195 protein-coding genes, 13 tRNA genes and 1 pseudogene (1 of these 209 cut by a window edge) are annotated in these 230,686 nt (G+C 63.7%); 92 read left to right on the forward strand and 117 right to left on the reverse strand.

What is annotated here, in order from left to right; genetic code table 11:
* Positions 1–208 precede the first annotated feature (208 nt).
* Together FFS30_RS19765 and FFS30_RS19770 are read left to right on the forward strand one after the other, a co-directional pair.
* Positions 209–763, forward strand: coding sequence for an ECF-type sigma factor (locus tag FFS30_RS19765; RefSeq protein WP_137914934.1), 555 nt, complete (start codon positions 209–211; stop codon positions 761–763).
* A 4-nt stretch (positions 764–767) separates the two neighbouring features.
* Positions 768–3,479 carry a protein kinase gene (locus tag FFS30_RS19770; RefSeq protein WP_137914935.1) on the forward strand — a complete coding sequence of 904 codons (2,712 nt, stop codon included), beginning with the start codon at positions 768–770 and terminating at the stop codon, positions 3,477–3,479.
* Positions 3,480–3,494: 15 nt separating this feature from the next.
* On the opposite strand, the gene galU is transcribed toward FFS30_RS19770, so the two are convergent.
* The 8 genes from galU to cmk form a co-directional block, all read right to left on the reverse strand.
* Positions 3,495–4,379 carry a UTP--glucose-1-phosphate uridylyltransferase GalU gene (gene galU, locus FFS30_RS19775; RefSeq protein WP_137914936.1) on the reverse strand — a complete coding sequence of 295 codons (885 nt, stop codon included), beginning with the start codon at positions 4,377–4,379 and terminating at the stop codon, positions 3,495–3,497.
* Between the two features lie 114 nt (positions 4,380–4,493).
* Entirely contained in the window at positions 4,494–6,380 is a 1,887-nt protein-coding gene (locus FFS30_RS19780; RefSeq protein ID WP_137914937.1) for a nucleoside-diphosphate sugar epimerase/dehydratase, read from the reverse strand.
* A gap of 18 nt (positions 6,381–6,398) precedes the next feature.
* Positions 6,399–7,493: a glycosyltransferase family 4 protein gene (locus FFS30_RS19785; protein ID WP_249352562.1), complete on the reverse strand. Its 1,095-nt coding sequence runs from the start codon at positions 7,491–7,493 to the stop codon at positions 6,399–6,401.
* Between the two features lie 91 nt (positions 7,494–7,584).
* Positions 7,585–8,769 carry a lipopolysaccharide assembly protein LapB gene (gene lapB / locus FFS30_RS19790; protein WP_137914938.1) on the reverse strand — a complete coding sequence of 395 codons (1,185 nt, stop codon included), beginning with the start codon at positions 8,767–8,769 and terminating at the stop codon, positions 7,585–7,587.
* A complete protein-coding gene (locus FFS30_RS19795) occupies positions 8,769–9,068 on the reverse strand; it encodes a lipopolysaccharide assembly protein LapA domain-containing protein (protein WP_137914939.1) in 300 nt (99 codons plus the stop codon). The genes lapB and FFS30_RS19795 overlap by 1 nt, the downstream gene beginning before the upstream one ends.
* A 134-nt stretch (positions 9,069–9,202) precedes the next feature.
* The gene (locus tag FFS30_RS19800; RefSeq protein WP_137914940.1) at positions 9,203–9,490 is read right to left on the reverse strand and encodes an integration host factor subunit beta; all 288 of its coding nucleotides are present in this window, start codon (positions 9,488–9,490) and stop codon (positions 9,203–9,205) included.
* Between the two features lie 150 nt (positions 9,491–9,640).
* Positions 9,641–11,314 (reverse strand): 30S ribosomal protein S1, encoded by a 1,674-nt coding sequence (rpsA, locus tag FFS30_RS19805; protein ID WP_137914941.1) that lies wholly within the window; start codon positions 11,312–11,314, stop codon positions 9,641–9,643.
* A gap of 236 nt (positions 11,315–11,550) precedes the next feature.
* Positions 11,551–12,240 carry a (d)CMP kinase gene (gene cmk, locus FFS30_RS19810; RefSeq protein WP_137914942.1) on the reverse strand — a complete coding sequence of 230 codons (690 nt, stop codon included), beginning with the start codon at positions 12,238–12,240 and terminating at the stop codon, positions 11,551–11,553.
* A gap of 192 nt (positions 12,241–12,432) precedes the next feature.
* Here cmk and msrP point away from each other — a divergent pair, with 192 nt between their 5' ends.
* On the forward strand, positions 12,433–13,431 hold the full coding sequence (gene msrP / locus FFS30_RS19815; protein WP_137914943.1) for a protein-methionine-sulfoxide reductase catalytic subunit MsrP: 999 nt from the start codon (positions 12,433–12,435) through the stop codon (positions 13,429–13,431).
* A 123-nt stretch (positions 13,432–13,554) separates the two neighbouring features.
* Positions 13,555–14,208, forward strand: a complete 654-nt coding sequence (locus FFS30_RS19820; protein ID WP_137914944.1) for a protein-methionine-sulfoxide reductase heme-binding subunit MsrQ — start codon at positions 13,555–13,557, stop codon at positions 14,206–14,208.
* Here the strand turns inward: FFS30_RS19820 and FFS30_RS19825 are convergent.
* The 5 genes from FFS30_RS19825 to FFS30_RS19845 are packed head-to-tail and all read right to left on the reverse strand — an operon-like array spanning position 14,141 to position 18,580.
* Entirely contained in the window at positions 14,141–14,761 is a 621-nt protein-coding gene (locus FFS30_RS19825) for a PqiC family protein (RefSeq protein WP_249352563.1), read from the reverse strand. The two genes, FFS30_RS19820 and FFS30_RS19825, sit on opposite strands and share 68 nt — an antisense overlap.
* On the reverse strand, positions 14,758–16,437 hold the full coding sequence (locus FFS30_RS19830) for an MlaD family protein (RefSeq protein ID WP_137914945.1): 1,680 nt from the start codon (positions 16,435–16,437) through the stop codon (positions 14,758–14,760). The genes FFS30_RS19825 and FFS30_RS19830 overlap by 4 nt, the downstream gene beginning before the upstream one ends.
* Before the next feature lie 6 nt (positions 16,438–16,443).
* Positions 16,444–17,061: a paraquat-inducible protein A gene (locus tag FFS30_RS19835; protein WP_137914946.1), complete on the reverse strand. Its 618-nt coding sequence runs from the start codon at positions 17,059–17,061 to the stop codon at positions 16,444–16,446.
* Positions 17,058–17,684, reverse strand: a complete 627-nt coding sequence (locus FFS30_RS19840) for a paraquat-inducible protein A (RefSeq protein WP_137914947.1) — start codon at positions 17,682–17,684, stop codon at positions 17,058–17,060. The genes FFS30_RS19835 and FFS30_RS19840 overlap by 4 nt, the downstream gene beginning before the upstream one ends.
* Before the next feature lie 35 nt (positions 17,685–17,719).
* Complete coding sequence (locus tag FFS30_RS19845) at positions 17,720–18,580, reverse strand: FHA domain-containing protein (protein WP_171014755.1); 861 nt, start codon at positions 18,578–18,580, stop codon at positions 17,720–17,722.
* 81 nt (positions 18,581–18,661) lie between these two features.
* On the opposite strand from FFS30_RS19845, the gene FFS30_RS19850 reads away from it, so the two are divergent.
* The 6 genes from FFS30_RS19850 (at position 18,662) to FFS30_RS19875 (ending at position 24,703) form a co-directional block, all read left to right on the forward strand.
* Positions 18,662–18,937: a polyhydroxyalkanoic acid system family protein gene (locus FFS30_RS19850; RefSeq protein WP_137914949.1), complete on the forward strand. Its 276-nt coding sequence runs from the start codon at positions 18,662–18,664 to the stop codon at positions 18,935–18,937.
* A gap of 109 nt (positions 18,938–19,046) precedes the next feature.
* On the forward strand, positions 19,047–19,703 hold the full coding sequence (locus FFS30_RS19855; protein ID WP_137914950.1) for a phasin family protein: 657 nt from the start codon (positions 19,047–19,049) through the stop codon (positions 19,701–19,703).
* 174 nt (positions 19,704–19,877) lie between these two features.
* Positions 19,878–20,339 (forward strand): MarR family transcriptional regulator, encoded by a 462-nt coding sequence (locus tag FFS30_RS19860; RefSeq protein ID WP_137914951.1) that lies wholly within the window; start codon positions 19,878–19,880, stop codon positions 20,337–20,339.
* Between the two features lie 22 nt (positions 20,340–20,361).
* Positions 20,362–21,816 carry an efflux transporter outer membrane subunit gene (locus FFS30_RS19865; protein ID WP_137914952.1) on the forward strand — a complete coding sequence of 485 codons (1,455 nt, stop codon included), beginning with the start codon at positions 20,362–20,364 and terminating at the stop codon, positions 21,814–21,816.
* Between the two features lie 42 nt (positions 21,817–21,858).
* Positions 21,859–23,052, forward strand: a complete 1,194-nt coding sequence (locus tag FFS30_RS19870) for an efflux RND transporter periplasmic adaptor subunit (RefSeq protein WP_137914953.1) — start codon at positions 21,859–21,861, stop codon at positions 23,050–23,052.
* Between the two features lie 109 nt (positions 23,053–23,161).
* Positions 23,162–24,703: a DHA2 family efflux MFS transporter permease subunit gene (locus FFS30_RS19875; RefSeq protein ID WP_137914954.1), complete on the forward strand. Its 1,542-nt coding sequence runs from the start codon at positions 23,162–23,164 to the stop codon at positions 24,701–24,703.
* A 227-nt stretch (positions 24,704–24,930) separates the two neighbouring features.
* Here the strand turns inward: FFS30_RS19875 and FFS30_RS19880 are convergent, their stop codons facing one another.
* The 5 genes from FFS30_RS19880 to FFS30_RS19900 all read right to left on the reverse strand — a co-directional run bounded on the left by FFS30_RS19880 (position 24,931) and on the right by FFS30_RS19900 (position 29,598).
* Positions 24,931–25,284: a hypothetical protein gene (locus FFS30_RS19880; protein WP_137914955.1), complete on the reverse strand. Its 354-nt coding sequence runs from the start codon at positions 25,282–25,284 to the stop codon at positions 24,931–24,933.
* Between the two features lie 136 nt (positions 25,285–25,420).
* Complete coding sequence (locus tag FFS30_RS19885) at positions 25,421–25,936, reverse strand: GNAT family N-acetyltransferase (protein ID WP_137914956.1); 516 nt, start codon at positions 25,934–25,936, stop codon at positions 25,421–25,423.
* An 89-nt stretch (positions 25,937–26,025) separates the two neighbouring features.
* The gene (locus tag FFS30_RS19890; protein WP_137914957.1) at positions 26,026–27,024 is read right to left on the reverse strand and encodes an aldo/keto reductase; all 999 of its coding nucleotides are present in this window, start codon (positions 27,022–27,024) and stop codon (positions 26,026–26,028) included.
* 158 nt (positions 27,025–27,182) lie between these two features.
* Complete coding sequence (locus FFS30_RS19895; RefSeq protein WP_137914958.1) at positions 27,183–28,241, reverse strand: NAD(P)-dependent alcohol dehydrogenase; 1,059 nt, start codon at positions 28,239–28,241, stop codon at positions 27,183–27,185.
* A 229-nt stretch (positions 28,242–28,470) separates the two neighbouring features.
* Complete coding sequence (locus tag FFS30_RS19900) at positions 28,471–29,598, reverse strand: aldo/keto reductase (RefSeq protein ID WP_137914959.1); 1,128 nt, start codon at positions 29,596–29,598, stop codon at positions 28,471–28,473.
* Positions 29,599–29,706: 108 nt separating this feature from the next.
* Between FFS30_RS19900 and FFS30_RS19905 the strand changes: the two genes are divergently transcribed.
* The 4 genes from FFS30_RS19905 (at position 29,707) to FFS30_RS19920 (ending at position 35,205) form a co-directional block, all read left to right on the forward strand.
* The gene (locus FFS30_RS19905; RefSeq protein ID WP_137914960.1) at positions 29,707–30,624 is read left to right on the forward strand and encodes a LysR family transcriptional regulator; all 918 of its coding nucleotides are present in this window, start codon (positions 29,707–29,709) and stop codon (positions 30,622–30,624) included.
* Positions 30,625–30,665: 41 nt separating this feature from the next.
* Entirely contained in the window at positions 30,666–31,817 is a 1,152-nt protein-coding gene (locus FFS30_RS19910) for a tetratricopeptide repeat protein (RefSeq protein ID WP_137914961.1), read from the forward strand.
* A gap of 60 nt (positions 31,818–31,877) precedes the next feature.
* On the forward strand, positions 31,878–33,077 hold the full coding sequence (locus tag FFS30_RS19915) for a glycosyltransferase (protein ID WP_137914962.1): 1,200 nt from the start codon (positions 31,878–31,880) through the stop codon (positions 33,075–33,077).
* Positions 33,078–33,168: 91 nt separating this feature from the next.
* The gene (locus FFS30_RS19920) at positions 33,169–35,205 is read left to right on the forward strand and encodes an amidohydrolase family protein (RefSeq protein WP_137914963.1); all 2,037 of its coding nucleotides are present in this window, start codon (positions 33,169–33,171) and stop codon (positions 35,203–35,205) included.
* Between the two features lie 94 nt (positions 35,206–35,299).
* Here the strand turns inward: FFS30_RS19920 and FFS30_RS23960 are convergent, their stop codons facing one another.
* From FFS30_RS23960 to FFS30_RS19940, 5 genes are all read right to left on the reverse strand, one after another.
* Entirely contained in the window at positions 35,300–35,470 is a 171-nt protein-coding gene (locus FFS30_RS23960; protein WP_171014756.1) for a hypothetical protein, read from the reverse strand.
* A gap of 422 nt (positions 35,471–35,892) precedes the next feature.
* On the reverse strand, positions 35,893–36,483 hold the full coding sequence (locus FFS30_RS19925; RefSeq protein ID WP_137914964.1) for a dihydrofolate reductase family protein: 591 nt from the start codon (positions 36,481–36,483) through the stop codon (positions 35,893–35,895).
* On the reverse strand, positions 36,480–37,106 hold the full coding sequence (locus tag FFS30_RS19930) for a glutathione S-transferase family protein (protein WP_137914965.1): 627 nt from the start codon (positions 37,104–37,106) through the stop codon (positions 36,480–36,482). The genes FFS30_RS19925 and FFS30_RS19930 overlap by 4 nt, the downstream gene beginning before the upstream one ends.
* Positions 37,103–37,594, reverse strand: coding sequence for an SRPBCC domain-containing protein (locus tag FFS30_RS19935; protein WP_137914966.1), 492 nt, complete (start codon positions 37,592–37,594; stop codon positions 37,103–37,105). Before FFS30_RS19935 ends, FFS30_RS19930 begins: the two co-directional genes overlap by 4 nt.
* Entirely contained in the window at positions 37,584–37,952 is a 369-nt protein-coding gene (locus FFS30_RS19940; protein WP_137914967.1) for a metalloregulator ArsR/SmtB family transcription factor, read from the reverse strand. Before FFS30_RS19940 ends, FFS30_RS19935 begins: the two co-directional genes overlap by 11 nt.
* 284 nt (positions 37,953–38,236) lie before the next feature.
* On the opposite strand from FFS30_RS19940, the gene FFS30_RS19945 reads away from it, so the two are divergent.
* The 6 genes from FFS30_RS19945 (at position 38,237) to FFS30_RS19970 (ending at position 44,589) form a co-directional block, all read left to right on the forward strand.
* Positions 38,237–39,685: a DHA2 family efflux MFS transporter permease subunit gene (locus FFS30_RS19945; RefSeq protein ID WP_137914968.1), complete on the forward strand. Its 1,449-nt coding sequence runs from the start codon at positions 38,237–38,239 to the stop codon at positions 39,683–39,685.
* 195 nt (positions 39,686–39,880) lie between these two features.
* Positions 39,881–40,198, forward strand: coding sequence for a hypothetical protein (locus FFS30_RS19950; RefSeq protein ID WP_137915205.1), 318 nt, complete (start codon positions 39,881–39,883; stop codon positions 40,196–40,198).
* 144 nt (positions 40,199–40,342) lie between these two features.
* Complete coding sequence (locus tag FFS30_RS19955; protein ID WP_137914969.1) at positions 40,343–41,134, forward strand: SDR family oxidoreductase; 792 nt, start codon at positions 40,343–40,345, stop codon at positions 41,132–41,134.
* 98 nt (positions 41,135–41,232) lie between these two features.
* Positions 41,233–42,450 (forward strand): hypothetical protein, encoded by a 1,218-nt coding sequence (locus tag FFS30_RS19960; RefSeq protein WP_137914970.1) that lies wholly within the window; start codon positions 41,233–41,235, stop codon positions 42,448–42,450.
* Positions 42,451–42,485: 35 nt separating this feature from the next.
* On the forward strand, positions 42,486–43,166 hold the full coding sequence (can, locus tag FFS30_RS19965; protein WP_137914971.1) for a carbonate dehydratase: 681 nt from the start codon (positions 42,486–42,488) through the stop codon (positions 43,164–43,166).
* 7 nt (positions 43,167–43,173) lie between these two features.
* Positions 43,174–44,589, forward strand: coding sequence for a hypothetical protein (locus FFS30_RS19970; protein ID WP_137914972.1), 1,416 nt, complete (start codon positions 43,174–43,176; stop codon positions 44,587–44,589).
* 1 nt (position 44,590) lies between these two features.
* Here FFS30_RS19970 and FFS30_RS19975 read toward each other — a convergent pair whose 3' ends face one another.
* Together FFS30_RS19975 and FFS30_RS19980 are read right to left on the reverse strand one after the other, a co-directional pair.
* Complete coding sequence (locus tag FFS30_RS19975) at positions 44,591–45,523, reverse strand: helix-turn-helix domain-containing protein (RefSeq protein WP_137914973.1); 933 nt, start codon at positions 45,521–45,523, stop codon at positions 44,591–44,593.
* Positions 45,524–45,663: 140 nt separating this feature from the next.
* Positions 45,664–46,212 carry an isochorismatase family protein gene (locus FFS30_RS19980; RefSeq protein WP_137914974.1) on the reverse strand — a complete coding sequence of 183 codons (549 nt, stop codon included), beginning with the start codon at positions 46,210–46,212 and terminating at the stop codon, positions 45,664–45,666.
* A 241-nt stretch (positions 46,213–46,453) separates the two neighbouring features.
* Here FFS30_RS19980 and FFS30_RS19985 point away from each other — a divergent pair, with 241 nt between their 5' ends.
* Positions 46,454–46,978: a 3-hydroxyanthranilate 3,4-dioxygenase gene (locus FFS30_RS19985; protein ID WP_137914975.1), complete on the forward strand. Its 525-nt coding sequence runs from the start codon at positions 46,454–46,456 to the stop codon at positions 46,976–46,978.
* Between the two features lie 95 nt (positions 46,979–47,073).
* Here the strand turns inward: FFS30_RS19985 and FFS30_RS19990 are convergent, their stop codons facing one another.
* Both FFS30_RS19990 and FFS30_RS19995 read right to left on the reverse strand, forming a co-directional pair.
* Positions 47,074–48,009: a peptidylprolyl isomerase gene (locus FFS30_RS19990; protein ID WP_137914976.1), complete on the reverse strand. Its 936-nt coding sequence runs from the start codon at positions 48,007–48,009 to the stop codon at positions 47,074–47,076.
* 22 nt (positions 48,010–48,031) lie between these two features.
* Positions 48,032–48,841, reverse strand: a complete 810-nt coding sequence (locus FFS30_RS19995; protein ID WP_137914977.1) for a PDZ domain-containing protein — start codon at positions 48,839–48,841, stop codon at positions 48,032–48,034.
* Between the two features lie 153 nt (positions 48,842–48,994).
* Between FFS30_RS19995 and FFS30_RS20000 the strand changes: the two genes are divergently transcribed.
* The 3 genes from FFS30_RS20000 to FFS30_RS20010 all read left to right on the forward strand — a co-directional run bounded on the left by FFS30_RS20000 (position 48,995) and on the right by FFS30_RS20010 (position 51,985).
* Positions 48,995–49,942, forward strand: coding sequence for a DMT family transporter (locus FFS30_RS20000; RefSeq protein WP_137914978.1), 948 nt, complete (start codon positions 48,995–48,997; stop codon positions 49,940–49,942).
* A 226-nt stretch (positions 49,943–50,168) separates the two neighbouring features.
* Positions 50,169–51,245, forward strand: a complete 1,077-nt coding sequence (gene ada, locus FFS30_RS20005) for a bifunctional DNA-binding transcriptional regulator/O6-methylguanine-DNA methyltransferase Ada (RefSeq protein WP_137914979.1) — start codon at positions 50,169–50,171, stop codon at positions 51,243–51,245.
* Positions 51,242–51,985 carry a 2OG-Fe(II) oxygenase gene (locus tag FFS30_RS20010; protein WP_137914980.1) on the forward strand — a complete coding sequence of 248 codons (744 nt, stop codon included), beginning with the start codon at positions 51,242–51,244 and terminating at the stop codon, positions 51,983–51,985. Before ada ends, FFS30_RS20010 begins: the two co-directional genes overlap by 4 nt.
* 15 nt (positions 51,986–52,000) lie before the next feature.
* Here FFS30_RS20010 and FFS30_RS20015 read toward each other — a convergent pair whose 3' ends face one another.
* Positions 52,001–52,660: a histidine phosphatase family protein gene (locus FFS30_RS20015; protein WP_137914981.1), complete on the reverse strand. Its 660-nt coding sequence runs from the start codon at positions 52,658–52,660 to the stop codon at positions 52,001–52,003.
* Between the two features lie 126 nt (positions 52,661–52,786).
* Entirely contained in the window at positions 52,787–54,667 is a 1,881-nt protein-coding gene (gene htpG, locus FFS30_RS20020; RefSeq protein ID WP_137914982.1) for a molecular chaperone HtpG, read from the reverse strand.
* Positions 54,668–54,795: 128 nt separating this feature from the next.
* Between htpG and FFS30_RS20025 the strand changes: the two genes are divergently transcribed.
* Positions 54,796–56,406 (forward strand): inorganic phosphate transporter, encoded by a 1,611-nt coding sequence (locus tag FFS30_RS20025; protein ID WP_137914983.1) that lies wholly within the window; start codon positions 54,796–54,798, stop codon positions 56,404–56,406.
* A 52-nt stretch (positions 56,407–56,458) separates the two neighbouring features.
* Here FFS30_RS20025 and FFS30_RS20030 read toward each other — a convergent pair whose 3' ends face one another.
* The 5 genes from FFS30_RS20030 to rpsP form a co-directional block, all read right to left on the reverse strand.
* On the reverse strand, positions 56,459–58,873 hold the full coding sequence (locus tag FFS30_RS20030; protein WP_137914984.1) for a TonB-dependent receptor: 2,415 nt from the start codon (positions 58,871–58,873) through the stop codon (positions 56,459–56,461).
* Between the two features lie 317 nt (positions 58,874–59,190).
* The gene (rplS, locus tag FFS30_RS20035; RefSeq protein WP_171014757.1) at positions 59,191–59,574 is read right to left on the reverse strand and encodes a 50S ribosomal protein L19; all 384 of its coding nucleotides are present in this window, start codon (positions 59,572–59,574) and stop codon (positions 59,191–59,193) included.
* A gap of 55 nt (positions 59,575–59,629) precedes the next feature.
* Entirely contained in the window at positions 59,630–60,370 is a 741-nt protein-coding gene (gene trmD / locus FFS30_RS20040) for a tRNA (guanosine(37)-N1)-methyltransferase TrmD (RefSeq protein WP_137914986.1), read from the reverse strand.
* Positions 60,371–60,372: 2 nt separating this feature from the next.
* A complete protein-coding gene (rimM, locus tag FFS30_RS20045) occupies positions 60,373–60,888 on the reverse strand; it encodes a ribosome maturation factor RimM (protein WP_137914987.1) in 516 nt (171 codons plus the stop codon).
* Between the two features lie 20 nt (positions 60,889–60,908).
* Positions 60,909–61,169, reverse strand: coding sequence for a 30S ribosomal protein S16 (gene rpsP, locus FFS30_RS20050; RefSeq protein ID WP_137914988.1), 261 nt, complete (start codon positions 61,167–61,169; stop codon positions 60,909–60,911).
* A gap of 302 nt (positions 61,170–61,471) precedes the next feature.
* On the opposite strand from rpsP, the gene FFS30_RS20055 reads away from it, so the two are divergent.
* Positions 61,472–62,458: a glucokinase gene (locus FFS30_RS20055; RefSeq protein ID WP_137914989.1), complete on the forward strand. Its 987-nt coding sequence runs from the start codon at positions 61,472–61,474 to the stop codon at positions 62,456–62,458.
* A 159-nt stretch (positions 62,459–62,617) separates the two neighbouring features.
* On the forward strand, positions 62,618–63,601 hold the full coding sequence (locus FFS30_RS20060) for an NAD(P)-dependent oxidoreductase (RefSeq protein ID WP_137914990.1): 984 nt from the start codon (positions 62,618–62,620) through the stop codon (positions 63,599–63,601).
* 9 nt (positions 63,602–63,610) lie between these two features.
* Here FFS30_RS20060 and nagA read toward each other — a convergent pair whose 3' ends face one another.
* The 3 genes from nagA to FFS30_RS20075 form a co-directional block, all read right to left on the reverse strand.
* Positions 63,611–64,759 (reverse strand): N-acetylglucosamine-6-phosphate deacetylase, encoded by a 1,149-nt coding sequence (gene nagA / locus FFS30_RS20065; RefSeq protein WP_137915206.1) that lies wholly within the window; start codon positions 64,757–64,759, stop codon positions 63,611–63,613.
* Positions 64,759–65,793, reverse strand: coding sequence for an SIS domain-containing protein (locus FFS30_RS20070; RefSeq protein ID WP_137914991.1), 1,035 nt, complete (start codon positions 65,791–65,793; stop codon positions 64,759–64,761). The genes nagA and FFS30_RS20070 overlap by 1 nt, the downstream gene beginning before the upstream one ends.
* Positions 65,794–65,863: 70 nt before the next feature.
* Complete coding sequence (locus tag FFS30_RS20075; RefSeq protein ID WP_137914992.1) at positions 65,864–66,616, reverse strand: GntR family transcriptional regulator; 753 nt, start codon at positions 66,614–66,616, stop codon at positions 65,864–65,866.
* 177 nt (positions 66,617–66,793) lie between these two features.
* On the opposite strand from FFS30_RS20075, the gene zwf reads away from it, so the two are divergent.
* From zwf to eda, 4 genes are all read left to right on the forward strand, one after another.
* The gene (gene zwf / locus FFS30_RS20080; protein ID WP_137915207.1) at positions 66,794–68,263 is read left to right on the forward strand and encodes a glucose-6-phosphate dehydrogenase; all 1,470 of its coding nucleotides are present in this window, start codon (positions 66,794–66,796) and stop codon (positions 68,261–68,263) included.
* Positions 68,260–68,967: a 6-phosphogluconolactonase gene (pgl, locus tag FFS30_RS20085; protein ID WP_137914993.1), complete on the forward strand. Its 708-nt coding sequence runs from the start codon at positions 68,260–68,262 to the stop codon at positions 68,965–68,967. The genes zwf and pgl overlap by 4 nt, the downstream gene beginning before the upstream one ends.
* 175 nt (positions 68,968–69,142) lie before the next feature.
* Positions 69,143–70,957 (forward strand): phosphogluconate dehydratase, encoded by a 1,815-nt coding sequence (edd, locus tag FFS30_RS20090; RefSeq protein ID WP_343182334.1) that lies wholly within the window; start codon positions 69,143–69,145, stop codon positions 70,955–70,957.
* Between the two features lie 134 nt (positions 70,958–71,091).
* The gene (gene eda, locus FFS30_RS20095; RefSeq protein WP_137914995.1) at positions 71,092–71,748 is read left to right on the forward strand and encodes a bifunctional 4-hydroxy-2-oxoglutarate aldolase/2-dehydro-3-deoxy-phosphogluconate aldolase; all 657 of its coding nucleotides are present in this window, start codon (positions 71,092–71,094) and stop codon (positions 71,746–71,748) included.
* Positions 71,749–71,766: 18 nt separating this feature from the next.
* On the opposite strand, the gene FFS30_RS20100 is transcribed toward eda, so the two are convergent.
* The 3 genes from FFS30_RS20100 to FFS30_RS20110 all read right to left on the reverse strand — a co-directional run bounded on the left by FFS30_RS20100 (position 71,767) and on the right by FFS30_RS20110 (position 75,816).
* The gene (locus FFS30_RS20100) at positions 71,767–73,209 is read right to left on the reverse strand and encodes a hypothetical protein (protein ID WP_137914996.1); all 1,443 of its coding nucleotides are present in this window, start codon (positions 73,207–73,209) and stop codon (positions 71,767–71,769) included.
* A 15-nt stretch (positions 73,210–73,224) separates the two neighbouring features.
* Positions 73,225–74,661: a hypothetical protein gene (locus FFS30_RS20105; protein WP_171014758.1), complete on the reverse strand. Its 1,437-nt coding sequence runs from the start codon at positions 74,659–74,661 to the stop codon at positions 73,225–73,227.
* A 75-nt stretch (positions 74,662–74,736) separates the two neighbouring features.
* The gene (locus FFS30_RS20110; protein ID WP_137914998.1) at positions 74,737–75,816 is read right to left on the reverse strand and encodes a LacI family DNA-binding transcriptional regulator; all 1,080 of its coding nucleotides are present in this window, start codon (positions 75,814–75,816) and stop codon (positions 74,737–74,739) included.
* Between the two features lie 405 nt (positions 75,817–76,221).
* Here FFS30_RS20110 and FFS30_RS20115 point away from each other — a divergent pair, with 405 nt between their 5' ends.
* From FFS30_RS20115 to FFS30_RS20130, 4 genes are all read left to right on the forward strand, one after another.
* Positions 76,222–77,292, forward strand: a complete 1,071-nt coding sequence (locus FFS30_RS20115) for a glucokinase (RefSeq protein ID WP_137914999.1) — start codon at positions 76,222–76,224, stop codon at positions 77,290–77,292.
* Positions 77,293–77,443: 151 nt separating this feature from the next.
* Positions 77,444–80,191 carry a TonB-dependent receptor gene (locus FFS30_RS20120; protein WP_137915000.1) on the forward strand — a complete coding sequence of 916 codons (2,748 nt, stop codon included), beginning with the start codon at positions 77,444–77,446 and terminating at the stop codon, positions 80,189–80,191.
* A 144-nt stretch (positions 80,192–80,335) separates the two neighbouring features.
* Entirely contained in the window at positions 80,336–82,777 is a 2,442-nt protein-coding gene (locus tag FFS30_RS20125) for a family 20 glycosylhydrolase (RefSeq protein WP_137915001.1), read from the forward strand.
* Entirely contained in the window at positions 82,774–83,847 is a 1,074-nt protein-coding gene (locus FFS30_RS20130; RefSeq protein WP_283235233.1) for a heparan-alpha-glucosaminide N-acetyltransferase domain-containing protein, read from the forward strand. Before FFS30_RS20125 ends, FFS30_RS20130 begins: the two co-directional genes overlap by 4 nt.
* Before the next feature lie 87 nt (positions 83,848–83,934).
* Here the strand turns inward: FFS30_RS20130 and FFS30_RS20135 are convergent, their stop codons facing one another.
* The 13 genes from FFS30_RS20135 to FFS30_RS20195 form a co-directional block, all read right to left on the reverse strand.
* Positions 83,935–87,000 carry an efflux RND transporter permease subunit gene (locus FFS30_RS20135; RefSeq protein ID WP_137915002.1) on the reverse strand — a complete coding sequence of 1,022 codons (3,066 nt, stop codon included), beginning with the start codon at positions 86,998–87,000 and terminating at the stop codon, positions 83,935–83,937.
* A 187-nt stretch (positions 87,001–87,187) separates the two neighbouring features.
* Positions 87,188–88,420, reverse strand: coding sequence for an efflux RND transporter periplasmic adaptor subunit (locus FFS30_RS20140; RefSeq protein WP_137915003.1), 1,233 nt, complete (start codon positions 88,418–88,420; stop codon positions 87,188–87,190).
* Between the two features lie 136 nt (positions 88,421–88,556).
* Positions 88,557–90,053: an efflux transporter outer membrane subunit gene (locus FFS30_RS20145; RefSeq protein WP_137915004.1), complete on the reverse strand. Its 1,497-nt coding sequence runs from the start codon at positions 90,051–90,053 to the stop codon at positions 88,557–88,559.
* A 308-nt stretch (positions 90,054–90,361) separates the two neighbouring features.
* Positions 90,362–91,282 (reverse strand): sensor domain-containing protein, encoded by a 921-nt coding sequence (locus tag FFS30_RS20150; protein WP_137915005.1) that lies wholly within the window; start codon positions 91,280–91,282, stop codon positions 90,362–90,364.
* A gap of 74 nt (positions 91,283–91,356) precedes the next feature.
* The gene (locus FFS30_RS20155) at positions 91,357–91,713 is read right to left on the reverse strand and encodes a PadR family transcriptional regulator (protein WP_137915006.1); all 357 of its coding nucleotides are present in this window, start codon (positions 91,711–91,713) and stop codon (positions 91,357–91,359) included.
* 177 nt (positions 91,714–91,890) lie between these two features.
* The gene (locus tag FFS30_RS20160; protein ID WP_137915007.1) at positions 91,891–93,783 is read right to left on the reverse strand and encodes an aromatic amino acid ammonia-lyase; all 1,893 of its coding nucleotides are present in this window, start codon (positions 93,781–93,783) and stop codon (positions 91,891–91,893) included.
* Positions 93,780–95,171: a histidine--tRNA ligase gene (gene hisS / locus FFS30_RS20165; RefSeq protein WP_137915008.1), complete on the reverse strand. Its 1,392-nt coding sequence runs from the start codon at positions 95,169–95,171 to the stop codon at positions 93,780–93,782. Before hisS ends, FFS30_RS20160 begins: the two co-directional genes overlap by 4 nt.
* 102 nt (positions 95,172–95,273) lie before the next feature.
* Positions 95,274–96,098 carry a hypothetical protein gene (locus tag FFS30_RS20170; RefSeq protein WP_137915009.1) on the reverse strand — a complete coding sequence of 275 codons (825 nt, stop codon included), beginning with the start codon at positions 96,096–96,098 and terminating at the stop codon, positions 95,274–95,276.
* 79 nt (positions 96,099–96,177) lie between these two features.
* On the reverse strand, positions 96,178–97,365 hold the full coding sequence (locus FFS30_RS20175) for a hypothetical protein (RefSeq protein ID WP_137915010.1): 1,188 nt from the start codon (positions 97,363–97,365) through the stop codon (positions 96,178–96,180).
* A gap of 333 nt (positions 97,366–97,698) precedes the next feature.
* Positions 97,699–98,715, reverse strand: a complete 1,017-nt coding sequence (locus tag FFS30_RS20180; protein WP_137915011.1) for a hypothetical protein — start codon at positions 98,713–98,715, stop codon at positions 97,699–97,701.
* A gap of 703 nt (positions 98,716–99,418) precedes the next feature.
* Positions 99,419–100,837, reverse strand: coding sequence for a porin (locus FFS30_RS20185; protein WP_249352564.1), 1,419 nt, complete (start codon positions 100,835–100,837; stop codon positions 99,419–99,421).
* 256 nt (positions 100,838–101,093) lie between these two features.
* Positions 101,094–102,467: a HAMP domain-containing sensor histidine kinase gene (locus tag FFS30_RS20190; protein ID WP_137915013.1), complete on the reverse strand. Its 1,374-nt coding sequence runs from the start codon at positions 102,465–102,467 to the stop codon at positions 101,094–101,096.
* Positions 102,457–103,161, reverse strand: coding sequence for a response regulator transcription factor (locus FFS30_RS20195; RefSeq protein ID WP_137915014.1), 705 nt, complete (start codon positions 103,159–103,161; stop codon positions 102,457–102,459). The genes FFS30_RS20190 and FFS30_RS20195 overlap by 11 nt, the downstream gene beginning before the upstream one ends.
* A 256-nt stretch (positions 103,162–103,417) precedes the next feature.
* On the opposite strand from FFS30_RS20195, the gene FFS30_RS20200 reads away from it, so the two are divergent.
* The 3 genes from FFS30_RS20200 to FFS30_RS20210 all read left to right on the forward strand — a co-directional run bounded on the left by FFS30_RS20200 (position 103,418) and on the right by FFS30_RS20210 (position 109,476).
* Positions 103,418–106,657 carry an efflux RND transporter permease subunit gene (locus tag FFS30_RS20200; RefSeq protein WP_137915015.1) on the forward strand — a complete coding sequence of 1,080 codons (3,240 nt, stop codon included), beginning with the start codon at positions 103,418–103,420 and terminating at the stop codon, positions 106,655–106,657.
* A 114-nt stretch (positions 106,658–106,771) separates the two neighbouring features.
* On the forward strand, positions 106,772–107,998 hold the full coding sequence (locus FFS30_RS20205) for an efflux RND transporter periplasmic adaptor subunit (protein WP_137915016.1): 1,227 nt from the start codon (positions 106,772–106,774) through the stop codon (positions 107,996–107,998).
* Positions 107,995–109,476 (forward strand): efflux transporter outer membrane subunit, encoded by a 1,482-nt coding sequence (locus FFS30_RS20210; protein WP_137915017.1) that lies wholly within the window; start codon positions 107,995–107,997, stop codon positions 109,474–109,476. The genes FFS30_RS20205 and FFS30_RS20210 overlap by 4 nt, the downstream gene beginning before the upstream one ends.
* A 21-nt stretch (positions 109,477–109,497) precedes the next feature.
* Here FFS30_RS20210 and FFS30_RS20215 read toward each other — a convergent pair whose 3' ends face one another.
* Complete coding sequence (locus FFS30_RS20215) at positions 109,498–110,886, reverse strand: porin (protein ID WP_249352565.1); 1,389 nt, start codon at positions 110,884–110,886, stop codon at positions 109,498–109,500.
* A gap of 493 nt (positions 110,887–111,379) precedes the next feature.
* Between FFS30_RS20215 and FFS30_RS20220 the strand changes: the two genes are divergently transcribed.
* The 10 genes from FFS30_RS20220 to FFS30_RS20265 all read left to right on the forward strand — a co-directional run bounded on the left by FFS30_RS20220 (position 111,380) and on the right by FFS30_RS20265 (position 119,970).
* A complete protein-coding gene (locus FFS30_RS20220) occupies positions 111,380–111,766 on the forward strand; it encodes a hypothetical protein (RefSeq protein WP_137915018.1) in 387 nt (128 codons plus the stop codon).
* A gap of 5 nt (positions 111,767–111,771) precedes the next feature.
* A complete protein-coding gene (locus FFS30_RS20225; protein ID WP_137915019.1) occupies positions 111,772–112,674 on the forward strand; it encodes a DUF692 domain-containing protein in 903 nt (300 codons plus the stop codon).
* Positions 112,675–112,708: 34 nt separating this feature from the next.
* Complete coding sequence (locus tag FFS30_RS20230; protein WP_137915020.1) at positions 112,709–113,473, forward strand: putative DNA-binding domain-containing protein; 765 nt, start codon at positions 112,709–112,711, stop codon at positions 113,471–113,473.
* Positions 113,474–113,589: 116 nt separating this feature from the next.
* The gene (locus tag FFS30_RS20235) at positions 113,590–114,243 is read left to right on the forward strand and encodes a DoxX family protein (protein ID WP_137915021.1); all 654 of its coding nucleotides are present in this window, start codon (positions 113,590–113,592) and stop codon (positions 114,241–114,243) included.
* A gap of 7 nt (positions 114,244–114,250) precedes the next feature.
* Positions 114,251–114,715, forward strand: coding sequence for a hypothetical protein (locus tag FFS30_RS20240; RefSeq protein WP_137915022.1), 465 nt, complete (start codon positions 114,251–114,253; stop codon positions 114,713–114,715).
* 70 nt (positions 114,716–114,785) lie between these two features.
* On the forward strand, positions 114,786–115,418 hold the full coding sequence (gene rnt / locus FFS30_RS20245) for a ribonuclease T (RefSeq protein WP_137915023.1): 633 nt from the start codon (positions 114,786–114,788) through the stop codon (positions 115,416–115,418).
* Between the two features lie 52 nt (positions 115,419–115,470).
* The gene (locus FFS30_RS20250; RefSeq protein ID WP_137915024.1) at positions 115,471–116,088 is read left to right on the forward strand and encodes a ParB-like protein; all 618 of its coding nucleotides are present in this window, start codon (positions 115,471–115,473) and stop codon (positions 116,086–116,088) included.
* Between the two features lie 127 nt (positions 116,089–116,215).
* On the forward strand, positions 116,216–117,238 hold the full coding sequence (locus FFS30_RS20255) for a YXWGXW repeat-containing protein (RefSeq protein WP_137915025.1): 1,023 nt from the start codon (positions 116,216–116,218) through the stop codon (positions 117,236–117,238).
* 149 nt (positions 117,239–117,387) lie between these two features.
* Positions 117,388–117,669, forward strand: a complete 282-nt coding sequence (locus FFS30_RS20260; protein ID WP_137915026.1) for a zinc ribbon domain-containing protein — start codon at positions 117,388–117,390, stop codon at positions 117,667–117,669.
* 78 nt (positions 117,670–117,747) lie between these two features.
* Positions 117,748–119,970, forward strand: a complete 2,223-nt coding sequence (locus tag FFS30_RS20265) for a prolyl oligopeptidase family serine peptidase (protein ID WP_137915027.1) — start codon at positions 117,748–117,750, stop codon at positions 119,968–119,970.
* Between the two features lie 12 nt (positions 119,971–119,982).
* Here the strand turns inward: FFS30_RS20265 and FFS30_RS20270 are convergent, their stop codons facing one another.
* Positions 119,983–121,083, reverse strand: coding sequence for an acyltransferase (locus FFS30_RS20270; RefSeq protein ID WP_171014759.1), 1,101 nt, complete (start codon positions 121,081–121,083; stop codon positions 119,983–119,985).
* 133 nt (positions 121,084–121,216) lie between these two features.
* On the opposite strand from FFS30_RS20270, the gene FFS30_RS20275 reads away from it, so the two are divergent.
* The 3 genes from FFS30_RS20275 (at position 121,217) to cysK (ending at position 124,434) form a co-directional block, all read left to right on the forward strand.
* Positions 121,217–122,374, forward strand: coding sequence for an acyltransferase (locus FFS30_RS20275; RefSeq protein WP_171014760.1), 1,158 nt, complete (start codon positions 121,217–121,219; stop codon positions 122,372–122,374).
* Positions 122,375–122,424: 50 nt separating this feature from the next.
* Positions 122,425–123,285: a sterol desaturase family protein gene (locus tag FFS30_RS20280; protein WP_137915030.1), complete on the forward strand. Its 861-nt coding sequence runs from the start codon at positions 122,425–122,427 to the stop codon at positions 123,283–123,285.
* 210 nt (positions 123,286–123,495) lie between these two features.
* A complete protein-coding gene (cysK, locus tag FFS30_RS20285) occupies positions 123,496–124,434 on the forward strand; it encodes a cysteine synthase A (RefSeq protein WP_137915031.1) in 939 nt (312 codons plus the stop codon).
* A gap of 36 nt (positions 124,435–124,470) precedes the next feature.
* Here cysK and FFS30_RS20290 read toward each other — a convergent pair whose 3' ends face one another.
* From FFS30_RS20290 to rnr, 4 genes are all read right to left on the reverse strand, one after another.
* Positions 124,471–124,986 carry a DUF1697 domain-containing protein gene (locus FFS30_RS20290; RefSeq protein ID WP_137915032.1) on the reverse strand — a complete coding sequence of 172 codons (516 nt, stop codon included), beginning with the start codon at positions 124,984–124,986 and terminating at the stop codon, positions 124,471–124,473.
* Between the two features lie 38 nt (positions 124,987–125,024).
* Positions 125,025–125,273 (reverse strand): hypothetical protein, encoded by a 249-nt coding sequence (locus tag FFS30_RS20295; protein WP_249352566.1) that lies wholly within the window; start codon positions 125,271–125,273, stop codon positions 125,025–125,027.
* A gap of 91 nt (positions 125,274–125,364) precedes the next feature.
* The gene (rlmB, locus tag FFS30_RS20300; RefSeq protein ID WP_137915033.1) at positions 125,365–126,102 is read right to left on the reverse strand and encodes a 23S rRNA (guanosine(2251)-2'-O)-methyltransferase RlmB; all 738 of its coding nucleotides are present in this window, start codon (positions 126,100–126,102) and stop codon (positions 125,365–125,367) included.
* On the reverse strand, positions 126,099–128,600 hold the full coding sequence (rnr, locus tag FFS30_RS20305) for a ribonuclease R (protein ID WP_137915034.1): 2,502 nt from the start codon (positions 128,598–128,600) through the stop codon (positions 126,099–126,101). The genes rlmB and rnr overlap by 4 nt, the downstream gene beginning before the upstream one ends.
* A gap of 212 nt (positions 128,601–128,812) precedes the next feature.
* Between rnr and FFS30_RS20310 the strand changes: the two genes are divergently transcribed.
* A tRNA-Leu gene (locus FFS30_RS20310) sits at positions 128,813–128,897 on the forward strand.
* A 271-nt stretch (positions 128,898–129,168) separates the two neighbouring features.
* On the opposite strand, the gene FFS30_RS20315 is transcribed toward FFS30_RS20310, so the two are convergent.
* Entirely contained in the window at positions 129,169–129,489 is a 321-nt protein-coding gene (locus FFS30_RS20315) for an H-NS histone family protein (protein ID WP_137915035.1), read from the reverse strand.
* Between the two features lie 741 nt (positions 129,490–130,230).
* Here FFS30_RS20315 and FFS30_RS20320 point away from each other — a divergent pair.
* The gene (locus FFS30_RS20320; protein ID WP_137915036.1) at positions 130,231–130,623 is read left to right on the forward strand and encodes a hypothetical protein; all 393 of its coding nucleotides are present in this window, start codon (positions 130,231–130,233) and stop codon (positions 130,621–130,623) included.
* Between the two features lie 62 nt (positions 130,624–130,685).
* A complete protein-coding gene (locus tag FFS30_RS24470) occupies positions 130,686–132,578 on the forward strand; it encodes a hypothetical protein (RefSeq protein ID WP_283235234.1) in 1,893 nt (630 codons plus the stop codon).
* 122 nt (positions 132,579–132,700) lie between these two features.
* Here the strand turns inward: FFS30_RS24470 and FFS30_RS24475 are convergent, their stop codons facing one another.
* Positions 132,701–133,495 carry a DeoR/GlpR family DNA-binding transcription regulator gene (locus FFS30_RS24475; protein ID WP_137915037.1) on the reverse strand — a complete coding sequence of 265 codons (795 nt, stop codon included), beginning with the start codon at positions 133,493–133,495 and terminating at the stop codon, positions 132,701–132,703.
* A 251-nt stretch (positions 133,496–133,746) separates the two neighbouring features.
* Between FFS30_RS24475 and FFS30_RS20335 the strand changes: the two genes are divergently transcribed.
* Positions 133,747–134,889: an MFS transporter gene (locus FFS30_RS20335; protein ID WP_137915212.1), complete on the forward strand. Its 1,143-nt coding sequence runs from the start codon at positions 133,747–133,749 to the stop codon at positions 134,887–134,889.
* Positions 134,890–135,466: 577 nt separating this feature from the next.
* Here the strand turns inward: FFS30_RS20335 and FFS30_RS20340 are convergent.
* From FFS30_RS20340 to FFS30_RS20355, 4 genes are all read right to left on the reverse strand, one after another.
* Positions 135,467–136,183, reverse strand: a complete 717-nt coding sequence (locus tag FFS30_RS20340) for an ATP-binding protein (RefSeq protein ID WP_137915038.1) — start codon at positions 136,181–136,183, stop codon at positions 135,467–135,469.
* Positions 136,177–137,685 (reverse strand): IS21 family transposase, encoded by a 1,509-nt coding sequence (gene istA, locus FFS30_RS20345; RefSeq protein ID WP_171014761.1) that lies wholly within the window; start codon positions 137,683–137,685, stop codon positions 136,177–136,179. Before istA ends, FFS30_RS20340 begins: the two co-directional genes overlap by 7 nt.
* Positions 137,686–138,259: 574 nt before the next feature.
* Positions 138,260–138,333, reverse strand: a tRNA-Ala gene (locus FFS30_RS20350).
* 193 nt (positions 138,334–138,526) lie between these two features.
* Positions 138,527–141,262 (reverse strand): winged helix-turn-helix domain-containing protein, encoded by a 2,736-nt coding sequence (locus tag FFS30_RS20355; RefSeq protein WP_137915040.1) that lies wholly within the window; start codon positions 141,260–141,262, stop codon positions 138,527–138,529.
* Between the two features lie 221 nt (positions 141,263–141,483).
* Between FFS30_RS20355 and FFS30_RS20360 the strand changes: the two genes are divergently transcribed.
* Genes FFS30_RS20360 through FFS30_RS20370 form a run of 3 tightly spaced genes read left to right on the forward strand, consistent with a single transcriptional unit; the run spans position 141,484 to position 143,111 of the window.
* Positions 141,484–141,822, forward strand: a complete 339-nt coding sequence (locus FFS30_RS20360; protein WP_137915041.1) for a hypothetical protein — start codon at positions 141,484–141,486, stop codon at positions 141,820–141,822.
* Positions 141,823–141,876: 54 nt separating this feature from the next.
* Positions 141,877–142,257 carry a hypothetical protein gene (locus FFS30_RS20365; RefSeq protein WP_137915042.1) on the forward strand — a complete coding sequence of 127 codons (381 nt, stop codon included), beginning with the start codon at positions 141,877–141,879 and terminating at the stop codon, positions 142,255–142,257.
* Positions 142,254–143,111 carry a hypothetical protein gene (locus FFS30_RS20370; protein WP_137915043.1) on the forward strand — a complete coding sequence of 286 codons (858 nt, stop codon included), beginning with the start codon at positions 142,254–142,256 and terminating at the stop codon, positions 143,109–143,111. Before FFS30_RS20365 ends, FFS30_RS20370 begins: the two co-directional genes overlap by 4 nt.
* Positions 143,112–143,129: 18 nt before the next feature.
* Here FFS30_RS20370 and mobQ read toward each other — a convergent pair whose 3' ends face one another.
* The gene (gene mobQ / locus FFS30_RS20375; protein WP_137915044.1) at positions 143,130–144,770 is read right to left on the reverse strand and encodes a MobQ family relaxase; all 1,641 of its coding nucleotides are present in this window, start codon (positions 144,768–144,770) and stop codon (positions 143,130–143,132) included.
* Between the two features lie 247 nt (positions 144,771–145,017).
* Between mobQ and FFS30_RS20380 the strand changes: the two genes are divergently transcribed.
* Positions 145,018–145,090: transfer RNA gene (locus FFS30_RS20380), tRNA-Ile, on the forward strand.
* A gap of 549 nt (positions 145,091–145,639) precedes the next feature.
* Positions 145,640–145,906 (forward strand): hypothetical protein, encoded by a 267-nt coding sequence (locus FFS30_RS20385; RefSeq protein WP_137915045.1) that lies wholly within the window; start codon positions 145,640–145,642, stop codon positions 145,904–145,906.
* A gap of 16 nt (positions 145,907–145,922) precedes the next feature.
* Here the strand turns inward: FFS30_RS20385 and FFS30_RS20390 are convergent, their stop codons facing one another.
* From FFS30_RS20390 to FFS30_RS20450, 13 genes are all read right to left on the reverse strand, one after another.
* Positions 145,923–147,410 (reverse strand): site-specific integrase, encoded by a 1,488-nt coding sequence (locus FFS30_RS20390; RefSeq protein WP_137915046.1) that lies wholly within the window; start codon positions 147,408–147,410, stop codon positions 145,923–145,925.
* 69 nt (positions 147,411–147,479) lie between these two features.
* Positions 147,480–147,572, reverse strand: a tRNA-Ser gene (locus tag FFS30_RS20395).
* A gap of 104 nt (positions 147,573–147,676) precedes the next feature.
* Positions 147,677–147,880 (reverse strand): carbon storage regulator CsrA, encoded by a 204-nt coding sequence (gene csrA / locus FFS30_RS20400; protein WP_137915047.1) that lies wholly within the window; start codon positions 147,878–147,880, stop codon positions 147,677–147,679.
* Positions 147,881–148,131: 251 nt separating this feature from the next.
* Complete coding sequence (alaS, locus tag FFS30_RS20405) at positions 148,132–150,765, reverse strand: alanine--tRNA ligase (RefSeq protein ID WP_137915048.1); 2,634 nt, start codon at positions 150,763–150,765, stop codon at positions 148,132–148,134.
* 55 nt (positions 150,766–150,820) lie between these two features.
* Entirely contained in the window at positions 150,821–151,315 is a 495-nt protein-coding gene (locus tag FFS30_RS20410; protein ID WP_137915049.1) for a regulatory protein RecX, read from the reverse strand.
* 33 nt (positions 151,316–151,348) lie between these two features.
* A complete protein-coding gene (clpX, locus tag FFS30_RS20415; protein ID WP_137915050.1) occupies positions 151,349–152,626 on the reverse strand; it encodes an ATP-dependent Clp protease ATP-binding subunit ClpX in 1,278 nt (425 codons plus the stop codon).
* Positions 152,627–152,790: 164 nt separating this feature from the next.
* Positions 152,791–153,426 carry an ATP-dependent Clp endopeptidase proteolytic subunit ClpP gene (gene clpP / locus FFS30_RS20420; protein WP_137915051.1) on the reverse strand — a complete coding sequence of 212 codons (636 nt, stop codon included), beginning with the start codon at positions 153,424–153,426 and terminating at the stop codon, positions 152,791–152,793.
* Positions 153,427–153,523: 97 nt separating this feature from the next.
* Positions 153,524–154,828, reverse strand: a complete 1,305-nt coding sequence (tig, locus tag FFS30_RS20425; protein WP_137915052.1) for a trigger factor — start codon at positions 154,826–154,828, stop codon at positions 153,524–153,526.
* Positions 154,829–154,936: 108 nt separating this feature from the next.
* A tRNA-Leu gene (locus tag FFS30_RS20430) sits at positions 154,937–155,021 on the reverse strand.
* A gap of 147 nt (positions 155,022–155,168) precedes the next feature.
* A tRNA-Lys gene (locus tag FFS30_RS20435) sits at positions 155,169–155,244 on the reverse strand.
* Positions 155,245–155,248: 4 nt separating this feature from the next.
* Positions 155,249–155,325: transfer RNA gene (locus FFS30_RS20440), tRNA-His, on the reverse strand.
* Between the two features lie 66 nt (positions 155,326–155,391).
* Positions 155,392–155,468 (reverse strand) — tRNA-Arg (locus tag FFS30_RS20445).
* Positions 155,469–155,586: 118 nt separating this feature from the next.
* A tRNA-Pro gene (locus FFS30_RS20450) sits at positions 155,587–155,663 on the reverse strand.
* 139 nt (positions 155,664–155,802) lie between these two features.
* Between FFS30_RS20450 and FFS30_RS20455 the strand changes: the two genes are divergently transcribed.
* From FFS30_RS20455 to aceB, 3 genes are all read left to right on the forward strand, one after another.
* Positions 155,803–156,492, forward strand: coding sequence for an SDR family oxidoreductase (locus FFS30_RS20455; RefSeq protein ID WP_137915053.1), 690 nt, complete (start codon positions 155,803–155,805; stop codon positions 156,490–156,492).
* Between the two features lie 80 nt (positions 156,493–156,572).
* Entirely contained in the window at positions 156,573–158,024 is a 1,452-nt protein-coding gene (locus FFS30_RS20460) for a bifunctional 2-methylcitrate dehydratase/aconitate hydratase (protein WP_137915054.1), read from the forward strand.
* A gap of 80 nt (positions 158,025–158,104) precedes the next feature.
* Positions 158,105–159,736 carry a malate synthase A gene (gene aceB, locus FFS30_RS20465; RefSeq protein ID WP_212742530.1) on the forward strand — a complete coding sequence of 544 codons (1,632 nt, stop codon included), beginning with the start codon at positions 158,105–158,107 and terminating at the stop codon, positions 159,734–159,736.
* 158 nt (positions 159,737–159,894) lie between these two features.
* Here aceB and FFS30_RS20470 read toward each other — a convergent pair whose 3' ends face one another.
* Positions 159,895–160,713 (reverse strand): NYN domain-containing protein, encoded by an 819-nt coding sequence (locus FFS30_RS20470; RefSeq protein WP_137915055.1) that lies wholly within the window; start codon positions 160,711–160,713, stop codon positions 159,895–159,897.
* 100 nt (positions 160,714–160,813) lie between these two features.
* On the opposite strand from FFS30_RS20470, the gene FFS30_RS20475 reads away from it, so the two are divergent.
* Positions 160,814–161,938 (forward strand): hypothetical protein, encoded by a 1,125-nt coding sequence (locus FFS30_RS20475; RefSeq protein WP_171014764.1) that lies wholly within the window; start codon positions 160,814–160,816, stop codon positions 161,936–161,938.
* 58 nt (positions 161,939–161,996) lie between these two features.
* Here the strand turns inward: FFS30_RS20475 and FFS30_RS20480 are convergent.
* A tRNA-Arg gene (locus FFS30_RS20480) sits at positions 161,997–162,073 on the reverse strand.
* A 191-nt stretch (positions 162,074–162,264) separates the two neighbouring features.
* On the opposite strand from FFS30_RS20480, the gene sbcB reads away from it, so the two are divergent.
* The 3 genes from sbcB to FFS30_RS20495 are packed head-to-tail and all read left to right on the forward strand — an operon-like array spanning position 162,265 to position 164,894.
* Positions 162,265–163,704, forward strand: coding sequence for an exodeoxyribonuclease I (sbcB, locus tag FFS30_RS20485; protein WP_137915056.1), 1,440 nt, complete (start codon positions 162,265–162,267; stop codon positions 163,702–163,704).
* Between the two features lie 48 nt (positions 163,705–163,752).
* Positions 163,753–164,442, forward strand: a complete 690-nt coding sequence (locus tag FFS30_RS20490; RefSeq protein ID WP_137915057.1) for a DUF2461 domain-containing protein — start codon at positions 163,753–163,755, stop codon at positions 164,440–164,442.
* Positions 164,442–164,894: a DUF2127 domain-containing protein gene (locus tag FFS30_RS20495; protein ID WP_137915058.1), complete on the forward strand. Its 453-nt coding sequence runs from the start codon at positions 164,442–164,444 to the stop codon at positions 164,892–164,894. The genes FFS30_RS20490 and FFS30_RS20495 overlap by 1 nt, the downstream gene beginning before the upstream one ends.
* A 47-nt stretch (positions 164,895–164,941) precedes the next feature.
* Here the strand turns inward: FFS30_RS20495 and epmA are convergent, their stop codons facing one another.
* Both epmA and ligA read right to left on the reverse strand, forming a co-directional pair.
* A complete protein-coding gene (epmA, locus tag FFS30_RS20500; protein ID WP_137915215.1) occupies positions 164,942–165,904 on the reverse strand; it encodes an EF-P lysine aminoacylase EpmA in 963 nt (320 codons plus the stop codon).
* Positions 165,894–168,266 carry an NAD-dependent DNA ligase LigA gene (ligA, locus tag FFS30_RS20505; RefSeq protein WP_137915059.1) on the reverse strand — a complete coding sequence of 791 codons (2,373 nt, stop codon included), beginning with the start codon at positions 168,264–168,266 and terminating at the stop codon, positions 165,894–165,896. The genes epmA and ligA overlap by 11 nt, the downstream gene beginning before the upstream one ends.
* Before the next feature lie 159 nt (positions 168,267–168,425).
* Here ligA and FFS30_RS20510 point away from each other — a divergent pair, with 159 nt between their 5' ends.
* Together FFS30_RS20510 and FFS30_RS20515 are read left to right on the forward strand one after the other, a co-directional pair.
* A complete protein-coding gene (locus FFS30_RS20510) occupies positions 168,426–169,268 on the forward strand; it encodes a hypothetical protein (protein ID WP_137915060.1) in 843 nt (280 codons plus the stop codon).
* A gap of 27 nt (positions 169,269–169,295) precedes the next feature.
* Positions 169,296–169,784, forward strand: a complete 489-nt coding sequence (locus FFS30_RS20515; protein WP_137915061.1) for an OmpA family protein — start codon at positions 169,296–169,298, stop codon at positions 169,782–169,784.
* A 298-nt stretch (positions 169,785–170,082) separates the two neighbouring features.
* Here FFS30_RS20515 and FFS30_RS20520 read toward each other — a convergent pair whose 3' ends face one another.
* Together FFS30_RS20520 and FFS30_RS20525 are read right to left on the reverse strand one after the other, a co-directional pair.
* Positions 170,083–172,137, reverse strand: coding sequence for a M13 family metallopeptidase (locus tag FFS30_RS20520; protein ID WP_137915062.1), 2,055 nt, complete (start codon positions 172,135–172,137; stop codon positions 170,083–170,085).
* Positions 172,138–172,203: 66 nt separating this feature from the next.
* Positions 172,204–173,232 carry an AraC family transcriptional regulator gene (locus tag FFS30_RS20525; RefSeq protein WP_137915063.1) on the reverse strand — a complete coding sequence of 343 codons (1,029 nt, stop codon included), beginning with the start codon at positions 173,230–173,232 and terminating at the stop codon, positions 172,204–172,206.
* A 93-nt stretch (positions 173,233–173,325) separates the two neighbouring features.
* On the opposite strand from FFS30_RS20525, the gene FFS30_RS20530 reads away from it, so the two are divergent.
* Both FFS30_RS20530 and FFS30_RS20535 read left to right on the forward strand, forming a co-directional pair.
* Complete coding sequence (locus FFS30_RS20530; RefSeq protein WP_212742531.1) at positions 173,326–174,312, forward strand: sterol desaturase family protein; 987 nt, start codon at positions 173,326–173,328, stop codon at positions 174,310–174,312.
* Positions 174,313–174,344: 32 nt separating this feature from the next.
* Positions 174,345–174,995 (forward strand): lysoplasmalogenase, encoded by a 651-nt coding sequence (locus tag FFS30_RS20535; RefSeq protein WP_171014765.1) that lies wholly within the window; start codon positions 174,345–174,347, stop codon positions 174,993–174,995.
* 110 nt (positions 174,996–175,105) lie between these two features.
* Here the strand turns inward: FFS30_RS20535 and FFS30_RS20540 are convergent, their stop codons facing one another.
* Positions 175,106–177,103 (reverse strand): SDR family oxidoreductase, encoded by a 1,998-nt coding sequence (locus FFS30_RS20540; protein ID WP_137915065.1) that lies wholly within the window; start codon positions 177,101–177,103, stop codon positions 175,106–175,108.
* A gap of 151 nt (positions 177,104–177,254) precedes the next feature.
* On the opposite strand from FFS30_RS20540, the gene FFS30_RS20545 reads away from it, so the two are divergent.
* The 4 genes from FFS30_RS20545 to FFS30_RS20560 all read left to right on the forward strand — a co-directional run bounded on the left by FFS30_RS20545 (position 177,255) and on the right by FFS30_RS20560 (position 180,002).
* On the forward strand, positions 177,255–177,512 hold the full coding sequence (locus tag FFS30_RS20545; RefSeq protein ID WP_137915066.1) for an acyl-CoA-binding protein: 258 nt from the start codon (positions 177,255–177,257) through the stop codon (positions 177,510–177,512).
* 16 nt (positions 177,513–177,528) lie between these two features.
* Positions 177,529–178,173: a TetR/AcrR family transcriptional regulator gene (locus FFS30_RS20550; RefSeq protein WP_137915067.1), complete on the forward strand. Its 645-nt coding sequence runs from the start codon at positions 177,529–177,531 to the stop codon at positions 178,171–178,173.
* A gap of 135 nt (positions 178,174–178,308) precedes the next feature.
* Positions 178,309–179,307: an alpha/beta fold hydrolase gene (locus FFS30_RS20555; RefSeq protein WP_137915068.1), complete on the forward strand. Its 999-nt coding sequence runs from the start codon at positions 178,309–178,311 to the stop codon at positions 179,305–179,307.
* Positions 179,304–180,002 carry a helix-turn-helix transcriptional regulator gene (locus FFS30_RS20560; RefSeq protein WP_137915069.1) on the forward strand — a complete coding sequence of 233 codons (699 nt, stop codon included), beginning with the start codon at positions 179,304–179,306 and terminating at the stop codon, positions 180,000–180,002. Before FFS30_RS20555 ends, FFS30_RS20560 begins: the two co-directional genes overlap by 4 nt.
* A gap of 24 nt (positions 180,003–180,026) precedes the next feature.
* On the opposite strand, the gene FFS30_RS20565 is transcribed toward FFS30_RS20560, so the two are convergent.
* The 7 genes from FFS30_RS20565 to smc all read right to left on the reverse strand — a co-directional run bounded on the left by FFS30_RS20565 (position 180,027) and on the right by smc (position 188,134).
* Positions 180,027–180,800 carry a MetQ/NlpA family ABC transporter substrate-binding protein gene (locus FFS30_RS20565; protein ID WP_137915070.1) on the reverse strand — a complete coding sequence of 258 codons (774 nt, stop codon included), beginning with the start codon at positions 180,798–180,800 and terminating at the stop codon, positions 180,027–180,029.
* A gap of 115 nt (positions 180,801–180,915) precedes the next feature.
* On the reverse strand, positions 180,916–181,581 hold the full coding sequence (locus tag FFS30_RS20570) for a methionine ABC transporter permease (protein ID WP_137915071.1): 666 nt from the start codon (positions 181,579–181,581) through the stop codon (positions 180,916–180,918).
* Positions 181,581–182,585: a methionine ABC transporter ATP-binding protein gene (locus tag FFS30_RS20575; protein WP_137915072.1), complete on the reverse strand. Its 1,005-nt coding sequence runs from the start codon at positions 182,583–182,585 to the stop codon at positions 181,581–181,583. The genes FFS30_RS20570 and FFS30_RS20575 overlap by 1 nt, the downstream gene beginning before the upstream one ends.
* 126 nt (positions 182,586–182,711) lie before the next feature.
* Positions 182,712–183,107, reverse strand: a complete 396-nt coding sequence (locus FFS30_RS20580; RefSeq protein ID WP_137915073.1) for a phasin family protein — start codon at positions 183,105–183,107, stop codon at positions 182,712–182,714.
* A 74-nt stretch (positions 183,108–183,181) separates the two neighbouring features.
* Positions 183,182–183,748: a hypothetical protein gene (locus FFS30_RS20585; protein WP_137915074.1), complete on the reverse strand. Its 567-nt coding sequence runs from the start codon at positions 183,746–183,748 to the stop codon at positions 183,182–183,184.
* 27 nt (positions 183,749–183,775) lie between these two features.
* Positions 183,776–184,540, reverse strand: a complete 765-nt coding sequence (gene zipA / locus FFS30_RS20590; protein ID WP_137915075.1) for a cell division protein ZipA — start codon at positions 184,538–184,540, stop codon at positions 183,776–183,778.
* Positions 184,541–184,633: 93 nt separating this feature from the next.
* Positions 184,634–188,134 (reverse strand): chromosome segregation protein SMC, encoded by a 3,501-nt coding sequence (gene smc / locus FFS30_RS20595; RefSeq protein WP_137915076.1) that lies wholly within the window; start codon positions 188,132–188,134, stop codon positions 184,634–184,636.
* 196 nt (positions 188,135–188,330) lie between these two features.
* Between smc and queF the strand changes: the two genes are divergently transcribed.
* Positions 188,331–188,717, forward strand: coding sequence for a preQ(1) synthase (gene queF / locus FFS30_RS20600; RefSeq protein ID WP_137915077.1), 387 nt, complete (start codon positions 188,331–188,333; stop codon positions 188,715–188,717).
* 172 nt (positions 188,718–188,889) lie between these two features.
* Here the strand turns inward: queF and FFS30_RS20605 are convergent, their stop codons facing one another.
* The 3 genes from FFS30_RS20605 to FFS30_RS20615 form a co-directional block, all read right to left on the reverse strand.
* The gene (locus tag FFS30_RS20605; RefSeq protein ID WP_171014766.1) at positions 188,890–189,774 is read right to left on the reverse strand and encodes a peptidylprolyl isomerase; all 885 of its coding nucleotides are present in this window, start codon (positions 189,772–189,774) and stop codon (positions 188,890–188,892) included.
* A gap of 74 nt (positions 189,775–189,848) precedes the next feature.
* Positions 189,849–190,097: a BolA family protein gene (locus tag FFS30_RS20610; RefSeq protein WP_137915217.1), complete on the reverse strand. Its 249-nt coding sequence runs from the start codon at positions 190,095–190,097 to the stop codon at positions 189,849–189,851.
* A gap of 35 nt (positions 190,098–190,132) precedes the next feature.
* Positions 190,133–190,432 carry a YciI family protein gene (locus tag FFS30_RS20615; RefSeq protein ID WP_137915079.1) on the reverse strand — a complete coding sequence of 100 codons (300 nt, stop codon included), beginning with the start codon at positions 190,430–190,432 and terminating at the stop codon, positions 190,133–190,135.
* 385 nt (positions 190,433–190,817) lie between these two features.
* On the opposite strand from FFS30_RS20615, the gene FFS30_RS20620 reads away from it, so the two are divergent.
* From FFS30_RS20620 to FFS30_RS20630, 3 genes are all read left to right on the forward strand, one after another.
* On the forward strand, positions 190,818–191,666 hold the full coding sequence (locus tag FFS30_RS20620; protein ID WP_137915080.1) for a ScpA family protein: 849 nt from the start codon (positions 190,818–190,820) through the stop codon (positions 191,664–191,666).
* An 81-nt stretch (positions 191,667–191,747) separates the two neighbouring features.
* Complete coding sequence (scpB, locus tag FFS30_RS20625; protein WP_137915218.1) at positions 191,748–192,683, forward strand: SMC-Scp complex subunit ScpB; 936 nt, start codon at positions 191,748–191,750, stop codon at positions 192,681–192,683.
* Positions 192,680–194,185 carry a pseudouridine synthase gene (locus FFS30_RS20630; RefSeq protein ID WP_137915081.1) on the forward strand — a complete coding sequence of 502 codons (1,506 nt, stop codon included), beginning with the start codon at positions 192,680–192,682 and terminating at the stop codon, positions 194,183–194,185. Before scpB ends, FFS30_RS20630 begins: the two co-directional genes overlap by 4 nt.
* Before the next feature lie 109 nt (positions 194,186–194,294).
* On the opposite strand, the gene FFS30_RS20635 is transcribed toward FFS30_RS20630, so the two are convergent.
* The 3 genes from FFS30_RS20635 to FFS30_RS20645 all read right to left on the reverse strand — a co-directional run bounded on the left by FFS30_RS20635 (position 194,295) and on the right by FFS30_RS20645 (position 197,286).
* Entirely contained in the window at positions 194,295–195,014 is a 720-nt protein-coding gene (locus FFS30_RS20635) for a CsgG/HfaB family protein (RefSeq protein WP_137915082.1), read from the reverse strand.
* Positions 195,015–195,112: 98 nt separating this feature from the next.
* On the reverse strand, positions 195,113–196,753 hold the full coding sequence (gene pgi / locus FFS30_RS20640) for a glucose-6-phosphate isomerase (RefSeq protein WP_137915083.1): 1,641 nt from the start codon (positions 196,751–196,753) through the stop codon (positions 195,113–195,115).
* A gap of 53 nt (positions 196,754–196,806) precedes the next feature.
* Entirely contained in the window at positions 196,807–197,286 is a 480-nt protein-coding gene (locus tag FFS30_RS20645) for a DUF1249 domain-containing protein (protein WP_137915084.1), read from the reverse strand.
* A gap of 152 nt (positions 197,287–197,438) precedes the next feature.
* Between FFS30_RS20645 and FFS30_RS20650 the strand changes: the two genes are divergently transcribed.
* Positions 197,439–198,896, forward strand: coding sequence for a serine hydrolase domain-containing protein (locus FFS30_RS20650; protein WP_137915085.1), 1,458 nt, complete (start codon positions 197,439–197,441; stop codon positions 198,894–198,896).
* 95 nt (positions 198,897–198,991) lie between these two features.
* Positions 198,992–199,393 carry an MAPEG family protein gene (locus FFS30_RS20655; RefSeq protein WP_137915086.1) on the forward strand — a complete coding sequence of 134 codons (402 nt, stop codon included), beginning with the start codon at positions 198,992–198,994 and terminating at the stop codon, positions 199,391–199,393.
* Between the two features lie 61 nt (positions 199,394–199,454).
* On the opposite strand, the gene FFS30_RS20660 is transcribed toward FFS30_RS20655, so the two are convergent.
* Positions 199,455–200,270, reverse strand: coding sequence for a pyruvate, water dikinase regulatory protein (locus FFS30_RS20660; protein ID WP_137915087.1), 816 nt, complete (start codon positions 200,268–200,270; stop codon positions 199,455–199,457).
* A 133-nt stretch (positions 200,271–200,403) separates the two neighbouring features.
* On the opposite strand from FFS30_RS20660, the gene ppsA reads away from it, so the two are divergent.
* The 4 genes from ppsA to FFS30_RS20680 all read left to right on the forward strand — a co-directional run bounded on the left by ppsA (position 200,404) and on the right by FFS30_RS20680 (position 204,291).
* Positions 200,404–202,776, forward strand: a complete 2,373-nt coding sequence (gene ppsA, locus FFS30_RS20665; RefSeq protein ID WP_137915088.1) for a phosphoenolpyruvate synthase — start codon at positions 200,404–200,406, stop codon at positions 202,774–202,776.
* A gap of 154 nt (positions 202,777–202,930) precedes the next feature.
* Positions 202,931–203,006, forward strand: a tRNA-Ala gene (locus FFS30_RS20670).
* A 47-nt stretch (positions 203,007–203,053) separates the two neighbouring features.
* A tRNA-Glu gene (locus FFS30_RS20675) sits at positions 203,054–203,129 on the forward strand.
* Between the two features lie 169 nt (positions 203,130–203,298).
* On the forward strand, positions 203,299–204,291 hold the full coding sequence (locus FFS30_RS20680) for a hypothetical protein (protein WP_137915089.1): 993 nt from the start codon (positions 203,299–203,301) through the stop codon (positions 204,289–204,291).
* 114 nt (positions 204,292–204,405) lie between these two features.
* On the opposite strand, the gene FFS30_RS20685 is transcribed toward FFS30_RS20680, so the two are convergent.
* Together FFS30_RS20685 and tadA are read right to left on the reverse strand one after the other, a co-directional pair.
* Positions 204,406–204,993, reverse strand: coding sequence for a hypothetical protein (locus tag FFS30_RS20685; RefSeq protein WP_137915090.1), 588 nt, complete (start codon positions 204,991–204,993; stop codon positions 204,406–204,408).
* A 78-nt stretch (positions 204,994–205,071) separates the two neighbouring features.
* The gene (gene tadA / locus FFS30_RS20690) at positions 205,072–205,566 is read right to left on the reverse strand and encodes a tRNA adenosine(34) deaminase TadA (RefSeq protein ID WP_137915091.1); all 495 of its coding nucleotides are present in this window, start codon (positions 205,564–205,566) and stop codon (positions 205,072–205,074) included.
* A 183-nt stretch (positions 205,567–205,749) separates the two neighbouring features.
* On the opposite strand from tadA, the gene FFS30_RS20695 reads away from it, so the two are divergent.
* On the forward strand, positions 205,750–206,793 hold the full coding sequence (locus FFS30_RS20695) for a low specificity L-threonine aldolase (RefSeq protein ID WP_137915092.1): 1,044 nt from the start codon (positions 205,750–205,752) through the stop codon (positions 206,791–206,793).
* Positions 206,794–206,830: 37 nt separating this feature from the next.
* On the opposite strand, the pseudogene FFS30_RS20700 reads toward FFS30_RS20695, so the two are convergent.
* Positions 206,831–207,841 (reverse strand): annotated as a pseudogene (locus FFS30_RS20700) (zinc-binding alcohol dehydrogenase family protein); the annotation flags it as partial.
* Positions 207,842–207,927: 86 nt separating this feature from the next.
* Entirely contained in the window at positions 207,928–208,923 is a 996-nt protein-coding gene (locus FFS30_RS20705; protein WP_137915094.1) for an AraC family transcriptional regulator, read from the reverse strand.
* Positions 208,924–209,070: 147 nt separating this feature from the next.
* Here FFS30_RS20705 and FFS30_RS20710 point away from each other — a divergent pair, with 147 nt between their 5' ends.
* The 3 genes from FFS30_RS20710 (at position 209,071) to map (ending at position 211,107) form a co-directional block, all read left to right on the forward strand.
* Entirely contained in the window at positions 209,071–209,913 is an 843-nt protein-coding gene (locus tag FFS30_RS20710) for an NAD(P)H-binding protein (RefSeq protein ID WP_137915095.1), read from the forward strand.
* A 217-nt stretch (positions 209,914–210,130) separates the two neighbouring features.
* Positions 210,131–210,343, forward strand: a complete 213-nt coding sequence (locus FFS30_RS20715; RefSeq protein WP_137915096.1) for a ParD-like family protein — start codon at positions 210,131–210,133, stop codon at positions 210,341–210,343.
* Complete coding sequence (gene map / locus FFS30_RS20720) at positions 210,340–211,107, forward strand: type I methionyl aminopeptidase (RefSeq protein ID WP_137915097.1); 768 nt, start codon at positions 210,340–210,342, stop codon at positions 211,105–211,107. Before FFS30_RS20715 ends, map begins: the two co-directional genes overlap by 4 nt.
* Before the next feature lie 171 nt (positions 211,108–211,278).
* Here map and FFS30_RS20725 read toward each other — a convergent pair whose 3' ends face one another.
* Positions 211,279–211,893, reverse strand: coding sequence for a hypothetical protein (locus FFS30_RS20725; protein WP_137915098.1), 615 nt, complete (start codon positions 211,891–211,893; stop codon positions 211,279–211,281).
* A 621-nt stretch (positions 211,894–212,514) separates the two neighbouring features.
* Here FFS30_RS20725 and FFS30_RS20730 point away from each other — a divergent pair.
* The gene (locus tag FFS30_RS20730; RefSeq protein WP_137915099.1) at positions 212,515–213,132 is read left to right on the forward strand and encodes an ECF-type sigma factor; all 618 of its coding nucleotides are present in this window, start codon (positions 212,515–212,517) and stop codon (positions 213,130–213,132) included.
* A 9-nt stretch (positions 213,133–213,141) separates the two neighbouring features.
* On the forward strand, positions 213,142–216,096 hold the full coding sequence (locus tag FFS30_RS20735; RefSeq protein ID WP_137915100.1) for a serine/threonine-protein kinase: 2,955 nt from the start codon (positions 213,142–213,144) through the stop codon (positions 216,094–216,096).
* Between the two features lie 160 nt (positions 216,097–216,256).
* On the opposite strand, the gene FFS30_RS20740 is transcribed toward FFS30_RS20735, so the two are convergent.
* From FFS30_RS20740 to FFS30_RS20795, 12 genes are all read right to left on the reverse strand, one after another.
* A tRNA-Pro gene (locus FFS30_RS20740) sits at positions 216,257–216,333 on the reverse strand.
* A 94-nt stretch (positions 216,334–216,427) separates the two neighbouring features.
* Positions 216,428–216,784: a MerR family transcriptional regulator gene (locus FFS30_RS20745; RefSeq protein ID WP_137915101.1), complete on the reverse strand. Its 357-nt coding sequence runs from the start codon at positions 216,782–216,784 to the stop codon at positions 216,428–216,430.
* Entirely contained in the window at positions 216,762–217,067 is a 306-nt protein-coding gene (locus tag FFS30_RS20750) for an integration host factor subunit alpha (protein ID WP_137915102.1), read from the reverse strand. Before FFS30_RS20750 ends, FFS30_RS20745 begins: the two co-directional genes overlap by 23 nt.
* A 2-nt stretch (positions 217,068–217,069) precedes the next feature.
* The gene (gene pheT, locus FFS30_RS20755; RefSeq protein WP_137915103.1) at positions 217,070–219,442 is read right to left on the reverse strand and encodes a phenylalanine--tRNA ligase subunit beta; all 2,373 of its coding nucleotides are present in this window, start codon (positions 219,440–219,442) and stop codon (positions 217,070–217,072) included.
* 143 nt (positions 219,443–219,585) lie between these two features.
* Positions 219,586–220,668 (reverse strand): phenylalanine--tRNA ligase subunit alpha, encoded by a 1,083-nt coding sequence (gene pheS / locus FFS30_RS20760; protein ID WP_137915104.1) that lies wholly within the window; start codon positions 220,666–220,668, stop codon positions 219,586–219,588.
* A gap of 183 nt (positions 220,669–220,851) precedes the next feature.
* Complete coding sequence (gene rplT / locus FFS30_RS20765; RefSeq protein ID WP_137915105.1) at positions 220,852–221,211, reverse strand: 50S ribosomal protein L20; 360 nt, start codon at positions 221,209–221,211, stop codon at positions 220,852–220,854.
* A 12-nt stretch (positions 221,212–221,223) separates the two neighbouring features.
* Positions 221,224–221,421: a 50S ribosomal protein L35 gene (gene rpmI / locus FFS30_RS20770; RefSeq protein WP_137915106.1), complete on the reverse strand. Its 198-nt coding sequence runs from the start codon at positions 221,419–221,421 to the stop codon at positions 221,224–221,226.
* 228 nt (positions 221,422–221,649) lie between these two features.
* On the reverse strand, positions 221,650–222,168 hold the full coding sequence (infC, locus tag FFS30_RS20775; protein WP_283235237.1) for a translation initiation factor IF-3: 519 nt from the start codon (positions 222,166–222,168) through the stop codon (positions 221,650–221,652).
* Between the two features lie 40 nt (positions 222,169–222,208).
* Positions 222,209–224,116, reverse strand: a complete 1,908-nt coding sequence (gene thrS, locus FFS30_RS20780; protein ID WP_137915108.1) for a threonine--tRNA ligase — start codon at positions 224,114–224,116, stop codon at positions 222,209–222,211.
* 352 nt (positions 224,117–224,468) lie between these two features.
* Positions 224,469–227,570: a hypothetical protein gene (locus FFS30_RS24480; RefSeq protein ID WP_283235235.1), complete on the reverse strand. Its 3,102-nt coding sequence runs from the start codon at positions 227,568–227,570 to the stop codon at positions 224,469–224,471.
* Between the two features lie 437 nt (positions 227,571–228,007).
* Complete coding sequence (gene iolG, locus FFS30_RS20790) at positions 228,008–228,997, reverse strand: inositol 2-dehydrogenase (RefSeq protein ID WP_137915109.1); 990 nt, start codon at positions 228,995–228,997, stop codon at positions 228,008–228,010.
* Between the two features lie 5 nt (positions 228,998–229,002).
* Positions 229,003–229,869, reverse strand: a complete 867-nt coding sequence (locus tag FFS30_RS20795) for a MurR/RpiR family transcriptional regulator (RefSeq protein WP_249352568.1) — start codon at positions 229,867–229,869, stop codon at positions 229,003–229,005.
* A 190-nt stretch (positions 229,870–230,059) separates the two neighbouring features.
* Here FFS30_RS20795 and iolC point away from each other — a divergent pair, with 190 nt between their 5' ends.
* Positions 230,060–230,686 carry the beginning of a 5-dehydro-2-deoxygluconokinase gene (gene iolC, locus FFS30_RS20800; RefSeq protein WP_137915110.1) on the forward strand. 1,422 nt of this gene lie beyond the right edge of the window, so 627 of the gene's 2,049 nt are visible here — the first part of the coding sequence; the start codon lies at positions 230,060–230,062; its stop codon lies beyond the right edge, outside the window.

Here is a 230,686-nt window from a genome sequence, read left to right on the forward strand (position 1 = left end):
CTCCCGGCAGATTCCCCCCCAGCGCTGCGCCCCGCATTTCTTACCCCCGCCTCAAGACAATTCCCCGTTCATCAAGAAGCAAGCGAAAAACACCGTGGCCGCCTATCATGTCGGCGAAAATTTTCTTCTCCGACGCGTGCGTGCCGAATTGACATCTGTGCGCCATGTCGCATGATGGCCGCTGTAACGGGGACACAGCCGGGGTACCGTGACCGAATCCGACATCACCTTGCGGCTCGCCGCCTGGCGCGAAGGCGACCGTGTCGCGCTCGAACCGGTGATGCCCGAACTTTACGGGCTGCTGCATCAGATCGCCGTGCAGCGCCTGCGCGGCGAATCGGACTCGGTCACGCTCGATCCGACCGACCTCGTCCATGAAGCGGTCGCACGCCTGTTCGGCGCGGGCAAGACCTTTGCCAGCCGCGCGCATTTCCTTGCGGTCAGCGCGCTGTACATGCGCTCGATCCTGGTCGACCGCGCGCGCGCGATCCTTGCCGGGCGCCGCGCCGGCCGGCTCGCGACAATCACCATCGGCAGCATCGCCGACTTGTCCGACGACACCGGAGCGATGGATGTCGTCGTGCTCGACGAGGCTCTGCGCAAGCTCGAAGCGATAGACGCTCGCGCGGCACAGGCGATGGAGCTGTCCGCATTCGCCGGCATGGAGCGCGGCGACATCGCGTTGGCCCTCGGCGTGTCGGTGCCGACGATCGACCGCGACTTGCGCTTCGCCCGCGCTTTCGTCAATCGTGCCTTGACCTGAACGCATGAGCGAGCTGCGCCGCCTGTTCGAACTCGTCTGCGACTTGCCTGCGCCGCAACGCGAGGCCGCGCTGCAGGCGGCCGGCGCCGATGCCGCGCTCGCCGCCGACGTGCTCGCCCTGCTCGACGCCGACGCGGCGACGCGCACGCGTTCACGCGCGCCGCTGAGCGCGATGATCCGCCAATTCAGCGCGACGGAACTGCAGCCCGGAGACGTGCTCGACGCTTGGCGCTTGGTGCGCGAGATCGGCCACGGCGGCATGGGCGCGGTGTATCTGGCCGAGCGCGCCGACGGCCACTTCACTCAGCAGGCGGCGATCAAGCTGATCCGCGGCGCGGCCCACGGCGACGTCGCGGCGCGCTTCGCACGCGAACGTCAGTTGCTCGCCAATCTGCAGCATCCGCAGATCGCGCGCCTGCTCGACGGTGGCGCGACGCCGGGCGGCGCGCCCTACCTGGTCATGGAATATGTCGACGGCGTTGCCCTCGATGCCTGGTGCGAGCGCACGAAGGCCTCGCTCGAAGCGCGTCTGCGTGTCTTCGTGTCCATCTGCGCAACGCTGCAGTTCGCGCACCAGCATCTGGTCGTGCATTGCGATCTCAAACCGTCGAATGTGCTCGTACGCGACGACGATACGCCGGTGCTGCTCGACTTCGGCATCGCGCGCGCGCTCGACCGCATCGAGGCCACCGCCGACGAACACAGCTATTTGACGCCGAGCTACGCGAGCCCCGAGCAGGCGCGCGCAGAAGCACCCACGGTCGCCTCCGACGTGTATGCGCTCGGCCTGCTGCTCTACCGTCTTGCGACCGACGCGACGCCGCCGGCGTACGACCCGGCGAACCCACAACCGATGCCTGCGCCGAGTGCGGCGACCGCGAACGTTCCGTGGCGATCGCGCCTGCGCGGCGATATCGACGCGATCTGCGCGCGCGCCTGCGCGCTCGACCCGGCGCGGCGCTATCCGTCCGCGCTCGCGCTGGCCGAAGACATCGAGCGCATCGCCGCGCACCGCCCGGTGCTCGCGCGCAAGCCCACGCTCGCCTATGTCGGCGCGCGCCTGTTGCGGCGATGTTGGCCGGCCTTTACCGTCGGCGCTTTGATGCTCGCCGTCGCGATCGGCTTCACCTGGCGCACGCTGCACGCGGAACGCGACGCGCGCGCGCAGGCGGCGACGGCGGAAAGCGCGCTCGATTTCGTCGGCTCGGTGTTCGCTTTGTCCAACCCGAAGACCAGCGGCCGCCACGACTTCAGCGCCCGCGAAGTGCTCGACCAGGGGGCACTGCGCATCGAACGCGATCTCGCCGCACAGCCGCGCGTGCGCGCGCGCCTGCTGGAAACGCTCGGCGAAGCGTATCGCGGCATCAACGAAGGCACCGCGGGCGCGCCGCTGCTCGAGAAGGCCGCCGCGCTCAATCTCGATCCGTCCGTCGCCGATCCGCTGGCGGCGGCGCGCGCCTTCGATGCGCTGAGCCGTGCCCTGCTCGACACGCGCCAATCGGCGGAGCGCGCGGAGGAAGCGGCCCACCGCGCCCTGCAACTGGTGCAAGAACATGCCGCCGACGATTCCGAACGCGTTGCCGCGGCGCTTGACACCTACGCCGCCGCTCTCATCGGCAACGACAAGCACGGTGAAGCGCGCAAGGTCGCGGAGCAGAGCCTGCAACTGCGCGAGCGTTCGGGAGCGGCGCCTCTGCTCGTAGCGCGCAGCCTGCACAACCTGAGTCAGGCCGCTCTGCATCAAGCCGATTTCCCCCAGGCGCATAAATTGTGCGCGCGCGAAATCGACCTCTACCGCAGCGCGGGCGCCACGCACACGGACGATTACCGCGCGGCGCTGGTCTGCGACAGCATCGCGCTTCACCGCAGCGGCGAGCAGGCACGCGCGACGGAAACGTCCAAAGAAGCCCTCGCCCTCGCGATCGAACTCTACGGCGAGGACAGTGCGACGGCGACCTCAAGCCGCCTGTCCCTGGTCCAGTTCCTGACCGATGCAGGGCAGTACGCGGACGCGCTCACCCTGGTCGATCAGGCCGTCGCCGCGCGTGCGCGCCTCGACGGCGAGCGCAGCGGCCGCTACGCCATGGCCCTGTCTTTCACGGGCTGGGTGCGGCACGAAATGGGCAGCTACACGGAAGCGCTGCCGCGCCTGCAACGTGCCGCCGCCATCTACGAGAAGTACGTGGCGAAATCGCCCAACGACACCACGCTGCAAACCCTGCGCGTCTATCTCGCCGCGAACCTGGTCGACATGGGCCAAACGAGCGCCGAAACGCGCAAACTGCTCGACAACGCCATCGCGGCGTGGACGGCCAGCGATCCGAAAACCATTCAATTGGCCTACACGCGGCTGCCGCTGGCGAAATGGCATGTGGCGAACAAGGAGTACGCCGAGGCCGCGCTTCTGCTCGACCAGCTCGATGCGCCGGAGGCCAAGACCAATTATTGGATACGTTCGCGCGCCGCGCAGTTGCGCGCGGACATCGCGCGCGTCAAGGGCGACGCGGCCGCCGCGCTGCGCTTCGACGAACTCGCCTATACGACCACACTCGGCGAAGTGGGCGCCACGCACCCGCATACGGCGCGCTATGGGCTGTTGTGGGCCCGCAGCCTCAGAGCGTCCGGCCAGGAGGACAAAGCCGACGCTCTGGAAAAGCCGCTGCGGCCGATCTTCGAGGCGGCATTCCCCGCGGACTCCGCGTTCCGCCGGGAATGACTCAGGACGCTGCGCTCAGTTCGCCCAATGCGATTCGCGGATAAAGTCCTTCGTCGCCGCGGCGAGCTTGGGATCCTGCATCGCCATGTGCAGCGTCGCCTGGACGAGACCGAGCTTGTTGCCGCAGTCGAAGCGCGTGCCCTCGAAGCGATAGGCCAGCACCGAACGTTCGCCGAGCAGAGCTTCGATCGCGTCGGTCAACTGGATTTCGCCGCCCGCGCCGGGCTCGGTTTTTTCGAGCAGCTCGAAAATGCGCGCCGGCAGCACATAGCGGCCGACGATCGCGAGATTCGACGGCGCCACATCGGGCTTCGGTTTCTCGACGACGAGGTTGATCTTCGCCGCGCGCTCGTTAATTGCGGTCGCATCGACGATGCCGTATCTGTCGGTCCGGTCGTGCGGCACTTCCTCGACCGCGATCACGCCCGCGCCGTTCTCACGCATCGACAGTTCGGACATCTGGCGCAGGCAGCCCTTGCCTGAGTTCCAGATCAGATCGTCGGCGAGGATCACGCCGAACGGTTCGTCACCGACGACCTGCTTGGCGCAAAGCACGGCATGGCCGAGACCGAGCGCTTCGGGCTGGGTGACGAAGATGCAGCGCACGTTCTTCGGCAAGGTGCCCTGCACGAGGGCGAGCAGTTCCTTCTTGCCCGACTGGGTCAGCTTGGCTTCGAGTTCGTAGGCCTTGTCAAAGTAGTCCGCGATCGCGTGCTTGTAGCGATTGGTGACGAAGATCAGCGTATCGGCACCCGCGTCGACGGCCTCGTCGACGGCGTACTGGATCAGCGGTCGGTCGAGCACGGGCAACATTTCCTTGGCGACGGTCTTCGTCGCCGGCAGGAAACGCGTGCCGAGGCCGGCCACGGGGAATACCACTTTGCGCATCGGTTTCGCCATTACAGCTCCTAAAGCAAAAATATTCGGCCACGGATTACACGGACAAACACGGATAAAGACTAAGCACGCTCTTCAATCAGATTTTATCCGCGTAATCCGTGGCAAAAAAGCTCTTCACGCTTGCCCGCGTGCGATCGGCACGATTTCGGCCTCGGTCTCGGGGCGGAAAGCGAATTCCGGCAGCAGGCTGGTCAGGCAGCGGCGCAGGGTGTCCTCGTCGTAGTCGCGCACGGCCTGCGCGGCGCGCGCGAGCTGGATATTGAGCAGGTCCCACGACATGCTGCGCGGCTGGGCAAGGAAAATCTTGGCGTGGCTGGTATCGACGTAGTTTTCCTGCGAATGGAACAGTTCCTCGAACAGTTTTTCGCCGGGACGCAAGCCGGTGTAGACGATATGCACGTCGCGGCCCGGCACCTTGTTGGCGAGGCGGATCATCTGTTCGGCGAGATAGCTGATCTTGACCGGCTCGCCCATGTCGAGCGCGAAGATCTCGCCGCCCTGCCCGAGCACGCTGGCCTGCAGAATCAACTGGCAGGCCTCGGGAATCGTCATGAAGTAACGCGTGATTTCCGGGTGCGTCACCGTCACCGGACCGCCGCCGCGGATCTGCTCGCGAAACAGCGGCACGACGCTACCGGCCGAATCGAGCACATTGCCGAAACGCACGGTGATAAAGCGCGTCGCCGAGCGCGCGGCCAGGTTCTGGCAGAAGATTTCCGCCGCGCGTTTGCACGCGCCCATGACGCTGGTCGGGTTGACCGCCTTGTCGGTCGAGATCAGCACGAAGCTGCCGACGCCGAAACGGTCGGCGGCCTGGGCCACGGCCTGCGTGCCGAGCACGTTGTTGCGGAACGCTTCGCGCACCTGCGTCTGCAGCAGCGGCACATGCTTGAACGCCGCGGCATGGAATACGATCTGCGGCCGCGCCTGGGCGAACACGCGCTCGCACACGGCTGCGTCGCCGCAGTCGCCGAGCACGGCGTTGAAAACGAGATCGGGGAATTCCTGTTTGAGTTCCTGTTCGATCTTGTACAGGTTGAATTCCGAAAGCTCGAGCACGGTCAGCGACTCGACGCCGAGGCGCGCGACCTGGCGGCACAGTTCCGAGCCGATCGAGCCGCCGCCGCCGGTGACGAGCACGCGCGCGCCGGACAGGCCGGTGCGGATCGCAGTCCAGTCGAGCTGCACCGGATCGCGGCCGAGCAAATCCTCGATCGCGACTTCCTTGAGTTCGTTGAACGCCATGCGGCCGGCGACGACGTCCTGCAGGCGCGGCACGGTGCGGAACGCGATGCCGGTCGTTTCGCACAGCTCGACGATGCGCTGCATCTGCGCGTTGCTCGCCGACGGCATCGCGATCAGCAGCATTTCGGCCGCGACTTCGCCGGCGAGATCGGGCAATTGTTCGAGGGTGCCGAGCACGGGCACACCATGCACCTTCGCGCCGCGTAGCTGCGCGTTGTCGTCGAGAATGCCGACCGGACGATAGCGGCGTTCCTGCGATAGCTCGCGGATCAGCGTCTCGCCCGCGCGCCCGGCGCCAAGCACGAGCACGCGCTTGGCCGGTATGCCGCGCGCGAAATCGAGCCGGCTGTCTTTCCAATATCGGTAGGCCAGGCGCGGCAAGCCGAGGAACAGCACGAGCACGGCCGGATAGATCACGAGCACCGCGCGCGGCACGGTGGAGAGGCGGTTGTAAAGAAACAGCGCCACCGCGATGCCGAGCGCACCGAGCACGCCGGCGCGCAGGATGTTCCATAGATCGGGCAGGCTGGCGAAGCGCCACAGCCCTTTGTAGAGCCCCGTCCACCAGAGGACGAGACCTTGCACGAAGACGACGATCGCTGCTTCAACAGCGAAGGCGACCTCGGGCACGGCGACCGGCTCCAGGCTGTAGCGCAGCCAGTTGGTCGCGATCCACGCCAGCCAGACCATCGCCAGGTCGTGCAGTACGACCGCCAGGCGCGGATGGATGGAAGCGATCAGACTGCGCGGACGCATGGGAACGGAAATCTCATTTTATATTTCTTGCTTTTTTGCATGGCTTGCCTGCTTCAGGCACCAGCGCTTGCCGGCGATCCATACGATCGCCGCGAGCAGGTAGACCGCGAGGGTCCAGGCAAAACCGGTGGACGGCGATGTCGGCGCCGCGCCGCGATTGACCGCATACAAGACCGGAACGACGACGCACAAGTTCCAGCCCATGTAGAAGGCGACCACGCGCGCATGCGAGAAGCCGCTGCGCACCAGCCACTGATACAGATGCTCGCGATGCGCACTATACCAGCGCCGGCCGCGCAGCATGCGCGAAAGCAAGGTGCAGGTCGCGTCGGCGACGAAGGCGGAACAGACGATCAAGCCGCTGAACGGCGAACCGTGGAAGGAAAGCGCCTGCAACACGACCGCGCCGGCGATCAACAATCCGAGCGCGCCGCTGCCGACGTCGCCCATGAACACACGGGCGCGCGGAAAATTGAACGGTAGAAAACCGACGACGGCCGCAGCGCCGAGCAGCAGAACCAGCCTGTTGTCACCCTGGACGAGCCAAGCGAGAGCGAGAAAAATGAAAATGGCTTGGCTCGCGAGCAAGCCGTTTATTCCGTCCATGAAGTTGTGCAGATTGACGAACCACACATTCGCGAGAACGAAAACGATCACGAGAACAGACGGGATCGCATAGTCCGCCGCCGTGAGGGTACGCGCTGCATGAACGCTGCCGCCGAACGGCTGCGCCGTCGACAAGAAGACGAGGAAGCGGAACAAATAGAAATACAAAACGACGACGGCAACCAGGTGCGCGGCCAGGCGCACGCGCGCGCTCAATCCGCGGTGATCGTCGATCCAGCCGACGGCGGCGACGATAGCCACCGCCGCGATGGCCGACTCGCCGAGGATGCGCATCTGGCCGTTGGCGGCGAGGATCGCGAGCGCGGCGAGAACCGCGGCGACGATGCCGATCCCGCCGCCGCGCGGCGTCGGCACGGAATGCGAGCGGCGCTGCCCCGGCATATCAAGCAGGCGGCGGCGATGCGCGTAGCGGATCGACAGCCACGTCGCGAAAGCGGAAAACGCCGCACAGGCAAGCACGAGAAAAAGGGCGGCCGTATCCGACACGTCTTCAGCCCGCGCTCTGCGTGCTTCTGCGGCTCCCGCCTTCGCAGGAAGAATCTCGCCGCAGGCCGAGCGCGTACTCTGCGCCCACGCCCTACTCGCCCGCGACGCCGTGGATCGGCCTCACCGAACCCCAGGTCTTGCAGCTCGGGCATTGCCAATGATGCGACTTGGCGCCGAAGCCGCAGCGCGTGCAGCGATAAGCGGCCTGGCCCTCGAGCAGGCGGCGCGTGAGATCCTGCAGCACGAGCAGATTGTCGCGCGCCGCGCCCTCGGAACGGTGCAGGTCGGTCACGATCAGAGTCATCAGGCCGCGCACCGACGGACGCTGACGCAGTTGGCGCGTAAGGAATTCGATTGCGATCGGCTCGCCGCGCGTACTCGCAAACAGCTTGGCTAGCGCGATCACCGGCGCGACGCCGTGCGAACGGTCGATATTGTCGAGCAGGAATTTCTCCGCGCGCTGCATCTGGCCGAGGCGCGCATAGCAGTCGAGCAACTGCGGCAGGATCTCGGGCACGAAGTCGACGTCGAGCGTGGCGACGCGCTCGAACGCGACTGTGGCGGCCTTGACGTTGCCTTCCTGCAGTTCGAGATGGCCGAGCACGATCTGCGCGCGCACGCTCTCCGGCTGGCTCTGCAGCGCTTGGTCGAGCCACTTGCGCGCATCGGCGAATTGCTTCGCTCCACGCGCGGTCTCGGCGAGTTCGCAATAGAACTGCGCGATCGTCGCGCCCTGCGACTCGCCGGTGATCTTCTCCATGCGCCGCGCGTGCTCGATCGCCTTCTCCCAGTCCTTCTCGTGCTGGTAGATGCCGATCAGATGCCGGAGCGCCGATGGCGCCTGGGCGTCCATCGCAACGAGGTCGGTGAACAAGGTCTCGGCGCGGTCGAGCAGACCTGCGCGCATGTAGTCCTCGCCGAGTTCGAGCAATGCGATGGTCTTTTCTTCATCGGAAAGATTCGGCCGCGCAATCAGATGCTGGTGCACGCGGATGGCACGGTCGACTTCGCCGCGACGGCGGAACAGGTTGCCGAGCGCAAGATGCGTTTCGACCGTGTCTCGGTTGAACTCGGCGAGCTGCAGGAACACCTCGATCGCCTTGTCGGGCTGCTCATTGAGCAGGTAGTTCAGGCCGCGGAAGTAGCTCGACGACAGTTCGGAGACGCGCGCATGGCGGCGGCGCTCGCCGCTGCGTTTGCTCAGGTACCAGCCCGACGCGGCCGCGACCGGCAACAGGGCGGCGCAGACCAGGGCGAGAATATAGGCGGTTTGCATCAGCGATTGAGCTCGGAATCCGTCGGCGAGAGGTTCGATCCGGCAGCGGCGGAATCAGTCCGCGCGAGTGCGCGCTCCTGCGCACGCAGACGTCCGCGCAAGCGCAGCACGAGGCCGAAATACACCAGCGCTCCGCCGAGCAGCCAGCCGAGCAGCACGGCGGCGATCAGCATCGCGCCCTTCGGCACGGACCATGTGGCGAAGTAGAAATCGTAAGCGACGGTCTCGCTGTTGAGCGCGCCGAAAATCGCGCCGGCGGCGGCGAAAGCGAGAACGAGCAGGACCAGGATCAGACGCATGCGGATGCGGGAAAGCCACGACGTCGGCGATTATCGCAGATCGCGCAAGGGCCGGGTCGGGTTCGATGCCCGACGCGAAGGATTGAAAAACTCGTTACTTTGCGGAAAGCGCGGAGAGCCGTGCCAAAGCGGACTTAGTCTTGCGTGCCGTTCACGCGCTCGCGCAGTTCTTTGCCGGGCTTGAAATGCGGCACGTGCTTGCCGGGCAGCGCGACCGGGGCACCGGTCTTCGGATTGCGGCCCATGCGCGGCGGGCGGAAATGCAGGGAGAAGCTGCCGAAGCCACGAATTTCGATGCGCTCGCCGTGAGCCAGAGCCTGGCTCGCCTGTTCGAGTACGTTTTTCACCGCCAGCTCGACGTCGTTGAAAGCCAAGTGACTCTGCCGCCCAGCCAATGCTTCGATCAACTCCGACTTGGTCATGATTTCTCCCCCCGATAAAAACACTACGGCCACGGATCACACGAATAAGCACGGATAGAGCGAACGTTCCTGATCCGTGCCTATCCGTGTAATCCGTGGCCTGTTTTTCCGCTCTACCCGGCATGACGCCGGGTAGAGCCTTGTGCAAAATCAGCCCTTGTTGCCGAGCTGTTCTTTGAGCAACGCGCCGAGCTTGGTCGTGCCGCCGGCAGCGCTCTGGTACTCCTCGAGCGCCGACGCCAGTTCGGCCTCGTCCTTCGCGCGGATCGACAGCTGCAGCATGCGGCCCTTGCGGTCCATGCCGGTGTACTTGGCTTCGACCTGGTCGCCGACCTTGAGGTGCTGGGTCGCGTCGTCGATGCGTTCCTTGGCGATGTCGTTCGCACGCAGGTAGCCTTCAACGCCGTCGGCGAGTTCGATCGTGGCGCCCTTGGCGTCAACTTCCTTCACAGTGCCGGTGACGATGCTGCCGCGCGGATGCGCCGCCATGAACTGACCGAACGGATCCTGCTCAAGCTGCTTGATGCCGAGCGAGATGCGCTCGCGCTCCGGATCGACCGCGAGAACGACGGCTTCGACCGTGTCGCCCTTCTTGAACTGGCGCACGAGGTCTTCGCCGGTCGCCTGCCAGGAGATGTCGGACAGGTGAACGAGACCGTCGATGCCGCCGTCGAGACCGATGAAGATGCCGAAGTCGGTGATCGACTTGATCTGACCCGAGACCTTGTCGTTCTTCTTGTGGATCGCGGCGAACGCTTCCCACGGATTCGACTGGGTCTGCTTCATGCCGAGCGAGATGCGGCGACGCTCTTCGTCCACGTCCAGCACCATGACCTCGACCTCGTCGCCGACCTGGACCAGCTTGGCCGGATTGACGTTCTTGTTGGTCCAGTCCATTTCCGAAACGTGCACGAGGCCTTCGACGCCCGGCTCGAGCTCGACGAAGCAACCGTAATCGGTGACGTTCGAGACCTTGCCGAACAGGCGCGTGCCGGTCGGATAACGACGGCTGATCGCAACCCACGGATCTTCGCCGAGCTGCTTGAGGCCGAGCGAGACGCGGTTGCGCTCGCGGTCGAAGCGCAGCACGCGCACTTCGAGTTCGTCGCCGACGTTGACGACTTCGCTCGGATGACGCACGCGCTTCCACGCCATGTCGGTGATGTGCAGCAGGCCGTCGATGCCGCCGAGGTCGACGAACGCGCCGTAGTCGGTGAGGTTCTTGACGACGCCCTTGACGACCGCGCCTTCCTGCAGGCGCTCGAGCATCTGCTCGCGCTCCTCGGAGTGCTCGCTCTCGACGACTGCACGGCGCGAGACGACCACGTTGTTGCGCTTGCGGTCGAGCTTGATGATCTTGAATTCGAGATCCTTGCCTTCGATGAAGACCGGATCGCGCACCGGACGCACGTCGACGAGCGATCCCGGCAGGAATGCGCGCACGTCTTTGATGTCCACGGTGAAGCCGCCCTTGACCTTGCCCGATACGCGGCCGGTCACGGTGGCATTGGCCTTCTGCGCTTCTTCCAACTCGTCCCACACCATGGAACGCTTGGCTTTTTCGCGCGACAGTCGGGTTTCGCCGAAACCATCTTCGATCGCATCGAGTGCGACCTTCACTTCGTCGCCGACTTGCACTTCCAACTCGCCCGCTTCATTGCGGAATTGTTCGATCGGCACGATGCCTTCGGACTTCAATCCCGCATTGACGACGACGACGTCATTGCGAATTTCGACGACGATGCCCGAGACGATGACGCCAGGCTTCAATTTGGCCAGCGATTGCTGGCTCTGTTCAAACAGTTCGGCAAAACTTTCAGTCATTTTGATTCTCTAGTTGATATACAGATCGCCCGCGGTTGGCTATTCGGCGCGATCCACCGGTTGTGGCACGTGAGGCTCTCGCCTTGCGTACCGTTGCAATTCCCCGCCGCGAACGGCGAGGGCCAAAAAGCATTTTCGCCACGGATTACACGGATTGGCACAGATAAATCCGAAGATTTTCAATCCGTGCTAATCCGTGTAATCCGTGGCCAAAACGCTCTGCTTGTTCTTTAGACCTAAGAGCGGACCAGCTCCAGCACCTTGGCGACGACGGTGTCGATCGACATTCCGGTCGAATCGACGAGAACGGCATCCGCAGCCGGCTTCAGCGGCGCCACTGCGCGCTCGGCATCGCGTACGTCGCGTGCCTCGATTTCGCGCAAAAGGGTTCCTAGTGTAACGTTCAAACCCTTTTCTTTCAACTGTTTATAGCGCCTTTTCGCGCGTTCCTCGGCGCTCGCGGTCAGGAATACCTTGTGCCCGGCGTCGGGGAAGATGACCGTGCCCATATCGCGGCCGTCGGCGACGAGGCCCGGATTCCTGCGGAACGAACGCTGTTTCTCGAACAGCGCCGCCCGCACCGCCGGGATCGCCGCGATCGCCGAAGCCGCCGCGCCGCAGGTTTCCGTGCGAATTTCCGCAGTCGCATCGAGGCCGTTGACGATCACCCGCGTCTCGCCGCCGTCCTTGGGATCGCGGAACGATATCTTCGTCGTTTCGGCGCAGCGCGTGACCGCTTCGGCGTCGGACAGATCGAGCCCGGCCAGGCTCGCCGCAAAGCCCACGGCGCGGTACAGCGCGCCCGAATCGAGCAGATGCCAGCCTAGCGCCGCGGCGACGTGCGCGCTGATTGTCCCCTTGCCTGAGCCCGAGGGACCGTCGATCGTCAGCACGGGAACGAGCTTCTCGGATTGCGCAGTGGGCATGGCTTGGCGGCAGTGGAAGACGCGGCATTCTAGCCGAGTGCGCGGTGGATGCCGAGAATGGCTGACTCGGGTCTCAACGCGGAAACGCGTTGCTGTAAGGAATTCCCTTTCAATCGGTCGAATAATCGACACCATGACGCTGCCCGCCGAGTCGAGACGGTTCGGCGGAGAGAGAGAGAGAGAGAAATCCCCATGAGAATCGGCAAACTTTCCGATATCCGCGCCGGCGAAATCACGCCGGAATCGATTTACCAGCGCCGCCGCGACGCGTTGAAAATGCTCGGCCTCGGCGCGATCGGCCTGGTCGCCGGCTGCAGTGCCGGGAACGCACCGAGCACGGGGGCCGGCACGGCGACGGCAGAGCCGAATCCCGACGAGAAACCGCTTGCGATCACCAAGAAGGACGAATACGTCGTGTCCGACCCACAGACCAGCTATAAGGACGCGACGCACTACAACAACTATTACGAATTTGGCACGGATAAAAGCGATCCGGCACGTACCTCGGGCCAGTTCAAGCCGCAGCCCTGGAGCGTCGAAATCGCCGGCCACGCCGAAGTCGTCGGCAAGTTCACCCTCGAAGACATCCTCAAGCCACACGCGCTCGAAGAACGCGTCTATCGCCACCGCTGCGTCGAGGGCTGGTCAATGGTGATTCCGTGGAGCGGTATCGCGCTCGGCGACCTGCTCAAGCGGTTCAAGCCGACCGCTCAGGCGAAATACGTCGCCTTCACGACCGTGCAGCGCCCTGCGGAAATGCCCGGCCTTGCCCGCGACGTGCTCGACTGGCCTTACCGCGAAGGGCTGCGTATCGACGAAGCCATGCACCCGCTCGCCTTTCTCGCGGTCGGGTTATACGGCCGCGCGCTGCCGAACCAGAACGGAGCGCCGCTGCGCCTGATCGTGCCGTGGAAATACGGCTTCAAGGGCGCGAAGTCCATCGTCAAAATCGAGTTCCTCGAAAACATGCCGCGTACGACCTGGAATCTCGCCGCGCCGAACGAATACGGCTTCTACTCGAACGTCAATCCGGCCGTCGACCATCCGCGCTGGAGCCAGCGCACCGAGCGGCGCATCGCCGGCGACGGCTTCAGCGTATTCGGCAATCGCATCGAGACCAAGCCGTTCAACGGCTACGCCGACCAAGTCGCAAGCCTGTACGCCGGCATGGATCTGCGCAAAGATTTTTGACCTTCTTCCAATGCGTCGAAGCCGAAGCAGTGCAACTTGGAGGCGCCGATATCTGGGCGCCTCTTCGACTTCGCCTCATTCGCATCGCGCACGAAACGCAAGGAATCCGGACACCGAGCGCCCATGACTTTATTCCGCGACCGAATCGCCGCCAGCAAGCCGCTGCTCTTCTTGCTCTGCCTGGTGCCGCTTGTCCTGCTCGGCAGCGACACGCTGCGCAACGCACTCGGCCCCGACCCGGTGGCTCAGCTTGAGCACGCCACCGGCCTCTGGGCGCTGCGCCTGCTGCTCGCGACGCTTGCGGTGACGCCGTTGCGGCGCCTTACCGGCTGGCACAAGCTCGTGCGTTATCGGCGCATGCTCGGCCTGTTCGCGTTCTTCTACGCGAGCGTGCATCTCGCCGTCTATTTGTTCGTCGATCTCGGCGGCTATTGGGCCGACATCTTCGCGCAGATCGCGAAGAAGCCCTACGTCACCGTTGGTTTTCTCGCCTGGCTGCTGCTGATCCCGCTCGCTTTCACCTCGACGCAGAAGATGATGCGCCGTCTCGGCCGGCGCTGGCAGACCCTGCACCGGCTCGTCTATGCGACCGCCCTGCTCGCCTGTCTGCACTTCCTCTGGCTGGTCAAGGCCGACAAGCGCGAACCGCTGATCTACTTCGCCGCGTTCGCCGTGCTGATGCTCTGGCGCCTGCCGTGGGCGCAGCGGCTCAGTTCGACGGGCAGGCGCCCTTCCCGCTTGCCGCATAGTCCTGCGCCGCGGACGCAATCCGACTAGCGATCGCCGCCAGCGCATGCCGATGCGCTTGCACGAGTTCGGCGTAGCCCTGCGCCGCGGTTTCGCGTGCGCTGCTCGCGCAGACCAGGGCCGAGGACTTGCCGTCGTCCATGCGCAGACTCCACACCGCATCGATCGCGGCGTAGTCGCCCGGCGCGGAGTCGAAACGGCGCAGATCGATCTTGACGTTCAACACATTCGCGCCGACGGGGCGCGGCTGGCCGGCAACGTCGGTCGTCGCCAGTTCGCGCGACAGGTCGGCGGACAGCGCGGCGCGCGCTTCGTCGGCGAGCGGCGCGATCCAGCGTTCCTGTTCGAGCGGCAGCACGCCGCCGCCATCACGCACGACGAGCTGCGGACGATCGACCTGCGGGGGTATGCCGACCGGCTGCAGATCGATCAGGAACTTCGCCTGCGGTGCCGATGCGGTTCCGGCAGGCGGCGTGCCGAGCAGGCTGTGATAGCGCGTCGGCGCCGTGCTGACGCAGGCACTGAGCAATAGAGCAGCGACCGCGAGCGCCGGGCGCATGCAGATGTCGAGGCGCGGGATCATGGCGGGTTTCCTTTACTGTTCTTTTCGGGCGCGTCGCGCAGTGCGGGATCGACCGGTTTGCCGCGCAGCAACGACTCCGGATGCACGCCGAGGTAGTCGGTCAGCGCACGCAGCGAGCGTGCGGCGCGCTGCATTTCCGCGAGCGTCTGCGCGAGACTCTGCTGCATCGGCGAGTTCGCCGACACCGCCTGCTGAGCGCTGCCGAGCGTGCCCTGCGCACCGGCCAGAGTCGCATTGAACTGCGGCAAGGTTGAGTCGTTGACCTGGCGCAGCGTCTTGTCGAGTTGGACGATCGTGCTGTCGAGATGCTTGCCGATCGACTCGAACGGGATCTTGCCGAGCTTCTCGACGATGCCGGTCATCTGTTCCTGCAACTGATCGAAACTGCCAGGCACGGTCGGCATCTGCACCGGCCGCGCGCTCGCGTCGAACTCGGTCTTCGGCGCATTCGGCATAAAGTCGAGCGCGATGTACAACTGCCCGGTCAGCAGATTGCCGACGCGTGCCTGCGCGCGCAGGCCGTGCGCGATCAGCGGCTTGACGAAGGCGGCCATGCGCGTGTTCTTGTCGCTCTCGTCCTTGCCGAGCTGGGCGATCTTTTCGCCTGCGCGTCCGAAGCGCTGCGGATAGATCACCACGCCGACGATCAACGGGAAACTCTGCTTGTCCGCCTCGTAGTCGAGATCGATCGACACGACGCGGCCGACGACGATGCCGCGGAAATCGACCTGTGCGCCGACACCGAGTCCGCGCAAGGACTGCTCGAAGCGCATCTGCAGATATTCGGGCTCGCCGTCCGGCGGCGCCATCGCAGTCTGCAGATCGTCGAACAGGACGAATTCCGCGTCTTCCGCCGCAGGCGTCGCGTCGCGCGGACCGGGCGGCGACTGAAACGCAACGCCGCCGGCGATGACGGTCGCGAGCGATTGCGTGCTGAGCTTGAGTCCGCTCGCATCGAGGTTCAGATCGACGCCGCTTGCGTTCCAGAAGCGCGAGGACACGGTCACGTAGCGGTCGTAAGGGGCATCGACGAACACGTCCACCTTCATCTGCTTGCCGTCCTTGTCGAGCTCGTAGGACACCACGCGACCGACCTGGATGCGCCGGTAGTACACCGGCGAACCGATGTCGAGCGAGCCGATGTCGGCCGCGCGCAAGACGAAGCGCCTGCCCGGCGAGCCGTGGATGACCGCGGGCGGCCGCTCCAGTCCGATGAAACTCTTGCTGACGTCGCTCGAAACACCGACATCGGCGCCGATATAAGCACCCGAGAGCAAGGTGCCGATGCCGGTCACGCCGGTAGTGCCAAAGCGCGGACGCACGACCCAGAAACGCGAATCGGTCGTGGCGAAGCTCGACGCGGCCTTGTCGAGTTTCACTCGCGCGATAATGTGCGTGCGATCCTTGGCGAGGCGGATCGAATCGACCAGGCCGATGACGACGTCCTTGTACTTGACCTGGGTCTTGCCGGCTTCAAGACCTTCCGCGGTGATAAACGAAATCTCGACCGACGGCCCTTCCGAAGCCCAGTTGTGCGCCACCATGCCGATGCCGATCAGGGCGGCGACGACAGGCACGAGCCAGATCAGGCCAACGTTCCAGCGCGGTCTGCGCACTACGGGCACGGGCGGCACCGGCGATGGAGGGGCATCCGTGGGGCGGTTCTGTTCGCTCATCCTGGGCTACTCGCTGCCATCGGCATCATCCCAAATCAGACGTGGATCGAAACTCATCGCGGCACACATCGTCAGCACGACGACGAGACCGAAGAAGACGATGCCGAGCCGCGGTTCGGCGGTACCGAGCAGGTGGAACTGCACGAGCGCCGAAACGAGCGCGACGACGACCACGTCGAGCATCGACCAGTAGCCTATCAGCTCGACGAAGCGGTACAAGCGCGCGCGCTGCTGCCGCGCCCAGGTGCTGCGCCGCTGCACGGTGACGAGCAGCGTGCCGAGCACGAGGAACTTGGTCGACGGCACCGCCACGCTGGCGATAAAGATCAGCAAAGCGATGTCCCACGAGCCGGACTTCCAGAATTCGACCACGCCGTGCAGGATCGTGCTCGCCTCGCCGCGACCGAGCATGCTCGTATACATCACCGGCAGGACGTTCGACGGAATATAGAGAATCAGCGCGGCGATCAGAAACGCCCAGGTGCGCGCCAGCGAATCGGGCTTGCGCCGGTGCAGAGGCGAACCGCAGCGCGGGCAGCGCGGCAGATCCGCGGAGCATGCCGAGCCGCAGGTATGGCAGCCGACGATGCCGAGTTCGTGCGCACGCGGCGCGAGCGCGGTCATGTACCCCACTCCACGTCGGTATCACCGGACAGGCGCCCCCACAGAATGCGCACGTCGCGCTTCGCGATCACCGTGACCAGCACGGTCAGCACGACGGTCGCATAAGTACCGGGACCCGCGATCACGTTCAGCATGCCCGAGAGTTTGACGATCGCGACGAGGACGCCGAGCAGGAACACCTCGGTCATGCTCCACGGCCGGATGTGATGCAGAACGCGCATGGCGAAACCGAATCCCGGCGCGCGCCGGCCGGCACGTGCGAACAGCAGCACCCAGCCGAGCAGGACGATCTGCAGCAGGGGCACGAGAAACAGCGTCGCCGCTGCGACGAGGCCGACGATCAGCGCCGAGCCCTGCGACAAAGCCGAGATCGCCTGCAGCAGATTCGCCTCGTTGTGCATGCCGCCGACCGTGATGCGGATCACCGGCGAGACGTTGGCGATCACGAAAACGATCGCCGCGGTCAGCGTCAGCGCAAGCAGATGGTCGATGTCGAGCCGGCTCGCACGATAGAGCACGGCGCGGCAGCGTCCGCAACGCGCGACCTCGTCGTGGTCGAGATCGTGCTTGCGATAAACCGAATCGCAGTGTTCGCAAACGACGAGGGCGGGATAGAGCGTCATGATCGGCGGCGCGCCCCAACGCCTCGGCGTTCGGGTCAGATGATTCCGAGAAACAGCAGGGCGAGGCCGCCGGCGATCACCGCGGCCGCGGCGATCAGCCACCAGATGTCGTTCTTGCCGGCACCGTTCGGTTGCCCGTCGCCGCTCGGCGACGCAGCCGAAGCGGACGACGGCACCGCTTTCATCGTCTGGGTGACGTTCGGCGAAAAATCCTGCGCCGAGTGTGCGCCATGACTGCTGCTGGAACGTTGCGGAAATCCGGGCGCCTCGACGAGGAAACGGTCGCGGCCGAAGCACAGTTGATCGCCCGCCTGCAGGATCGCGTCGCTGGTTTCGACGCCATTGACGAAGGTGCTGCCCGCATCGAGATTGCGCAGCACGATCGTCCCGTCGATGTATTCGACTGCCGCATGCCGCGCGGTCATGCCGGGTTCGTCGAGGCGCAGATCGGCCTGATCGCCGCTACCGACGACGAGCCGGCCGCGCACCGGCACGATTTTGCCGAAATGCATGCCCGACAGGCCGCGCAGCAGCACGCGCGCCGGCAGGTGGCGCACGGCTTCGGGCGAGGACTGCGATGCGGGCGGCGGAATGTCGTCGCGAATGTCGGCGTCGTGGTCGGGCTTGAGCACGAACGGCACGCTGCCGAGGCTGACCATATCGCCGTAGCGCAGGATCGCGCGTTCGCGCACCGGCCGCGTATTTACATGCGTGCGCGCCTGCGCGTCGAGCACACTCAGCTCGATTCCGCGCTCGCTCAGCCTGAGGCGCACATGATGCGGCGCGACGCCAGTACCGGCGACCGTGATGCCATTGTCCGCCGCCGTGCCGATCCGGGTCTCGCCGGCGCCGACCAAGGTGTCATCCTGTTCCTTGTTCGGGAAGGAAATACGCATGCTTGAATATCGTTCCGCTTCTTTGTACACAATGTAGCATACGGCCCCGAGAATCGGCCCTGAACAGACCAAGGAAATTCCATGCCCAGCATCGACATCCGCCGCAAACATCATCATTCACTGAAAGAAGCGAAAGCTGCGGTGAAGAAGACCGCCGCCGCCATCGGCAAGAAGTTCGGTATCGAGAGCGAATGGGATGGCGACACCCTGCACTTCGAGCGCGCCGGTGCGAGCGGTGCGATCCACGTCACCGACAAAGAAGTCCACGTCACCGCGCAACTGGGCTTTCTCCTCGGCGCCTTGAAACCGATGATCGAGAAGGAAATCGAAAGCCATCTCGACAAGGGACTCGCTTGAATCCGCCGAGCGAGCCGCAGTTGGCATAGTGTGAATATTCTAGGCTGCATCCCTAGATTGAGCCCATGGCGACGCATCCGCGTCCTCGAATCGTAACGGGAGTAAAACGATGGCTGGCAAACCGAAACTCAAGTCGAAATCCAAGGCCAAGACGGCCGCGAACGAAGCCGCATCGGCGTCGAACAAGTCGATCGTGGAATCTGCTCAGCAGATCTGGCTCGCCGGCCTCGGCGCGTTGACCAAGGCGCGCGAAGACGGCACCAAGTTGTTCGAGAACCTGGTCAAGGAAGGACTGAGTCTGGAAGCGGCGACGCGCAAGATCGCGACCGGCAAGGTCGACGAAGTGCGCGGTGCGGTCGAAACCGGCGTCAGCCAGGTGCGCGAGCGCACGCAGGAAACCTGGGACCGCCTCGAGCAGGTCTTCGAGTCGCGTGTTTCGCGCGCGCTAGGCAAGCTCGGCGTGCCGGGACGCAAGGAGATCGACGAACTGCTCAAGCGCGTCGACGAGCTCAACAAGCACGTGGTCAACCTCAACTCGGCGGCAAAGAAAGTCGGCTTCGGCGAGACCCTGACCAATAAGGTCAAGCGCGCGCGCGACGACTTCGGCGATCTGGTCAAGGACATCGAGGAAGCCCAGCTCGCGGCCAAGCAGACCGTGCAGCGTTCGGTCGCCCGCCTGACCGACGCGGTCGTGCCGGCCAAGCCGAAAGCGGCCGCCAAGAAGGCGGTAAAGAAGGTCGCGAAGAAGGTCGCCAAGAAGAAATAAGCGCCACCGCATCATCGCTTCGCTGCAAAAAACCCCCGGGCTCAACCCGGGGGTTTTGCTTTTCGGGGCCGGAAAAACCGCACTGCGTCAGGCAGAAACCGCTCCGTCATATTAAATAAACTTAATAGTATGTAATTGCCTTGACAATCATTGCTTCGACAATATTATTGCCGCATGCAAAAACATCTCTCCCTGCACGATCTGCGCGACGACTCGAGCCTGCCCCTGCTGATCCGGCAGATTCGCGAAAGCATGCTGCGTCTGATCGAACGCGAGATCAAAGCGGACGGTGTCGAGATCAACTACAGCCAGCATCTCGTCGTGAAGATCCTTGCCAAGACCGGACCGCAGATGCCGGGCGACCTCGCACGCTTCCTCGACCACAACGCCGGCGCGATGACGCGCCTGATCGACCAGCTCGAAGACAAGGGCTATGTGCGGCGCAAGCCGCATGCCCAGGATCGCCGTGCGCTGACGATCGAGCTGACCCCGGCCGGGCAGGATCTCTGGCGCGCGATGAGCCAATACATGGAGCGGGCCCAGGAACTGGCCATGCAAGACCTGAAAGCTCCCGACCGGACCAAACTGTTCGAGCTGCTCAAGCGCGTGCGCGACACGCTCGACCAGACCCCCTGAATCACCTCGAAAGAACCCTCCCATGCGTGCCATCTCCTTCCCCCTTCTGCTCCTTTCCGCCGCAATCGCGCTGGCCGGTTGCGCCAGCACGGCCGGCCTGCATACCGACGGTGTGGCGACTGATGCGGCGACCCTGCACAGCGAACGCGCCTTCGCCAAGATCAAGACCACGCCGGCGGCGTGGCCGTCCGCCGATTGGTGGACGCGCCTCGGCGACACGCAACTCGACACGCTGATCGGCGAAGCGCTCAAGGACAACCCCGACCTCGCCAGCGCCGACGCACGCGCCAAGCAGGCGCAGAGCCAGGTCGAAGCGCAGAACGCCAAGCGCCTGCCGACCGTGAACGCCGACGGCAGCGTGGCCGGTGTACGTCTGCCGACCACGGCGTTCCCGAAGCCGATCGGCGGCTCGTTCCAGACTTTCCCAGCGGTCTACGCGAGCTTCAGTTGGGGGCTCGACATCTGGGGCGGCAAGCGCGCCGCCTGGGAAGCCGCGCTCGGCCAGGCCCGCGCTGCCGAGATCGACGCGCACGCCGCGCGCCTGACGCTCTCGGTCAACGTCGCGCGCGCCTACGTGCAGCTCGGCTACGGTTTCGCGGAAAAGGACGTCGCCGATGCCCAGCTCAAGCGCGCCAACGCGTCGTATACCCTGGTCAAGCAGCGTGTCGCCGCCGGCATCGACAACCAGATGCAGATCAAGCAGGCCGAAGCCGAGGTCGCCAGCGCCGAACAGCAGGTTGCCGTCGCCGACGAGGCGATCGACTCCGGCCGCATCGCCCTCGCCGTTCTACTCGGCAAGGGCCCGGATCGCGGCCTCGACATCGCGCGCCCGCAGGCGCTCAAGCCCGCGGCGCTCGAACTGCCGCCGAGTCTCACCGCCGACCTGATCGGCCGCCGCGCCGATCTCGTCGCCGCGCGCTGGCGCGTCGAAGCGGCGACGAAGAACATCGCCGCGGTCAAGACCGAGTTCCTGCCGAACCTGAGCCTGTCGGCTTTCGCCGGCCTCACTTCGTCGTCGGCGGACAATCTGTTCTCGCTGCCGGCACGCTTCTATATGGTGCAGCCCGCGATCAGCCTGCCGATCTTCGACGGCGGCCGCCGCCGCTCCGACCTGCGCAACGCCGATTCGAGCTACGACCTTGCCGTCGCCCAGTACAACTCGACCCTGGTCGGCGCGATCAACGACGTCGCCGACCGCGTCGCCAACCTCGATTCGCTGCATATCCAGATATCCGCCCAGCATCGCGCGGTCGAGGCCGCGCGTAATGCCTGGGACCTGAGCCAGCAGCGCTACAAGGCCGGCATCGGCAGCTACCTCGACAGCCTGAGCGTGCAGCAGCAACTGCTCACCGCCGAGCAGCGCCTCGCCGTGCTCGACGCGCAGCAGGTCGACACCTCGGTGCGCCTCGTCCAGGCGCTCGGCGGCGGCTTCGACGCGAGCGGCGACGTACCGCCGATCGCGAGCGCCACGCCGTAATCGATCGAAAAAATTCCCCGACATTCTCTTGAGACTCAAGCCATGAGCACCCCGAACCCCACCCGCGAAACCGCCGCGCCGACCAACGGCCGGCGCAAGTTCCTGCTGCGCCTCGTCCTCCTGATCGTCGTGCTCGGCGCTGCCGGCTTCGGCGTCTGGTACTACACGATCGGCCGCTGGTACGAAGGCACCGACGACGCCTACGTCAACGGCAACGTCGTGCAGATCACCCCGCAGGTCATCGGCACCGTGATCAAGATCAACGCCGACGACGGCAACCTCGTGCACAAGGGCGACGTACTCGTCGAAATCGACGGCAGCGATGCGCGCATTGCCTTGCAGCAGGCCGAAGCGCAGCTCGCGCGCACTGTGCGCCAGGTGCGCGGCCTGTACAGCAACGTCGAAAGCGGCCAGGCCGTGGTCGCTGCGCAGAAAGTGTCGCTCGACCGCGCACGTGCCGACTACGCGCGCCGCCAGGGGCTCGTCGCCACCGGCGCGATCTCGGCCGAAGAACTCGCCCACGCCCGCGACGCCCTCGCCGCGGCCGAGAGCCAGCTCGCTTCGACCCAGCAGCAGTTGAGCACGACCCGCGCGCTCGTCGACGAGATCGTGATCGCCAAGCATCCCGATGTTCTCGCCACGTCGGCCGCGCTGCGCACCGCCTATCTCAACGACGTGCGCTCGAAGATCTACGCGCCGGTCGACGGTTATGTCGCCAAGCGCAGCGTGCAGGTCGGCCAGCGCATCCAGCCCGGCACCGCCTTGATGGCGGTCGTGCCGCTGCATCAGGTCTGGGTCGACGCGAACTTCAAGGAAACCCAGCTCGCGCATATGCGCATCGGTCAGCCGGTCACGCTGAAGTCGGACCTCTATGGCGGCAGCCTCGAATTCCGCGGCAAGATTCAGAGTCTCGGCGTCGGTACCGGTAGTGCGTTCGCGCTGCTGCCGGCACAGAACGCGACCGGCAACTGGATCAAGATCGTCCAGCGCATTCCGGTGCGCATCGAACTCGACCCGAAGGAACTCGACAAGAACCCACTGCGCATCGGCCTGTCGATGGCGGTCGACGTGAACCTGCACGACCAGAGCGGCCCTGCCCTCGCCCAGCAAGCGCCGAAGGAGCCCGTGTTCACCACCGACATCTATCAGAACCAGATGCAGGGCGCGCAGGCCGACATCGACCGCATCATCCACGAAAATGCGGCACGTCCTGGCGAGGCTTTGTCGCAGCGCTGAGCTGCTTCGCTATTTGAAGTACGGCGGTGAGCGGTGAGAGCGCAACAAGCTCTGGCGCTTTTGCTTCTTTCGCTCATCGCTCGCCGCTCACCGCCCACGATCTAAAAAAATGGCCACGCCCAATCCCATCCCGTTCGTTCCGCGCAACCCCGGCCTGACCACGATCGGCCTGTCGCTCGCCGTCTTCATGCAGGTGCTCGACACGACCATCGCCAACGTGTCCCTGCCGACGATCGCGGGCAACCTCGGCGCGAGTGCGGACCAGGCGACCTGGGTCATCACCTCGTTCGCGGTAAGCAACGCGATCGCGTTGCCGCTGACCGGCTTCCTCACCCGCCGCTTCGGCGAAGTGAAGCTCTTCGTCGCGACCACCCTGTTGTTCGTATTCGCCTCGTTCCTCTGCGGCATCGCCCAGAGCATGTCGATGCTGATCCTGTTCCGCGCGATCCAGGGCGCGGTCGCCGGACCGATGTACCCGGTCACGCAAAGTCTGCTGCTGTCGATTTATCCGCCGGAAAAACGCCCGCAGGCGCTCGCTCTGCTGGTCATGGTGACGATCGTCGCGCCGATCGCCGGCCCGATCCTCGGCGGCTGGATCACCGACACCTACACCTGGCCGTGGATCTTCTTCGTCAACGTACCGGTCGGCATCTTCGCCGCGGGCGTGGTCTACCTGCAGATGCGCGCGCGTCCCTCGCAGACGATGCGGCCGAAGATGGATTACATCGGCTTGGCCACGCTTGTGATCGGCGTCGGTGCGCTGCAGGTTCTGCTCGACAAAGGCAACGACGAAGACTGGTTCCAATCGAATCTGATCATCATCCTCGCCATCGTCTCGGCGATCGCGCTGACTATCTTCCTGATCTGGGAGCTGACCGACAAAGAGCCGATCGTCGATCTCAAATTGTTCCGCCACAACAATTTCATCTTCGGCACGATCTCGATGACCCTGGCCTACGGCGCATTCTTCGCGATCAACGTGCTGGTACCGCAGTGGCTGCAACGTTATCTAGGCTATACCGCGACCTGGGCCGGCCTCGCTGCCGCGCCGATCGGCATCCTGCCGATCCTGTTGACGCCGTTCGTCGGCAAATACATCAACCGGGTCGACCTGCGCATCGCTGCCGCGGCCGCGTTCTGCATCATGGGATCGACGAGCTTTATCCGCTCGGGTTTCTATCTCGAAGTCGATTTCTATCACGTGGCGATGGCCCAGTTTATCCAGGGCCTCGGCGTCGCCTTCTTCTTTATGCCGTTGATGCAGATCATGCTGTCCGATCTGCAGCCGCACGAGATCGCTTCGGGCACCGGCCTCGCGACCTTCGTGCGCAACCTCGGCGGCAGCTTTGCCGCGTCGATCACCAACTTCATGTGGCAGCATCGCGCCATCGTGCATCACGCGCAATTGACCGAACACCTGACGCCGTTCGACCCCGACACGCAGCAAGCCGTGGCGACGCTCGGCCGCGGCGACGACCCGGTGGCCTACCGTGTGCTCGACAATATGATCAATGCGCAGGCGTACCAGATCTCGTTCAACGAGCTGTTCCATGTGCTCGGCTACATCTTCCTCTCGCTGATCGTGGTGATCTGGTTCGCCCGCCCACCGTTCGGCGCGCGCGCTGGCGGCGGTGGCGGCGGCGGCCATTGAGATTGATGCGAGCAATGAACCTGGCGAATCCGCGCGACGCGTATCGTCGCCATTCCTGGAATCGGATCGTTGCGCCTCGCATAGGCGCGATAGGCGCCTGCCTATCGTTGGACTAGAACGGTCGATGTGACATAGCAAAACAGAAGCCCCGCCGAAGCGGGGCTTTGCATATCAAGACCAATTCGCTTGTCATCCCATCCTTCCGCCGGGATGTCCAGCATCAGCGACTACTGGTTGACGGAGCAAGACAACGGAGCCGATGCGCTGCCGAGCAAGTTCCGATTGGCGTCGAACGCCTGAACCGTCATTCGCTGGAGGTTGATTCTAGGCGGGCAGCCGGTGTTCTCGAGAGCAAAACATTCGGTCGAATTGCTGCACTCGCTGACGTTGTACGACTGAGTTCCGGAATACTCGTAAGTCCATACAATCGATACCGTGCCTGCAGGAACGCTGGCGTAGCAATCTCTTTCAAGGGTGCACATGAGACTGGTGCCGGAAGCTTGTGCGTGCACTGCGGAAGCAAATGGCAGGGCGCTTAGCGATAGCGCTGTCGTCAGAGCCACAACGATTGCGGTTTTCATGCTTTCTCCTTGCATAACAACTGCCCCCTGCAGCATGAAATGCTAGCACTGTCAGTTCCGTCCGGGCTGTGCACTTGGTGCTGCGGCACGCCGGATCCGTACACGAGACCCGGCATGATGAAGCGCATCGGAGGAGTCAGCCTTCCGCCGCGTAAAGCAAAGTCTCCTGCTCCAGCTTCGGCGGCAGGCGCAGTGATTTCTCGAAGCGGAAGCCAAGCTTTTCGAGCAACCCAATCGAGCGCTCGTTGCCCGGAGAAACAATCGCGACGATGCGCTGCAGGCCGAGCGTCTCGCGCGCATAAGTCATCGTCGCCGAACCCGCTTCATAGGCGTAGCCGCCGCCGCGCCACGGCGGCAGAAAGGCGAAACCGAGATCGACGTCGTCCAGCGTCTCGCGCTTGATCAGGCCGCACATGCCGATCGCCTCGCCGTTCGTCTTGGTCTCGACACAGTAGAGGCCGTGGCCGTGCTTGGCGTACATATCGATCGGCCCGTTGCGCAGATAGGCGCGCGCATCGTCGAGGCTGCGCACGCCTTTGTCGCCGATGAACTGCAGCCAGGCCGCATCGTTGACCAACTCGAAAACGAACGCAGCATCGCGTTCCTCGAGCCGGCGCAGGAGCAAACGCGGGGTTTCGAATACGATCGTCATGGCGGTTCCGCAATCGGACAGAACCGCACTCTATCGATTTTGTCCGGGCGACGACAGAGACTTGCGAAGCGCCGCCCGCGCATTGCGGTTCAACGATTGATCTGGCGCATTCCCGCTTCGCTATAGCGCGCACCCGCGGCGACGCCCTGCGGCGCGATCGCTTCGATCGCGGCGAGTTCGTCGGCGCTGAAATCGATCTCGGCAGCGGCAAGATTTTCTTCGAGCCGCGCAAGACTCGTCGTGCCCGGAATCGGCACGATGTGCTCTCCCCGCGTGAGCAGCCACGCCAGCGCCAACTGCGAAGCGGTGACGTGCTTCTGCTCGGCAAGCGCTTTGATTTTTTCGACCAGGGCCAGGTTCTTGGCGAAGTTTTCGCCCTGAAACCGCGGCGAACTGCGGCGGTAGTCGTCCGCGGCGAAATCGTCGATGCTCTGGAAACGGCCCGAGAGAAAGCCGCGGCCGAGCGGACTGAACGGGACGAAGCCGACGCCGAGTTCGTTGCAGACCGGCAGCACTTCGTCTTCGGGGTCGCGGTTCCACAGCGAGTACTCGCTCTGCAGCGCGGTAATCGGATGCACCGCATGCGCGCGGCGCAGCGTCGCCGCCGAAGTTTCCGACAGGCCGAGCCAGCGCACCTTGCCCTGCTCGACCAGGCGCGACATGGCGCCGACGGTATCCTCGATCGGAATATGCGCATCGACGCGATGCAAATAGTAGAGATCGATGTGTTCGACGCCGAGTCGCTTGAGCGACGCCTCGCAGGCACGCTGCGCATAGGCCGGGCTGCCGTCGATCTCACCGATCGATCGCGGCTTGCCCGGCTCGAAGGTGTAGCCGAACTTGCTCGCGAGCACGATCTGCCCGCGCCGGCCCGCAATCGCTCTGCCGACCAACTGTTCGTTGGTTTCCGGTCCGTAGATGTCGGCCGTGTCGAGCAAGGTCACGCCGAGATCCAAGGCTCGATGGATCAGGTCGACCCCGCTCGACTCGTCGGGCCGGTTGGTCGTGTAGGCGTGAGTCAGGCCCATGCAACCGAGGCCGAGTGCGGAAACCTGCGGGCCGTTCGGGCCGAGGGTGCGGGATTTCATTGCGAGTTCCTCTTGTTGTTTCCCTGCTCTCACGAGGAGAAGGTGGCGCGGAGCGTTGCATAAGGGAACGGCCTCACAGGCCCGAGCACCGCCCCAGAGGGCGATGCCTTTCCCTTATCCGCCGTGCCGGACACCTCCCCCCGAAAGAGAAGGAAAAATCAGGCCGCGTTCTTGAGCGAAGCCATGTCGATGACGAAGCGATACTTCACGTCGTTCTTCAACAGCCGCTCGTAGGCCGCGTTGACCGACTGGATGTCGATCATCTCGATGTCGGCGACGATGCCGTGCTCGGCGCAGAAATCGAGCATCTCCTGGGTCTCGGCGATGCCGCCGATCGCGGAACCGGCGATGCTCTTGCGTCCACCTATCAGGCTGCCGCCGAGCAACGGCGGAGTCAGTTCGGTCAGCGCGCCGACGAGCACCATGTGACCGTCGCGCTTGAGCAAGGCCACGTACGGATTCATGTCATGGCCGTTCGGCACCGTGTTGAGCAGGAAGTCGAAGCTGCGCGCGTGCGCGCGCATCGCCGCCTTGTCGGTCGAGATCAGCACTTCGTCGGCGCCGAGGCTCAGCGCGTCCTTGGCCTTGCTCGGCGAAGTCGTGATCATCACCACGCGCGCGCCGAGCGCATGGGCGAACTTGACGCCCATGTGGCCGAGACCACCGAGGCCGATCACGCCGACCTTCTGGCCTTTACCGACCTTCCAGTGGCGCAGCGGCGACCAGGTGGTGATGCCAGCGCAAAGCAGCGGTGCGACGGCCTTGAGGTCGAGCTTCGGCGAAATCTTCACGACGAAATGCTCGTCGACCACGATCAGGTCGGAATAGCCGCCGAAGGTGAGCTGATCGCCGCTGCGTTCCTTGTCGTTGTAAGTCCAGGTCGGCACGTTTTCGCAATACTGTTCGAGCCCGTCCTGGCACGAGGAACAGGTGCGGCACGAATCGACCATGCAGCCAATGCCCGCGAGGTCGCCGACCTTGAACTTGGTGACGTCGCCGCCGACCGCGGTCACGCGGCCGACGATTTCGTGCCCCGGCACCATCGGATAGAGCGAATTGCGCCAGTCGTTGCGCGCCTGGTGCAGGTCGGAGTGACAGATGCCGCTGTAGACGATTTCGATCTGCACGTCGCGCGGCCCCGGCGAGCGGCGCTCGAACGTGAACGGCACGAGGGCGGATTGCGCGTCGTGCGCGACATAACCTTTGGCTTGCAGCATGGTAGGTCCTTGAGCTGTGGGTCGGGAAATTTGTCTGCATCGCTGGCCGCACGCAGCGGCGTCGACGCAGTATAGGCTGCGGACGGCGACCGTTCCGTTATGGCGATGCGCCAACGGCCCGGCTTATGCCCGCCCCGCATGCCGAGCCGCACTGTCGCGCTCGGCCCGCGTCCGCCCTCGGATACCTCGAGCGGACACCTATTTCTAAAGGAAACGTTGGCGCTAGCCGTCAATCGGCCTGCGCAGGCCGCACCACGGCCGGCAGAGCGTATCGCGGCGCATGCGCCTCGACCTCGACACCGCCGGTGATGCGCGCCTGCTGCACGTCGGTGTAGAAGTAGTACGGAAACGGCAGCGGCGAAGGCGGCGCGCTCGCCGCGTCGAGGCGTGCGCGGTGCTCGTCGGACAGCGAGAAATCCAGAGCGCCGAGCGAATCGGTCAGTTGCTCCGGCTTGGTCGCGCCGACGAGGATGCTAGCCATGCCGCGTTTGCCGTAGAGCCAGTTGAGTGCAGCCTGGGCCATACTCACGCCGGCCTCGCGCGCCACTTTCTCCAACTCCGCGACGATGGCGAAGTTGCGCGCGCCGAGTTTGTCGAAGCCCGGCGGCGGGTTGCCGCCCGCACTGGTCACCTGCAGGCGCCCCTCGCCAAACTTCGCGTTCGGCCCGGCTTCGGACGGCTTGTACTTGCCGGAAAGCAAACCCATCGCGAGCGGACTCCAGGCGACGAGGCCCATGCCGAGTTCAACGGCGAGATCGGCAAACTCGAGCTCCGCATTGCGTTCGATCAACGAGTACTCGACCTGCATCGCCGCGACGGGCTCGAAACCGCGCCATTGCGCCAACGTCTGCGCACGCGCCGCGTACCACGCCGGCGTGTCGGACAGGCCGACGTAGCGGATCTTGCCTGCGCGCACCGCGTCGTCCATCGTGCGCATGACCTCTTCGGCCGGCGTCATCCGGTCCCAGGAGTGCAGATAATAGAGATCGATATAGTCAGTCTGCAGGCGCTTGAGCGACGTCTCCAGCGTGCGCAGCAGGCTCTTGCGCTGATTGCCGCCTGCGTTCGGGTCGCCGGGGTCGGCGTTGTAGGTGTACTTGGTCGCGACGACGAGCTTGTCGCGCCGGCCCGATTCCTTCATGAATTCGCCGAGCCAGGTTTCGCTGGTGCCGTTGGTATACAAATTCGCGCTGTCGACGAAGTTGCCGCCGACGTCAATATACGTGTCGAAGATGCGCCGCGCGGAATCGCGCGCCGCGCCCCAGCCCCATTCGTTGCCGAAGGTCATCGTGCCGAGCGAAATGGGACTGACGCGCAGCCCGGAGCGGCCGAGCAGAACGTAGCGGTTCAACGACATGGGAGATTCCTCGGCGGTAATGCGGATCGGAATGGGCGCTACTGTGCTCCTTGCGATTGCGGTGAAAAATAGGCATGGTCTTGAATATCCATTAAGCCAGGCTAATCAATGCGCCAAGACCACACCGTCGCGCTGCGCGCGTTCCGCGCGATCGCCGTGAACGGCAGCTTCACGCGCGCCGCGCGCGACCTCGACGTGAGCGCGTCGGCCCTGAGCCAGACCATGCGCGCGCTCGAAGCGCGGCTCGGCATGCGCCTGCTGCAGCGGACCACGCGCAGCGTGACCTTGACCGACGCCGGCCAGGACTTTCTCGCCCGCATCGCACCCGCGCTCGGCGAGATCGACGGCGCGATCGAGGAAATGCGCAACCGCAGCGGCCGCCCCGCGGGCACGCTGCGCATCACCATGCCGCCGGTCGCGCTGCCCGCGCTGATCGCGCCGAACCTCGCCGATTTTCTGCGCGCCTATCCCGACATCCGCCTCGATATCCGCACCGACGCCTCGCTCGCCGACCTCGTCGCCGAAGGCCTCGACGCCGGCATCCGCCTCTCGGAAAAACTTCAGCCCGGCATGGTCGCGCAGCGGCTCGGCGGGGCGCAACGCTCGCTGCTCGTCGCCTCGCCGGCGTACCTGAAGAAACACGGCACGCCCAAGCATCCAAGCGAGCTGGCCGAACACAACTGCCTGCAGTTCCGCTACGAGGCAAGCGGGCCCGTGTACCGCTGGGAGTTCGCCTACCCGTCCGGGCCGCGGCGTGGACGCTGGTTCGAGACCGACGTCGGCGGCAACCTGGTCTGCAACGACAACGGTCTGCTGATGCGTGCCGTGCTCGACGGCGTCGGCCTCGCCCACGTCATGCAGCACGAGGCCGCTACGCACATCGCGGCGGGCCGCCTGGTCAGCGTGCTCGACCGCTGGCTGCCGCCGTACGACGGTTTCTACATCTACCACCCGAGCCGTTTCCAGGTGCCGCCGAAATTGCGCGTGTTCGCCGAATTTCTGCGCGCACGGCTGACCGAATTGTGATTGCTTGTTCGAGCCGCCTTCGCGGCAAACCGGGATTGCCTATGCAGCGCGCGTTTTGCATCGTGTTGGCCGCCGCCCTTGCGTCGGCGCTAAGCAGCGCTGCGGAGAACGCTACGGCATTCGATGCCGGCACTGCGGCGGCAACGCAGAACGAAGCCCGCCCAACCGAAGTGCCTGCCTCCACGCGCAGCTGGCGCGACCTGCTCGCCGACGGCAAGCGCGCCTACGAGCATGGCGAATTCGCCCGCGCGCTCGAAAACCTCACGCCAGCGCTCGCCGGCGTGGAACGCGAGCCCGGTGCCAATTCGAAAGATCTGATCGAAGTGCTCGACCGGTTCGGGATGACCCAGCGCGAACTCGGCCGCTACAAAGACGCCGAGGCGACATTTCGCCGTGAACTCGCATTGAACGACACCGCTCATGGCAAGAAGTCCATCGCGTATGCCGAGAATCTGCTCGATCTTGGCCATACGCTGTCCGATGCCGACGAATACGAACGCTCCGCACCGCTGACCGAACAGGCGAACGCGATCCTCCGCGCCTTGCCCAAGGTGCCGGATTCGACACGTTCATGGGCCCTGCACGAGCTGGCCAGCGTGCGCTACAACCAGAACCGCGACCGCGAAGCCGAAGCGCTATGGCAGCAGACCCTCACGATCCGTCTGCGCATCTACGGCGAAAAAAGCACGCGCACGGCGACGACGCTGTTCAATCTCGCCACCCTCGCCTCGAACGATCCGGCAAGAAAGGCCGAAGCGCTGCGCCTGTTCGAACGCGCGCTCGCCGGCTACGAAGCGGACGCGCCCGAGCAGGCCGACGTCGGCCTCACCCTGCTGCGCATCGCCGACATCAAGCGCGAAAACAACGCCGGTTACAGCGTCCTCGCCCCACTCTATCGGCGCGTCATCGCCATCTACGAACGCGCCTACGGCCCCGAGCACAAGAACCTGGCCGTGCCGCTGGACGATCTCGCCGACGCGCTTGAAACCGGCAAGCAATACAAAGAGGCGATCGCATTGCGCCTGCGCCTGCTCGCGTTGATCGAACGGCATGGCGAAACCTACGGCGACGCCGTGCTGCAGCACGACTCGCTCGCCGAGGACTACGCCGCGGTCGGCGACGACGCTCAAGCCAAGCGCCACGAGGACCTTGGCGCGGAACTGTGCAAGAAGACGGCGTCCTGCGACGACTGAGGCCGGGCGCCGCCGGACCGCGTCTTCGTCCGGTCAAATACGCCTTGTAACGTCGGCGTCATGCATATCCTGATGCTGTCCGACGTGTACTTCCCGCGCGTGAACGGCGTATCGACTTCGATCCGCACGTTCGCGCGCGAGCTCGAGCGCTTCGGCCACGGCGTCACTATCGTCGCGCCCGAGTACGCGGCCGACGACGGCGCTCGCGACGAATTCGAGACCGTGCGCCTGCCGTCGAGCAAGATCTTCTTCGATCCGGAAGACCGGCTGATCCGCCGTTCCGCCCTGCGCGCGGCCGCGGCGCAGCTCGCACAGCGGCGCTGGGACGTCATCCACATCCATACGCCGTTTCGCGCGCATCAGCTCGGCGTCATGCTGCGCAAGCTCAGCGGCCGGCCGCTGGTTGAGACATACCACACTTATTTCGAGCCCTACGCCAAGCATTACTTCCCGTGGCTGCCCGCGGCGCCGCTGCGTTTTGCCGCGCGCAGCATTTCGCGCCGGCTCTGCCGCGAGGTCGATCATCTGATCGTACCGACGCAACAGATGGACGATGTGCTCAAGCAGTACGGCATCGCCACGCCGACGACGATCATTCCGACCGGCATCGATCTCGACGAATTCGCCGGCGGCGACGGCGCGCGCTTCCGCCAAGCGCAGGACATTCGCGCCGATCAGCCGACTCTGGTGACGGTGAGCCGGCTCGCAGCAGAAAAGAACATCGGCTTCCTGCTCGATGTCGTGCAGGCTCTGCGCGGCGAATTTCCCGATCTCGTCTTCATCATCGCCGGTGAAGGCCCCGATGCCGAAGCGCTGCGAGCCAAGGCGCGCGCGGCGAATCTCGAACCGCATCTGCGTTTCCCCGGCAATCTCGACCGGCGCACCGCGCTGCTCGATTGCTATCGCGCCGGCGACGTGTTCGTCTTCGCCTCGCCGACAGAAACGCAGGGCCTGGTCCTGATCGAGGCGATGGCGCTCGGCGTGCCGGTCGTCTCGACTGCGGTCATGGGCACCGCCGCCGTGCTCGCGGGCGCGCAGGGCGCGCGCATCAGCGGCGAGGACGTCGCGAGCTTCGCCGGCCATGTCGCCGCTCTGCTGCGCTCGCCCGAGCTGCGCGCGCAACTCGCCGCCGCGGCGCGCGAAGACGCGCGCGCATGGAGCGCATCCACGCTGATGCGCCGCACGGTGGACTTGTACGAACGCCTCGCGAACGCGCAGCCGGACTTGGAAGTGGGAGCTGCGTCTCATCGCAGCGCATGACCTTCGCCACATGCGCAGCACGCGCGCAAGTTCTCTTATAGCCGCACCGCGCCGCTTGCCGCCGCATCGCCCACTCCGTCGAGGAACGCCCATGAAACGCCTGCTCGTTTTGGCTCCGCTCGCCTTGTCCCTGCTCGTCGCGCAAGCCGCGCTCGCGGCCGAAACCACCCAGTACACCGCGCTCGTCAACGGCGGCAAGACCAAGGCCGGGCATCAGACCGTCACGCGCGACGGCGACGGCACGACCAAGGTCGATTTCTTGTTCAAGGACAACGGCCGCGGCCCGGAACTGAAGGAGGTCTACAAGCTCGACAAGGACGGCAACTACGCGACCTATCACGTCGAAGGCCAATCCACGTTCGGCGCGATCATCAACGAAACCTTCGCGCGCGAGGGCGACAAGGCGCGCTGGAAATCGACCTCGGACAAGGGCGAACAGGAAGTGTTCGGCAGCGCGCTGTACACACCGCTCGGCGGCACGCCCGAAGCGCTGTCGGTCGCGATCGCCGCGCTGGCCAAGCGCAGCGACGGCAAACTGCCGCTGATCCCGAGCGGCACCTTGACCATGCAGAAACTCGTCGATTCCGAAGTCACCAAGGGCGGCGAGAAACGCAACGTGCAATTGCTCGCGCTGACCGGCATCGGCTTTACTCCGACCTTCGTCTGGGCGACCACCGACGCGAGCCCGCGCGTGTTCGCGCTGATCTTTCCGGGCTTCCTGCAACTCGTCGAGGACGGCTGGGAAGCGAACGCGGGCGAACTCGAAAAACAACAGAAAACCGCCGAGAAGAACCTGCTCGTCTCGATGCAGCAGCGCCTGGCACATCCACTCGCCGGTTCGACCCTGATCCGCAACGCGCGCGTGTTCGACAGCGAGCGCGCCACGCTCGGACCCGCGAGCGACGTGTTCGTGCAGGACGGCCGCGTCATCGACGTGGTCGATACCGGCAAGGAAAAGCGCAAGGCCGACCGCACCATCGATGCCGGCGGCCGCACCCTGCTGCCCGGCCTGTTCGACATGCATGCGCACACGAGCGCATGGGAAGGCGGCCTGCATCTCGCCGCCGGCGTGACCACGGTGCGCGACATGGGCAACGACAACGCGACCCTGCAGGACTTGATCGCGCGCGAACGCGAAGGCAGCCTGCTCGCGCCGCACATCGTGCCGGCCGGCTTCATCGAAGGCGAAAGCCCGATGTCGGCGCGCAACGGCTTCGTCATCAAGGATCTCGCCGAGGCGAAGAAAGCCATCGACTGGTACGCCGAGCACGGCTATCCGCAGATCAAGGTGTACAACTCGTTCCCGAAGGCGATCCTGCCAGAGACGACCGCTTACGCACACAGCAGGGGCCTGCGCGTCAGCGGCCACGTGCCGGTGTTCCTGCGCGCGCAGGACGTCGTCGAGCAGGGCTACGACGAGATTCAGCACATCAACCAGGTGCTGCTCAACTTTCTCGTCACCGACAAGACCGACACGCGCACGCTCGAACGTTTCCAGTTGCCGGCCGACAAGGTCGCCGGCCTCGACTTCGACTCGAAGGCGGTGCAGGACTTCATCGCTTTGCTGGTCAAGCACAAGACCGCGATCGATCCGACCCTGACCACGTTCGATTTCATCCGCCAGAAAGACGGCGACATGTCGCAGGCCTACGCGGTGGTCGCCGACCATATGCCGCCCGACGTAAAACGCGGCTTCCTCCAGGGCACGATGAAGATTCCCGACGAGGCCTCAGCGCAGTTGCATGAGAAGTCGTACGCCAAGATGATCGAATTCGTCGGTCGCATGTACAAGGCCGGCGTGCCGATCGTCGCCGGCACCGATGCGCTCGCGGGCTTCACTCTGCAGCGCGAGCTCGAACTGTACGTGCAGGCCGGCCTCACGCCCGCGCAGGCGCTGCAGGTCGCCACGCTCAACGGCGCAAAGTATTCGCGTGTGGAAGAGGACCGCGGCGTGATCAAGCCCGGCTGGCGCGCCGACTTGATCCTCGTCGACGGCGATCCGACCAAGAATATTTCCGACATCCGCAACGTCGCCCTGGTGGTCAAAGGCGACAAGGCTTACTACCCGAGCGAAGTCTACGAAGCGCTCGGCATCAAGCCGTTCGCCAAGGCCCTGGCTGTGCAATAACGCACAGCCGGACCCGATGCGGATTCAATATTTTGCTGCGCGAAATTTCACCGAAGCGAAGTCCGGACGGCGATAGCCCGTCCGGACTCGGTGCTTAGTTGCCGCCGATAACGGGCTGCGGCGTACACGTGCCGGTAACCGATGCGCTGCCGATCAGCTGATTGTTCGCGTCGGTAACGGTGACGCTCCAGGTAATGCTCACTTCGCTGACGAAGGGGCAGAAAAACGTACAGGTTGCACGGTCGCCGCAATTCTTGCGGTACACCGTTGCACCGGCTGCGTGTTGACCAGCCCCCAATCGTAGTGAAACGGAGTCGGAGAACTTGGACTCGATACCGAAGCAAAACAAGCGTCGCTGCTGCCGCCGCAATCGGCAGTGACGGACGCAACGGCCATTACCGGAACGAAAGCAAGAACACCGAGGAAGAGCTTGGCTAATTTCACGGAAAAATCCTTGTGAATTAATCGAGAAAGCCTTGCCCGCCTAATCCCAATTCGGCACGTGATGGCACGCAACGAGATAAATTCAAAAGTGGAACCGCCTAAGCGCTTGCCCGTGCTGAGTGCGACGCTCTGCTCAAATATATTTGCACCACCATAAAACACCGGGCCGATTTGAGCGGCATTTCAAGCAAACCGCAGCCATAGCAACTGAGCGATTCTCCGCATGCAGTTTCTTTGCATGGCCTACTCCAGCCGCGCGTAGCGCAGCAACGCCACACCGCAGGCAAACGGCCGGGCATCGATCAGACGCAGCGGAACCGTGCCGCCGATATCCTTGAGCATGCCGCGGCCTTTGCCGAGTACGGCCGGATTGACCAGGAAATGGAATTCGTCGATGAGTCCCGCGGCAGCGAGCGCCGACGCGAACGTCGGGCCGCCGTAGACGAGAATGTCCTTGCCCGGCTCGCGCTTGAGCCGCACCACTTCCTCGACCAGATCGCCGCGCGCAAGCGTGGTATTCGGCCAGCGCGTCTCTTTCAAGGTATGCGTGAACACGACCTTGCGCATCGCGACGATCTTGCGCGCGAATCCGCTGCGCGCATCGCCGGCCTGCTCGGCGACCTGCTGCCAATGCGCGTAGAAGCCCTCTTCGGCCATGACCCGGCTGAGCAGGATCGTATCGGCCGCGGCGGTCAGTTCTTCGTGATGGCGGCGCAGTTCTTCATCCCAGGTCCAAGGCTCGCCCCAATTCCATGTCATCCAGCCGGTGCCACCCTGCGCATCGGCGGTGAAGCCGTCGAGCGAAACCTGCATTTCCAGTTTGAGCTTTCTCATCGCCGCGCCTGCGTCGGATCGGGAAACGGGTCGCGCCATGCCGGCAGTTCGTGCAGACGCGCATACCAGCGCGTGATGTGCGCATAGTTTTGCAATGGCAATTCCGCGGCGTCGAAACCAAGGAACATCGCGGTGTGAAAATCGGCGACGCTCAAACGGTTGCCGACGAGAAAGTCGCGCTGCGCCAGATGCGCGTCGAGCACCGGCGCGAACTGATCGAGGAACCGCGTTGCGGTCGCGATCGCCCGCTCGTCCGCTTCGCCGAGGCGCAGCGCCGGCTTGATCAGACGCTCAAAGAAAATCGTGCCGGTATGGCGGTTGAAATGCGCCGTGCCCCAGTTGAACCAGCGCACGATATCGAGCCGCGTGCCCTCATCACGCGGCCATAACTCCGAGCCGGTTTTCGCGGCGATATGACAGGCGACCGCAGGCACCTCCCACAGCGTCAGGTCGCCGTCGACCAGCGCCGGCACCTTGCCGTTCGGGTCGATCGCGAGATACTCCGGTGTCTTGTGCTCGCCGCGCGCGAGGTCGACGCGGACGTATTCCACCGCGGCACCCGTGTGCTTGGCGACCGCACAGGCGACGCGCGGATGCGGCGATTCGAAGTAATAGAGTTTCACCGATCATTCCTTATCGTTGTACCGTGCTGCTCAAGTTCGCCAAGCAATTCCGCGAGACGCTCGAAGCCTTGGCTCCAGCCGCCTTCGTGACCGTCGCGCGAAGCGTCGGAAGCGAAGCCTACCTGGCGGAAAATCATTTCGGTCTTGCCGCCGAGGTCGTTCAAGATCACCGTGACCAGGGTCTGCGGGCCCGGCCGGCCGTCGTCTTCATCCCAGGCGTGGGTAAAGACGAGCTTTTCGTCGCGCACGATTTCGCGGTAGATCCCGCTGAGCCACAGCTCCGCGCCGTCCGGCGTGACCATACACGCGCGCCAGGCGCCGCCGACGCGCAATTCGCCGCTGCTGTGAGTGACGCGGAACCCGTGTGGTGCGGACCAGCGCAGCAGATGCTCGGGCTCAGTCCAGGCCGCGAACACGAGACGACGCGGCGCATCGAACACGCGCGTGATCGTCAACGCGCGTGCCGAATCGGCGGATTTACTTGCCATGCGATTTCCTCCGTTGCAGTTTGGTTTTCGTCTCGTTCTTCCGCAATTCGCTCAGATACAAGTCGAGATGGTCGAAGCGCTGCTCCCAGTAGACCCGGTACTTCTCGATCCAGTCGCTGGCTTCGCGCAGCGGCCGCGCCGCGAGCTTGCAAGGGCGCCGCTGTGCGTCGCGTCCGCGCGTGATCAAGCCGGCGCTTTCGAGCACCTTCAGATGCTTGGTCACCGCAGGCAGGGTCATCGCAAACGGTGCGGCGAGTTCGTTCACCGTCGTCTCGCCGCTGGCAAGGCGCGCGAGGATCGCGCGCCGCGTCGGATCGGCGAGTGCGGCGAATGTGCTGCTGAGTCGGTCGACGGACATGAAATACACCAATCAGTTAATTTACCAAATGGTAAATTACAAAATCGATTGCCGTCAACAGCAACCAGGGGTGGAAATCGGACCTCGCTCGTCCTGAGGTATCGAAGGACGAATAACGACGAGCCCGCAGCGGCGACTTCAGCGTGCGCACGAACCCTAGGGGCGAAATCTTTCCACCTTTGACAAGGATTGCGTGCACGAGGCGATAATCCCGCGCCGCGGCGCATGTCGATTTCCGTTCCGCCCGTTCGTCGTCCGGATACACCTCAACGAGAAACCGCCCCATGAACGATGCAACCGCCTCCGCCACCGCGGCCGAAAAGCACAAATGGCTCGCCCTGACCGTGCTCTGCCTCGGCGTACTGGTCGACGTGCTCGATACGACCATCGTCACCGTCGCCCTGCCCTCGATCAAGAGCGATCTGCGCTTCGACGACACCTCGCTGGCCTGGGTGATCAACGCCTACATGCTGACCTTCGGCGGCTTCCTCCTGCTCGGCGGCCGTCTCGGCGATCTGTACGGACACCGCAAGTGGTTCCTGATCGGCATCGCCGGATTCGCGTTGACTTCGTTGGCCTGCGGCCTCGCCCACTCGCAGGAAATGCTGATCGTCGCGCGCGCCGCGCAAGGCATTGCCGGCGCGGTGATCGCCGCGGTCGCGTTGTCGCTGATCATGGATTTGTTTCCCGAGCCGGTCGAACGCGCCAAGGCGATGGGCGTATACAGTTTCGTCGCCTCGGCCGGCGGCAGCGTCGGCACGATGCTCGGCGGCGTGCTGGTGCATACGCTGAACTGGCATTGGATCTTCTTCGTCAACCTGCCGGTCGGCGCCGCGGTGATCGCGTTCTCGCTCAAGCTGCTGCCCGATACGCACAACGAAAAAGCCGACCCGCGCCTCGACGTGACCGGCGCGATCACGGTCACACTTGGTATGCTGCTCGCCGTCTATGCCGTGATCAACGGCAACAGCGCCGGCTGGACTTCGGTGCATACGCTGGGCCTGCTCGGCGCGGCCGCGGTGCTGATCGCGATCTTCCTCGTTATCGAATCGCGCGTCGCCCATCCGCTGATGCCGCTTGGCATGTTCCGCCTGCGCAATGTCTCGACCGCGAACGCGATCGGCGTGCTCTGGGCCGCGGCGATGTTCGCCTGGTTCTTCCTTTCCGCGCTGTATATGCAGCAGGTGCTCGGCTACGACCCGCTCCAGGTCGGCCTCGCCTTCCTGCCGGCGAATCTGATCATGGCGGCGTTCTCGCTCGGACTCTCGGCCAAGGTCGTGCTGCGCTTCGGCATTCGTTGGCCGATCGTCGCCGGCCTCGGGCTCGCCGCACTCGGCCTGCTGCTGTTCGCACGCGCGCCGGCAGACGGCAGTTTCGTCGTCGACGTGCTGCCCGGCATGCTGCTGCTCGGCCTCGGCGCGGGCATGGCGTTCAATCCGGTGCTGCTCGCGGCGATGAGCGACGTCAGTCCAAGCGATTCGGGCGTGGCGTCGGGCCTGGTCAACACGAGTTTCATGATGGGCGGCGCGCTCGGCCTCGCCGTGCTCGCGAGCCTCGCCGGCGCACAAACCGGCCGCCTGCTCGCGGAAAATGCGGACAAGCTGACCGCACTCAACGGCGGCTACCATGCCGCGTTCTTCGTCGGCGCGATCTTCGCTGCGCTGGCCGCCCTGCTCGGCGCAGTGTTCATCCGCGCCTCGATGCCGACGGGCGAACAGCCGGTGGGGCATTGACCGATTCCGTTGCCTGCGCCTTTCGGACATCCCATTGCATCCGATGCTTTGCGTCCATGCGGGATATGCGACGGGTTCGATGAATCGAACCCTGACAAAGCACGCTTGCGCTCGGTCTCTGCCGCAAAGGCAGAGACATGGCTTCGACATCGCGTGTAAACTGGCCGCGGACAATTTCCGCGATCAGCGGCCGTGATGAACGAGACAGACGCAGAAAACTACGAAGAACAATGGTGGATCGCCTCGCTCGGCGATGTGCTCGTATGGGCGCGCATGCGCGTGCTCGACTCGGGCGTCGCCGAAGTGTTCAACGCCGAAGGCGAGACGCTGCGCTACGACGACGAAGATGCGGCGCGCATGGCCCTGCTCGACGCCGAGTTCCGCTCCTTCGACGGACTCGACGACGACGATGCGACGACGCTCGGCTTCGAACTCGATTGGATCGAGCCGCCCGAGGCGGAGAATGACGAAGAACTGCTGCCGCTGATGACCGAGAAGCAGGCCCGGCACTGAGCGGATCTTTTCCGCCGCGATCGACCGGGGCGTGATCGGTACTCGCTGGCGCCAACCCCTTCTTCTTCGCACTCGACCCGCATCGCGGCTAACCTTTGGACTCCGGCCTTCTGCGCCGGACAGGCAAGCACTCAGGAGCAGATCATGAATCTCGACCTCGCCGGCAAGCACGCCCTCGTCTGCGGCGGCTCGCAGGGCATCGGCCGCGCGGCGGGCATCGAACTCGCCCGGCTCGGCGCCGACGTCACCCTGCTTGCGCGCTCGCGCGAACCGCTCGAAGCCGCGCTCGCCGAACTGCCCGTCGTGCATGCGACGCAACAACATGCCTATATCGCCGTCGATATGCGCGATCACGCCGCGCTGCGCGCCAAGGTCGAAGCGACGATCAATGCGCCGAAGCCCGTGCAGATCCTGATCAACAACACCGGCGGCCCGCCGGGCGGCCTCGCCGAGAACGCCAAGGTCGAGGAATTCGCGGAAGCGTTCCAGCAACATCTGATCGCCAATCAGGTCCTGCTGCAGACGGTGCTGCCCGGCATGCGCGTCTCGGGCTACGGGCGCATCGTCAACGTGATTTCGACGTCGGTCAAAGAGCCGATCCGCAATCTCGGCGTGTCGAACACGATCCGCGGTGCGGTGGCGAGCTGGTCGAAGACGCTGGCAGCGGAACTCGGCCAATACGGCATCACGGTCAACAACGTACTGCCGGGTTACACGAAAACGCAGCGCCTCGACCAGATTCTCGGCGATCGCACGAAGGCGACCGGCAAGAGCGTGGACGATATCTCCAAGGCGATGCTCGCGAGCGTGCCGCTCGGGCGTTTCGCCGATGCCGCCGAGATCGCGAACGTGATCGCGTTTCTCGCCTCGCCGGCCGCGGCCTACGTCAACGGCATCAACGTCCCGGTCGACGGCGGACGCACGCTGTCGCTCTGATGCGCAGCCGAGCCGCTGCGATCGGAGTTCTCTTCGTCGCGGCCGCTCTCTGCGCCTGCGCCGGAAACCCCAAGCCGCCGATTGCGCCGGCAGACGAAATGTCTAAGGCGACTTCGTCCGTCGGTCCCGGTGCGTTTGCCCAACTCAATGCACTGCAGCGCGAAGCGAACGCGCTGAATTCGCCGCTCGCCGCGCACGAGTTCTACCGCAAGCGTATGCAGCAGAGCGAGGACGGCCTGCGCAACCTGATCGCCCAGGTGCTCGCCGCGAACGAGTCCGAACTCGGCGACTACGAACGCGCGGTGCAGCGCTTTCCATTCGGCGCTCCGAATTTGCGCAGTTCGGCCGCGGCCATACCCGAGCGCGAGCGCTACCGTGCGGTGAATGCCGTCGACGGTATCGCCACGCTGGCGCGCGACCGGCGCATAGTCGTGATCAACGAAGCGCATCACGTCGCACAGACGCGCGTTCTGACCCTGCAACTGTTGCCGAAATTGCGCGAATTCGGCTACACGCATCTTGCCGTTGAAGGCCTCGACGAGCGCGATCGCGAACTGGCCACACGCGGCTATCCGGTGCAGACCAGCGGCACATACGTGCGTGAGCCGCTCTACGGCGAAATCGTGCGCCGCGCGCTCCAGCTCGGCTACGTCGTCGTGCCCTACGAATCCGCGCGCCCCGAAGCCGATGCGGAGTCGCGCGAGGAAGATCAAGCCCGGCACATCGTCGAGCGCGTGTTCCACCCCGCTCCCGACGCACGCTTGCTCGTGCACGCAGGCTATGCACACGCGCACAAACGCGCCGGCTATCTCGATGCCGAGCCGATGGCGCTGCGCCTCAAGCGCAAGACCGGTTTCGATCCGCTGACCGTGGACCAGACCCTGCTGCGTCCGATCGAGCCCGCACGCGAATACCGCGACTATCGCGAGCTGTTGCAGCGCTTCGCGATCGCTCAGCCGAGCATTCTCGTCTCGCGCCGCGACGCCGAACCCTGGAGTCTGGAGCCCGGCTATTACGACGTCAGCGTGATCCTGCCGCCGCCGCAGAAATTCCTCGTCGGCCGGCCCGACTGGCTGACGCTCGGCGGGGCGCGCTCGCCGGTCGCGATCGACCTCGCCCTCAGCGCGGCGCACCTGCCCTGCGTCGTCGAAGCGCGCTATGCCGGCGAAAGCAACAAGGCCGTGCCGGCGGACCGCATCCTGGTCGAACGCAGCGACACCCAGGCCGTGCTGTTCCTCGCGCCGGGCGGCTACCGCCTGTCCGTGACCGATGCTTCGGGCGGCGTTTTCGAGCGGCGCAATCTGCGCGTGGATTGACGATTGCGCCGCGCCGGGCCTGCTATGCTTTGCGCATGACCGACGCCAAAAAGTCCAGCCTCACCCATCTGCTCGAACGCAACCGCGCCTGGTCGCTCGACCTGCGCAAACGCGACCCCGACTACTTCCGCCGCCTCGCCGACCAGCAGGCGCCGAAATACCTGTGGATCGGCTGCTCCGACTCGCGCGTGCCGGCGAACCAGATCATCGACATGGCGCCCGGCGAAGTCTTCGTCCAGCGCAATGTCGCCAACGTGGTCGCACACACCGACCTCAACTGCCTGTCGACCATCCAGTTCGCGGTCGACGTGCTCAAGGTCGAGCACGTCATGGTCGTCGGCCACTACGGCTGCGGCGGCGTCAAGGCGGCGCTCGAAGGCATGCGCCTCGGCCTCGTCGACAACTGGCTGCGCCATGTCGGCGACGTCGCGCAGAAGCACGCGCGCACGCTCGACGAGATCAGTCTCGCCACCCTGCGCCACGCGCGCCTGTGCGAACTCAACGTGATCGAGCAGGTCGTCAACGTCGCCCAGACCACGGTGGTGCGGGATGCGTGGGAACGCGGCCAGAACCTCACCGTGCACGGCTGGTGCTACAGCCTCGAAAACGGCGTGGTCAACGAACTCGGCATCGAGATCACCAGCCATGCGCAGCTCGCCGAGCAGTACGCACATGCGCTGACACGCCTGCAAGCCAACCTGCTGCGCACGGACTGACACGCCGATGACGACATCTCGACTTCTGCTGCTGTGCCTGCTCGCCGCCGCGCCGTTCGCCGCGTCGGCGCAGGGCGATCCGGTCAAGGAAGCGGCCAGCCGCGGCCTGCTGCGTCGCGGCCAGGAATCGCCGAAAGAGCACGAGATGTCGCCGGCCGAATGGCGGCGCCAACAACTTGCCGCCGCGGACAAGTCCGAGGAAATCATGCGCCGCGCGCAGAAGCAGCCCGGCCTGCTCGCGCAGTACATCACGATGCAGGCGGCCTACGACGCCAACGACGAGCGCGCGTTCCGCCTGATCTTCGGCCAATACCTGTCGTGGTTTCAGACCTGGATCGGCGACTACGACGGCGCTGCACGTTCGTTCTCGATCGCGCAGCCGGCGCAGCCGGACGATGCACCGTCGCCGCTCGGCGGAGGCTGGCATCCGCGCCCCGCCGACGAGGTCATTCTCGAACTGACGAAGGACCGCAAGGCGGTGTTCTTCAACGAGGCGCATAGCGCCCCGGTCACCCGCACTCTGACCGTCGAGCTGCTTGCGCGCCTGCGCGCGCAGGGGTTCACCCACTTCGCTGCGGAAACGCTCTACGTCAAGGAAATCGCCGAACTGCGCCGGCTCGGTTATCCGACCTCGAAGGTCGGTTTCTACAGCGAAGAACCGATCTACGGCGAAATGGTGCGCGCGGCGCTCAAGCTCGGCTACACCGTCGTCGCTTACGACGCCGAGGACGCGGGCGTCGGCGATGCGCGCGAACGCGGCGGCGCGCAGGCGCTCTACGATCAGGTGTTCAAGCACGATCCGAATGCACGCCTGGTCGTCAACGCGGGCTTCGGCCACATCCAGAAATCGGGCGTCTATCTCGGCGGCTCGAGCATGGCCAAGTTCTTCAAGAAGATCAGCGGCATCGACCCGCTCGCCGTCGAGCAAACCATGCTGATCCAGCATCAGCGCGGCGACCAGAATCATCCTTACTACGGCCCGGCGATGCAGGTCCCTCATCCGGCCGAGCCGTTCGTCTACGTCGACAGCGGCAACAAGCCGTGGACGCTCAAGCCCGAGCTCTACGACGTCAGCGTGTTCTTTCCGCCGGAGACGATGACGGAAAACCGTCCGAGCTGGCCGAGCCTCGCCGGCACGCGCCAGGCGTACTCCGTCAGCACCGATCTGTGCCGCAACCAGTTTCCGTGCCTGATCGAAGCGCGTTACGCCGACGAAGGCGAAGATGCGGTCGCCGCCGATCGCACCGTGCTCAACGTCATCGATCCGAATGCGCCGATGTCGCAGCGCCTGCTCTCCAATCACGGCTCTGCACAGAGCCGCCTGTATCTCTACCCGGGCAGCTACCGCCTCAACATGATCAACAACAGCGGCCGCGTGGTGTCGTCGCAGTCGGTCACGATCGCGCCCGAGGCGAAGAAGTAGATCAGCCGCGCGGGGTTGTTCCCGCCTGCTCCAACCACAGGCGTCGCAACTGACGCGCCGAGCCGAGGCCGGCCATCGTCGCTGCCGATTCGACGCTGACGCCGGTCGCCAGCGCCTGTTTGGCGACCGCGAAGCGCAGGCGCGCGTGGTACTCGCGCACCGACATACCGGTCGCATCGCGGAAATGCCGCGTCAGCGTGCGCACGCTGACATGCGCGCGCGCTGCGAGGCGCGGCAGAGGCCAATCCTCGTGCGCGGCGCGCGCAAGCGCATCCTGCGCACGGTGAATGCCCGGGTCCATGTGATTGCGGCCTTCGAGCCACGGCGACAGCGCCGCATCGTCGGGCGCGCGGCGCAGATAGACGACCATGTGCCGCGCCACCTCGACGGAAAGCTGCGGACTCGCGAGTTCGGCGATCAGGTGCAGAGCGAGGTCGATGCCCGCGGTGATGCCCGCGCTCGTGTAGAAGCCGCGGTCCTCGACGAAGACGCGGCTGTCGAGCACCTGCGCTGCGGGCGCCTCGGCGCGCAGCGCCTCGATATTGAGATGATGCGTGGTGCAGCGCTTGCCGTCGAGCAGCCCGGCGCGCGCCGCGAACAACGCACCCGCGCAGACGCAGGCAAAGCGCTTCGGCACCGTGCCGACTTCGCGCAGCCAGCGCACGAGCGCGCGCCCCGGCTTCGAGGCGAGCGCCGCCGCGTCGTGCGTGGAACCGCAGACGATCAACAAGTCTTCCGCGCGCAACGTCGCCGGCAGCGGCTCGATCCGCCCAAGAGTCACGCCGATCGATGTGGTCGCAGCGGCTTCGGCCGCGGCGACGCGCACGCGGAACTCGCCTCCGTGTGCGGCCGCGATACGGAACGCCTCGGCCGGCCCGGCGAAATCGAGCAGAACCAAATCGGGAGGTAGAACGAAACAGACGTCGATGGGCATGGGGGGACTTCTTGAAGAGCATTTTTGCCACGGATTACACGGATCAACACGGATTAAGAGCCGAAATATTGGAATTTGATTTAGTGATGTTCCGCTCTATCCGTGTTGATCCGAGTAATCCGTGGCCAAAATCTTTTCCGCTACACCGCCAACGCTTCATCCACCGTCACGATACGTGCGAAGCGGTCGCGCAACACCAGCTCTGTGCGTTCGCGGATGTCCTGCGCGCTGAACGTCCTACCGCTGCGCGGATCGGTCATCGGAAACGTCAGCGTAGCCTCGCTGACGAAATCGACCTGATAGCCGAGGTCGCTGGCGACGCGCGTGGTCGTCTCGCAGCACTGCTCGGTGCGGATTCCGGCCACGAGCAGACGACGGATCCCGCGCTCGCGCAGCCAACCGTCGAGACCGGTGTCGGTGAACGCATTGTGCACATGCTTGACGAATTCGACCGCGTGCGTGTCCGGCATCCATTCGAGCGGCTTGACCAGACCGCTTGCGAGCGCGAACGGGCCGTCGCCGTCCTCGTGCAGGACCCGCACGACGGGCCAGCCTTTCGCCGCGGCGCCTTCAATCAGCTTGACGATGGAACTGCGGAACGCCGGCAGGTCATCCTCGCGCCAGTAATCGCGCTGCGGAAAAGATTGCTGCACGTCGATGCTCAGTACGGCGGTGTCGATCTTGCTCATGATGGGCTCCAGTGGTTTCAAGGTGCCGACATCGTGAATCTTTCGTCGCCGGCTTTCGAGCCGGTTTCGAGACCAGTATGGGACAATCCGGGCCAAATCCGAAACGCCTGCGCCGATCGGCTTGCCGTGCTGCTCGCGGCGGCACGGTCGCCGATCGCGTTGCGGGCGTATTCGCTCCGCATTCGGCGCCTTTCGCATTGCGCGGCGCTAAACTAGGCAAAAGACTCGGGATCAAGCATTCATGCTCACGCCGCCAATCGATCTGCAGAAGTGGATAGCCGCACACCGCGACGAGCTGAAGCCGCCGGTCGGCAACAAGTGCATCGTTGACGGCGATTTCATCGTCATGATCGTCGGCGGCCCGAATGCGCGCAGCGATTACCACTGGGAGGAAGGCCCCGAGTTCTTCTACCAGATCGAGGGCGAGATGGTGCTCAAGGTCCAGGACGAAGGCCGCGCGCGCGACATCCCAATCCGTGCCGGCGAGATGTTCTACCTGCCGCCGCGCGTGCCGCACTCGCCGCAGCGCATGGCCGGCGGCGTCGGGCTGGTGATCGAGCGCAAGCGGCTCGCTCACGAGAAAGACGGGCTGCTTTGGTTCTGTGCGAACTGCAACCACAAGCTCTACGAGGAATACTTCCACCTGCACAGCATCGAGCGCGATTTTCCGCCGGTGTTCGAGCACTACTATCGCTCGCTCGATGCACGCACCTGCCGGAATTGCAGACAAGTGGCCGAAGTTCCGGAAAAGTACCGAAACCCGTAAGAGCGCGATTCATCGCGCCCGGCTTTTGATCCCGCGCAGAAGACGCGAGCGAACTGGACTGTGCATGTTCGCGCAAGGCGCGCGAACATCGCATCCTACGGCGTCGCTGCACGCACCGGAATCGGCACGCTGCAGACATCGACGTGGCCGAGCGGCACCTTGTAGAACTCGTCGATGCGGTTGCGCCGCGATTCGATCAATGTGGCGAACGCGGGCGTGTCGGTGCGCATGACTTCGAGGTTCACACGTTCGGCCGCGGGCACGTCGGCAGCGAGGCGCACGCGTTCGATCTTCACGCGCTGCTCGGGCTTGTCGTAGAAACCCATCGCGGCGGCGCCACGCGGCAAGCTCGACAGCAGGTCCATGCCCTGGACGACACGGCCGACCGTGGTGATGTTGCGTTCGAGCCAGCGCGGCGCCTGGCCGATCACCGCGTAAAGCTCAGTGCCGCCGCCCGTGTCGACGTCGAGATCGCGGCCCACGCCGACCGTGCCGTAGCAATGCGCCAGCCAGGCCTGACCGAGCTTCGGGTCGCGTGCGCTCGGAAAATCACCGGAGAATCCGGTCTGCGCCGCGTAGCCGTCAACGTCGGGCAGGCGCACGAACGGAATCTTGTCGCCGATCGGCATGCTGAACTCGGCTTTCAGCGTGCGCTTGGCGGTCTTGATCGCGCGCTGTTTGGTCTTGTCTTCGCCGTCCGGATCGCCCCACTGCACGACGTAGTTGTCCTGCACGCGCAGGATCGCGAGACCGTCGAAGTAGCCCTCGTGCACCAGCGCCTTGACATTGGCGACGTGATTCGGCGCGAACTCCGGCGCCAGCTCGATGACGACGCGGCCAGACTTGAGATCGAGATACAGCGTGTTGGCTGGATCGAGCGCATGCCAGTCCGACGGCTTGGAATTCTTGATCACGTCGGTCATCGTCGGCGGCTTCTTGCTAGCGCCGTCGGCCGCATACGCACTGCCGATCGCCATGCCGGCCAGCGCTGCCGCACAGGCAATGCCGAGACTGCGGAATCTGTTCTTCATCGCTTCCCCCTGTTGTCGAAGATTATTTCTTTGCGTCGCGCGATTCCGTTGCGAGCATGCCGAGGCGGACCATGCGCTCGACCTGCACGCCGTCGCGACTGATCGTCAAGGTCACGCGCTTGCCCATGTTCGCGCGCAGCTGATTCTGGAAATCCGCGCGGTCGCGCACGCCCGCGCCGTTGAACTTGAGGACGAAATCGCCGCTGCGCAGATTCGCCTCGGACGCCGGCGTGCCGCCGATCACCGAACCGATCTGCACGCCTCCGTTGACGCCGAGCTTCTTTATCTCGTCGGCGGTCATATTGCGGAACTGCGCGCCGAACGGCAGTTTGTAGCGCACGTAGTAGGTCGCGACGAGCGCGGCGGGCGCCGGGCCGTCGTCCAGCGTGCACGCCGCGGTCATCTCGGTAGCGAGCTTCGCGGCGGCTTTTTCATCGGCCGGCAGCACGTAGACCAGCGCCTTGTCCGCGCCGACGCGCACGCCGGTGCGCTGTGCCCAGTCGCGCGCGGTCCCATCGGCGGTCGGGTAGCAACCCGTGCCGATACGCACGAAGCTCTTGGCGACGAGTTTGCGCTCGTCCGCGCGGATGCCGGTGCCATCGGCGATTTCCGGCGTCTGCGGCGGCGGCGCCGCACGCAGTTCGGCGACGAGGTCCGCGCCGTGGCCCGCGGTGACGCTGTAGCGCCCCGGCTCCACCGCCGACGGCGGCGGCGCGGCGCCCGGTTCGAGCCGTTCCGGCGCGCGTTGAAATACCGCGCAGCCGCCGAGCAACGACAAACAGACAATGTGGACCGCGAAGCCGCGGAATTTCTTGATAGACAGGGCCGACATACGCAGCGATAGTAACGCTTTAAAAGTTAAGGAAGCGGTGAACTCGTTCACCGCTTTCGTGGGCGGCAGAGGCTCGACGCAAATCGGGCACTTCCCTGCCCGATTTCGCGCCGTTTTCGCTCCGGGTTCGTGCCGGGTTTTTCAGAGATCATCATGTCGTCCGCCGCCGCCACTACCGCCATCGACTCGAAGCGCACACTGCGCGTCGCACAATTCCAGATCCATTTCTGCGTGCTGTTATGGGGATTCACCGCGATCCTCGGCAAACTGATCTCGCTGCCCGCGCTCGCCCTTGTGCGCTGGCGCATGCTCATCGTCACTGTTGCGCTGCTCGTCGTGCCGAAGGTCTGGCGCGGGCTGCGCGCGATCACGCTGCGACTGTTCTTCGCCTATGCTCTGGTCGGCTTCTTCGTCGCGATGCATTGGCTCGCGCTCTATGCCTCGATCAAGCTCTCCAACGCCTCGGTCGGGGCGACCTGCATCGCGATCGCGCCGGTGTTTCTCGCCGTGCTCGAACCATGGCTGGCGCGGCGTCGCTTTCTCTGGCATGAGTTGTGGATCGGCATCGGCGTGGTGCCCGGCGTCGCCCTTGTCGTCGGCGGCATTCCCGACGAGATGCGCATGGGCGTACTCGTCGGCGTGGTTTCCGCCTTTTTCTGCGCCCTTTTCGGCGCACTGAACAAGCGCCTCGTCGAGCGCGCCGACCCGTTCACGGTGACGGCGATCGAACTCGGCACCGGCGCGGCGATCCTCTGGCTGATCGCGTCGGTCGTGCCGCACGACGGCAGCGTGTTCGATCTGCCGAACGCGCAAGACGGGTTCTTCCTCGCGGTGCTCGCGATTCTCTGCACGCTGGTGCCGTTCACTTTGTCTCTGGTCGCGCTGCGCCATTTGTCGGCGTTCGCCGTCGAGCTCGCGGTGAACCTCGAGCCCGTCTACGCGATCCTGATCGCGATTCCTTTGTTCGGCGAGCAGCGCGATCTCGATCTTTCGTTCTATCTGGGCGTCGCGATCATCATCGGCGCGGTGCTCATACATCCGCTGCTCGAACGGCGCCGGCCGCACAAGGTCGAAACCAATGTCGCGGGTGGAGTGGATTGAACGGCGGTTTGAGCACGGATGGGCATGGATAGAAGTCCGCAGAGCAGATCGTCCATGAGTTCATCGGGATTGCTTTATCTGTGTCGATCCGCATTTATCTGCGCATGTCGGCGTCGAAACGCTTTGCTCCATTTGAATCTCGAATTCGAAAGCAAGAGCCGGAGTGCTTGCGATCATGCGCGTCTCTAAGCTGCGTCCACCTTCACCGAAATCCAAAGGAACGCAGATGAACGTCATGCTAAAAAACGCGGCTCTCGACGCCCTCGAAGCCGATCCGCGCTGGGCCGCCGTCGTCGCCAAGGATGCGGAGGCCGACGGCAGTTTCTACTACTCGGTCAAAACTACCGGCGTGTACTGCCGGCCGTCCTGCGGCGCACGCTTGCCGCGACCGGAAAACATCGCCTTCCACGCGACGCGCGCCGACGCCGAGAAGGCCGGTTATCGCCCGTGCAAGCGCTGCAAGCCCGACCAGCCAGCGCTCGCCGACCAGCACGCGGCCACCATCACCGCCGCCTGCCGCTGGATCGAGGACGCCGAGGAAGTACCGAGCCTCGACGCGCTCGCCACACAGGCCGGCATGAGTCCGTATCATTTCCACCGCGTGTTCAAGGCCGTCACCGGCGTGACGCCGAAGGCCTATGCCACAGCTCATCGTGCACGGCGCGTGCGCGACGGACTCAATCGCGGCGACCGCGTCACCGATGCGATCTTCGATGCGGGCTACAACTCCAATGCACGCTTCTACGAGCAGTCGAACGCCCTGCTCGGCATGACGCCGAGCGATTGGCGCCGCGGCGGCGCGAACGCCGAAATCCGTTTCGCGATCGGTCAGTGCTCGCTCGGCGCGATCCTCGTCGCGTGTAGCGAAAAAGGCATCTGCGCGATCCTGCTCGGCGACGATGCCGATCGGCTCGCACGCGATCTGCAGGACCAGTTTCCGAACGCCAGACTGATCGGCGACGATCCCGATTTCGCCAATCTCGTGGCGCAGGTGGTCGGTTTCGTCGAAGCGCCGGGCCAAGGTCTCGACCTGCCGCTCGACGTGCGCGGTACGGCGTTCCAGCAGCGCGTATGGGACGCGTTGCGCAAGATTCCGGCCGGGTCAACGGCGAGCTACAGTGAGATCGCCGAACGCATCGGCTCGCCGAAGGCGGTGCGCGCCGTGGCGCAGGCCTGTGCTTCGAACAAGATCGCCTTGGCGATTCCCTGCCACCGCGTGGTGCGCAATGACGGTGCGCTCTCGGGCTACCGCTGGGGCGTCGAGCGCAAGCGCGCACTGCTCGAACGCGAGGAGCACGCATGAACGTGGCGGCGACAGCCGACCTCGTTGTTGCGCAAACCCCGGTCGCACGCGTTGCGCAACTGGACTGGGCGCGCATCGAGAGCGATCTTGATGCGCGCGGTAACGCGCTGGTCGAAGGCTTGATCGAACCGGCGCGCTGCGTCGAACTCGCTGCGCTCTACGACGACGACGCGCGTTTCCGCAGCCGTGTGGTGATGGCGCGGCACGGCTACGGGCGCGGCGAGTACCGCTATTTCCGCTATCCGTTACCCGGCACGATCGCCACGCTGCGCGAAGCCTTCTATCCGCATCTCGCCCCGGTCGCGAACCGCTGGAACACGGCGATGGACATCGCGGCGCGTTACCCACCGACGCACGCGGAATTCCTCGATCAGTGCCACGCCGCGGGCCAGACGCGTCCGACACCGTTGCTGTTGCGATACGGCGCGGGCGACTACAACTGTTTGCATCAGGATCTGTACGGCGAGCAGGTGTTTCCGCTTCAGGTCGCGATCCTGCTGTCCGACCCGCAGCGCGATTTCGTCGGCGGCGAGTTCGTCCTCACCGAACAGCGGCCGCGCATGCAGTCACGCCCCGAAGTCGTGCCGCTGCGCCAGGGCGATGCGGTGATCTTCGCCGTGCATCATCGGCCCGTGGTCGGCGCGCGCGGTACCTACCGGGTCAATCTGCGCCACGGCGTCAGCCGCGTGCGCAGCGGCAGACGGCATACGCTCGGCATCATCTTCCACGACGCGAGTTGAGCGCTGAGGTGGTAATCAGCCGCCAGCCGACGGACGCGGCAACGCCATGCGCGGGGCCGGCGAACAGGCCGACGAGAGATAGCCGAGCCCTTCGCTGTCGTGGGCGAAGGTCACCGAAGTCTGGCTGCCGTTGCGCGAAACGCTGACGACGTAAATACTGTCGTAATCGTCGCTGGGCCATGCCGGCACGATGCCCGGATCGCCACCGTTGTGCTTGACGATATTGGCGACGAGCTTGACCAGTTCCTTGTGTTCCCAGGCCAGAAACACGGTGGAACTTTGGTATTTCGATTTGGCCAGTTCGGACTCGACGTCGTCGATGTCGCTCTTGCCGTATTTTAGATTGACCGTCACGCCCGCGGCGACCGCGGTCGGCTCGATCGTCGCGAGCGCACGCAGGTACCAATAGTCGACGCCGTTGTCGTCCTGTTTCTGTTTCGGCTCGACGGCGAAGACGTAGGCCGGTGTGCCGTATTTCGCAAGAAGGATATTCGGCAGTGCGACCGCGCGATTCTGGCCCTGACAGGTCAACTGGCCGTTGTCGACGTCGGCCGGCTTCTCGCCATGGCGGACGAAGACGAGGGTCTCGACGGTCGGTGTCGCGGCCGACGCGGCGGCGGCCGCAAACGAAAGAACGAGCGCCGCGCCGGCGGCGCGCAGAAGAAGGTTGAGCATCGTGACCTCGCTACGAGAAAGTCCGCCGCGACATGCCGCAAGGGACGGCCGCGACTGCGGCCGTCACAATACTGTCACACGGTTTCTTGCATCGGGCTGACGATTGCCCGACTGAGGCATGAACGCTCAGCCGGCATTCACCAACAGACTGTTGACCCGGCGCACATAAGCGGCCGGGTCGTCGAGCTGTGCGCCTTCGAGAATCTGCGCCTGTTCGAGCAGGAGGAGGCCGAGATCTGCCGCGTGCGCGGCGTCGCTCTCGCCTTCCAGGCGCCGCACCAAAGCATGCGTCGGATTGATCTCGAGCACGGGCTTCGACTCGGGCACGTCGTGGCCGGCCTGCTTGAGCAGACGCTGCATCGCCATGCCCATGTCGTTCTCGTCGAGCACGAGGCAGGACGGCGAATCGGTCAGGCGCGAGGACACGCGCACGTCGCGCACGCGCTCGCCGAGCAGTTCTTTGAGCTTCGACACGATACCTTCGGCGGCCTTCTCGGCTTCCTTGCGCTGCGCTTCGTTGCTGCCGCCGAACTTGGAGAGGTCGAGATCGCCCTTGGCGACGTTGCGCAGCTTCTTGCCGGCGTATTCGGTCAGATAGCTCGACATCCAGTCGTCGATGCGTTCGTACATCAGCAGCACTTCGATACCGTGCGCCTTCAGCGCTTCGAGCTGCGGGCTGCCCTTGGCCGCGGCATAGCCATCGGCGGTCAGGTAGTAGATCGAATCCTGGTCGGCCTTCATGCGGCCGATGTAGTCGTCGAGCGAAACGGTCTGCGCGGCGCCGTCACCCTGAGTCGAGGCAAAGCGCAGCAGTTTGGCGATGCGCTCCTTGTTGGCGAAGTCTTCGGCCACGCCCTCTTTGAACACGCCGCCAAACTCTTTCCAGAACGTCGCGAACTTTTCGGGCTCGTCCTTGGCAAGCTTGTCGAGCAGATCGAGCACGCGCTTCGTGCACGCCGCCTTGAGTTTTTCCAGGTTGCGATTCTGCTGCAGGATTTCGCGACTCACGTTGAGCGGCAGATCGTCGGAATCGACCACGCCGCGGACGAAGCGCAGATAGGCCGGCAGCAATTGCTCGGCCGCATCCATGATAAAGACGCGCTTGACGTAGAGCTTCAGGCCTTTGCGGTCGTCGCGGCCGCCGCCGAAGAAATCGAACGGCGACTTGGCCGGGATGTAGAGCAGCGAGGTGAAATTCTGGTTGCCTTCGACACGGTTGTGCGACCACGCGAGCGGATCGTTGAAATCGTGCGAAATGTGCTTGTAGAAATTCTGGTAGTCCTCGTCCTTGAGTTCGGACTTCGGCCGCGTCCACAGCGCCGATGCCTGGTTGACGACTTCCCATTCCTCGGTCGGCTTGCCATCGTTCTCCTTCGGCATGCGGATCGGAAAGCCGATGTGGTCCGAATAGCGCGCAATCAGGCTGCGCAGCTGCCAGCTCTGCAGGAATTCGTCCTCGTCGGCCTTGAGATGCAGGGTTACCGCGGTGCCGCGCGCGGCCGAAGCGACCGTCTCCAGGGTGTATTCGCCGGTGCCGGCGGATTCCCAACGCACGCCGTCGTCCGCCTGCGCGCCGGCTTTGCGCGTGGTCAGCGTCACCTTGTCGGCGACGACGAAGGCTGAGTAGAAACCGACGCCGAACTGGCCGATCAGGTTTGCATCGGCTTTCTGCTCGCTCGACAGCGCCTCGAGATACTTGCGCGTGCCGGAACTGGCGATCGTGCCGATGTTGGCGATGACTTCGTCGCGCGTCATGCCGATACCGTTGTCACGGATGGTCAGCGTGCGCGCGTCCTTGTCCACGCTGATATCGATGCGCAGTTCGCTGTCGCCGCTGAGCAACTCCGGCTTACCGATCGCCTCGAAGCGCAGCTTGTCGCAGGCATCCGAGGCATTCGAGATCAGCTCGCGCAGGAAGATTTCCTTGTGCGAGTAGAGAGAATGGGTGACCAGATGCAGGACCTGGGCGACTTCGGCTTCGAACTTATGGGTTTGCGCGGCTGACACGGATAAGGCTTCCTGATTCAACGAGATGCGTGACGGTAGGGCCGAGGCGGCGCGATTTCAAGCGCGCTGTAATAAATCGGGAACAATCGGCTCGGAAGATGGCGGCCCCGGCCCTGAGGATCTCCGCCATGAGCACCGTCGCAGCCGAAGCCGTTTCCCTGCCTGCATCGCGACCGCAACTCGATCACAAACCGGGTAGCGCCACGACCCTGGTGTTTCTCGCCCTGCTCGCGGTCGGCCTCGGCTATACCGCCTGGAGCCTCGTCGTCGACATCGGCAGCACCGGTATGCGCGCGACGACTTGGGTGCCGTTCCTGCTGCTCGGCGTGGCCCTGCTGATCGCACTCGGCTTCGAGTTCGTCAACGGTTTCCACGACACCGCAAACGCCGTGGCGACCGTGATCTACACGCATTCGCTGCCGGCCAACGTCGCCGTGATCTGGTCCGGCCTGTTCAACTTCCTCGGCGTGCTGTTCTCTTCGGGCGCGGTCGCCTTCGGCGTGATCTCGCTGCTGCCGGTCGAACTGATCCTGCAGGTCGGCTCGGGAGCGGGCTTCGCGATGGTCTTCGCCCTGCTGATCGCCGCGATCCTGTGGAATCTCGGCACCTGGTATCTCGGCCTGCCCGCCTCGTCGTCGCATACGCTGATCGGCTCGATCATCGGCGTCGGCATCGCCAACGCGCTGATGCACGGACGCGACGGTACGAGCGGCGTGGACTGGACGCAGGCGACGAAGATCGGCTGGTCGCTGCTGGTCTCGCCGCTGGTCGGCTTCATCTGTGCGGCGCTGCTGCTCTACGTACTCAAAGCCTTCGTCAAGAACCGCGAGCTGTATCAGGAGCCAAAAGGCAACACGCCGCCACCGTGGTGGATTCGCGGCCTGCTCGTGCTCACCTGCACCGGCGTGTCGTTCGCCCACGGCTCGAACGACGGCCAGAAAGGCATGGGCCTGATCATGTTGATCCTGATCGGCACGGTGCCGATGGCCTATGCGCTGAATCGCGCGATGCCGGTCGATCAGATGACGCCGTTCGTCGCAATGGCGACCACGACCCAGGCCTCGCTGAACAAATATGCCACCGGCCCCGCGCCGGCGGATCCGCGCAAGACGCTGTCGGATTATGTGCGCACTCATTCCTGGAACGATCAGGTCGTACCGGCGCTCAGCGCGGTGACCGGCGAGATCGGCGCGCAGGTCAAAGCCAGCGGCACCTTCGCCAAGCTGCCGGTGCAGTCGGTCGCGAACGTGCGCAACGACATGTATCTCGCCTCCGAAGCGATGCGCTTCCTCGACAAGGACACGCACAGCTCGGTGTTCGACGCGGACACGAAGAATAATCTCGGCGCGTTCAAGCAGCAGATCGACAGCTCGACCAAGTTCATTCCGCTCTGGGTTAAAGTCGCGGTCGCCATCGCCCTCGGTCTTGGCACGATGATCGGCTGGAAGCGCATCGTCGTAACCATCGGCGAAAAGATCGGCAAGACCCACCTGACCTATGCGCAGGGCGCGAGCGCCGAGCTCGTCGCGATGACGACGATCGCCGCGGCCGACATGTACGGCCTGCCCGTCTCGACCACGCACGTGCTGTCCTCGGGCGTCGCCGGCACAATGGCGGCGAACCGCTCGGGCCTGCAGCTCGGCACGCTGCGCAATCTCGCCATGGCCTGGGTGCTGACCCTGCCTGCGGCGATCCTGCTGTCCGGCACGCTCTACTGGCTGTTCAGCCGCATCACTTGAGATACCAGGCGACAAGCGGCGGCACACACACCGCCGCTTGCGCCGTCCGCTCTTACCAGCGCAATACGGCCTTGCCGTAAACGTAGGCACCGTTGAAACCGAACGGCGAGTAGCTCGTATAGGGCAACTGGCCGTTCTGCGTGTTGGCGAAGATCGTCTTGTCCGGGTACTCGTTGGTGATGTTATCCGCGCCGATGGTGAAGTCCCAGCGATCGAGGTGGTACGTGCCGGAGAGATTGAGCAGCACCTTCGCACTGTAGGTCTGGTCGAGTGCCGGGTTGCTTGCATTGAGCACGGTTACGTCGCCGTAGCGGGTCGCATCGCCGCGCAAGGTGAAGCTGCCGATGGTCCAGTCCGCACCGAGGGTGTACTTGTTGCGCGGCGAACCGACGGTCAGACGCCCGATCTCGTCACGCGTTACGCGCGGGAAGACGAAACCGTTCTGCGCGAGAATCGGCGGATTCGGCTGAATACGCAGCACGTCGGTCTTGTTGTAGTTGCCGGCGAGGCTCAAATTCAGCGTCCCGGCACGATCGAAATCGAGCTTGTAGTTGACCACCGCATCGATGCCGCGTGTGCGCGTATCCGCGGCATTGGTGAAATAACGGCCGCCCTGCACGCCCGGAAAACCGTGGGCCTGCAGATATGCCTGCACCGCGGGACTATTCAAATTGCCCGACAGAATGATGCGGTCGTCGACCGTGATCTGATACGCGTCGATCGTCGCCGACAAGGCCTCGGTGGGCTGCAGCACGAGACCCAGGCTGTAGTTGCGCGACTTCTCCGCCTTCAGCGGCTCGGCGCCAAGCGCGATCGCCGCCGGATCGGTCACGGCGAAGGTGCGGATGTTCTGGAACTGCGAGCCGGTCGGCGTCGACACCAGGTTACTCGACGTGGTCGAGAAATATTCCTGCGCGAGCGAGGGCGCGCGGAAGCCGTTCGATATGGTGGCGCGCAGCGCGACCGCCTCGGTGAACTGGTAGCGCAACGATAGCTTTCCGGACAGCGCGCTGCCGAAGTCGCTGTAGTCCTCCCAGCGTCCGGCCAGACCGGCGGAGAGCTTGTCGGTCAGATTGGTTTCGAGATCGAAGTACGCGGCGTAGCTATGGCGGCTGTGCGAACCCGAATCGCCGGGCTGGAACCCAGGGAAAACCTGGGCGCCGGTCTGGTAGTACGACGCCGGCTCGCCGGGCGAAATTTCATAGGTCTCGTGGCGGTATTCGGCACCGAAGGCAACGGTCACCGGATTCGGCAGAAAGCCGACGCTCACGTCCTTGTTGAAGTCCGCGTTGAGCACGCCCTGCTCGTTCTTCAGCGCCCCGTCGTAGAAGCGGGTCGGACTGGCAGCGCCGAGATTCGTGTTGAGACTGTGCGCGATGTCGATCGTCAGGCGGTTGTAGCCGTAGTCGGCGCTCAGATCGTAGTGCCAGCCGTCGCCGACGAGGCCGCGCAGGCCGACGATGCCTTGGCGGTCCTGCACGTTGAACAACTCCAGTGGCAGGAATCCGTTCGGATAGATCGACAGAATATTGCGGCTGTCGCCCGCCGCACGAAACAGGCCGTTCGACGTCGAGTTGCGGTTGCTCGCGTCGACGATCCCGTACAAGGTGGCGTCTTCGCCGAGCTTGTATTCGCTGTTGAGTGCAAGCTGGTACTGATCGAGTTGCGGATCGCCGAAACGCTGCGCGACGACACCGGGCGGCGGCGCGGTGACCGGGCGCACGGTCACGCCGGGCGCCAGCACGTAGGGCTGGGCGCGATCGGTTTGGTCCTGGCCGAGATACTGTGCCGACAGATGCACCCAGCCGCGATCGCCAAGCTTGAAGCCGATATCGCCGCCGGCGAGCACTTGGGCGCCGTCGCCGGCGCTGTACTGGCCGGTCTGCAAGGTGGCACTGCCGTGTTCGCTGCCGCTCTTGAGCACGATGTTGACCACGCCTGCAATTGCGTCGGAACCGTACTGCGCCGACGCGCCGTCACGCAGCACTTCGACGCGTTCGATCGCCGCGATCGGGATCGCATTGAGATCGACCGGCGCCGAGCCGCGCCCCTGGCTGCCGTTGACGTTGACCAGCGCCGAAGAATGCCAACGCTTGCCGTTGACGAGCACGAGCACCTGATCCGGCGAGAGTCCGCGCAGCTGCGCCGGGCGCACGGCATCGGTGCCGTCGACCAAAGCCGGACGCGGGAAATTAAGCGACGGCACCACACGCGCCAGCGCCGTGGCCAGTTCCGTCGTGCCGGTCGCCTGCAGCGCCTCGGGCGTGACGATATCGATCGGTGACAGCGACTCGGCCACGGTGCGGTTGAGCGCGCGCGTGCCGGTGACGATGACGGTTTCGAGATTCTGCTGCTGCGGCTGGGCCGCCGCGGGGGTGGCCTGCTGGGCACGTGCGGCCTGACTGGCCGCCAAGGCGGCAACGATGGCGACGGCGAGGCTGCAATTCGACGGGAAACGGGCTGACATGGGCGACTCCTGCTGCTGCGAAAATGCGGGCGCAATCAGGAACAAGGAGAAATGTCGCGGATGCCTTTGTGGCCCGACGCCTCCCCCGTTGGGCTGCTGCGTCGCACCAAAATAGTCCCGAAGTAAAATTTTTGCAAAATTGCCGGAGCTTATAAGGATCGCCGGATTCGTTATGGCGGCTCAGCGCCGGTTTTTCGAACCTGCAGAAAAGACAAAGCGGCCGCCATTACTGGCGGCCGCTTTGGACGAGGAGCACAGACGCGACTCAATGCTCCAAGAAGGAATCCGGCGAGGATCCGGACGCCGGATTGTAAGTCTTACTCTTCGTTGGCAGTGGCGTGCTTGGACAGATCTTCCTGAATGCGCGCCGCTTTGCCTTCGAGACCACGCAAGTAGTACAGCTTGGCGCCACGCACCTTGCCGCGACGCTTGACGTTGACCGAGTCGATCGTCGGGCTGTGCGACTGAAACACGCGCTCGACGCCGAAACCGTGCGAAATCTTGCGCACCGTGAAGGCCGAATTGAGGCCCGCGTTCTTCTTCGCGATGACCACGCCTTCGTAGGCCTGCACGCGCTCGCGGTTGCCTTCCTTCACCTTGACGTTGACGACGACCGTATCGCCCGGGCTGAACTCCGGCAGTTTACGGCTGATCTGGGATGCTTCGAATTGTTGGAGGAGATTGCTCATAACACGAGTCACTCAAGTTGGATGGGATTATATGCTTAGTTTTGGGTCGCGCTGACGACCAACTTCACTACTTTTTCGTATCTTTCTGAAATTCAAGCAAAAATAAATTTTCTTCCGGTTTCAGTGCGACCCTGGCCAGCAAGTCGGGCCGGCGCTGCCAGGTACGTCCAAGTGCCTGTTTCCGCCGCCATTTTGCAATGGCCGCGTGGTCCCCCGAAAGCAACACGGGCGGTACCTCGCCGAGCTCATGCGCCAATGGCCGCGTGTAATGCGGACAATCGAGCAAGCCGTCCGAAAACGAATCCTGCTGGGCCGAAGCCGCATCGTTGAGCGCACCGTCCTGCAACCGTCCGATCGCATCGATCAGCACCGCCGCGGCAAGTTCGCCACCCGAAAGCACGTAGTCGCCGATCGAAATTTCCTCGTCGACTTCATGCTCGATCAGGCGCTCGTCCACCGCTTCGTAGCGTCCGCACAGGAGGATCAAACGTTCTTCTCGTGCGAGATCGCGCACCTTGTCCTGCGTGAGCCGCGTTCCCTGCGGACTCAGGTAAATCGTTTTGGCCGGCTTCGCATCCGCCGCCCGCGCCGCACGCAGCGCATGGCGCAACGGATCGATCAGCATGACCATGCCGGGACCGCCGCCGAACGGCCGCTCGTCAACGCGCCGATATGCATCGGTCGCATAGTCGCGCGGATTCCAGCCGTGCACCGCGAGCAAACCGCGTTCCTGTGCCCGCCCGACCACGCCGATTCTGGCCGCGGCGTCGACGAACTCGGGAAACAGCGTGATTACGTCGACGCGCACGCTCAGAAATCCGCATCCCAATCGACGACGATCTTGCCGCCTTCGATATCGACTTGCTTGACGAATTCGCCGGTCACGAACGGCACCAGACGCTCCCGATCGCCGTCCTTCGCGACGAGCACGTCGTTCGCGCCGGTCGAGAACAGATGGCTGACCTTGCCGAACGCAACGCCTTCGAGATTGAAGACATCGAGCCCTTCGAGATCGACCCAGTAGTACTCGCCGTGTTTCGGTTTCGGCAAGGCGGAACGCAGAACGCGGATCTCGGCGCCGATCAGGGCCGCCGCAGCATCGCGGCTGTCGACGCCGGGCAGACGGGCAACGATGCCCTTGCCCTGCGCCCTGCCCTTCACATTCGCATATTCGACTGCGGCGTCGGCCATGCCGACGAACCAGGGCGAATACTTGAAGATCCGGATGCGCGGTTCGCTGTAGGACTCGAGCTTGACCCAGCCTTCGACGCCGTACAGGCCGACGATCTTGCCGAGGACCAGCTGCTTCTCGTCAGGCGCGGCCATCTTCACGGCCTCGCGCGGAATCAGGCAGCGGCCTTGGCCTGCTTGCCGGCTTCCTTGAGCAGCGTGCGCACCTTGTCGCTGAGCTGCGCGCCCTTGGCGACCCAGTTGTTCACGCGCTCGACGTCGAGCTGCAGGCGCGTTTCCTTGCCGGCCGCGACCGGGTTGAAGAAACCCACGCGCTCGATGTTGCGGCCGTCGCGCGCCTTGCGCTCGTCGGCGACGATGATGTGATAGAACGGCCGGCCTTTGGCGCCGCCGCGGGAAAGACGAATCTTGACCATGTTTATTTCTCGAGAATTTATCGGGTACGGATTTAGCCCCGAGCCCGGCCGCGAGCATCGCAGCACGTCCGCATAGCGCGGACAACAGATTCGGGGACCGCGCATTTTAGCCGAATTTGAAAAAAAATAAAGCCTTTTCAGCGATGTGCGCGAAGTGGTCGCGTAAGCTCGCCATTGCGTGCCGGCAAATTGCCGCGAAGCCCGTCGTTTCAAACACGGATTGACAAGCCCGCAGGCGCTGCACACACTCCCACGTCCCGTGCGCCGGGCCCTTGTCGATCAACGTTTTCCAGGAATTTCCTTTGAGCCCAGCCCCCGCCGCCGACACCCCTTTCATCGCTGCCGACGTCGGCGGCACCCATGCCCGCCTCGCCCTCGTCCGCTTCACCGCGCAAGGCGCCGTGTCGATCCTGCACTACTCGGAATATATCTGCGCGGAATACCCCGACCTCGCGACAATCCTGCGCACCTTTATCGAGACGCACGGTTCGTCCGACACGGTCAGCGCCGCGATTGCGATCGCCGGGCTGCAGGACGGCGACAATCTCATCAACCCGAACCTGCCCTGGCACGTGTCGCTGTCGCAAACGCGGCAAGCCGCGCGGCTCAAGGACCTCGCTCTGATCAACGACTTCGAAGCGCTCGCGCACGCCGCGCCGCATATCGATCTCGCCTCGGCGCAGCTGCTCAGCGGACAGCCGGTCGATCCGTCCAAGGTGACCACGCTCGTGGTCGGCCCGGGCACGGGCTTCGGCCAGGCCGTACGCATCCCGCATCAGCCGCGCCCGGTCGTGATCACGAGCGAGGCCGGGCATGCCGCGCTCGCGCCGGGCAACGAGCTCGAAATCGACATCCTGCGCGAGCTGTTCAAGCGCTGGCCGCACGTCGATCGCGAACGCGCGGTGTCGGGCCCCGGCCTGCTCAATCTCTACGAATGCATCTGCATCCTGCACGGCGTGCCGGCCCTGCTGCGCACGCCGGCCGACGTGACCTCGGCCGCGCTCGCGAACGCGAATCCGCAGGCGGTGACCGCGCTCAACGTGTTCTGCGGCCTGCTTGGCAGCCTCGTCGGCGATCTCGTCCTCGCCTACAACGCGCGCGCCGTGTTCCTCGCCGGCGGCATCCCCTCGCGCATCCGCTCGTTCCTGCCGACGAGCAAGTTCGTCGCCCGTTATCACAACAAGGGCGCGCTCGGCGAAGTGATCAAGCACGTGCCGATCTGGCTGATCGAACACGGCCAGCTCGGCCTGATCGGCGCGGCCGCGTGGTACCAGGATCACAACGCGTAAACCGATGCGGCAGCCCCGCTCTCGAATCCTTATGCAGTCGAGAGCGCAGAAAAGCGGATCGGTTCCGCAAAAACGCAAACCCAAGATCGAACCCTGTTGCCTTATTCGCGCGCATCGATTCTGATCCGCATCGCCCGCCTCCCAACGTTTCTCGATCGCATGAAAATTCTTGTCACCGGCAGCAGCGGCCATCTCGGCGAAGCGCTGATGCGCCGCCTGCGCGATTCGAACCACGAAACCGTCGGTATCGATATCCTGCCTTCGGCGTACACGGACGCGGTCGGCTCGATCGCCGACCGCGATTTCGTCCGGCACTGCATGCGCGGCGTCGATGCTGTGCTGCACGCGGCGACGCTGCACAAGCCGCACGTCGCCACGCACGCGCGCCAGGATTTCATCGATACCAACATCAGCGGCACGCTGAACCTGCTCGAAGAAGCCGTCGCCGCGAAGGCGAAGTCTTTTATCTACACCAGCACGACGAGCGCTTTCGGCGACGCGCTCACGCCGCCGCCCGGAGCGCCCGCGGCATGGATCACCGAAGACGTCGTGCCGATTCCGAAGAACATCTACGGCGTCACCAAGGTCGCTGCGGAGAATCTTTGTCAGTTGTTCCGGCGCAAGTTCGGCCTGCCCTGCCTCGTCCTGCGCACCTCGCGGTTTTTCCCCGAGGCCGACGACAACAAGGAGATGCGCGACCGCTTCGTCGACGCAAACATCAAGGCGAACGAATTCCTCTACCGCCGCGTCGACGTCGCCGACATCGTCGATGCGCATCTGCTCGCGATCGACAAGGCGCCGCAACTCGGTTTCGGCCGCTACATCATCAGCGCGACCACGCCGTTTGCACGCGCAGACCTGGCGGAGCTGCGCAACGACGCGTCCGGCGTTCTGCACCGGCTGTTTCCCGACTACGCCGACGAATATGCGCGCCACGGCTGGCACATGTTCGATTCGATCGACCGCGTCTACGTCAACGAACTGGCTCGGCGCGAACTCGGCTGGGAGCCGCGCTACGACTTCGCCTACGTGCTCGACCGGCTGCGCGCGAACGAGGATTTCCGCAGCCCGCTCGCGCAGGCGATCGGCGCGAAGGGCTATCACGAAGAAGTGTTCGAGGAAGGGCCCTTCCCGGTCGATTGAGCCGCAGGCTCAGGCGTACTCTTCGACGGCGCCGCCGATCCAGGTCGCACTGACCTGCGAATGCTCGTCGAGCGCGACGAGATCGGCCGCGTAGCCCGGCGCGATGCGCCCGTGGCTCGCACCGAGGCCGATGAACTCCGCCGGATACGTCGACGCCATGCGCACCGCTTCGTCGAGGCTGACGTCGAGCCAGGCCACGGTATTGCGCACCGCCTGAGCCATGTCGAGTACCGAGCCCGCCAGCGTGCCGTCCGGCACCGTCAGCAGGCCGTCGCGCGCCGTGGCGATCTCGCCGTTGATGCGAAATGACGGATTGTCCGAACCGACCGGCGGCATCGCGTCGGTGACGAGAAAAATCTTGCCGCGCGGCTTGGCGTCGAGCGCGACGCGCAGCGAGGCTGCATGCACGTGATGGCCGTCGACGATCACGCCGCACCAGCTCGCGGCATCGTCGAGCGCCGCGCCGACGACGCCGGGTTCGCGGCCGGTCAATGGTGTCATCGCGTTGTAGAGATGAGTGAAACCGCGCACGCCGAGATCGAGCGCCGCGCGCGTTTCCGCGTAGCTTCCCGCGGTATGGCCGGCGGCGACGATCACACCGCGCGCGACGAACTCGCGGATCACTTCCGCGGGCACGCGGTCGGGCGCCAGGGTCAACAGCGTCTTGCCATTGCGCAGCGAAGAAGCCATGTCGATCTCGGCTGCGCCGGGCACGCGGAACTTGCTCGCGTCGTGCACGCCCTTGCGCGCCGGCGCGAGATACGGACCTTCCAAATGGATGCCGAGAATACCGGGCACGCCCTGCGCGATCGCCGCATCGACCTCCTCAATCGCCTGCTGCATGACCGCGGCATCGTCGCTGATCAGGGTCGGCAGCATGCCGGTCGTGCCGAAGCGGCGGTGCGCATGCGCGATGCGACGCACCGCCTCGACATTCGGCTCGTCGTTGAACAACACGCCGCCGCCGCCGTTGACCTGGGTGTCGATAAAGCCCGGCACGAGACTGGCGCCACGCAAATCCAGGGTCTGCTGCGCACGTCCGCCCGCTTCGGCCGCAGCAACGATATCGACGATGCAGCCGTCCTCGATCAGCACCGCCAGCCCGTCACGAAAACCGTCGTCGAGCAGCACTCTGGAATTGACCAGCGCGGTCACCATCACACCGTCCTCGTCACCTTGTTGAGATGCGGCGGCACGTCGGGATTGCGCCCGCGTGCGATCGCCAGCGCGTTCGCCGCCTTGTAGAAGCCCTGCACCGCGATCAACGGCGCGCAGGCCGGATGCGGCGCAGCGGCGACCGGCAGCGCATGCGCCTGACCGGGGTCGCTCGAAGTGATCCACACCTTCGCGCCGCGGCCGGCGAATTCGTCGGCGACTTCGCGCGTGCCGGCCAGCGACTCGTCCTGCTGAGTCAGGAACAGCACCGGGAAATCGCGCCCGACCAGGGCCATCGGGCCGTGTTTCACTTCGGCCGAGCTGAACGCCTCGGCATGCAGTCCGCAGGTTTCCTTGAGTTTGAGCGCGGCTTCCTGCGCGGCACCGAGTCCGAGTCCGCGGCCGACGACGAACAAATTGTTCGCGCCGACCAGTCCATCGACCAGAGGCGTCCAGTCCATCGCCCAGGTCGCGCGCATCGCCGCGGGCGTAGCACGCAAAGCATCGAGCAACGCTTCGTCGCCTTTCCAGCGCGCCGCGATATGCACGAGGGCGGACAACGAGCAGATGTAACTCTTCGTCGCGGCCACGCTGAGTTCGGGCCCGGCGCGTACCGGCACGACGGTGTCGGCAACGGCGGCAAGCGGCGAATCCTCGACATTGACCAGGGCGACCACGTGCGCGCCGGCCTGCTTCGCGCCCTGCGCCGCACGCACCAGATCGGGACTGCCGCCCGACTGCGAAATCGCGATGTAAAGCGCGCCGTCGAGCTGCTGCCGCGAGTGATAGATCGAGCTGATCGACGGCGACGCCGACGCGGTCATCAGGCCGACCTGGGTTTCAAAAACATATTTGCCGAACGTGGCCGCATGGTCGGAGCTGCCGCGCGCGCAAGTGACGATAAAGCGCGGCGGCGTCGCCTGGAGTTTTTCGACGAGACGCAAAACGATGTCATCGTTGGCGGCGAACTGGCGCCCGACGGCGTCGGCGCTCTCGCCGGCCTCGTGGTACATCTTGGTCTCGTTCGGCTTCAGCATGGGCGTGACATCGTTGTCATTCGAGGCGTGGATAGTAGCCGGAATTCGTCGCAAAGCAATCGCCCGGCGCCTATTCGCCGTGCAGCTCAGCGACGAAATCGTAGGCGTCGCCGCGATACAGCGAGGTGGTGAATTCGACCACGCGGCCGTCGTCGAGAAACGCGCGGCGCTCGATCGCGAGTGCGGGATTGGCCGCCTCGCAGCCGAGCAGCTTGGCATCGTCTTCGGCGAGCGCGACCGCGCGCAGGCGCTGCAAGGCGCGCGTGGGACGGCAGCCGATTTTCTCCAGCGCGTCGTATAGCGAAAGTTTGATCGCGTTCGGATCGGCGATGACCGCCGCAGGCACGACCGTCGATTCGACCGCGAGCGGCTTGTCGTCGGCGAAACGCAGGCGGCGCAGGCGAATCACGTCGGCACCCGGCGACAGATTGAGCGCCATCGCCTCTTCGGGAGTGACTTCGCCGACGCCGCGTTCGAGGAATTTAACGCGCGGCTTGAGCCCGCGTGCGCGCAGGTCGTCGGTGAATCCGGTCAGGCGCGAAAACGATTTGACGATGCGCTCCGCAACGAACGTGCCGGCACCATGACGCTGAGTGAGCAGGCCTTCTTCGACGAGGCCGCCGATCGCCTTACGCACGGTGACGCGCGAGAGCGCGAGCTTTTTCGCCAGATCGCGTTCGCTCGGCAAAGCCTGGCCCGGCGGAAACGCGCCGGACTCGATCGTGTTCTGGATCGCGCGGCGCAGGCGCAGATAGGCGAGCGAGCGCTGCGCTTCACTGCCGCGGTCGAGTTTGCGATATTCGGCGTACAGAGTCGCTTGCATGCCACCATCATACCAATGGAATACCACTTTTGCCAAATTACCGATTTTTGACAGAGTCCACAGCCCGAAAATCGGCTATTCGGCGGCTATGGAATTCAGTGGTATGAAAGTGGTATCATTCGCGAACTGGACAAATTTTCCAAACAAAACAGGCTTCCGGAGTGCGCCGTGGCAGAAATGAAAGTGGTCGATCTGTTTGATCTCGTGATCTTCGGCGGCACTGGCGATCTCGCCATGCGCAAGTTGCTGCCGGCGCTGTACCGCCGCTACGCCGACGGCCAGATTCCCAACGACAGTCGCATCATCGGCGTCGCGCGCACCAAGGACAACGACCAGACTTATCGCGACAGCGTGCGCGCCGCGCTCGCCGAGCATGTGAAGAAGGCCGATCCGGCGACCGTCGATCGTTTCCTCGAAAGCGTGCACTACTTCGGTCTCGACGCGACGCAAGACGCGGGCTGGAACGAATTCGAGACCGACCTCAAATCGCGCTCGGGCCGCGTGCGCGTGTTCTATCTGTCGACCAGCCCGAGCCTGTTCGTCGCGATCTGCGACCGCCTGCGCGCTCACGGCCTCAACGGCGAGGACGCACGCGTCGTCATCGAGAAGCCGATCGGCAGCGACCTCGCCAGCGCGACCGTCATCAACAACGACGTCGCCAGCGCCTTCGATGAAAAGCACGTCTTCCGCATCGATCACTATCTCGGCAAGGAGACGGTGCAGAACCTGCTTGCCCTGCGCTTCGGCAACGTGCTGTTCGAGCCACTGTGGAACGCGCGCCGCATCGACCATGTGCAGATCACGGTCGCCGAAACGGTCGGCCTGGAAAAGCGCGGCGCCTATTACGACAACGCCGGCGCACTGCGCGACATGGTGCAGAACCACATGCTGCAGTTGCTCTGCATGGTCGCAATGGAAGCGCCCGCCTCGCTCGACGCCGACGCGGTGCGCGACGAGAAGCTCAAAGTGCTGCGCTCGCTCAAGCCGATCAACCAGAACAACGCGATCATCAATACCGTGCGCGGTCAGTACCGTGCCGGCGCGAGCAACGGCGGCGCGGTGCCCGGCTATCTCGAAGACCTCGGCAAGCCCTCTTCGCACACCGACACCTTCGTCGCGATCAAGGCCGAAGTCGACAACTGGCGCTGGGCCGGCGTGCCGTTCTATCTGCGCACGGGCAAGCGCCTGCCGACGCGCGTGTCCGAGATCGTCATCCAGTTCCGCTCGATTCCGCATTCGATCTTCCATTCCTCGGCCGGACCGATCGCACCGAATCGCCTCGTACTGCGCCTGCAGCCCGACGAAGGCGTGAAGCTGTGGCTGATGATCAAATCGCCCGGCCCCGGCGGACTGCGCCTGCAGGAAGTGCCGCTCGACATGAGCTTTGCCGAAGCCTTCGGCGTGTCGCAACCGGACGCGTACGAGCGCCTGCTGCTCGACGTCGTGCGCGGCAATCTCACCTTGTTCATGCGCCGCGACGAGGTCGAGGCCGCATGGAGCTGGATCGACCCGATCCTCGCCGCCTGGAAGGCCAACCCCGAAGCGCCCAAGCCGTACACGGCCGGCACCTGGGGACCGAGCGCCTCGGTCGCGCTGATCGAACGCGACGGCCGTACCTGGCACGACTCGGACACGAACGACGCATGAGCGCATTGGACTATCACCGCTACGCCGACGGCGCCCAACTGGCCATCGCGCTCGCCGCGGCAGTCGCGAACGACCTTGCGCGCGGCATCGAAACGCGCGGCCATGCCCTGCTCGCGCTCTCCGGCGGCAAGACCCCACTGCGTTTTTTCCAGGCGCTTGCGCTGCAGAAACTCGACTGGGCCAATGTCACCGTCACCCTCGTCGACGAGCGCTGGGTCGCACCGGACGATGCGCGTTCCAACGAAGGCTTCGTGCGCGCGAATCTGCTGCGCGGCGCCGCCGCGGCGGCGCGCTTCGTGCCGCTGTACAAAACCGGGGCGGCAACGCCCGAAGAAGGTCTGCACACAATCGCGGCCAGCATCGCCATGCTCGACCTGCCGTTCGACGCGCTCGTGCTCGGTATGGGCGAGGACGGACACACCGCTTCGTTCTTCCCGGACAGCGACGGACTTGCCAACGCCACCGATCCGAAGACCGACGCCATCGTCCTGCCGATCCACGCGCGCAGCGCCGGCGAGCCGCGCATCACCTTGACCCTGCCGACCATTCTCGACAGCCGCGCGATCTATCTGCACATCGAAGGCGAACGCAAGCGTAGCGTGCTCGAAACCGCGCGCTACGTCGCCGCGACGAATCGCGCCTATCCGATCAGCGCTGTGCTGCGCAATGCGCGCGCGCCGCTGCAGGTCTTTTGGTGTCCGTGAGTGGTGAAAGAAGAGCTATTGGCCACGGATTACACGGATGAACACGGATCAAAAACCACTTAAATTCAATTCGCTTTATCCGTGCATATCCGTGTAATCCGTGGCCGAAACGCTCTTGAATATCCATCGTCGATCAAATGCGATTGCAAGAAGATGAAGGTGTGAAGACATGCCATTGAATCCCGCCATTGCCCAAGTCACCGCCCGCATCGCCGAGCGCAGCCGCGCGACGCGCGAGGCCTATCTCGACAAGATCGACCGCGCGAAGGGGCACGGCCCGCATCGCAAGCGCCTGTCGTGCGGCAATCTTGCCCACGGCTTCGCCGCCTGCGGCAGCGACGACAAGGCGACGATCCGCGCCAACGTGCGCGCGAACATCGGCATCATCAACGCCTATAACGACATGCTTTCCGCGCACCAGCCCTACGAGCGCTATCCGGAGCTGATCCGGCGCGCGGCGCGTGCAGTCGGCGCGACCGCGCAGGTCGCCGGCGGCGTGCCGGCGATGTGCGACGGCGTGACCCAGGGCCAGCCCGGCATGGAGATGTCGCTGTTTTCGCGCGACGTGATCGCACTCGCCACCGCAGTATCGTTGTCGCACGATATGTTCGACGCCGCGCTCTACCTCGGCATCTGCGACAAGATCGTGCCGGGCCTGATGATCGGCGCACTCACCTTCGGCCACCTGCCTTCGATCTTCGTGCCGTCAGGACCGATGCCGAGCGGCATCAGCAACGACACCAAGTCGAAGGTGCGCCAGCTTTATGCCGAAGGCAAAGCCAACCGCGAAGAATTGCTCGAAGCCGAGGCGGCTTCTTACCACGCACCCGGCACCTGCACCTTCTACGGTACGGCGAACTCCAATCAGATGCTCATGGAGCTGATGGGCCTGCATCTGCCCGGAGCCAGCTTCGTCGCGCCGGACAGTGCGTTGCGTGATGCGCTGACCGTCGCTGCTGTCGAACGCGCTGCCGCGATCACCGCACTCGGCGCCGAGTACACGCCGATCGGCCGCATCGTCGACGAGCGCGCAGTCGTCAACGGCATTGCCGGCCTGCATGCGACGGGCGGTTCGACGAATCTGCTCTTGCACATCGTCGCGATCGCGCGCGCCGCCGGCATCGTCATCACGCTCGAAGATTTCGACGCGATCGCGAACGCCGTGCCGCTGCTCGCGCGCGTCTATCCGAACGGCAAGGCCGACGTGAACCAATTCCACGCCGCAGGTGGCCTCAACTTCCTGATCGCGCAATTGCTCGATGCGGGTCTGGTCCATGCCGACGTGCTCACCGTCAACGGCACCGGCCTCGACGGCTACCGCAAGCACGCCCTGCTCGATACCGAAAAGAAACTGGACTACGTGCCAGTCGCGCCGGCCAGCTACGACGAAACCGTATTGCGCCCCGCCGCGAATCCGTTCCGCCCCGACGGCGGCTTGAAAGCGCTCGACGGCAATCTGGGCCGCGCCGTAATCAAGATCTCCGCGGTCGCACCCGAACGCGCGGTGATTGAAGCGCCCGCGATCGTGTTCGACGAACAGGACGACGTGAAGGCTGCCTTCGAGCGCGGCGAACTCGACCGCGATTTCATCGCCGTGGTGAGATTCCAGGGCCCGCGTGCCAACGGCATGCCCGAGCTGCACAAGCTGACGCCGACGCTCGGCGTGCTCCAGGACCGCGGCTTCAAGGTCGCTCTCGTCACCGACGGACGCATGTCGGGCGCTTCGGGCAAGGTGCCTGCGGCGATCCATCTGACGCCCGAAGCCGCTGCGGGCGGCGCGATCGCCAAAATCCGCAACGGCGACGTCGTTCGTCTCGATGCGAACGCCGGCACGCTCGAAGTCAAAGTGGATGCGGCGACTTTTTCCGCGCGGCAGCCGGCAAGCGCCGACAACTTGGCCTCGCATCACGTCGGCCTTGGCCGCGAATTGTTTTCATTGTTCCGTGATACGGTCGGCGCCTCCGATGCGGGCGCTTGTGTGTTCAATTGATGAAAAGCGTATTTCGACACGGATAAACGCGGATGAACATGGACGGATGCAGAAACCATTTTGATTTACGGCTCTCTGCTTTTCTCCGTGTCCCTTCGTGTTGATCCGCGTCCGAATTTTTTTGGAGTTCGTAGATGACCACCCCCATCGAAAAGAAACAAGCTGAAGTCGAGAAAACCCTGCGCCTCGCGCCCGTGGTCGCCGTCGTCGTGATCGAAGATCTCGCCGCGGCCGTGCCGCTGGCGAAAGCGCTTGTCGCCGGCGGCATCCCCGCGATCGAAATCACCCTGCGCACACCGGTCGCGCTCGATGCGATCCGCGCGATCTCCGGCGAAGTCGAAAGCGCCGTGGTCGGTTCGGGCACGGTGCTCACGCCGAACGATCTGAAGGCTTCCGAACGCGCCGGCGCGCGTTTCGCCGTATCGCCCGGGGCGACCGACGCGCTGCTCGCCGCCGCCGACGCGAGCCTGCTGCCATGGCTGCCTGCCGCGGCCACCGCGTCCGAAGCGATGAAGCTGTTCGAGCGCGGCTATCGCTACCAGAAATTCTTTCCGGCCGTCCCGGCCGGTGGCGTCAATCTGATCAAGGCATGGGCTTCGCCGCTGCCCGCGATCAAGTTCTGCCCGACCGGCGGCATCCGCGAGAACACCGCGCCCGACTTTCTCGCCAGCCCGAACGTTGTCTGCGTAGGCGGCACTTGGCTGAGTCCGGCCGAACTGCTCAAGGCCGGCGACTGGAAGAAAGTCGAAGAACTGGCGCGGGCGGCCGCGGCGTTGAAAGCGACGGCCTGACCGATAGCGAGGGGAACGCTAAGAACAGGGCGTGCCGTCGGCGCTCAAGCAGGCGGCATGCAGTTTGTGCCGGTACAGCGACGTGTAGTTGGCGAGCACGCCTTTTCCGCCCGCGTCGCCATTGATGAGTTGGTTGATCCAGAAGCCGGTTACTGGTTGGCCGATCAGCACGTTGCCATTTACTGCCGCAAGCCGATGAGTCGTTGCTTCCGGCATTGCGAGATCGAATTTCGCCCACCCGTTTTCTGCATCCGGAATCTGGAAATTCGCCGTAACCAGCCTCGACGCAACGATCTGGGAGGCGGATTGCTGCTGGCCAAAAGTCGCCACCTGCGTTTCATAGAACAAGCCTTTGCCCCAGACCGGAGGCAAGGTGACGATCTCCGGTGTGTTCTGCCCTTCCTCGCGATCGAAGATGGCTGCACGTATCGCACTTCCTGACGTCCCGCCGAGCGCCTTCGAGAAGGCAAGCTCGAACGGCGGCCGCACGGCACCGTTGATGTAGTAGGGATCGACATAGAAACGCTTGGTCGGATAGGTGATCACCCATTCCGATGCGGCCGCCACGCTGTTCGAAGTCCAGTACTCGTTGTGAATCTCGTTCGCCATGAACACAGCGGATACGGCATCGATGGGACGCGCGAAAGCCAGCGTCAGTCGGCCGGCATCGGTCATGACGTCCGCGGACAACGAGGTCGCATTCGAGACATTCGGCGTAAGCGCATCCGGCCGGCTGTGCTCGCCGCGGCCGTCTTTGACATAGAACTGTGCAATCGCATCGGCACCATAAGAGAACACCGTACCGTTGGCGACATTGAGAACCATGCCGTTGCCGACCAAGCCACCCGTAGGCGGACCGATGTCCTTGGTCGAATCGGCAACCCACTGACCGCCGGCCGCCCAGGCATTGACCGCACTCGCGCAATCGGCCGGAACGCCTTCAACATGAGTGATCGCGTTCAAAGTCGCGCTCGGCCCAGTCACCGTTCCCATTTCGATGATTTCGATATGCCCTTCGCGTGTGCGTGAGACATCGGTCGGGCCACCATCCTTGCCTTGCATCGCACTGCCGTCGAAATTGGCCGTCGTCAGAGCCAACGCCGTCGCCGACGTTCTTGGCAATTTCGGCACCGTGCAACTGTTGTCGTTGGTGAAGATCGCCGCTCCGCCGTTTCCGGAGTCGACCACCGCGCCGACCCAGTAGTCATCCGGCGATAAATACAGATTGAAATCCTGCACGTCGCGGCCGTTGTAGCCTTCGAGCAGGCGCACCTTGATCGCCTTGCCTTGATTGGTCGTATTGAAGACGGCGAAGAACGTCGCGTAGCCGCCGTTGACCGTGTAATACGGATAGACGAGCACCTGCCCCGCTCCATACGGGTTGAGATACATCGCCATTGCTGCGGGCGCGCAGAGACTCGCCGCAGCGCCGAAGAAAAAAGTACCGAGATTCCGTTTCATGATCTTCTCCCCGGCTCAAGAACAAGGCGTGCCGTCGGCACGCTGGCAAGCGACGTGCAGTTTGTGCGGATACAGCGCCGTATAGTTCGCCAGCACGCCTTTTCCGTCGGCATTGCCGTTGATCAACTGATTGACCCAGAAGCCGGTCACCGGCTGTCCGAGAAGCACGTTGCCATTAGTGGCAACGAGACGATGGCTCGGCGCGACGGTCGGAGCCAAATCGAATCGCGCCCAACCGTTGTCGAACTCGATGCCACCGACAGATCCCGCGACGAGACGAGACCCGAGCAAAAAAGATTGTGCAGCCGGCGGTTGCCTAAAAATCGGCACCTGTGTTTCGTACATCAATAGCCCGTCGCCCCCCAAAGACCCTACCGAGAAGTAGATCTTGCCTTGGATAGCTTCTTCGCGATCGAAAAAATCCGTGTCAATGGGGCTATAAGAACTATTGCCTACAAATTTCTGATCGAACGGCGGCAGCACTGCTCCCGTCACCCAATAGGGATCCACGTAGAACCGCTTCGTCGGGTAAGTGATCACCCACTCCGATGTCGCGCCGATACTCTGCAACGACCAGAACTCGTTCTGGATCTTGTCGGCCATGAACACGGCGGAGACCGCATCGACGGGCCGCGCATAGGTCAGCGACAAGGGCCCGTCGTCGGTATAAACATCGGCGGTCAGCGAAGTGGCGCTCGAAATATTCGGCGTCAGTGCTTGCGGGCCACTGTGCTCGCCGCGATCACCGCGCGCATAGAACTGGGCGATGGCATCAGCCCCGTAGGAAAACACGGTGCCTTTGTCGACATTGAGAATCACGCCGTTGCCGAACAGTCCGCCCGACGGAGGACCGATGTCCTTGCTCGCGTCGAGCGTCCATTGACCGCCGTTTCCCCAGGCATTGACGATGCTCGGGCAATCGGTGGGCACACCCTGTACGTGAGTGATGGCGCTCAAGGTCGCACTCGGATTGGCTACCGTACCCATTTCGATGATTTCGATATGCCCTTCGCGCGTGCGCGAGACATCGGTCGGCCCGCCATCCGCGCCTTGTGTGCCCGTGCCGTCGAAGTTCGCGGTCGTCAGCGCCAACGCTGTTGCCGACGTTCTCGGCAGCTTCGGCACCGTGCAGCTATTGTCGTTGGTGAAGATCGCTGCGCCGCCGTTTCCGGAATCGACCACCGCGCCGACCCAATAGTCGTTTGGCGACAGATAGACGTTGAAGTCCTGCACGTCACGGCCGTTGTAGCCTTCGAGCAGGCGCACCTTGAGCGCTTTACCCTGGTCGGTTGTGTTGGTGATCGTGAAGAATGTGGCGTAGCCGTTGTTGACCGTGTAGTACGGATAGACGAGTACTTGACCCAGGCCGTTCGGGTTCAAGTGCATCGCCCTCACAGCAGGCGAAGAAAGGGCAGCCGTGGCGGCAAGAACCCCTATCGCAATTCCTTTCATGACACTCCCCAGTAGCTATCTGCCCCCTGTCTGGAACCTATCGACGCCCCCACCGTCAGGCAAATGAAAAAAAGTTTACTTTGCCTGCCCTCCTGAGGGCCGCACCGGCGCGGTCGAGCCGCGGATCACGAGGGTCGGGCTGAAGCCGACATTGTCGATGCTCTGCTCGGCATGACGCCCATGTTTTAGCTCGGCGATCAGGCGCTCGGTCGCGCGCCGCGCGATGTCCTCGGTCGCTTGCTTGGCGGTGGTCAGCGCAGGCCAGCACTGGCGCGAGAACGGGCTGTCCTCGAAGCCGGCAATCGACAGGTCGAACGGCACATTGAGGTTCGCCGCCTTGGCCGCAGCGAGCACGCCCGCGGCGATTTCGTCGTTCGAGCCGAAGATCGCGGTCGGCGGCGACTTGAGCGCCAACAGCCTGCGTGCACCGCGGAAGCCATCGTCGAACGAATAATCGCCTTCGACGATCAGCGCCTTGTCGAGCGCAATGCCGTAGTGTTTGAGCGCATCCTCATAGCCCTGATAACGCTCGGGACTGGAACGGTGCGCCTTGCCGCCCCAGAGAAAACCGATGCGCTGATGGCCGAGCTGGATCAGATGCTCGGTCACCGCATAGGCGGCGTCGCGGTCGTCGACGAAGACGCAGGGGAAACCGTCGCGCGGATCTTCCGCCGCGGACAGAATGCGCACGAACTTGATCTTGTTCGTCGCAAGGAAATGGATCAATTCCATGCGCTCGGACATCGGCGGCGCGAGCACGAGGCCGGCCAGACGCGAACGCTGCACCAGTTCGCGCAGTTCTTCGGCCAGCTCGGGCGAATTCGAGTCGCAGGGATGGATGTTGAGATCGAAGCCGGTCTCGCGGCAGACGGAAAGCACACCGTTCTGCATCGCGATGACGTAGTACGCGTTCGGGTTGTCGTAGACCATGCCGAGCGTGTACGACTTCGCACTGCGCAGGCTGCGCGCGGACTGATCGGGTTGATAGTTGAGCTCGGCAATCGCGCGCTCGACGCGCTTGCGCGTCGATTCGAGCACCGACTGCTCCTGATTGACGACACGCGACACGGTCTTCAACGACACCTTCGCGCGCAGCGCGACGTCCTTGATCGTGGCGCTGCGTTTGCGGGTCGTATCCAGCGTCGTTTGTCCCATCTGCATTGTCCTCGTCTCATTGTCGCCGGAAAGCCATTTCGCGACCAGTTGAAATATCGCCGCATGGCGTGGCCCGCGACGACTTAGCGCAGTTCGCGCCCGCTATCGCTGCCGTCTTCGCCGAGCCGCCTGCGAGATTGTTGGCTCGATACCGTTATGCGCGTCACAAAATTTTCAATTTTCGTATCGTTGTCATTGGCGAATATACGGAAATTTGGCTCTGCAAAGCCATTCTCACCCGATATCCACGCTGAAAACAAATTTTGTCACACATTGTTGACAACGTTGTCATCATGCTGGAAACTCCGCCGCGACTGATGGGATTCGATCACTGTCGGCAGATACAAGGGGATTTCGGAGCGCACTCCGAAACGTTTCAGTCCTGAAGCGGGGAAGCTGTACACGATGCAAGGCGCAAGTCCGCAATTCGTCGATCAGCCAGCGCAGCCTGCGTATGCAGCGCCCAGCGCACGCGCGCCGTTCCTCGCCGCCGACGTCGGCGGGACACATGCGCGCATCGGCCTCGTCCGCCCCGGACCGGATTCGGCCAACGGCCGCGACCGCCTGAGCATCCTGCAGTACCGCAAGTTCGCCTGTGCCGACTACGCCAGCCTGCACGACATCCTGCGCGAATTCACCAATACGGTCGGCGGCCCGGTCGCGGCTCACGCCTGCATCGCCTGCGCCGGACTGCTGCGCGGCGACGATCTGATCAATGCAAACCTGCCGTGGCGCGTGTCGATCTCGCGCCTGCGCAGCGAACTCGGCCTCGACCGCATCGTGCTCGTCAACGACTTCAAGGCGGTCGCCTACGCCGCTCACTTCCAGGGCACGGCGGGATCTACGCCGATCGCCGGACGCGGCGCGATCGATCACACCCAGCCGCGACTGGTCGTCGGCCCCGGCACGGGACTCGGCGCGGCCGTGTTGATTCCGGGCGCAGACCTTACGCGTCCCGGCATTCTCGCCACCGAAGGCGGCCACGCGGCGCTCGCCGCGCGCACCGAACTCGAACTCGAAATCCTGCGCCGGCTCGGCAACGGTTCGGCACACGTGCCGAGCGAACAGATTTTCTCCGGCCCCGGCATGCTCGCCCTGTACCGCACGCTTTGCGCACTGCGCGCCGCGCATGCGCAGTTCGAGTCGCCCGCGCAGATCACTGCCGCGGCGCTCGCACAGAGCGATGCGCTCGCACTGGAAACCGTCGAACTGTTCTGCGCCTGGTTCGGCAGTCTGATCGGCGATCTGGTGATGCTGCTCGGCGCCTACGGCGGCGTCTATCTCGCCGGCGGCGTGCTGCCGCAGATTGCGCCGCTGCTGCGCGACAGCGGCTTCGCCGCGCGCCTGAGCGACAAGGGTGCGCTGCGCGAGGTGCTCGAACGCGTGCCCGTGCACCTGATCGACCACGGCCAGCTCGGCGTGACCGGCGCGGCGCACTGGTTCCTCGATCACGAATACGAAGAAGGAAAACGCTGAATGGCTCCGCCGCGCGCGGACAGAGAACACGGGAGCAAAAATCGGTGCGGGACGCACGTATAAAAATAAAAAATGCAAATAAGTGGAAAAGAGCTGGAGATGCGGCTACGCCAAGTCTTCCTGACCATACACACCATTGAGAGGGCCACCGATGAAATCCAGAAAAACTCTGCTTGCGGCGAGTATCGCGGCAAGCCTATACGCCAGTGCGTTCGCCTACGCCGCCGATCCGGCAGCGCCGGCAGTCGATCCGCAACAAGCACCGGCCGACTCCAAGAAGACCGCCGAAGAACTCGGCACCGTCGTCGTCACCGGCATCCGCAACACGGAAGAAGCCTCGCTGCGCCTGAAGCAGGCGTACGACTCGCACGTCGAAATCGTGACTTCTGAAGACGTCGGCAAGCTGCCGGCGAAGAACGTCGCCGACTCGCTGCAGCGCCTGCCCGGCATCAACATCGCCAGCGCGTCCGCGAGCGAAGGCGGCTTCGACGAAAACGACCGCGTCTCCATCCGCGGTACCGCGCCGAGTCTCACCCAGACCTTGATCAACGGCCACAGCGTCGGTACGGGCGACTGGTTCGTGCTCAGTCAGGTGCAGACGATCGGCCGCAGCGTCAGCTACCTGCTGCTGCCGTCGGAGATCGTCAGCGAAGTTGTCGTACACAAATCGTCCGAAGCGAAGATCGTTGAAGGCGGCGCCGCCGGCACGGTCGACATCCGCACGCGCAAGCCGCTCGAATACTCGAAGCCGCTCACCGTCGAGGCAAGCGTCGGCGGCGTCTATTCCGATCTGCCCGGCGACACCGAGCCGCAGTTCTCCGGCCTGGTCAACTGGAAGAATGCGGACAACACATTCGGCGTGATGTTCCAGGCGTTCTACGAGAAGCGCAGCCTGCAGCGCAACGGCCAGGAAGTGGTCAACGGCTATCAGCAGATCCAGGCTACCGATCAGATCGCCAAGGACCACCCGGATCTCGCCGGCAAGTACTATCCCGACGAAATCGGCTCGGTGTACTTCACCCAGAAACGCGAACGCAAAGGCGGCGTGTTCGACATCCAGTACAAGCCTACCGACGACCTTTCGTTCGACCTCAACGGCTTCTTCTCCAAACTCAAGGCCGACAACTACAACCGCAACTACATGGAATGGGGCAGCCACTCGTTCATGAAGAGCGGCGCCGGCCTGCAGAGCTACAAAGTCGACGGCAACCTGATCACCGCGGCCAACTTCGCGCCGGTGCCGGGCAGCACCGACTCCTACGGCGTCTACGACATGATCTCGCGCCCCGGCGCGTCTTCGCAGACCCAGTTCCTCACCGCGGAAGCGAAGTGGCGCACGAACGACCATCTCAGCTTCACCGGCCAAGTCGGCACGACCAAGGGCAAGGGCGACAGCCCTGAACAGAACGTCCTCGAAGTCGGCACCCAGGCCGGCGCTGGCGCGAGCTGGCAGATGCAGGGCCTCGGCCGTCCGATCAACTGGAATCTCGGCGGCGACAACACCACGCCTTCCAACGTGCAGCTCGGCCAGGGCTGGATCTTCGGCGACCAGAACATTCACGTCACCGACAAGGAAAACTGGCTGCAGGCCGACGGCGAGCTGGCGTTCGACAACAGCGTGCTGTCTTCGCTCGACTTCGGCGTGCGTTACGCCAAGCACACGCGCGAAAACAGCAGCGACATCGGCCAGGGCCCGACCGGCGACTGGACCAATCCGGCGAACCTGCCGGGCTCGTTCCAGCGCTACCCGGGCGACTTCCCGAGCACCATCGGCGGCAGTTTCCCGATCGCCTGGTATCTCACGCCGGAGCAGCTCGCCGAGTTCAACCGCAAGTTCGCCAATCGCGATCCGGTGCAGCGCTTCAACTGGCAGAACATCTACCGCGTCGAAGAAAAGGACACGGCGGTGTATCTGCAAGCCAACTTCACCGGCGACCGCTGGAGCGCCAACGCCGGCGTGCGCTACGTCAACACCGATCAGGACATCAACTACAACACGACGACGCCGGAGAAGTACACCGTCGGCGGGCCGTTCACCGGCTCGGCCTTCGGCCCGTACTACACGAGCAACTACAGCAACTCCGACGGCAAGTTCCTGCCGAGCGCGAACTTCAAGTTCGAGCTCGCCCAGGACCTCATCACCCGCTTCTCTGTGTCGCAGACGCTGACGCGCCCCGACTACTCGGCTCTCGCCGGCTCGGTCTCGCTCGACGACCTGACTCACACGGGCAGCGGCGGCAATCCGCAGTTGCGGCCCATCGTCTCGACCAACTTCGACGCCGCGCTGGAATGGTACTTCGCGCCGCGCGGCCTGCTGTCGGCCGGCGTGTACACGATGGACCTGAAGGACTACGTGAACTTCGCCAACCAAGTGCGCACTTACAAGGACGTGCAGGCGAGTCAGAACGCGGGACACGATGTGTTCGTCGACTACAAGGTCAGCGTGCCGAGCAACGTCGGCGGCAGCATGAAGGGCGTCGAGCTGAACTACATCCAGCCGATCGGTGAAAACTTCGGCGTCGCGCTGAACTACACCTACGCCAACGGCCACGCCAACGACACCGACCGGCCGTGGCTGCAGGGCGCGTCGAAGAACACGGTCAATCTGTCCGGCTACTACGAGGACGACCGTTTCAGCGCACGCCTGACCTATACGTACCGTTCCTCGTTCTACGCGGGGGTGAGCCGTTCGGACAGCTACTTCCAACAGGGCATCGGCAACCTCGCCGCGGCGTTCGGCTTCAAGGTCAACGACTGGGCGACGGTCACGCTCGACGCGCTGAACCTCAACGACCCGAAGATCAAGTACTACACGCAGAACCCGGTGCTCGGCAAACAGCCGTACGCGATCTACACGAACGGACGCCAGTACTACGTCAATCTGCGCCTCAAGTTCTAAGCCCTGCAAGAAGAAGTCCCGCTCCCGGCAACGGGAGCCGGGACCGGCCTCCGCCGGGCGCAATCCCTTTCAAGGCGTTCTCCAGCCGTTGCGGGCCTTGTGTCATTCGAGGCCCGCTTTTTTGTCCGCCAAAAGAAGAACGGTATGATCGAGCATCGTTTGAACGAGCGCAGCACCATGCAGGACATGCCGCGCCTTGCGCACAAAATTCTCTACGCGATGGGACTTCTGCTGACGTTGACGCTGGTCAATTGCCGCAGCCCGAATCCCGCGCCGCCCAAGACCGAGCCGACGGCTACCGTTTCGGCCACCGCGAACGACAATATTCCGCTTTCCATCATCCCTGCGCCGTATTCGCTGCAGCGCAAACCCGGTTACTTCGAACTGCGCGACGGCGCGGCGCTGCGCGTGCAATCGTCGGAGCCCGAGGCCATCGCGGCTGCGGAATGGTTGCGCGACATTGCACTGCGCACGCGCGGATTGCATCTGAAGGTGGAAACCTTCGACCTGAAAAAAACGGGATCGAATTTCAGCAGCGATCCGGGGATCGACATATTCCTGCTGAAGCCGCCGCCCGACGGCAACGAACACGACGAAGACTACTATCTCGACGTCACTGACAAGGGCATCACGATTGGCACGTCCTCGGGTCACGGCGCCTTCAACGCCGCGACGACGTTGTGGCAATTGCTCACGCTCGACGGCAAAACCTCCGGCCCAGCCCGCATTCCGAATCTGCATATCCAGGACCAGCCGCGCTTCAAGTGGCGCGGGCTGATGCTCGACTCGGCGCGGCATTTCCAGCCGCCCGAATACGTCAAGCAATTCATCGACTGGATGGCCCTGCACAAATACAACGTGTTGCACTGGCACCTGACCGACGACCAGGGCTGGCGCATCGAGATCAAGCAGTATCCGAAGCTGACCGAGATCGGCGCCTGGCGCACGCCGGCCGGCAATCCCAAGGATGCCAACGGCAAACCGGTGCGCATCGGCGGCTATTACACGCAGGAACAGATCCGCGACATCGTCGCTTACGCACAGGCTCGCCGCGTCACGATCGTGCCCGAGATCGAGATGCCCGGCCATGCGCAGGCGCCGATCGCGGCGTATCCGCAGCTCGGCGTCACCGGAAAGAATCCCGGCGTGTCGCCCGACTGGGGCGTGCACACCTATCTCTACAATGTGGAAGATTCCACTTTTACCTTTTTGCAGAACGTGCTGACCGAGACGATGGCGCTGTTTCCGTCGCAGTACATCCACGTCGGCGGCGACGAAGCGGCCAAGGATCAGTGGCAGGCGTCGAAGCGCGTGCAGCAGCGCATGCGCGCGCTCGGCGTGCACAACGAGATGGAAATGCAGAGCTGGTTCGTCAAGCGCATCGAGAAGTTCCTCGCCGCGCACGGACGCAAGCTGATCGGCTGGGACGAAATCCTCGAAGGCGGCCTGCCGCCGCAAGCCACAGTGATGTCGTGGCGCGGCGTCAAGGGCGCGGTCGAGGCGGCGAAACAGGGCCACGACGTCGTGCTGTCGCCCGATCCCGATCTCTACTTCAATCATCTGCCGACCGATCTCGCCGAAGAACCTGCGGGTCGTCCCGATCCGATCACTTTGAAGAGCGTTTACGACTTCAATCCGATCCCGAAAGAACTCAGCGCGGACGAAGACAAGCACGTGCTCGGCGCCCAGGCCAACCTGTGGAGCGAGTATCTGTCGACGCCGGACAGCGTGACGCGCGCCGCCTATCCGCGCGCCGCCGCGCTCGCCGAAGTGCTCTGGTCGCCCGCATCGACGCACGACTGGCATGGTTTCCTCGAACGTCTTGTCACGCAGACCGAGCGCTATCGTGTGCTCGGTCTCGGCTACGCGCAGACGCCGTTCGCCGTCGATATCCGCCGCGACTACGACGCGAAGACGAAGCAAGTCGGGATCGAAATGTCGAACCAGATCGCCTTCGGCCAGATCCGCTATACGCTCGACGGCAATGCGCCGACGCCGCAATCGACTTTGTATCAGGCGCCGTTCAAGACGCCCGCGCACGGAGAAATCCGTGCCACGGCATTCGAGCGCGGCATTGCGTTGGCCGATGCGCGTGTGCGCAAGCTCGATGCGCAGGCTCTGCTCGAACGCAGTTCGGCGGAACTCGCCTCGTGCCGCGCCAAGCCCGGCCTGCCGCTGAATCTGCCGGCACCGGTCGGCGGTGCGCCCGACAAAGTGTATGCGGTCGATATCTTCGAACCGTGCTGGGTGTGGCGCCACGCCGATCTCGACGGCATCGCACGCATCGAAATTTCCGCGGCGAGCCTGCCGTACAACTTCCAGCTGTGGAAGGACATCAAGCAAGTCGTCGAGCACAAGCCGGAGAGGTATCCCGCGGGCGAACTGCAGGTGCACCTCGATCGCTGCGACGGCGAACTGCTCGCAGTCGCTCCGATCGCGTCCCTGCTCGCACGACCGAACGGCGCCGAATTCGATCTCGCTCTGCCGCCGCGGACGGGTGCGCACGATCTCTGCCTGCGCTTCGCGAGCGGCAAGCACAATCCCCTGCACGTGATCGACTCGGTGCGGCTGGTGCCCGGCCCGTGAACGCGCCGGCGGCGCGTCTGCTGTCGCTCGATGCACTGCGCGGCTGCACGGTCGCGGCGATGTTGCTGGTCAACGATCCCGGCGACTGGGATCACGTTTACGCGCCGCTCGAACACGCAGCGTGGCACGGCTGCACGCCGACCGATCTGATCTTCCCGTTTTTTCTGTTCGTGATGGGCACTTCGGTCGGCCTCGGCATCGTGCCGCGCGTCGAACAGGGCGGCGATGCGCACGCCTTGTTCCGCGCCGCCTTGTGGCGCGCGCTGCGCATCGTCGCACTCGGCCTTGCGATCAATCTGCTCGCCGCGTGGCTCTTGCCGGGCGCGCATTGGCGCATTCCGGGTGTGCTGCAGCGAATCGGCCTGTGCTTCGCCGCGACGGCCGCGTTCGCGATCTGGGGCAAGCCACGCCTCTGGTGGATCGCCGCCGCAGTGCTGCTGCTCGGCTACTGGGCCCTGCTGCTTGCGGGCAGCACGCTTGCACCGTGGGACAATATCGTCAGCCGCATCGACAGCGCCGTGTTCGGGCCGACCGTGTATTCGATCGACGCGGCGAGCGGCCGCGGTCACGATCCCGAAGGGCTGATCGGCACCCTGCCTTCGCTCGCGACCAGCCTGCTCGGCCTCTATGCCTCCATATGGCTGCGTCGCGAACAGCGTACGCATCTGTTCGTCGCCGGTGTAGTGGCCGTACTGGCCGCGTGGCTGTGGTCGTATTCGCTGCCGTTCAACAAGAATCTGTGGACGCCGTCGTTCGCACTCTGGTGCGCGGGTTGGTCGACACTGGCGCTGCTGGCCTTCCACGTTGCCGTCGATCTGCGCGGCTGGCCGGCGCTCGGCCGCCGCTTCGGCGTCAACGCGATTGCCGCCTACGCGGGCTCGGAGCTGATGCAAATCTTGTTGCCGGCGCTTGGCTTGCAGCAGCCGATCTACGATCGTGTATTCGCGAGTTGGATCGTTCCGCTCGCCGGCCCGAACGCAGCATCGCTGGCATTCGCCATCGCATTCGTCGCGCTGTGGTGGGCGATCGTGTTCTGGATGGACCGGCGGCGCTGGTACATCAAACTCTGAAAAACCGGTCCGCGTTCAAAGCACGGGCCAAAAAAAAGCCCGCCATTCCGACCGCCGAAGCAGCCGGAATGACGGGCGTGATAGCGATCAAGCCGTTGCCGGCTCCGCTTCTTCGAGATCCTTGCCGACATCCTTCGCCGCTTCGGCGTGGTGATCGGCCGCGATCATCATGTAGAACGCCGGCACCACGAACAGGGTGAACAGGGTGCCGATCGCGAGGCCGGTCGAAATCACCAGACCCATCGCGAAGCGACCCGCCGCACCCGCACCGGAGGCGATCACGAGCGGCAGCACGCCGAGCACCATCGCCGCGGTCGTCATCAGGATCGGACGCAGACGCACGCCGGCCGCATGCTGGATCGCTTCGAGCTTGTTCATGCCTGCGCGCTGCGATTCGTTGGCGAACTCGACGATCAGGATGCCGTGTTTCGAGACGAGGCCCATCAAGGTGACGAGACCGACCTGGGTGTAGATGTTCAGGCTCGAAATCAGGTTGACGAAGATCAGCGCGCCGAACAGCGCCATCGGCACCGAGACGAGGATGACGATCGGGTCGCGCAGCGAATTGAACTGCGCGGCGAGCGCGAGGAACACGATGATCACCGCGAACAGCAAGGTCGTGCCGAAGCCGCCCGACTCCTGCACGAACTGGCGCGACGGACCCGCATAGTCGACGCTGTAACCGCTAGGCGCCGCCTCGAGCACCGCATCGCGCAGGAACTGCAACGCCTCGCCCTGCGACATGCTGCTGGCGCCCTGGATCGTGGTCGAGTTGAGCTGCTGGAAGTGGTTGATCGAACGCGGCACGACTTCGTGCTTCACGCCGGCAACAGTCGACGCCGGAATCACCGAGCCGTTCGGCGCACGCACGTAGTAGTCGAGCACCTGGTCGGGATTGAGGCGGTCGGCCTGCAACACCTGCGGGATCACCTTGTACGAACGTCCGGCGATCGAGAAGTAATTGACGTAGCCGCCGCCGAGCGCCGCGCCGAGCGCGCCGCCGACGTCCTGCTGAGTCAGGCCGAGCGTCGTGATCAGGTCACGGTCCATCGTCACCGTCGATTGCGGCTTGTCGATCTTGAGGTCCGCGTCGATAAACCAGAACTTGCCCGAGTCCTGCGCTTTCTTCAGCACGGACTGGACCACTTCGTTGAGGTTCTGGAACGGCTCGGTGGTCTTGATCACGACCTGGATCGGCGCGCCCTGCGCACCCGGCAATGCCGGCAGCGCGAACACGAACACCTGGCCGCCGGCGATCTTCGCCCACAGCTCCTGCAGTTCCTGCTGCAGGGTGTGCGCGGTCTTCGAGCGCTCTTCCCACGGCTTGAACGCAATGCCGCCGAAGCCCGTACCCGGCTGGGTGATCTGGAACATCATGTCGGTTTCGGGCAGCTTGCTGCCGATGTCGTACATCTGCGAGGTGTACTGCAGCATCTGCTGCGACGTCGCGTTCGGCGGGCCGTTGAGCGAGTAGAACAGGAAGCCCTGGTCTTCCTCGGGCGCCAGTTCGGACTGCGCGGTCATGCCGAGCAGCATGGTCGCGCCGAACAACAGCACGCCCATCACCACGATCACGCTCCACGACGTGAGCGCGCCGCGCAACAGACGCTCATAGCCGTGACGAACGCGCTCGAACACGCGGTCGATCGTCTGCACGAAGCGATTGCTTTCCTGCTCGGCCTTGAAGAACTTCGCGCACATCATCGGCGACAGAGTCAACGCGACGACCGCGGACACGGTGACCGCGCCGGCGAGAGTGAACGCGAATTCGCTGAACAGCGCGCCGGTCAGACCTTTCTGGAAACCGATCGGCACGTAGACCGCGACCAGCACCACCGTCATCGCGAGAATCGGCCCGGCCAGCTCGCGCGCGGCGAGCAACGAGGCCTGGAACGGCGATTTGCCCTCTTCCTTCATATGCCGGTCGACGTTCTCGACGACGATGATCGCGTCGTCGACGACAAGGCCGATCGCAAGCACCAACGCGAGCAGGGTCAGCAGGTTCATCGAGTAGCCAAGTGCCAGCATGATGAAGAACGTGCCGATCAACGACAACGGCATCGCGATCACCGGGATGACTACCGCGCGCAGCGAACCGAGGAACAGGAAGATCACCAGGGTGACGATGATCAGCGCTTCGACCAGCGTATGCACGACCTCGCTGATCGAGGAGCGGATGAACGTGGTCGAGTCGTAAACGACCTCGCCGTGCAACCCGGCCGGAAGCTGGGCGACGATGCCGGGCATCGTTTCGTGCACACGCTTGGCCACGTCGAGCACGTTCGCTTCGGGCGCGACCTTGATGCCGATGAACAGCGCCTGCTTGCCGCTGAAAGCGACGTTCGCGTCGTAGTCTTCGGCGCCGAGCACGACGTTGGCGACGTCGGACAGGCGCACGATCGCGCCATCCTTCTGCTTGACCGAGAGCTGCTTGAACTCCTCGACCGTGTGCAGATCGGTGCCCGCGGTCAGCTCTACGCTGACCATCTGACCCTTGGTCGTGCCGACCGCGGCGAGATAGTTATTCGCCGACAGCGCGGTGTAGACGTCGCTGGCAGTAACGTTGTGTGCGGCGAGCCGGCGTGGATCGAGCCAAGCGCGCAACGCGAACTGGCGCGTGCCGAACATTTCCGCGTTCTGCACGCCCTCGATCGAGTCGAGCTTCGGCTTGACCTCGCGCGCGAGGTAGTCGGTGATGCTATTGGCCGGCAGCACGTCGCTGCGGAAGCCGAGGTACATCGCGTCGATCGATTCGCCGACCGCGACGGTCAGCACCGGCTGCTGTGCCTGCGGCGGCAACTGGTTGCGCACCGAGGTGACCTGGGTCTGAATCTGGGTCAGCGCGCGGTTCGCATCGTAGTTGAGGCGCAGGGTCGCAGTGATCGTCGACACGCCGCTGACCGAAGTCGAGGTCAGGTAGTCGATACCCTGGGCCTGCGCGATCGCCTGCTCAAGCGGTTGAGTGATGAAGCCCGCGATCGTCTGCGCGTCGGCGCCGTAATAGGCCGTCGACACGGTGACCGTGGCGTTCTCGGTCTTCGGATACTGGCGCACGACCAGATCGAACACCGCCTTCACGCCGAGCACGAGGATCAACGCGCTGACGACGATCGCAAGGACCGGTTTTTTGACAAAGGTGTCGGTGAAATGCATGGCTGCCTACCTTTGCGATCGTCCGTGATCGCGAATTCAAAGCGGACTCCGTGTCCGCGCTTATCGTGAGCCCCTCTCCTTTCAGGATCGGAGTTGGCGGTGAGGATTCGCGATCGACCGATCGCGGCGACAACAAATCCTCACCCGGCGCTGCGCGCCTGCTCTCCCGCGGGAGAGCCTTGCAAAATCAATGCTCCTGCGGCTTCGGATTCGCCGCATCCGTCGGCTGTATCTTGTTGTCGATCGTGATCGGCGCGCCGTTCTTCAACTTGATCTGGCCGCTCGTGACCACTTCCGCACCGTCGTCGACGCCCTTGGTGATCGCCACCTGGTCGCCGCGCGTTCCGTCGGTCGTGACGAAAGCCTGGGTCACGACGAGCGCATCGGCCGGAATCGGCGGTGCGCCATTCGCCGCTGCCGGCGCGGCGGCCTGCTTGCCGCCGTCCTTCTTCGCCTGCTCGGCCGCTTCCTTGTCCGCATCGGCTTTCTTCTTGACGATGTAGATCGTGGCGCCGTACGGGTTGTAGACGATCGCGGTCTGCGGCAGGGTCAGGTAGCGCGTCTTCGTGCCGACGTCGATCGTGACGTCGGCGAACATGCCCGGCGTCAGCAGCTTGTCGGGATTCGGCACCTTCGCTTCGATCATGACGTTGCGCGTATCGCTGTCGACCTTCGGATTGATCGCCGAAATCTCGCCCTCGAACGTCTTGCCCGGGAACGCATCGAGCTTGAGCAGCGCCTTCTGTCCGACCTTCACGTCGGCCAGATTCTTCTGCGGCAGATGGAAGTCGACGAAGACCGGATCAAGCTGCTGCAAGGTCACGATCGTCGTACCGGGATTGAGAAACGTGCCCGGAGTGATCGTCACAATGCCGGCACGGCCCGTGAACGGCGCGCGCAACTGCTTGCGCTGGACGTTGACCTGCTGCTGCGCGACCGCGGCCTGCTTGGCCTTGAGATCGGCGGCGGCCTGGTCGTAATCGGCCTTGCTGATCGCCTGCACGGCTAGCTGCTGCTTGGCACGGCCGAAAGTGACTTCGGCGAGCGCAGCGGCGGCCTCGAGTTGATGCAGTTGCGCCACGTCTTCACTGTCACGCAGTTGCAGCAGCAACTGACCTTCTTTGACCTCGTCGCCGGACTGCACGTTGACCTTGGTCACCAGACCCGACAAATCGAGCGAGAGATCCGCACCGCGCGCGGCACGCATGCTGCCGACCGCACTCAACTGCGGCTGCCATTCCTGATAGGCCGCCTTCGCCGTACTCACGGTCGCCGGCGGCGGCGGCTTCATGCCAGCGATCATCTTCATCACGAGCATCACTTTGATACCGGCGATCGCTGCGATCAGCAACAATACCAAGAGGATCATGATGATCATCTTCTTGGTCGTGCTCCACTTCTTCTTTTCCACGGCAGCCATGTGCTGCTCTCCTCTAGTCTGTAATTGTTCCCGCATCCGCTAACCGGCGCGCAGGCCGGCAGACGGACAATTCACTTCGCGCCCCGCTATGCGGCGCGAAAATCAGAGAGGCTTTGCGCCTTCGCGACCCGCCCGGCTATTTCGCCGCCGCATCGGCGACTTTCTCCGCTGCCCCTTCCTGCCAACCGCCGCCGAGCGCGGTGTAGAGCGCCGCCGTGTCGGCGAGACGCGCCGCCCGGGCCTGGATCAGGCCGAGCCGCGCCTGCTGGTACTGACGCGTCGCGTCGAGTTCCTGCAGATAACTTGCCGCGCCGTCGCGATACTGAATCTGCACGAGTTCGAGGCTCTTGGCCGCCGACTGCTCGGCCTGCGCCTGTGCCTTGAGGTTCTCCGCGTCGAGTTCGAGCGCGCGCAGCGAGTCGGCGACGTTCTGGAACGCGCCGAGCACGGTGAGCTGGTAGTCCGCGGCGGCCTTGTCGAGGCCCGCTTCGGCCGCACGCTTCTGCGCGCGCAACGTGCCGCCGTGGAAAATCGGCTGCAGGATGTTCGCACCGATGCTCCACGCTTTCGTGCCGCTGGAGAACAGGTCGTCCGAATGCAGCGCCGACGAGCCGAAGCTGCCCGACAGGGTGATCTGCGGAAACAGATTCGCCGTCGCCACGCCGACCTGGGCCGTCGCCTGATGCAGCGTCGCTTCGGCCGCGCGCACGTCGGGGCGCTGGCGCGTCAACGTGGACGGCAACGACACCGGCACCTCGCGCGGCAGGCTCAGCGCATCGAGATCGAGCGCGGCGAGTTCGGTTTCCGAAGGGAACTGGCCGAGATAGACCGCGAGCTGAGTCTGCGTCTGCGCCAACTGCTGACGCAGCGGCGGCAAGGTGGCCTGCGCCGCCGCGACCTGGGCGCGGATGACGAGCACGTCGGCCAGCGACTTCGCGCCGATCTGGTTCTGCGCTTCGACGAGATTGAGCGCCTTGCCATAGGCACCGATGATCTCTTCGGTTGCGCGGATCTGGCCGCGCAGCGACGCTTCACGGAAGCTCGCGGTCGCGACGTTGGCAGCGAGCGTCTGATAAGTGCCTTCGAGCTGGAAGCGCTGATAGTCGGTCAACGCGTTCTGCGCTTCGACGCCGCGGCGCACACTGCCGAACAAGTCGAGCGTGTAGTTGACCTTGACCCCGGCGTTGTACAGCGTGAACACAGAGCCTGCACCGGGCACTGCCGTACCGACACCATTCTGGTTGCCGCGCGTTGCACCGACGTTCGCATCAACGCTCGGGAACAGCGAGCCGCGCGCGGCGTTCGTGTTTTCCTGCGCCTGACGCAAAGCCGCCTGGGCAGACGCGATGCTCGGGCTGTGCGCGAGCGCCTGGGCAATGCGCCGATTCAGTTCGTCGTTGCTGAAGCCGGTCCACCATTGCGCCGGCACGTCGGCACCGCTGACGAAGCGCTGCGCATCGCCGGTGGGCACCTTGGTCTCGACGGTCGTGGCCGGCAGCGGATCCTTACGGTATCCACCGACGCCCGGAGCCGCGGGCGAACGGAAATCCGGCCCCGCTGCGCAGCCCGCCAACATGGCGAACAAAGCTCCGCCCAGCACGCCGCGGCGTGCGCTTGCATCTTTCAGGGTCATGTGGCAATCCAAAGATTTTGTACTTGTCCGTTCAATATTAGATGAGTTGCGAATGCGACTCAATGACTGACGGATGAACCTCATCAGGGTTCGTTCATTTGCGCGTGCTTTCTAACATGGAGCCCCATGTCGTCCGCAACGCCCGAAAGTCATTTCCCTTGTAGACGAGTGAGCTCACGCGAAATCGACACCGCGCATGCGGAAGATTTCATGCGCCATTCTCAAATCCTGCGAATCGATGATCTGAACGCATCGAGACAGCATCACTTCTCCGATCAGCGCGTCCTAGAGTGATCTGTCTCTCACTCTCAGCCCACGGTTCTCACGAGCAAGCTCTTAGCCAGCGCTCCCTGAAACCGGCCTACGCCGCGCGCAAGGTGCAGCAAGCAGAACAACAATGCGATGCCGAGCACGAACAACAGCGGTTCGGCGATAACGGAAGGCACGATGTTCGTCCCCTCGATGTTGATGCCCACAGAGAAGTCGTTCGGCAATCCCAGCGCGACCACGTGCACGAGCGGAACGAAGATGAAACTCAGCGACAGAGCAATGCCGGTGACCGCGATGGTGAAATAAACGATCCCGAGCGGCAGCATCAAGACAAAGTAGAGCAAGGTGGACCATGTGCGCGGATCGGTGAACATGTCGCCGATGCGGCGCCAGAACGACTGGTTCGGCGGCGTGTAGACCGGACGCCGCGGCATGCGCTCGCCAAGCATGGTCTCGATGATGCGCGACTCGACCAGGGCGAGCACGCGCGTCGTGCCGAAGAACAGCAGCGCGAACAGCACGCCGAAGATCAGCAGCGACAGTCCGAACGACAGGGTCACGCCGACCACGGTCCAAGTGAAATAGAAAATCCCGGTCGCCAGCGACAGCAGCATGTAAAACAAGCCGGCATAGGCGCGCGGATCGGCACCGACGGCGAAGAAGCGGCCCCATGCCGTCCTGCGCGGCCGCGGCGGCGGCGGGCGCAGCGCCTGCTGCACCTGCACTTCCTTGTCGACATAGATTTCGGCGACCTCTTCCGGCGCGCCGTAGCTGCCGACGATCTTGGCCAGCACTTCGGCTTCGGACTTGCCCGGGTTGTCGTGCATCTCGCCGCGCAGATGCTCCTCGGCATCGTAGTGCGCGTCCTGGATCAGGGCGGGATCGGCTCCCCTGCCCTGCAAAGTCGCGCGCAGTTGGTCGAGATATTCGGCGATGGTTTGCGGTGTGCCTGCGTTCATGCCCAGTCCTCACGTATTCGTTTGTGCCGTCGTCCTTCGCGGCGAAAGTCGGAAAGCGAATATCCCCGTTCGTGCTACTCGATCAGAACCGAGTCGACGAAGTCCCGCGTGTCGATCCAGGCCAGGCTCCATTCGCGCAATACGCGCCGGCCCAGCGCGGTGATGCGGTAGTAGCGTCGTGGTGGCCCCGTCACCGACGGCTCGACGATGCTTTCGAGCAACTCGGCCGCGGCCAGATTGCGCAGTACCGGATACAGCGCGCTCTGTTTGCCGCTCAGCACGCCGCCGCCGGTTTCTTCGAGCCTTTTCGCGATCTGGTAGCCGTACATCGGTGAACGCGCCCGCGCGAGTACGCCGAGCAGCACCAGCGACACCGTGCCGGCGGAAAGCTCCTTTTGGAATTTCCACAGATGGCCGTCCGTATCGCTCACGCAAGCCACACCCTCGCCATAGTCACAGGTGAAGGATAGTGTTTACTTGATAATAGCGAATGCGCCAAAAGTCATGGCCCGACGGAACCCGCCGGGCCATGAAAGTCATCGTTCGATGAAACCGCCTCCGCTCGTCACTCCTGCGGCTGCGGGAATGACGGAATCAGCAGGTGAGGCTCAGTTTGCGAGCAACTCGTAGCTCGCGATCAGCTCGCATATGCGGCGCACGTCCTGATCCATCGCGCGGTCGCGCTGCATGAAGCCGATGCGCTCGCGGATCTTGGCGAACGCCGTGCGTACCGCGGAGCCTGCACGGAATTCCGAGCTCGCGACGAGTGCGGCCATGAGCTTCTTCACTTCGTCGACGAATTGCGCATGGCTGTCGTGATCGGGCTTCGGCGCGCCGGAAACCTTCGCGGCGACACTCTGCCAGTCACCGCGTGCGGCCAGAGTGCGCGCCGCATTGAGCATGTCCTGCCGATATTCGAGCGCCTGCGCCGCGGTATACATTTCCAACGCGAGCACGTGCCCCAGGTCGTCGATCATGTCGAGCACATGGCGCGCTTCGTTGGTACCCATCGAGACATGGTCCTCGGCGTTCGCACTGGTCGGCACCGAGTAGACCGAAGCGGGATGCGCGCGCGTGGCAAGGTCGTTGACCAGCGCAGCCGCCGTGTACTGCACGATCATAAAGCCCGAATCGGTCGCGTCCTCGTTGCCGATCAGGAACGCCGGCAGGCCGTCGTTGGTTGCCGGATCGACGAGCTTGTTGAGACGTCGCTCGCTGATCGAGGCCAACACGGGAATCGCCGCCTTGATGTAACTCATCGCGAGCGCGAGTGGCATACCGTGGAAGTGGCCGGCCGAAATCACCTGGTCCTCGATCACCTTCGCGTCCGCCGCGTCGGGAAAGATCAGCGGATTGTCGGTGACCGCATTGAGTTCGATGTCGATCACGCGCTGCGCCTGCGCGAGCGCGTCGCGCACCGCACCGTGCACCTGCGGAATGCAGCGCAGACTATAAGCGTCCTGCGGCTGATGCTTCTTGCCGCCCTTGAACGGCATAAAGCGCGCATAGAACGCTTCCTTGCCGTGCCGTTGCGACGGCGGCACATAATCCCAGCCGATGTCGAAGCGGTGGCGCTGGTCTTCTGCGTCACTCCACGAATCGGCAAGCCAAGTTTTGAAGCGCGGCACGAGATGGTACGGAATGTCGACCAGGGTCGATTCGGCGAGCAAGCCGCGCAGATTCGCTGCGGTCTGCACCTGCCCCGGATGCGGGCGCAGCGCGTGGACTTCGGCCTTGAACGCGGAGCTGCGGCCGGCGAATGCGTCGAGCGTCATCGCCGCGGCGAGATCGGCGGTCGCGAGCAGTTTTTCCAGCGCATCGCAGGCAAGCGCTCCGCTCGCCAACATCTGCGCGGTGCCATTGTTGAGCGCCAGACCTTCCTTGAACGACAGGCGCACCGGCACGAGTCCGGCGCGCTTCAATGCCTCGGCGCCTTGCACGCGCTCGCCGCGATAGAACGCTTCGCCCTCACCGAGCAGCACGATCGCAAGATGCGACAGCGGCGCCAAGTCGCCGCTCGCACCGACCGAACCCTTCTCCGGGATCACCGGAATCACGTCGCGATTGAGCAGCTCGGCAAGCGCCTGCAGCGTTGCTGTACGGATGCCGGAATGTCCGCGCATCAAGGTATTGACGCGGATCGCCAGCATTGCGCGCACGACTTCGACCGCGAGCGGCTTGCCGACGCAGACCGCATGCGTGACGACGAGGTTGTGCTGCAGCTCTTCCATCAGCGTGCCTTCGCGCTGCTCCGGATTGCCGCCGGGCAGTTCGTCGCGCACGCGATGCGCGCCGAGCAGTTTGTCGGCGTTGCTGCCGAAACCGGTCGTCACGCCGTAGATCGGTTCGCCGCGCTGCACCTGCTGGGCGAGAAAATCCGCGGTGCGCTGCACCTTGGCCAATTGCCCGGCGTCGAGTTCGATCTTGCGGCCGTTCTTCGCGATCGCGACGAGCTGGTCGCGGCTCAGGCTGGAGCCATCGAGGCGGATCGGGGAATTCATATTTTCATCGCCTCGGCTTGTTCGAGTTCCACGCGGAGAGTGCGCACCAGCTCGGTGCGCGGCACCTCGAATTGGTCTTCCTTGCGCATGTCCTTCACCGTCACCGTGCCCTTGGCGATCTCGTCGGTTCCGAGCACGACGACGAAGCGGATGCCCGCGCGGTCGGCGTATTTGAATTGCTTGCCGAGCTTGCCGCCGTCGAGCACGACTTCGGTCGCAATGCCGCCGTTGCGCAACTGGGTCGCCAGTTCCAGATAGGCCGGCAACTGTGCCTCGTCCATCTGGGTGACGAGCACTTTCACCGTCGATTGCGCGGTGTCGATCAGCTTCGCTTCGCGCAACTGCCAGAACAGGCGCGTCGCGCCGATCGAAATGCCGACGCCGGGCAGATGCGATTTCGTATAGTTTTCCGCAAGACTCTCGTAGCGGCCGCCCGAGCAGATCGAACCGATCTGCGGATGCTCGTTGAGCATGGTCTCGTAGACCGTGCCGGTGTAGTAGTCGAGGCCGCGGGCGATCGACAGGTTGATCGCGTAGTGCGTCTCCGGCACGCCAAGCGCGTGGATCATCGTCAGCACTTCGCGCAGTTCGGCGATGCCTTGATTGAAGATTTCCGTGCCCTGCCCGAGCGCGTCCAGCTTGGCCAGCGCGTCGACGTGACCGTGCGAGCGGATCTGCACGAAGTCGAGAATCTTCGCCGCCGCCTGCGCCGACAGGCCGAAGCCTTCGCCGGTCAAGGTGTCGCGCACATAGTCCGCACCACGCTTGTCGAGCTTGTCAACCTCGCGCAGCGCGAGCGCCTGCTTGTCGCCGTCGGTGATGCCGAGCCCCTCGAAGAAGCCGCGCATGATCTTGCGGTTGTTGAGCCAGATCGTGAACGGCCCGATCGCGAGGTCGCGGAACACGCTGTAGATCACCGCCGGAATTTCCGCGTCGTAGCGGATCGACAGCGAATCCTTGCCGATCACGTCGATGTCGCACTGGTAGAACTCGCGAAAACGCCCGCGCTGGGCGCGCTCGCCGCGATAGACGCGCTGCATCTGGTAGCGGCGGAACGGGAAACTCAGGTCGTGCTCGTGCTCGGCGACGTAGCGCGCGAGCGGCACGGTCAGGTCGAAGCGCAGCGCGAGTTCGGGCAGCTTGCCCGCGTCCTTGTCCGCCGCGGCGAGCGCGCCGGTCGACTGCACGAAATACACCTGCCGTTCGGTTTCCCCGCCCGACTTGGTCAGCAGCACGTCGGAGTATTCCATCACCGGCGTTTCGATCGGCAGAAAGCCGAAGCGTTCGTAGTTGCGCCGGATGGTGTCGAGCATCTCGACGAAGGCGATCTGATCGAGCGGCAGCAGTTCCATCGCACCGGGCATGGTGCGGGCTTGGGTCAACGGCATGGGTTTCCTTGCGCGAAACAGCGGCGGAACGCCGCGAGCGCGCATTTTATCACGCAGCCGCGCCGAGCCCGATATGCCTGCGGCGCGGCGCGGTGGAACGCTCTAGAGCGTCTTGCCGACTACATCGTCCTTGAGCTTGAAGCGCGAATCGAGGGAGAGCGACTCGCCGTTCTGCAGGTCGGACAGGCTCTGGTTGTCCGCGACCTGTTCCTTGTGCATCCACGGCGCGGGAGTGACCGGGCCAGGAATGTAGCCTTTCCAACGCCCGTCGTGCGGCCCATTCCGATCGAGCCAGAACTCTACCGGCACAATTGCCGAAGTGCCGATCGGCTTGCCATTGATTGTTTCGGTCAAGTCGTATTGCCAACGCTTCGCGGCATCGATGCTGGCGCTTTCCAGCAGCTTGCGCCATTCCTGAGCTTCACGTTCGTTGCTCGTGCGGACGTCAAGGCTCGTCTGATACGGCATCGCTTCGACGACCTTGCCTGTCTCGTCCAGACGCACGCTCAGCAGCACTTTGCCGCCGACATGCGCGCGCACCGCGGACGGTGGATAGCGCGGCGGTCTGATCTGGGCGCGGCTCTGCATCGGGCTACCGAAATGCACGCCAACAATGCGAACTTTGTACTGATCACCGGTTACGGGCTCAGCCTTGAGCTGCATATTGACAGCAGTCTTGGCCGTCACGGCGTGTCCGTCAACTTGAATCGGCTCGAACGTCCAGCCGCGAATATTTTTGTCGACCAGCGTTGCGATTTCATTGGGCAACTGGCTGCGCAGCTTGTAATCGCTGACATGCCCGTCGGGGGAAATCTGAATCTCGCCCACCGCACTCATCGCATAAGTAGCATCCGGCTGCGCACCCTTCGCCGTCACTGCCCCTGCCACAAACAGAATCACCGCCAACAACGATCCGCGCGCAAGCATGCTCATCTCCGAACACTGCAGAAGCCGCAATTTATGAGCAAATCGCGACCAAGGCAAGACAAAGGCTCCGCCGTCCGTTTTAGTACCCGCCCTGCTTGCCGATCTTGTATTCGAGCGTGGCCCAGAGCGAGCGCGTCGACGCGCCGAAGGTGTTGCGGTGGTAGTCCGCGTAGTCGAGCTGGATGCTCAGGTCTTTGCGCAAAGCATAGTTGACCATCGCATTGAGTTCCGAGCCGTAGCGCTGGCTGATGTGCTCGGCGAAGAAATTGTGAAAGGTCACGCTCCAGGTCAGGCGCGAGGCGACTTTGCCGAATGCGGCGACGTAGCGGTCCTCGAGCCCGTTCGGCGGGGTGTTCTTGAACTGGCTCGTCCAGCCGTCGAAGTTGTGGTTCGAGCCGTACGGCGAGGAGAACGCCGCCTTGCCATTGCCGCCGAGCACTTCGTCGCCGAGCTTGAGGCTGGCCCAGGCGAAACCGTAGCTCAGTTCGAGCATGCGGTAGTCGGCCGAATAGTGCAGTGGATTGTTGCGCCAGCTCGATTGGCGAGCCCCCTCCGCAACCCAGCCCAATGCGGTGCCCGTTGAACCGAACGAATACTTGCCGGTCCAGCGCAGACCCGAGGTGCGCCAGGAGTATTTCGCACTCGTATCGTTCTCGACGAAGTAGCCGTAGCCGGTCAGCGTGCCGAGCGGTAGCGTCTGGTCGACGTGAATGAGATTGGCGTCGAGTTGCCATTCGCGCTGGGTCGGGTCGGGATAGTCGTGGCCGACCGAACGCTGAGCCTCGTCGAGATGGTAGTACTTGATTGTCGTGCCAGTATCGAGCTTGAGCGCGGCGGCAATCGCGTCAAACGACTGCGGATTCTGCCGCCACAAACCGGGGGTGAAGAAACGATCGTTGTCGAGACTGACGTACTGGCGGCCGAGCCGGGTTGAAACCGTGCCGTTGTCCCAGGCGATCCAGGCGCTAGAGATTTCGCTCGACGGCGGATCGCCTTCGGACGGCAGATGAGTATTGCCGTTCGCGCCGGTGTTGTAGTGCTCGCCGAACAGGGCGAAGACACGCGTGCCTTCGATGTAGGCGCTCCATTGCGGCGCGAACTTCCACAGGTAGCCGAGGGTGAAGCGCAGCGTGTTCGCGTTGGCCGGCTTGGCATAGCCGACCTGATCAATGTGCGCCGAACGGTAGCGCAGATCGACGACGAGACCGTCGGGCGGGTACTCCAGGGCATAGGCGCCGCCGGCCTGTGCCGCAAACACGCCGCTCACGAGCCATCTTGCCGCAAATACTCTGCGCGCCTTCCCCATTCGAAAGTCCCCGGAGTTATGTCGGGAAGCAATGTAAACGTCACAATCGCGGCGACCAAGTTCCGTGCGCGCATTTGCTTATGCGGCGCCGCGACATATGCAAACAAGCAGGCCGGCCTTGACCGGGCAAAAAAAAAGAAGGCCGGATTGCTCCGGCCTTCTGGGAACACACGCCGCTCGGGCGGCGATTCGATTGTCAAACAACAGGGCTGATGTTCGTCGATGCTTAAAACTGAAGACAGATGCCAGCCATCGCCAGCACTTAAATTTCACAATAATTTTTATTAAATTATTTTAGAATCCATATTTTTCATAAATATTAAACGGAGAAACGTCGGAGACGGTACAACTGGAATTATTAGATAAATGAGGCCATTGCATAAGATACAGAGGAGGATTATAACCATTGCCATTCCATGTATAATCATAAAACATTCCATTTATCTCCTGCGATATTGCATCAGCTTCGGCTTCGTCATTGAAATTAGCCTCCCCAATATACCAAGGCAAAGGGAAGCGAAGCAACCCAGTTGCAGCATTCGCAACGAGAAGCTGCGCGCTATTTCCTGCGTACGGATAAATATGAATTTCAATTGCCGCCGGCGGCGTCGTATGACCAAAGACCGCCCCAATGTTGTCAATACCGCCAGCAATCTCCCCAGATGCAAAGCTGAATCCTACGCTATCTGCCGTGCCGTATATAGAACGATATTTCGGCCATATATACTTCATATACTGATATCTCGCATTGCTCTGACTGCCAGTCATCAGCTCATTACCGAGGTCATAGTATATTTTGTCAAATCCACGCGTTCCGCCTATAGCTTGATGAACCGAGCTTATTACACCCCAGTTTTCGTCCGCCATGGCCTGATTAAATCCACCCCAATTTGTCGGATCATTCGACCCCAAGGCACCAAAAGAAATGTGCAGCACGGAAAACCCGAACGAGTGTATGTCATCGATCAGATTCACCAAATTACTCATATTCTGAGAACTTAGGGAACCACCCGCAGAATCCATTACTGTTCCACTACTTAGACCGTGGCCAAAAAACAGCATTATGCGAATCTTGTCCTGCCCGGCATTTCGCATATTTTGCAGCGCCTGACGAATCGCGATTGTTTGCGTATTGTAATTCACAATTACGCCAAACGGCTCCTGCCCTCCCGGCGGATACTGTGTGCAATCAGTTTTATACCAATTGAAATTACTACCTCCGCGTGCAATCGGAGGCGTCGGCGGCGCTATTTGAGCATTCGCGGCAGCTACCAGCAATAAATATATAACAAATGCCACTATTGCTTTCATAAAATCTCCTAGATTTGACAAATCTCTGCGAGAATGAACAAGCAACGAATCAAGTGTTATTGATTCGCACATCTTCTAACAGGTTTATATGACAGGTGAACGATCCTGCTTAAGAGCGAAGGCTTCGGATTACGGCTACGGCATGCAACGATTGTGTGGCAGGAACCAGATGGAAGTCGATTCGAGCCTGAGCCACATTTCGGCGCCGGCAGGAAAGTTGTGACATCTGTACAGCGCCACAACGAAGAGAAAAGTGCTCAGCACACCTCACGGCATACAGTTGGGCAATCGCGCGACGCGCGACCGCGCATCTTGCGCGATCCGTCAAGTGATCTGATATGAAAGGAGCTTTGCTCGATTTGGGGAACGCGCGTCCAGCCTCGGGCGTTCTATACAGCTTCGCAAATCGCTTCATGCCGCAATGCGGACAGTTGCAAGCACATGCAACATGGCTGTACTGCGTGCGCGGCCTATCGGTGCGTCAGTCACTACAGTGATTGTTCGACTTCAATTGATGATAGATCTCAATACTCTTCCATCATCGCTCTTCGTCATCTCGATTGATGATTTCAGAGTCACACCGACATAGCACTAACTAACTCAGCCTCAATGAATTCCCCCGGCAGAGCCGGGGGGGGGCTTACTCGATACTCAATTATGTAATTAAACGCTTTTCCAACGAAAGGAAAATTTCTTACGCCGCTTAGAACTGAAAGCGAATACCTACCGCCGTGCTGATCACCGAAGCGCTGGTCTTGGTCTGAACCGTGCTGCCGGCCGTGGGGCCGGGGCCAATCGCCAGCTGGTAGCCGTTGGCGAGACCGTCCGACACCTTCGAGTACATCGCACCGCCGTACACGTCGAAGTACTTGTTGAAGCGGTAATCGAGAACCGCCGAGAACGCGTCGAGGCTGCCGCTGCACGAACCCGCGCTGGCGTCCGAGCACGGAGCGCGCACGACTTGACCCGAGCTGACGGTCGTGTGGTAGTCATTCTGGTCGTAATGGTAGTAGCCGACGCCGAGGCTCAGTTCCTTGTTGAAGTTGTACTTGCCGCCGACCCACGAAACCTGCAGCACCTTATCGCGCGGATAGGCGTTGTTGTTGACGAAGGCGATGTGGTAACCGCCAATCGTCTCGAAGTTGGCCGCAAGCGGGTTCGACGGATTCGAGTAGGTGATGCGCTCGTAGCCGCCGGAGAGCTTGAGGGCGTCATTGACCTTGTACGAAGCCGCCAAGGTCCACGACTCGTTGTCCGAGATCGTCGCGGCGAGCGAGTCATGCGACACGCCCGGAGTGATGAGCTGAGCGGCGCTCAGCGACGCCGCTGCGATCGACTGGTTCTTGAACGCATACACGCCGTCGATCGACAAGCCGCCGAAATCCGCACCGACGTTGACCTGACCGCCATCGCCCGGGCTGCCGCTGTTCTTGCCGAACTGCCACAAGCCGCCAACGTGGAAGTTCTCGTACTTGTACATGTACTTGATCGAGTCGTCGGCGCGCGTGTTCTCGGTGTTGCCGCCGCCGGCGGTCGCACCCGAGTAACCGATGACCGAGAACGCGTAGGCACCGCCCTGCGGGTCGTACTTGTTGATCGTGTCGGTGAGCAGGGTGACGTGGCGGCCAAGGGTCAGCGTACCGAACTGCGCGCTGCTCAGACCGGCCCAGCCCTGACCATTGAAGATCTGCCCGGCGCGAGCGCCGTCGGCAGCTGTTTTCTGGTCGCTAAGTGCACGGCCGTTGTTGTACGTGAGCGACTTCACCGCGTCGGAGATGCTGCCCGAAGCCGGGTTGAAGCCCATTTCGACGTTGAACACGAAGTTGAGGCCTTCGGCGATCGGCTCGGTGCCCTTGAGGCCGACCTTGGACTGGCTCATCGCGTTGTTGGTGACCGACGTGACAGATTTATTGCTGTTCTTCGAAACCAGGTATTCCATGCCGACGTACATGTCGTGGCTGTAGTCGGTACCGTGGTTCTGATAGGCCACGCCGACGTCGACGGTGCCGTACAGCGTGATGCCGTTCCAGGTGAGATTGATGTCGTCCGCAGCCAGCGCGGAAGTCGACGCGCCGATAGCGGCGAGTACGGCGGCGCAAAGCAGCGTTTTCTTTGCAGACACAAACGCTCGCGTATGAATGTGCTTCATGGGAATTCCTCGGGGTAGTTATGTGGGAAAGGCTGAAGTCTGTATGGCCGCGCGTGCGCCAGAACACGCAGAGTCCCTGCTCGTCGGCGCACATGTTAAAAATTCAATGTGACAGTTATTTGACGGCGGCAATGGTTCCAGCCTCCCCGCCCGAGTCCAATTGGACCAAGGTACCAATGGCATCCCATTGATCCCAAATGGTTTTTACTCCAGCGGCCGGCGCCGGGAGTCAGCCGGGAATATGTTTCCGCCAGCAAAGCAGCCGCGCGCGCGTGCCGCCCTCGGCCGATTCGTCGATGACGAAGCCGAAATCGTGCAGACGCGCGATGGCATCGACGAGACTCAGCCCGAGCCCGCTGCCGGGCACGTTGCGCGCCTCATCGGCACGATAGAAACGCTGCAGCACCGACTTGCGCTGATCGGGCGCGATGCCCGGCCCCGAATCGCTCACCGCGATCACCGCGCCCTGCTCGACGCTGCACAGCGACACGCCGATCGTGCCGCCGGGCGGCGTGAACTTGATCGCATTGTCGATGAGGTTGCCGACCGCCTCGAACAACAATTCGCCATCGCAGGCCGCGGTCGGAGTCGCTTCGATGTCGAGCAAGAGGCGCACGTCGCCCTGCGCCGCGAGCGGCTCGTAGAGCCCGACCAGCTTGCGCAGTATCGGCTCGAGCGGCGTCGGCGACACGCCGGCGCGGCGGCGCTTGCTCTCGATCTCGGAGATGCGCGACAAGGCGCGGAAGCGCGTCAGCAGCAGGTCGGTCTGAGTCAGCGCGTGATTGAGCGCCACGTGATGCGGCGACGCGTCTTCGAGAGACTGCACAGTGCGGTAGATCGACGCGCGCAGACGCGTGAGCGGCGTGCGTAGATCGTGGGCGATATTGTCGCTCGCGGTCTTCACCTCGCCCATCAGACGTTCGGTTTCGTCGAGCATCGCATTGACGATCTGGGCGAGCGCGTCGAGTTCGCGGTTGCGCCGCCCTAGCGGCAGGCGCTGACTGTAATCGCCGTCGGCAATGCGCTTTGCCGCGCGGTCGATCTCGCGGATATGGCGCACGGCCGGCAGGCTGTAGAACACACCGCCGAGCACGCCGAGCAACAGAATCACCCCGGCGATCAGAAAGCAGCCGCGCAGCAGCGATTGGCGGATCTGTTCAAGCAGGGCGACGTCGCGCGCGACGACGAGCACGTTGCCGTTGTCCAGTTTCTGCCCGAGCGCACGGACTTCGAGCGCCTGCGGGAACAGGTCGGCACTGCCCTCGGTCTGCAGCGCCTGCGGTTTGCCGTTCACCGTCAATCCGCGCGGCACGCGCGCCAGGTTGCCGACCAGCGCGCGGCCGTCGGGCGCATACACGCCGAAGTAGCTGATATGGCGCACGTCGCGAGCGATTTCGTAAGCGATGTTCTGATCCAGTTGGCCCGGCGTCGCCGTCGAGAACACGTGCGCCTGGCTGCGCAGGATCTGGTCAACCTGCTGGTTCTGGTAGCGCGCGGTCTGCCAATAGATCAACCCAAGCAGGCCGACCACGGCGAGGGCGAACAGGCCGCCGTACAGTACGGTCAGGCGGAAACTGGTAATGCGCCAGAGTTCAGCGAGCATCGCCGAACTGATACCCGGAGCCGCGCACCGTGTGAATCAGCGCGGGACAGCCGGCTTGTTCGAGCTTCTTGCGCAGGCCGGCGATATGCACCTCGATCAGATTCGTGCCCGGATCGAAGTGATAGCCCCACACCGCCTCGAAGATCATCGTGCGCGTCAGCGTCTGCCCGGAGTTGCGCATGAGGAATTCGAGCAACTGATACTCGGTCGGCTTGAGGCCGAGATCGAGATCGCCGTAGAACGCATTGTGCGCGACGCGGTCGAGCGTCACGCCCTGCACGCGCAGTTGCGTCGACTCCACCGACTGCGTCTGCCGGCGCAGCAGGACCTCGACGCGCGCGGCCATTTCATCGGAAGCGAACGGCTTGGTCAGATAATCGTCGCCGCCCGCGCGCAGTCCGCGCACGCGTTCGTCCACGTCGGACAAAGCGCTGATCATCAGCACCGGCGTGTGGATGCGCTGCGCGCGCAGGGCACCGACCACATTGAGCCCGTCGATGTCGGGCAGCATGCGGTCGAGCGTGATCACGTCGTAGTCGCCACGCAGCGCGAGCTCCAGGCCCTCGCTGCCGTTATCGGCGCGGTCGACCTCGAAGGCGTGCGCGGCCAGTTCGGCGACGATTTCGTTGGCCGTGCTGTCGTCGTCCTCGATGACGAGGATTCTGCCCTGCACGGTGGTGGTGGTGGCAGTCATTGTGTCGTGCCCAAAGGAACCGTACGGGCTGCGTCGAACCCGGCCTTTGCCCATCCGAACCGGGCGTGCCGGTCGGATCGCATCGGCGCGCGCCCCTACAGTGAGCCACGAAGCCGCAGCGATCACAACCGGAAGTTGTCGATATTAAGAACCTTTAATCGCTGCGCCCGATATTAAAAAACTTTAAACACCGGGCCCCGGAACATTGACCTAGCATGCCGCATCCGTAACGGCACCACGGCCGCAACCGAAGCCCATGAATTCGCTGATCCGCATCGCCCTGTCCCGCCCGTACACGTTCATCGTGCTGGGCATCTTGATCCTCATCATCGGCCCGCTCGCGATCCTGCGCACGCCGATCGACATTTTCCCGAGCATCAATCTGCCTGTGATCAGCGTGGTGTGGACCTACAACGGCCTCGCCCCGGACGACGTCTCCGACCGCATCGTCACCTACTTCGAGCGGCAGATGACGACGACGGTCAACGACATCGAGCATATCGAGTCGCAGTCCCTGCCCGGCGTCGGCGTGGTCAAGGTGTTCTTCCAGCCCGACGTCAACGTCAACGCGGCGATGGCCCAGGTGACCGCAATCGCCCAGGTCGTTCTCAAGCGCCTGCCGCCCGGCATCACGCCGCCGCAGATTCTCTCGTACAGCGCGTCGAGCGTGCCCGTGCTGCAGCTCGCGCTGACCAGCAAGACGCTGACCGACCAGCAGCTCTTCGACCTGTCCAACAACTTTATCCGCCCGCAGCTCGCCCAGGTCGAAGGCGCGGCGATTCCTTCGCCCTACGGCGGCAAGAACCGTCAGGTCGTGGTCGATCTCGATCCGAACGCGCTGCGCTCGAAAGGACTCTCGCCGTCCGACGTGACCACGGCGATCCTCGCGCAGAACCTGATCCTGCCGTCCGGCACACAGAAGATCGGCACGTTCGAATACAACGTCACCCTCAACAACAGCCCGAAAGAACTCGACGAACTCAACGAGCTGCCGATCAAGGCGATCGGCGGCAGCGTGATCAAGCTCAGCGACGTCGCCCACGTGCGCGACGGCTACTCGCCGCAGCAGAACCTCGTGCTCGTCAACGGCCAACGTTCGGTGCTGACCACGATCCAGAAGAACGGCAAAGCCTCGACGCTCGACATCGTCGCCCACGTCAAATCGCTGCTGCCGACGATCCAGGCCGGCGCGCCGAAAGGCCTTGAGATCGGCAAGCTGCTCGACCAGTCGATCTTCGTCAAGGCCGCGGTATCGGGCGTGATCCGCGAAGGCGTGATGGCGGCGGCACTCGCGAGCCTGATGATCCTGCTCTTCCTCGGCAGTTGGCGCTCCTCGCTGATCATCGCGGTATCGATCCCACTGTCGATCCTCTGCTCGGTCGCCGCGCTGTCGGCGATCGGCGAAACGATCAATGTGATGACCCTCGGCGGCCTCGCGCTCGCGGTCGGCATCCTCGTCGACAACGCGACGGTGACGATCGAGAGCATCAACTGGCATCTCGAACAGGGCAAGGAAGTGCCGGTGGCGATCGTCGCCGGCGCAGGCCAGATCGCCATCCCGACTCTCGTCTCCACCTTGGCGATCTGCATCGTCTTCGTGCCGATGTTCTTCCTCAACGGCGTCGCCAAGTACCTGTTCGTGCCGATGGCCGAGGCGGTCGTGTTCGCGATGATCGCGTCCTACATCCTGTCGTTCACCCTGGCGCTGACCCTGTCGAAGTATCTGCTCAAGCCGCACGTCGATCCACACGCGCCGACTGCGCATCCAATCGAGGACGCGATGCGCGAAGACCCGACCGAACACATGGCGGGTGGCTACGGCAATCTGCTCGCGCGCTTCCAGCGCCGCTTCGAGCGCGCATTCGAGAGCGTGCGCGAGCACTACCGCGGCCTGCTCGCACTCGCGCTCGCTGCGCCGAAGAAATTCGCGGTCGGCTTTCTCGGCATCGTGTTCGCGTCCCTGCTGCTGATTCCGTGGCTCGGCGAAAATTTCTTCCCGAGCGTCGATGCCGGCCAGATCAAGCTGCATATGCGCGCGCAGACCGGTACGCGCATCGAGGAAACCGCGCGTCTCGCCAGCCAGGTCGAGAAGACGATCCGCCGTATCATTCCGGCCGACGAACTGAAGAGCGTGGTCGACAACATCGGCCTGCCGGTCAGCGGCATCAACATCACTTATTCGAATTCCGCGCCGATCGGCCCAGCCGACGCCGACATTCTCATCTCGCTCAACGAAGAGCACGGGCCGAGCGATGAATACATCGCCGCGCTGCGCGAAGCGCTGCCGCGCGAATTCCCCAGCGCGACGTTCTCGTTCCTGCCGGCCGACATCGTCAGCCAGATCCTCAACTTCGGCCTGCCCGCGCCGATCGACGTGCAGGTGGTCGGCTTCAAGCGCGAGGAGAACCGCGCCTACGCCGAAGAACTGCTGCACCGGATGAAGCGCGTGCCCGGCCTCGTCGACCTGCATCTGCAGCAGGCCTTCGACCAGCCCGAGCTGCACGTCAGCGTCGATCGCGCGCGCGCGCAGCAGATGGGCTTCAGCGAGCGCGACGTGGCCAACGACATGCTCGTGTCGCTGTCGGGTTCGGGCCAGGTCGCACCGACCTTCTGGGTCAATCCGAAGAACCACGTTTCCTATCCGATCGTGGTGCAGACGCCGCAGTACAAGCTCGACTCGCTGAGCAATCTGGAGAACATTCCTATCACCGGCCCCGGCAGCAAGCAGCGCCAGATTCTCGCCGGCGTCGCCAGCGTCACGCGCGGCCAGGGCGACGGCGTGGTCTCGCATTACGACGTACAGCCGACCCTCGACATTTTCGGCGCCGTGCAGGGCCGCGACCTCGGCGCGGTATCGCGCGAGATCGATGCGATCCTGCGCGACACGGAGAAAGACGTGCCGCCCGGCTCGACCGTCGCCCTGCGCGGTCAGGTGCAGACGATGGAGGAATCCTATTCGAGCCTGTTGTTCGGCCTCGCCGGCGCGATCGTGCTGATCTATCTGCTGATCGTGGTCAATTTCCAGTCGTGGCTCGATCCGTTCGTCATCGTCACCGCCCTGCCCGCCGCGATCGCCGGCATTGTCTGGGTGCTGTTCCTGACCGGCACCACGCTGTCCGTGCCCGCGCTGACCGGCGCAATCATGTGCATGGGCGTCGCCACTGCGAACAGCGTGCTCGTGGTCAGCTTCGCGCGCGAGCGCATGGCGCAGGGTGCCGACGCGTTGACCGCGGCGATCGACGCCGGCTACATCCGCTTCCGCCCGGTGTTGATGACCGCGCTCGCGATGCTGATCGGCATGCTGCCGATGGCCTTCGCCATGGGCGAAGGCGGCGAGCAGAACGCGCCGCTCGGCCGCGCGGTGATCGGCGGCCTGATCTTCGCCACCTGCGCAACACTGTTCTTCGTGCCGGCGGTGTTCGCCATCCTGCATGCGCGCGACCGGCACGCAGAAACAGATGGCGCACCGCTTGATGCCCAGCCTGCCGGGGCCTGATCGACAGAGACGGGCCCTTCGCCAAGAACGACTGCACTGTCTGCGAACAAACCAAGCTGAAACCGGGCGCGGCCGGTCCGATCGATACCGACGCGCCTTCATGAGAGAAGAGATATGTCCGCCAACCGTTCCGCCGCCACTCCCTCGCCGCGCCGCCTGAGACTCGTCGGCATCGTCGCCCTGGTCGTCGCGCTTGCTCTCGCGATCACCGGCATCGGTGCGCGCACTCACCGCGAACACGCGCTCAAGCAGAAGGTCGATACCGACTCGGTGCCGACCGTGACCCTGATCGCCCCGGCGGCCGGCGAGTCGAAACAGCAGCTCGTGCTGCCGAGCAATGTGCAGGCGTACTACGACGCGCCGATCTACGCGCGCGTGCCCGGCTATCTGAAGAAGTGGTACGTCGACATCGGCGGCAAGGTGAAGGCCGGCGACGTGCTGGCCGATATCGAGACGCCCGAACTCGATCAGCAGTTGCAGCAGGCGCGCGCAGACCTCGCCACTTCGGTCGCCAAGCTCAAATTGGCCGAAACGACCAACCTGCGCTGGCAGAAAATGCTCGCGGCGACCTCGGTGTCGAAGCAGGAGGCCGACGAAAAATCCAGCGATTTCGAGGCGCGCAAGGCGGAAGTCAGCGCGCAACACGCCAACGTCGATCGGCTGCAGGCGCTGGCCGGGTTCAAGCGTGTGGTCGCACCGTTCGACGGCACCGTGACCGCACGCAAGACCGACATCGGCGCGCTGATCAATGCCGGCAGCGGCAGCGGTCCCGAACTGTTCCGCGTCGCCGATACGCACAAGCTGCGCGTCTACGTCGACGTGCCGCAGGCCTATGCGGAGCGGATTGCGATCGGCATGCAGGCCGCGCTGCAACTGCCGGAACGGCCCGGCAAGACCTACCCCGCCGCCGTGGTCAGCACGGCGAACGCGATCAATGAATCCTCACGCACCCTGCTCGTCCAGCTCGAAGCGGACAACGCCGACGGCAAGCTGATCGCCGGCTCTTACGCCGACGTGCATTTCGATCTGCCGGCCGCAGCGGGGTCGCTGCAGCTGCCGGTCACCGCGCTGATCTTCCGCCAGAACGGCCTGCGCGTGGCGACGATGGGCGGCGACGGCAAAGTGGTGATGAAGAGCATCCAGATCGGTCGCGACTACGGCACCAAGGTCGAAATCGTCGACGGCCTCGCGGCCAGCGATCGCGTGATCGACAGCCCGCCCGACTGGCTCGCCCAGGGCGACAAGGTGCGGCCGCAGCAGGCCGCGCAAGGCGATGCGAAACTCGCTGCTGCCGCGGCGCAGCCGGCCAATGCGCAAGCCCAGGCGGGAACGCACGAATGAACGCGCTCAAACCCCTGCTGCGCACGCTCGCGCTCGCCGCAGCGACGGCGGCCTTCGCCGGCTGTTCGTTCGCGCCGAACTACGAAAAGCCCACGACCGACGTGGCCGACACCTACAAAGAAATCGGCCCGTGGAAGAACGCGGCGCCGTCCGACCAACTCGAGCGCGGCGACTGGTGGCGCGATTATCGCGACCCGACGCTCGCCGAACTCGAAGCGAAGATCGACGGCGCGAATGCCGATCTCGCCGTCGCCGCCGACCGCTACGACCAGGCGCGCGCTTATCTCGCGCAGACACGCAGCGGCGAGTTTCCCGAAATCAATGCCGCCGGCCTCGCCACGCGCAACCGCCAGTCCGATCACCGCGCGCTGCGCTCGGCTTCGCAGCCGGAGTACTACGGCGACAATATCGTTGGCGCCGCCCTGAGTTACGAGCTCGATCTCTGGGGCCGCGTGCGCAACACGGTCGCCGCGGGCAAAGCAACGACGCAAGCCGCGGCGGCCGATCTCGCCTCGGTACGCCTGTCGTTGCACGCGCAACTCGCCGACGACTACATCGCACTGCGCGGACTCGATGCGCAGGAGAAACTTCTCGTCGATACCGCGCATGCCTACGAGGATGCGCTCAAGCTGACCCAGAGCCGCTTCGAGGGCGGCATCGCCTCGGGCCTCGACGTTGCGCGCGCGCAGACCCAGCTCGACGCGTCGCACGCACAGATCACCGACGTGCGTGCGCAGCGCGCGCTCTACGAACATGCGATCGCAAGTCTGGTCGGCGTGTCTGCGTCGAAATTCTCCTTGCCGGCGCAAGTGGTCGATCTGCCTTTGCCGGCAATTCCGGTCGCGCTGCCGTCGACCCTGCTCGAACGCCGCCCCGACGTCGCCGCGGCCGAACGCCGCGCCGCCGCGGCGAACGCGCTGATCGGCGTCGCCCGCGCCGCGTTCTTTCCGTCCATCAGCCTGACCGCGAGCGGCGGCTTCGAGAATACCGGGCATGCGGACTGGCTGACCGCGTCGAACGGCTTCTGGTCGATCGGCCCGCGCTTCTCGTTCGCCCTGTTCGACGCCGGCAAGCGCCACGCCATCGACGCGCAGGCGCATGCCGTGTTCAACGAAGCGGCCGACCGCTACCGCAGCACCACGCTGACCGCGTTCCGCGAGGTCGAGGACAATCTCGCCCTGCTGCATCTTCTCGACGAAGAAGCGAAGCAGGAAAACGCCGCAGTCGCCTCGGCGCAGAACACTCTGCATCTGGCGATGGACCGCTACGAAAACGGCGCAGTGAATTATCTCGATGTGGTCGCCTCGCAGACCGCGGCATTGCAGGCGCAGCGCACCCTGCTCGTCCTCCATGACCGCCAGTTGCGCGCCAGCGTCGGCCTGATCCGTGCGATCGGCGGCGGCTGGTCGGACGCTGAGATGCCGAAAGACCTGAGCGCGGAACTGGCCCACGCCGGCACAGCGACAAAGGCCGAATGAACGCCGCTCGGGCCGCGGCGCTCAGAAACGAAAGCGCATGCCGACCATCGGGCTGAGATTGGAATGGTGCAGATAGCCTGACGCCTGCCCACCCGCCGCCTTGGAATACATCGCGCCTCCGTACACATCGAAGCGCTTGCTCAAACGATAGTCCGCCACCGCCGAATAAGCATCGTAGGTGCCGCTGCATGTCGGCACGCTCGTGTCCGAACAGGACTTCACCCCGTAGCTGTTCTGGTCGTAGTGATAGAACGCGCCGGTGATGTCGAAGTCGTTCGTGATCCGATACTTCAGCCCGCCCCATGAAGCCTGCAGCACCTTGGGCCGCGGAAACGCGGCGTTGTTGCTGAAGCTGAAAAAGTAGCCGCCGAGACCGGTGAATCCCGCCGCGAGCGGATTCGACGGATTCTCGTAGCGGATGTGCTCGTAGCCGAGGAACGCCTTGATTGCGCCAATGAGGTAACTCCCGGCCAACGTGTACGACGTGTTGTCGGAAATCGTCGCTGCGAGCGAATCCTGCGGTGCGGTAGTGGCCTGCGCCGGACTCAGCGAAGCGGCACTGATCGCATCATCCTTGTGCCCGTAAATGCCGTCGACCGAGAGTCCCGCATAGTCGAAACCGATATCGCCTTGCCAGGCCTTGCCCGGACTGCTGTCGGTCTTGCCGGGCTGATAGAGAACGCCGGCACGGAAACCGTCCTGCTTGTAGAAATACTTCAGCGAACCGTCGAGGCGCGCGTCCTGCGTCGCGCCCATGCCGGCGACGACGCCCGACAGGCCGATCACCGAAAACGCGTACGAGCCGCCCATCGGGTCGTACTTGAGAATATTGTCGAGCAACAGCGTGTTGTTGCGGCCGACGGTCAGCGTGCCCCAGGTGGGCGAACTCAAGCCGGCCACGGCCGGCCCGTTGAAAATCTGGCCGGCACGCGAGCTGTCGCCTGCGGAAGTCTGGTCCGCCAATGCCTTGCCGTTGTTGTGCGCGAGCGACGCAAGCGCGTCGGCGAGGCGCCCGGACTGCGGATCGAAGCCCATCTCCACGTCGAACACGAACGACAGATCGTCGGTCAGCGCTTCATTGCCGCGCAGTCCAAGCTTGGATTGGCTCAGCCCGTTCGGCGCGACCGACGTGATCGACTTGTTGCTGTTCTTCGCAATCAGGTATTGCACGCCGACGAACCAGTCCTGACTCAGCGGCGCACCGTGCGACTGATAGGCGACGCCGATGTCGAACGCGCCGTAGAGCGTGATTCCGTTCCAGGTCAGGCTGTCGTCCGCATGCGCCACGCCGGCCCAAGCGCACACAAGCAAGGCCAGTCCGGCGGCGATGCGCCGTCGCGCAAGAATCAATCGGGAAGCCGGCGTGCGAATGGTTCGGGCAAATCCGGCGCTGCGGGCGTAGGTGACCATCTGGCGGCTCCAGGAATCGTCTTCGCGCAAACAATGCAAAAGCCGTGCGCGCGAACCGCATTAGCATGCGATCTGCGGCGGCATTCGTTGCTGACTCTCCCCGCGCCGAGTGGACGATATCCATGCGATATAGTCAAGGAAACACATCGGATTTCTCGACACCAACGAAGGCATGCTGCGGTGCAGAAAAAGATTCCTATCCGGCGCGGCGTTTCTCACGAACGAAAAATTTCTGCGCGAATCGGCATCATGCCTGTAAGGAAATTCGCGCGAAGGCCGTCTTATCGTTGAACGCAGCGCAACATCGATTTGTCTTGCCTGCGCCACAGCCGGGTCATAACGTAGGGAAAGGAAGAGCCAAGGCACCGCGATGCGGTTTTTTTACGCATGCCTTATGACTTTTCCCTCACAACGATATGCACCGGTCGAAGCGCCGAACCAAGGCGCCAATGCAGTCGCCGTAAAAACTTTCACCCACGCAACGGAGCACACCATGACCAACAAACTGATCAAACCGCTGACCCTCGCCATCGGCACGGGCCTCGTCGGCTCGCTCGCGCTCGTCCAGATCGCCCAGGCGAATCCGACCTTCCAGATGAACAGCCTGGTCGCGGGCTACGCCCTCGCCGGCACCGAAGGCAAGTGCGGCGAAGGCAAGTGCGGCGCCACCAAGGGCAAGAAGTGCACGGAGATGCCGGACAAGGCCGCGCAGGACAAGTGCGTCGCCGAAGCGCACGCCGACAAGGCGAAGGGCAAGGAAGGCTCCTGCTCTGCCGACAAGAAGGGCAAGGAAGGTTCTTGCAGCGCGGACAAGAAGGGCAAAGAAGGTTCCTGCTCCGCTGACAAAAAGGGCAAGGAAGGCTCCTGCAGCGGCCACTGAGTACGATGCTTCGTCCAGCCGCCATCCATGGCGCCGGACTCGGCCTGCGGCGGTCCCTACTGGGGCCGCTGCAGGACTGGCGAGCGGCGCAAGAACGCGACGCCGACGCTGCGGGCGCGATCGATTTCTTCGAGGTCGCGCCGGAGAACTGGATCAACGTCGGCGGCCGGCTCGGCAAGACGTTCCGTTCATTCACGGAGCGATTTCCTTTCGTCTGTCACGGCCTGTCGCTGTCGCTCGGCGGCCCCGCGCCGCTCGACGAAACGCTGCTGCACAAGATCCGCCGTCTGCTCGATGAGCACGGCATCGCCACTTACAGCGAACACCTTTCGTACTGTTCCGACGACGGTCATCTCTACGACCTGCTGCCGATTCCGTTCACGCAAAGCGCGATCGATTATGTCGCCGCGCGCATCCGTCAGGCGCAGGACATCCTAGGCCGGCGCATCGCAATCGAGAACGTGTCGTCCTACGCCACGCCGGGCCAGGAAATGAGCGAGATCGATTTCACCAACGCCGTGCTGCGCGCCGCCGACTGCGACCTGCTGCTCGACGTCAACAACGTCTACGTCAACAGCGTGAATCACCGCTACGACGCGAAGGCGTTCATCGATGCGGTGCCGGCCGAACGCGTCGCCTACATGCACATCGCCGGTCACTATGACGAAGCGCCCGACCTGATCGTCGACAGCCACGCCGCTGCGGTGATCGACCCGGTCTGGAATCTGCTCGATCACGCCTACGCGCATTGCGGAGTGAAGCCGACCTTGCTCGAACGCGATTTCCGTTTTCCTCCGCTGGCCGAACTGCTCGGCGAGCTCGAACACATTCGCGCCATCCAACTGCCACGTTCACCCGCAGCGTCTGCACCGCCGCGCCGGGAAAACGCCGCGCGCAGCGCGCGCTGAAAGCGCGGCATTCGACCGTAACCGCACAATCCCCATGCTCGATCTGAACGCGACGCAGTCCCTGCAATACCGCTTCACCGCGCATCTGCGCGATCCCGCGCGCGCGTCCGCGCCGGCCGGGATCGAGGACCGCCGCCTGGAGGTGTATCGCGACCTGGTCTACGCGAACATGGAGAGTTTCATCTCGTCGAACTTTCCGATCATCCGCAGCCTGTACGCCGATGCCGAATGGGAAGTCCTCGCCCGCGCATTCCTGCGCGAGCATCGCTGCCATACGCCGCTGTTTCCCGAATTCGGCCGCGAATTCCTGCGCTGGCTGGAAACGCGGCAGGCGCAGGGACACGACGATCCGCCGTTCCTGCTCGAACTCGCGCACTACGAATGGGCGGAACTCGCACTGTCGCTCGATGAGGCGGATATCGGCGCGGTGCCGCACGATCCCGCGGGCGATCCGCTCGTCGGCATTCCCGTGATCTCGCCGCTCGCCTGTGTGCTCGCCTATCGCTTTCCGGTACACCATATTTCGGCGGACTGGCGTCCCGCCGAAGCCCCCGCCGAGCCGACCCTGCTCCTGCTTGTGCGCAACCGCGACGACATGGTGCGCTTCCACGAGATCAACGCGCTCAGCGCGCTGCTGATCGAACGCCTGCAGCAGAACCAGACGGCGAGCGGAGCCGAATGTCTCGATGCGCTGCTTGCCGGCTACGATCCTGCCACCGCCGAGAACTTGCGTCCTGCCGGTATAGCCGTCCTGCACGAACTGCGGGAACACGAAGCGATTCTCGGCACGCGGCTTTGAGTTTCACAGCCTGCCGTTTGCCTCGGCTTGGATAACGACGCAAGGCGGCGTTTTTTCGTGTAAGGATCGGCGTTCGGCTTCGTCCAATCCCCAACTCGTACACAAGGAACGCTGCCGTGACCAATCTGATTTCTGTCTGGGAATCGCTTACCGCACGCCTGCGCGGCGTCGGCGAATCGCTGCCACCGCTCGTGCTGCGCCTGATCATGGCCTGGGAATTCTGGGAATCGGGCTCGGAAAAATATTTGGGCGACAACTGGTTCACCGATATCCAGTCGAAGTTCCCGTTTCCGTTCAGCGCGATCCCCGCTGACATCAGTTGGGCTTTGGCGACCTATCTCGAACTTGGCGGCGCGGTATTGCTTCTGTTCGGCCTGTTCACGCGCTTTGCCGCCTACAGCCTGATCGTACTGACCTTCGTCGCGACCGCCGCAGTGCACTGGCCCGACATGATTTCGATGTGGAGCGATCTGGCCAAGGGCTATGCGATCACCGACATGGGCCATGGCAACTTCAAGCTGCCGCTGCTGTTCGTCGTCATGTTGCTGCCGATCGTTTTTTCCGGCCCGGGCAAGATCAGTCTCGATCACCTGCTCTCGCGCATCTTGCGTTCCGGGAAAAATATCCCGCCCGTTGCCGACGCCTACGCCTGGGCTCTGGCCAGTCTCGCTCTGGCGATCCCATTCCTCTTGTTGACTCCCTTTTTCGGCGCGACCTTGCTGCTTATCGCTATCGCGCTGGGCCTGTTCGGTCGGTTCGCGCGCGCGTGACGCGGCCATGTCCGAACATTCCACCGACGCAACGACGCCGCGCAGCCATCCGCTGCGCGAAGGGGTTCGCCGCAATGCGGTGGCCCTGATCAGTCTCACCGTCGCCCTGTTCGCCACGAGCTACAACACGTGGCGCAACCAAACGACCGAGGCGCACCGCAACGTGCGCGAAGCATCGTTCAAGCTGCTCGAAGCCTGCGGCGAACTGCAGCAGCTCGCGCAGCACCGCTACTACGGCGGCGATCACTCGCAGATGAACTGGATCGCCGGCTGGGGCAAGGCCACGCTGATCCGCGATATGGCGCCGCTCGTGTCGCCGGCGACACAGGCGCACGCCGACACGCTGTTCGCGGTATGGAAGGAAAATGCCGGCGAACTCGAAAGCGGCAAGGGCAACTCGGAACAGGCCGTCGAATCCGCACTCGATGCGGTCGCCGACGCGGCGCGGGCGGAGTTGCTGGCTTTGCATTAGCCGCTCGCGCTCGTTGCAGGCCTCGATCCATCGGATTGAGATCGCCGACGCGGGCACGTATGCTGCGGCCATGTCTGCAACCAGCACTATCAAATACGCCGAGCGTTTCCGCGGCTTTCTTCCGGTCGTCGTCGACGTCGAGACCGGCGGTTTCGACAACGAGCGCGACGCGCTGCTCGAGATCGCCGCGGTCGTCGTGCGCATGGACGAGACCGGCATCGTGCATCCCGATCCGGCCGTGTCCACGCACGTCGTGCCGTTTCCGGGCGCGAACATCGATCCGCGCGCACTCGAAATAACCGGCATCGACCCGACTCATCCGTTCCGCGCGGCGGTCGAGGAGCGCGAAGCGCTCGATCTGATCTTCCGCCCGATCCGCCGCGCCCTGCGCGAGTACGAATGCTCGCGCGCGGTGCTCGTCGGCCACAACGCCTCGTTCGACCTCGGCTTTCTCAACGCCGCGATCCGCCGCACCGGCTACAAGCGCAGTCCGTTCCACCTGTTCAGTTGCTTCGACACGGCCACGCTAGGCGGCCTCGCCTACGGCCAAACCGTGCTGAGCCGCGCGGTGCAGGCGGCCGGCTTCGAGTGGAACGAGAACGAGGCGCATTCGGCCGTCTACGACGCCGAGCGCACCTCGCTGCTGTTCTGCGACATCGTCAACCGCTGGCGGACGATGAGCGAGGCCTGCGCTACGCGTTAGGTATTGCTAACATTCTGCATCGCAAACTGTTCTCTTTGCCGGAGGTTCGACCATGACCCTGTCGCGAGAGCCGCGCCTGCATCCCGTCGCGATCGCCGACCTGCGCCCGACCCAGATCACGGTCGGCATGCGCGAGGTCGAGGCCAAGCGCAAGAGCTGGAAAGATCATCCCGACTACAAGAAGGCGGAGTTCCTCGGCAAGCATCTGATCCCGGTCATCTGGGGACTGGATGAGCGCTACTACGTGATCGATCATCACCACCTGTCGCTCGCACTGCACAAGGAAGGCGTCAAGCACATCGCCGTCACCGTGGTCGCGGATCTGCGCCGGCTCGACGAAGAGGCGTTCTGGTTCAATCTCGACAACCGCGGCTGGATGCACCCGTTCGATGCCAAGGGCCGACGCCGCGGCTACGAGGACGTGCCGAAGAAGATCATCGATCTGGTCGACGACCCCTACCGCAGCCTCGCCGGCGAACTGCGCCGCCTCGGCGGTTTCGCCAAGGACACGACGCCTTTCAGCGAATTCCTCTGGGCCGACTTCCTGCGCCGCAGGATCAAGCGCAAAGCCATCGAGGCGGATTTCGACAAGGCGCTCGACAAGGCGCTCAAGCTCGCCAAGAGCGAAGACACCGACTACCTGCCCGGCTGGTGCGGACCGATCGTCTGAGGCTGCGCTGCCGGCCGCATGCGGTCTTAGCTGAACGAAACCCGCACTGTCCGCCGCAGCGATGTCCGCGCCGCGCCATCGTCGGCGTTATTGGAGTTGCAGCATCCAATCACTTGCGGAGAAATCCATGAACGTTGCAGGGTCCACTCGTCGTATTCCGCGCACGCGCGTCTGGCTTGCGCGTTCGCTCGTCGCTCTCGCCGCCGCGACCGCGCTCAGCGCCGTCACCGCGCCGGCGGCGCATGCCGGCGTATTCGTCTCGGTCAACATCGCTCCGCCGGTACTGCCGGTCTACGCGCAGCCGGCGATCCCCGGGCCGGGCTATATCTGGACGCCGGGCTACTGGGCCTACGATCCGGTCAGCGGCTACTACTGGGTGCCCGGCACCTGGGTCATGCCGCCGTATACCGGCGCGTTGTGGACGCCGGGCTACTGGGGCTGGGGCGACGGCGCCTACGTCTTCCATGCCGGCTACTGGGGCATGCACGTCGGCTACTACGGCGGCATCAACTACGGTTTCGGCTACGTCGGCGTCGGCTACGCCGGCGGTTATTGGGGGCCGCACGGCTTCTACTACAACCGCGAGGTCAACCACATCACCAACGTCAACATCACCAACGTCTACAACAAGACTGTGGTGGTCAACAACGTCAACCGCGTGAGCTACAACGGCCCGGGCGGCATCAACGCGCGGCCGAACGCGGAAGAAATGCGCTACGAAGGCGAGAGACGCACGCCGGCCATCGCCGAGCAGGTGCGCCATCAGACGCTCGCGAGCCAGAACCAGGCGATGCGCGCCTCGGTGAACCACGGCACTCCGGCAATGGCGGCGACCGCGCGCCCCGGCGCCTTCGAGCGCTCGGCCAATCACACGGCGACGGGCGGCAATCCGACGGCGATGCGTTCGGCCAACTACGCACCGCGCTCGGGCCCCGGACCGCAGGCGAATTTCGCCGCGCGCAACGCGGCCCCGCATCCGGGTGCGCCGCAGGCGAACTACGCGCAGCACAACGGCGCGCCGCCGCATCCCGCGGCACCGATGGCACGCTCGGCTCCGCCGCAGCACGTCAACCAGGCGCCGCACCCGAACGCCGAACGCGCCGCGCCGCGTGCACCCGCGGGCCATGAAGCGAGATCCGAGCATCGCTGAGCGAAACCCGGCTGACACCGCTACGAGAGGCCGTCCTTGCGACGGCCTCTTCGTTTGTGCAGCGGCACGCCGGACCGCGTGCGGCTTGAGTTCATCGCACGCCGGGCCCATCATCTGCCTGCCATCGTTATCACGCTGCCGAACGCCTCATGCCCATCTACGAATACGCCGCCGTCGAGCAAGGCTGCGCTTACTGCGAGGCGCATTTCGACCTGCGCCAGAAACTCGACGAGGCCGAACTGACTGCATGCCCGCAATGCGGCGCGCCGGTCAGGCGCGTGCTCAGCGCGCCGAACGTGGCGATCGGCAATGCACACGTGCTCAAAGAGAGCAACGTCGAGTCGAAAGGCTTCACCCAGTATCGCCGTGCCGGCAAAGGCGTCTACGAGAAAACCGCAGGCAAAGGACCGAAGTACATCAGCGGCGATTAACGCGTCTTCCGTATACTGCGCTGCCTTCCGTCGTTCCTACGAATGACGGGCCAAAAGACTTTGCAGCCTGGAAACGCCATGCGCTTTTTGCCGACTCTTTGCGTTCTTTCCGCAATCCTGATGTGCGCGACCTCGTTCGCATCCGATACGGCCAGACTCACTTACCCCGCAGCTAAAAAGGACGCACAGACCGACACGTATCACGGCGTGCAAGTCGCCGATCCGTATCGCTGGCTGGAAAATCTCGATAGCGCCGAAACGCGCACCTGGATCAGCGCGGAAAACAAACTCACTTCGGGCTACCTCGATGCGATCCCCGGCCGCGACCGCATCAAGCAGCGCCTGTCCGAACTGTGGAATTACGAGCGCTACGGCGCGCCGCAGAAGTACGGCGAACGCTGGTTCTACACGCGCAATGACGGCCTGCAGAATCAGTCGGTGCTCTACGTCGCCGACTCGCTCGACGCGACGCCGCGCCCGCTGCTCGATCCGAACACCCTGTCCAAGGACGGCACGATCGCGCTCAAGCAATGGTCGGTCAGCGACGACGGCAAGTACGTCGCCTACGGCCTGTCCTCGGGCGGCTCCGATTGGGAGGAATGGCACGTGCTCGACGTCGACGCGGGCAAGCCGACCCAGGACGTGCTCAAGTGGGTGAAATTCTCGAATACGAGCTGGCGCCGCGACGGCACCGGCTTTTTCTACAGCCGCTACGATGAGCCGAAAAGCGATGCGCTCAAGGCCGCGAACAAGTTCCAGAAGCTGTATTTCCATCGTCTCGGCGAAGACCAGGACGAAGACCTGCTGATCTACGAGAATGCCGAGCAGCCCGACTGGCGCTTCCAGGCCGAGGTCAGTGACGACGGCCGCTGGCTGGTGATCAGCGTAAACCGCAGCACCGAGCCGAAGAACCTCGTGCTTTATCGCGACCTCGCCAAGCCGTATCGGCAGAAAGGCGAAAAGAAAGTCGTGTCGCAAGTCAGCGCGCCGGGGCCCAACGTGCGCAATATGCAGACGCGGAAGGTCAAGAGCCCGTCGGTGATCACGCCGGTGGAAACACTGATCGGCGATTGGAACGCCGCCTACGAATTTCTCGGCAACAGCAAGGGCACGCTCTACTTCCTCACCGACGCCGACGCGCCACGCTACCGCATCGTCGGCATCGACACCGGCAATCCGGCCAAGGCGAACTGGAAGGAAATCGTGCCGCAGGGCAAGGAGACCTTGCAGAACGCGCGCATCGTCAACCGCAGCTTCGTCGCCACTTATATGCAGGACGCGCACAGCGCCGTGCGCCTGTTCGATCTCAAGGGCAGCTCGCTCGGCGAAATCGCTCTACCGGGCCTGGGCGCGGCGGCGGGATTCAGCGGCCGGCCGCGTGATCAGGTGGCTTTCTATACTTTTTCCAGCTTCACCGCGCCAACCGCGATCTACCGTTACGACCTGAGCGCCGCGAGCGGCGGCGTATGGCGCGCGCCGAAAACCGCGTTCGACCCCAGCAGGTACGAGACTAAACAGGTATTCGCAACGAGCCGCGACGGCACGCGCGTGCCGGTGTTCGTGACTTCAAAGAAAAACCTGGCGCTGGACGGCAACAACCCGACGATCCTCTACGGCTACGGCGGCTTCAACATTCCGCTGCAGCCATCCTACTCCGCGGCTGTCGCCGCGTGGCTCGACCTCGGCGGCGTCTATGCGGTCGCCAACCTGCGCGGCGGCGGCGAATACGGCCGCGACTGGCACGAGGCCGGAATCAAGACGCACAAGCAGAACGTGTTCGACGATTTCATCGCCGCGGCCGAGTTCCTGGTCAAGCAGAAGTATACGGCGCCGGCCAAGCTCGCGATCCGCGGCGGCTCGAACGGCGGCCTGCTCGTCGCCGCGACCGAGTTGCAAAGACCCGAGCTGTTTGCCGCGGCGATCGCGCAGGTCGGCGTGCTCGATATGCTGCGCTTCCGCGACTTCACCATCGGCAAGGCCTGGGAATCGGACTATGGCTCGGTCGACAACGCCGACGAGTTCAAGGCGCTCTACGCTTACTCGCCGCTGCACAACGTCAAGCCGGGCACCGATTACCCGGCAACCCTGATTCTGACCGGCGACCACGACGACCGCGTCTTCCCCGCGCACAGTTTCAAATTCGCCGCAGCGATGCAGGCGGCAAATCTGCAAGGCAAGCCCAAACTGATCCGCATCGAGACGCGCGCCGGCCACGGCCAGGGCAAGCCGACCGCGATGCAGATCGACGAGGCGGCCGATGTCTACGCCTTCATTCTCAGCGCGATGGGCCTCGCGCGCTGAGCCGAAATGCGATCAGGCGGGGCGCATCGTGTCGGTCGCAATCGAGCGCCCGGTGATGCGGTCTCGCCAGCGCAGAATCGGCAGCTCGAAAAAATGGTAGACGAACGCGGCGCAGCCTATCGCCACGACGACGAAAATCACGGCGGCCAGAGCACATTGCGCCGGTGTCGACCATTTCCACGGCGAGAATTCCATCATGCAACGCATCACGCCGAGCTGGCACAGGTATAGCGAGTAGGACCACAGCGCAACTCGGCGCACGCACGAGCGCAGCGACTGCGGCAGTTGCGGACCGTGCCAGCCGGCAGCAAACGGCAGCAGAGCCGCGAGACTCGCGGAGACCAGATTGAACAGGAAAGTCCGGGCGAAGAAATTGTCGTCACGCGGCAGCAGAAGATAGGCCAGCGCAGAGACGGCGATACCGAAAAAACCTGCAATGGCGATGAGTCGGCAGCTGCGCATCGACATGCCGCGGACCGCATAGAACCAGACAGCGATCACGCCATAAATAAAGGCATCCAGGCGAACCAGCGCAACCTTGCGCACGCCCGCGTCCCAAGACGGGTCGTACCACAGCACGTAGCCGATGCGGATCGCGCTGATGAAGGCGATCGCGAGCAGAAGCCAAGCAACGAGACTGCCGCGCCAGCGCACGCTGCGGCCCAGCGCGAGTACGACCAGCGGTGCGATGAGATAGAACAATTCCTCGACCGACAGGCTCCACGCCTCAGGGAACAATTGAGGATGCGGCCAGGCGAAGTTCTGCATGAAAACCAGATACGCGGCGAACTGCGGCCAGTCCTCGTGTACCGCTCGATAGAGCACGATGTTGAGCGCAAGGAAAAGAAAGTAGTTCGGCAGCGTGCGCAGCCAGCGCCGGGTCCAGAAACGCTTCAATCGGAAACGGCCGCTGCGGAACTCGTCGATGAGGATGCCGCCGATCAGGAATCCACTCAGCACGAAAAAGAGTTCCACGCCGAGCTGGCCCGCCAGCCACCAGCCGTCGAGCGCGGAAGTCAGCGGCAGGAACATGAAGGTGGCATGGCCTCCGAGCACCAGCAGCACGGCCAGCGCACGCAACAGGTCGAGGCCGAAAACGCGCTCGCGAATCATCACGCTATTGTACACTTCGGCCAGCAAACCCCGGACTTCTGATGCGACATTCCACCAAGCTGCAGATCGACGCCAAGCCGCATTTTCCGCGTGTACATTCCGGCGATCGCTGCGCAACCCAGCACGAAATACCATGAGCGGCGGCACACGCAATTTCGGCCTCGATCTGATGCGAACGACGGCGAGCATCTGCGTCATGGTCATCGTCCACGGCAGCTTCTGGTTCTATCACCTCTGGCCCGACCAGCGCGATGTCTGGTATCTCGGTTCGATGGCGATGGACACGTTCTTCGTCCTCAGCGGATTCCTGATCGGCTGGATTCTGCTCGACATGGCCGGCTCCGGCCCCGGCTGGGTACGCCGGTTCTGGATGCGTCGCTGGATCCGCACCTTGCCGAACTACTATCTGTTCCTGCTGATCAACGTCGCCATCTGGTTATGGACGCAGGGACCCGTGCCGCAATGGCCGAAATACCTGGTTTTCGTGCAGAACCTGGCGTGGATACAGTCGCCGTTCTTCCCGGAATCGTGGAGTCTTGCGCTCGAAGAGGCGTTCTACCTCTGCGCCCCGTTGCTGCTCGTCGCCACCGCATTCGACCCGAGCAAACCGCAACGCACGCTGCGGATCTGTGCCACGGTGATCTTTCTCTCGATCGTCATGCGCACGCTATGGGTGGTATACACGAACCCGCAGTGGGACGATGGAGTGAAGAAGATCGTTCTGGCGCGCGGCGATGCGATCCTTTATGGCGTCTTCGCGGTGCAGTGGCTGCGCTATGCGAAGCCTTCGACGGACTTGCGCTGGCGCCTCGCCCTCGGCGGCGTGGCACTCGTCGTGATCGCGGCGCTGCTTTTCCACTACAGCAACGAAAATACGAGTGTGCTCGCGCGCGTCGCGCCGTTCGCCCTCAACGGTGCCGGTTTCGCCATGATGCTGCCCTATGTCTCCAACCTCGACGGCAATCGCGCTCCGGCCGTCGTACGCTTGGTCTGCAACCGCATCGCGGTCTGGTCGTATTCCTGGTATTTGACCCACTTGGCGGTAATGCGCATCATGCAGGCGCTGGTTCCGCAGAAATTCGGCTGGCTCGGCAGTAGCGTCGAGTTCGTGTTGTTCGTCGTGTTTGCGCTGATATGGGCGTGGGCGAACTACACCTTGTTCGAGAAGCCCGTATTGCGCTGGCGCGATCGGATACTCGGCGGCAGTGAATTCAAGTCGCTTAACCAAGAAAAGCCGGCGGCACAAGCCCAAGCCGAGCAGCCTTACAGACCCACAGCCGAGCATCCGTGAAAGCCTTGGCTTCCGCCGATGAACCGCTTCAGACCGTGTGACGTTTCACTATGCCGCAATACCTTCTCGATGCCTTGACCAATACGTGGACGATATTTCAATACGTCTGCCTGATTTACTGCGTCGGCATCGCCATCGAAACCCTGTTCTCGGCGGAAAAAGCGCAGCCGCTGCAGGCGATCGGCTTCAACATCGCGTACACCGCGCTGTTCCTGCTAATGACCAACCTGCTCGTGCCGCCGCTCAGCGAACTGATCAAGCCGCTGACCGATCGTTATGCGCTGGCCATTCCGATTTCGTTTCCGGACAGTTTCCTCGGCCAGTTGGGCCAGACCGTCTGCTTCTTCTTTATCCTCGATTTCTTCTACTACTGGTTCCACCGCTTCCAGCATGAGTGGCCGTGGTTCTGGTCGATGCACAAGATTCATCACTCCGAATACTCGCTCAACATCACTACGGGGAATCGCCATCATTGGCTTGAGGAAGCGTTTCGCGTCTTCTTTATCTGGCTGCCGATCGGTCTTCTGTTCAAGCAGAAGCCGGTGACGATAGGCTGGCTCTGGAGCCTGTTCCTGCTTTGGGGCTACTTCATCCATATGAATCTGCGCCTGCCGCTCGGTCCACTGACCACGATCGTGAACGGACCGCAGGCGCATCGGCTGCACCATTCCAATCTGCCCGAGCACCACGACCGCAACTACGCGGCGTTCTTCCCGGTGTTCGACATCGTGTTCGGCACTTTCTGCAAACCCAAGCGTGGCGAGTATCCGACGACCGGCCTCGACACCGGCGAAAATCTCAACGGGCTGCTGCGCGCCAGCACCGCCCCATTCACCGACTGGTACCGCCGAATCGTCGGGCTGTTCGCGAAAAAGACCCGCGACGATACGACCGACCACACCGCAACCTGAGCGCAGGCTCCGCTTTCGCAAGCGGGCATCCCGCTCCGGAGCGGGCACATGCATATGTTTGCGCGCTCGACGCTAAGCGGCCGGAATCGAATGGCCCGGCAAGCATGTGAAATATTTTCATGTTGAAATCACCGCGACTACCTTCAGTCCGCGGGCATCGATCGTGTGCCGGTCTTATACTCCGACGGAATATCACACCGAGGTTCGGCCATGATCTACAACAGCATTCTCGACACCGTAGGCCGCACGCCGATCGTGCGCATCAACCGCCTGGCACCGGCCGGGGTGGAGATGTACGTCAAAGTCGAAGCGTTCAACCCGGGCGGCAGCGTCAAAGACCGCCTCGCCCTTGCGATCATCCTCGATGCCGAAGCCAAGGGCACGCTCAAGCCGGGCCAGACCGTGGTCGAGGCAACGAGCGGCAATACCGGCGTCGCGCTCGCGATGGTCTGCGCGGCCAGAGGTTATCCATTCGTTGCCTTCATGACCGAAACTTTCTCCGTCGAACGGCGCAAGCTGATGCGTGCGTTCGGCGCCAAGGTGATCCTGACGCCGGCCGCGGCACGCGGAAGCGGCATGGTCGCCGCGGCGCGCGAATACGCCGAGAAGCACGGCGCCTTCCTCGCCCGCCAGTTCGAGAACGAAGCCAATCCCTCGTTCCATCGCAATACCACCGGCGCGGAAATCATCCAGGATTTTGCCGGCAAGCGGCTCGACTGGTTCGTCACGGGCTGGGGCACAGGCGGCACCGCGACCGGCGCGGGCGAAATCATCCGCCTCGCGCGACCGGACACCAAGATCGTGCTGACCGAGCCGGCGACCGCCGCACTCGTCTCGGGCCAGGAGTGGAAGCCGCACAAGATTCAGGGCTGGACGCCGGACTTCGTTCCGGCCGTACTCAACAAGAACGTCGCTCACCAGATTCTGCCGGTCGACGAAGTGCTTGCACGCGACACCGCGCGCGCGCTGGCCAAGAGCGAAGGCATCTTCTGCGGCATTTCCTCCGGCGGCACTTTCGCTGCGGCGCTCGAAGTCGCCAAGCAGGCGAAGCAGGGCGACGTGATTCTCGCCATGCTGCCCGACACGGGCGAGCGCTATCTTTCGACCTTCCTGTTCGAGGGCGTCAACGAAGGCTCGGACGAAGCGTAACGACCGCGCATCGATCTCGCGACCGCACGGCAGCCTTCACGCTGCCGCGCACTTCTTCACCGTTTCCCAGGTGCGCGTCGTCAGTTCGGTGCCGAAAGTTTTTTCGATCAAGTTCATGAAGACGGGATTGCCCGCCTGCGGGACATAGGCGGTGAAGATTTCCTCCGCGCCGATCTTCAAGATGCGAGCACCCCGCACCTCCGCAGGCAAGGCCGGAGGTGACGCGAGCGGCGCACGCAGGAACGTCACCACCCGTTTCGCATTCGCCGGCAAGCGGAAGGCTGCATAGGGGTCGGCTTCGATCAACTCGCGCAGAGCAATGCTCGATCGGACGATCGTGCGGAACGTCCGGTCGAGATTCTTCGCCATCGCCGCCTCGATCCTGCGGGCCAAGGCGGCTTCGGATCCGGCACGCGCGTCGAACGCCACGTTGCCGCTGGAAAGCAGGGTTTTGACCGCGCCGAAGCCCGCGTTCTCGAAGCAGCTTTTCAGCTCCGGCATCTTGGCGTTCATCGGGCTTACGCCGCGCAGGAAGGCTACATAACGAGGCATCGAAATCTCCTAAGCGGGCTCGGACGCGATGCAGCCGCTCACTCCATCTGCCGCATGCGCCAGCCGCGCACCATGCCGTAGATGCTGATTGCGACCCATACGGTTTCGACGATGAACGCCGACAAGTTGAAATTGTAGATCAGCGACAACACCACGGCTGCGGCGCCGACGGCATTCATCGCCTGATAGATGAAACCGGTGCCGTGCAGTTTTCCGGCCTGCAACAGGAAGAAGGCGGTCAAGGTGACGACGACGCCGAACATTCCCACCCAATCGTGCCACTGCATTTTGTGCTCCTCATTTGGCCAGGACGCGATACATCGCGCCCGATTTCCGCGTGGGCAAAAGATCGAGCATCAAGCTCGATGAATCGGATTGCTACGAACGCTGGCGCAAGGCCTCGAACAAGGCCACGCCGGTCGCGACCGAGACGTTGAGGCTTTCCACCCCACCCTTCATCGGAATCTTCGCCAAAAAATCGCAAGCCTCGCTCGTCAACCTACGCATGCCCTCGCCTTCGCTGCCCATAACGATGCCGAGCGGGCCTTTCAGGTCGAGCTTATAGAAATCCTGCGCCGATTCGCCCGCCAGGCCGACCAGCCAGACGCCTTGTTCCTTGAGCGCCTTGAGCGTGCGCGCGAGATTGGTCACGGCAAAGAAGGCGACACGATCGGCCGCGCCACTCGACGCACGACGCACAGTCGGCGTGATGCCCGCAGCGCGGTCCTTCGGCACGACGACCGCGGTGACGGCGGCCGCTTCCGCGCTGCGCAGGCAGGCGCCGAGATTGTGCGGATCGGTCACGCCGTCGAGCACGAGGATCAAGGTGTCCTTCTGTGCCTTTTCCACGAGCTCGTACAGTTCGCTCTCGGTCCGCGGCGGCGGTGCGCGGTAGCGTGCGACCGCGCCTTGATGGCGCGCGCCGCCGGTCATGCGATCGAGCGCTTCGCGCGGACGCGCGTGCGGCTTCAAGCCGAGTTCGCGCGCCTTCTCCGAGAGCTCCTTGATGCGCGCATTGCTGCTGTCGGACTCGAAATAGAGTTCGAGGATGTTCTTCGGATCATTGCTCAACGCGGCATCGATCGAATGGATGCCGAACAAAAGTTCACCGCTCATTTGCGTTTCTTCTTCCCGGGTTTGACCGAATCGCGCGTTTCGACTGCGACATCGGGCGCTTTCGTTTCCTGCTTCTGCACCAGCCTGAAATCGATCTTGCGATCCTCCATGCTTGCGCGCAGCACCTGGACGCGCACTGCGTCGCCGAGACGGAACTGCAGGCCGCGCCGCTCGCCGCCGAGCAGATGCCGTACCGGATCGAAATGATAGTAGTCGTTCGGCAGCTGCGTGATGTGCACCAGGCCCGACACCTGCGATTCGGTCAGCTCGACGAACAGGCCGAACGAAGTAACGCCGGAGACGATGCCGTCGAACTCGCTGCCGACATGTTTTTCCATCCACGCGCACTTGTAGCGTTCATCGACGTCGCGCTCGGCTTCGTCGGCGCGGCGCTCGTTGTGCGAGCAATGCGTGCCGAGGCTGGTTATGTCGTTCGCGCTGTATGTGTAGTCCTTGGCCTTGCCGTGTGCAAGCGCATGGCGGATCGCCCGATGCACGAGCAGATCGGGGTAGCGCCGGATCGGCGAAGTGAAATGCGCGTAGTGTTCCAGCGCGAGGCCGAAATGCCCCGAGTCCTGCGGGCTGTAGACCGCAAGCGACTGCGAGCGCAGCAACACCGACTGGATCAGGCCCGCATCGGGGCGCTTCTTGATCTGCTTGAGCAGGTTCGAGAAATCCTTCGGCTCGACCTCGGCGTGCGGCGGCATGCGCAGGCCGAACTCGAGCAGGAACTCCTGCAGATCCTCGTACTTCGACTCGGGCGGCGGCGCATGCACGCGAAACAACGCGGGCACCTTGGCTTGGTCGAGGAACTTCGCCGCTTCAACGTTCGCCGCGATCATGCACTCTTCGATGAGCTTGTGTGCATCGTTGCGCGGCTCGGCGCCGAGCTGCACCACCTCGCCCGACGCGGCGAGACGGAACTTCACCTCGGTACTTTCGAAATCAATTGCACCGCGGCGTTCGCGCGCCTTGGCGAGTATTTGATAGAGCTGATGCAGGGTCTCAAGCTGCGGCAGCAGATCGGCCAGCTCGGCGCGTGCATCTGCGTCTTTCTCGCCGAGCGCTTGCCAGACGCGCGTGTAGGTCAGGCGCGCATGCGAACGCATGATCGCCTGATAGAACTTCGCTTTCGCCACCTCACCCGAATAGCCGACCTGCATATCGCAAACCATGCACAGTCGCTCGACCTTCGGATTGAGTGAGCAGATGCCGTTCGACAACGTCTCGGGCAGCATCGGCACGACATAGCCCGGGAAATACACCGACGTCGAGCGTTTCTGCGCTTCGTCGTCGAGCGCGGTGCCGGGGCGCACGTAATGCGACACGTCGGCAATCGCCACGACGAGGCGGAATCCGCCCGGAGTCTTCTCGGCATAGACCGCGTCGTCGAAGTCGCGCGCGTCTTCACCGTCGATGGTCACCAACGGCAGCTTGCGCAAATCCACCCTGCCCTTGATCTCTTCCTTGGCGACCTGCGGTTCGACCTGCGCGGCTTCGCGCAGCGTCTTGTCGGGGAACTCCGACGGCAGGCCGTGGCCAGCGATCGCCATCTCGACGATGATCGAGGGCGTCAGCCGCTCGCCGAGCACGCTGACCACTTCGCCGATCGGACCACGCTGCGCGGTCGGCGGCTGGGTGATCTCGGCGACGACAATCTGGCCGGAGCGCGCACCGCGATCCTTGCCGGGCGGAATCAAAATGTCCTGGTGCATGCGCCGATCGTCCGGCGCGACGACGACAATGCCGTTCTCGATCACGATGCGACCGACCAGACGCGTCACGCGCCGTTCCAGCACTTCGCAGATGGCGCCCTGCTTGCGCCCGCGCCGGTCGACGCCGACGATGCTGATCAGGGCGCGGTCGCCGTGCAGCACCTTGCGCATCTCCGCCGGCGAAATATAGATGTCGTCGCCGCCAGCATCGGGACGCAGGAAACCAAAACCCTCGGCATTCGCGATCACCGACCCCGGAATCAGGTCGAGCTTGGAGGCAACGCCGTAGGCACCGCGACGGTTCTGCAGCAATTGCCCGTCGCGCAGCATGGCGGCGAGGCGCTTGGTCAGCGCCTCGACATCGCGCGGATGCTTCAGTCCCAGCCCGCGCGCGAGATTTTCCGCGGTGAGCAGCTGACCATGCTCGCCGAGAAACGCGAGAATCGCCTCGCGGCTCGGTATCGGGAATTCGTAGCGCTGCGCCTCGCGCTCGATATGCGGATCGGCGGCCGTCCGGGCTTTCGGCGACTTCTTCGCCGGCAGTTTCGGCGGCGCCGGACGGTCGGGTTTCGCGAGCGCAACGGCGCCGCGCTTCGGCGCTTTTTCCGACGTGGGCTTGTTCACTTGCACAGGAGGAAACTCGGGCAGAAACCCGGGGCGCTTCGATGCCGTTTTTTTGCCGCGACTCGCGGACGGCCCGGCGCTGGCCACATCAGGCAGCCAACCGGGCAACTTTGTATTCGTTGTGCCGCGTTTTGCCGCGGCAGGATTTTTCTTCTTCAAAAGATTCTCTTAGATCTGGCTTCGCCGGGCTCGGCCCGGACGCGAAGCGGTGGTTGAAACAAGTTCCGTGGCGCTGCGTTCACCCGCCAAGCGGGCGATCTTCGCCGGGAACGAAAGAAATATGGCCGCCATTATAGGCCGAACGTTGACACCCGCGCGGAGGAGCGGTATCTTGCGCGGCCCTCGCAGGGCAAAGCCCGCGAGCGCACCTAGCCCAGGTGGCGGAATTGGTAGACGCACTAGTTTCAGGTACTAGCGGGTAAAACCGTGGAGGTTCGAGTCCTCTCCTGGGCACCAACAGTCAGTCCAGAGCAGTCCAACGACATCTGGAAGCTCTCTCGAAAGCCCGCTCTCATGCGGGTTTTTTGTTTTCTGGCGCATCTCTCAGCACTACCAGGAAGCTTCCGTCGCATTGCACGAAATCCGCGTGGATACGTTGCCGCGCTTGCCCTCGCCACTTGTCATTGCAAGCGCGAGTCAGACCTGGGCGTCCCGTCGCTAGACGCACGCGGCCTGTCCTTCTTCTCGATGCTGCCACCGAAAATGCGGGCTGAGCCCGCACTCTCCGTCACTTGATCAACAAATCCTGTTCTTTCTTGCCGGCTTTGATGGCCGCCAGGAACCAGCGCGGGCGCTTTCCGCGCCCCGACCATGTCTGCGAGGCATCGGCAGGATTGCGATACTTCAGCGCAGCTGGCCGTCTCACCTTCCCTTTGCGGGCGCTGCCAAACAACTCGTCCAGAGTGAGCCCTTCCGCTTTGAGCAATGCGAGAATTTTCTCTCGCGCTTTTGCAATGCTCTCCCTTGCAACCTCCAATTTTCTCTGTTCTGCTTTCTCGATAAGCTCGGCAAGCTGCTTGTGATTGAGAGATTTCAGATCAATTGCCATAAGGTCCTCCGTCTTTCCGAGAGATAAATCTCCAAACTATGGGTCGAGGGCACAAGTGTGAGCGTCACACTAAATGAAGCAGTATGCTTATTTTTCCCCAAATCCATTCTTTCATAACAACAGGCAGTGAATTTTTTACAACACAGGGGACTGAATTTGGATTCGTGATCAATGATTTATGTCGGCATCTGCGATCCGTCCGAACGGACGGTTACTGCCGTTCTTGCACGCGCCTGAAACAGACAACCGATGGCACCGGAAATTTTTCATCTAAAAATAAACGGCTCGCCAACGGATATTTAATAGACGATTGAGAAAATACTGCGCAGCTTTCCATATGCACGCCCTGATTAAGCAGCCCAATAGGCGCCGCTCGTCTTCATCAACCAGTTCAAGATGCTTTCGGTTTAGGGGAACACGTTGCTCCTAGGTGCTGTTCGGAGTTTGCGGAAATCGTTTGAACTGCCGACTCGCCTGCGGTACTGACTCGTAGTGAGCCTCCGGTTTAATTTCATGCAGTTCCACATAATGAATTACCGTTGCTCTCTACAGCCTGAGGCCCCCACTCTGCCCACCACATAAACTCAACGTGGCGGCTGCCGCCGAGCCCGGCACGCCTATTGCCATACCACCTACTCGCGTGAATCGTGCCGCACTACTGCGCGCTTGCCGCTCGCAATTTCTGTCGGAATCGTTATGATGCGGCGGGTCAACGATGCGTTAGCTTCCAGGGGGATTCAAATGCATATCTGGCGCGCGAGCCTTTGCGTGCTCTTTTTCGTGTGCGCGATTGCTCGTGCCCAAACCGCCGTTTTCGCAGCAGTCTCGATGCCACTGGCGGGACAGCACGCTGTCCACGCAGTCGATATTTCGATCTCGCCAAGCGGCTTGGTCGATGTCGGCGGCAACTGCATTGGCTGCGCGCGCAGCATCGATTTCGTCGGCACGCCGAACACACACGCGACCGATGAGCAATTCCCACCGAACTTGACTGACGAGGGCGGCAGCGACAACGCGCTCGGCTCGTTCGCCGCGGTCATTTCCAAGCCGATGGCTATGCCCGCGCTGTCGGATTGCCTGGCACCGCTCAATGGCCTACGGCATCGCGACCGTATGCCCCGACTGCACGCTTAGTTCACAGCATCCACCGACCTAACGGTTTCTTCCTTGCCTCGCCGAATACCGGAGAACTTACGATGACTGCCCTATTCCAACGCCCTTCGATGTTGACGCTTGCCATCACCGCTGCTTTGACCTTTGCCAACGCGTCCGCACAGGATGTCGCAGTCACGCCGCCGAGCGGCGGCGGTTTCGTCGTCAAGGACAGCAGCGGCAATGCAGTCCGTTTTCGTATCGATGCAAGCGGCAATCTGATCCTGCCCGGTCTCGGCGGTGCGGCTCAGCAAGGCGCATTGGTCTGCTTCAACTCGGCGACCGGAACGCTAGGCCCCTGTGTTCCCGGCACGGGAGCGGGTAACGGGCCTGCCGGTCCGACCGGCGCTACCGGTCCCGCCGGATCGACCGGTCCGACAGGTGCAACCGGCGCAGGAGCGACAGGTGCGACCGGCGCCACGGGACCGATCGGTGCAACAGGACCGATCGGTGCAACCGGGCCCGTGGGACCGACCGGAGCGGGCGGAACCGGCAGCGTTGGTCCGACCGGCGCAACAGGGCCGATCGGTGCAACCGGTCCTGCCGGGCCGACGGGCGCCGGCGGAACCGGCAGCGTCGGCCCTACTGGCCCGACCGGACCCAATGGCGCAGCCGGAGCGACCGGTCCGACCGGGCCACAGGGTATTCAGGGCATTCAAGGTGTCACTGGACCCACAGGCGCAACGGGTACGACAGGTGCAACAGGCGCGGCCGGCTTGGTCTATCAAGGCGTGTGGAATAGCGCAACGGGCTACGCAATGAACGATGTCGTGTCCCATAACGGATCGAGCTACGTTGCAGCGACGAACAATTTCAATAATGCGCCCGACTCCAACCCCACGGTATGGAGTGTTCTGGCGCAACAGGGAGCAACCGGTGCGACGGGCGCGGTCGGGCAAACGGGTGCAGCGGGTCCGGCGGGCACGATTGGCGCAACCGGTGCGACGGGACCCGTTGGAACGGCAGGCTCGGCCGGGGCAACCGGTCCTACTGGAGCAACCGGCGCGCAGGGTACGACGGGCCAAGTCGGCCCGCAGGGTCCGCAAGGACCCGCAGGCGTTTCGGGTTCGGGTGCCGTTTACGGGGACGGCTCTGCCGGCGCGCTGACCGTCAGCGGCATCACCGACTTCAGCCAGCTTTTGTCGAATTACAACTTCCAGTTCACGACGATCAACATTAATGCCGGCGCTACCCTGATCGTGCCAAGTGGGATGGTGCTGCGCGCGACCGGCAATTGCACAATCAACGGCACCATCGTCGTGTTGAACGGTGCGCAGACCAGCAACAACGGCACGGCGACCCTCGGTATCGGCTCGGCCATCCCGGGCTCACCGTTCGGCGGCATCGGATCGAATGTGTCTCAAGCTGGGCAGATCTCGAAATCCATTCTCGGCGGCGGTAGTGGCGCGCGTTCGACGTCGGTCACCAGCGGCTCGGCCGGCGGTGGTTCGGTCTCGATGCTATGCGGTGGTATCTACACGCTCGGTGCCGCGGGCGCCATCAACGTCAATGGTCAAAACGGTGTCGCGGCGACCGGAACCGGCACGGTGGGCGGCGCTGGCGGCGGCGCTGGTGGCTTTGTCGCGATCGCCGGCAAGACCAGCATCACCGTCAACGGCACCATTCTCGCCAACGGCGGTACGGGCGCGAACGGCTTCAGTTCGGCAGGCAACAACGCGCTTGGCGGCGGTGGCGGTGGCGGCGGTGTCGTGCACTTCTTCTCGCCGTCTACGCCAGTCGTCGGCGGCAGCGTGCAGGTCAACGGCGGATCGGCAGGTAGCGCCAGCGGTGGCACCGGCACTACTCCCGCGTTTGGCGGTGGCAGCAGCGGCGGCAATGGCGGCAATGGCGGCAGCACAACGGTCACCGCGACCGGTGGTTCCAACGGCTATATCTTGACGACGATTGTGAGCAGCCCGGAAAACTTCTTCCTCTAAGGCACGTTCGGCTCTCGCTTCGCATGCAAAAGCCCCCGAATCGGGGGCTTTTCTTTTGCCGGCGCGTACCGATGAACTGTGCCCTGGCGCAGTTGCAATATCAGATCACTCAGTGTCTGTGATCACGGCGAACCAGCGGTCGGATCGGCCTCGTGCATTTGAATCTCGCGCGCGCGAAATGCCTCGATCTGCGCCGCGGCTACATCTTTTTCGACAACGATGTGGCTGATCGCGTCGAGTTCGACAACCTGGTAGGCGGACAGCGCGCCCAGTTTGTCGGTGGTGACGACCACGGCGGTCTCGCTGCTGACTTCGATCATTCTTCGTTTGAACAGCGCTTCCTCGCTGTCCGTTGCCCATAATCCGTATTCCGCATCGACGGCGCAGGCGCCCGGGAAACACAGATCTGCTCGCAGGCGTCGAAGCTGCTCCAACGCCTGCGCGCCGATCACGGCGCCGATGCGGGGTTCCATGCGGCCGCCGATCATGAGGATCTCGAATCCTTCGCGTGCCATCAGGCATTGGGCGATGTCCGGGGCGTTGGTCACCACGGTCAATTGCTGCCTTTCTGGCAACGCGGTCGCGATAGCGTAGTTGGTAGAGCCGGCATCGAGCAGCAGCACTTGGCCCGGCCGCACCAACTTGACCGCAGCACGCGCAAGCGCTTGCTTGCGTGCCGAGTTTTCTTCGCGGCGTTGCGGGAGCGGCGCGAACGCGGGTGTCGGCAGCAAGGCGCCGCCGTAGACGCGGCGGCACACCCCCTGCGCGGCCAGCTTATGCAGATCGCGTCGGATGGAGTCCTCGGACACTCCGAACAACGCGGCAAGTTCGGTCGCCGTCACGCGGCCATGTTCGCGTAGCCGATCCAAGATGGCTTGTTGGCGTTCCTGCGGAAGCGTTTCGGCCGAGGTACTCATATGGCGCCGCTCCTATGCGGAGATGTGTCTACCAGTTTGCAGCATTGTACGCGTTTGAGCGCATTCTTGCGATATTTTGCATTAAATTGCGCATTTATATTGAAATTAATGCATGATTCGGCATACATTTCACAATATCACGAACAATCGTGCAGAAAATCAGAACTGATTTTCGAGCCCATGAGATCGACGCCTCCTTTGACGCATTCGTCCGACATCTGTGCGCAACCCTCCCTTTTTTGATTTCCGATATGTCTGCCCAATCCGCCACAACTTCTCTCCGCGCTCAGCAGCATGCAACGCGCGCCGCCTTTTTCGTCCCCGGCTTTGCCCTGGCTGCCTGGGCGCCCATCGTGCCATTCGCCAAGGCAAGTGCCGGCCTCGACGATGCCGCTCTCGGCTTGGTTCTTCTGTGCCTCGGCACCGGTTCATTGCTGGCGATGCCGCTTGCCGGGGTCATAACCTCACGCGAAGGCTGCCGCAAAGTACTCGTAGCGACCGCGCTGCTGATTTGCGCGACGCTGCCGCTACTCACCATCGCCGCTTCGCCCTGGTCGCTCGGCGCAGTGCTGTTTCTTTTCGGCATGGGTGTGGGTGCGATGGACTGCACCATGAACATGCAGGCGGTCATGGTCGAGCGCGATAGCGGCAAGGCCATGATGTCCGGCTTCCACGCCTTCTACAGCATCGGCGGTTTTGTCGGCGCCATGGGGATAACGGCCCTGCTGAGCGCCGGCGTTGGGCCCTGGGCGTCGTACCTGCCGATCGTCGCAGGTATCTTGGTCGTGTTGGTTTCGGCGTCGAAGTACTGGCGCGCCGATCGAGTGTCCCAGGACGTCCCTGCTCTTGCGCTGCCCAAGGGCGTGGTCATCTTTATCGGCATGCTTTGCTTCGTCACCTTCCTCGCCGAAGGATCGATGCTCGATTGGAGCGCCGTGTTTCTGCACGAGGTTCGCGGCGTGGACGCGTCGCGCACCGGCATCGGATTCGTCGTGTTCTCGCTGACGATGACGATTACGCGCCTCTTCGGCGATCGCTTGGTCCAGCGCCTCGGACGCCTGCTTGCGGTTGTCCTCGGCGGAGTTCTGGCGTCAACGGGGTTTTTGATCGCCACCTTGGTAACGCAGTGGGAGGCGGCGTTGTTCGGCTACGTCCTGGTCGGTCTGGGCTGCGCCAACATCGTGCCGGCCATGTTCTCGCTGGCAGGCCAGCAAAAAACCATGCCGGAAAATATCGCCATCCCGGCGATCACGACCTTGGGCTACGCCGGAGTTCTGGCGGGGCCTGCGCTGATCGGTTTCGTCGCGCAGGCCACGAGCCTCGTGACTGCGTTCGTCGGCGTGGCCGTCGCCATGCTCGGCGTGGCCCTGTCGATGCGCTGGCTCAAAGTCTGAGCAAAGTCGCAGATGTCGGCTTCCCGCGTTGAGCAAGCTATCTCGACGCAGGCGAGCTGACGCTTTAGGTATGCCGTAGAAAACAAAAATGGGCCATTCGGCCCATTTTTTATCCTTCTTGCAATTCTGGCGGAGAGAGAGGGATTCGTATGCACTCTCTCCCACTCCCCATCCGCCGGGCTTCCTTCGCGTCGAACCCTACCGGTCGATGATCCAAGGTAGTGGTCCAAGCGCAGAGCCTACCACAGCCCGCCCGTCTTCTTCCGTTCCTGCCGAACCCCTGCCGGCGCAGCCGGTGCTTCGGGCGCGCCGGACGCGCGCCCCAGGGGCACGAAGTGCCCGCCCGCGCCCGGAGGGCGCAAGGAGGGGGCCGGTCTGCTTCAATGCGGCAGCCGGTCACCCCTGTGCGACGCCCCGGCCACCTTCCGGGTTTTCGTCAGGTGCCTAATCTCATAGAAATGTTCCCCCTTCTCGCATGAGGAAGAACCGGGCCTCGCACTCCAGGAGTCCGGTCGCCCAAGCAAAAGGCCCGCCTAGGCGGGCCTTGTCTCAGGTCGGGGCGGCCGGGGCTTCGGGGTCAAGAGCGGGGCGAACGAACCCCGCTCAGTTCCAGACGCTGGGAACGAGCCACCAGCCGATCGGCCAGGTGTTCCAGCAGAACCGCATCGGCACACCGCTCATACCATTCGGGCACCGGCAACGGAGAGGCGACGAGCAGGGATTGTGCTCTGGCTTTTTTCGGCCGTTGAGTGAGCACGGCCAGCATCAGGTTCAACGCTTCCGCGTCCAACGGGGTCAAGGCGAAATCATCCACGATCAGCACATCCTGCCGCGTCCACTCCTTCCAGAACGCCGGCTCTGCTTTCCGGTCCCGCGCTGCCTGCCGCTCCTCCACCAGGCCCCGCAGCGTGGCATACCGCACGCGCCGGCCCGCCCGCAGGGCCTGGTTCCCCAGGGCGCACAACAGCCAGGTTTTTCCCGTGCGGACGGGGCCCGTAAACAGCATGTGGTGCCCCTGAGTGAGCCACGTGCCGGATTTCCAGCCGTCCAGCACCGTGGGGGACAATCCCCCGCCGGTGCCGGTCTCCTCCAGGCAGGCCGCCTGCGGCAATCGGGCCCGGAGACAGGCCCGCGCCAGACGTCGGCCCTGCCGGCCCTGCTCCTGGGCCTCCAGCAACACGTGAAGGGTGGCCTCTCCGGGCGCGGCCACCTCGGGCGACAGGTGGGTCCAGGCCTGGGCCATGTCCGACAAACGCAGACGGCGCAGGCGATCGGCTTGCGTTCCGGTCAACATACCGCCTCCCCCGCCGCCTGGCGGTAGAACTCCGGACCGCGCAGCGCGGGGCGGACGGGCGGATCGAGTGCGGCCACGATCGCCCGCAACGCCCCGATCGACCGGCTGCGTTGCGCGAGGGCTTGCGCGGCCGCCCGCTCCAGCGTCACCGCCCCATGCCGGTGGGCCAAGCCCCGCATGCTTTGGACTGCGGGCATGCCCTGAAGCGGGATCTCCTGGGCGAAATGGTGGGCGGCCAGCGACCGGGTGGCGGGGCCGATGGTGTCCGCCCAGGCCAGCAAGGTGGCCGGCGACTGGCCGACTTGGGACCGATGGGATTCGGGCAGATGGGCGATGTCGGTCGTGCGCCCGCCGCGCACCGTACTCGCCGCATGATCGGCCACACACTGGCCCTCGCAGAACAACCGCACGCGGTCCGCCACCCGGCACGGCTCGACGGGTTTTCCCGCCCAGGTGTGCGGCACACTGTAGTAGTGCTTACCCACGCAGACGTGGTAGTCCGGCGGCACGGTCTGCGCGCCGCCCCAGGACGCATAGGCGAACGGTGTGGCGGGCAACGGCACCAGTGCCGCCCGCTCGGTGGCCTCGAACACCGCCCGCCGAGTCCCGGCGCGCTTCTGGAACGGACGCTCATTGAGCCGGGTCAAGAGTTCGGCGACCGCCGCGTTGGCTTCGGCCAGCGAGAAAAACACGCGGCGGCGCAACCGGGCCAAAATCTGCCGCTGGACCATCAAGACGGCACCCTCTACCGCCCCTTTGTCGCGGGGGTGGCCGGGGCGCGCGGGCAGCACGGCCATGCCGTAGTGCCGGGCGAAATCCAGATAGTTGCGCTGGATCGTCGGGTCGCGTCCTGCCTTGGTGACGGCCGCCTTCAGGTTGTCGGGGACCAGCATGCGCGGAGCCCCACCGAAGAACGCCAGCATGCGGACATGGGCGTCGAGAAAATCCGGCACGCTTTGGCTGGCGCAGCCGCAGGCAAAGATGTAGTTCGATGCGGGCAAGACCGCTACGAAGATTTCGATGGGCACCCGCTCTCCGGTTTCCCGGTCCTGATAGCACAGCCGCCGGCCGGAAAAGTCCACGTAGACGCGATCGCCGGGCAGGTGGTGCTGGCGCAGACTCAGGCCGCGCGGCTGCCCGTAGGCGGCCTGGTTGAGCCGCCGCAGAAACTGGGCATAGGACAACCGTTCCGCCTCCGGGCGCGCCTGTGCATATTCCTCCCAGAGCAGGCGGCCGGTCACGCCGGGTTCCTCCAACTGCGGCACCAGGGCAGCGAAATCCGGCAGAGGTTTGCGCGCGAGCGGCCGGGGCTGGCGGAAACAGGCGCTCAGCGCCGAGGCCGGCAGATGGCGCAGGGCCTCCCACGTGTAGCCGCGTTCCCGAATCCGGCGGCGGTATCGGCCCACGGTCGTTTTGGATACAGCCAGGGAGGTGGAAACCAGCCGCGCGGACAAGTCGGATGCGGCCAGACGAACCAGGTCAAACAATAAGGGATGATTCACGGTAAAGCTCCTCAAGCAAGACGCGGAGCACACACCCGCCCGAGCCGCCCAGCGGGCCGCTTGACAAAAAGGGGGGATGAACCAGAATGGCGCCGCGGTGCGTCTACAGTCCGCAGCATCATCGAAAGGCCCGGGTCTCGATCCCGGGCCTTTCGTCGTTTTGGGGGGAAGAATCGGGGCGGTCGCGTCCTGGGCGGGCGGTCTCCTGAGGCGAAAACGGGCCTCACCTTAGCCGCAGACCGGGCGCCGTCAAGGCCCCGATTTTTAGGCGGAAACAGCCCTATGGCGAATTGACTTTGGAGCGCCGTTTGTGGAGAACGGCCCTTCGCAAAACGGCGTCAGAGATGGATTTTCGTAAGGCCGCCGAAAAGGAACCTCCAAAAACCCAAGCGCGCTGCGGCTTCCACAGGGGCAGAAAGTATACAAATCCCTAAATCCCTTTTTCCGCATCGGCGGCGGCTGGGCACTGTGGGCCTGGACGAAAAAAGGCCGCCATAAAGGCGGCCTTTTCGCAAAGGTCGCAACTTCCTCGGCTACGCTACGCACGTGCGACGGTCATATAAACCATACGAAGAGCCCCGGGTGGGACTCGAACCCACAACCTCCAGATTGCGAATCGTGTGCTCTATCCACTTGAGCTACCGGGGCGCCTAACCGCGCGTGAACTTTATCACGCCTATCCCTTGCGTTTCGAGTAATGTTGTGGATAATGGCGGTCGCGAATCGTGTGCGAACCTTCGGGTTCGAGCTACCGAAAAGGCCAGTGAAAACTGGCCTTTTTCTTTGCCTTAAAGAAAACTTCTGGGTATCCGCGAATGGGTCTCATGGTTTCTATCCGTGCCTACATCGCCGATGCCTTCCGTTCTCCCGCCCTTGTCTCCGTGACCGCCGCCCGAAGTTCCTCGGCTTCCCGCGCCGGCACATAGTCGGCCGGACTGTCGGCGGCCTGGAAGCCCGCCACGGCCCGGTTGGCCCAGGTCAAGGCCGCGGCGCGGTCGCCTCGGCCGGAAGCCAGCATCGCCTGGGCCAGGCTCCACTTGGCCACGCCATCCTCCCCCGTCAGATACGCTCGGTTTGTTCGCACCCGATTCGGATCGAGCCGGCCCAGCAGTTCGGCCGCCTCGTCCCAATGTTGGCCGCGCAGGGCGACGATGGCAGCCACGTAGTCGATCATGTCCCCGTATTCGCCTTGGTCGTTCTCATGCTGGTGCGCCAGAGCCCGCACGTCGGCCACCTCTTTGCGGGCATCGTCCGCCCGGCCCAGACGGGCCCAGACGCCGGCACGGGTCAACCGGGCGGTGAGCACGGCCGGCTCCCACCCCTCGGCCAACGGCTGATAGAGACGCAAGACCTCCTCGATCGCCCCTTGCTGCTCGCCCCACTTCCCCAATCCGCCTTCAACCGTGGCCAGATTCGAGAGGGCGTCGATCGTGTCCGTATTGCCTGGGCCGAGCGCCTTCCGGCGGCCATCGCGAACCGCCTCGGCCACCGGCTCCGCTTCACGGTAGCGCTTTTGGAAGGTCAGGCTCATGACGAGGCGGTGTTGGAAATCCAGCGTGATCGGGTGTTCCGGCCCTTTCTCCCGGGTGTATTGCTCGATGGCGTCGCGGAACACCCGATCGGCCTCGGCGTAGCGCTTCAACCGCAATAGGTCCACACCGTAGTTCATTCGCGCCCCGCTTTCCTGCGGGCCGTGTTCGGCGATCGCCCGTTCATAACTCGCATGGCTATACGGCAGCGCCGCGGCGGGATCGTGTTGCCGGTCGGAGTAGTAGATGGTCCACAGCGAGTTCAGCGAATAAAACACGCCGGCTCCGCCGTCCTCGGCCGCGTGCGCGGCCTGCGTCAACGCATCCAGTTCCGGTTTGAACTCCACCTGGTCGTTGCGGGGATCGACGAGCCGCCGGGCCAGCAAGGCCATACGGGTCTTGAGGGTGGGCGTGGCGGACGGCCCGAGCGCGCGTTCATACAGCGCCGCCGCCTGGGCGTATTGCTGTTCCGTACCGTTCGCGTCGTTGCGGCTGGCCAGCGCCTTGGCAATCGACTCATGGAGCCGGGCGGCCACCTCGGGGTCCTGGGGGAACGCCGAATCGATGCGGCCGGCGGCGGTCTGGATCGCCTCCCCCAGGGACCGCGTGCCCGTGCCGGCCTGGTCGACGTCGGCTTGGCCCAGCACGTCTTTGGTCAAAAACCCGAGCATGGCCCCCGACCCGCGCGCCTCTTTCTGCGCGGCGGCCGTGGCGGTTCGGGCTTGGACGAAAAGCACCGTGGCGACGACGAAGCCCACGATCAGCGCCGCCCACGCCGTGAGCACCCACGGCCGGCGGGCACGCGCCGCGGCCCAGCGCCGGGCGGCCTCCTCGGCCTGGGCGCGCTTCACTGCGTCCCGCTCGGCGGCCTGCCGCCGCTCGTCCAGGGTGCGCAGGCGCACCGCCAGCGTGCGCGCCGCCTCCAGCCGCAGGGCCGGGTTGCCGTTGGCGCAGGCGCCGATGTCCTCGCGCAGCAGCGGATCGGAAACGTCCGCTTCCCACCCCGCCGACAAGGGGCGCCTCAGGTCGCCGGCCACCAGTTGGAACAGGAGCACGCCCAGGGCGTAAAGGTCGGATTTGACGGTGGCCGACTGGCCGGCCAAGACCTCGGGCGCGACGTAGAGCGGCGTGCCGGTGAGCGAACCGGTGGCATCGAGGGTCGTGCCGGTTCGGGTGATGCCCAGAGCGTCCAGGCGCTCCGGTTCGAGCAGGCGCGCGCTGCCGAAATCGACCACGCGGGGGAGCCAGTGGCCCTCCTCTCCGTAGATCAGCAGATTGGTAGGCTTCAAGTCCTTGTGAAGGACGCCGAGCTCGTGCGCGGCGCCCACGGCGTCGGCCACCTCGGCGAGCCACGCCAGCCGTTCGGCCAGGGGCCAGGATTCCAGCCCGCCCCGCGCCCCGGCCCAGGTCTCCAGGTCCGGACCGCCGTCGTCGGCCTCCAGGAAATACGGCGCATCTTCGAAATCCCATTCCCGCACGCGCACGAACGCGGGCACGTCGCCCAGGCTTTCATACAGCAGCCGGGACAACGTGGCCTCCCGCTTCAACGCGCTCAGGCGGTAGCCGTCCAGGCTGAACTTGAACACCCGGGACTCTCCGGTTTTGGTGTGCTGGGCGCGCCAGACCTCCCCATGCTCGGACTGGTCCAAGGCGGCCATCAGGCGCCATTGCGGCCGGCGCGGCACGGCCTCGCCCGCCCGCAGGGCACGGCCAAGCGGCGCGCGCGGCAGGTGCTTGCCCTCCACCGGGCCCAGGATTCGATAGCCGACGCGGGCCACCGTGGTCAGCAGGGTTTGTGCCTCGTCGCCCAGGGCGCGGCGCAGTTTGCCGATGGCGTTGGTCAATGCACCTTCGACGACGATGCGGCCCCGCCAGACGTGATCCAACAGTTCGTCTTTGGTGACGGTTTCGCCCGCGTGGCGCAGAAGCAACCCGAGCACTTCGAGCGGCTTGCGTTCGAGTTCCGTGGGCACCCCGCCGACGGTCAGTTCCCATTTGCCTTCATCGAACACCGCCGCGCCCGCGCTCGTGCCGAAACGCCACCGCATCAGCGGCTCCCCCCGATTCTCTGCCACGCGATCCCTCCTGTGTGAAGGGGCGGGAGTCTAGCGCGACCGCGTCCGAGGTTTCCACTGCCGAACGTCGGAAAAGTGCAGAAAAATCAATGCACTGGAATCCGTGTGGTTTTCGTGTGGACTCCGTGCGGACTCTTTGCCGGCCGCTGGGCGAGCGTGCGCGCCTGCCCTTTCCACCGTTCCCGGAGTGTGCCATGCGTCGCCTGTTGCCTTTGCTGCTGTTCGCCGCCGCCCCTGCTGGGGCGAATCCCGCGCCGCACTATCTGAACGTGGTCAACAACTCGCCGGACACCCTGGCGGCGTTGGCCGCCCGGGTCCACGGCGGTGATCAGTGGACGCCCTTCGATGTCGGGCCGGACCGCACCTCCACGGTGCTTCTGGGCGGACAAACCGCCACCTTGGCTCTTCGGGGTGGGTGCGTGTTCGACCTGCGCGCCACGTTCCGGAACGGCCGCACCGTGACGGTCACGGACTTCAACGCATGCACAACGGCCACGCTCCATCTGGAGCAAGTCTTGCGAAAAGCCCAATAGCCGAATGGTCCGCACCGCCCTGCGTGGCACGTCTTTCTCTCTTCCGGAGTTCTCATGCGTTTCGTTCTGCTCCCGCTTTTCCTGTTGTCCTTGATGGCTGGTTGCGTGTCGTCCGGCACGAAGGTCGATCCTGACAAACTGGCCGGCTTCCAAAAAGGAAAAACGACCTACGACGACGTGGTGCGCGAACTGGGGCCGCCAAATCAGTCAACTGTGAACTCCGACGGGACGCGCACCGTGTCTTACACGTATTTTCAATCGCAGTCGGATGCGCGGTCCTTCATCCCCGTGGTCGGTGCCCTGGTCGGCAGCGCCCACACCGAAAACACCACCGTACTCGTGCTCTTCGATCGCCACGGCGTCCTGACGTCCTACCAGGCCACGCAGGGCGGCAGCACGCTCGGCACGGGATTGATCAGCGGGCAAAAGCAGTGAGTTCCGTCTACGCGCTTCTCCTGCTTCTCCTCGTCTTTTGCGCCTATCAGACGGTGGTTCGACCGCGGCGGCCGGAGTTTTCCAGCGGCAAACTGCGGGTGTGGATCGACGAGGCCTCCCGCGAGTTTTGCGTGTCCACGGCCGAGGCCATCACCCCGTATCGGATCCCGCTCGGTTGCGTCGATGTCGATTGGTCGACCATGACCCAGAAGAAGGAGGTCTACGTCTCCCATCCCGGATCGCCCGGCTATTTTTCCGGAACCTCGGTGAACGCAGGAAGCACCAGTTATACCTCCGGACTCGTGGTTCCGGGGCTTCCCCCTGTCGCAGGCTGGATCAAAAAGACGGTCAAGACCGGAGAAACGTTGGTGGGCTTCTATCGCCTCACGGTGCCGGACTATTTCCATCGGAAATGGAGCGGCAACGAGTTCACCGCCCATGAATCTTTTCGGGAACGGGTGGCGGCGGAGTTGATTGGCAACCGGGTTCTGATCGTGTTCCGGCTTTGGATGTTCCACCACCGCAAACGCCTGCGGCCGGACGCGTCGGCCCTGATGGCCGAATGGAACCGGGCGACCGGGCGGTTGCGCGACGAAGCGCAGCAGCGGGCGCGCGGCCTTCTGCATCCGATCGTGCTGTGCCGGTTCGTCGGGACGGTCCAGCCCGGCATCCGGTATCTGGCGATCGGCAAGGACGGCCGCGCCTTGTTCTTCGATGGCTCTCGATCGACGTCCCTGACCACGGCGGACATATCGGCGGTGGGCAAAACCCTGACCTTCCCCGTCGCGGATACGCGCGTGGAGATGCCCGTGCCGGACTATCTGGTGCGCGACGTCCAGAAGCGGTTTGCCTGATCGCCCCCCATCATCGAGTCAATGCCAGCGAGGACGATGCGCTGTCACGCCGGGATGGGCAGCGCGCGCCGGTGGGGGTGAGCCCGGAAGAGGCTCGTCCAGCCGGATGGGTCGGGCCGCGGCGGCCGGGCGTGGATCGGACGGAAGCGGATAGCGTTCCCGCCGGCGTTGCTCCCAGCGGTGCCACGCCTCACGGGCTTCCCGCTCGGTGGTCGCATACGCGGCCATGGCTTGGTCGCTGACCGCTTGGGCCGCCTGGCGTTCGCGCTCCTGGGCTTGCTTCAACCGTTCGCGCTGCCGGCTGCGGCGTTCGGCCCACTGCCGCCGGCTCGCCCGTTGCCATGCCTTGGGCTGCGGCTCTGCGTGGACACCCTCCCAGGCGCGTTGGGCCTTGGTGCTTTCGACCATGGCCAAGCCATGCGCATCACGTCGCCGGAGCGGCCGCGTTTGCGCACGCTCCCAAGTCGTTCGGGCTTCCTGCGCGTGCCGGAGCAGTCCCACGCACCGCGCATCTCGGTGGCAGTGCCGCGCCAGCGCCCGGAAATCGTCCCCTCCCAGCCGGTACTGCTGGGCATACGCCTCCAGTATTCGCCGACTGGCTTCGTCGAGGTGGGCGAGGTAATCCCGCACAAGATCGGCCTGGATTCTGAGTGTTTCCTCGGAGGCCCTTGCCTGTTCGTTCAATACCTGACTGCCTGCACCTTGGGCCATGCCCAGCCGGATGGGTGCTTGACCGGTAAATGTCCGAGAGTGTGGCGGCACGTTTTCGCGCCGACGGTCGGCTCGGGCTTGCGTCAACCCAGACCGCGTGGGGGTGGGCATCAAGCGGCCCTCTCGGTCAGCATGGGCCAAGATGGCCGCCAACCCCGTGCGATTCTGGTGGGCAATGGCCTCGTTTCCGGCAGCCCGATCGGCAGGCGCACCGCGGCGCCCCAGGGCCGTGGCCGACTTGCCGGCGTGCCGGGTCGCTTGGCGGGTCAAGCGTATGGCTTGGGCCACGTCGCCCGCATCTTCGGCGCTGCGCGCTTGTGCGGTCAGGGTGCGATGATCCACCCGTTCCGGCCGGCCCGCGCGTTCCAGATGCATATTGGTCAACGCTGCCACCGCGGCGCGCAGGGCTTCGACCTCCCGGGGACCGGTTTTCCGATCGTCCAGTTCGCGCACCTTCGTGGTGAACCCACCGGCATCGAGCCGCCGCGTGGAAAGGAGAAGATGAGCGTGGTGGTTTCGATCGTCGCCCCGGGTGTCGGGCGCGTGGATTGCGGCGGTCACCGCCACGCCATAGCGATCGACCAGGAAACGGCTCAGATCGGCGGCGAGGGCTTCCCGTTGCTCGGTGGACAGTTCGACCGGTAAGGCGATTTCCAGTTCTCGGGCGACGGCGGCATTTTTGCGGGTTTCGATCCGCTCGGCGGCGTTCCAGACGGCGGAGAAGTCCGACGCCCAAGCCGGGGCGGATTCGGGGGCGAACGTGTGCACCGAGACGACGCCTTTTCGATGCCGGTAGTCATGCACCGTGCCGGTTCGGGCGTCCTGGATTTTCGCTCCGGCCCGGTAGGCAGCCGCGGCCGTCGCCGCATGTCCGCGCGATCGGCTGAAGACCTTCAAGGAAGCATGAAACAGGGCGATGGCGGGCGCTCCGGTGGGGCTGCTTTCCAGCCTATCGGGTGCCGGCGAATCGGCAAGGCCTCAGAGACGCGAGAGATCAGGAAAGCCCAGGGGCGGCGGCGCGCAGCGCCGGGGTCTGGGGCGGAGCCCCAGCGCACGCAAACCGAAGGTTTGCCTAAGTGCGCTATTTGCTTTCCCGATTCTTTCAGGAGTAGGCTTTTCCGCACGGAGTGCCCAGTTTTGAAAGTGGCCTTATCACCCACACTATTTTCAAGATGATGGCAGCCACCACTCCTGTGCAGGTGTAGCTCAGTTGGTAGAGCGGAGGTGTGATAAACCTCGCGTCGACGGTTCGATTCCGTTCGCCTGCACTTTGTGTTAGACTACTTGCACACAATCAGGCAGCTGCATGGAGCCAATGGCTCTGTGTTTTATCAGCCCCTAGCCCAGTGGGGGTTTGCCGAATAGATTGGGAGAAAAAATGGCCCTATGCGGGGCCATTTTTTTTGCTCAGTTTTACAGGGTGCAACCTTGCGCCCCTTCGTTTTTTTGCTATCAAGGTAGGAGCCCCCTCGCCGGACTCCACGCATGCCTTGCCCCGACGAAATCCGCCCGCTGCTCCACGAACTCCTCTACGTCATCGAGCGCACCCAGCGCGTCTATCGCTCTACCTTCGTTCACGCCCCGCCACCCGATCGCGGTGATGGTTTCGCGCGCCTGATCGATCTGGCTGACCGAACGGCTCATCAGACCCGCACGGTCCTGGATGCGGACAGCGCGGCCCGGAGCCCCGCCTACGAGTTCCGGCCCTTTGGGCCGTTCCTGGGTCCGACACTGGCCCAACGCATGCGGGCTCGGCGCATGGCCAGCCCTCCGCCTATGCCGCCGCCCTCGTCGCCGCGCCCTGGCCGGAGCCTCCATTGAGCGCGCCGGATGAGGGAACGGACCGTCTGGCCGATCAGGTGACCAAGGCCGCCGAGCGTCTGGGGCAACTGCGCGCCCGGCAACTGCTGCGGCAGATGCGCATCGACACGCGGGCCCGGGAACAGGCGCGGCGGGAGGCTCATCGGCGCCGGCTGGAAATCGGCGCGGCCGTGTTGGAAGCCGGGTTCGATCTACCGGCCGCACACATCGTCGCTCGTCTGCGCCATTCGCTGGCGTTCGAACCCGGAACCTCAGCCCCGTGAACGCAGGGGGTAGACCCTAGAGGACGCGGGCGATCGCGTCCAGGTCGATCCCCTCGAACGCCAGCACCCGCACGCCCACCGTGGTGAACGGCCCCGTGCCGACGCCGTGGAGCAACTCGGGCATCGACAGCGGACGGCTATAGACCGCCCGGTGCTCGTCGTCGATCTCGTGCCCGACGTATTGCGCCCGCGCCTCGGCCGCCATGCCCGCGGCCTGCAGATGCTCAATGGCGGTTCTCCGCAACGAATGAAAGCCCACCTTGGGGCCCTTTTTCCGCGAAGACGGGGGAAGCTCGACTTTGATGCCCAACGCGACCAGATACCGGCCAAAAGCCGAACTCAGCCAGCCGCCCAGGCCGTTCGCGGCCCCCGGCTGGACACCGGGCAAGAGCCGGGTTTCCCCCGCGGCCCGCAGCGCGGCCACGCGATCGCGCAAGCCGAGCCGGATCAAATCCGGGTGAACCGGCACCTCGCGGATGCTCACCTCGTTCTTGAGGCTCTGCCCTTCGCCCTCATCCGTGATCCGCACGCACCAGAGGCCGTGGACGTCCACGAAATCCACCAGGGCGATCTGCCCCACTTCGCTCACCCGGGCCCCCAGATAGAGCCCCAGGACGGCTCCCCATCGGGTCTTGTCGTTGAGGCGGGCCAACGCATCCGGGGAATAGATTTTCTGGAGTTCCTGGGGCGTGAACGAGCGGAAGCCGAGTTTCTTCCGCTGCCGTTTTTCCCGCGCCAGATAGACGACGTGCCGGGCACCGGGGTTGTCGTCCCGGTCAAAGTGGTAGTAACCCGCCCCCTTGGCCCAGAGAAAGAATGCGGTCAAGTAAGACCCCTTATTGGTGAGGGTCGGCGTCGCGAGGCCGTTGCCGCGCAATGCAAGAAACCATTCGCTCACGTCCGTGCGGGTCACTTCGGACAGCGGCGCCTTCACCCCTTTCCAGGTGGCGAACCCATTCACGGCCGCCATTTTCTGGGTCAGGGTCTTGCGCGGCATCGTCGCCGGATCGAGGGTCAGCCGGTATTTTTGCGCCGCCTCGCCCAAGGCGATCGCCTTCACCTTGACCGCCGGGGGCGCCGCGGGGGACACGGCCACCACCGGCTGCGCCGTCATCAGGCGCAATGCAGCCAACAGGTCGGCGTTGTCCTGGGGAGTACCGTCGCTCTTGGCCTTGAGGACCCGCCCCGTCAGCGGGTCGGCTTCGTATTCAAAGCGCCGAGTTTCTCCGCGTTCGACCTCCGCAAGGATGCGGTCCACGGAAGGAATCGGCGAACGCGGCATGAGGGCATCTCGGGCAGCGACGAAGAGCGCAGCATAACGCACCGTCAGCGTGTAGGCGCGCACCCGCGCCGCCTGCGGGCAGGTGGTCTGAAGGCTGCGCTTCACCACGCGCAGACCGAGTGCCGATTGGAGAACAGCCGGAACCCGAAGACGAAAATGCCAGGTGCCGGACGAGTGGCGAATCACATGATGAGCCAGGCGCATGCGGTCGGAAGGGTCCAACCGATGGGTCCAACGCCTCTTAGCCGTAAAAACGACAAAGCCCCGAAAAATCAGGGCTTTGGAAACATCTGGCGGAGAGAGAGGGATTCGAACCCTCGATAGAGCTTTTGACCCTATACTCCCTTAGCAGGGGAGCCCCTTCGGCCTCTCGGGCATCTCTCCGGGATTTTCAGGCTGCCATCACCGACAGCGCATTCCCGCTGCGGACTCGCCGGCAACGGGGCGCATAAGATAGCCAGTTCGGCCGCCTGGGTAAAGACTATTCTTTACGCGGCGGGAGGTGTAGGGGTTTCGCCTTGTTCGGAATGTTCACGTTTGATACGTTGAAAGATCTCTTCGCGGTGAACTGCGACATCCTTCGGCGCGTTGATTCCGATGCGGACCTGATTTCCTTTGACGCCGAGAACCGTCACGCTGACCGACTCTCCTATCATCAATGTTTCGCCAACGCGGCGGGTCAAGATAAGCATACAAATCTCCTTCAGCCAACTCGTCGTTCCAAACGACTCAATGCGCAACATCAGCCATGACGGCACGCACACGGCAACGGCTAAAACGCTACGGGTATTGATCACCCGCCCCCTGAAGCAGACCGGACTACTCTAATTAATCTTGCAGAAGTAATCTGCATGTACCGGCCGGATCAATCAACCGATACTATCCGACGAATAACAGGCGTGCAATGAACCGGACATGATCGAATCCGCGCATGTGACCGGCTTCACGCAAATTTTGTGCCGACCCAGTCGGGCAGGTTCTGCAACGCTGTCGCCAGCGCCGGCGAGTCGTCGCCGCCGCCCTGCGCCATGTCCGGACGCCCGCCGCCTTTGCCGCCGATCTGGCCTGCAACGTGGGCGACGATGTCGCCGGCCTTGATCTTGCCGAGCGCTTTGCCGCTGACGCCGGCGACGAGCGACACCTTGCCGTCGTTTGCCCCCGCGAGCAGTACGACACCGTCGACGAGCTGCTGTTTGAGCTGATCCACGCTGTCGCGCAGCGCCTTGGCGTCGACGCCGGCTAGGCGCGCGGCGACGAGCTTGAAGCCATGGATTTCCTTGGCATTCGCAGCGAGATCGCCGGCCGCCGCGCTCGCGGCCTTGGCCTTCAGCGCTTCGAGCTCGCGTTCGAGCTTCTTCTGCTTGTCGAACAGTTGCTGCAGTTTGTCGACGACGTTGCCGCCGCTCGCCGAAAGCAGATGCACGACTTCGTCGAGCAGCGCCTCCTCGTCCTCGACGTGCTTGAGCGCGCCGGCGCCCGTGACGGCCTCGATGCGGCGAATGCCGGCGGCGACGCCGCCTTCGCTGGTGATCTTGAACAGTCCGATATCGCCCGTGCGCGCGACGTGCGTGCCGCCGCAGAGTTCGGTCGAGAAATCGCCCATCTTGAGCACGCGCACTTCGTCGCCGTATTTTTCGCCGAACAGCGCCATCGCGCCGAAGGCGATCGCGTCGTCGTACTTCATGTGATGCACGTCGGCTGCGACGTTCCGGCGCACTTCGTCATTGACCAAGGCTTCGATCTTCTGCAGATCGGCACGCGCGACCGGCGCATTGTGGGAGAAGTCGAAACGCAGGCGATCGGGCGCGACGAGCGAGCCTTTCTGCTCGACATGGTCGCCGAGCACTTGCCGCAGCGCAGAGTGCAGCAAATGCGTGGCCGAGTGATTGAGCACGATGGCCGCGCGGCGCTGGGCGTCGACCTTCGTGTGGACGCGGTCGCCAATCACGATTTTGCCCGAACGCACGCGGCCTAAATGGGCGTGATAGTGACCGGCTAGCTTGCGCGTGTCAGCGACGTCGAACGCCAGGCCCTTCGCATCGATCAGGCCGGTATCGCCCACCTGCCCGCCAGATTCGGCATAGAACGGTGTCCGGTCGAGAAGCACAGCCGCTTCGTCGCCTTCGGCGACCGAGTCGACCGGCTGTCCATCCTTGAGGATCGCGACGACGCTGGCGCCGTTGGCCTCGATGCTCTCGTAGCCGAGGAATTGCGTCGGCGCGAGCTTGGCGACGAGTTCCGCGGACAAGGTCAGGCCACCGCCGAACTTGCCGGCGGCGCGCGCGCGTTCGCGCTGCTTGTCCATCTCGGCCTCGAAGCCGGCCATGTCGACGCTGAGTCCGCGCTCGCGCGCGATGTCGGCCGTAAGATCGACCGGAAAACCGTAGGTGTCATAGAGACGGAACGCATCGGCGCCCGGAATCGCCTTGTCCGCGCGCGCAGCGACGTCGTCGAACACCTTCATGCCGTTTTCGAGCGTTTCGTTGAAACGCTCTTCTTCCATCTTCAAAGCCTTGGCGACCGCGTCCTTCTTCGCCGCAAGCTCGGGGTAGGCTTCGCCCATTTCCCCGACCAGGGTATCGACCATCTTGTAGAAGAACGGCTCGCGCACACCGAGCATATAACCGTGGCGCAGTGCGCGGCGGATGATGCGGCGCTGCACGTAGCCGCGGCCTTCGTTCGAAGGCAGCACGCCGTCGACGATCAGGAAGCTCGTCGCGCGGATGTGGTCGGCGATCACGCGCAGCGATTTGTTTTCGAGATCCTGCGTGCCAGTCAGTTCGGCAGCCTTCTTGATCAGGCGCTGGAACAGATCGATCTCGTAGTTCGAGTGCACGTGCTGCAGCACCGCGGCCAAGCGCTCCAGACCCATGCCGGTATCGACACAAGGCGCAGGCAGCTTGCTCAGCGTGCCGTCGGCCGCGCGGTCGAACTGCATGAAGACGAGATTCCAGATCTCGATGAAGCGATCGCCGTCTTCGTCGGGCGATCCGGGAGGGCCGCCGGGGATGTGCGCGCCGTGGTCGTAGAAGATTTCCGTGCACGGCCCGCACGGCCCGGTATCGGCCATCTGCCAGAAATTGTCGGATGCGTACGGCGCGCCCTTGTTGTCGCCGATGCGCACGATGCGCTCCGCGGGCAGGCCGATTTCCTTGTTCCAGAGATCGAATGCCTCATCGTCCGTGTGATAGACGGTGACGAGCAGGCGCTCCTTCGGCAATTTGTAGACTTCGGTGAGCAGTTCCCAGGCCCAGGCAATCGCCTCGCGCTTGAAGTAGTCGCCGAACGACCAGTTGCCGAGCATCTCGAAGAAGGTGTGATGGCGTGCGGTATAGCCGACCGAATCGAGGTCGTTGTGCTTGCCGCCGGCGCGCAGGCAGCGCTGGACGTCGGCCGCGCGCACGTAGGGCAGCTTCTCGCTGCCGAGAAAGACGTTCTTGAACTGGACCATGCCCGAGTTCGTGAACAGCAGGGTCGGATCGTTGCCGGGCACGAGCGGCGCCGAAGGCACGATCGTGTGGCCCTTGGATTTGAAGAAGTCGAGAAAGGTCTGGCGGATTTCGGCGCTGGTTTTCATCGGGACGTTTCGGCGGGAGTTCGCTGCGCACGGGACCGCACGGCCGCCGGACACATCAATCCGATTCGTCAGCCGTATCGTCGAACCCTTCAGCGCGGGTGATCATTGTAACAGTTGCGGTCTCAAAGCCGCGACGCAAGAGGAAGGCCGCGCGCTTGTTGCGCTCGGCGATGTCGGCCGGCTTGCGCGCGCCAAAGCGGCGACGCAATTGGCGGCGGATCAATTCGGGCCAATCGGGTTCGGCGGCGTCGATCAGCGCGCGCGCCGGGCCTTCGGCGATGCCGTGCTGGCGCAGTTCGGCAACGATCCAGCGTGCGCCGTAGCCGCCTTCGAGACGCGAGCGCACGAGCATTTCGCCGAAGCGATCGTCGCTTTGATAGTTCTTCGATTGCAGCGTTTTGAGCGCTTCCGCGCTTTCTTCGGCGTCGAGGCCACGCAGTTCAAGTTTGGATTTCAGTTCGCGCGCGGAATGCTCGCGGCGCGCAAGCAGGGCGAGCGCCTTGTCATAGGCCCCGCCCTGCCGATTATCGCCCTGCGATCGACGCGCCATGCCGGTGCGCCCTGCCCTCGTTCGCCGGCCGGATTACTCCGACGCGGCGGCGCGCGATTGAATGCCGCGGTAGATCAGATACGGCTCAGCGTTGCCGTTGATCACGGCCTCGTCGACGACGACCTTGCTGACGTGCTCGAGCGATGGCAACTCGTACATGGTTTCGAGCAGCACCGATTCGATGATCGTACGCAGGCCGCGCGCGCCGGTCTTGCGCTTGAGCGCCTTGCGCGCGACCGCGTTCAGCGCGTCGGGGCGGAATTCGAGTTCCGTGCCTTCGATCTCGAACATGCGCTTGAACTGTTTGACGATCGCATTCTTCGGCTCGGTGAGGATTTTTACCAGGGCCGCTTCGTCGAGTTCTTCGAGCGTCGCCACGACGGGCAGGCGGCCGACGAATTCGGGGATCAGACCGAACTTGACCAGATCCTCGGGCTCGACGTCCGCCAAAACCTTGCCGACGTTCGTGTGCTTGGACTTGCTGCGGATCTCGGCGGCGAAGCCGATGCCGGTCGACTCCGAGCGCTGCTGGATGACTTTCTCCAGCCCCGCGAACGCACCGCCGCAGATGAACAGAATGTTCTTGGTGTCGACCTGGAGGAACTCCTGCTGCGGATGCTTGCGCCCGCCCTGCGGCGGCACCGAGGCGATGGTGCCTTCGATGAGCTTGAGCAACGCCTGCTGCACGCCTTCGCCCGACACGTCGCGCGTGATCGACGGGTTCTCGCTCTTGCGCGAGATCTTGTCGATTTCGTCGATGTAGACGATGCCGGTCTGTGCTTTCTCGACGTCGTAGTCGCACTTCTGCAGCAGCTTCTGGATGATGTTCTCGACGTCCTCGCCGACGTAGCCGGCTTCGGTCAGCGTCGTCGCGTCGGCGATCGTGAACGGGACATTGAGCAGGCGCGCGAGCGTTTCCGCGAGCAGGGTCTTGCCCGAACCGGTTGGACCGATCAGAAGGATGTTCGACTTAGCCAGCTCGACTTCGTCGTTACGCTGGCGCGCTTCCATACGCTTGTAGTGATTGTAGACGGCGACGGCGAGCGTCTTTTTGGCTCGCGTCTGGCCGATCACGTACTGCTCGAGAACGTCGAGGATTTCCTTGGGCTTCGGCAGATGGCTGCGCGTGCCGGCGGCCTTTTCCTCAAGTTCTTCGCGGATGATGTCGTTGCACAACTCCACGCATTCGTCGCAGATGAATACGCTGGGGCCCGCGATGAGCTTGCGGACTTCGTGCTGGCTTTTGCCGCAGAACGAGCAGTAGAGAATCTTGTTGCTGTCGCCAGAGCGGCTCTGTCGATCTTCACTCATGCCGGGCCCCGGTTCCTTTACAGAGAAATGTCAAATGGAAGAATAGCATAGGCCGGCCGGATTGCCAGGCAATCCAGCGGACCGTGCGGATGAACGGATTCGGTCGTGGAAGGACGCTGTGGCGCGGCTGGCTACGCGCCCTTCCGATCGGCGAACGTCTGCGCTCAGGCGGTCTTGACCGACTCGGCCGGGCGCGACTCGAATACGGAATCGATCAGGCCGTAGGCCTTCGCGTCCTCGGCGCTCATGAAGCGGTCGCGCTCCATGTCCTGCTCGATCTTTTCGAGCGGCTGGCCGGTGTGCTTCACGTAGATGCCGTTCAGGCGGTTGCGCAGATACAGAATCTCACGTGCCTGAATCTCGATGTCGGTAGCCTGGCCCTGCGCGCCGCCCGAAGGCTGGTGGATCATCACGCGCGAGTTGGGCAGCGCGTAGCGCTTGCCCTTGGTGCCGGCCATCAGCAGCAGCGACGCGGCGCTGCAGGCTTGGCCGATGCACATCGTGCTGACGTCGCAGCGGATGTATTGCATCGTGTCGTAGATCGCCAGGCCCGCGGTGACGACACCGCCCGGGCTGTTGATGTAAAGATTGATGTCCTTTTCGGGATTTTCCGATTCGAGGAACAGCAACTGGGCGACGATGACGTTCGCCATCATGTCGTCGATCGGACCGACCACGAATACGACGCGCTCCTTGAGCAGGCGCGAATAGATGTCGTAGGCGCGCTCGCCGCGCGAGGTCTGTTCGACCACCATCGGCACAAGGTTGAGACTGCGGGTGGGTTCGTGGGTGGCGGTCATACGTTGCTCGCTATATCGTCGATCCAGTGCAGGAAGCTGAGGGCGAAGGGCTGAAGATCAAGGGCGCGTTTCGGCCCATGCCCTCAGCCCGGTCTCCTTACGACGGACGCATCGCCTCGCCGAAGCTCAACGGCTGCTCGCTGACCTTGGCGTGATCGGCGATCCAATCGGCGACCTGATCTTCCATGACGCGGCTCTGCAGCCCGCTCATGAGCTGCGGATCGCGCTGATACAGTTCGACCACGCGCTCGGGCTCCTCGTAAGTCGAGGCGAACGAGGCCAGCGTTTCGGCAACGCGGCGGTTGTCGAGGCGGATGTTGTTCGCACGCGCGATTTCGCCGACGAGCACGCCCGCGGCGACACGGCGGCGCGCGATGTCGAGATAAGCCTCCGGACCCGGAGCGACCTGGCCCTGCTGCTTGGCCTGTTCCTGCGCCTGCTGGGAAAGCATCTGCGCCTCACGGTCGATCATGCCCTGCGGCAGGTCGATCTGCGGGTGCGCGTCGACGAGCTTGCCGACCACCTCGTTCTTCAGGCGAGCCAGGAGCATGCCCTTGAGTTCGCGCTCCAGATTGGCACGCACGTCGCTGCGGAATTTCTCGATGCCGCCGTCCTTGATGCCGAACGCGGCAATGAAGGCGTCGTCGATTTCGGGCAGCTTCGATTCCTGAATGCGGATGATCTTCGCTTCGACCTGCGCGCGTCGGCCGGCCAGCGAGGGCTCGCGGAAATCCGCGGGAAACTCGACTTCCGCGGTCACCGCTTCACCGGCGGCATGATTGACCAGCGCGTCTTCGATCCCGGTCGTCATCGCGCCCGAACCGATGATCGTGCCGACGCGGTCGGCGCCTTCGGCCGGATGGCGGAAGCTGCCGCTCGCATCGGCGCCCTGCGCCGAATATTCGAACAGGGCCATGTCGCCGACTTGCGCGGCGCGCTCGACCGGCGCCCACTCGCGGCGCTGCGCGCGCAGGGTCTCGATCATCGCGTCGACGTCGCCGTCGGCCACGCTGGACGTCGCCTTGCTGATCTCGAGCTGGCTGACGTCGATCGCGCCGATTTCCGGCAGCACTTCGAACTTGGCCGTGTATTCGATCTGGCCGTCGGTCGGCTGGCCCGTCGTGTCGATCTCGGGCGCCATGGCCGGGCGCAGATTTTCCTTGCCGACCGCTTCGTTGAAGCTGTTGCGGATCAGTTCCGAGATCGCTTCGCCGCGCACCTGCGGACCGAAACGCTGTTCGATCACCTTGGCCGGAATCTTGCCGGGACGAAAACCCTTCAGACGGACGCTGCGCGCCACTTCGGCGAGACGAGCCCTCACCTGAGATTCGTACTGTTCGGCGGGAACGCGTACGGTGAGTTTACGTTCGAGTTTGCCCAGGTTTTCGACGGAAACTTGCATAGTTGGCACCTAGAATTTGATTCGAAAATTATACCGCGTGCCAGCGAGCACGCGAGGTAGAAAAACATAAATCGCGTGACCGCTTGCGCGATCGAAACTGTATATAAATGGTGCGAATGGAGAGACTCGAACTCTCACGGGTTGCCCCGCTGGAACCTAAATCCAGTGCGTCTACCAATTCCGCCACATTCGCCCTGCTTACATTTATTGGCGCTCGTCGCGCCGAACGCGGCGGCCGCGCGGCCTGCTGTCTCGCTGGCGATGCACAGAGTCGAGGGCGGCGTGGCGAAGCGCTGTCGCAACGGCGCATATGATGGCCGATTCGCCGCAGGGGGGAAAGTGGTGGGCCGTCTAGGACTCGAACCTAGGACCAAGAGATTAAGAGTCTCCTGCTCTACCAACTGAGCTAACGGCCCCCGATGGGGTGGATGATGGGACTCGAACCCACGACAACCGGAATCACAATCCGGTACTCTAACCAACTGAGCTACACCCACCACCGAGCCGGCAATTGTAGCGCAAGTTGTGGGTCGAAATACAACAGTCTTTCATCAATCTTGCAATGGCGCGCCCGGAGGGAATCGAACCCCCAACCCCGGACTTAGAAGGTCCGTGCTCTATCCGGTTGAGCTACGGGCGCATCCGGGTAGTGTAACGCACCGATTCCTCTACTCTCACGAAATCCGAAACGCTGAAAATCGAGAGCGGAGATAAATCGAAGAAAAGCGCCGCGCGCGGCGCTTTTCTAACTTTATCAGTGGTCGGGGCAGAGGGATTCGAACTCTCGACATCCAGCTCCCAAAGCTGGCGCTCTACCAGGCTGAGCTATGCCCCGATACGCCGCAGGCGCTATGCCGTGCGAGGGCGAGCATGGTAAGAGCGCGCCTCGATTGAGTCAACGCGAACCTTGCGTGCATGACACCCGCCGACGCGCTGCGCTAGCATCGGCGCCCCTTACGATGCGGAGACGGACGATGAACCTTCAGGGCAAGAAGATCGCGGTTACGGGCGCTGCGGGCAGCCTCGGCGCAGCGATCGTGCATGCCGCGCTCGACGCGGGCGCTGTAGTCGCCGCGGTCGATCATGCGCCGGTCGCAGCGGTGGACTCGAAGAATCTGCACGAATTCGGCGGCGTCGATCTGGCCTCGGACGAAGCGGCGCAGAAGGCGTTCGCAACCATAGACGAAAAGCTCGGCGGCCTCGATGCGCTCGTCAACGTCGCCGGCACGTTCCGCTGGGAGAAAGTCGAACACGGCCGCCTCGCGACCTGGGACCTGCTGTTCAACGTCAACCTGCGCACCGCGGTCGCTTCGAGCATGGCTGCCCTGCCCCTGCTTGCGCAGAGCAAGGCCGGACGCATCGTCAACATCGGCGCGGCCGGCGCGACGAAGGCCGCTGCGGGCATGGGCGCGTACGCGGCGTCGAAAGCCGGCGTCGCCAAGCTCACCGAGGCGCTGGCCGAAGAACTGAAAGACCGCGGCGTCACCGTCAACGCGATCCTGCCGACGACGATCGACACGCCGGTCAATCGCAAGGACATGCCCGATGCCGACCACTCGCGCTGGGTGAAGCCGGAGCAGATCGCCGCGGTCATTCTGTTTCTGCTCTCGGACGAGGCGCAGGCCGTGACGGGCGCGCTGATTCCGGTCGCGGGCCGCACCTGATTGTCTGGCTGCCGCGGCCGCTAGAGTAAAATCTCCAGTTTTCCCCAGTACTTTTCTTTCGTTCTCTGCCAAGGATCTCCATGAGCTCGCACATTTCCAACGTCCGCCCCAAGCCCGATCAAGTTCTCGTCGACATCGTCGACTACGTGACCAAGTACAAGATCACGTCCAAGCTCGCCTATGAAACGGCGCGCAACTGCCTGATCGACACGCTCGGCTGCGGACTCGAAGCTCTGGAGTATCCAGCGTGCACCAAGCTGCTCGGCCCGATCGTGCCGGGCACCGTGGTGCCGAACGGCGCCAAAGTGCCGGGCACGCAGTTCCAGCTCGATCCGATCCAGGCCGCGTTCAACATCGGCGCGATGATTCGCTGGCTCGACTTCAATGACACTTGGCTCGCCGCCGAATGGGGCCACCCTTCCGACAACCTCGGCGGCATTCTCGCCGTGGCCGACTGGATCAGCCGCAACAACCTTGCCGCCGGCAAGAAGCCGCTGACGATGAAGGACGTGCTGACCGCGATGATCAAGGCCCACGAAATCCAGGGCTGCATCGCGTTGGAAAACTCGTTCAACAAGGTCGGCCTCGACCACGTCGTGCTGGTCAAAGTGGCGAGCACGGCCGTTGTCGCCGAAATGCTCGGCCTGTCGCGCGACGAAATCATCAATGCCGTCTCGCTGGCCTGGGTCGACGGCCAGTCGCTGCGTACCTACCGGCATGCGCCGAACACCGGTTCGCGCAAGTCCTGGGCCGCGGGCGATGCGACCAGCCGCGCCGTGCGTCTGGCCCTGATCGCCAAGACCGGCGAGATGGGCTATCCGTCGGTGCTCAGCGCGAAGACCTGGGGCTTCTACGACGTGCTGTTCAAAGGCAAGCCGTTCGAGTTCCAGCGCAAGTACGGCAGCTACGTGATGGAGAACGTGCTGTTCAAGATCAGCTTCCCGGCAGAGTTCCACAGCCAGACCGGCGTCGAAGCGGCGATGACCCTGCATCACGAGTTGAAGAAACTCGGCCGCTCGGTCGAGGACATCAAGAAAATCACGATCCGCACGCACGAAGCCTGCATCCGCATCATCGACAAGAAGGGCCCGCTCAACAATCCGGCCGATCGCGACCACTGCATCCAGTACATGGTTGCCGTGCCGCTGATCTACGGACGCCTCACCGCGAGCGATTACGAGGACAGCGTCGCCTCCGATCCGCGCATCGACACCTTGCGCGACAAGATCGTCTGCGTCGAGGACAAGCAATTCACCAAGGACTATCACGATCCGGAGAAGCGCTCGATCGCCAACGCGATGACGGTCGAATTCAACGACGGCAAGAAGCTCAAGGAAGTCGTCGTCGAGTACCCGATCGGCCACAAGCGCCGCCGCAAGGAAGGCATCCCCGTGCTGGTCGAGAAGTTCAAGACCAACCTCGCGCGCCGCTTCCCGGTCAAGCAGCAGAAGACGATTCTCGATCTCTCGCTCGATCAGAAAAAGCTCGAGGAAACGCCGGTCAACGAGTACGTCGATCTGTACGTGATTTAAAAGCAAAGCCGAGCCGGCCAAGGATTGCGCGGATGAACACGGACAGAGCGATTTGCTCTGCGTCCAAATCCGCGTAATCCGTGGTTAACGATCTTCACTTTTCCAGGAGCAACGATGTCCACCACCCCCCCCCCGGTGTTGCGATAAACGCCCCCCTGCATCCGCGTTTCGATGAAATCCTCACGCACGACGCGCTGGCTTTCGTCGCCAAGCTGCATCGCGCTTTCGAGACGCGTCGCCAGGAACTGCTGAAAGCCCGCATCGCGCGCCAGGCCCGCATCGACGCGGGCGAGATGCCCGACTTCCTGCCCGAGACCAAGCACGTGCGCGAAGGCGACTGGAAAATCGCGCCGCTGCCGAAGGCGCTCGAATGCCGCCGCGTCGAGATCACCGGGCCGGTCGAGCGCAAGATGATCATCAACGCGTTCAACTCGGGCGCGGATTCGTACATGACCGACTTCGAGGACTCGAACAGCCCGAACTGGCTCAACCAGATCCAGGGCCAGGTCAATCTCTACGACGCGATCCGCGGCACGATCAGCCACACCAACGAAGCCGGCAAGGTCTACAAGCTCAACGACAAGATCGCGACCTTGCAGATCCGTCCGCGCGGCTGGCATCTCGACGAGAAGCACGTGACCGTCGACGGCCAGCGCGTTTCCGGTGGCATCTTCGATTTCGCCCTGGTCTTCTTCCACAACGCCAAGGAACAGATCGCGCGCGGCTTCGGCCCGTTCTACTACCTGCCGAAGATGGAGAGCCATCTCGAAGCACGGCTGTGGAACGACATCTTCGTGCTCGCGCAGAAGGAACTCGGCGTCGCCCAGGGCACGATCAAGGCGACTGTGCTGCTCGAAACCATCCTCGCCACGTTCGAGATGGAAGAAATTCTCTACGAACTGCGCGAGCATTCGGCCGGCCTCAACGCCGGACGCTGGGACTACATCTTCAGCGCGATCAAGAAATTCAAGAACAAGCCCGGCTTCTGCCTGGCCAACCGCGTCGCGATCAATATGGAAGTGCCGTTCATGCGCTCGTACGCGCTTGCACTCGTGCAGGCTTGCCACAAGCGCGGCGCGCCGGCGATCGGCGGCATGGCCGCGCTGATCCCGATCAAGGGCGACGCGGCGGCGAACGAAAAGGCGCTGGCCGGCGTGCGCCACGACAAGAAGCGCGACGCCAACGACGGCTTCGACGGCGGCTGGATCGCGCATCCGGGCCTGGTTCAGATCGCAATGGAAGAATTCACCGCCGTGCTCGGCGACAAGCCGAATCAGTGGGGCAAGCAGCGCGACGAGAAATTCGCGGCAGCCGACTTCCTCAACTTCGTGCCCGAGGCGCCGATCACCGAAGCCGGCCTGCGCAACAACATCAACGTCGGCATCCACTATCTCGGCAGTTGGCTCGGCGGCAATGGCTGCGTGCCGATTCACAACCTCATGGAAGACGCCGCGACCGCGGAGATTTCGCGCTCCCAGGTCTGGCAGTGGGTGATCAGCGACAAGGGCGTGCTCGACGATGGACGTAAAGTCGACGCTGCCTTTGTGCGCACACTGATTCCCGAGGAACTCGCCAAGGTCAAAGCGACGGTCACGGCGCAAGGCGAGAACGTCGACACTTACGACCAGGCTTCGAAAATCTTCGAGGAGATGGCGTTGTCGAAGAACTTCCCCGAGTTCCTGACTTTGCCTTTGTACGAAGCGATGGCCTGACCGCCGATTGCGGCGCGATTCGTCAAACCGGTCGTGTTGGACTTCGCGGAGCAACACTCCGCGAAGTCGAAACAATCGAGTTGCCGTATGCGGACGGGGCACTTCGACTTCGCCGCTGCGCGGCTACGCTCAGGGCGAACGGAAACTCGGGGTAGCTTTCAGGGCTTGTCGTCGGCCGTGCCGATCACGCGATAGTTGCCGGACTTCTCGTCTCGTTCGAGACGCAGAAGTCCGCGCTTCTTCCCCTCCTCGAGCAGCGCACTGAACGATTTAAAGCCGTAGTAGCTCTCGTTGAACCCCGGCTTGCGGCGTTTCACCGCCTGCTTGACCATCGAACCCCAGATCGTTTCGTCTTCGCCGCGTTCCTCGATCAGCGCATCGACGGTTTCGACGACGAGGTCGATCGCCTCCTGTCTCTTCGCCGCGTCGCGATCTTGAGGAGCCGGAGCCGCTGCCTTGACCGCTTTTTCCTCCGCCTTCTTTTTCGGCGGCTGGCGCTTCTTCTGCACGCGCACGAGGTCGTCGTAGTAGATGAACTCGTCGCAGTTCGCGATCAGCAACTCCGAGGTCGAGTTCTTCACGCCGACACCGATCACGAGCTTGTTGTTCTCGCGCAGCTTGCTCACGAGCGGGGAGAAATCCGAATCGCCGCTGAGGATTACGAAGGTATCGACGTGCTCCTTGGTGTAGCACAGGTCGAGCGCGTCGACGACCATGCGGATGTCGGCCGAGTTCTTGCCCGACTGGCTGACGTGCGGCACTTCGATCAGCTCGAACGAGGCGTAGTGCATCGCCGGACGGAATTCCTTGTAGCGCTCCCAGTCGCAGTACGCCTTCTTCACCACGATGCTGCCCTTGAGCAGCAGGCGTTCGAGCACCTTGGTGATGTCGAACTGCGCGTAATTGGCTTCCCTCACGCCGAGCGCGAGATTCTCGAAATCGCAGAACAGCGCGAGATTGCGCGATTCGGTCTGCATGGCTCTCTCCGCGGCGAAAGACGTCACTGTGCACCGGTCGGCGCGAGGCATCAAGCCCGGCGACATGCGGTCGCCATCGCGTCGGCATACACTGCCGGGCATGGACCCGTCGTCGCTTCTGCATATCCGTTCCGGCGAGTTGCTCGCGCTGCGCCTGTTCGATATCGCCTATTCGATCGACCTGACCCGCGCTGCCGAACTGTGGTCGGCGCGGGCCGGACGCGAGAGCCGGCGCAGCCGCCTCGCTACCGCCGCGCCGAAGGCGCTCGCGTTCGACGTGCCGCCTCTGCTGCTCGATCTGCCGCCGGCGACGATCGATATTGACGGCACGCCGGTCAGCGCGCAGATCAGCGCACGGCTGCACGATTTCGGCGTCGTCGCGCTGGCCGCGCGCATTCCGCTCGCCGATCTCGACTGGGCGCAATTCGCCGAGCGCTACAACGCACTCGACCGCACCATCGGCGCCAAAGTCGCGACGGCGTTCTGGATCGACCTGCTCGATCAGGTGCGACATACACTGCAACCGGCGCTCGATCGCCCCGCGGCGAATACGCTCGAAGAGGACTATCTGATCGGCATCGTGCAAACGCTGGCCGAGCCGCTGAGCGCGGAGCAACTGCGCGAGCGCGCCGACATTCCGGCATTGCTCGCCGGCGAGTCGCGGCCGCTGTCCGACGCCGCGCGGCGCGAGCTGATGCAGCGCAGTTATTCGTACTACGCCGACGACCTCGTCGTGCTCGGCTGGGACCGCGCCTTCGTCTACGAGCCGCGCGGCGACTCCGACGTCGCCGACATTATCGAGATCGCGAATGCCCAGCTTGTCGAATTTCGCTACTACGACGAGTTGCTCGACGCCGAACTGCCGCGCATGTACGACCGTGTCGAGGATGCGCGGCGCACGGTGTCGCTGCTCGCCTCGCGTCGCGTGGCACAGCTTGCGCACAAGCTCTATACCCTCGTCGCCGAGGTCACCGAATTGACCGAGAAGGTCGACAACGCGCTGCAGGTCACCGAAGACGTGTATCTCGCGCGCGTCTACAGCGGCGCTCTCGAACTGTTCCGCGTGCCGAGGATCGCCGCCGCCGTCGACCGCAAGCTCGCGATCATCCGCGATACCTATGCTGCGCTGTACGACGAGGCGTCGAGCCGGCGCGCGGAAATTCTCGAAATCGCCATCGTGCTGCTGATCGTCGTGGAGATCGTGCTCGCCCTGCTGCGGCATTGACCGCGGGCGCATAAACAAAAAGGCCGATGCGCGTTGCATCGGCCTTTTTGCTCTTGTATGGCGCGCCCGGAGAGATTCGAACTCCCGACCACCAAGTTCGTAGCCTGGTACTCTATCCAGCTGAGCTACGGGCGCGTTGTGATCCGCTTTTTTCAACCTTCCCTGGCTGAGCCCACGTCGCCCGATCGATCAGGTTCGGTGTGCAGCGAGCCGCGTATTATCCCGACGCCCCTACCCGTCGTCAACAGGTGCGCCCGAAATTTTCCTACGCGGTGCCTCCGCGCCGGCGGTAGGCGGGCGCGGGCCGATCCGCTAACCTCGCCGGAATGAGCCAAACCAGCTTTTTCTGGCACGACTACGAAACCACGGGCATCGATCCGCGCCGCGACCGCGTCGTGCAGTTCGCCGGCCAGCGCACCAGCCTCGATCTCGAGCCGATCGGCGAGCCTGTTTCCATCTTCTGCAAGCCCGCCGCCGACGTGCTGCCGCACCCGGCCGCCTGCCTGGTCACCGGCATTTCGCCGCAGCACGCCGAACGCGAGGGCTCGATCGAAGCGGAATTCGCCGCTCGCGTCGCCGAGGAACTGGCCGAGCCCGGCACCTGCGGCGTCGGCTACAACTCTTTGCGCTTCGACGACGAGTTCACCCGCAACCTGCTCTACCGCAATTTCTACGACCCGTATGAGCGCGAGTGGAAGGGCGGCAATTCGCGCTGGGACCTGATCGATCTCGCGCGCATGTACTACGCGCTGCGCCCGCAGGGCGTGCAATGGCCCGAGAAGGAACCCGGCGTGCCGAGCTTCAAGCTCGAAGACCTTGCGGCGGCCAATCATCTGAGCCACGAGCGTGCCCACGACGCGCTGTCCGACGTGCAGGCGACGATCGCCTTCGCCCGCCTGCTGCGCGTGCGCCAGCCGCGCCTGTGGCAGTTCTACTTCGACCTGCGCCGCAAGCAGCGCGCCTTCGAACTGCTCGACTACGCGCACCGCGCACCGGTGCTGCATGTGTCCTCGCGCTATCCGGCCGAGCGCGGCTGCCTGGCGATGATCGTGCCGCTGGCCGCGCATCCGACCCAGAACAACGGCGTCATCGTCTACGATCTCGACGTCGATCCCGCGCCGCTGCTCGAACTCGACGCCGACGAAATCGCCGACCGCGTATTCACTCCACGCGCCGATCTGCCCGAGGACGTCGCGCGCATTCCGCTCAAGACCGTGCACGCGAACAAGTCCCCTGCCCTCGCGCCATTGTCGGCGTTGAACGGCGTGGACACGGCGCGCATCGGTCTCGACGTCGAACGCGGCAAAGCCCACCTCGAACGGCTGCAAGGCGCAGAAGGTCTCGCGGAGAAACTGCGCCAGGTCTTTGCCGCGCCGCGCGACGATCGCGCGACGGTCGACGCCGATCTCGCGATTTATTCCGGTTTTCCGTCCGATGCCGACAAGCGTCTGTTCCGCGAAGTGCACCGCACGCCGCCCGAGCAACTCGGCGGGCGCAAGTTCGCCTTCGCCGATCCGCGCTATGCCGAGCTGCTTTTCCGCTACCGCGCGCGCAACTGGCCGCAGACCCTTGACGCCGCGGAGACCGAGCGCTGGATCGATCTGCGCCGCACGCGGCTGCACACGCAAACCGAGGCGACCGCGCTGACCTTCGCCGACTACTTCGCCGCTATCGCCGGCCTGCGCGCCGCGCCGGCCACGCAAGCCGCGCACTTGCCGCTGCTCGATCAACTCGAAGCCTGGGGACGCGAACTCGAATCGCGATGACGCGCTAAACTCGCCTTCAGTGCATTTATTTCGACGGAGCGATCGATCATGGCTGCCACGACCTACTTCACGCCTGCCAGCCTGAAGCTGATGCGCGAGTTTGCGCGCAACAACAATCGCGAGTGGTTCAACGAACACAAGGCGCGCTGGGAAGCCGTGGTGCGCGACCCGTTCCTGCACCTGATCGGCGATCTCGCCACGCCGCTGGCCAAGATCAGCAAGCATTTCCGCGCCGATCCGCGCCCGCACGGCGGCTCGATGTTCCGCATCTACCGCGACACGCGCTTCGCCAAGGACAAGACTCCGTACAAGACCTGGCTCGGCGCACGTCTCTATCACGAACGTGCGCCGCAGGTGCATGCGCCGCTGTTCTATATGCACATCCAGCCCGGCGAGAGTTTTGCCGGCGGCGGCCTCTGGCATCCCGAGCCGCCGACGCTTGCACGCCTGCGCGAATTCCTCGCCGACAATCCCGCTTCGTGGAAGAAGGCGACGCGCAGCAAGCGCTTTCTCGACACCTTCGAGCTCGGCGGCGATTCCTTGTCGCGGCCGCCGCAGGGTTTCGACCCCCAGCACGAATTGATCGAAGACCTGAAACGCAAGGACTTTGTCGCCTCGCGCGAGCTGACCGACGCGCAGATCACCTCGACCGAACTCGCGACCCTGATGGTCGAGAGCTTCAAGGGCGTGGCACCGCTGGTCGACTATCTCTGCGCTTCGCTCGACCTCGAATTCTGATGGCCGGCCAAGCGCATGCCGCGCTGCGCTGGATCGCGGCGTTCAAATTCGCCAAGGCACTCGGCCTCTTCATCGTCGCCGCCGTCGCATTCGGCCTCGTGCATACGCCATGGCTGGAGCGGCTCGCCGACTGGCTGCTGCACCTGCCGCTGCAGAACGGCCGCGTTTTTCTCAGCCACTGGGTCGAGCAATTGCTCGACCTGACGCCACGCCGCTTCGAGCTGATCGGCGGCGCCGCCTGTGTCTACGCCAGCGTATTCGCCGTCGAAGGCTGGGGCTTGTGGACCGGCCGGCGCTGGGCGGAATACCTCACCGTATTCGCCACGGCCTCACTGATTCCGTTCGAGGCCTGGGAAATCTGGCATCACTTCGGCTGGCTCAAGGTACTCGCACTGGCGGTCAATGTGACGATCGTCGTCTATCTGTGGCGTCTCGTTCGCCGCGAACGCTAGCCGTCGCGGCGGTGTAGTTTCGCCCCCGTGAAAACCACGCCGGGAAGTCAGGCGTCGGCGAACGAGAACGCAAGCACGTCGCGGATATCCTCGGTGCCCGCCATCGCCATAAGCAGGCGTTCGACGCCGAGTGCAACGCCCGCACAGTCGGGCATGCCGCTCGCGATCGCCGCAAGCAGATTCGCGTCAATCGGCACTTCGCCGAGACCGCGTTCGCGCCGCCGCCGATTGTCTCGATCGAAACGGGCGCGCTGCTCGGCTGCATCGGTCAACTCGTGATAACCGTTCGCGAGTTCCTGCGTGCCGAGATACAGCTCGAAACGCTCGGCCACGGGCGGATCGCCGGCACGGATCTTCGCCAGCGCGCATTGCGTCGCCGGGTAGTCGTCGATCACGGTGATGCGGTCGGCCGGAAATCGCGGCTGGATGCGGTGCGTCAGCAGCAGGTCGAGCCAGTCGTCGCGGCGCAGTCCTGCGCCGTCGACTTTCACGTCGCCGAGCGCGCGCTGCAAATCGGCTTCCGCAGCCGTGAATGGATCGATGCCGAGCGTCGATAAAAACAGCTCGCGATAAGTCATCTTCTCGACACCGGCGCGTCGATCGACCAAGGCCAGCGCCGCATTCACCAGTTCGATGGTCTCGTCGGCCAAGCGCCGATGATGCCAGCCGACGCGGTACCACTCGAGCATGGTGAATTCGGGATTATGTCGCCGCCCTGCCTCGCCGTTGCGAAACACGCGACCCAGTTCGTAATGGTCGCCGACTCCGGCCGCGAGCAGGCGCTTCTGCGCGAACTCGGACGAAGTGCGCAGCCAGCGCGACGCAGCGCCCGCGTCGACATGCCCGGAGAAACGCGTGTTGAAACTCTCGATATTCGGATCGGTATTGCCCGCCGCCGACAGTACCGGCGTTTCGACTTCGAGCACGGCGCGCTCGGTGAAAAACTCGCGCACGCGCGCGTACAGGCGTGCGCGCAGCCACAGCGCAGCGTGCAGCGACTCAACCCGCATGCGCGGCGAGAAATTCGAGCAGACGCGCTTCGTCCCAGACATCGACGCCGAGCTCCTGGGCTTTGTCGAGCTTCGAGCCCGCCTCGGCGCCGGCAACGACGAAATGCGTCTTCTTCGACACGCTGCCGGCGACCTTGGCGCCGAGCGCTTCGAGCTTGGCCTTGGCCTCGTCGCGCGTCAGTGCGTTGAGCGTGCCGGTCAAGACCACGGTCTGGCCGTCGAGCGGGCCGGCGGTCTCCGTCGCGTCGTGCGCCGTATTCGCAAGCAGCGCGGCAAGTGCCTTTTCGCAGCGCGCGACGAGATCACTGCCGTTCGGCGAGACGAGCCAGTCGTGCAGGCTCTGCGCCGTGTCGGCCGGCAAGCCGGCGGCGGTCAACGCGTCGAGTTGTGCCGATTTCAACGCGGCGAAGCTGTCGAAATGCTCGCCGACCTGCGCGGCGCGCTTGTCGGTCAGCTTGGCAATATCGCACTCGCCGAGCAGGTTGCCGAGCTTGAGCTTGGCGCGCAATTTCGGCGAAGGCGCATGCGCATCGGCGACGACCACGCCGCGCGCGAGCAGTGCGTCGATCACGACCTGATTGCCTTCCTGGGCGAAGAACGAGTCGATCGCATGCGCGACTTCGGCGCCGATATCGGGTACGAGTTTGAGGATCGGCCAGGGCAGATGGCGTACCAGTTCGAGTTCGCCGAACCAGGTCGCGAGCGCCTTCGCCGTGCTTTCGCCGACGTGGGTAATGCCGAGCGAATACAGGAATCGCGCCAGCGTCGTGCGGCGGCTGCGGTCGATCGCCTCGATCAGGTTCTCGGCCCACTTGGTCGCCACCTTGCCGGCCTTGACCGTCTCCGGCGTGGTGCCGTCGCGCTCGTCGGCGCGGCGTTTCATTTCGAGCAGATCGGCGAGCTCCAGCTTGTACAGGTCGGCGACCGACTTGACGTAGCCGAGCTCGGTGAGGTCTTCGATATAGCGTTCGCCGAGACCGTCGATGTCCATCGCGCGGCGCGCAGCGAAATGGAAGATCGCCTGCTGCACCTGCGCGGCGCAGCTCAGGCCGCCGGTACAGCGCGCCACCGCCTCGCCTTCCTCGCGCACGATCTCCGAGCCGCAGACCGGGCACGTCGCCGGCATCGTCCAACGCGGACGCGCATCGTGCTGCGCGTCGGCGACGACGCTGACCACCTCGGGAATCACGTCGCCGGCTCGGCGTACGATCACCGTGTCGCCGATGCGCACATCGAGACGCGCGACCTGATCGGCGTTATGCAGGGTCGCATTGGTCACGGTGACGCCGCCGACGAAGACCGGCTTCAGGCGCGCGGTCGGCGTCGCCGCGCCGGTGCGGCCGATATTGATGTCGATTGCTTCGATCGTCGTCGTCTGTTCCTGCGCCGGAAACTTGTGCGCGATCGCCCAGCGCGGCGTACGTCCGACGAAGCCGAGTTCGCGCTGCAAGGCCAGGTCGTCGAGCTTGTAGACCACGCCGTCGATATCGAACGGCAGCCCGTCGCGCTGCGTACCAATGCTGCGGTAGTAAGCGAGACAGCCGTCCGCACCGACCGCCGTATCGGCCAGGGTGCTCACCGGGAAACCCCAGTCGCGCAGCTTGCGCAAGGTCTGCGAATGCGTCGCCGGCAGCGCGCCGCCTTCGACCACACCGACCGCATAGGCGTAGAACGCGAGCGGACGCTTGGCCGTGATGCGCGGATCGAGCTGACGCAGTGACCCGGCGGCCGCGTTGCGCGGGTTGATCAGCGGCTTGATCTTGCCGCCGGACTCGCGTGCCATCTCGTTGTACTTCTCGAAGCCGGCGCGCGGCATGTAGACCTCGCCGCGCACTTCGAGCACGGCCGGCCAGTCGCGGCCGCGCAGCTTGAGCGGAATCTTTTTGATCGTGCGCAGATTCGCGGTCACGTCCTCACCGCTCTCGCCGTCGCCGCGCGTGGCGCCGCGCACGAACAGTCCCTGCTCGTAGCGCAGGCTGATCGCGAGGCCGTCGAATTTCGGTTCGGTGGAAAACGTCAGCGGCGCATCGCCGTCGTCGCCGAGGCGCGTGCGGATACGGCGCACGAATTCGTCGATCTCCTCGTCGCTGAACGCATTGGCCAGCGACAGCATCGGAATCTCGTGGCGCACTTCGGCGAATTCGCTCGACGGCGCGGCGCCGACGCGCTGCGTCGGCGAATCGGCGGTCACCAGTTCAGGATGCACGGCCTCCAGCGCCTCCAACTCGCGCATCAGAGCGTCGTACTCCGCGTCGGGGATCGTCGGCGCGTCGAGCACGTGATAGTCGTGGCTGGCTTCGTCGAGCTGCGCGCGCAAATGCGCCACTCGCTTGAGGATGTCGCTGGAAACGGTGGATTTCATCGCGTCAGTTTATGAGGAATTTCCGCGCCTGTGCAGAGTTTTGCGACGGCAACGTGCCGACCTGACCGGCGCAGCCCGGGCTCATGCGGGCCGCCCGTGGCGTCTTGCATGTTGCACCGCGCTTGTTCGATCCTTGCCGCATCCTGTGGGGAGATCACGATGGCGAAATCAAACTGGAAGGCATTTCCGCATCCCGACAAAGCCTACGACTACGCGGGCGACAAGCTCGCCAAGGCCTGGGCCAAACTGCATGCCGGCGACCAGGAGCCGCTCCCCGACGAAAAACATGTCTCCAAGCTGCTCAAGGCCAATCCGAAGCTCGGCAAAGACGCCGGCAAGATCGCCGAAGAGCTGCAGGAAGCTTGGCGCTCCTTCCACCGCGGCGATTTTCACGAAGCCTACGAGGCGGGCGTCGCGCTGAAGGCGCTCGGTGCCTCAGTCGCGATCAAGGCCGGCGGCATCCATGCAACCTATCTGGTCGGCAGCGACAAGGAAAAGACCACGCGCTTCCAGGCACTCGCAGCCCTCGCCGACGACGCGATCGCCGCGCTGCCGGGCGAGGCAAACTCGCACTATCGCCGCGCCTTCGCGCTCGGCCGCTACAGCCAGACCATCTCGATCACCCAGGCGCTGGCCCAAGGCATTGGCGGCAAGGTCAAGGAATCGCTCGACCACACGCTCAAGCTCGCGCCGAAGCACGCCGAGGCACGCACGGCACTCGGTCTCTACCACGCCGAAATCGTCGGCAAAGTCGGCGGCTTGCTCGCCAAACTGACCTACGGCGCGAGTGCGGGCGAGGCAGAGAAACAGCTGAAAGAAGCGCTCAAACTGACGCCCGACTCACCGATCGCCTGGGTCGAATACGGCAACGCCCTGCTGCTTCTGCACGGCGACAGCCGCGAGGACGACGTTGCCGAAGCCTATGCAAAGGCCGCGAAGCTCAAGCCGAAGGACGCGATGGAAGCGCTCGATGCAGCGTGGGCGAAGGAACAGATTGAATAGCTCGCAGCGAGTCTCGGAGACGGTATCGTGAAAGGAAGGTTGTTTCTCGCAGCTATTTTGACCCTGATGGCTTCGATGGCGAGCGCACAAGTCGGCCATAAAGCTGTTCGGGCATATCCGATGTTCAGTGCAGCGAGCTTGTCTTACAGCATTGACTTGCGTAGCGTCGAGTTCAAATCAGGGCATCCCAGCAAAGGCGAAGATCTTTCGACCTCGATGAAAGCGCCGACTGCCGCTTGCTTCCAAATTTTGAGGGATAACGTCGAGACATTGAAGCAAAACCCGGACATCAGGATCGAGATTCGTGGTCATGCCCATGTGCAGGAAGGCTCTGAGGCCGGTCGAATTGCCCTCTCGGAACGTCGAGCGAAGCTGATTTACGACTATCTGATTGCCAATGGCGTTCCGAGTGCCCAGGTCGGCGGCCCCAAAGGATTCGGCAGCGCGGACCCCATCGATACGAATGAAACGGAAGAGGGTCGCCAGCGCAATGCGCGCGTCGATTTCTTCATGTAGCAACGAATCTCCGCGCTTCGTTCACCGCCTGTTCGCCGTGATCGTTTCTCGGTTCCTTGCCGGGCGTTGATCTTTGTCGCACCTGCATACCGTGCGGAGAACTGCTTGCTGGCCGGCATGCGACTCGATTTCTCCGAGCTGTGGAGTGCGGCCGCGCATTTCGGCATCGCGACGACCGTGCATGTCTACGGCCCCCGCATCGGCAAAATGAAAATCGCGCCTCGCGGTTATGAGGCGCGGCGGTCGGCTATCGATCCGAGTGTTCGCCCGGGACGCTCAAACAGCCCGGACGGAATATTTACCAGACGCGCACGCGCTGCTCTGGCGCGAGATAGAGCTTTTGTCCCGGCTTGACCGCGAACGCCGGATACCAGACGTCGAGATTGCGCACGGTATCGGCGCGGTACATTCCCGGTGCATGACCGTCGGTGACAATGACGCTGCGCAGCGCGCCCTCGCGCAGTTTGCTGCGCCAGGCCTGGGCGAAGGCGAGGAAGAAGCGCTGATCGCCGCTCAATCCCTGCAGGGTCGCGGCGGGTTTGCCGCCGAGCGACAGCAGGTACGCGTCGTGCGCCGCGGACAGGCCGGCCACGTCGGAAATATTTTCGCTCAAGGTCTGCTTGCCGTTGACCGCGAGATCGGGAAACGGCCGGTACGCGCTGAACTGATCGGCGAGCCGCGCGCTCGCTTCCTCGAAGTGTCTGGCGTCCTCGGGCGTCCACCAGTTCACAAGGCGGCCCTGCGCGTCGAACTGGCTGCCCTGGTCGTCGAAGCTGTGGCTGATCTCGTGGCCGATAATCGAGCCGATGGCGCCGAAATTGACCGCCGCGTCCGCTTCCGCGTCGAAGAACGGCGGCTGCAGGATCGCGGCGGGAAAATTGAGCGCATTCGCCATCGGCAGGTTGACCGCGTTGACCGTCTGCGGCGTCATCACCCATTCGCCGCGGTCCGGCGCCTTGCCGAGTTTGGCGAGCGCCTGCTTGTAGGCGAATTCCTGCGCGCGCCGCGCGTTGCCGTAGGCATCGCCGCGCACGATGCTCAACGTGGAATAGTCCTGCCACTTATCCGGATAACCGACACCGACCTTGAGCGTGGCGAGTTTGGCGAGCGCCTTCTCCTTGGTCTGCGGCGTCATCCAGGCGAGTTTTTCGATGCGTACGCGGTAGGCGCGGATCAAGTCCTGCACCATCGCCTCGATCTTCGCCTTGGATTCGGGCGGGAAATACTTTTCGACGTAGAGGCGGCCGACGACTTCGCCGATCGCGCCATTGGTCGCCGTCACCGCGCGCTTCCAGCGATCGCGAATCGCCGGCGTACCGTAGAGCGCCGTGCCGTAGAAAGCGAAGTTCTCGTCGACGAAGGCCTTGGGCAGGAGGCCCGAGTTGTGGTCGAGCAGGCGCAGTTGCAGATAATCCTTCCATGTCTGCACCGATTCGCTGCCGACGAGCGCCGAGATGCCGATGATTGCGCTCGGCTGCCAGAGAATGAAGCGCGGCTGCTCGGCCAATCCGGCCGCTTCGAAATACGCGTTCCAATCCAGGCCCGGCGCCTTCGCCGCGAATTCCGTGCGCTGCCACGGATTGTTCGCCTTGTGCACGTCCTCGGATTCGACGCGTGGCCAGTGCGCTTTGGCGATCTTCATTTCGAGATCGAAGATGCGGCCGGCCTTGGCCTCCGCATCGGCGCTGCCGGCGAGCTTGAGCAGCGCGGCGATGTGCGCGCGATACTTGATGCGCAGCTCGGCCATCTTCGGCGAATCGGAGGTGTAGTAATCGCGGTCGGGCATGCCGAGGCCGCCCTGCAGCAGGTACGGCATCGTGCGGCCCGGATCGTCGAGTGCCTGGCTGATCCAAACGCCGAAAATATTGTCGGTATAGAAATTGGTCGCGTTGAGCGCATCGACGTCGGCGCGCAGGGTCGTGCCGAGATAGGCGCTGAGTTCCGCCTTGTCCTTGATCGCAGCTATGCGGTCGAGATCGGCCTTGATCGGCGTCATGCCCTTGGCTTCAATGCCCGCCTCGTCCATGTAGCTCGCATAGTAGTCGCCGACTTTTTGTGTGTCGGAGCTTTCGGGCGCCTTCGCCCCGGCGGCGTTCTCGATCAACTCGCGCAGGCGCTTGCTGTTGAGTTCCGACAAGATGGCCGAGGAGCCCCAGCTCGATCGGTCGGCCGGAATTTCGTTCGTCTTGATCCAGCTGCCGTTGGCGTAGTCGAAGAAATCGTCGCCCGGTTTGACCGCATGATCGATACCGGCGAGATCGATGCCGTGAGGCATATCGGCATCCTTCGCAAACGGCGCGGAGACAGCCAGCATGGCGATGGCAGCGACTAGGCAGGAGCGATGAACGCGCATGGTTTGCTCTCCGTGGCAAGACTTTCAATCTAGCTCGCCGGCGAACAGGCCCGCATGGGCTGAAAGTCACTTCCGCAGCATCCGCTCCGTCGCCGCTTGGCGGAAATCCCGCGGCGATTGCCCGGCCCAGCGCTGGAACGAGCGCGAGAACGCACTCGGCTCGGAATAGCCGAGCAGCCAGGCGATCTCGGCGAAAGTCAGCCGCGGATCGGCGACGTATTCGAACGCGAGCCGGCGCAGGGTGTCTTCGCGCAGATCGCGGAAACTGCATCGGGCTTCGGCGAGGCGCCGTTGCAGGCTGCGCGGCGACAAGCCCATGCGGGCGGCGACGTCGCGGATGTTCATCTCGCCGACGCGCGATATCTGCATCAGCGCCTCGCGCACAGACCGTTCGAGATCGCCGCTGCGCGGCAGTTCGCCGAGCAGCATCTGCGCCTGCCGCTCGACGATGCCGAGCAAAGTCGCATCGGGCTGACGCAGCGGCCGTTCGAGGAATTTCGAGGCGAAGCGAATCGAGGTCGTCGGCTGGTCGAACCGCACCGGGCAGCGGAAGAACTGCCGATAGGGGCGCAGATCGGCCGGGCGCGGATTGCGAAAGCACACCTCTTGCGGCGATTCGTCGCGTCCGCTGATATTGCGCGCGAACTGGACGTAGGCGGCCAGCGCCGTCTCGTCGACCAAGGACCCGAGACGCTTGGCCCCCTTGCTCCAGACCACGCGCACCGAATCGCCTTCACGGCGCACCGCGGACGAGACGCTGCTGACGAGCGCTTCGAGCTGCAGCCAGCGCGACAAGGCGCCACCGACATCCGGGCAGGCCAGCAGGACGTAGCCGAGAACGCCGAGATGAGCCGGCGTGATCGTGCGGCCGAGATGCAAGCCGAGCAGCGGATCGTCGAGCGCCTCCGCGGCTTTCTTCAGCAGTCGCCGCCAATGCGCGGAGGTGTAGCGCGTAAGCCCGTTGTCGTTCGGCGCGGGCGGCGGCTCGCCGAGTACGCGTTTCGCGTTCAGTCCCTTCGCTTGCAGATAGTCGAACAGCAGCCGCACATAGCTGCTCGAATATTCCGCCACAGCGTCTTGCGCACTGGATGCCATGGCGCAAACTGTCAAGAGATTGTCGGCGATTGTCAACGTCACGCGCTGCCGGCGGCGATACAGTTCGCTTCGATTTTCCGCGAAGGCTTCGTCGTGGCTCCCGACAACTGGCAGTGGCTGCATTCCCTCTTCGGCAGCGACGTGGATTGGAAGCAGGTGTTCCTGATCGGCATGACGCCGATCTTCCTGATCGCTCTCGTGCTCGAGTTCGGCGTGCAGAAAAAACGCGGACGCGGCGACCAGTTCCCTTTGAAGGAAATCGTCGCGAATCTGTCGCTCGGCGCGGGGTATCAGATCGCCGAGGCGCTGATGTGGCTCGCGATCAACGGTGCGATCTTCGCCTGGGTTTACCAACACAGGCTGTTCGATATCCCGGTGAACGGCTGGACCATCCTGCCGATCTTCGTGCTCGTGGAGTTCTGCTACTACTGGTTCCACCGCAGCTCGCACCGCATCCGCTGGTTCTGGGCGGCGCACGTGCCGCATCACAGCGGCGAAGTCATGAACTTCTCCACGGCGATGCGCCAGTCCCTGCTCAATGCCTTCGTCGGCATCTACGTTTTCTATCTGCCGCCGGTCGTGCTCGGCGTGCCGCCGGCCGTGGTGATGTTCTGTCTCGCCGTCGATCTCGCCTATCAGTACTTCGTGCACACCGAAAGCGTCGGTCGCCTGCCCGCTTGGTGCGAGTATATTTTCAACACGCCGTCGAACCATCGCGTCCACCACGGCCGCAACGCGCGTTACATCGACAAGAACTACGGCGGCGTGCTGATTATTTTCGACCGCTGGTTCGGCACCTGGGAGGCCGAAACGGAAGCGGTCGACTACGGCATACCGTCACAGATCAAGTCGTACAACTTCCTCGTGCTCAACCTGCACGAGTTCGTCGATCTATGGCGCGACGTGCTCGCGCCCGGCCCGCTGGCGCAGCGACTGAAGCATTTTTGGATGCCGCCGGACTGGCGACGCGACCAGCACGCGCCCGTGCACACCTGGACGGTCGAGGAAAAAACCTCGCCGCGCCCTGCGGAATCAGTGCAAACGCCGGCTGCGGTTCCCTCAACTGCCGGTCGAGCCTGAGCCAACGCTTTCCATTCAAACCGAAGAAATCCATGCCGATATCGACTGTCCTGTATGCCGCCGCCGCGCTCTCGGCCTTGCTCGCGATCGGCGCAGACTGGGAAGAGCGGCGCCATCGCGCCTATTACATTCTCAAGCCGCTCACGACTCTGCTGATCCTCGGCGCTGCCTTGGCGCAAGTACCGACGGCAGGCGGCGACTATCGGTTCTGGATCGTGCTCGGCCTGGGACTGTCGCTGCTCGGCGATATCTGCCTGATGTTCGAGGGCGACGGCTGGTTCACCGCGGGGCTCGCGAGCTTCCTGCTCGCGCACCTCGGATTTATTGTCGCTTTCCTGCAGGGAATATCGCTGGGCTTGCCGCCTGCCTGGACGATACTCGTCCTGGCCTATGCCATTGGGCTCTGCACTTGGCTGCTGCCGCGCGCGGGCGAGCTGCGCATTCCGGTCGCGGTTTACTGCCTCGTTTTGCTCGCGATGGTGCTCGCTGCTGCGATGCGGCTACAGACGCTCGGCAATGTCTCGGCAAAGCTCGCTCTCGCCGGCGCGCTGCTGTTCGTTCTGTCGGATTCGTGCCTCGCGATCCGCCAATTCGGCGGACCGTATCGTGGCGCGCAACTGATTATCCTGCTGAGCTATTGGCTCGCGATCGGATTGATCGCCGCTTCCATTTCATCGTTCTAGAAATTCTCCGATCGACGTCAATCGGCTCGACGGCCGCTGCACAGACGAAAAGCCCCGCCAAAGCGGGGCTTCTTCGATCGGCATGCAACGCTTCGATTTCGGCGCAGCGCCTACCAATGCACTCCGCGCATAATCGACGCGAACGCGACCTGCTCGCTCGTCGGCTGCTGCTGTTCGAGCGCCGCCCTGCCCTTCATGCCCTGCGACGCGGCCGAGTCCGGGAACATACGGAATGCGGTGTTCATGATGACTTCGTACAGGCGCGGTGCGCAGGCGTAGAGCAGTTGCGCGAAGACGCCCGTACGCGTGGCGATGCGCACGGGGCGCTCGATGATCGCTTCGGCGATCATGTCGGCGGCCTCGTCGGGCGTCAGCGTCGGCACCGACTCGTACATCTTAGTCGGCGCGATCATCGGCGTCTTCACCAGCGGCATGTTGATCGTGGTGAAGTTGATGCCGTTGTCGGAATATTCGGCCTGCGCGCAGCGCGAGAACGCGTCGAGCGCGGCCTTCGAAGCAACATAGGCCGAGAAGCGCGGCGCATTGGTCAGCACGCCGATCGAGGAGATGTTGATCACGTGGCCGCGGTGCCTTTCCGCCATGCCGGGCAGGAAGCCCATGATCAGGCGCAGCGAGCCGAAGTAGTTGAGCTGCATCGTGCGTTCGAAATCGTGGAAGCGGTCGTAACTCGACGCGATCGCGCGGCGGATCGAGCGGCCCGCGTTGTTGACGAGGATGTCGACGCCGCCGTGCTCGGCGATGATTTTCGCGACCAGTTCGTCCGCCGATTTCAGGTCGGAAAGATCGGCGATATAGGTGTGGCACTCGCCGCCCGCGTCGACGATCTCCTTCTTCGCCGCGGCGAGTTCTTCTTCGCCGCGTGCGCAGATCAGCACCTTCGCACCCGCGCCGGCGATCTTGAGTGCCGCGGCCTTGCCAATGCCGGACGATCCGCCGGTGATCAGCGCGGTGCGGCCCTTGACCTTGCCGCTCAGCGAGTGATCGACGAACAGGTCGGGATCGAGATTGCGCTCCCAATAATCCCAGAGGCGCCAGGCATAGCTTTCGAGCTTCGGCAGCTTGATCTTCGAGCCGCGCAGCGCGCGCTCGGTATCGCGCGAGTCGAAGCGCGTCGGGTAATTGATGAGCTTCAGCGCCTCGGCCGGAATGCCGAGGTCGCGCAGCACTGCATTGATGAAGCGCTTCACGGGCGGCAAGCTCGCAAGGCCCTGCTTCACCGCGGCCGGAATGAAGGCGAACATGCGCGCGTCAAGGCGCATCGACATCTGCGGCGCGTGGCCCGCATGGGCAAAGATGTTGAGCACTTGGCCGATGCGCATCGGCGCCGGATCGGTCAGGTGGAAACAGTCGCCGTCGAGGCCCGGCTTGTGCGCGATGTGGTCCATCGCGGCGACGACGTAGTCGACCGGCACCATGTTGACGCGGCCGCCTTCGATGCCGAGCACCGGCATCCACGGCGGCAGCATCTGGCGCAGTTTCTTCAGTGTGCGGAAGAAATAGTACGGCCCGTCGATCTTGTCGATCTCGCCGGTCTGCGAATGGCCGAGCACGGCGGCCGGCCGGTAGATGCGGTACGGACGCGTGCATTCCTTGCGCACCACGGCTTCGGATTCGTGCTTGGTCTTGAAGTACGGGTTCTCGCCGAGGTCCTCGGCTTCTTCGAACATGTCTTCGCGGAACACGCCGGGATAGAGGCCGGCGACGGCGATCGAACTCGCATGATGGAAGCAACCGGCCTTGGTCTCCGCCGCGACCTGCACGGCATGACGCGTGCCGTCGACGTTGGCCTTGTACTGGCTCTCGGCGTCGGCGGTAAGGTCGTACACGGCGGCGAGGTGGAAGAAATGCTTGATCTTGCCGGCCAGCGCCTTGCGCTGCGCGGGCGTGAGGCCGAGCATCGGTTTGCCGATATCGCCCTGCACGGCTACCAGACGTTTGCCGTCGTCGCCGAGGCGTTCGCGCAGCGCTTCGAACTTCTCCGTCGATCCCTTGCGCACGAGGCAGTAGATCGTGCCCTTGCGCGCATAGAGTTTTTCAACCAGGTGGCGACCGATGAATCCCGTTGCGCCGGTGACGAAATAAGTCATGTTCTACCCCGTTGTTGTCCCTGAAGCGAGTATTGCAATGCTGCCTGAAGATTGCTTGCTGCGCTGCATCGCGGCGAGGATCGAATCTGCGCTCGCGTTGACCGTGCATCGAACGCATGCGTAAAATTCGCAAAGCAATCCGGGGATTATCATGGCCGACCTGAAAGCGAAATTCGAAAAAGCCGGTGAAGACGTCAAGCTGCTCAAGGAGCGGCCGGACAACGACACTCTGCTCAAGCTCTACGCGCTGTACAAGCAGGGTTCCGAAGGCGACGTCTCCGGACCGAAGCCGGGCTTCTTCGATTTTGTCGGCACCGCCAAGTACGAAGCCTGGGCCAAGCTCAAGGGCACCAAGGCCGACGAAGCGCAGCAGAAATATATCGATCTCGTGAAAAAGCTCGGCAGCTGAGCCGCCCGCGGCGCACATGGCCCGCGAGACGAAGGATCGCATCCTTGAGATCAGCCTCGCGATGTTCAATGCGCAGGGCGAGCCCAACGTCACCACGAACCACATCGCCGACGAGCTGGAAATCAGCCCCGGCAATCTGTACTACCACTTCCGCAACAAGGAAAACATCGTCGAGCACATCTTTGCGCGCTTCGAGGCGCGCATGGATCAGGCCCTGCTCGTGCCCGACGACCGCCTGCCGAATCTCGAAGACGTGTGGCTACAGCTGCACATGGTGTTCGAGTGCATGTGGGACTACCGTTTTCTCTACCGCGACCTGGTCGACATCCTTTCGCGCAACCGCAAGCTGCGCACGCACTTCGCGCGCATCCTCGCGCGCGCCGGCGCGAGCACGCGTGACGTGCTCGCCGGGCTGGCCCAGGCCGGCATCGTGCGCGCGACCGCGGACGAAATTCGCGCGACCGCCGAAAACGTCCTGCTGGTGACGACGTTCTGGCTCAACTTCAATGCCGTACGTTCGAGCGGCGACCTGCACAAGATCGCGCCGAGTCAGGAAGACCTGACCCACGGCATCTACCAGGTGATGCTGCTGATCGCGCCGTTCCTGCGCGACGCCGAGCGCGTGCATCTCAATACGCTGGCCCAGGCCTACCGGCGTTGATGCCGGACGGCGCGGCGGCCGCCTCGGCTCCCCCTCACTTCTACCCCTCGACCGCGACATTTCGCTGCGCAACGAAATGCCGTATCGCACGCTTGCCTACGATCGCCGCTCTCCTTCACCGAGCGAGCATCGTTCATGTACGCACTTTTGTTGAGCAGCCTGTTTTCCGCGGCGGCGATCGCCGCGCCTACAATCAAAACCGTCGAACTGCCGGTGAACGGCTCGGCGGAACACGTCGCCCTAAATTGCGTCGCGCCGGCGCAACGCACGGACAAGGCGCTGTTGTTCGTGCACGGCGCAACCTTTCCCACGCGACTCGCGTTCGGATTTGAATTCAGCCCGGGCGACTCATGGCTGCATTTCGTCGCCAAGCAAGGCTATCTTGCCTGCGGCGTGGACTTCCGCGGATTCGGCACATCGAGCCGGCCGGCGCCGATGCGTGCTGCGGCCGGCGCGGCGGCACCACAGGAACGCGCGAACGATGCTGCAGACGACATCGCCGCCGCCATGCAGTACCTGCGAACGAAGCAAAACATCACCGCGATCCATCTGGTCGCGCATTCCTGGGGCACGATTCCGGCAGCGACCTACGCGTCGCGGCGGCCCCCAGGGCTCAAGTCACTGACGCTGTTCGGTCCGGTCGTCCCGGACGGCTCGCCCGGACCGCACGAAGAGGTCAAAGGCGCCTGGTTCTTTCTCACCGCGCCGCAGCGTCTCGAAGGTCTGCGCTTCAAATCGGTGCTCCCGCCCGGCAAGGTTTTGCTCGAACCGCAGATGGAAACGCGCTGGGCAGCCGAGTTCGCAGCATCCGCAGTGCACGAAGCGGGCGACGCACCGGGGCAGATGCGCATTCCGAACGGGCCCAATGCCGATATCGCCGATGCCGAGGCCGGGCGTTACCCTTACGAGCAGAAAGCGATCGACGTTCCGCTGTTCGTGGTGTACGGAAACTACGACACGGTCGTCAACGATGCGCAGGCATCGCAGTTTCTCGCGAAGTTCACCGGCACCGCGTTCAAGTGGCGACTACGCATCGACGACGGCACCCACGTCATGCATCTGGAACATCAGCGGCGATCGTTGTATGAAAGCGTCGCCGCCTTTGTCCGCACCGTGTCGGAACGACAGCCTTGAACGACGACGAACCCGATCTGAAGCTGTCGAAACTCGCCGCGGCGATCGCCGAGCCCGCGCGCAGCCGCATGCTCTGCAGCCTGCTCGACGGCAGCGCGCGCACCGCGACCGAGCTGGCAGTCACCGCGCAGGTCGGAGCCTCGACGGCCAGCGTGCATCTGGCGCGACTGCTGCAGGCAGGTTTATTGCAGGTCGTCGCCCAGTCGCGCCATCGCTACTATCGGCTGGCCGGCGAAGACGTCGCACGTTCGCTGGAGGCGCTGCTCGTCCTCGCCGACGCCTCGCCGCGGCGCCTCGTCCGCCGCGTGCCGACGGAGCTCGTGCCGGCGCGCACCTGCTACGACCATGTAGCGGGGCGACTCGGCGTGGCCTGGCACGACCGCCTCCTTGCGCTCGGCTGGCTGGAACGCAGCGACAGCGACAATGCCTACGTGCTCAGCGCGCGCGGAGAGCACGGCGCAGCGAAGTACGGACTCGACTTGTCTCTTCCGCAGCGCCGCCACCTCGCCTACGCGTGCATGGACTGGAGCGAGCGCCGCGCGCATTTCGGCGGCAGGCTCGGCGCAGCGCTATTGCAACTGGGCCTGCGCCGCCAGTGGCTGCGCAGGCGCATGGACAGCCGCGCCCTGATCGTCACGGCCAAAGGCCGGCGCGAGCTGGAAGCGCACTTCGGCGTTGTGCATCAGGCGGACTGAGCGCACCGCACCCGACGGTTGTGTTCAGAATGCCGGCAGCACCGCACCGTGGTATTTCTTCGCGATGAAGTCCTTCACTTCGGCGCTGGTCAGCGCCGCGGCGAGTTTCTTCACCGCCGGCGCATCGCGGTTGTCCGGCCGGCCGACGAGAAAGTTCACGTAGGGCGACTTGCCGTCTTCGATCGCGAGCGCGTCCTTGGTCGGATTGAGTTTGGCGTCGAGCGCGTAGTTGGTGTTGATCACGGCGAGATCGATCTGATTGAGCACGCGCGGCAGCATCGCGCCTTCGAGTTCCTTGAACTTGAGATGTTTCGGATTCGTCGCGACATCGCGCAGACTCGAAACCGGGTTGTTTGGGTCTTTCAGCGTGATCAACCCGGCCTTCTGCAGCAGAAGCAGCGCGCGACCGCCGTTGCTCGCTTCGTTCGGGATCGCCACGCTGGCGCCGTCCGGCAACTCAGCCAGCGACTTGTACTTGGTCGAGTAGGCGCCGAGCGGCTCGATATGCACGCCGATGATGCGCACGAGGCTGGTGCCTCTGCCCTTGTTGAACTCGTCGAGGTACGGACCGGTCTCGAAGTAACTCACGTCGATGCGCTTCTCCGCCACCTGCACGTTCGGCTGCACGTAGTCGGTGAATACCTTGATCGAAATATCGACGCCGTTGGCGGCGAGCTTGGGCTTGATGAATTCGAGGATCTCGGCGTGCGGAATCGCAGTCGCGGCGACGGTGAGTTTCTCCGCAGCGTAAATCGGCAGCGCGGCGAAGGCGGCAAGGAGGAGAATCAGGCGTTTCATGGGACGGATCACAAAAAAGAGGTAATCGCCTATTCTCCGCCGATTATGCCGGCGCCGCGATGACCCGGCGGCACAAGCATATGCCGACGCCGCCTATTCCTGCGTCAGCCGCGGTTTAGCGTCGGCTCGCACGCGCCACGAGCCAGTCGCCGAACGACTGCAATGCCTGCACGAGCACGAGCAGCAGCACAACGGTGACGACCATCACGTCGGTCTGGAAGCGTTGATAGCCGAAGCGCATGGCGAGGTCGCCGAGGCCGCCCGCACCGACGACGCCGGCCATCGCCGTGTAGCCGACCAGGGCAACTGCCGTGACCGTGATGCCGGCGAGTATGCCCGCGCGCGCCTCGGGCAGCAGCACGCCGAGCACGATCTGCCGCGTCGTCGCGCCCATCGCCTGGCTCGCCTCGATCACGCCGCGGTCGACCCCGCGCAGCGCCGTCTCCACGAGGCGCGCAAAGAACGGCGCGGCGCCGGCGACCAAAGGCGGAATCGCACCGGCGACGCCGAGCGAAGTGCCTACGAGCAGCAGCGTCAGCGGAATCATCACGATCAGCAGGATGATGAAAGGCAGCGAACGCAGCACGTTGACGAGAAACGACAAAGCCATGTTCACACCGCGCTGTTCGAGCAACTGCCCGCGCCCGGTCAGGAACAGCAGCACGCCGAGCGGCAGGCCGAGGATCACGCTGAACAGCAACGAGCCGCCGAGCATCAGCAAGGTGTCGACGCCGGCCGCGCCGATCTCGGCCCAGTCGATGTTGGCGAAAAATCCGTCCATCAGCCGATTTCCTCGACGACGGCACCGCCTTCGCGCAAACCGCGCAGCGCGGCATCGACGTCGCCGCCGCTCAGTGCCAGCGTGAGTTGCGCGTACGCCGTGTCCTTGATCTTGTCGACACGTCCGCCGATCAGGCCAAAGTCGACCTGGGTACCGCGCGCGATGCGGGCGAGCAGCGGCGCATGCACCGAATCGCCGCGCAACGTGACGCGGATGCGCTTCGCCGCCGCGACCGATTCGCCGGCGTCGTTCAGCACATCCTCGTGTTCGTATTCCTGGACGAAGCGGCGCGTCGTCGCATGCTGCGGATGCAGGAACACGTCGGCGACCTTGCCCACTTCGACCGGCCGTCCCGCATCGAGCACGGCGACGCGGTCGCAGATGCGCCGGATCACGTCCATCTCGTGCGTGATCAGCACGACGGTCAGGCCGAACTCGCGGTGGATCTCGCCGATCAGGCGCAGCACCGAAGCCGTGGTCTCCGGATCGAGCGCGCTCGTCGCTTCGTCGCAGAGCAAAATCGACGGCTCGCAAGCCAGTGCGCGCGCGATGCCGACGCGCTGCTTCTGTCCGCCGGAAAGCTGCGCCGGATAGTGATTCGCATGCCCACCGAGGCCGACGCGCTCGAGCAGTCCGGCGACGCGCCGTTCGACCGCGGCGCGGTCGGCATCGCCGGCGAGGCGCAGCGGAAACGCGACATTCTGCGCCACTGTTTTCGAGGCGAGCAGGTTGAAATGCTGGAAGATCATGCCGATGCCGCGGCGCTTCTCGCGCAGCGCGGCCCCGTCCAGCGCGGCCATATCGATGCCGTCGATCAGCACGCTGCCGCCACTCGGGCGTTCAAGGCCGTTGATCAGGCGCAGCAGGGTCGACTTGCCCGCGCCCGAGCGGCCGATGATGCCGAACACCTCGCCGGTTTCGATGCGCAGGTCGAGCGGATGCAGCGCGACCACCTCGCGCCCGTCGACGCGATAGCTCTTGTGGATGTTCTGGAAATGAATCAAGCGAGCGGCCCGTGACGAATCGCCGCGACCTTAGCCGGGCGCGGCCGCGGCCGCAAGAACCGCGTGCGCGTAAACGAAAGCGGCCGCACGCGGCGGCCGTTTTCGTGCAGTCGAAACAAGCTCAGGCTATTTCGCCGCCTTGTTGAGCCGGCGGCTCAGCGCCGCGATCTGGCGACTCAGGTCATCGATCTCGCGCTTGGTCGGAATGCCGAAGTAGTTCAACGCGCGACCGAAACCGGTTTCCACGGCCTGGGCATAGCTGCCGAACTGCTTTTCGATGCGCTCCACGATCGCGACGACGCCGGTCGCCTGCGCGCGCGCATCGGCCACGCTCTCTTGCGCAAACTGCGCCGTGCGCGTGACGAGTTCCTGGCCTTCTTCGGCGAAACGGCCGAACCATTGGCCGCCGTGTTTGCGTGTCAGCGAAAACGCGCCGAGTCCGGCAAGCCATACGCGGCGCACCTGCTCCGCCGGAGTATTCGCAAGCTCGATCTTGACGTTCTTGGTCTTCTTGCCAGCCATGCCGCTACCTCGTTTTTGGGGAGTGACGAGGAAGCTAGCGGGCGGGACTAGAACATTCACACTAACCTGCGGCGTCACTCAATCGCCGTTCTCGGCAGACGCGAAGACAGTTCGCGAATGAGCAGCTTGGCTTCCGCCTCTTCAAGTGATTGCCCCATTCTCACAGTTTGCGCGCCGTAGTCGAAAACGATGGGACCGATTTGCGGTCCGAAGAACGGCGGGAAAAATTTTTGCTGACTGGTGAAGGGATTCGCCGATGAGTCGCTCGTTCGCAGCGACCTCACTTCGGATGCGCGATACGTAAAGGTGCGACCGAAACTCATTATTTCGATGCGACGAGACAATTCGGAAAGATTGGCTGTAATGATCTCGCGGCCGACAAACTGCCAAAGCACGGTGATTGCCGCCCAGGCTCCTCCCAAAGTCCAGAAGGCAAGCCAAAATGAGAGAAACGCCATTGGCGTTTTTTCATTCGGATTCGTCAGCTCACGTAAAACCGTGATCTCGCCGAACGCCCAGCCGCCCATCCACACGATGAGAAACAAGATTGCGAACCAGTTTCGCTGAGCCGGGATCACGGCACGGAATCCGTCGGAAGTATTTTCAATCTGAAATCGGGCAGCCTGCGGTTCGACGAGCATGGACAAGAACTCAATAGGTCACAAGGATCAGCGCAACTTGATCTGATTGCTCTCGTACTTGCGATCGTAAGCACGCAATTCATCGCGGATATGCGCGATGCGCTGGCGGCCGAGCACGCTGCGCTCCTCGTCGAGCACATTAGCGCCGAGCAGTTCGGCCATGCGCTGCGCGGTCGGCAGCAGCGCGTCCCAGCCGTCGAGTGCGGTCACCGGGCCCGGCAGGGCCATGAAAAAGGTGACGCCAGGCGACTGCAGCGTGTCGATCTCGCGCATGTCGAAGCTGCCGGGCTTGATCATATTGGCCATGCTGAAGATCGGGCCGGCTTCGGGGCGGCCGGCGACGAGGCGGTGGAAGATACCCTTGTCGCCGAAGACGAGGCCGGCTTTCTCCGCGGCGACGATCAGGCTGGCGCCGTGGATGGTTTCTCCGGGGCGCGCGGCGACATGCAGGGTGACGATGCGTTCGACCGCCTGCGTGTCCGGACGCACGCCGGGCAGCGGACCCTTGCGCACCGGCGGCGCCGGCGTCGGTGCGCTGGCGCGCCCGGCCGAGATCGTCGCGCCGAGTTTGTCGAGTTCGTCCTGGATGCCAACGTCGAGTTCGCCCTGCGGCGGCACGGCGTCCGGATCGGGCATTTCGCCGAAAGACGGCTCGACGCGTTCGCCGCCTTCGCTCTGGAACAGCTTGCGCTTGCCCTGCCCCGGTCTGCGCGGGCGGCCGAAGAAATAGATCAGTGCGAGGATGGCAACGCCGGCGACGGCGAGGATGATGCGCAGCTGGGTTGGGTCCATCTTCCGGCAACTCCGATCGGTTTTGTACGGCTTTGGCGCGGTGGTTTCCGCGCGGGCGGCAGAGCCGGGTAAAAGTACACCGGCCGAAATGAACTAGGCCGCACCGGCCAGCTTCGCCGCCTCGGCCAAGTCTACTTGAACCAGGCGCGACACGCCCGGCTCGCGCATGGTGACGCCGCAGAGTTGCTGGGCGACTTCCATCGTCGACTTGTTGTGGGTGACGAAGAGGAACTGCACGCTCTCGCTCATCTCGCGCACGAGGTTAGAGAAGCGGCCGACGTTGGCTTCGTCGAGCGGCGCGTCGACCTCATCGAGCAGGCAGAACGGCGCCGGATTGAGGCGGAAGATCGAGAACACCAGCGCGACCGCACTCATCGCCTTCTCGCCGCCGGACAGCAGGGAGATGCTGGTCACGCGCTTGCCGGGCGGCCGCGCCATGATCGCGACGCCGGCGTCGAGCACGTTATCGCCGGTCAGTTCCAGATACGCCTGGCCGCCGCCGAACAGGCGCGGGAACAGCTCCTGCAGGCCGGCATTGACGCGGTCGAACGTTTCCTTGAAGCGCTGGCGCGTCTCGGTGTCGATCTTGCGGATCGCCGACTCCAGCGTTTCCAGCGCGGTGTTGAGGTCGGTGAGCTGCGAATCGAGATAAGTCTTACGCTGCGACTGCTCCTCGTACTCGGAAATCGCGGCGAGGTTGACCGGTTCGAGGCGCTTGATCTTGCCGTCGAGCTCGGCGATGTCGCGCTGCCATTCGTCGGGATCGGCGCCTTGCGGCAGCGTCTCGACCAGCGCGGCGAACTCGTGGCCGGCGGCGACGATGGCGTCCTGCAACTGCTGCGCGCGCATCTTCAGGCCGTGCTCGGCGAGGCGCTTCTCCGACAGCGCTTCGCGCGCCTGCTGCAGCAGGTGCTCGATGCGGTGGCGTTCCTGCTCGTGGCCGCGGAACTCGTGGTCGCGTGCTTCCAGCGCCCGGCGCGCCTCGACGAGCTGCTTGTCGATCAGCAGGCGCTGGTCGAGATAGATCTGGCGCTCCGCTTCGAGATCGGCGAGCGGGGTCTGGCCCGATTCGAGCTGCTGCGCGATTTCCGTCTTGCGTGATTCAAGCTGGGCGAGCTGGCCGCTCATGCGCAGCAGGGCCTGTTCGAGCGCCGCGGCATTGGTGCGCTTGGATTCGATGTCGAGCGCAAGACGATGCGTCTGTTCCGAGGCTTCGCGCGCGTTCATGCGCGCTTCCTCGCGCGCTTCGAGCAGACGGCGGCGCTCGCCGTCGAGATGCTGGCGGCGCTGTTCCTGATCACCCATGCGCGACACCGCTTCTTCAAGGCGTGCGCGCGCTTCGCGCGTGGTGGTTTCGTCGCCGGCGAGCTTGGTTTCGAGTTCGTCGATTTCGCCGTCGACGCGGGCGATGCGCGCCTGTGCGGTTTCGAGCTTGCCGCGGTGGCTCTGCAAGGCGCCGGCGAGTTCGGCAATGCGGCGATGGGCAACGTAGAGCTCGCGCTGTGCGTCGTCGCGCGAGCGTTCGGCATCGGCGCGCTGCGTCTTGATGTCTTCGAGGCGGCCACCGAGCGCGGCGATGCGTTCCTCGAAGACGGCGACCTGTTCCTTGAGCGCGTGGATTTCCTTCTCGCGTGCGATCACGCCCGCCTGCGCGTCGCCGCGGCGGCGCACGCGCGCGAAGCCCGCGCCGAGCCATTCGCCGGCCGGGGTGATCACCGATTCGTGCGATGCAAGGCTGCCGGCGCGCGCGCGCGCGGCGTCGGCCGAGTCGGCCGTGTGGATGTTCTCGAGGATGTGCAGCGCTGCCGCCGGCCCGCGCACGTGCGCGGCCAGCGTGCCCGCGCGCGCGCCGTCGCCGGGCGCCGACGCGACCAGGGCGATGTCGGACTTCCTCGCCTGCGCGAGTTCGCCGAGATAGTCCAGCGGCGCGTCGACGAGGACGCCGTCGAACAGGCCCGAAAGCACAGTTTCGACCGCGGTTTCCCAGCCCGAATCGACGTCAAGCGCCTCGCCGAGGCGCGGTGCCTTGTCGAGGCCGAGGCGTTCCAGCCATTCGTGCGCGGGCGATTTCTCCTGGCCGAGCGCGGCGTGCTGCAGCGCTTCGAGCGAGGCCAGGCGGCCGCGCATCGACTGCAGTTGCGTGCGCGCGTCGTTCAGGCCGGCAACGGCCTGGTGTTCTTCACCGGCAAGGTCTTCGTGGCGAGCTTTGCGCTCGTCGAGCAGCGCGGTGAAGGTTTCGACCTTCTCCTTGTGTTCGTCGTGGTCGGCGGCGAGCTTCTCGGCCGCTTCGCTCAGCGAGGCGAAATCGGCGGCCTGTTTTTCCGCGCGCAGCGCTTCGAGGCGGCGGCCGGTTTCCATCGACTGCCGGTCGAGATAATCCAGACGCGTGCGCTCGACCTCGGCAGCCTGGCCCGAGTCGGCGCTGGCCTTGGAGTGCTCGTCCCATTGCGACTGCCATTCGGCGAGCGCGAATTCGGCGGCCTGCTGCGTCTCCGTGGTCTGCTCGGCTGCGTCGCGCAGCGCTTCGAGTTTCGGCTCGCCGTCGAGCAAGGCGGCGCGCAAGGTCTCGATCTGCTCGCGGTCGGCGGCGATGTGCTCGCCGAGTTCGGCATGCGCGGTTTCGGTTTCGACGCGCGCGCGCTCCAGCCGTTCGCCGAGTTCTTTGTTGTGCTGAATCTGCTGTTCGACGCGGGCGATATCGCCGCCGACGCGGTAGACCTCGCCCTGCACGCCGTTTAGGTGATCGGTCGCGCCCTGGTGAGTCTCGCGCAAGGTCTCCAACTGTGCTTCGACCTGACGCTGATCGGCGACCAGTTTCTCGATGCCGGTTTCGGCCTCACGCAGTGCGTCGCCATGGCCTTCGAGTTCGGTCGCGATCGCGCGGTAGTGCAGGCCGCGTAGTTCGGCTTCCTTCTTCGCCTGTTCGGTCTTCAGTTCCTGCCAGCGCGCCGCGGCCTTGGCCTGGCGGTTCAAGTGTTCGAGCTGCTTGTCGACTTCCTCACGCACGTCGTTGAGGCGGTCGAGGTTCTCGCGCGTCGCCTTGATGCGGCTTTCGGTTTCCTTGCGCCGCTCCTTGTACTTGGAAATACCCGCGGCTTCTTCGAGATGTCCGCGCAACTCGTCGGGGTGCGCGGAAATGATCTCCGAGATCATGCCCTGCTCGATGATCGAATAGCTGCGTGCACCGAGGCCGGTGCCGAGAAAAAGGTCGGTGATGTCGCGGCGGCGGCAGCGCGCGCCGTTGAGAAAATACTGCGACACGCCGTCGCGGCTGGCCACGCGCTTGACCGAAATTTCGTTGTACTTGGCGTACTCGCCGACGACGAGGCCGTCTGAATTGTCGAAGATCAGCTCAACCTGCGCCGCGCCGACCGGCTTGCGTCCCGTCGAACCCGAGAAGATCACGTCGGTCAATGCGTCGCCGCGCAGGCGGCTGGCCGCGCTTTCGCCCATGACCCAGCGGATCGCGTCGATGATGTTCGACTTGCCGCAGCCGTTCGGACCGACGATGCCGGTCATATTGGTGGGCAGATGCAGAACGGTCGGATCGACGAAGGATTTGAAACCGGACAGCTTGATCGTAGTTAGGCGCATCAGTTCTTCTTATTGAGAAGTGCGGCCGCGGATGGCCGCTTCTTGAATTTCGCGATCGGCGAGGATCGCACAGATTTCCATTCCGTTCCGTTCAGATGCGCCGCGCGAAGCAGACGACCCTCGCATTGTGCAGCGGGTAGGCTTGCGCTAAGGTGCGCGCCCTCGCAACATTCAGAAATATGCAGGAGTACCGGCCGTGTCCACCAAGCCAAGCAAAGCGCTCGAAACGTTTCCGAACCCCCAGCCGGGTCGCGATTATACCATTCGCATGCGCGTCCCCGAATTCACCTGCCTGTGTCCGATGACCGGCCAGCCGGATTTCGCCGAAATGCGCCTGGAATACGTGGCCGACAAGACCTGCGTCGAGCTGAAATCGCTCAAGCTCTATATCTGGAGCTTCCGCGACGAAGGCCATTTCCACGAAGACGTGACCAATCGCATCCTCGACGATCTGGTCAAGGCGACCAAGCCGCGCTATATGCGCCTGACCGCCGAATTCGGCGTGCGCGGCGGCATCTACACCACGGTCGTCGCGGAACACCGCAAGAAGGGCTGGAAGGCGCTGCCGAAAGTCGAACTCTGACGGGCGCCGCTCATCGTTCCGGAGCGCTCTTGGCGGGGCTCTCAACGGCCGTAGAACTGGTCGTCCAGCGTCTTTGATTCATCCGGCTGGAAGGCTCTGGACTCCCGGATTGCGGGAGCCACGAGACTTTTGCCGCCGGGCGCAATGCCGAATTGCGCCCCTCGCCGACTGTTCAGCCTTTGCTCGCCGGCGCCGGTTGTGCCGGCGCAGCGGGCGCAGCAGCAGGCTTCGCCATCGGCAGCGCACTGCCCGGCGGGTACTCGATCTTCGCCTGCTGCTTGAGCTTGGCCAGGCGCTCCTCGCCGATCTTCTTCTGCAGGCCGCGGCGGATATCGTCCTTGACCTTGTCGAAGTCCGGCGGCGTCAGCGGATTGATCGCCTCGAGCTGGAAGACATGCCAGCCGAACTGCGTCTTCACCGGCGTGCGCGAGAAATCGCCGACCTTCATCTGCGCCAGCGCCTGGCCGAGCTGCTCGGGCAACTGGTCCGCGCTGATGTGCGAGATCGCCTTGGCCTGCGCGGCCTTGCCCTTCCATTCCTCGTAGACCTGAGCGAAAGCCTTGCCGGCGACCAGTTCACCCGCGGCTTTGAGTGCGTCGTCTTCGTTCGTGAACAGGAGGTTGCCGAAGTCGTACTCGGACTTGCCGAGGCGCGCGACCTTCGCGTCGTACTCGGCCTTGAGCGCGGCATCGGTGATCGGCGTCTGCTGCTGCAGGCGGATCATGGTCTCGTTGGCGAGCGCGGACAGGCGCGCGACCTCGATGTTCGCGGCGAAGGCGGGATCGGCCAGCAGCTTGTCGCGCTGCGCCTGCTCGGCCAACAGCACGTAGTCGCTCAGCACGCGCAGGATCTCGGCGCGCTGGTCCGCATTGGTCATGTCGGCCTTGGGCGCCTTCACGCGCACGAAGGCGTCGACCAGTTCCTGCGGCACCGGCACGCCGTTGACGGTCTCGGCGACCGGCAGATTCGGCGCGAGCTGCACGACGCGTTGATCGGGCGCCGTGCCCGAACAAGCGGCGAGCGCGAGGCAAACGGAGGCGGTAAGAATTTTACGCATGGGGTTTTCCTTCCAATCGAATCCGGGATAAGGCGTCGCGAAGGCCGCGCCGCGCATTCGTAATGCGTGGGTCGTCAGGTCTCGTCGGGCGTCCGCGTTTCCAGCGCCAGGGCGTGGATATCGGTCTGCATCATCGTGCCGAGCGTCTCGTATACGCGCTGATGACGCCGGACCTGCGGCAGGCCGGCGAAAGCGGCGGCGACGATGCGCAGGCGGAAATGCCCGCGTCCGTCGCGCGCGCCCGCGTGGCCGGCATGCTTGTGGCTTTCGTCGACGATGTCGAGCGCGCTCGGATCGAGTCCGGCGACGAGCAGCTCGCGCATGCGCGCTATGCGCTGCGGGTTCAGCGCGGCGGCAGTCACGGCAGGGTCTTGCGGAACGGCCGCACGTCGACTTCGCGGTAGACGCCCGCGGCGACGAACGGATCGGCGTCGGCCCAGGCCTTGGCTGCGGCGAGATCGACGAACTCGGCGACGATCAGGCTGCCGCTGAAGCCGGCCGGGCCGGGGTCTTCACTGTCGATCGCCGGGAACGGGCCGGCCAGTAGCAGGCGGCCTGCGGCCTGCAATTCCTGCAGGCGCTGCAGGTGCGCGGGCCTGGCCGCAAGGCGCTTCTGCAGGCTGTCGGCATGATCCAAAGCGGTGATCGCGTACCACATCGGCATAGTCTCGTCGGCCGGAAAGCGGCGAATGATAACGCAACGGGCCGGCCGCGCGGTTCGGCGCGGGCTATGGACAGGCGCGGCCAATCCTCGTAATCTGTCGCCCAAGCGCTGGCCAGCCAGGCGCGCCGCGAGCCGCGGCGCCGAACAAGACCCGCCCGCGCAGTTCTCTTGAGAATCGCCTTCCGCGCACGCCCGATGCGAATCGGCCGATGCGGTCGGGACGCAAATCCGCGCATCCGCTCTGCCCGCAGCTCCACGCGTCGCCGCAGCGGTTGGCTGGTGTGTACTTTTTCAGTTTCTATACTTTGGCGTATGCACGACGCATTGTTATTCCGGGACCGCGCGACACGCGGCCGCCACGCATGATCGAACCCATCGCATGAACACCGAAAGCGCCGCCGTAACGGGCGACGCCGGCAGCGCCGGTGCGTTTCCGCAGATCCCGCAGCAGCAGGAGATGCCGCTCGCGATCGTGCGCGGCGAGCCGGTCCTGCAGATGCCGCAGGACCTGTACATCCCGCCCGATGCGCTGGAAGTCATCCTCGAAGCGTTCGAAGGACCGCTCGACCTGCTGCTCTACCTGATCCGCAGACAGAATCTCGACATCCTCGATATTCCGATCGCCGAGATCACGCGCCAGTACATCGACTACATCGAGCTGATGAAGGACCTGCGCCTCGAACTCGCGGCCGAGTACCTCGTCATGGCCGCGATCCTCGCCGAGATCAAATCGCGCCTGCTGCTGCCGCGGCCGCCGGCCGAGGAAGGCCTCGAAGACGATCCGCGCGCCGATCTGGTACGCCGTCTGCAGGAATACGAACGCTTCAAGAAAGCCGCCGAGGACATCGAGACGATGCCTCGCGCGGACCGCGACTTCTCGGTCGTGCATGCCCATGTGCCCGACAAGAGCGTGGTGCGCGTGCCGCCGCCGGTCGACATGCGCGAGCTACTGCTCGCGCTCAAGGACGTGCTGACTCGCGCCGAACTCAAGGGGCATCACGAAATCCGCCGCGAGGCTTTGTCCGTGCGCAACCGCATGAGCGACGTGCTCAATGCGCTCGGCGACGGCAGCTTCCACGGCTTCGCGAGCCTGTTCAATCCGGAAGAAGGCCGCATGGGCGTGGTCGTCACCTTCCTCGCCATGCTCGAGCTGGCCAAGGAACATCTGATCGAAATCATGCAGAGCGAACCGCTGGCGCCGATCTACCTGAAATCGTTGGCTACGTGAATTTATGCGCTCATCCTTGATCGCGTGGATCACGAAGCGGCCATCCTCGGCCGCACTTTTCAACAACCGCGCATTTCTATGATGGAATTTCCACAACTAAAACGCATCGTCGAAGCCGCCCTGCTCGCTTCGTCGGCGCCGCTGTCGCTGCCGCAACTGTTCACCCTGTTCGGCGAGGACGAGCAACCGAGCCACGACGATCTCGCCCGCGCCCTCGAAGAACTGGCGCGCGACAGCGAAGGCCGCGGCGTCGAACTCAAGGAAGTCGCCTCGGGCTTCCGCTATCAGGTTCGCGCCGAAGTGAATGGCTGGGTCTCGCGCCTGTGGACCGAGCGGCAGACGCGCTATTCGCGCGCGCAGCTCGAAACGCTGGCCCTGATCGCCTATCGCCAGCCGATCACCCGCGGCGAAATCGAAAATATCCGCGGCGTCGCCGTATCGAGCAATATCATCAAGACGCTCGAAGAGCGCGAGTGGATTCGCACCGTCGGCCACCGCGATGTACCCGGCAAGCCGGAGCTGTTCGGTACGACACGCGTGTTCCTCGACTACTTCAATCTGAAATCGCTCGACGAACTGCCGCCACTCGCCGAGATTCGCGATCTGTCGGATTTCGATCCGCAGCTCGGCCTCGCGCCGGTCGCGATCGACGAGGCCGGTTCCGGCGAAGACGGCGACAGCGCGGCCTTCGAAGCCGCGCCGGAGGCGGCAACCGAAGCACGCGCGGAGCCGCAGGCTGAAGCCGGCGGACCCGCCGCAGATGCGCCGACCGCAACCGCGCCGGCGGACGCCGCCGACGAACTGCCATCGGAACCGGTCACACAGACCACCGAACCGACCGAACACGAAACACACGCAACCGGCGTTTCGGACGCACAGCCCGAAACCCACGAAACCGGACCGGTCGAATCGACCGAATCCACTGAATTCCACCAAGAACACGGTCTCGCCGACGAAGGCGACGCCACGACCACGGACGCCGATACGGCGCCTGCCCCCTCGGAGCACACCCCATGAACGCGCCCACGCAGCGCAGCCTGCTTAGCCTCAAACGCCCGCAACCGGGCGACGCGCCGGACGGCGCACCGATCTTCGAAGACCGCCTGCACAAAGTGCTCGCCAATGCCGGCCTCGGCTCGCGACGCATGCTCGAACAGCGCATCCAGAGCGGCGAGATCCACGTCAATACCAAAGTCGCCGAGATCGGCTCGAGCGTACGCGCGGGCGACCGCGTCGAAATCGACAGCAAGATCTTCGTCGTCGTCAACGACACCGCCGAGCACGCGAAAGTGCTGATCTACAACAAGCCCGAAGGCGTCGTCGCCACGCGCGAAGACCCCGAAGGCCGACCGACGATCTTCGAGCAACTGCCGCAGATCAAGGGCGCGCGCTGGATTTCCGTCGGCCGCCTCGACATCAACACGACCGGCCTGCTCCTGCTCACGACCGACGGCGCGCTCGCGCATGCGCTGATGCACCCGTCCACCGAAGTCGAGCGCGAATACGTCTGCCGCGTGCACGGCGAAGTGCCCGACGAAGTGCTGGAGAAGCTGAAAGCCGGGGTCGAACTCGAAGACGGCGTCGCACGCTTCGACGAACTCGCAGTGATCAGCCGTGGCGACAGCCACTCCTGGTTCCGCGTCACTTTGCGTGAAGGCCGCAACCGCGAAGTGCGGCGCATGTGGGAATCGCAGGGCCTTATGGTCAGCCGGCTCAAGCGCATCCGCTACGGCAACATCGAACTGCCGCGCGGCCTGCTGCGCGGGCAAAGCGAAACCCTCGACGCCGACTCCGTGAAGGCGCTGCGCACCCTGGTCGGCGCGGGCGATCCCGAGCCGTCGCTGACCTTGCAGCCGGTGATCAATCAGCGCCGCGCGAAGCCGTCGAACGAGTACCGGCCGACGCCGCATTCGCAACAGGCCTGGAGCGCCGGCCATGCCGACGAGGCGCGCGAGCTGCGCGCGTTCGACCGCATCCGCGACGACGGCCCGTTCCGTCCCGGCGCCAAGCGCAACAACAATAACAACAAGCGCAAGGACGGCAAAGGCAACAAGAAACCACGCGCCGGCGGCCAAAGCATGGGCCAGCCGGGCGCGCGCGACAATCAGCAACGGCGCGGCAAGAACCGTGGCGCCGGCCAGACTCAGATCGGCGTCTACCAACCGCCCGCGCGCACCTGGTTCGCCGGCGACGAGCGTCCGCAGCGCGGCAATCGTCCGCGTCCAGGCGGCGGGCAAGGCCAGAACGCCGGCCGCGGCCCACGCAACAACAATAACAACAACAGCGGCGGCGGCGCGATGCATCAGAACCGCATGCCGTTCGGGCAGAACGAGGGCGGTGCGCAGCAGCGCTTCAAGCCACGGCGCGACAACCGTCCGCGCGGAAACTTCGCCGACAATACGCAGGGGCAACCGCATCCTTTCCGCCAGGACGAAGCGCTGCCGCGCGACGACATCGGCAACCGCCTGCATCCCGAAGGCCGCCGTGGCGGCGGCGGTGGCGGCGGACGTCGCCGCTAGACGCAACACGCAAGAAAAAAGCGGCCTTCGGGCCGCTTTTTTTGTCGGCGATCGACAAGCTATCGATCGCCAAGCCGGTATGGCCTTCCGTGGCCTCGTTCTGATCGAACTAATCCAGCTTCAGGGCTTTCTTGTCGCCTTCGCGGCGGCGCTGTTCTTTGCCGCGGTATTCGGCTTGGCAGCCGTCGCGCTTGACCATCACGCAATCGAGGTAGTCGGTGATCTCAACCAGGGCCGCGCGGATCGCCTTGCCGGCCGGGGTGTTCTCTTCGTGCGCGAGCGAGCCGCCGAAGCCGCCGCGGTACACACCGACGGAGAGGCCGCCGCCCTTGCTGCGGCCTTCGACCGTGCGCGAGTACGAAACTTCGCCGGTGGTGGTGTCGACCACGCGAATGTCGACGGCGAGATAGGCTTCGGTCGACTTGCCGCCGAGGCCGATGCCGCGGAAGTTCAGGCCGCCGCCGGTGCTCGAGGTGTTTTCCTCGTACGAGGTCACCGTGCCCATGACCAGGTATTGCGCGCCGGTCACCTTGCCGATCTTCGCGCCCGTGCCCGGCGCGATGCGGCCCGACGCCGCGAGATTCTGTTCTTCGAGCACGTTCTGCAGTTTGCTGCGCTCGACGACGCGGAAGTCGCCGCTCGACGACAGCTCGTTCGACAACATGCCCGAAAGCTCCCAACCCACCCCGCCGCGCCACCAGCCCGCGCCGGACTCGTTCTTGAACTCCGCAACGCCGACCGTCGGCCGGCCGTCACCTGCGGCGTATGCACTGCCCGCGCCGACGAGAGCCGTCAACGCCGTCGCCATGGCCAGAACGTATTTTTTCATTGCAAACTCCCTGCATTTGGTGGATGGATGACGGCGCATTCTAGTGACGCCCGATTACGCATACCAGCGCACAAATCACGCGCCTCCTGCAAACCCGATCACATTTCCGGGGGTTTTCGTTCAGCCCTGGCCGAGCGGTAGCGCCGGATCAAGGTATTGGTCGAAGAATCGTGGGCGAGCCCGGCATCGTCGTCGGCCGCGATTTCCTTGCCGATGTTCTGTGCAAGCTGCTTGCCCAGTTCGACGCCCCACTGGTCGAACGAATCGATGTCCCAGATCGCGCCCTGGACGAAGGTGATGTGTTCGTACAAGGCGATCAGCGCACCGAGGCTGTGCGGAGTCAGTTGCTGCGCGAGCAAGGTATTGCTCGGCCGGTTGCCGTCGAAGACGCGGTGCGGCACCAGCCATTCGGCCGTGCCTTCGGCGCGCACCTGTTCGGCGGTCTTGCCGAAGGCGAGCGCTTCACTCTGCGCGAACAGGTTCGCCATCAGCAGATCGTGCTGCTCGCTCAGCGGACTCAACGGTTCGGTGAAACCGACGAAATCGCAGGCGATCAGCCGCGTGCCCTGATGCACGAGCTGGTAGAACGAATGCTGACCGTTCGTGCCCGGCTCGCCCCACCACACCGCCGAGGTGTCGTGATCGACGCGTTTGCCATCAAGCGTGACCGACTTGCCGTTGCTCTCCATCGTCAACTGCTGCAGATAAGCCGGAAAGCGCTTGAGGTAGTTCGCGTACGGCAGCACGGCCTGGGTCGCCGCGCCGAGGAAATTCGTGTTCCAGATGCCGATCAGGGCCATCAGTATCGGCATGTTCTGCGCGAGCGGCGCCGTGCGGAAATGCTCGTCCATCGCATGGAAGCCGTCGAGCATCGCGCGGAAATGATCCGGACCGACGGCGAGCATGGTCGACAGGCCGATCGCGGAATCCATCGAGTAGCGCCCGCCGACCCAATCCCAGAAGCCGAACATGTTCGCCGTGTCGATGCCGAACTTGGCGACTTCGCCGGCATTGGTCGAGACCGCGACGAAATGCTTCGCCACCGCCATTTCGTCTTTCAGCACGGCGAGCAACCAGGCGCGCGCGGCACGCGCGTTCGCCATCGTTTCCTGCGTGGTGAAGGTTTTCGAGGCGACGATGAACAGCGTTTCTTCGGGGGCGATATCGCGCGTGGCTTCGAAGAAGTCGGCACCGTCAACGTTGGAGACGAAGCGGCAGTCGAGGTCGCGCTGGCTGTACGCGCGCAGCGCCTCGTAGGCCATCACCGGCCCGAGGTCGGAGCCGCCGATGCCGATGTTGACAATGTGGCGGATGCGCTTGCCTGTATGCCCCACCCACTCGCCTTCGCGCACACGCGAAGCGAACGCGGCCATGCGCTCGAGCACTTCGTGCACGTCGGGCACGACGTCGCTGCCGTCGACCTCGATGCGCTGGTCTTTGGCCGCACGCAGCGCGATGTGCAGCACCGCGCGGTTTTCCGTCACGTTGATTTTGTCGCCGCGCCACATGGCGTCGCGGCGTGCAGCAACGCCGCCGTCTTCGGCGAGCTGCAGCAGCAGGCGCAGGGTTTCGTCGTCGATGCGCTGCTTGGAATAGTCGAGATACCAGCCGGCGGCTTCGAGCGCGTATTTCTCTCCACGCTTCGGGTTTGCCGCAAACAGGTTGCGCAGGTGCACGTCGCGTGCGCGCCAATTCGCGGCGAGCGCGCGCCAGACGGGTCGTTCAGTAAGTTTGGACATGTCGGATTCCGCGTAGCGAGACAATCATGAGCCCGCTCAGCGGCGAGCCGCACCTATTGTCGCGTTTCTGCATCCGCGGTGAAAGGCACGAGCGTACCGCGCGAATGTCCCTGCTCGGCCAGGTATTCGAGCCAGCGGTTGAGAAAGCTCGCCATGCGCATGCGATGGGCGAACAGGGTCTTGGTCGCGGGGAACGAACCCAGCGCATGCCACATATGCTTGCCTGCGTGGTAATGCGACACTTCGGCGACGTGCGCGTCGCTGTACATGCGCAACCATGCCGCCGCCGGCGCTTCGCTTTCGGCCTCGCGCATGCGGTAGGTCAATTTCAATTCGAGCGTGTACGCGTGGCGTTCGAGCAGATCGAGCTGCACGTCGAGGCCGTCGTCGACCGAGGACAGATAACTGCCGACGTCGAGCGTCTGCGGCGCGAACACGCGCGTGAGGCGGTGATAGTTTTCCGCATACAAGCCCATCAGGTAAGCGAACCTGCTGGGCAGTACGGCTTCGGGTTTTTCGATGACTAGCGACATGCGCGCATCATAGGCGCCGCTACCCCGCCCCGCCAGACTTGCGCTACTACCTCGTCAGCCGGTATTTTGGTTCTCTCACGGCGCCGTTTGCCCAGGTTTTTCACTTCGCGGCGAATGCGTATCGATTGCCCTCCCCCTGCTTGTGGACGGCCATGATCAAGACATTGATTTCGGCGTTGTTGTGCGCAGCCGCTTGCGGCGTTCATGCGCAAGATGCGCTCCCGGACAAAGACATCGCCCGTATCGAGAGCGGCCTCGTGCCGCGCATCCTGGTCGAAGGCGAGAAAGTGCAGACCTACAATCTGCATGAACGCATGCAGCGCTTCAACGTGCCCGGAATCAGCGTCGCGGTATTCAAGAACGGCAAGGTGATCTGGGCGAAAGGCTACGGTTATGCCGATGTCGAACGGCATCTGCCGGTCGATGCGCATACACGGTTCCAGTCCGCTTCGATCAGCAAGTCGGTCACCGCGTTCGCGGTACTGAAGCTCGCACAGGCTCGGCATCTCGACCTCGACCGCAACGTCAACGACTACCTCGTCAGTTGGAAGGTGCCCGACAACGATTTCACCCGAACCGAGAAAGTGACGATTCGCCGTCTGCTCAGTCACACGGCCGGCCTCAATGTCGGCGGCTTCCCGGGCTACGAGAAGACCACAAAGATTCCGGATACGGTCGGCGTGCTCGAAGGCGCCGGCAACAGCCCCAAGGTCGAAGTCGTCGCGGTGCCAGGCTCGAAGCACTCGTACTCCGGCGGCGGCTACGTCGTCCTGCAGAAGCTCGTCGAAGAACTTACCGGCAAACCGTTCGTGCGCTACATGCAGGACGAACTGCTCACTCCGTTGAAGATGAGCGAGAGTTCGTACGATCCCTACCCTTCCAAAAATATGAGCCTGGCCTACCAGGCCAACGGCAAGGTGTACCCGGGAGGCTGGCACGTTTATCCGGAACTGGCCCCGGCCGGATTGTGGACGACGCCGTCGGACCTGGCCAAATTCTGTTTTGCCGTGCGCGACGCCTCGCAAGGTGCGCCGGGCGCCTACTTGGCGCAGGAGTTTGCGAAGCAGATGCTGACGCCGAGCATGAAACCGGAAGGCGGCGATGGGTACGGACTCGGCCTGGAATTTCGCGGCAAGGATCTCAACGCCTCGTTCGGACACGGCGGCAGCAACGCGGGCTTCAAGAGCGAGATGTTTTACTTCTTCCGCCGCGATCTCGGCGTCGTGCTGATGACCAATTCCGACAGCGGGCGCATTGTGCGCAACGAGCTGACGCGTTCGATCTCGAACCTTTATCAGTTGGACCTGTTCCCGGCGAAGACCGTGAAACGCCAGCCGATGAGCCGCGCGGAGTTGGACGCCTACGCAGGGCGCTACCAGTTCGACAAGGAAAAGGACTATTACCTCACCGCCACGATCGAAGCGAACGGAGATTTGACTCTCAGGGATCTGGTCGACGGCAAGACCAACACCTTCGTCGCCGTCGCGCCCGACAAATTCGTCGACCGCTACAGCGGCGAAGAAGCCGAGTTCAAACGCGACAAGCCCGGCGGCGCGATCGTCAGCGTGCTTTACGACGGCGAAGAGACATTCCGGCACGTTGCGCAGTAAGCCAAGGGTTCTTGGACTTGCCAGCCGGCGCGCAGCAGGACTAACGTGGCCCACCCCGCGCAACGGCCGGGGAAACAGCTCACGGAGACCGCTCCATGACTTCGCTTACCGCTTTGCTGATGTTCACTGCGTGGACCTTGCTGCTCGTCGCCGCCGTATTTCTCTACCGCGGGATCAAGGTGCTCGGCGGCACGCCGATCAATTCCTGGGCACGCGGGCGCGAGACCGCGGCGAACTCGCCGTTCGCCGTGCGCCTCGGCGATGCGCACGCAAACTGCATCGAAAACCTGGTCGTGTTCGCCGCGATCGTGCTTGCGGCCGTCGCGCTCGGCAAGAGCACCGCGATCGATGCGTTCGCCCCGTGGGTCGTCTACGCGCGCATCGTGCAGAGCCTCGTCCATCTGCTCGGTACCACGCGGGCCTTGGTGACCGTGCGCGCAAGCTTGTGGGCGGTGCAGCTCGCGCTGTTTGCGATCATGCTGATCAAGTTGTTCTAGCCGCGGCGGCTGCTGGAACGATCCGCTATCCAGTTCTTGCTCGGCTTCGCGAAGTTCTGGTTTAGAACATGTGTTTCTCGATACCGAGCCAGGCGAGGATCTTGCTCGCGATTTCTTCGATCGACGTGTGCGTGGTGTTCTGCACCGGAATGTTCTCGCGCTTGAACAGCTTTTCCGCGAGCGCAAGTTCGTAGCGGCACTGCTCGATCTTGGCGTAGCGGCTGCCGGGCTTGCGCGCTTCGCGCACCTGCGACAGGCGCACGGGATCGATGTCGAGACCGAACAGGCGCTGCTTGTAGGGTTTCAGGCGCGGCGGAATTTCCAGGCGTTCGAGGTCGTCCGGCGTCAGCGGATAGTTCGCCGCTTTCACGCCGTAGTGCAGCGCCATGTACAGGCAGGTCGGCGTCTTGCCGACGCGCGATACGCCGACCAGGATCACGTCGGCGTCGGCATAGTTCACGTCGATGCCGTCGTCATGGGTCAACGCGTAGTTGGTCGCGTTGATGCGCGCCTCGTACTCGTCGAAATTGGTCATGCCGTGCGCGCGGCCGACCCGGCGCGAACGCTTCATGCCGAGTTCGCTCTCCAGCGGCGCGATGAACGGCGCGAAGATGTCGAGCATCAGCGCCCCGGATGTGGCGAGCACTTCGCCGATCGCCTGATCGACGACCGAATTGATCAGGATCGGCCGCATGCCCTCGGCCGTGTAGGTGTTGCGGATACGCGCCGCGGCCGCATGCGCCTTTTCCTCGTTGTCGACGAACGGGATGCGGAAGGTATTGAATTCGACGCCTTCGAACTGCGTCAGCACAGAGTGGCCGATCGTCTCGGCGGTGATACCGGTACCATCGGAGATATAGAAGACGCTTCTGGCCATTGCGGCGCTCGCAGTCGCGGGGACCCGCAGTGTACGCGATGCGGCGGATCGCGCCCCAGCCTTGTTTTGCACTGCACAAACCGGCGAAAATTGCGTTTCCCTGCGGCCTCCCGCGCATTCACTGGAGACATCCTTGAGCGATCTGGTTCTGTGGCTCGATCAACTGCGTCTGTCCGATCTCGGCAAGGTGGGCGGCAAGAACGCCTCACTCGGCGAAATGATCGGCAACCTCGCCAAACTCGGCGTATCGGTGCCCGGCGGATTTGCGACGACGTCCGACGCGTTCAAGCAATTCATCGCCCAGAGCGGTCTCGCCAAACGCATTCAGGACCGCCTCGCGGCGCTCAACGTCGACGATGTCGACGCGCTGACCCAGGCCGGCGGCGAGATTCGCCAGTGGGTCATCGACACGCCGCTGATTCCGGAGTTCGACGCGGCCGTGCGCGCCGCCTACGCCAAACTGTGCAAGGACGCCGGCGCGGACAACACCGCCGTCGCCGTGCGCTCGTCGGCAACGGCCGAAGATCTGCCCGATGCGTCGTTCGCCGGCCAGCAGGAAACCTTTCTCAACGTCAGCGGTGCCGACGACGTCGTGCACAAGATCAAGGAAGTCTTCGCTTCGCTCTACAACGACCGCGCGATCGCTTATCGCGTGCATCACGGCTATGCACACGAAGACGTGTTCCTCTCCGCCGGCGTGCAACTCATGGTGCGCTCCGACGTCGGTGCGTCGGGCGTGCTGTTCACTCTCGATACCGAATCGGGCTTTCGCGACGCGGTCTTCGTCACTGCAAGCTACGGCCTCGGCGAAATGGTTGTGCAAGGCGCGGTGAATCCGGACGAATTCTACGTCTACAAGCCCACACTCAAACAGGGCAAGCCCGCGATCCTGCGCCGCCAGATCGGCGCCAAGCAGCAGCGCATGGTCTATTCGAACAAGCCCGGCGAGCGCGTGCGCATCGAAGAAGTGCCGCACAACGACCGCATCGCCTTCTCGATCAGCGACGAGGACGTGCATGAACTTGCGCGCCAGGCGCTCATCATCGAGCAGCACTACGGCCGGCCGATGGACGTCGAGTGGGCGAAGGACGGCAACACCGGCAAGGTCTACATCGTCCAGGCACGCCCCGAAACGGTGAAGTCGCGCGCGCGCGCCACGCAGATCGAACGCTACCAGTTGCAGGAACGCGGCCCGACGCTCGCCGAAGGCCGCGCGATCGGCCAGAAGATCGGCGCCGGCAAAGCACGCGTGATCCGCTCGATCAAGGACATGAACCGCGTCGAGCCCGGCGACGTGCTGATCGCCGACATGACCGATCCCGACTGGGAGCCGGTGATGAAGCGCGCCGCGGCGATCGTCACCAACCGCGGCGGCAGAACTTGCCATGCGGCGATCATCGCACGCGAACTCGGCGTGCCGGCGGTCGTCGGCACGGGCGACGGGCTCGACAAGATTCCCGACGGCGCCGAAGTCACCGTGTCCTGCGCCGAAGGCGACACCGGCACGATCTACAGCGGCCTGCTCAAGTTCGAGAAGGTCACGGCCGACCTCGAACGCATGCCGCCCGCCCCGCTCAAGATCATGATGAACGTGGCCAACCCGGAGCGTGCGTTCGACTTCGCCATGCTGCCGAACGCCGGCGTCGGCCTCGCCCGCCTCGAAATGATCATCGCGAGCCACATCGGCGTCCATCCGAAGGCGTTGCTCGAATACGCGTCGCAGGACGCCGAGACCAAACGCAAGATCGACGAACGCATCGCCGGCTACGGCGATCCGGTGCAGTTCTACGTCGACCGTCTCGCCGAAGGCATCGCGACGATCACAGCGGCGTTTGCGCCGAATCCGGTCATCGTGCGCCTCTCCGATTTCAAATCGAACGAGTACGCCAACCTGATCGGCGGCAAGCGTTACGAGCCGCACGAGGAAAACCCGATGATCGGCTTCCGCGGCGCGAGCCGTTACGTCGATCAGAGCTTCAAGCCCTCGTTCGCGCTCGAATGCCGCGCGATGAAGAAAGTGCGCGAAGAGATGGGCCTCACCAACGCGTGGGTGATGATCCCGTTCGTGCGCACGCTCGAGGAAGGACGCAAGGTGATCGACGTGCTCGCCGAGAACGGCCTCAAGCAAGGCGAGCATGGCCTCAAGATCATCATGATGTGCGAAGTGCCGTCGAACGCGCTGCTGGCCGACGAGTTCCTCGACATCTTCGACGGGTTCTCGATCGGCTCGAACGATCTCACCCAGCTCACGCTCGGCCTCGACCGCGATTCCTCGATCGTCGCCAACCTGTTCGACGAGCGCGATCCGGCGGTGAAGAAGCTGCTGGCGTTGGCCATCTCGACCGCGAAGAAAAAGGGCAAGTACGTCGGCATCTGCGGCCAGGGCCCCAGCGATCACCCCGATCTCGCGCAGTGGCTGCTCGACGAGGGCATCGAATCCGTCTCTCTGAACCCCGACACCGTGGTCGACACCTGGCTGCATCTGGCCAAGAGCCGCTCGGTGTAATCAAAATTGCAAAAAGGGCTTTGCGCGATCGGAAATTTGCAGTTACAATTTGCGGCTCCCTGAATCGGTTTGACCGGGTCAGGGACGCCGGAAGGATTCTCGGAATCCAACCGGTCCCGCGGAATCCCTGGCCTTTCCGCGGGCGAAATCAAGTGGGGCTATAGCTCAGCTGGGAGAGCGCCACAATGGCATTGTGGAGGTCATCGGTTCGATCCCGATTAGCTCCACCACTTGATTCGACATTCGGGTTTGTTTGCAAACCCACGGTTTTCTCGGCGTCCCCATCGTCTAGAGGCCCAGGACATCGCCCTTTCACGGCGGTAACGGGGGTTCGAATCCCCCTGGGGACGCCAATTCCAATACAGCGGCATACCGCAACATCATTCAAACCGCGCTACGGCGCGGTTTTTTCTTGCCCGCACGTCACGTAAGCATTCAGACATTTATCGTCAATTGGGCGGGACTCCGTTGCGCGAAGCGGTCGGATAGTATGGACAGATCGCAGCATTGCGCGAGGCGCCCATGCACGGCTGGATTTCGATACCGGGAATTTGGCAGCTCGTCCTGTTGGCGCTTGCGCCTGTCGTCGGCTTCGCAGTCGGTGCCTGGAGCGCACGAAGCAAACATCAGATAGCGCTCTGGTTCGGCTATACACTGACTTATTCGGTGCTCGTGGTGCTGCTCGCATTTCTGTACGAGTCGCATCGTTTTCGCGGCCAATACAATCTGGCGGCGTGGAGCATGCTGGTGATTCCGATTTTCGTCTACGCGCTTCCCGCTGTCGGCTTACCGTGGCTGCTCGCGCGAAAGTTCGTGCGCTCGGGCAGCTCTCAAGAGCACGATGGCGACGCCGAAAAGCGCTCGGCACCCGGCATCGCGTTGTTCGCCATCAGCGCGGTCATGCTTGTGACGATTGCCATGGTGGCGGTGCGGAATATGCCAGTACCTGTGCCGCAATCGACCTATGTAATACCGCCGATCGACCCGACCAAAGCCCCGGAAGATTTGGCCGAGGTCACGAATGGATCGGACTGGTTGTGCACCCTGCTCCGGGAAGGCAAGCCGACGAGTTCGCTGATCGACTATCACTTCGACGCGCTCAATGCCGGCGCACACTGGCAGAGCTTCTCGCATCGCGGCGAGCTGCGGCCGTTCTTCGACCTCGATCATGCCAACGGGGCGGAACAGTTTTTCAGCGGCTCCTATTCCGTCGCCGACCGCAAACTGCAATTGGCCAGCGACTACGCCGGGATGCCGCTTTCTTCTACACATCAGTTTACCAAGGGCGATCAGGAAGCGATGCGGGCACGCCACGACCCGCGCTTGCGTGGCGAAATCGTGGTGCAGCCGAACGGATGGAAGGGCACACTGGAGTCGGTGTCGTTCCGTTCGCTCTCATCGGCGGCGATGTCGCTCACCGTCGAATTCAATGGCGATGTTCCGCGTACAACAGAACTTACCTGCCGCCGTATCCACGATTCAGATTTCCGCCCGATCGTGGTGCCGTCCGCATAGCCATTCCAACCGTGCCGCGACGATTGCAGCGGTCCCTTCTCTCCGATCGATAGGCTCGCGGCCGCCTACGGCGACCGCGCTCGGTACACCAATGTTTTGTCTGTGCAGCCGGTTTTATAGTCCGGCGATATGCACTTTGTATCTCGGCTGCGAAACCGGCCCCGGTACCGTGTTCGCACGCATCTGCTTGAGTTCCGCCTTGTCGTGGAAATCGACATACGGAGTCAGGTCGAGATTGTCCGGCACCTTGCTGAGTTGCTCGTCGCCGATCACCTTGATGTATTCCTCCATGAATTCGTTGTAGGCATCCCACTTGATGCCTTCGGCGCGCACCGCGGCCTGCTCTGCATGCAGGGCGATCTGGTGCGACGTCAGGTAATGCATGCCGAGCAGTTGGATCAGCGACTTCTCGACGGCTTCGTGCACGATCAGGAAGCGATCCGTATACACGCGCCGGCTGCGATAGACGAAACTCTTCGGCATATGCCGGTCGATAAAAATCGTATGGCCGTCGAGGCTGTAGCCGGCGAGATAAGGAATGTCGTAGCTGCGCTCGAGGTGTACGCGCGCGACGATCGATTTCATCGCCTTTTCCATCATCGTCTTGCCGATCACCCACTCCGGCCAGTGCGATTTGGGATGCTTCTTCGTATCGGGCGAGAGCGCTTTGTGGAACTTCGGGTGCCGTTTGGTGCCGTGCATCGTTCCCCTCCTCCGTGTCGGTCGAGAATTTCAGCCTAGCTCAAGTTTCGTTGAATTTTCCCAATCCGCGGCGGCGCGTCAACCGCGGCGTTCGCGGAAGAACGCGCGCAGCATCGCGCCGGCCTCTTCGCCGAGCAGGCCGCCCGCGACGGCGACGCGGTGATTATGCAAGGGCGAGATCAGTGTGTCGAAGACGCTGCCGGCGGCGCCGGTTTTCGGGTCGGTCGCGGCGTACACGACGCGCGCCACGCGCGCGTGCACGATCGCGCCGGAGCACATGACGCAAGGCTCCAGTGTCACATACAGCGTCGATCCGGGCAGACGATAGTTGCCTTCGCCCGCGCCCGCGTCGCGCAGGGCGACGATTTCGGCATGCGCGCTCGCGTCGTTGCCGCTGATGCTGCGGTTCCAGCCCTCGCCAATGATCGCGCCGTCGCGCACGAGGATGGCGCCGACTGGCACTTCTTCATGCGCGTCGCGCGCATGCGCGGCGAGTTCGAGCGCGCGGCGCATGAAGGCGACGTCGGCGGGATCGAACGTCGCGGCTGGCGGCAATGGGTTATCGAGAGACATCGCAAAATTCTATCAGTCCGGCGGTATGCCAATACGCAGCCGCTTGCAAGCAGTTCTGCGAGCGTGAGGCGCCGTCAGGGAATCTGCGCGAACGCCCGGCGCATCTGCACGGCGGCATAAGCCCGTTGTTCGCAGGCGCGGGAATCGCGGATACTGCGGCGCCCTGCCCGTCGGATTTTGCTCATGTCTGCATCGAACAAGAATTTCGCCAGCGACAACGTCGTCGGCGCCTCGCCCGAGATCCTCTCCGCGATCGCCGCGGCCAACGGCGGCGCACAGTCGTCCTACGGTGCGGACGAGTATTCTCAGCGAGTCGAGCGCAGGCTGCGCGAAATCTTCGAGACCGATCTTGACGTGCTCTGCGTGGCGACCGGATCGGCCGCCAATGCGTTGTCGCTCGCCGCGATGACGCCGGCCTGGGGCGGCGTGCTCTGCCACGAAGAAAGCCACATCAACAACGACGAATGCGGCGCGCCGGAGTTCTACAGCGGCGGCAAGCTGCTGGCGCTGGGCGGCGCCGCGGCGAAACTCGATCCCGCGGCTCTGCGCACGCACTCGCTGGCCAAGATCGGCGACGTGCACTGCACCCAGCCGACCTGCGTCAGCGTTTCGCAGGTGACCGAACTCGGCAGTGTGTACTCGCTCGACGCGCTCCGCGCGATCGGTTCCGTCTGCCGCGAGCGCAAGTTCCGCCTGCATATGGACGGCGCGCGCTTCGCCAATGCCCTCGCCGCACTCGGCTGCAGCCCGGCGGAGATGACCTGGAAGGCCGGCGTCGATGTGCTTTCTTTCGGCGCAACGAAAAATGGGGCGCTCGCCGCGGAGGCGATCGTCGTGTTCGATCGCACGCTGACCGCGGAACTTGCCTATCGGCGCAAGCGCGGCGGCCATCTGCTGTCGAAGATGCGCCTGATCGCGGCGCAGATGGACGCCTATCTCACCGACGATCTCTGGCTGCGCAATGCGCGCCATGCGAATGCGATGGCGCGGCGCCTTGCCGACGGATTGCGCGGTGTAGCGGGCGTCGTTGTCCATGACGATTGCGATGCCAACATCCTGTTCTGCACCCTGCCCCCGGGCATGAACGAAGCGCTGCATGCCCAGGGTTTCCATTTTTACGGCGATCGCTGGGCTCCGGGAGTCGTGCGGATCGTCACTTCGTTCGCCACGGCCGAGGCCGACGTCGATGCGTTCATCGCTGCGGCGCGCAGTGTGGGCTTCGCCTGAGCAGCAGCGCCGCCGGCGTCGTTGCCGGCGGCAATCCGAATCCTTCGAGCACGATCTTGCCTCGCGACTTGCCGCTCTCGAGCAGCGCGTGCGCGCGCTTGAGATTCGCCGCATTGATCGCGCCGAAGTGTTCGGCGACGGTCGAACGCACGATGCCGCGATCGACCAGCTCGGCGACGCGGCGCAGGATTTCGCCCTGACGCGCAAGCTGCGGCGTCTGGAAGGTCGAGCGCGTGAACATCGACTCCCAGTGCACCGACAACGACTTGCGCTTGAAGGCGAGCACGTCGAGCGCTTTGGGATCGTCGATCAGGGCGAACTGGCCTTCCGCTTCGAGGATGTCGACAAGCTGGGCCAGATACTCGTCGGTGTGGGTGATGCCGATCGCTGCGCTGACCTGCGCGATTCCCGCGGCCTTCAATCCTTCGGCCAGCGGCTTGGCATGATCGATCACATGATGCGCGCCGAGTTCGCGCACCCAGTCGCGCGTCGCTTCGCGTGAAGCCGTGCCGACGATCGTCCAGCCGGTGAGTTGCCGCGCCAGTTGCACGAGGATGGAGCCGACGCCACCGCCTGCGCCGATCACGAGCAAAGTGTTGTCGCGCGTTGGATCGGCGCTCTGCACTTTGAGCCGGTCGAACAGCAGTTCCCATGCCGTGATCGCAGTCAGCGGCAAAGCGGCTGCAGCGGCAAAATCGAGGCTGGCCGGCATCGGCCCGACGATGCGTTCGTCGACGCGATGCAGTTCGCTGTTGCTGCCCGGGCGGGTCACGTCACCGGCGTACCAAACTTTATCGCCGGGCTTGAACCGGCTCGCCTTCGCGCCGACGGCGCGCACCACGCCCGCCGCATCCCAGCCGAGAATGCGCGGCTGCCCATCGGTCGATTCCGCGCGCTTGCGCACCTTGGTATCGACCGGATTGACCGAGATCGCCTTGACCTCGACGAGCAGATCGAAATCGCCGAGCACCGGCTCGGTAATGTCGAGGTCGAGCAGCGATTCGGGATTGTCGATGGGCAGCGATCGATAGTAGCCAATGGCTTTCATGGGATTGTCCATTCAAGGATTGCGGGAGTCGTCGCCACCTCTATGGGGGCGAGCGCAATGTAGCGAAAGATCGCTGCGGCATGTCGTCATGACGCGGCAGGTGTTTCCGCGTTGTTCTGCCGCCTCGCTGCTCCCGGCGCGATGCCGATGATGCGCTTGAACGTGCGGCTGAACGCAGCCTCGGATTGATAGCCGAGTTCCTCGGCGAGCGCTGCCACGCTGACGCCGCGCTCGCGCAGCCGCGTCAGCGCATGCTGCATCCGCCACTGCGTCAAGTACTGCATTGCCGGCATTCCGACCAGCGCGGTGAAGCGCGCGGCAAAGGCCGAGCGCGACATTGCCGCTTCGCGTGCGAGCGCGGCCAATGTCCACGCGCGCCCCGGCTCGCGATGCAGGAGGGTCACCGCGCGACCGATCTGCTTGTCGCGCAGTGCGCCGAGCCAGCCGCCTTGTGCAGCGGGATCGCGCTCGATCCACGCGCGGATCGCCTGGATCACGAGGATATCGGCGAGCCGCGTCACAACCGTCTCGCCGCCCGGGCGCAGGGCACGCACCTCATCGGCCATAAAGCGCAGCGTCTCGGTCATCCAGTCGCGATGCGGCGAGTGCGCGGCTTCGATCCGGATCAGGCGTGGCAGCAGCGCAACGAGACGCTGCGCCGCCGGATGATCGAAGCGCACCGCGCCGCAGATCATCTGCGTAGTCGCGCCGTCGCCGCCGTGGCGCAGCACTTCGTAGCGCGCACTCAATGCCTCGCGCGGTAGATCGAACAGCCCGGCGCAATCGCCTCCGGGCGTATCGACGAGGCGGTGCCCCTGCCCGTGCGGCACGAGGATAAAGTCGCCAGGTAAAAGTCGCGTCGGCTCATGGCCGTCGAATTCGAGCCAGCCCTCGCCCGCGGTCACGACGTGGAACATCAGCATCTGCGGGAGCGCCGGCAGCGCGAGGCCCCACGGCGCTGCGAATTCTGAGCGCGTGTAGAAGATGCCGCTCATATGCAATCCATGCAGGGCCTCGCCGAGCGGGTCGACAGCGGCCCAGGGAGGCGGTGAGCTGTTCGACGCGGGAAGATTGGCGGTCATGAAGGCAGTATGCCTCAATGATCGAATCGTCCTGCCAATTTGGACGAAACAGCATGAAACTCCGACTATCAATCATTCAACGTCTTTCGATAAGGCCGGATAGTGGACGCCACGCAATCACGCGTGCACTCCGTCAGGAAACTCGCCATGACATCGAAAACGCCATCTCAAGACTCCCGCCCGATTCTCGTTCTCGGCAGCTCCGGCAAGACCGGCCGCCGCATCGTCGAACGCCTGCATGCGCTGGGGCATACAGTTCGCCTCGGCTCGCGCTCCGCGACCCCGGCCTTCGATTGGGAAGACCGGTCGACCTGGGCGCCGGTGCTAGCCGGTGTTTCGGCCGTCTACATTTCGTACTACCCAGACCTGGCCGCGCCGGGCGCGCCCGAGGCAATCGCCGCATTCACAGAACAGGCCCTCGCGAGCGGCGTACACCGTCTGGTGTTGCTGTCAGGGCGCGGCGAGCACGAGGCGCAGCGCGCCGAACAGGCACTGCAGGCCTCCGGCGCCGACTGGACGATTCTGCGCTGCAGCTGGTTTATGCAGAACTTCAGCGAGAGCGTTTTCCTCGACGGCGTTCGCGCCGGCGAGCTGGCCCTGCCGGTCGGCGCCGTGCCCGAGCCGTTTATCGATGCCGACGATATCGCCGACGTCGCGGTCGCGGCGCTGACCGACGATCGCCATATCGGCCAGCTCTACGAACTGACTGGGCCGCGTCTGCTCACGTTTGCGCAGGCGGTTGAAACGATCGCCGAGGCGACCGGTCGCGATATCAAATTCGCTTCTATTTCGCTGGATGACTATGCCGCCGGCGCGGCAGAGTACGGCGTACCGCCCGATCTCGTCGAATTCCTGCGCTATCTCTTCAGCGAAGTGCTTGACGGCCGCAACGCGCTTCTTGCCGACGGCGTGCAGCGTGCGCTCGGACGCGCACCGCGAGACTTTGCCGAGTTTGCCAAGGGCGCGGCTCGCAGCGGTGTATGGGCGTGAAGCCTCGTTGGTGCCACCTGGCGCGAATTGGCGTGCCTTTCGCGCCGGCTTTCTCGTGGCCCCCAATCGAGGAATCGGGACCGTAGGAGTCGATGGCAGAAATCCAATGTGCCGACGCTCGAAGCGCAACGGCGCGACCGGCAAGAGACAGTCGGTCGCGCATACTCCAGCCTATTCGGTGATATGATTCATATATAATTCATATAGAGCAAACGATATGGGCATTGTGAATATCGACGACGATCTGCACGACCAAATACGCAAAGCGAGCGTGGTGTCGTGCCGATCGATCAACGCGCAAGCGGCGTTCTGGATCAAGATCGGCATGTTGTGCGAACTCAATCCGACGCAGAGTTTCAACGAGATCGTCGCCCAGGAGCTGCGAGCCGCGGGCGTTGCGGCTAAAGCTGTGACGCAGGCTGCGGCGTGACCAAGCGGCCCGAGGAAATCGCCTTGATGGCGGAATCCGGCAAGCTGCTCGCCGAGGTATTCAGCCATTTGGATCGGCTGAACTTGATCGGCATGTCGACCATGCAGATCAACGATCTGGTCGACGGCCTGATCGTCAACGAACTCCACGCACGCCCGGCAAGCAAAGGGCAGTACGGATACGCCTACGCGCTCAACTCTTCGCGCAACCACGTGGTTTGCCACGGCGTTCCGTCAAGCGCGGATATCCTGCAAAGCGGGGATATCGTGAATTTCGATATCACCTTGGAGAAAAACGGCTATGTCGCCGACTCCAGCAAAACCTATCTGGTCGGCGACGTGCCGCCGCCTGCAAAGCGACTCGTGCAAGTGACCTACGAAGCCATGTGGAAAGGCATCGAGGTCATTCGCCCCGGCGCCAGACTAGGCGATGTCGGCCACGCCATCGAACGCCACGCGCGGAAAAACGGCTATTCGGTCGTAAGGGAGTATTGCGGGCACGGCATCGGACGTGAAATGCACGAGCCGCCTCAAGTGCTGCATTGGGGAAAGCCGCAAACGGGCCTGATGCTGCGGGAAGGCATGGTGTTCACCATCGAACCGATGCTCAACCAAGGCAGAGCTGACGTCTCGACCGAAGAAGACGGCTGGACCGTGGTTACGCGCGACGGCCGACTGTCCGCGCAATTCGAACACACCGTCGCCGTGACTCGGAACGGAGTACGGGTCTTGACCTTGCGCCCAGAAGAAAAGAGGCTGAACTGAGCCGGCGAAACGTCGAGGCCCGCCTATAAGTTCCTGGCAACGCCACGCGGCAAAATGATGCGAACCTGACGCAAGAGATATTTCAAAAAATTTCTCTCCACACACTCTCACTGCAAAGCAGGAAAAAGTCCCTACGACGGACTTGCCGTCGTAGGGACAACGGAATCAGAGTCAGTGGAACGACTGGAACGGAGAGAGATACAGATTACCGTTCATCTTGCACACCCAGGTCGATCTGGAATTGGTATTAGGCAGCGTGGCCGAGGAGATGCTCAATTGAGTCGCATTGGCACCGGTAGTCACGTCGGCGCCATTCCACCACATCGGACCGATCGTACCCGCGCAGGTCGCCGATGCGGGCGGACCGAATCCGCCGGTATCAACTTCGATCGTAATGTTATTGACGGAAATATTGCTGTAAACGGAATGGCCATTCGGACCAACGTAGAAATTGCCACTCCAAGCGGAATCCGTGCTTTGCACGACCGGAAAGCCGTAGTAGTCGAGGCAGGATACCGTGAGCGACTGCGGATTGAGGGAGAAATTCTGCCCGCCGCTCGTATTCAAATTCCCGGAGATACTGGTATCACAGGTGTAGTTTTGGACTACGGAATTGCTGCTGCTGTCATAAATCTGGTAGTGAACCGATCCCGAAAACGACACGTTTCCGCCTGGGCTGACGGTGGTCGCATTGGCCGGCGTTGCAGAAATCGCGCCGAGACTCAGAGCCAGCGCCGCCGCGGCGATTGCGAGAGAATTTTTCCGTGATGCCGTCGAAATAAACATGAATTTCTCCAAGTTAAGAAAACATACATTCAAGGACGGTCTGAAAATCTCATCCTAGGGTTTTCAGACCTGTCAATTCGGGCGCATGTCCGACTTGACCGACGCGAATCACGCAGGTGAATGCTTGATCCGCAGCAAATCTTCCGTGATCCGCAAATTCATCTAGCTCAAAACTCGACAAACGCATCGTCTCAGCGATGTCGTCGCCGCCATTCCGAAAGATCACCTGCCGAATTAAGCACCGTGATCAACCCGGCTTTCGCAATACTCTTCGACTTGTTCTTTCGTTTGTGTACTAGGAACAAAGAGCTAATCGATAAGGACCAAGTCACAATTCAATTTGCCAAGCCCTTAGCTTTTCTCGTGAAGATCCCTCGAAAAAGCCTGCAACAATTCAAAAAAACAAGCGACCTTTGATCGACCTGCCGGAAACGGCACGACTGCGTCGCAGCACGAAGCAAGCGCATACATTCCCGCCTTCATGGACTAAAATCACGGCTCGGGGCAGAATCCGCTCATTCATGCCGAACGTGTCGGCACCTCTTCAAAGCGCGGAAGGTTAAGTTCTACGCGGCGTTGTCGCGGAGCGGAACTCTGCGATGAAACGGAGTACCGCGAGCCATGCATCCAGACGCGCCCATTTCCCCGCACGGGGACTCCGATGCACGCGAGTGGTCGGAGCAAGTTCAGGCCCTTATCAAAGAAACCATCGACTCCCGCCCGACGGGATTCGCCGAACTCATTGTCGATTTGCACCATGAGTTGCGCCAGATTGCGCACGCCCGCCGGCAAGGTTCGGGAGCCGGCGACACATTGTCCACCACGGCGCTGGTCAACGAGACCTACATCAAACTCTGCAGCTCTTCCGACGCGTTGTCGGCAGTCAAGCGAGAGCATTTTCTTGCGATTGCGGCGCAGGCAATGCGCTACATCCTGATCAATCACGCACGCGACAAGACGGCACAGAAGCGCGGCCCAGACGTACATCACGAGCCGCTCGGCGAGAGCGATCAGGTCAGCAACGATGTCAGAGAGGCTGACCGCCTGCTTGAACTCGACGGTGCCTTGCAGCAGTTGGAACGGATCCGGCCGCGGCTCGCTCAGGTTGTGCAATTACGTTATTTCGGCGGTCTCAGCGAAAGTGAAGTCGGCCAGGTACTCGATCTCGATCCCAGTTCCGTTCGGCGCGACTGGGTCAAGGCCCGGGGCTGGCTGTCGCAACACCTCACAAAAGAGTGATGAACTTTCATGGAACAGAATCACAGCGATTGGCAGCGGCGTGAAGACCTGATCGATGAGTTGCTCGGGATGAGCGAGGACGGACGCGAAGCATTCATAGCCGCCCTCGCTGCAGAAGCCCCGCACGACGCCGACGCGCTACGCCGATGGCTCAAGGGGATCGAGCAGCCTCTCGCCCACCTGGACCCACCCTCACCCGCCTTGGCGATCGGCCAAGGCGATTTGATTGGTCACTGGCGTGTTCTGAGTCCGATCGGGCGCGGCGGCATGGGTGAAGTCTGGCTCGGCGAGCGCGCCGACGGGCTATTCGAGAAGAAGGTCGCGATCAAATTCATTCGCGGCGATCGCGCAGGACTGCGCGGCAGCATCGAGTCAGAGCGACGGCTGCTCGCCGGACTGCAGCACCCGGGGATCGTGCGCCTGCTCGACGCAGGCGTGAACGCCGATGGACATGCGTTTCTCGTGACTGAGTTCATCGAAGGCACCACGCTTGACGTTTGGCTCGAACAACGAAGACCGTCGCTCGCGCAGCGCCTCGACTTGCTGCATCAAATCTCCAATGCTGTGGCATATGCTCACGAAAGGCTGGTGATCCATCGCGACATCAAGCCGCGCAATATCATCATCGACCACAACGCCCGTGCCTATTTGCTCGATTTCGGCATTGCGCGTGCGTTGGTCGATCCGGCTGATGCGCTGCAAACGACGAATCTGATCCTAACCCCCGAATTCGCGGCCCCCGAACTGATTGTCGAAAACGTCGCCAGTGTTCGCTCGGATATCTATACGCTGGGCGGCGTGCTTTACTTTTTGCTGTGCGAAAAACCGCCGCTGTCTGTGCGCGGGCTGCCTCTCCTGGACGCCATCAAGGTCATCCGCGACGAGATGCCACCTCACACCATCACGGCCACCGGAGCTTCTTTCCCTGGGGAACCGCGACGGCTTCTGGCCGATCTCGACTCGATCGCGCTGAAAGCGCTGGCCAAATCCCCGCGGGAACGCTACGGCACCGTAGAAGCGTTTCTCGCGGACATTGGCGCGGCGCGCGCAAACCTCCCGATTCTGGCCTCGCCGCCCAGCACGTGGGATCGGTCATTGCGCTATCTGCGCCGACACAAAATTGCCATCACTATCGCAGCGATCGTCGCCCTATCGCTACTGGCGGGCATGGCAGGCACGTTGTGGCAAGCGCATGAGGCGAAACTGCAGAGCTTACGCGCGGAAGCAGAAGCAGCTCGCGCGAAGGCATCGGCAAAAAATGCGACCGCCGTACGCGACTTCCTGGTCGAAATATTCAGTTCCGCAAGCCCGGAAAATGCTCGCGGCAAAGTACCGACAGCAATCGAACTTCTCGATACGGGCGTGCACCGCGTCGAAGCTCAACTCGGCGACCAGCCGGAGTTGCAGGCACAGTTACTCGATACCATCGGCGCCGCCTATAACGGTCTCGCTCAGATCGACAAGGCCACCGACGCCATGCGCCGGGCGCATGCAATCGCCGTTACTGCGACCGGCGAAGACTCGCCGCTTGCCACCAAACTCACGATCGATTTTGCTCTCGCTGTGATCAATCGCAGCAGCAACAAACAACTCTACGAGGAACTGTCGCAACGGCTCGAAAAAATCGTGAATCGCCCCGAGGATTCACTGGACCCGGCACTGCGTATTTCCGCACTAACCGAATACGGCGCCCTGCGTGGCGCTCAAGGCAACTCCAAGGACGCCGAAAAATATCTGCGCGATGCGGTCGCCTTTGGGCATAAGGTCGCCCCGCAAGGAAGCGAAGAACTGGCCATTGCACTATTCAATCTGAGCTTCATTCTCTACGGCAAGGGGCATATTTCGGAGGCTGTCGATACAGTCAGAGAGTCATTGGTGCTTCGCGAACGGCTCTTCCCCCCGATCAGCCCGGCCGTCGCAGAAAGCCAGCGTATGCTCGCCACCTTGTCCAGCGTGATCGGCAACTTGGATGAGGCTGCTGATTTGATGGGAAAGGTCCAGGAAACCACGCGCATTCTGTACGGCGACACCAATGCCGAGTATTGCGTAGTCCTTTATGAGTTCTCCAATATTCGCAGCCTACAAGGACGGCTGACCGAAGCCGAAGCGCTCGCCGGGCAAGCACTCGCCATCTTGAAGAAGGCTGGTCTCGAAGGCTCCATACCGGAGATGCACGCCTACAATTGGCTGGCTCTTGCCAAAGGCCGCCAACGGGATTGGGCCGACGCGATTGAAAATTTGCGCGCATCGCTGGCGATCGCGACGAAGGCATTTGGCGGCAGCGGAAATGCGGTTCTCTCAAGGCGCCAGAATCTTGCCGGATTCGAAGGCATGAACGGCGCCTATGTCTCGGCGGAACATGAATTGCGCGACGTGATCGCCATCTACCAAAAAGCCGGCTCGGACAATATCGTGTCCCCAATGCGCTGGCTAGGCAATCTGCGGCGGCTTCAGGGTGATCCCATCGAAGCACGCAGCCTGCATACCCAAGCTCTGGAGAAAGCGAAAGCGTTGTTCGGCGAAAACGGTTTTCTCGTATACGCGCTGCAATTGGAGCTTGCCCTCGACGAGCGCAACTTACAGATGTTCGACCAAGCAAGGATCGATGCGGAAACTGCAAAACGGATGTTGCAGAAACTGCAGCACGACACCGACACGATCGATGCTCAAGACGTTCGCGGCATACTGGCCCAACTCGATGCGCTGCAGGGCCGATGCGCGGGCGCCGTCGCCGAACTCGAATCGACCTGGAAACGGCACAAGGAGTTGCAAGACACACCGGTAAATCAGTGGCAAACCGCCGAAGCGAGTCTGTTCCTGGCGCTGTGTCGGAAAGACATCGATGGTTCGAGTTCCGGCGAAGCGCAGTCGCTGCTGACCACGAGCGTTCGTACTTTACGCGCGTCTCCACTCGCCGATCCGTACATCAAGCGACTCGCTGAAACTGTGCAAGCCTCGAAATAAGAAGTTGCATCGGAGATCGCAAGCGGTTTTCGTAATTGTTGAACGCTTTGCTATGCAAACTGCGGTGTGCAACGTTCCGTGAGAACGGAGAAATGCAAAACGGCTCGCCCCATAATTGGATCGAGCCGTTTTCTATAAGTCTTACAAAAATTAGCCACATTGGTCGGGGCGGCGGGATTCGAACCCACGACCCCCTGCCCCCCAGGCAGATGCGCTACCAGGCTGCGCTACGCCCCGACCGTGACGTGAAAGTGAATTGTAGCAAAGTGTGCTGAAAAGTGCGGCTCGGATGGCCGGTTTCGATCTTCGTAGTTGCGAAGGATCGAAAAAATCAGTGCTTGAGGATGTGCAGTACTTCTTCCAGTTCCATGCGCACCTGGCGCACGATCTGGTTGGAGATGCTGGTCTCCATGCGCGCCTGCTGGCCTTCGAGACGCTGGCGTGCGCCGGTGATCGTGAAGCCCTGATCGTAAAGCAGCGCGCGAATCTGGCGAATCATCAACACGTCGTGGCGCTGGTAGTAACGACGATTGCCACGCCGCTTGACCGGCTTCAAGTTCGAGAATTCCTGCTCCCAATAGCGCAATACGTGCGGTTTGACCGCACACAACTCGCTGACTTCACCGATGGTGAAGTAGCGCTTGGCCGGGATGACCGGCAGTTCGTTATTGCTGCCTTGATCCAGCATAGGACTCGACTTTCAGTTTGAGCTTCTGGCCGGGACGAAACGTTACCACGCGGCGCGCCGAAATCGGAATTTCCTCGCCGGTCTTCGGATTGCGACCGGGCCGCTGATTTTTCTTGCGCAAATCGAAATTGCCGAAGCCCGAGAGCTTCACCTGCTCGCCGCGCTCGAGCGCCTCGCGCACGACATCGAAAAAAGCATCGACGAATTCCTTCGCCTCGCGCTTATTCAAGCCGACGTCGGTGAATAACCGTTCGGCCATTTCCGCTTTGGTCAGTGCCGCCATCCTTACCCCCTCAATCTCGCTTGGCAGTCGCGCTCCAGTGCCGAGACCGCCAAACCGACGCTTTGATCTGCGTCGGCATCAGTAAGAGTGCGTGATTCATCCTGTAAAATCAAGCCGATGGCGACACTTTTTAGTCCTTGTGCGAGATTTGGTCCGGCATAGCGGTCAAATACGAATACTTCGCGGAGAGCCGCGCCGACTGCGTGACGTACCGCAGTTTCGATTGAGGCGTAGCTCACACTTTCAGGCAGCTCGAACGACAGGTCGCGGCGCACCGAGGGATAGCGCGACAGCGGCTGCGCACGCGGCACATGACGATCGGCGAGCACGTCGAGGTCGAGCTCGAAGGCGTACACGTCTTCGGCGAAGTCGAGCGCCTTGCCGAGACTCGGATGCAGCGCACCGATATATCCCACCACGCGCTCGCCACGCCGGATCTGCGCGCTGCGGCCCGGGTGCAGCCACGGCTGTGTCGTCGGCACGAAGGTGAATTCCGCGGCGGCGTTGGTCAGCGCGAACAGCGATTCGACGTCGCCCTTGATGTCGAAGAAATCGAGCGCACGTGCCGCTTCGCCCCATTGTTCGGCAACGGCGCTGCCGCAAGCGACACCGGCGATTCGCGCGATTTCGCGCGGGCCTTCCGCACCGGCGAAGTACGCTCGGCCGACTTCGAATAGACGCACGCGCGTCTGCTGGCGGCTGCGATTCGTCGCGAGCGCGGCGGCCAGACCGGGCAACAGGCTCGTGCGCATGACCGACAGCTCAGCGGAAAGCGGATTCGCCAAAGCGATCGCCCCCTCGGCCAGACTCCATGTTTCCAATTGCTCGCGCGCGACGAACGCGAATGTGATCGCTTCCAGATAGCCACGCGCGGCGAGTTGCTCGCGCAGCGGCGCCGCGCCGACGCGATCTTCGCGCAAGGATGGACCGGCGAGCTCGCCGCTCGGGGCACGGTCGGGAATGCGCTCGTAACCGTGAATACGCGCCACTTCTTCGATCAAATCCTCTTCGATCGAGATATCGAAGCGCGCGCTCGGCGGCGTCGCCGTCCAGCCTTCGCCGTCTGTGACAATGTTCATGCCGAGGGCGGCGAGGATGCGCTCGACTTCGGGGTCCGGCACGCGGATGCCGAGTACGCGCTCGATGCGAGCGCGGCGCAGGCGTACCGGCGGGCGCGCCGGCAAATGTTCGGTGGAGACCGCCTCAAGGATCGGACCGATTTCGCCGCCAGCGGCCTCGACGATCAATCGCGTCGCCCGTTCCAGCGCACGGCGCGGCAACTCCGGATCGACGCCGCGCTCGAAGCGATGCGCGGCATCGGTGTGCATGCCGAGCTTACGCGCACGACCGGCCAACGCCGCCGGGGCAAAATGCGCGGCTTCGAGGAACAGGTTTTTCGTCCCGGTGCCGATGCGCGTATCCCAGCCGCCCATCAGGCCGGCCAACGCGACCGGACGGTCGGCGTCGGTGATCAATAGAAAACTATCGTCGAGGGTCACGTCACGTTCGTCGAGCAGACGCAAGCTCTCGCCCGCTTTCGCGCGGCGCACGCCGATCGGCCCCTTGAGCGTATCCGCGTCGAACGCATGCAGCGGCTGGCCAAGCTCGAGCATCACGTAATTCGTCACGTCGACGAGCAAGCTGATCGGTCGCAGCCCACTGCGGTGCAAACGTTCGCGCATCCACGGCGGCGTCTGCGCCGCGGCGTCGATGCCGGTGATGTAGCGGCCGCAATAGCGCGGACAATCGCCCGGCGCTTCGAGACTAATCTCGATGCGGCGATCGGACTGCGCCGGCACCGCCTCAATCGCGAGCGGCGTGTACGACACGTCGAAGGCAGCGGCGACGTCTTTGGCGACGCCTTCAAGCGAAAGGCAGTCGGCGCGATTCGGCGTCAGCCCCAAATCGAACACGGCATCGGGCAGGCCGAGATACGCCGCAAGCGCCGCGCCGACCGGCGCGTCGGCAGGCAGTTCGAGCAGGCCGGATGCGTCGGCGTCGATGCCGAGTTCTTTGGCGGAGCAGAGCATGCCGAACGACTCGACTCCGCGCAGCTTGGCCGGCTTGATTTTCAGTTCACCGACTTGTGCGCCGACCTTCGCCAGCGGCGCCTTGAGTCCCGCGCGTGCGTTCGGCGCGCCGCAGACGATCTGCAGCTTTTCCCCGCCAGCATCGACTTCGCAGACCTGCAGACGGTCGGCTTCCGGATGTTTCGCGCAGGACACGATCTGCGCGACGACGACGCCGTCGAGCTGGCCGCCGACCGGTTCGATGCTTTCGACTTCGTGGCCGATCATGTCGAAGCGCTCGGCCAGCGTGGCGCGGTCGGCTTGCAGCGGTACTCGTTCGCGGAGCCAGTTCTCTAAAATTTTCATGGGGTTTGAGTCTCTGCTTTTTTCCCGTCGTCCCGGCGGCTTTCAACAGCCGAAGGGCTGGTCAAACCGGAATCGAGTGTCTTATCCAAGCGAAAAGAAACGTCGCTCAATCCCGGCCTGCGCCGGGAAAGCGAGCGAAAGAATCAAGCGAATTGCTTTAGGAATCGAACGTCGTTCTCGAAGAACGCACGCAAGTCGGTAACGCCGTAGCGCAGCATCGCCAGGCGTTCGACGCCCATGCCGAAAGCAAAACCGGTGTAACGCTCCGGATCGATGCCGCAGTTGCGCAGAACTTCGGGATGCACCATGCCGCAACCGAGGACTTCGAGCCAGCGCGAACCGCCATCCGGCAGATCCCAGCGGATCACCACGTCAGCGCCGGGCTCGACGAACGGAAAGAACGTCGGCTTGAACATCATCTTGAAGTCGCGATCGAAGAACGCGCGCAGAAACTCGCGCAGCGTGCCCTTGAGGTCGGCCATCGTCGAGGTTTCGTCGATCAGAAGCCCCTCGACCTGGTGGAACATCGGCGAGTGAGTCTGATCCGAGTCGCTGCGATATACCTTGCCCGGCGCGATGATGCGGATCGGCGGTGTGCGCCCCTTGGCGGCACGGATCTGCACCGGCGAGGTATGCGTGCGCAGCAGGCGTCCGTCGGGAAACCAGAACGTGTCGTGCATCGTTCGCGCCGGATGATCGGGCGGGAAATTCAGCGCACCGAAGTTGTGCCAGTCGTCCTCGATCTCGGGGCCGTCGGCGACGTCGTAGCCGAGGCGTGCGAAGATCGACACGATGCGGTCGAGCGCACGCGTCAGCGGATGCAGGCTGCCACGCTCGCTGCGCCGTCCGGGCAGGGAGACGTCGACCGTTTCCGAAGCAAGACGCTGATCGAGCAATGCCTGCTCGATCTCGGCGCGACTTTCGGAGAGCGTCGCCTCGACCTCTTCTTTCGCGCGATTGACGCGATCGCCGAAGCTCTTGCGCTGATCCGGCGGCAGTTTGCCGAGGGTCTTCAGTTCGCTCGTGATCAGGCCGGCCTTGCCGATCAGCTCGACGCGCAGCTCTTCGAGCTTCGTCTGCAGCCTTTTCGGATCGAGCTTGCCCTTGATCTCGGCGACCTTCGCGCCGACGCCCTTGAGCTTTTCCTGGAAGCCGTCGTTATCGCGGAAGCGTTCGCGCAGCGATTCCATCAGGGCATCGATTTTCTTTTCCAAGCGATCGCTCATGCAAAGTCCAGGTCGTCAATTCCGCCACCCCGGCTTGACCGGCTCCGCTGCCGCGGAACGCTTTACCGGAATGACGAGCAAGAAAAACAAAAGGGGAGCTAGGCCCAGGCCCGGCTCCCCTCGCTTACCTCTTCGTTGAAGCGGACTGGCTCGATCAGATGCAACCGAATCGAGCCTTGCGCATCACGCTGCGAGCGCGCCCTTGGCCTTTTCGGCGAGCGCTCCAAACGCAGCGATGTCGTGCACGGCGATGTCCGCGAGCACCTTGCGGTCGACCGTGATGTCGGCCTTCTTCAGGCCGTTCATCAGGCGGCTGTAGGACAGGCCGAACTGACGCGCAGCGGCGTTGATGCGCACGATCCACAGCGCGCGGAACTGACGCTTCTTCTGCTTGCGGCCGATATAGGCGTACTGCTGCGCCTTGATGACCGCCTGCTTGGCGACGCGGAATACCTTGCGGCGGGCGTTGTAGTAGCCCTTCGCGCGCGAAATGATCTTTTTGTGTCGACGGCGGGCGACGACACCACGTTTGACTCGTGCCATGGTTTCGTCTCCTTATGCGTAGGGAAGCATGCGCGCGATGCGACCGGAGTCTTCTTTGCGCACGATGTTGGGACCGCGAAGATTGCGCTTACGCTTGGTCGACTTCTTGGTCAGGATGTGGCTCTTGAAGGCATGGCCGGCTTTGAATTTGCCGGACGCCGTCTTGCGGAACCGCTTGGCAGCGGCCCGATTGGTCTTGATCTTGGGCATGGCCCAACTCCTTAGTTTGATTTATTTACTCGCCTGAGCGGCAGCATCGCTGCTCTTTCCGTCCTGCTCTGGCTTAGCTTGTTTAAGCTCACGCAAGGTGAGCGGGTTCCAAAATGTACCTGTGCGATCGTTCCTGATCGCGAGAATCAAAAGCGGCCGTCCCGGCCGCTCTTTCCAACAAACCTTCCGCTCTTCGCGAGAGCGGAAGTTTCATCGCGCTGCGCGCGATTACTTCTTCTTCGGAGCCACCATCATCACCATCTGCCGGCCTTCGAAGCGCGGGAAGCTCTCGACCACGGCCTCCTCGGCAACGTCCGCCTGAATGCGTTTGACCATTTGCTCGCCGAGCTCCGTATGCGCCATTTCGCGGCCCTTGAAGCGGACGACGACTTTGACCTTGTCGCCTTCTTCGAGGAAGCGCTTCATGTTGCGCATCTTCACGTTGTAGTCGCCGTCTTCGGTCGAGGGCCGGAACTTCAGCTCCTTGATCTCGACCTGCTTGGTCTTGCGCTTCGCCGCATGCGCCTTCTTCTGCTGCTCGAACTTGAACTTGCCGTAATCCATGATGCGGCAAACGGGCGGATCGGCGGTCGGTTGGATTTCGACCAGATCCAGGCCCAGCTCGGCAGCCATGTTCAGCGCTTCATCGCGCGACAGGATGCCTACCTGCTCTCCTTCGGCGCCGATGACGCGCACCCGCGGAACACGGATTTCCATGTTCTTGCGGTTAGCTTTTTCAGTGGCTATAGGTGAATCTCCAGAAAGTTAATTTTTTGAATTCAAGAAGTTATTGAACATTCTTGAATTCGCTTCGCAGCTTGTCGCCGAACTCGGCAATCTTCATCGATCCCAAGTCCTCGCCAGACCGCGCACGCACGGAGACGAGTCCGAGTTCCTTCTCGCGATCGCCGACCACGAGTAGGTACGGAATCTTCTGCAACGTGTGTTCGCGTATTTTATAGCCGATTTTCTCGTTGCGCAAATCCGCCTCTACGCGGAAACCTTGCCGGACAAGGGCTTGCGCCGTTTCCTCGACGAATTCGGCCTGCGCGTCGGTGATATTCATGACCACCGCCTGCACCGGCGCAAGCCAAGCCGGGAATTGGCCGGCGTGATGCTCGATCAGGATGCCGATGAAACGCTCCATCGAACCGACGATGGCCCGGTGCAGCATGGCCGGCGTGCGCCGCTGCGAGTGTTCATCCACATATTCGGCCGCGAGGCGTTCGGGCATGAAGAAGTCCACCTGCATCGTGCCCAGCTGCCAGGAACGGCCGATGGAATCGCGCAAGTGGTACTCGATCTTGGGTGCATAGAACGCACCCTCGCCCGGCAGCTCCTCCCATTCCACCCCCGCCGCACGTAAAGCGCGACGCAGCGTTTCCTCGGTGCGATCCCAGAATTCATCGGAACCCAGGCGCTTCTCCGGACGCAACGCGAGCTTCACCGAAATATCGGTAAAGCCGAAATCCGAGTAGACCTTGAGTGCCTGCTTGTGGAACGCCGTCACTTCGGACTCGATCTGATCCGGCGTGCAGAAGATGTGGCCGTCGTCCTGGGTGAAGCCGCGCACGCGCAGGATGCCGTGCAGCGCGCCCGACGGCTCGTTGCGGTGGCACGCGCCGAACTCGCCGTAACGGATTGGCAGATCGCGGTAGCTGTGCAGGCCGTGATTGTAAATCTGCACGTGACCGGGACAGTTCATCGGCTTCAAGGCATACGTGCGCTTCTCCGATTCGGTGAAGAACATGTTTTCCTTGTAGTTGTCCCAATGGCCCGACTTCTGCCAGAGCGACACATCGAGCACCTGCGGACAGCGCACTTCGCGATAGCCGGACTCGACGTAGACGCGGCGCATGTACTGCTCGACCACCTGCCAGATCGACCAGCCTTTCGGATGCCAGAACACCAACCCCGGCCCCTCTTCCTGCACATGGAACAGGTCGAGCGCCTTGCCGATTTTACGGTGATCGCGCTTCTCAGCCTCTTCGAGCTGGGTCAGATAGGCCTTCAGATCCTTGTCGTTGAGCCAGGCCGTGCCGTAGACGCGCTGGAGCATCTCGTTGTTCGAATCGCCGCGCCAATAGGCGCCCGCGACCTTCATCAGCTTGAACGCGCGCAACTTGCTCGTGTTCGGCACGTGCGGGCCGCGGCAAAGGTCGATGAAATCGCCCTGCGAATAGAGCGACAGCTCCTCGTTCGCCGGGATCGATTCGATGATCTGCGCCTTGTATTCCTCGTGCTTGTCGCGGAAGAACTTCACCGCCTCGTCGCGCGACTTGACCGAGCGCGATACCGGCAGGCCCTCGGCGACGATCTTCTTCATCTCGGCCTCGATCTTTTCCAGATCTTCCGGCGTGAACGGCGTCTTGCGTGCGAAGTCGTAGTAGAAGCCGTTCTCGATCACCGGGCCGATCGTGACCTGCGTGTCAGGGAACAACCGCTGGGTCGCCTGCGCGAGCAGGTGCGCGGTGGAGTGGCGCAGGATGTCGAGCGCCTCGGGGCTTTTGTCGGTGATGATCGCGACGTTCGCGTCGTACTCGATCAGATAGCTCGTGTCGACGATGCGGCCGTCGACCTTGCCGGCCAGCGCCGCCTTGGCGAGGCCGGCGCCGATCGATGCGGCGACATCGGCAATGGAAACGGGATGTTCGAACGGACGTTGGCTGCCGTCGGGGAGAGTGATGTTGATCATGATGGCTTTTCGTAAATTGCGGCGGACGGCCGCTTCCGGATTTTCGTCGTCGCAGGCGACGGCAAAAATTGCCCAACAAAAAAGGCGCCGTGGCGCCCTTTCTCAGCGACGTCGGCGAATGTGTTTCAGCGTGGGAAGGTTCGCGTAGACATGTCGCACACTCAGCCGCCGGTTACCCGTGCGCCACCTTTGTTCGATCGTTGCGCTACAGCCTAACGCAGAGGCCGGCACCAAACAAGAATTCAAGAAGAGAACAGGCAAAAAAATCCCCCGGCAGAGCCGGGGGATCGAACGAGTCGTTCAAGAGGTTCCCGAGCGGCGACGCCGGCCGGGCTTCGACACACCACTGCAGTTATTGCGAGCAGATGATGTAGGTGTTGTAAGTGAAAGTGTTGCTGTTGTGGTTGGTGACGATGACGGTCCACGACGTGTTGCTGGCCGGATACGTGGCCGTGACCGTCGTGTACTGATCTCCGCCGTTGGTCTTGACTCCGCCGCTGACTACCTTTTGTCCCGCCGGGCAGTTCACCGTCGTCGTGCACGGACCGCCGCCGGTGCAGCTTATGTTGGCGCTCGGGCCCGTATACGAGAAGTTGGCGGAAGTGCCGGTCGCACCCGTCGCACCGGCAGCACCTGCCGGACCCTGTGCACCGGTCGGACCCGCAGCACCCGCCGAACCTTGCGCCCCGACTGCACCTTGAGGGCCGGTAGCACCGGTAGGACCCGCAGGGCCTTGAGCGCCGGTAGCACCCGCTAGACCTTGAGCCCCTGCTGGACCGGTTGCGCCCGTTGTACCGGCGACACCTTGCGCACCGGTAGCGCCCGTCGCTCCAGCCGTTCCTTGCGGACCGGTCGAACCTGTGGCTCCCGTTGCGCCCGCCAGACCTTGCGGACCCGTCACGCCTTGCGCACCCGTGCTACCGGTTGCACCGGCGAGACCTTGCGCGCCTGTTGCACCCGTTGCACCTGCCACGCCTTGCGCACCAGCCGGACCTGTAGCTCCCGTTGCGCCCGCCAGACCTTGTGCGCCCGTCGCGCCTGCAGCACCTTGGGCACCGGTCGGGCCTGTAGCTCCCGTTGCACCGGCCAGACCCTGTGCGCCCGTCGCGCCTGCCACACCTTGGGCACCGGCCGGGCCTGTAGCTCCCGTTGCACCGGCCAGACCCTGTGGACCCGTTACGCCTTGCGCACCCGTGCTGCCGGTTGCACCGGCGAGGCCTTGAGCGCCAGTGGCGCCCGTCGTGCCTTGCGCGCCGGCGGGGCCTGCCGCGCCCGTTACGCCTTGCGCACCGGCGGGGCCTGTAGCACCCGTTGCACCAGCCAGCCCTTGCGGGCCCGTCGCGCCTTGCGCACCGGTGCTACCGGTTGCACCGGCCAGACCTTGAGCGCCTGTGGCACCCGTCGCACCAGTCACACCTTGCGCACCAACGGGACCCGTTGCACCAGCCAGCCCTTGCGGACCCGTTACGCCTTGCGCACCGACGGGACCTGTAGCTCCCGTTGCACCCGCCAGGCCCTGCGGACCCGTTACGCCTTGCGCACCGGTGCTGCCGGTTGCACCAGCGAGACCCTGAGCGCCTGTGGCACCGGTCGCGCCTTGCGCACCGACGGGACCTGTAGCTCCCGTTGCACCCGCCAGACCCTGCGGACCCGTTACGCCTTGCGCACCGGTGCTGCCGGCTGCGCCGGTCGCACCCTGCGGACCCACCGGACCGGTAGCGCCTGCGAGACCTTGAGCACCCGTAGCACCTGCCAAACCTTGCGCACCCGTCACACCTTGCGCACCCGTGCTACCGGTTGCTCCAGCGAGACCCGTAGCGCCCGTTGCGCCTGTTACACCTTGCGGACCGACAGGCCCGATGGCTCCCGTAGCCCCCGCCAGACCTTGCGGACCCGTCACGCCTTGCGCCCCGGTGCTACCGGTTGCACCCGCGAGACCTTGCGCGCCCGTGGCACCAGTCACACCTTGCGCACCGACGGGACCTGTAGCTCCCGTTGCGCCCGCCAGACCCTGCGGGCCGGTCACGCCTTGCGCACCCGTGCTGCCGGTTGCACCGGCGAGACCTTGAGCGCCGGTAGCGCCTGTCGCACCTTGCGCCCCCGTACCGCCCGTGGCTCCTGCCGGACCCTGCGGCCCAGTGGCGCCGACGGCGCCCGCCGCGCCAACTGCACCGGTCGCTCCAGCCTGAGCCATCAATCCCCAGTTCGTGGTATCCGTTGCGGGACTACCCACATTTTGGCCAGTTAGATTCACATAAGTGGAACCGCCTTGCGTAACGACGTCGTAGGCCGAATAACTGACCCCGGTTCCACCGTAAGGACCGATGTACTTGTAGCCCGAACCGGTCGCACCCGCGACGCCCGTTGCGCCAGTCGCACCCGTAGCGCCCGCAGCACCGGTAGGACCTTGCTGGCCCGAAGGCCCCTGGACGCCCTGCGGTCCCGTTGCGCCGGCATCACCCTGCGCGCCCGTTGCACCGGTAGGCCCAGCGGCGCCGGTTACGCCGGCAGCACCGGTTGCTCCAGTCGCGCCGGTCGGGCCGGTCGGGCCAGTAGGTCCGGTCGGCCCGGTCGGCCCCGTCGCACCAGCAGTCAGCCCGGTCGGGGTGGTGAAATAGCCGAATGCGTCGACGATCACTTGAGTCGGCGTCTGCGAGAAAATCGCAAACTGACCATTGGTCGAATTGATCGTCGCAATACCTTCGTTGGCCACGGTCTGGCCGCCGACAAAGTTCAGCCAGCTCGTTCCGAGCGATCCACCTTGCGGGTAGACGGACAAGAAACCGTACTGTGTCGGCGATCCCAGACCATAGGCCTGAACCGTCACGTTGAGCGTCATCGCGGCCGGAATGGTCGTACCGGGATAGCCCGAGCAAGCGCCGCCACCTTGAGACGGACCGCCAGTGCCACTGTAGACGCGCGTTTCGAGCGCACCGAACGCACCGCCGACAATGCGCGTATCGACGATGCGGCACGGCGTGATCGGGACATACACCAGATCGCTCGGGCTGCTGATGACGGAATTGACCTGCGACGAATCGGCGCTGGTCTCATGCCCGTTTGCCGTGGTCGTGGTGTTCGCGCTGCGGACGGCGGAGCTCTTGGCCGCGCTGAGTGCCGCGGACAGCGTCGGCGCGTTTGCCGCCTCGACGAAACCGCGCGTATCGCCCTGCATCAGATTGTTGATCAGCTCGACGCGGGTCGGATCGATCGTGCCGTCCGATCCATTCTTATATTGAGCGGAATACAGATCGGCGATCTGCACGGCATATGCGTAGCGTTGCTTAGCCCGGGACAACGAGTCCGGATTCAGTGCCGCGGGATTGCCGCTGCGCGGTGAGAGTTGGATATTGCTGCGAACATCGGTGAAATCGACGGCTGACGCGGCCAACGCCTGGGAAATGGCGAAAGCCAACGTCGTCATCGCAATCGCTTTGCGCTTGACGGATAGCATGAACGTAACCCCCTGTAGGTTAGTTTTCTGATTTGAACCGGCTTCCTCGATCCGCTCGACACACGCGCAACCGGCGATGCGTCCGCGCAAACGCAGACGCATCCGTTGCGATCCGGATGTAGGCCGTTTTTTTGTGAAGAATCGATGCTTGCCGGCACCTTGCACAACACCGGAGCGCAGACGCACGCCCGGCTGCAACGACGCTCACGCGCCGCCGCTGCACCCTCTTGCTCATCGCAAGAGATGCAAATTGCCGTTTTGAGTTTCCTTTCACACCCTGACGGGCGTGCCCCTGTAACACGCGCAGATTAGTGTGATTCGTCGCACTAATCAATTATCAATAGTGTGTCGGAAGTCGCAAATTAAGAAAGCGCGTCATCCTCGTGAAATGAAGATGCACACGACCGCGGCTCGCGCGGTTTGCGCAATGGGAATTTTCAGATCGCGCAGCTCAACACGCGCCCTTCGCGCCAGGATCGCGTTGCGAGTTCGGCCAGTTCGAGCGCCCTGATGCCGTCGTTCAAGCTCGGCGTAGGCTGTGATCTGCCGGCCAGCACCTCGGCGAAATGCGCCATCTCGATCGCATAGGCGCGGCGATAGCGTTCGAGAAAGAACGGCTCCGGCACGTCGGCGCGGACCGCATCGGCGAGCGACGCCGTCACCTCGGTCGGACGATGATTGCCCGCCTGCAGCATGCCGGCGCTGCCGAGCACCTCGATGCGCTGGTCGTAACCGTAGGCCGCATGCCGCGACGTGTTGATCGTGCAGAGCCGGCCGCTGCGCGAGCGCAACGTCACCGCGGCGGTGTCGAGATCGCCCGCCGCACGCGCGCCGTCGCTCAGGCAGGCGCCGGTGGCGTAAATCTCGACGATTTCGTCGGCGACGAGCCAACGGCAGACGTCGAAGTCGTGGATCAGCATGTCCTTGAACACGCCACCCGACTGCTTGAGATAGTCGAGCGGCGGCGGTCCTGGATCGCGGCTCGTCAAGACCACGACTTCGGGCGCGCCGATCTCGCCCACGTCGAGGCGGCGTTTCAGCGCGGCAAAGGTCGGATCGAAGCGCCGCTGGAAACCGATCATGCACGGCACGCCCGCGCTGGCCACGGCTTCGGCACAAGCCTGCGCGCCGTCGAGATCCGAAGCCACCGGCTTCTCGCAAAAGATCGCTTTGCCCGCGCGCGCCGCGCGCGAAATCAGCTCGGCGTGCGTCGCCGTGCTCGCCGCGATCACCACCGCGGCAACGGTCGGATCGGCCAAAGCCTGCTCGACGTCCGCGGCACCGGCGCCGTGCGCCGCGGCCAATTCGGCAGCCGCGGCTGGATTCACATCGACGACATAACGCAGCCGCAGCCCGGCCTGCGCCGAAAGATTGCCCGCATGAATGCGGCCGATTCGGCCCGCGCCGAACAAGGCGATTTCAGTCATGACCTTCACGCATCAAAATCACCGCTGTGGGCCGCCTCGTTCGGCTTCAATTCGAGGCGATACGCCAGCGCCACGAACAAGGCCTGACACAGACAGATCGTGCTGGTCAGCGCGCGGAACGCGAACACGCTGCCCTCGTCGACCTTGAGCAATACATTGGCATGCGCGGCGAGCGGTCCCAGATCGGACTCGCTGATCGCAATCACCTTGGCCTTGCGCTGGCGCGCGAGACGCGTGCAGAACAGCGTCTCCTTGCCGTAAGGCGGGAAACTGATCGCGATCAGCGCATCGCCCTTGCCGATGCTGTGAATCTGCTCGCGGTGCATGCCGCCGAGTCCGTCGACCAGGTGCACACGTTTCTGCGTATGGCCGAGCGCATAGGCGATGTAGCTCGCGATCGCGAACGAGCGCCGCACCGCGACGATATAGATGTGCTCGGCCGACGCGAGCACATCGACCGCGGCGTGGAAACGCGCTGGATCGAAACGCTCCACCAGTTCGTCGAGGCCGACGCGGCAGGCGTCGATGAAACTGCGTGCGATCTGAGTCTCGTCGAGTTTTTCCGGCCGCTCGGCGATGACGCGGCGGATACGGTGTTGATAACTGCCGGACGGTTCGGTGCGCTCGCGAAACGCGTCGCGGAACACGGCCTGCATCTCGCTGAAGCCGGTGTAGCCGAAACGCTGGGCGAAACGTACGACGGCCGAAGGATGCACGTTGGAACCTTCGGCGATGTCATTGACCTTCTGCAGCATGATGCTCGACCGATGCTGCTCCAGATAGCGCGCGACCCCTTGCAGTTGGCGCGGCAGCGACTCGAACTCGTCGGCGACGCGCTGCATGAACTGATCCACGGCATTGCTGACGGCCAAAGGCAGGCTCCTCGGTTGGGCGCGTTGTCCGATGTTATTCGGCGTATCGTTAAATGCGGCTTGGCGCAGTCTGCAACATATGGAATAAAAATTCCATATTTCTATTTAATGCAATACGAATTGCAAAGACTGCGAACAGGCCCTATTCTCCTTCATCTGACGCGCACCTCCGCAAGCCTACGATACGCGCATGACAGATCGTATCTCCGCCGCCGTCGCGCGGCCCCTCGACGCCATCTTCCTCGGGCGCGTCGCCGTTGACCTCTATGCGCAGCAGATCGGTGCTCGCCTCGAAGACGCGACGAGCTTCGCCCGCTATCTCGGCGGCTCCTCGGGCAATGCCGCATTCGGCAGCGCACGCCTCGGCCTCAAATCGTCGATGCTGAGCCGCGTCGGCAACGACCAGATGGGTCGTTTCCTCGTCGAAACGCTCGCGCGCGAAGGCTGCGATACATCGCAGTTGCACGTCGATCCCGATCGCCTGACCGCCTTCGTCCTGCTCGGTATCAAGGATCGCGACACGTTCCCGTTGCTGTTCCACCGCGAGAACTGCGCCGATATGGCGTTGTCGACCGACGACATCGTCGAGGCGCACATCGCCTCGGCGCGTGCGCTCGCGATCACCGGCACGCATCTGTCCACACCGGGCACGCTCGCCGCCTGCCTCAAGGCGCTGGATCTCGCGCGCAAGCACGGTCTGCGTCGCGTCCTCGACATCGACTACCGCCCGGTGCTCTGGGGCCTCGCGCCGCGCAGCGACGGCGCGACGCGCTTCGTCGCCAATGCGGCCGTGACCGACCATCTGCGCGACGTGCTG

Source organism: Rudaea sp. 3F27F6, from assembly GCF_005503555.1.
In the GTDB taxonomy this organism is placed as follows: Bacteria; Pseudomonadota; Gammaproteobacteria; order Xanthomonadales; family Rhodanobacteraceae; genus Rudaea.

Coding starts and splice junctions, on each gene's coding strand:
- FFS30_RS24470 (WP_283235234.1), top strand. CDS start 130,686: ATGACTGCCCTATTCCAACGCCCTTCGATGTTGACGCTTGCCATCACC.
- FFS30_RS20290 (WP_137915032.1), bottom strand. CDS start 124,986: ATGCCTCGTTATGTAGCCTTCCTGCGCGGCGTAAGCCCGATGAACGCC.
- FFS30_RS20110 (WP_137914998.1), bottom strand. CDS start 75,816: ATGGGACAAACGACGCTGGATACGACCCGCAAACGCAGCGCCACGATC.
- FFS30_RS20025 (WP_137914983.1), top strand. CDS start 54,796: ATGAGCACCGTCGCAGCCGAAGCCGTTTCCCTGCCTGCATCGCGACCG.
- FFS30_RS20140 (WP_137915003.1), bottom strand. CDS start 88,420: ATGGCTGCCGTGGAAAAGAAGAAGTGGAGCACGACCAAGAAGATGATC.
- eda (WP_137914995.1), top strand. CDS start 71,092: ATGACCACCCCCATCGAAAAGAAACAAGCTGAAGTCGAGAAAACCCTG.
- FFS30_RS19910 (WP_137914961.1), top strand. CDS start 30,666: ATGCAGCGCGCGTTTTGCATCGTGTTGGCCGCCGCCCTTGCGTCGGCG.
- FFS30_RS20695 (WP_137915092.1), top strand. CDS start 205,750: ATGTCTGCATCGAACAAGAATTTCGCCAGCGACAACGTCGTCGGCGCC.
- FFS30_RS20170 (WP_137915009.1), bottom strand. CDS start 96,098: ATGCTTGCGCGCGGATCGTTGTTGGCGGTGATTCTGTTTGTGGCAGGG.
- rimM (WP_137914987.1), bottom strand. CDS start 60,888: ATGGCCGCGCCTGACGAGAAGCAGCTGGTCCTCGGCAAGATCGTCGGC.
- FFS30_RS20585 (WP_137915074.1), bottom strand. CDS start 183,748: ATGCTCGTCGAACCGCAGGCTGCCCGATTTCAGATTGAAAATACTTCC.
- FFS30_RS19935 (WP_137914966.1), bottom strand. CDS start 37,594: ATGGCAAGTAAATCCGCCGATTCGGCACGCGCGTTGACGATCACGCGC.
- FFS30_RS19955 (WP_137914969.1), top strand. CDS start 40,343: ATGAATCTCGACCTCGCCGGCAAGCACGCCCTCGTCTGCGGCGGCTCG.
- can (WP_137914971.1), top strand. CDS start 42,486: ATGACCGACGCCAAAAAGTCCAGCCTCACCCATCTGCTCGAACGCAAC.
- FFS30_RS19870 (WP_137914953.1), top strand. CDS start 21,859: ATGAGCACCCCGAACCCCACCCGCGAAACCGCCGCGCCGACCAACGGC.
- FFS30_RS20145 (WP_137915004.1), bottom strand. CDS start 90,053: ATGACCCTGAAAGATGCAAGCGCACGCCGCGGCGTGCTGGGCGGAGCT.
- FFS30_RS20615 (WP_137915079.1), bottom strand. CDS start 190,432: ATGTGGTACGCGATCACCGCTTTGGATCATGCCGACAGCCTGCAGAAG.
- FFS30_RS19880 (WP_137914955.1), bottom strand. CDS start 25,284: ATGAAAACCGCAATCGTTGTGGCTCTGACGACAGCGCTATCGCTAAGC.
- FFS30_RS19995 (WP_137914977.1), bottom strand. CDS start 48,841: ATGTCGGCCCTGTCTATCAAGAAATTCCGCGGCTTCGCGGTCCACATT.
- tadA (WP_137915091.1), bottom strand. CDS start 205,566: ATGTCTCTCGATAACCCATTGCCGCCAGCCGCGACGTTCGATCCCGCC.
- FFS30_RS19940 (WP_137914967.1), bottom strand. CDS start 37,952: ATGTCCGTCGACCGACTCAGCAGCACATTCGCCGCACTCGCCGATCCG.
- FFS30_RS20335 (WP_137915212.1), top strand. CDS start 133,747: ATGTCTGCCCAATCCGCCACAACTTCTCTCCGCGCTCAGCAGCATGCA.
- msrP (WP_137914943.1), top strand. CDS start 12,433: ATGAGAATCGGCAAACTTTCCGATATCCGCGCCGGCGAAATCACGCCG.
- FFS30_RS19855 (WP_137914950.1), top strand. CDS start 19,047: ATGGCTGGCAAACCGAAACTCAAGTCGAAATCCAAGGCCAAGACGGCC.
- FFS30_RS20750 (WP_137915102.1), bottom strand. CDS start 217,067: ATGGCGGCACTGACCAAAGCGGAAATGGCCGAACGGTTATTCACCGAC.
- nagA (WP_137915206.1), bottom strand. CDS start 64,759: ATGGTGACCGCGCTGGTCAATTCCAGAGTGCTGCTCGACGACGGTTTT.
- FFS30_RS20030 (WP_137914984.1), bottom strand. CDS start 58,873: ATGTCAGCCCGTTTCCCGTCGAATTGCAGCCTCGCCGTCGCCATCGTT.
- FFS30_RS20355 (WP_137915040.1), bottom strand. CDS start 141,262: ATGCGGTGGCGTTTCGGCACGAGCGCGGGCGCGGCGGTGTTCGATGAA.
- FFS30_RS19915 (WP_137914962.1), top strand. CDS start 31,878: ATGCATATCCTGATGCTGTCCGACGTGTACTTCCCGCGCGTGAACGGC.
- FFS30_RS20210 (WP_137915017.1), top strand. CDS start 107,995: ATGAACGCGCTCAAACCCCTGCTGCGCACGCTCGCGCTCGCCGCAGCG.
- FFS30_RS20550 (WP_137915067.1), top strand. CDS start 177,529: ATGGCCCGCGAGACGAAGGATCGCATCCTTGAGATCAGCCTCGCGATG.
- FFS30_RS19920 (WP_137914963.1), top strand. CDS start 33,169: ATGAAACGCCTGCTCGTTTTGGCTCCGCTCGCCTTGTCCCTGCTCGTC.
- FFS30_RS20340 (WP_137915038.1), bottom strand. CDS start 136,183: ATGTTGACCGGAACGCAAGCCGATCGCCTGCGCCGTCTGCGTTTGTCG.
- FFS30_RS20315 (WP_137915035.1), bottom strand. CDS start 129,489: ATGGCAATTGATCTGAAATCTCTCAATCACAAGCAGCTTGCCGAGCTT.
- zipA (WP_137915075.1), bottom strand. CDS start 184,540: ATGGACCCAACCCAGCTGCGCATCATCCTCGCCGTCGCCGGCGTTGCC.
- FFS30_RS19835 (WP_137914946.1), bottom strand. CDS start 17,061: ATGACCGCGCTCGCGCCGCGTGCGCACGAACTCGGCATCGTCGGCTGC.
- sbcB (WP_137915056.1), top strand. CDS start 162,265: ATGAGCCAAACCAGCTTTTTCTGGCACGACTACGAAACCACGGGCATC.
- FFS30_RS20455 (WP_137915053.1), top strand. CDS start 155,803: ATGAACCTTCAGGGCAAGAAGATCGCGGTTACGGGCGCTGCGGGCAGC.
- FFS30_RS20135 (WP_137915002.1), bottom strand. CDS start 87,000: ATGCATTTCACCGACACCTTTGTCAAAAAACCGGTCCTTGCGATCGTC.
- FFS30_RS20650 (WP_137915085.1), top strand. CDS start 197,439: ATGATCAAGACATTGATTTCGGCGTTGTTGTGCGCAGCCGCTTGCGGC.
- FFS30_RS20320 (WP_137915036.1), top strand. CDS start 130,231: ATGCATATCTGGCGCGCGAGCCTTTGCGTGCTCTTTTTCGTGTGCGCG.
- FFS30_RS20015 (WP_137914981.1), bottom strand. CDS start 52,660: ATGCTCAACCTTCTTCTGCGCGCCGCCGGCGCGGCGCTCGTTCTTTCG.
- rnt (WP_137915023.1), top strand. CDS start 114,786: ATGTCTGCAACCAGCACTATCAAATACGCCGAGCGTTTCCGCGGCTTT.
- FFS30_RS20220 (WP_137915018.1), top strand. CDS start 111,380: ATGACCAACAAACTGATCAAACCGCTGACCCTCGCCATCGGCACGGGC.
- FFS30_RS20510 (WP_137915060.1), top strand. CDS start 168,426: ATGGCGAAATCAAACTGGAAGGCATTTCCGCATCCCGACAAAGCCTAC.
- FFS30_RS20730 (WP_137915099.1), top strand. CDS start 212,515: ATGCATCCAGACGCGCCCATTTCCCCGCACGGGGACTCCGATGCACGC.
- FFS30_RS20630 (WP_137915081.1), top strand. CDS start 192,680: ATGAACGCGCCCACGCAGCGCAGCCTGCTTAGCCTCAAACGCCCGCAA.
- pheS (WP_137915104.1), bottom strand. CDS start 220,668: ATGAGCGATCGCTTGGAAAAGAAAATCGATGCCCTGATGGAATCGCTG.
- smc (WP_137915076.1), bottom strand. CDS start 188,134: ATGCGCCTAACTACGATCAAGCTGTCCGGTTTCAAATCCTTCGTCGAT.
- FFS30_RS19770 (WP_137914935.1), top strand. CDS start 768: ATGAGCGAGCTGCGCCGCCTGTTCGAACTCGTCTGCGACTTGCCTGCG.
- FFS30_RS20260 (WP_137915026.1), top strand. CDS start 117,388: ATGCCCATCTACGAATACGCCGCCGTCGAGCAAGGCTGCGCTTACTGC.
- FFS30_RS20275 (WP_171014760.1), top strand. CDS start 121,217: ATGAGCGGCGGCACACGCAATTTCGGCCTCGATCTGATGCGAACGACG.
- FFS30_RS20570 (WP_137915071.1), bottom strand. CDS start 181,581: ATGGACGGATTTTTCGCCAACATCGACTGGGCCGAGATCGGCGCGGCC.
- rlmB (WP_137915033.1), bottom strand. CDS start 126,102: ATGAGCGGTGAACTTTTGTTCGGCATCCATTCGATCGATGCCGCGTTG.
- FFS30_RS20365 (WP_137915042.1), top strand. CDS start 141,877: ATGCGTTTCGTTCTGCTCCCGCTTTTCCTGTTGTCCTTGATGGCTGGT.
- pgi (WP_137915083.1), bottom strand. CDS start 196,753: ATGTCCAAACTTACTGAACGACCCGTCTGGCGCGCGCTCGCCGCGAAT.
- FFS30_RS20710 (WP_137915095.1), top strand. CDS start 209,071: ATGACATCGAAAACGCCATCTCAAGACTCCCGCCCGATTCTCGTTCTC.
- FFS30_RS20705 (WP_137915094.1), bottom strand. CDS start 208,923: ATGACCGCCAATCTTCCCGCGTCGAACAGCTCACCGCCTCCCTGGGCC.
- FFS30_RS19985 (WP_137914975.1), top strand. CDS start 46,454: ATGCTCACGCCGCCAATCGATCTGCAGAAGTGGATAGCCGCACACCGC.
- FFS30_RS20125 (WP_137915001.1), top strand. CDS start 80,336: ATGATCGAGCATCGTTTGAACGAGCGCAGCACCATGCAGGACATGCCG.
- FFS30_RS20100 (WP_137914996.1), bottom strand. CDS start 73,209: ATGAAACGGAATCTCGGTACTTTTTTCTTCGGCGCTGCGGCGAGTCTC.
- FFS30_RS20010 (WP_137914980.1), top strand. CDS start 51,242: ATGAACGTGGCGGCGACAGCCGACCTCGTTGTTGCGCAAACCCCGGTC.
- zwf (WP_137915207.1), top strand. CDS start 66,794: ATGAAAGTGGTCGATCTGTTTGATCTCGTGATCTTCGGCGGCACTGGC.
- FFS30_RS20195 (WP_137915014.1), bottom strand. CDS start 103,161: ATGACTGCCACCACCACCACCGTGCAGGGCAGAATCCTCGTCATCGAG.
- ada (WP_137914979.1), top strand. CDS start 50,169: ATGAACGTCATGCTAAAAAACGCGGCTCTCGACGCCCTCGAAGCCGAT.
- FFS30_RS20635 (WP_137915082.1), bottom strand. CDS start 195,014: ATGAAAAAATACGTTCTGGCCATGGCGACGGCGTTGACGGCTCTCGTC.
- FFS30_RS20540 (WP_137915065.1), bottom strand. CDS start 177,103: ATGACTTATTTCGTCACCGGCGCAACGGGATTCATCGGTCGCCACCTG.
- galU (WP_137914936.1), bottom strand. CDS start 4,379: ATGGCGAAACCGATGCGCAAAGTGGTATTCCCCGTGGCCGGCCTCGGC.
- FFS30_RS20225 (WP_137915019.1), top strand. CDS start 111,772: ATGCTTCGTCCAGCCGCCATCCATGGCGCCGGACTCGGCCTGCGGCGG.
- FFS30_RS20555 (WP_137915068.1), top strand. CDS start 178,309: ATGTACGCACTTTTGTTGAGCAGCCTGTTTTCCGCGGCGGCGATCGCC.
- rplT (WP_137915105.1), bottom strand. CDS start 221,211: ATGGCACGAGTCAAACGTGGTGTCGTCGCCCGCCGTCGACACAAAAAG.
- FFS30_RS20160 (WP_137915007.1), bottom strand. CDS start 93,783: ATGAATTCCCCGATCCGCCTCGATGGCTCCAGCCTGAGCCGCGACCAG.
- FFS30_RS20490 (WP_137915057.1), top strand. CDS start 163,753: ATGGCTGCCACGACCTACTTCACGCCTGCCAGCCTGAAGCTGATGCGC.
- FFS30_RS19840 (WP_137914947.1), bottom strand. CDS start 17,684: ATGACGCTCTATCCCGCCCTCGTCGTTTGCGAACACTGCGATTCGGTT.
- FFS30_RS20565 (WP_137915070.1), bottom strand. CDS start 180,800: ATGAAACGCCTGATTCTCCTCCTTGCCGCCTTCGCCGCGCTGCCGATT.
- FFS30_RS20265 (WP_137915027.1), top strand. CDS start 117,748: ATGCGCTTTTTGCCGACTCTTTGCGTTCTTTCCGCAATCCTGATGTGC.
- FFS30_RS19990 (WP_137914976.1), bottom strand. CDS start 48,009: ATGAAGAACAGATTCCGCAGTCTCGGCATTGCCTGTGCGGCAGCGCTG.
- FFS30_RS20270 (WP_171014759.1), bottom strand. CDS start 121,083: ATGATTCGCGAGCGCGTTTTCGGCCTCGACCTGTTGCGTGCGCTGGCC.
- ligA (WP_137915059.1), bottom strand. CDS start 168,266: ATGAAATCCACCGTTTCCAGCGACATCCTCAAGCGAGTGGCGCATTTG.
- FFS30_RS20685 (WP_137915090.1), bottom strand. CDS start 204,993: ATGCACGGCACCAAACGGCACCCGAAGTTCCACAAAGCGCTCTCGCCC.
- FFS30_RS20645 (WP_137915084.1), bottom strand. CDS start 197,286: ATGTCGCTAGTCATCGAAAAACCCGAAGCCGTACTGCCCAGCAGGTTC.
- FFS30_RS20545 (WP_137915066.1), top strand. CDS start 177,255: ATGGCCGACCTGAAAGCGAAATTCGAAAAAGCCGGTGAAGACGTCAAG.
- FFS30_RS20255 (WP_137915025.1), top strand. CDS start 116,216: ATGAACGTTGCAGGGTCCACTCGTCGTATTCCGCGCACGCGCGTCTGG.
- FFS30_RS20535 (WP_171014765.1), top strand. CDS start 174,345: ATGCCGATATCGACTGTCCTGTATGCCGCCGCCGCGCTCTCGGCCTTG.
- FFS30_RS19780 (WP_137914937.1), bottom strand. CDS start 6,380: ATGCGTCCGCGCAGTCTGATCGCTTCCATCCATCCGCGCCTGGCGGTC.
- FFS30_RS24475 (WP_137915037.1), bottom strand. CDS start 133,495: ATGAGTACCTCGGCCGAAACGCTTCCGCAGGAACGCCAACAAGCCATC.
- clpP (WP_137915051.1), bottom strand. CDS start 153,426: ATGACCGCCACCCACGAACCCACCCGCAGTCTCAACCTTGTGCCGATG.
- FFS30_RS20680 (WP_137915089.1), top strand. CDS start 203,299: ATGCACGGCTGGATTTCGATACCGGGAATTTGGCAGCTCGTCCTGTTG.
- FFS30_RS19830 (WP_137914945.1), bottom strand. CDS start 16,437: ATGAGCGAACAGAACCGCCCCACGGATGCCCCTCCATCGCCGGTGCCG.
- FFS30_RS19925 (WP_137914964.1), bottom strand. CDS start 36,483: ATGAGAAAGCTCAAACTGGAAATGCAGGTTTCGCTCGACGGCTTCACC.
- iolG (WP_137915109.1), bottom strand. CDS start 228,997: ATGACTGAAATCGCCTTGTTCGGCGCGGGCCGAATCGGCCGCATTCAT.
- lapB (WP_137914938.1), bottom strand. CDS start 8,769: ATGCAAACCGCCTATATTCTCGCCCTGGTCTGCGCCGCCCTGTTGCCG.
- FFS30_RS19820 (WP_137914944.1), top strand. CDS start 13,555: ATGACTTTATTCCGCGACCGAATCGCCGCCAGCAAGCCGCTGCTCTTC.
- FFS30_RS19890 (WP_137914957.1), bottom strand. CDS start 27,024: ATGAAATCCCGCACCCTCGGCCCGAACGGCCCGCAGGTTTCCGCACTC.
- FFS30_RS20475 (WP_171014764.1), top strand. CDS start 160,814: ATGGACCCGTCGTCGCTTCTGCATATCCGTTCCGGCGAGTTGCTCGCG.
- FFS30_RS20580 (WP_137915073.1), bottom strand. CDS start 183,107: ATGGCTGGCAAGAAGACCAAGAACGTCAAGATCGAGCTTGCGAATACT.
- FFS30_RS20070 (WP_137914991.1), bottom strand. CDS start 65,793: ATGCTGAAGCCGAACGAGACCAAGATGTACCACGAGGCCGGCGAGAGC.
- FFS30_RS19865 (WP_137914952.1), top strand. CDS start 20,362: ATGCGTGCCATCTCCTTCCCCCTTCTGCTCCTTTCCGCCGCAATCGCG.
- alaS (WP_137915048.1), bottom strand. CDS start 150,765: ATGAAAACCAGCGCCGAAATCCGCCAGACCTTTCTCGACTTCTTCAAA.
- FFS30_RS20470 (WP_137915055.1), bottom strand. CDS start 160,713: ATGCAGACCGAATCGCGCAATCTCGCGCTGTTCTGCGATTTCGAGAAT.
- FFS30_RS19845 (WP_171014755.1), bottom strand. CDS start 18,580: ATGCGTATTTCCTTCCCGAACAAGGAACAGGATGACACCTTGGTCGGC.
- FFS30_RS19860 (WP_137914951.1), top strand. CDS start 19,878: ATGCAAAAACATCTCTCCCTGCACGATCTGCGCGACGACTCGAGCCTG.
- cysK (WP_137915031.1), top strand. CDS start 123,496: ATGATCTACAACAGCATTCTCGACACCGTAGGCCGCACGCCGATCGTG.
- FFS30_RS20745 (WP_137915101.1), bottom strand. CDS start 216,784: ATGCTGGATCAAGGCAGCAATAACGAACTGCCGGTCATCCCGGCCAAG.
- FFS30_RS20605 (WP_171014766.1), bottom strand. CDS start 189,774: ATGCGTAAAATTCTTACCGCCTCCGTTTGCCTCGCGCTCGCCGCTTGT.
- FFS30_RS20240 (WP_137915022.1), top strand. CDS start 114,251: ATGTCCGAACATTCCACCGACGCAACGACGCCGCGCAGCCATCCGCTG.
- FFS30_RS20200 (WP_137915015.1), top strand. CDS start 103,418: ATGAATTCGCTGATCCGCATCGCCCTGTCCCGCCCGTACACGTTCATC.
- pheT (WP_137915103.1), bottom strand. CDS start 219,442: ATGAAAATTTTAGAGAACTGGCTCCGCGAACGAGTACCGCTGCAAGCC.
- FFS30_RS20360 (WP_137915041.1), top strand. CDS start 141,484: ATGCGTCGCCTGTTGCCTTTGCTGCTGTTCGCCGCCGCCCCTGCTGGG.
- FFS30_RS20115 (WP_137914999.1), top strand. CDS start 76,222: ATGCAAGGCGCAAGTCCGCAATTCGTCGATCAGCCAGCGCAGCCTGCG.
- FFS30_RS20060 (WP_137914990.1), top strand. CDS start 62,618: ATGAAAATTCTTGTCACCGGCAGCAGCGGCCATCTCGGCGAAGCGCTG.
- csrA (WP_137915047.1), bottom strand. CDS start 147,880: ATGCTTATCTTGACCCGCCGCGTTGGCGAAACATTGATGATAGGAGAG.
- FFS30_RS19970 (WP_137914972.1), top strand. CDS start 43,174: ATGACGACATCTCGACTTCTGCTGCTGTGCCTGCTCGCCGCCGCGCCG.
- FFS30_RS20295 (WP_249352566.1), bottom strand. CDS start 125,273: ATGCAGTGGCACGATTGGGTGGGAATGTTCGGCGTCGTCGTCACCTTG.
- FFS30_RS20280 (WP_137915030.1), top strand. CDS start 122,425: ATGCCGCAATACCTTCTCGATGCCTTGACCAATACGTGGACGATATTT.
- FFS30_RS19945 (WP_137914968.1), top strand. CDS start 38,237: ATGAACGATGCAACCGCCTCCGCCACCGCGGCCGAAAAGCACAAATGG.
- tig (WP_137915052.1), bottom strand. CDS start 154,828: ATGCAAGTTTCCGTCGAAAACCTGGGCAAACTCGAACGTAAACTCACC.
- cmk (WP_137914942.1), bottom strand. CDS start 12,240: ATGCCCACTGCGCAATCCGAGAAGCTCGTTCCCGTGCTGACGATCGAC.
- FFS30_RS20180 (WP_137915011.1), bottom strand. CDS start 98,715: ATGAAAGCAATAGTGGCATTTGTTATATATTTATTGCTGGTAGCTGCC.
- FFS30_RS19905 (WP_137914960.1), top strand. CDS start 29,707: ATGCGCCAAGACCACACCGTCGCGCTGCGCGCGTTCCGCGCGATCGCC.
- FFS30_RS20215 (WP_249352565.1), bottom strand. CDS start 110,886: ATGGTCACCTACGCCCGCAGCGCCGGATTTGCCCGAACCATTCGCACG.
- hisS (WP_137915008.1), bottom strand. CDS start 95,171: ATGCCGTTGACCCAAGCCCGCACCATGCCCGGTGCGATGGAACTGCTG.
- FFS30_RS19975 (WP_137914973.1), bottom strand. CDS start 45,523: ATGCCCATCGACGTCTGTTTCGTTCTACCTCCCGATTTGGTTCTGCTC.
- FFS30_RS20105 (WP_171014758.1), bottom strand. CDS start 74,661: ATGAAAGGAATTGCGATAGGGGTTCTTGCCGCCACGGCTGCCCTTTCT.
- epmA (WP_137915215.1), bottom strand. CDS start 165,904: ATGCGGGTTGAGTCGCTGCACGCTGCGCTGTGGCTGCGCGCACGCCTG.
- thrS (WP_137915108.1), bottom strand. CDS start 224,116: ATGATCAACATCACTCTCCCCGACGGCAGCCAACGTCCGTTCGAACAT.
- FFS30_RS20495 (WP_137915058.1), top strand. CDS start 164,442: ATGGCCGGCCAAGCGCATGCCGCGCTGCGCTGGATCGCGGCGTTCAAA.
- rpsP (WP_137914988.1), bottom strand. CDS start 61,169: ATGGTCAAGATTCGTCTTTCCCGCGGCGGCGCCAAAGGCCGGCCGTTC.
- FFS30_RS19875 (WP_137914954.1), top strand. CDS start 23,162: ATGGCCACGCCCAATCCCATCCCGTTCGTTCCGCGCAACCCCGGCCTG.
- FFS30_RS19900 (WP_137914959.1), bottom strand. CDS start 29,598: ATGTCGTTGAACCGCTACGTTCTGCTCGGCCGCTCCGGGCTGCGCGTC.
- FFS30_RS20520 (WP_137915062.1), bottom strand. CDS start 172,137: ATGCGCGTTCATCGCTCCTGCCTAGTCGCTGCCATCGCCATGCTGGCT.
- FFS30_RS20120 (WP_137915000.1), top strand. CDS start 77,444: ATGAAATCCAGAAAAACTCTGCTTGCGGCGAGTATCGCGGCAAGCCTA.
- FFS30_RS20190 (WP_137915013.1), bottom strand. CDS start 102,467: ATGCTCGCTGAACTCTGGCGCATTACCAGTTTCCGCCTGACCGTACTG.
- FFS30_RS19885 (WP_137914956.1), bottom strand. CDS start 25,936: ATGACGATCGTATTCGAAACCCCGCGTTTGCTCCTGCGCCGGCTCGAG.
- scpB (WP_137915218.1), top strand. CDS start 191,748: ATGGAATTTCCACAACTAAAACGCATCGTCGAAGCCGCCCTGCTCGCT.
- FFS30_RS20075 (WP_137914992.1), bottom strand. CDS start 66,616: ATGCAAGCGACTCTGTACGCCGAATATCGCAAACTCGACCGCGGCAGT.
- rpsA (WP_137914941.1), bottom strand. CDS start 11,314: ATGACTGAAAGTTTTGCCGAACTGTTTGAACAGAGCCAGCAATCGCTG.
- FFS30_RS20715 (WP_137915096.1), top strand. CDS start 210,131: ATGGGCATTGTGAATATCGACGACGATCTGCACGACCAAATACGCAAA.
- FFS30_RS20205 (WP_137915016.1), top strand. CDS start 106,772: ATGTCCGCCAACCGTTCCGCCGCCACTCCCTCGCCGCGCCGCCTGAGA.
- FFS30_RS19800 (WP_137914940.1), bottom strand. CDS start 9,490: ATGACCAAGTCGGAGTTGATCGAAGCATTGGCTGGGCGGCAGAGTCAC.
- FFS30_RS19895 (WP_137914958.1), bottom strand. CDS start 28,241: ATGCTGCAAGCCAAAGGTTATGTCGCGCACGACGCGCAATCCGCCCTC.
- FFS30_RS20525 (WP_137915063.1), bottom strand. CDS start 173,232: ATGGCATCCAGTGCGCAAGACGCTGTGGCGGAATATTCGAGCAGCTAT.
- FFS30_RS20410 (WP_137915049.1), bottom strand. CDS start 151,315: ATGGCGCGTCGATCGCAGGGCGATAATCGGCAGGGCGGGGCCTATGAC.
- clpX (WP_137915050.1), bottom strand. CDS start 152,626: ATGAGTGAAGATCGACAGAGCCGCTCTGGCGACAGCAACAAGATTCTC.
- FFS30_RS19980 (WP_137914974.1), bottom strand. CDS start 46,212: ATGAGCAAGATCGACACCGCCGTACTGAGCATCGACGTGCAGCAATCT.
- FFS30_RS20655 (WP_137915086.1), top strand. CDS start 198,992: ATGACTTCGCTTACCGCTTTGCTGATGTTCACTGCGTGGACCTTGCTG.
- FFS30_RS20735 (WP_137915100.1), top strand. CDS start 213,142: ATGGAACAGAATCACAGCGATTGGCAGCGGCGTGAAGACCTGATCGAT.
- FFS30_RS20610 (WP_137915217.1), bottom strand. CDS start 190,097: ATGCGCGAGCTGCTCGTCGCCGGACTCGATCCGAGCGCGCTCGACATC.
- FFS30_RS20230 (WP_137915020.1), top strand. CDS start 112,709: ATGCTCGATCTGAACGCGACGCAGTCCCTGCAATACCGCTTCACCGCG.
- FFS30_RS20000 (WP_137914978.1), top strand. CDS start 48,995: ATGTCGTCCGCCGCCGCCACTACCGCCATCGACTCGAAGCGCACACTG.
- FFS30_RS20150 (WP_137915005.1), bottom strand. CDS start 91,282: ATGAACGCAGGCACACCGCAAACCATCGCCGAATATCTCGACCAACTG.
- FFS30_RS20250 (WP_137915024.1), top strand. CDS start 115,471: ATGACCCTGTCGCGAGAGCCGCGCCTGCATCCCGTCGCGATCGCCGAC.
- pgl (WP_137914993.1), top strand. CDS start 68,260: ATGAGCGCATTGGACTATCACCGCTACGCCGACGGCGCCCAACTGGCC.
- FFS30_RS19795 (WP_137914939.1), bottom strand. CDS start 9,068: ATGCGTCTGATCCTGGTCCTGCTCGTTCTCGCTTTCGCCGCCGCCGGC.
- FFS30_RS20620 (WP_137915080.1), top strand. CDS start 190,818: ATGAACACCGAAAGCGCCGCCGTAACGGGCGACGCCGGCAGCGCCGGT.
- FFS30_RS20460 (WP_137915054.1), top strand. CDS start 156,573: ATGAGCTCGCACATTTCCAACGTCCGCCCCAAGCCCGATCAAGTTCTC.
- FFS30_RS19950 (WP_137915205.1), top strand. CDS start 39,881: ATGAACGAGACAGACGCAGAAAACTACGAAGAACAATGGTGGATCGCC.
- FFS30_RS20725 (WP_137915098.1), bottom strand. CDS start 211,893: ATGTTTATTTCGACGGCATCACGGAAAAATTCTCTCGCAATCGCCGCG.
- FFS30_RS19825 (WP_249352563.1), bottom strand. CDS start 14,761: ATGATCCCGCGCCTCGACATCTGCATGCGCCCGGCGCTCGCGGTCGCT.
- FFS30_RS19850 (WP_137914949.1), top strand. CDS start 18,662: ATGCCCAGCATCGACATCCGCCGCAAACATCATCATTCACTGAAAGAA.
- FFS30_RS24480 (WP_283235235.1), bottom strand. CDS start 227,570: ATGCTATCCGTCAAGCGCAAAGCGATTGCGATGACGACGTTGGCTTTC.
- rpmI (WP_137915106.1), bottom strand. CDS start 221,421: ATGCCCAAGATCAAGACCAATCGGGCCGCTGCCAAGCGGTTCCGCAAG.
- FFS30_RS20660 (WP_137915087.1), bottom strand. CDS start 200,270: ATGGCCAGAAGCGTCTTCTATATCTCCGATGGTACCGGTATCACCGCC.
- FFS30_RS19960 (WP_137914970.1), top strand. CDS start 41,233: ATGTCTAAGGCGACTTCGTCCGTCGGTCCCGGTGCGTTTGCCCAACTC.